The 230,686-nt window shown below is 47.3% G+C and carries 155 protein-coding genes and 1 other RNA gene (2 of these 156 only partly in view); 88 read left to right on the top strand and 68 right to left on the bottom strand.

All coding sequences use genetic code 11. The features are described from left to right. Positions 1–1,000 carry the 3' portion of a GH92 family glycosyl hydrolase gene (locus JT717_RS11840; protein WP_205510679.1) on the top strand. It extends 1,340 nt beyond the left edge of the window, so the window shows 1,000 of its 2,340 coding nt (coding positions 1,341–2,340); the start codon falls outside the window, past its left edge; it ends in the stop codon at positions 998–1,000. Between the two features lie 144 nt (positions 1,001–1,144). On the opposite strand, the gene JT717_RS11835 is transcribed toward JT717_RS11840, so the two are convergent. Genes JT717_RS11835 through JT717_RS11820 form a run of 4 tightly spaced genes read right to left on the bottom strand, consistent with a single transcriptional unit; the run spans position 1,145 to position 7,477 of the window. Continuing rightward, positions 1,145–4,318, bottom strand: a complete 3,174-nt coding sequence (locus JT717_RS11835) for an efflux RND transporter permease subunit (protein WP_205510678.1) — start codon at positions 4,316–4,318, stop codon at positions 1,145–1,147. A gap of 37 nt (positions 4,319–4,355) precedes the next feature. Further along, a complete protein-coding gene (locus JT717_RS11830) occupies positions 4,356–5,426 on the bottom strand; it encodes an efflux RND transporter periplasmic adaptor subunit (protein ID WP_205510677.1) in 1,071 nt (356 codons plus the stop codon). Positions 5,427–5,432: 6 nt separating this feature from the next. Beyond that, a complete protein-coding gene (locus JT717_RS11825) occupies positions 5,433–6,797 on the bottom strand; it encodes a TolC family protein (protein ID WP_205510676.1) in 1,365 nt (454 codons plus the stop codon). A gap of 11 nt (positions 6,798–6,808) precedes the next feature. Beyond that, positions 6,809–7,477 carry a TetR/AcrR family transcriptional regulator gene (locus JT717_RS11820; protein ID WP_205510675.1) on the bottom strand — a complete coding sequence of 223 codons (669 nt, stop codon included), beginning with the start codon at positions 7,475–7,477 and terminating at the stop codon, positions 6,809–6,811. Positions 7,478–7,761: 284 nt separating this feature from the next. Between JT717_RS11820 and JT717_RS11815 the strand changes: the two genes are divergently transcribed. Continuing rightward, positions 7,762–8,361, top strand: coding sequence for a TetR/AcrR family transcriptional regulator (locus JT717_RS11815; RefSeq protein ID WP_205510674.1), 600 nt, complete (start codon positions 7,762–7,764; stop codon positions 8,359–8,361). 45 nt (positions 8,362–8,406) lie between these two features. Here the strand turns inward: JT717_RS11815 and JT717_RS11810 are convergent, their stop codons facing one another. From JT717_RS11810 to JT717_RS11800, 3 genes are all read right to left on the bottom strand, one after another. Further along, a complete protein-coding gene (locus tag JT717_RS11810; protein WP_205510673.1) occupies positions 8,407–9,870 on the bottom strand; it encodes a SusD/RagB family nutrient-binding outer membrane lipoprotein in 1,464 nt (487 codons plus the stop codon). 21 nt (positions 9,871–9,891) lie between these two features. Next, positions 9,892–13,206, bottom strand: coding sequence for a SusC/RagA family TonB-linked outer membrane protein (locus tag JT717_RS11805; RefSeq protein ID WP_205510672.1), 3,315 nt, complete (start codon positions 13,204–13,206; stop codon positions 9,892–9,894). A 370-nt stretch (positions 13,207–13,576) separates the two neighbouring features. Continuing rightward, positions 13,577–13,867: a GlsB/YeaQ/YmgE family stress response membrane protein gene (locus JT717_RS11800; RefSeq protein WP_205510671.1), complete on the bottom strand. Its 291-nt coding sequence runs from the start codon at positions 13,865–13,867 to the stop codon at positions 13,577–13,579. Positions 13,868–14,126: 259 nt separating this feature from the next. Here JT717_RS11800 and JT717_RS11795 point away from each other — a divergent pair, with 259 nt between their 5' ends. Together JT717_RS11795 and JT717_RS11790 are read left to right on the top strand one after the other, a co-directional pair. Further along, a complete protein-coding gene (locus JT717_RS11795; protein ID WP_240348028.1) occupies positions 14,127–14,885 on the top strand; it encodes an RNA ligase family protein in 759 nt (252 codons plus the stop codon). Further along, entirely contained in the window at positions 14,866–15,981 is a 1,116-nt protein-coding gene (locus tag JT717_RS11790) for an AAA family ATPase (protein WP_240348027.1), read from the top strand. The genes JT717_RS11795 and JT717_RS11790 overlap by 20 nt, the downstream gene beginning before the upstream one ends. 57 nt (positions 15,982–16,038) lie before the next feature. Here the strand turns inward: JT717_RS11790 and JT717_RS11785 are convergent, their stop codons facing one another. From JT717_RS11785 to JT717_RS11760, 6 genes are all read right to left on the bottom strand, one after another. Beyond that, a complete protein-coding gene (locus JT717_RS11785) occupies positions 16,039–16,485 on the bottom strand; it encodes a hypothetical protein (RefSeq protein WP_205510670.1) in 447 nt (148 codons plus the stop codon). 120 nt (positions 16,486–16,605) lie between these two features. Then, entirely contained in the window at positions 16,606–17,553 is a 948-nt protein-coding gene (locus JT717_RS11780) for a PorP/SprF family type IX secretion system membrane protein (RefSeq protein WP_205510669.1), read from the bottom strand. A 21-nt stretch (positions 17,554–17,574) separates the two neighbouring features. Then, positions 17,575–22,974, bottom strand: a complete 5,400-nt coding sequence (locus tag JT717_RS11775; RefSeq protein ID WP_205510668.1) for an Ig-like domain-containing protein — start codon at positions 22,972–22,974, stop codon at positions 17,575–17,577. 9 nt (positions 22,975–22,983) lie between these two features. Further along, positions 22,984–24,147 (bottom strand): ABC transporter substrate-binding protein, encoded by a 1,164-nt coding sequence (locus JT717_RS11770; RefSeq protein ID WP_205510667.1) that lies wholly within the window; start codon positions 24,145–24,147, stop codon positions 22,984–22,986. 37 nt (positions 24,148–24,184) lie between these two features. Continuing rightward, positions 24,185–24,778 carry a phage tail protein gene (locus JT717_RS11765; protein WP_205510666.1) on the bottom strand — a complete coding sequence of 198 codons (594 nt, stop codon included), beginning with the start codon at positions 24,776–24,778 and terminating at the stop codon, positions 24,185–24,187. Between the two features lie 129 nt (positions 24,779–24,907). Beyond that, the gene (locus JT717_RS11760) at positions 24,908–26,098 is read right to left on the bottom strand and encodes a Gfo/Idh/MocA family protein (protein ID WP_205510665.1); all 1,191 of its coding nucleotides are present in this window, start codon (positions 26,096–26,098) and stop codon (positions 24,908–24,910) included. Between the two features lie 231 nt (positions 26,099–26,329). Here JT717_RS11760 and JT717_RS28620 point away from each other — a divergent pair, with 231 nt between their 5' ends. Then, the gene (locus tag JT717_RS28620; protein WP_255552951.1) at positions 26,330–26,455 is read left to right on the top strand and encodes a hypothetical protein; all 126 of its coding nucleotides are present in this window, start codon (positions 26,330–26,332) and stop codon (positions 26,453–26,455) included. Here JT717_RS28620 and JT717_RS11755 read toward each other — a convergent pair. Both JT717_RS11755 and JT717_RS11750 read right to left on the bottom strand, forming a co-directional pair. After that, on the bottom strand, positions 26,452–28,611 hold the full coding sequence (locus JT717_RS11755; protein ID WP_205510664.1) for a xanthine dehydrogenase family protein molybdopterin-binding subunit: 2,160 nt from the start codon (positions 28,609–28,611) through the stop codon (positions 26,452–26,454). The genes JT717_RS28620 and JT717_RS11755 overlap by 4 nt on opposite strands. A 66-nt stretch (positions 28,612–28,677) precedes the next feature. Further along, on the bottom strand, positions 28,678–29,160 hold the full coding sequence (locus JT717_RS11750) for a (2Fe-2S)-binding protein (protein ID WP_205510663.1): 483 nt from the start codon (positions 29,158–29,160) through the stop codon (positions 28,678–28,680). 273 nt (positions 29,161–29,433) lie between these two features. Here JT717_RS11750 and JT717_RS11745 point away from each other — a divergent pair, with 273 nt between their 5' ends. The 9 genes from JT717_RS11745 (at position 29,434) to JT717_RS11705 (ending at position 38,592) form a co-directional block, all read left to right on the top strand. After that, a complete protein-coding gene (locus JT717_RS11745) occupies positions 29,434–30,594 on the top strand; it encodes an XdhC family protein (RefSeq protein WP_205510662.1) in 1,161 nt (386 codons plus the stop codon). Positions 30,595–31,375: 781 nt separating this feature from the next. Continuing rightward, positions 31,376–31,978: a nucleotidyltransferase family protein gene (locus tag JT717_RS11740; protein ID WP_205510661.1), complete on the top strand. Its 603-nt coding sequence runs from the start codon at positions 31,376–31,378 to the stop codon at positions 31,976–31,978. A gap of 192 nt (positions 31,979–32,170) precedes the next feature. After that, complete coding sequence (moaA, locus tag JT717_RS11735; protein ID WP_205510660.1) at positions 32,171–33,151, top strand: GTP 3',8-cyclase MoaA; 981 nt, start codon at positions 32,171–32,173, stop codon at positions 33,149–33,151. A gap of 10 nt (positions 33,152–33,161) precedes the next feature. Beyond that, positions 33,162–34,346 (top strand): molybdopterin molybdotransferase MoeA, encoded by a 1,185-nt coding sequence (locus JT717_RS11730; RefSeq protein WP_205510659.1) that lies wholly within the window; start codon positions 33,162–33,164, stop codon positions 34,344–34,346. Between the two features lie 122 nt (positions 34,347–34,468). Beyond that, entirely contained in the window at positions 34,469–35,260 is a 792-nt protein-coding gene (locus tag JT717_RS11725) for a sulfite exporter TauE/SafE family protein (protein ID WP_205510658.1), read from the top strand. A gap of 116 nt (positions 35,261–35,376) precedes the next feature. Further along, positions 35,377–35,610, top strand: coding sequence for a MoaD/ThiS family protein (locus JT717_RS11720; RefSeq protein ID WP_205510657.1), 234 nt, complete (start codon positions 35,377–35,379; stop codon positions 35,608–35,610). Between the two features lie 124 nt (positions 35,611–35,734). Next, positions 35,735–36,181, top strand: coding sequence for a molybdenum cofactor biosynthesis protein MoaE (locus tag JT717_RS11715; RefSeq protein ID WP_205510656.1), 447 nt, complete (start codon positions 35,735–35,737; stop codon positions 36,179–36,181). A gap of 273 nt (positions 36,182–36,454) precedes the next feature. After that, positions 36,455–37,366 (top strand): bifunctional molybdenum cofactor biosynthesis protein MoaC/MoaB, encoded by a 912-nt coding sequence (gene moaCB / locus JT717_RS11710; protein ID WP_205510655.1) that lies wholly within the window; start codon positions 36,455–36,457, stop codon positions 37,364–37,366. Positions 37,367–37,893: 527 nt separating this feature from the next. Beyond that, a complete protein-coding gene (locus tag JT717_RS11705) occupies positions 37,894–38,592 on the top strand; it encodes an SRPBCC family protein (RefSeq protein ID WP_205510654.1) in 699 nt (232 codons plus the stop codon). 75 nt (positions 38,593–38,667) lie between these two features. On the opposite strand, the gene JT717_RS11700 is transcribed toward JT717_RS11705, so the two are convergent. The 3 genes from JT717_RS11700 to JT717_RS11690 all read right to left on the bottom strand — a co-directional run bounded on the left by JT717_RS11700 (position 38,668) and on the right by JT717_RS11690 (position 40,827). Next, positions 38,668–39,168 (bottom strand): response regulator, encoded by a 501-nt coding sequence (locus tag JT717_RS11700; protein WP_205510653.1) that lies wholly within the window; start codon positions 39,166–39,168, stop codon positions 38,668–38,670. 99 nt (positions 39,169–39,267) lie between these two features. Continuing rightward, positions 39,268–39,855, bottom strand: coding sequence for a hypothetical protein (locus JT717_RS11695; RefSeq protein WP_205510652.1), 588 nt, complete (start codon positions 39,853–39,855; stop codon positions 39,268–39,270). A gap of 276 nt (positions 39,856–40,131) precedes the next feature. Beyond that, the gene (locus JT717_RS11690; RefSeq protein WP_205510651.1) at positions 40,132–40,827 is read right to left on the bottom strand and encodes a FadR/GntR family transcriptional regulator; all 696 of its coding nucleotides are present in this window, start codon (positions 40,825–40,827) and stop codon (positions 40,132–40,134) included. Between the two features lie 387 nt (positions 40,828–41,214). On the opposite strand from JT717_RS11690, the gene JT717_RS11685 reads away from it, so the two are divergent. The 6 genes from JT717_RS11685 (at position 41,215) to JT717_RS11660 (ending at position 51,995) form a co-directional block, all read left to right on the top strand. Next, positions 41,215–44,556, top strand: a complete 3,342-nt coding sequence (locus tag JT717_RS11685) for a SusC/RagA family TonB-linked outer membrane protein (RefSeq protein WP_205510650.1) — start codon at positions 41,215–41,217, stop codon at positions 44,554–44,556. A gap of 33 nt (positions 44,557–44,589) precedes the next feature. Further along, complete coding sequence (locus JT717_RS11680; RefSeq protein WP_205510649.1) at positions 44,590–46,062, top strand: RagB/SusD family nutrient uptake outer membrane protein; 1,473 nt, start codon at positions 44,590–44,592, stop codon at positions 46,060–46,062. 139 nt (positions 46,063–46,201) lie between these two features. Then, positions 46,202–47,182, top strand: a complete 981-nt coding sequence (locus tag JT717_RS11675) for a dihydrodipicolinate synthase family protein (RefSeq protein WP_205510648.1) — start codon at positions 46,202–46,204, stop codon at positions 47,180–47,182. Between the two features lie 4 nt (positions 47,183–47,186). Further along, positions 47,187–48,350 carry a sialidase family protein gene (locus JT717_RS11670; RefSeq protein ID WP_205510647.1) on the top strand — a complete coding sequence of 388 codons (1,164 nt, stop codon included), beginning with the start codon at positions 47,187–47,189 and terminating at the stop codon, positions 48,348–48,350. A gap of 18 nt (positions 48,351–48,368) precedes the next feature. Continuing rightward, positions 48,369–49,313 (top strand): dihydrodipicolinate synthase family protein, encoded by a 945-nt coding sequence (locus tag JT717_RS11665; protein ID WP_205510646.1) that lies wholly within the window; start codon positions 48,369–48,371, stop codon positions 49,311–49,313. Positions 49,314–49,418: 105 nt separating this feature from the next. Then, positions 49,419–51,995, top strand: a complete 2,577-nt coding sequence (locus JT717_RS11660) for a sodium:solute symporter family protein (RefSeq protein WP_205510645.1) — start codon at positions 49,419–49,421, stop codon at positions 51,993–51,995. A 143-nt stretch (positions 51,996–52,138) separates the two neighbouring features. Here the strand turns inward: JT717_RS11660 and JT717_RS11655 are convergent, their stop codons facing one another. Further along, positions 52,139–52,321: a hypothetical protein gene (locus tag JT717_RS11655; protein ID WP_205510644.1), complete on the bottom strand. Its 183-nt coding sequence runs from the start codon at positions 52,319–52,321 to the stop codon at positions 52,139–52,141. 41 nt (positions 52,322–52,362) lie between these two features. Between JT717_RS11655 and JT717_RS11650 the strand changes: the two genes are divergently transcribed. Further along, positions 52,363–52,686 carry a hypothetical protein gene (locus JT717_RS11650; RefSeq protein WP_205510643.1) on the top strand — a complete coding sequence of 108 codons (324 nt, stop codon included), beginning with the start codon at positions 52,363–52,365 and terminating at the stop codon, positions 52,684–52,686. 241 nt (positions 52,687–52,927) lie between these two features. Here JT717_RS11650 and JT717_RS11645 read toward each other — a convergent pair whose 3' ends face one another. Then, positions 52,928–53,761 carry a hypothetical protein gene (locus tag JT717_RS11645; protein WP_205510642.1) on the bottom strand — a complete coding sequence of 278 codons (834 nt, stop codon included), beginning with the start codon at positions 53,759–53,761 and terminating at the stop codon, positions 52,928–52,930. A 121-nt stretch (positions 53,762–53,882) separates the two neighbouring features. On the opposite strand from JT717_RS11645, the gene JT717_RS11640 reads away from it, so the two are divergent. Genes JT717_RS11640 through JT717_RS11630 form a run of 3 tightly spaced genes read left to right on the top strand, consistent with a single transcriptional unit; the run spans position 53,883 to position 59,683 of the window. Further along, entirely contained in the window at positions 53,883–55,043 is a 1,161-nt protein-coding gene (locus tag JT717_RS11640; RefSeq protein ID WP_205510641.1) for a DUF3667 domain-containing protein, read from the top strand. A gap of 15 nt (positions 55,044–55,058) precedes the next feature. Beyond that, entirely contained in the window at positions 55,059–55,844 is a 786-nt protein-coding gene (gene mazG, locus JT717_RS11635) for a nucleoside triphosphate pyrophosphohydrolase (RefSeq protein ID WP_205510640.1), read from the top strand. Then, a complete protein-coding gene (locus tag JT717_RS11630; protein WP_205510639.1) occupies positions 55,841–59,683 on the top strand; it encodes a sensor histidine kinase in 3,843 nt (1,280 codons plus the stop codon). Before mazG ends, JT717_RS11630 begins: the two co-directional genes overlap by 4 nt. A 296-nt stretch (positions 59,684–59,979) precedes the next feature. Here the strand turns inward: JT717_RS11630 and JT717_RS11625 are convergent, their stop codons facing one another. Together JT717_RS11625 and JT717_RS11620 are read right to left on the bottom strand one after the other, a co-directional pair. After that, entirely contained in the window at positions 59,980–61,659 is a 1,680-nt protein-coding gene (locus JT717_RS11625; protein WP_205510638.1) for a helix-hairpin-helix domain-containing protein, read from the bottom strand. Between the two features lie 78 nt (positions 61,660–61,737). Then, positions 61,738–65,169 (bottom strand): pyruvate carboxylase, encoded by a 3,432-nt coding sequence (locus tag JT717_RS11620; protein ID WP_205510637.1) that lies wholly within the window; start codon positions 65,167–65,169, stop codon positions 61,738–61,740. A gap of 577 nt (positions 65,170–65,746) precedes the next feature. Here JT717_RS11620 and JT717_RS11615 point away from each other — a divergent pair. Next, a complete protein-coding gene (locus JT717_RS11615) occupies positions 65,747–66,052 on the top strand; it encodes a hypothetical protein (protein WP_205510636.1) in 306 nt (101 codons plus the stop codon). 109 nt (positions 66,053–66,161) lie between these two features. Here the strand turns inward: JT717_RS11615 and rpmA are convergent, their stop codons facing one another. Both rpmA and rplU read right to left on the bottom strand, forming a co-directional pair. After that, a complete protein-coding gene (rpmA, locus tag JT717_RS11610; protein WP_205510635.1) occupies positions 66,162–66,419 on the bottom strand; it encodes a 50S ribosomal protein L27 in 258 nt (85 codons plus the stop codon). A 133-nt stretch (positions 66,420–66,552) separates the two neighbouring features. Continuing rightward, positions 66,553–66,855, bottom strand: coding sequence for a 50S ribosomal protein L21 (rplU, locus tag JT717_RS11605; protein ID WP_205510634.1), 303 nt, complete (start codon positions 66,853–66,855; stop codon positions 66,553–66,555). Between the two features lie 424 nt (positions 66,856–67,279). On the opposite strand from rplU, the gene JT717_RS11600 reads away from it, so the two are divergent. The 5 genes from JT717_RS11600 to JT717_RS11580 all read left to right on the top strand — a co-directional run bounded on the left by JT717_RS11600 (position 67,280) and on the right by JT717_RS11580 (position 72,944). After that, entirely contained in the window at positions 67,280–68,773 is a 1,494-nt protein-coding gene (locus JT717_RS11600) for a GH3 auxin-responsive promoter family protein (protein ID WP_205510633.1), read from the top strand. Between the two features lie 56 nt (positions 68,774–68,829). Further along, positions 68,830–69,999 carry a 1-deoxy-D-xylulose-5-phosphate reductoisomerase gene (locus JT717_RS11595; RefSeq protein ID WP_205510632.1) on the top strand — a complete coding sequence of 390 codons (1,170 nt, stop codon included), beginning with the start codon at positions 68,830–68,832 and terminating at the stop codon, positions 69,997–69,999. 108 nt (positions 70,000–70,107) lie between these two features. Beyond that, positions 70,108–71,472: an RIP metalloprotease RseP gene (gene rseP / locus JT717_RS11590; protein ID WP_205510631.1), complete on the top strand. Its 1,365-nt coding sequence runs from the start codon at positions 70,108–70,110 to the stop codon at positions 71,470–71,472. Between the two features lie 387 nt (positions 71,473–71,859). Next, positions 71,860–72,231: a transfer-messenger RNA gene (gene ssrA / locus JT717_RS11585) on the top strand. Positions 72,232–72,377: 146 nt separating this feature from the next. Then, entirely contained in the window at positions 72,378–72,944 is a 567-nt protein-coding gene (locus JT717_RS11580; RefSeq protein ID WP_205510630.1) for a dihydrofolate reductase family protein, read from the top strand. Between the two features lie 110 nt (positions 72,945–73,054). Here the strand turns inward: JT717_RS11580 and JT717_RS11575 are convergent, their stop codons facing one another. Together JT717_RS11575 and JT717_RS11570 are read right to left on the bottom strand one after the other, a co-directional pair. Continuing rightward, complete coding sequence (locus tag JT717_RS11575) at positions 73,055–73,516, bottom strand: FKBP-type peptidyl-prolyl cis-trans isomerase (RefSeq protein ID WP_205510629.1); 462 nt, start codon at positions 73,514–73,516, stop codon at positions 73,055–73,057. 107 nt (positions 73,517–73,623) lie between these two features. Beyond that, on the bottom strand, positions 73,624–74,073 hold the full coding sequence (locus JT717_RS11570) for a VOC family protein (protein ID WP_205510628.1): 450 nt from the start codon (positions 74,071–74,073) through the stop codon (positions 73,624–73,626). Between the two features lie 187 nt (positions 74,074–74,260). Between JT717_RS11570 and JT717_RS11565 the strand changes: the two genes are divergently transcribed. From JT717_RS11565 to JT717_RS11555, 3 genes are all read left to right on the top strand, one after another. Further along, the gene (locus JT717_RS11565) at positions 74,261–76,078 is read left to right on the top strand and encodes a DUF4091 domain-containing protein (protein ID WP_240348026.1); all 1,818 of its coding nucleotides are present in this window, start codon (positions 74,261–74,263) and stop codon (positions 76,076–76,078) included. 22 nt (positions 76,079–76,100) lie between these two features. Further along, the gene (locus JT717_RS11560; protein ID WP_205510627.1) at positions 76,101–77,702 is read left to right on the top strand and encodes a beta-N-acetylhexosaminidase; all 1,602 of its coding nucleotides are present in this window, start codon (positions 76,101–76,103) and stop codon (positions 77,700–77,702) included. 78 nt (positions 77,703–77,780) lie between these two features. Next, a complete protein-coding gene (locus JT717_RS11555) occupies positions 77,781–78,134 on the top strand; it encodes a nuclear transport factor 2 family protein (RefSeq protein WP_205510626.1) in 354 nt (117 codons plus the stop codon). 71 nt (positions 78,135–78,205) lie between these two features. Here the strand turns inward: JT717_RS11555 and JT717_RS11550 are convergent, their stop codons facing one another. The 3 genes from JT717_RS11550 to JT717_RS11540 all read right to left on the bottom strand — a co-directional run bounded on the left by JT717_RS11550 (position 78,206) and on the right by JT717_RS11540 (position 82,526). After that, positions 78,206–78,520 carry a hypothetical protein gene (locus JT717_RS11550; RefSeq protein WP_205510625.1) on the bottom strand — a complete coding sequence of 105 codons (315 nt, stop codon included), beginning with the start codon at positions 78,518–78,520 and terminating at the stop codon, positions 78,206–78,208. A 63-nt stretch (positions 78,521–78,583) separates the two neighbouring features. Next, positions 78,584–79,723, bottom strand: a complete 1,140-nt coding sequence (locus tag JT717_RS11545) for an AI-2E family transporter (protein ID WP_205510624.1) — start codon at positions 79,721–79,723, stop codon at positions 78,584–78,586. A gap of 115 nt (positions 79,724–79,838) precedes the next feature. After that, the gene (locus tag JT717_RS11540) at positions 79,839–82,526 is read right to left on the bottom strand and encodes a PAS domain S-box protein (RefSeq protein ID WP_205510623.1); all 2,688 of its coding nucleotides are present in this window, start codon (positions 82,524–82,526) and stop codon (positions 79,839–79,841) included. Between the two features lie 351 nt (positions 82,527–82,877). Here JT717_RS11540 and JT717_RS11535 point away from each other — a divergent pair, with 351 nt between their 5' ends. Beyond that, a complete protein-coding gene (locus JT717_RS11535; protein ID WP_205510622.1) occupies positions 82,878–83,576 on the top strand; it encodes a hypothetical protein in 699 nt (232 codons plus the stop codon). Positions 83,577–83,700: 124 nt separating this feature from the next. Here JT717_RS11535 and JT717_RS11530 read toward each other — a convergent pair whose 3' ends face one another. After that, the gene (locus tag JT717_RS11530) at positions 83,701–85,695 is read right to left on the bottom strand and encodes a SusD/RagB family nutrient-binding outer membrane lipoprotein (RefSeq protein WP_205510621.1); all 1,995 of its coding nucleotides are present in this window, start codon (positions 85,693–85,695) and stop codon (positions 83,701–83,703) included. A 20-nt stretch (positions 85,696–85,715) separates the two neighbouring features. Continuing rightward, positions 85,716–88,883, bottom strand: coding sequence for a SusC/RagA family TonB-linked outer membrane protein (locus JT717_RS11525; protein WP_240348025.1), 3,168 nt, complete (start codon positions 88,881–88,883; stop codon positions 85,716–85,718). 644 nt (positions 88,884–89,527) lie between these two features. Between JT717_RS11525 and JT717_RS11520 the strand changes: the two genes are divergently transcribed. Both JT717_RS11520 and JT717_RS11515 read left to right on the top strand, forming a co-directional pair. Continuing rightward, a complete protein-coding gene (locus JT717_RS11520; RefSeq protein WP_205510620.1) occupies positions 89,528–90,028 on the top strand; it encodes a GNAT family N-acetyltransferase in 501 nt (166 codons plus the stop codon). A 60-nt stretch (positions 90,029–90,088) separates the two neighbouring features. Then, the gene (locus tag JT717_RS11515; protein ID WP_205510619.1) at positions 90,089–90,523 is read left to right on the top strand and encodes a MarR family winged helix-turn-helix transcriptional regulator; all 435 of its coding nucleotides are present in this window, start codon (positions 90,089–90,091) and stop codon (positions 90,521–90,523) included. Positions 90,524–90,593: 70 nt separating this feature from the next. Here JT717_RS11515 and JT717_RS11510 read toward each other — a convergent pair whose 3' ends face one another. The 5 genes from JT717_RS11510 to JT717_RS11490 form a co-directional block, all read right to left on the bottom strand. Next, the gene (locus JT717_RS11510; protein ID WP_205510618.1) at positions 90,594–90,935 is read right to left on the bottom strand and encodes a HopJ type III effector protein; all 342 of its coding nucleotides are present in this window, start codon (positions 90,933–90,935) and stop codon (positions 90,594–90,596) included. A 46-nt stretch (positions 90,936–90,981) separates the two neighbouring features. Continuing rightward, on the bottom strand, positions 90,982–92,088 hold the full coding sequence (locus JT717_RS11505; protein WP_205510617.1) for a DNA alkylation repair protein: 1,107 nt from the start codon (positions 92,086–92,088) through the stop codon (positions 90,982–90,984). Between the two features lie 123 nt (positions 92,089–92,211). Then, on the bottom strand, positions 92,212–92,739 hold the full coding sequence (locus tag JT717_RS11500; protein WP_205510616.1) for a hypothetical protein: 528 nt from the start codon (positions 92,737–92,739) through the stop codon (positions 92,212–92,214). 169 nt (positions 92,740–92,908) lie between these two features. Then, complete coding sequence (locus tag JT717_RS11495) at positions 92,909–93,661, bottom strand: LytR/AlgR family response regulator transcription factor (protein WP_205510615.1); 753 nt, start codon at positions 93,659–93,661, stop codon at positions 92,909–92,911. Between the two features lie 31 nt (positions 93,662–93,692). Continuing rightward, complete coding sequence (locus tag JT717_RS11490; protein WP_205510614.1) at positions 93,693–95,783, bottom strand: tetratricopeptide repeat-containing sensor histidine kinase; 2,091 nt, start codon at positions 95,781–95,783, stop codon at positions 93,693–93,695. A 334-nt stretch (positions 95,784–96,117) separates the two neighbouring features. Here JT717_RS11490 and JT717_RS11485 point away from each other — a divergent pair, with 334 nt between their 5' ends. From JT717_RS11485 to JT717_RS11460, 6 genes are all read left to right on the top strand, one after another. Then, positions 96,118–96,921 carry an endonuclease/exonuclease/phosphatase family protein gene (locus JT717_RS11485; RefSeq protein ID WP_205510613.1) on the top strand — a complete coding sequence of 268 codons (804 nt, stop codon included), beginning with the start codon at positions 96,118–96,120 and terminating at the stop codon, positions 96,919–96,921. Positions 96,922–96,954: 33 nt separating this feature from the next. After that, complete coding sequence (locus JT717_RS11480; protein ID WP_205510612.1) at positions 96,955–97,782, top strand: ThuA domain-containing protein; 828 nt, start codon at positions 96,955–96,957, stop codon at positions 97,780–97,782. Positions 97,783–98,224: 442 nt separating this feature from the next. Next, positions 98,225–98,380, top strand: a complete 156-nt coding sequence (locus JT717_RS11475) for a hypothetical protein (protein WP_205510611.1) — start codon at positions 98,225–98,227, stop codon at positions 98,378–98,380. Between the two features lie 98 nt (positions 98,381–98,478). Then, complete coding sequence (locus tag JT717_RS11470; protein ID WP_205510610.1) at positions 98,479–99,639, top strand: HlyD family secretion protein; 1,161 nt, start codon at positions 98,479–98,481, stop codon at positions 99,637–99,639. Beyond that, positions 99,629–101,893 carry a peptidase domain-containing ABC transporter gene (locus tag JT717_RS11465; protein ID WP_205510609.1) on the top strand — a complete coding sequence of 755 codons (2,265 nt, stop codon included), beginning with the start codon at positions 99,629–99,631 and terminating at the stop codon, positions 101,891–101,893. Before JT717_RS11470 ends, JT717_RS11465 begins: the two co-directional genes overlap by 11 nt. 157 nt (positions 101,894–102,050) lie before the next feature. Further along, positions 102,051–102,878: a DUF1206 domain-containing protein gene (locus JT717_RS11460; protein ID WP_205510608.1), complete on the top strand. Its 828-nt coding sequence runs from the start codon at positions 102,051–102,053 to the stop codon at positions 102,876–102,878. An 18-nt stretch (positions 102,879–102,896) separates the two neighbouring features. Here the strand turns inward: JT717_RS11460 and JT717_RS11455 are convergent, their stop codons facing one another. The 3 genes from JT717_RS11455 to JT717_RS11445 form a co-directional block, all read right to left on the bottom strand. Then, positions 102,897–103,175, bottom strand: coding sequence for a hypothetical protein (locus tag JT717_RS11455; protein WP_205510607.1), 279 nt, complete (start codon positions 103,173–103,175; stop codon positions 102,897–102,899). Positions 103,176–103,218: 43 nt separating this feature from the next. Next, positions 103,219–104,130, bottom strand: a complete 912-nt coding sequence (locus tag JT717_RS11450) for an SMP-30/gluconolactonase/LRE family protein (RefSeq protein WP_205510606.1) — start codon at positions 104,128–104,130, stop codon at positions 103,219–103,221. 184 nt (positions 104,131–104,314) lie between these two features. Next, positions 104,315–104,539 (bottom strand): hypothetical protein, encoded by a 225-nt coding sequence (locus tag JT717_RS11445; protein WP_205510605.1) that lies wholly within the window; start codon positions 104,537–104,539, stop codon positions 104,315–104,317. 416 nt (positions 104,540–104,955) lie between these two features. On the opposite strand from JT717_RS11445, the gene JT717_RS11440 reads away from it, so the two are divergent. The 9 genes from JT717_RS11440 (at position 104,956) to JT717_RS11400 (ending at position 115,433) form a co-directional block, all read left to right on the top strand. Continuing rightward, positions 104,956–106,086 (top strand): ABC transporter ATP-binding protein, encoded by a 1,131-nt coding sequence (locus JT717_RS11440; protein ID WP_205510604.1) that lies wholly within the window; start codon positions 104,956–104,958, stop codon positions 106,084–106,086. A gap of 10 nt (positions 106,087–106,096) precedes the next feature. After that, positions 106,097–107,596 carry a hypothetical protein gene (locus tag JT717_RS28390; RefSeq protein WP_240348024.1) on the top strand — a complete coding sequence of 500 codons (1,500 nt, stop codon included), beginning with the start codon at positions 106,097–106,099 and terminating at the stop codon, positions 107,594–107,596. A gap of 35 nt (positions 107,597–107,631) precedes the next feature. After that, the gene (locus tag JT717_RS11430; RefSeq protein ID WP_205510603.1) at positions 107,632–108,192 is read left to right on the top strand and encodes a putative periplasmic lipoprotein; all 561 of its coding nucleotides are present in this window, start codon (positions 107,632–107,634) and stop codon (positions 108,190–108,192) included. A 35-nt stretch (positions 108,193–108,227) separates the two neighbouring features. After that, positions 108,228–110,168, top strand: a complete 1,941-nt coding sequence (locus JT717_RS11425) for a peptide-N-glycosidase F-related protein (protein WP_205510602.1) — start codon at positions 108,228–108,230, stop codon at positions 110,166–110,168. A 175-nt stretch (positions 110,169–110,343) separates the two neighbouring features. Next, positions 110,344–111,660 carry an ATP-binding protein gene (locus tag JT717_RS11420; protein ID WP_205510601.1) on the top strand — a complete coding sequence of 439 codons (1,317 nt, stop codon included), beginning with the start codon at positions 110,344–110,346 and terminating at the stop codon, positions 111,658–111,660. 1 nt (position 111,661) lies between these two features. Beyond that, positions 111,662–112,912 (top strand): tetratricopeptide repeat protein, encoded by a 1,251-nt coding sequence (locus tag JT717_RS11415; RefSeq protein WP_205510600.1) that lies wholly within the window; start codon positions 111,662–111,664, stop codon positions 112,910–112,912. An 81-nt stretch (positions 112,913–112,993) separates the two neighbouring features. Further along, positions 112,994–113,554, top strand: a complete 561-nt coding sequence (locus JT717_RS11410; RefSeq protein ID WP_205510599.1) for a Crp/Fnr family transcriptional regulator — start codon at positions 112,994–112,996, stop codon at positions 113,552–113,554. A gap of 90 nt (positions 113,555–113,644) precedes the next feature. Next, positions 113,645–114,643 carry an aldo/keto reductase gene (locus JT717_RS11405; RefSeq protein ID WP_205510598.1) on the top strand — a complete coding sequence of 333 codons (999 nt, stop codon included), beginning with the start codon at positions 113,645–113,647 and terminating at the stop codon, positions 114,641–114,643. A 151-nt stretch (positions 114,644–114,794) separates the two neighbouring features. Next, entirely contained in the window at positions 114,795–115,433 is a 639-nt protein-coding gene (locus tag JT717_RS11400; RefSeq protein WP_205510597.1) for a 3-keto-disaccharide hydrolase, read from the top strand. 142 nt (positions 115,434–115,575) lie between these two features. On the opposite strand, the gene JT717_RS11395 is transcribed toward JT717_RS11400, so the two are convergent. Both JT717_RS11395 and treS read right to left on the bottom strand, forming a co-directional pair. Further along, a complete protein-coding gene (locus tag JT717_RS11395; RefSeq protein WP_205510596.1) occupies positions 115,576–116,220 on the bottom strand; it encodes a hypothetical protein in 645 nt (214 codons plus the stop codon). Between the two features lie 735 nt (positions 116,221–116,955). Then, positions 116,956–120,273 carry a maltose alpha-D-glucosyltransferase gene (gene treS / locus JT717_RS11390; protein ID WP_205510595.1) on the bottom strand — a complete coding sequence of 1,106 codons (3,318 nt, stop codon included), beginning with the start codon at positions 120,271–120,273 and terminating at the stop codon, positions 116,956–116,958. Positions 120,274–120,571: 298 nt separating this feature from the next. Here treS and JT717_RS11385 point away from each other — a divergent pair, with 298 nt between their 5' ends. Then, a complete protein-coding gene (locus tag JT717_RS11385) occupies positions 120,572–120,937 on the top strand; it encodes a hypothetical protein (protein ID WP_205510594.1) in 366 nt (121 codons plus the stop codon). A 31-nt stretch (positions 120,938–120,968) separates the two neighbouring features. On the opposite strand, the gene JT717_RS11380 is transcribed toward JT717_RS11385, so the two are convergent. After that, positions 120,969–121,694, bottom strand: a complete 726-nt coding sequence (locus tag JT717_RS11380) for a hypothetical protein (protein ID WP_205510593.1) — start codon at positions 121,692–121,694, stop codon at positions 120,969–120,971. 418 nt (positions 121,695–122,112) lie between these two features. Here JT717_RS11380 and JT717_RS11375 point away from each other — a divergent pair, with 418 nt between their 5' ends. Further along, positions 122,113–122,601, top strand: coding sequence for a YbhB/YbcL family Raf kinase inhibitor-like protein (locus tag JT717_RS11375; protein ID WP_205510592.1), 489 nt, complete (start codon positions 122,113–122,115; stop codon positions 122,599–122,601). Positions 122,602–122,748: 147 nt separating this feature from the next. Here the strand turns inward: JT717_RS11375 and JT717_RS11370 are convergent, their stop codons facing one another. Then, entirely contained in the window at positions 122,749–125,055 is a 2,307-nt protein-coding gene (locus JT717_RS11370; RefSeq protein WP_205510591.1) for an FdhF/YdeP family oxidoreductase, read from the bottom strand. Positions 125,056–125,277: 222 nt separating this feature from the next. Continuing rightward, positions 125,278–126,093: a formate dehydrogenase accessory sulfurtransferase FdhD gene (fdhD, locus tag JT717_RS11365; RefSeq protein WP_205510590.1), complete on the bottom strand. Its 816-nt coding sequence runs from the start codon at positions 126,091–126,093 to the stop codon at positions 125,278–125,280. A gap of 675 nt (positions 126,094–126,768) precedes the next feature. Here fdhD and JT717_RS11360 point away from each other — a divergent pair. The 3 genes from JT717_RS11360 to JT717_RS11350 all read left to right on the top strand — a co-directional run bounded on the left by JT717_RS11360 (position 126,769) and on the right by JT717_RS11350 (position 131,111). Further along, positions 126,769–128,310, top strand: a complete 1,542-nt coding sequence (locus tag JT717_RS11360; protein ID WP_205510589.1) for an alpha-N-arabinofuranosidase — start codon at positions 126,769–126,771, stop codon at positions 128,308–128,310. 79 nt (positions 128,311–128,389) lie between these two features. Then, on the top strand, positions 128,390–129,532 hold the full coding sequence (locus JT717_RS11355) for an aldose epimerase family protein (protein ID WP_205510588.1): 1,143 nt from the start codon (positions 128,390–128,392) through the stop codon (positions 129,530–129,532). A 145-nt stretch (positions 129,533–129,677) separates the two neighbouring features. Beyond that, entirely contained in the window at positions 129,678–131,111 is a 1,434-nt protein-coding gene (locus JT717_RS11350) for an arabinose isomerase (protein ID WP_205510587.1), read from the top strand. Between the two features lie 116 nt (positions 131,112–131,227). On the opposite strand, the gene JT717_RS11345 is transcribed toward JT717_RS11350, so the two are convergent. The 3 genes from JT717_RS11345 to JT717_RS11335 form a co-directional block, all read right to left on the bottom strand. Further along, a complete protein-coding gene (locus tag JT717_RS11345; protein WP_205510586.1) occupies positions 131,228–133,408 on the bottom strand; it encodes an amylo-alpha-1,6-glucosidase in 2,181 nt (726 codons plus the stop codon). Between the two features lie 24 nt (positions 133,409–133,432). After that, on the bottom strand, positions 133,433–134,500 hold the full coding sequence (locus tag JT717_RS11340; protein WP_240348022.1) for a glycosyltransferase family 4 protein: 1,068 nt from the start codon (positions 134,498–134,500) through the stop codon (positions 133,433–133,435). A gap of 379 nt (positions 134,501–134,879) precedes the next feature. Further along, positions 134,880–135,755: a helix-turn-helix domain-containing protein gene (locus tag JT717_RS11335; protein WP_205510584.1), complete on the bottom strand. Its 876-nt coding sequence runs from the start codon at positions 135,753–135,755 to the stop codon at positions 134,880–134,882. Positions 135,756–135,893: 138 nt separating this feature from the next. On the opposite strand from JT717_RS11335, the gene JT717_RS11330 reads away from it, so the two are divergent. Further along, positions 135,894–136,436, top strand: a complete 543-nt coding sequence (locus tag JT717_RS11330) for an RNA polymerase sigma-70 factor (RefSeq protein WP_205510583.1) — start codon at positions 135,894–135,896, stop codon at positions 136,434–136,436. Positions 136,437–136,707: 271 nt separating this feature from the next. On the opposite strand, the gene JT717_RS11325 is transcribed toward JT717_RS11330, so the two are convergent. Beyond that, positions 136,708–137,475, bottom strand: a complete 768-nt coding sequence (locus JT717_RS11325) for a DeoR/GlpR family DNA-binding transcription regulator (protein WP_205510582.1) — start codon at positions 137,473–137,475, stop codon at positions 136,708–136,710. Positions 137,476–137,964: 489 nt separating this feature from the next. On the opposite strand from JT717_RS11325, the gene JT717_RS11320 reads away from it, so the two are divergent. The 26 genes from JT717_RS11320 to JT717_RS11195 all read left to right on the top strand — a co-directional run bounded on the left by JT717_RS11320 (position 137,965) and on the right by JT717_RS11195 (position 184,469). After that, positions 137,965–139,545: a glycerol-3-phosphate dehydrogenase/oxidase gene (locus JT717_RS11320; RefSeq protein ID WP_205510581.1), complete on the top strand. Its 1,581-nt coding sequence runs from the start codon at positions 137,965–137,967 to the stop codon at positions 139,543–139,545. 262 nt (positions 139,546–139,807) lie between these two features. Then, positions 139,808–141,226, top strand: coding sequence for a calcineurin-like phosphoesterase C-terminal domain-containing protein (locus tag JT717_RS11315; protein WP_205510580.1), 1,419 nt, complete (start codon positions 139,808–139,810; stop codon positions 141,224–141,226). Between the two features lie 117 nt (positions 141,227–141,343). Continuing rightward, positions 141,344–142,018, top strand: a complete 675-nt coding sequence (locus JT717_RS11310) for a GDSL-type esterase/lipase family protein (protein WP_205510579.1) — start codon at positions 141,344–141,346, stop codon at positions 142,016–142,018. A gap of 172 nt (positions 142,019–142,190) precedes the next feature. After that, positions 142,191–143,675: a glycerol kinase GlpK gene (glpK, locus tag JT717_RS11305; protein WP_205510578.1), complete on the top strand. Its 1,485-nt coding sequence runs from the start codon at positions 142,191–142,193 to the stop codon at positions 143,673–143,675. Positions 143,676–143,919: 244 nt separating this feature from the next. After that, complete coding sequence (locus JT717_RS11300) at positions 143,920–144,666, top strand: MIP/aquaporin family protein (protein WP_205510577.1); 747 nt, start codon at positions 143,920–143,922, stop codon at positions 144,664–144,666. Further along, positions 144,666–145,574, top strand: coding sequence for a glycerophosphodiester phosphodiesterase family protein (locus tag JT717_RS11295; protein WP_205510576.1), 909 nt, complete (start codon positions 144,666–144,668; stop codon positions 145,572–145,574). Before JT717_RS11300 ends, JT717_RS11295 begins: the two co-directional genes overlap by 1 nt. A gap of 169 nt (positions 145,575–145,743) precedes the next feature. Next, positions 145,744–147,999 (top strand): GH92 family glycosyl hydrolase, encoded by a 2,256-nt coding sequence (locus JT717_RS11290; RefSeq protein WP_205510575.1) that lies wholly within the window; start codon positions 145,744–145,746, stop codon positions 147,997–147,999. A 17-nt stretch (positions 148,000–148,016) separates the two neighbouring features. Continuing rightward, complete coding sequence (locus tag JT717_RS11285; protein WP_205510574.1) at positions 148,017–149,555, top strand: glycoside hydrolase family 28 protein; 1,539 nt, start codon at positions 148,017–148,019, stop codon at positions 149,553–149,555. A gap of 176 nt (positions 149,556–149,731) precedes the next feature. Beyond that, on the top strand, positions 149,732–150,496 hold the full coding sequence (locus tag JT717_RS11280) for an SDR family NAD(P)-dependent oxidoreductase (protein WP_205510863.1): 765 nt from the start codon (positions 149,732–149,734) through the stop codon (positions 150,494–150,496). Positions 150,497–150,708: 212 nt separating this feature from the next. Further along, complete coding sequence (kduI, locus tag JT717_RS11275) at positions 150,709–151,539, top strand: 5-dehydro-4-deoxy-D-glucuronate isomerase (protein ID WP_205510573.1); 831 nt, start codon at positions 150,709–150,711, stop codon at positions 151,537–151,539. A gap of 207 nt (positions 151,540–151,746) precedes the next feature. Further along, complete coding sequence (locus tag JT717_RS11270) at positions 151,747–152,385, top strand: RNA polymerase sigma factor (protein ID WP_205510572.1); 639 nt, start codon at positions 151,747–151,749, stop codon at positions 152,383–152,385. A gap of 52 nt (positions 152,386–152,437) precedes the next feature. After that, positions 152,438–153,538 (top strand): FecR family protein, encoded by a 1,101-nt coding sequence (locus JT717_RS11265; RefSeq protein WP_205510571.1) that lies wholly within the window; start codon positions 152,438–152,440, stop codon positions 153,536–153,538. 164 nt (positions 153,539–153,702) lie between these two features. Beyond that, positions 153,703–157,071, top strand: coding sequence for a SusC/RagA family TonB-linked outer membrane protein (locus tag JT717_RS11260; protein ID WP_205510570.1), 3,369 nt, complete (start codon positions 153,703–153,705; stop codon positions 157,069–157,071). Between the two features lie 32 nt (positions 157,072–157,103). Further along, positions 157,104–158,636 (top strand): RagB/SusD family nutrient uptake outer membrane protein, encoded by a 1,533-nt coding sequence (locus tag JT717_RS11255; RefSeq protein WP_205510569.1) that lies wholly within the window; start codon positions 157,104–157,106, stop codon positions 158,634–158,636. Between the two features lie 143 nt (positions 158,637–158,779). After that, positions 158,780–160,264 carry an arabinan endo-1,5-alpha-L-arabinosidase gene (locus tag JT717_RS11250; protein ID WP_205510568.1) on the top strand — a complete coding sequence of 495 codons (1,485 nt, stop codon included), beginning with the start codon at positions 158,780–158,782 and terminating at the stop codon, positions 160,262–160,264. Positions 160,265–160,360: 96 nt separating this feature from the next. After that, complete coding sequence (locus JT717_RS11245; protein ID WP_205510567.1) at positions 160,361–162,337, top strand: alpha-L-arabinofuranosidase family protein; 1,977 nt, start codon at positions 160,361–160,363, stop codon at positions 162,335–162,337. A gap of 29 nt (positions 162,338–162,366) precedes the next feature. Beyond that, positions 162,367–164,049 carry a family 43 glycosylhydrolase gene (locus JT717_RS11240; RefSeq protein ID WP_205510566.1) on the top strand — a complete coding sequence of 561 codons (1,683 nt, stop codon included), beginning with the start codon at positions 162,367–162,369 and terminating at the stop codon, positions 164,047–164,049. Between the two features lie 150 nt (positions 164,050–164,199). Next, positions 164,200–165,189 carry an arabinan endo-1,5-alpha-L-arabinosidase gene (locus JT717_RS11235; RefSeq protein WP_205510565.1) on the top strand — a complete coding sequence of 330 codons (990 nt, stop codon included), beginning with the start codon at positions 164,200–164,202 and terminating at the stop codon, positions 165,187–165,189. A 440-nt stretch (positions 165,190–165,629) separates the two neighbouring features. Next, positions 165,630–168,866, top strand: coding sequence for a SusC/RagA family TonB-linked outer membrane protein (locus JT717_RS11230; RefSeq protein WP_205510564.1), 3,237 nt, complete (start codon positions 165,630–165,632; stop codon positions 168,864–168,866). 125 nt (positions 168,867–168,991) lie between these two features. Next, entirely contained in the window at positions 168,992–170,497 is a 1,506-nt protein-coding gene (locus JT717_RS11225; RefSeq protein ID WP_205510563.1) for a RagB/SusD family nutrient uptake outer membrane protein, read from the top strand. Between the two features lie 98 nt (positions 170,498–170,595). Continuing rightward, entirely contained in the window at positions 170,596–171,786 is a 1,191-nt protein-coding gene (locus JT717_RS11220; protein ID WP_205510562.1) for an oligogalacturonate lyase family protein, read from the top strand. A 183-nt stretch (positions 171,787–171,969) separates the two neighbouring features. Beyond that, complete coding sequence (locus JT717_RS11215; RefSeq protein WP_240348018.1) at positions 171,970–174,891, top strand: glycosyl hydrolase; 2,922 nt, start codon at positions 171,970–171,972, stop codon at positions 174,889–174,891. A gap of 117 nt (positions 174,892–175,008) precedes the next feature. Next, positions 175,009–175,440: a nuclear transport factor 2 family protein gene (locus JT717_RS11210; RefSeq protein WP_205510561.1), complete on the top strand. Its 432-nt coding sequence runs from the start codon at positions 175,009–175,011 to the stop codon at positions 175,438–175,440. Between the two features lie 112 nt (positions 175,441–175,552). Continuing rightward, positions 175,553–177,691 carry a hypothetical protein gene (locus tag JT717_RS11205; RefSeq protein WP_240348016.1) on the top strand — a complete coding sequence of 713 codons (2,139 nt, stop codon included), beginning with the start codon at positions 175,553–175,555 and terminating at the stop codon, positions 177,689–177,691. Between the two features lie 115 nt (positions 177,692–177,806). Beyond that, positions 177,807–181,448, top strand: coding sequence for a DUF4450 domain-containing protein (locus JT717_RS11200; RefSeq protein WP_205510560.1), 3,642 nt, complete (start codon positions 177,807–177,809; stop codon positions 181,446–181,448). Between the two features lie 186 nt (positions 181,449–181,634). Beyond that, positions 181,635–184,469 (top strand): TonB-dependent receptor domain-containing protein, encoded by a 2,835-nt coding sequence (locus JT717_RS11195; RefSeq protein ID WP_205510559.1) that lies wholly within the window; start codon positions 181,635–181,637, stop codon positions 184,467–184,469. A gap of 36 nt (positions 184,470–184,505) precedes the next feature. Here JT717_RS11195 and JT717_RS11190 read toward each other — a convergent pair whose 3' ends face one another. From JT717_RS11190 to JT717_RS11165, 6 genes are all read right to left on the bottom strand, one after another. Then, a complete protein-coding gene (locus JT717_RS11190; protein ID WP_205510558.1) occupies positions 184,506–185,633 on the bottom strand; it encodes a redoxin family protein in 1,128 nt (375 codons plus the stop codon). A 40-nt stretch (positions 185,634–185,673) separates the two neighbouring features. After that, complete coding sequence (locus tag JT717_RS11185; protein ID WP_205510557.1) at positions 185,674–186,759, bottom strand: endo-1,4-beta-xylanase; 1,086 nt, start codon at positions 186,757–186,759, stop codon at positions 185,674–185,676. A gap of 58 nt (positions 186,760–186,817) precedes the next feature. Beyond that, positions 186,818–189,658: a glycosyl hydrolase 115 family protein gene (locus JT717_RS11180; RefSeq protein ID WP_205510556.1), complete on the bottom strand. Its 2,841-nt coding sequence runs from the start codon at positions 189,656–189,658 to the stop codon at positions 186,818–186,820. Positions 189,659–189,819: 161 nt separating this feature from the next. Next, the gene (locus JT717_RS11175) at positions 189,820–190,569 is read right to left on the bottom strand and encodes an SDR family NAD(P)-dependent oxidoreductase (RefSeq protein ID WP_205510555.1); all 750 of its coding nucleotides are present in this window, start codon (positions 190,567–190,569) and stop codon (positions 189,820–189,822) included. 116 nt (positions 190,570–190,685) lie between these two features. Then, on the bottom strand, positions 190,686–192,830 hold the full coding sequence (locus JT717_RS11170) for an alpha-glucuronidase family glycosyl hydrolase (RefSeq protein WP_205510554.1): 2,145 nt from the start codon (positions 192,828–192,830) through the stop codon (positions 190,686–190,688). A gap of 130 nt (positions 192,831–192,960) precedes the next feature. Then, positions 192,961–194,001 (bottom strand): LacI family DNA-binding transcriptional regulator, encoded by a 1,041-nt coding sequence (locus JT717_RS11165; protein WP_205510553.1) that lies wholly within the window; start codon positions 193,999–194,001, stop codon positions 192,961–192,963. A 523-nt stretch (positions 194,002–194,524) separates the two neighbouring features. Here JT717_RS11165 and JT717_RS11160 point away from each other — a divergent pair. The 3 genes from JT717_RS11160 (at position 194,525) to JT717_RS11150 (ending at position 198,943) form a co-directional block, all read left to right on the top strand. Next, positions 194,525–196,453, top strand: a complete 1,929-nt coding sequence (locus tag JT717_RS11160; RefSeq protein ID WP_205510552.1) for a sialate O-acetylesterase — start codon at positions 194,525–194,527, stop codon at positions 196,451–196,453. Between the two features lie 169 nt (positions 196,454–196,622). Continuing rightward, positions 196,623–197,801 carry a mannonate dehydratase gene (uxuA, locus tag JT717_RS11155; RefSeq protein ID WP_205510551.1) on the top strand — a complete coding sequence of 393 codons (1,179 nt, stop codon included), beginning with the start codon at positions 196,623–196,625 and terminating at the stop codon, positions 197,799–197,801. Between the two features lie 143 nt (positions 197,802–197,944). Then, positions 197,945–198,943, top strand: a complete 999-nt coding sequence (locus tag JT717_RS11150; protein WP_205510550.1) for a phosphatase PAP2 family protein — start codon at positions 197,945–197,947, stop codon at positions 198,941–198,943. Between the two features lie 148 nt (positions 198,944–199,091). Here the strand turns inward: JT717_RS11150 and JT717_RS11145 are convergent, their stop codons facing one another. The 10 genes from JT717_RS11145 to JT717_RS11100 all read right to left on the bottom strand — a co-directional run bounded on the left by JT717_RS11145 (position 199,092) and on the right by JT717_RS11100 (position 217,704). Then, positions 199,092–201,308: an alpha-N-acetylglucosaminidase gene (locus tag JT717_RS11145; protein ID WP_205510549.1), complete on the bottom strand. Its 2,217-nt coding sequence runs from the start codon at positions 201,306–201,308 to the stop codon at positions 199,092–199,094. A gap of 326 nt (positions 201,309–201,634) precedes the next feature. Continuing rightward, complete coding sequence (locus JT717_RS11140; RefSeq protein WP_205510548.1) at positions 201,635–201,916, bottom strand: hypothetical protein; 282 nt, start codon at positions 201,914–201,916, stop codon at positions 201,635–201,637. A 294-nt stretch (positions 201,917–202,210) separates the two neighbouring features. Continuing rightward, on the bottom strand, positions 202,211–203,299 hold the full coding sequence (locus JT717_RS11135) for a sterol desaturase family protein (protein WP_205510547.1): 1,089 nt from the start codon (positions 203,297–203,299) through the stop codon (positions 202,211–202,213). A gap of 153 nt (positions 203,300–203,452) precedes the next feature. Beyond that, complete coding sequence (locus JT717_RS11130; RefSeq protein WP_205510546.1) at positions 203,453–205,777, bottom strand: arylsulfatase; 2,325 nt, start codon at positions 205,775–205,777, stop codon at positions 203,453–203,455. 180 nt (positions 205,778–205,957) lie between these two features. Then, a complete protein-coding gene (locus JT717_RS11125; RefSeq protein ID WP_205510545.1) occupies positions 205,958–207,454 on the bottom strand; it encodes a SusD/RagB family nutrient-binding outer membrane lipoprotein in 1,497 nt (498 codons plus the stop codon). 18 nt (positions 207,455–207,472) lie between these two features. Next, complete coding sequence (locus tag JT717_RS11120; protein ID WP_205510544.1) at positions 207,473–210,742, bottom strand: SusC/RagA family TonB-linked outer membrane protein; 3,270 nt, start codon at positions 210,740–210,742, stop codon at positions 207,473–207,475. 501 nt (positions 210,743–211,243) lie between these two features. Continuing rightward, complete coding sequence (locus JT717_RS11115; RefSeq protein ID WP_205510543.1) at positions 211,244–212,545, bottom strand: NCS2 family permease; 1,302 nt, start codon at positions 212,543–212,545, stop codon at positions 211,244–211,246. A gap of 117 nt (positions 212,546–212,662) precedes the next feature. Beyond that, positions 212,663–212,827, bottom strand: a complete 165-nt coding sequence (locus tag JT717_RS11110; protein WP_205510542.1) for a hypothetical protein — start codon at positions 212,825–212,827, stop codon at positions 212,663–212,665. Between the two features lie 193 nt (positions 212,828–213,020). Continuing rightward, positions 213,021–214,655: a RagB/SusD family nutrient uptake outer membrane protein gene (locus JT717_RS11105; protein ID WP_205510541.1), complete on the bottom strand. Its 1,635-nt coding sequence runs from the start codon at positions 214,653–214,655 to the stop codon at positions 213,021–213,023. Positions 214,656–214,713: 58 nt separating this feature from the next. Continuing rightward, a complete protein-coding gene (locus JT717_RS11100; protein WP_240348014.1) occupies positions 214,714–217,704 on the bottom strand; it encodes a SusC/RagA family TonB-linked outer membrane protein in 2,991 nt (996 codons plus the stop codon). A gap of 651 nt (positions 217,705–218,355) precedes the next feature. Between JT717_RS11100 and JT717_RS11095 the strand changes: the two genes are divergently transcribed. Further along, positions 218,356–218,904, top strand: coding sequence for a Crp/Fnr family transcriptional regulator (locus JT717_RS11095; protein WP_205510540.1), 549 nt, complete (start codon positions 218,356–218,358; stop codon positions 218,902–218,904). Positions 218,905–219,075: 171 nt separating this feature from the next. Here JT717_RS11095 and JT717_RS11090 read toward each other — a convergent pair whose 3' ends face one another. The 4 genes from JT717_RS11090 to JT717_RS11075 form a co-directional block, all read right to left on the bottom strand. Beyond that, a complete protein-coding gene (locus JT717_RS11090) occupies positions 219,076–219,396 on the bottom strand; it encodes an SHOCT domain-containing protein (RefSeq protein ID WP_205510539.1) in 321 nt (106 codons plus the stop codon). A 467-nt stretch (positions 219,397–219,863) separates the two neighbouring features. Next, on the bottom strand, positions 219,864–222,476 hold the full coding sequence (locus JT717_RS11085) for an Ig-like domain-containing protein (protein WP_205510538.1): 2,613 nt from the start codon (positions 222,474–222,476) through the stop codon (positions 219,864–219,866). A 146-nt stretch (positions 222,477–222,622) separates the two neighbouring features. After that, positions 222,623–224,224, bottom strand: a complete 1,602-nt coding sequence (locus JT717_RS11080) for a glycosyl hydrolase family 18 protein (RefSeq protein WP_205510537.1) — start codon at positions 224,222–224,224, stop codon at positions 222,623–222,625. 26 nt (positions 224,225–224,250) lie between these two features. Then, a complete protein-coding gene (locus JT717_RS11075) occupies positions 224,251–225,702 on the bottom strand; it encodes a carbohydrate-binding protein (RefSeq protein ID WP_205510536.1) in 1,452 nt (483 codons plus the stop codon). Positions 225,703–226,684: 982 nt separating this feature from the next. Between JT717_RS11075 and JT717_RS11070 the strand changes: the two genes are divergently transcribed. After that, positions 226,685–230,686, top strand: partial view of a glycosyl hydrolase family 18 protein gene (locus JT717_RS11070; protein WP_205510535.1) — the 5' portion only. The gene runs 84 nt beyond the window's last position; 4,002 of the gene's 4,086 nt are visible here — the first part of the coding sequence; the start codon lies at positions 226,685–226,687; its stop codon lies off the right edge, out of view.

Below are 230,686 nucleotides of genomic sequence, written 5' to 3'. Positions count from 1 at the left end.
ATATGCGGCCGCAAGAAAAAATGAGCTGGAAGGTAAAGACCGGCCGCGCGGCGCCGGCAAACTGGATGTGGATAGTTTTATTAAAAACGGTTATGTAAATCACTTAGACAAAGGCAGCAGCTGGGAGGAAGTGTGGAAGTTCTCCGCTTCCCACACGCTGGAATATGCCTTCAGCGCCTATGCGATGGCGCAATGGGCAAAACAGTTAGGAAAGGAAGCCGATTATAAAACTTTCCAGCGGCTGTCAAAAGGTTGGGAGCATTTGTTCGATAGCTCTTTGAAACTGGTGCGCCCGAAAATGGCCAATGGTGCTTTTATTGATAATTTCGATCCTTCACAACCCTGGCGCGGCTTCCAGGAAGGCAATGCATGGCAATACACGTATTTTGTACCGCAGGATCCAAAAGCGCTGATCGCTAAAGTGGGCGCCCATACCTTTAACAGCAGGTTGGATAGCACTTTTGTGATTGCCGAAAAAGCATTGTTCGGCGGTGGGGCCAATATAGACGCCTTTGCCGGCATCGCAGGCATATACAACCACGGTAACCAGCCGGGCTTACATATCTCCTGGTTATTTAATTTTTCAGGCAAAGCTTCTTTAACGCAAAAATGGGTGCGGTCGATCTGCGACAAATTCTATGGCACCGAACCCGTACATGGTTATGGTTTTGGGCAGGATGAGGACCAGGGACAACTGGGGGCCTGGTATGTGATCGCTTCCATGGGCTTATTCGATGTAAAAGGATTAACGGATGTAAACCCACAAATGGGAATAGCAGGGCCTCTATTTAACAAGATCACCATTCAACTGGATCGAAAGTACTATCCCGGTAAACAGTTTGTGATCGAAACGAAAAATAACAGTGGAGAAAATATCTATATCCAATCCATGCAGCTCAATGGAAAGAAACTGAAGCAGCCTTTTATTTCATTTGCCGATATTACAAAAGGAGGGAAGTTGCAGCTGCAAATGGGCAATAAGGCCATTGATAAATATTGAATCCCTGCCGATGAGTGATTAGTGTGCCACCCTTCCAGGGTGCGGCAAACTAATGCATAAAAAAACAGGACAGCGGCAGTGAATGCTGATGTCCTGTTACCATTCTTAAAGAAGTCCTGTCTATTGTTCTGATCCTGCCTTTACTTAAACAACATGAACAGGCGTAAAGCCGTCCTCGCTTTCTGCGGGTACGTACTCTTCTGTCATTAGTTCTTCAATGGATTTTTGCTGTTTTTTGTGTTTTCTGCGTTGGATCCAGTGATCGAAGATCGCATAGATAACGGGTACAATGATCAGCGTAAGGAATAGGGAACTGATCAAGCCGCCGATAATTACCCAGGCCAACCCATTTTTCCATTCAGCACCAGGTCCCGAAGCTATGGCTATCGGTAACATACCAAAGACCATCGCAATAGTTGTCATCAGGATCGGACGAAGCCTGGCGTGGTTTGCCTGGATCAATGCTTTGAAGGTAGATTCACCAGCCGCTTTGCGGTGATTGGTGAAGTCAACCAGCATGATCGCGTTCTTACATACGAGACCAATGAGCATGATAATACCCAGGATCGTAAAGATGTTCAATGAATTGTTGGTTAAACCCAGTGCCAGCAAGGCGCCGATGAATGACAGGGGTACAGAGAACAATACCACTAACGGATATACAAAGCTGTCATATAATAATACCATCACCAGGTATACCAGTAAGATGGCGGCCAGCAAGGCAACACCGAGGGTACCGAAACCTTCGGATTGGTTTTCCATATCACCGCCCCATACATAACTTACACCGGCTGGTTTTTTTATTTTTTCAAAGGCTGCCTGCCATTCTGTAGCTACTGTGCCGGTAGGACGGCCTACTGTTTGTCCCTGTACGGTCACAGAAGGGCTTTTATCTCTTCTTTCGAGCAAACTGGGGCCTGAAGCTTCCGTGATGCTGGCGAACTGCGATAATTTGATCCGCTGGCCCTGGTCATTTACAAACTCAAGGTTGCGTACATCTTCAATATTCGATCTGTTGAAGCTGTTGTAGCGGATATTGATATCATATTCATATTCACCTGCCCTGAACTTGCCATCGGTATTCCCGTTGAAAGCGGTTTGCATGGTGGCACCTACGGTTTGCAGCGATAGACCCAGGCTGGCCATTTTATCTCTGTTCACCTGCACATTGATCTCGGGGTTACCGGCTTCAACGGTGAGTTTTGTTTCGGCAGCGCCTTTTATTTTTTTCAGTTCCTCGTGTGCTGCATTGGCAAATGCCATGGCGCTGTCGAGTTCAGGCGCCATTACTACCAGCGCCAGGGGTGCATTATCAGCAGTACCCAGGATACTTACCGGTGTTGTTTTCACTTTGGTGCCCACCAGTTCTTTTTGCAATTCTCTTTTTATTTTGGCGGCATACACATAAGAATCATCCGTTCTGTGTTTACCGTCAACCAGCTTCACACGGATCTCCGATTTGTAAGCCGTTGACTGGCTTCCTGCCATACCTTCACTGGTTTGTCCTACAGTAGTAATGAGGTCGGTGATCTCCGGCTTTTTGCGCAGGAATGCTTCTGCCTGCCGGGTTACCTGGTTGGTTTGTTCAATGGATGCATCCTTGGGCAATTCCATTTGTACCATGAATTCGCCGCGGTCGCTTTTGGCGAAGAACTCGCCACCAATAAATCCACCGGCTAACATATACAATGATGACACAAAGAGTACCACTACTATGCCCAGGGTGATGCGTTTATGGTTCAGCGACCATTTCAGGATATTGGTGATCCAGTCGGTAAAATTGCTAAGGCCTTTTTCAAAACCCAGGATGATCCTGCCAAATATCGATTTGCCTGAAAGGTGTTCCAGTTTTCCGAAGCGGGATGACAACCAGGGTACAATGGTAAATGATGATAAGAGCGACAAAAGCGTGGCAATAATAACAGTTACGCAGAACTGTTTAATGATGTTCGATACCAGGCCGGTACTAAGGGCTATCGGCAGGAACACCACCACGATCACCATGGTAATGGCTGTAACCGTAAAGCCGATCTCCCTGGTAGCATCGAAGGCTGCGCGAACGCGGTTCTTACCCATTTCCATGTGCCGGTAAATGTTTTCGAGCACCACGATGGCGTCGTCGACCAGGATACCAACCACGAGGGAAAGACCGAGTAAACTCATCAGGTTAAGGGTATAACCTAACAAAGCCATTCCAATAAAGGTGGCGATCAGCGAGGCGGGAATCGACACCATGACGATCAGCGAGTTCCTGATGCTGTGCAGGAAGAACAGCATCACCAACGCCACCAGCACAACTGCCAGCAGGAGGTCATGCACCACAGAATCCGCCGCTTCCAGCGTAAATACGGTACTGTCGTTTGCAATCTCGAGCTGTAATTGGCTTGTTCTATATTGCTCCTGCAGATCGGCAATTTTCTTTTTCACGTCTGCCGCTACCGCTACTGCATTGGCATCGCTTTGTTTGATGATCTGTACGGCAATGGAGTTCTTCTGGTTAACCCTCGAGATCTTCTCCACCTCTTTTTGCGCATCCTGCACATCAGCAACGTCTGACAGGCGTACTGAAATGCCGTTGTGCGAAGTGAGCACCAGGTTACGCAATTCTTCTACATTCTTATACTTACCCGACAAGCGCACGAGGATGCTTTGTTCCCGGGTTTGCACATTACCGGTTGGAAAGTCGAGGTTAGAGGCCACGATCATCTGCTGCACCTGCAGAACAGAGAGGCCATATCCCTTCAGCTTTTCGGCATCGAGGCTTACCTGGATCTCTCTTTCTTCACCACCAACCAGGTTTACCTGCGCCACGCCGTTGATGCGGGAGAGGGCAGGACTGATCCGTTTGTCGACCAGGTCGTAAAAGGATGCTTCATCCATTTTGGCGGAAGCAGACAGCGTGAGGATGGGAAGATCATCCAGCGAAAATTTATTCAACGATGGCGGATCCACATCTTCAGGCAGGTCTTTTAATATGGCATTGATCTTACGTTGCGCATCGTTCAATGCATAGTCTGCGTCGGCGCCGCTGTTGAGCTGGATAGTGACCAATGAAATACTTTCCATTGATTTCGACTCCAGCTTTTTAATATTCTCCAAAGAGGCTACGGCATCTTCAATCTTTTTGGTAACGGTATTTTCGATTTCTGCCGGTGATGCACCCGGGTAAACCGTTGTAATAGTTACCGCATTACTGTCGAACTTTGGGATCAGTTCATAACCCAGTAAAGTGTAACTGAACAAACCACCCAGCGTAAGGATCGTAAACAATACGATCACGAGGGAAGGCCGTTTTATAGATAATTCAGCTAATTTCATCCTGATCTTTTTATTTTATTGTGAAGGGTGTGCCGGCTTATTGAAGGATACTTATCTTAGAGCCATCAACAAGGTTGATCTGCCCACTGGTAATTACCAGGGTTCCTTCAGTTAACCCACCCAGGATCTCTACCTGATCACCAACTACACGGCCGGGGGTAACGGTCTTCAGCCGGGCAATGCCATTGTCTGCTACAAATACCTGTTTGCTGTTCACACTGCCTACAAAGGCAGTACGGGGTATCATGATAACAGCCGATTGATCGGGAAAATCAAAAATGGCGGTTCCGTACATACCGGCTTTCAGCTGATTGGCGGCATTGTTGGTGATCGTGATCTCCACCGGAAAGTTCAACGCTTCATCGGCTTTGGGCGCAATGAAATTGATCCTGCCTGAGAAAGTCTTATCGGGGAAAACGCTCGCCTTTACCTGTACCTGTTTGCCGATGCTCAGGTAAGGCACCTGTGCTTCGTTCACCGTCACATGCAGCTTGAGCGTTGACACATTTACGATATCAAATAATTTGGTACCCGGTGAAACAACACTGCCTGGTTCAATATGGCGCTTGTTTACAATGCCATTGATGGTGGCGCGAATGCTGGCATCGCCCAGGTTGATGCGGGATTGTTCCAGCTTCGCTTTTGCGTTGGCTACATTCAACCTTGCCTGGTCGAGCTGTTGCTGGGTAACACCGCCTGTTTTAAAAGCGTTCTCATAACGCTGCAGGTCGCTAAGGGCGGTTTGATAATTGGCTTCCGCATTGTTGAGGTCAACCGACAGCTGATCAACGCGGATAGTAGCTACTGTTTGTCCTTTACGTACATAACTGCCTTCATCTGCAAGCACCTGAACCACGCGCCCTGATTTTTCTGCTGCGAGGCTTAACTCCTGTGCCGGCGCAAAATTACCGTTGGCTATTACATCCAGGTCGGGAATGGCGCGTGATACTGTATCTATGCGTACAGATACCGTGGCATTGGTTTGGGCTACGATCTGTGTTTTCTCTTCCGACCTCTTTTTGTTGTTCGAAAGTACCCTGGCAATAGCGCCCACAGACACTACGATTACTACGATGGTTACAATGATCCTGACGATCTTCTTCTTCATTCTATGTTAGTTTAAGAGTGTTTTTAAATTTCCTTGCGCTTTGATCAATTGAATTTCTGCCAGCCGGTAATCGAGCAGGGCAGCGGTATAATTGTTCTGCGCTTTGGCCAATGCGTTCTCTGCATCCAGCAGGTCGGTCAGCGGGGCTAAACCCTGCGAATAGTTATTTTGTGAATTGGCATATACTTCTTCGGCCAGGGCTACATTCTCTTTTTGCGTATTCAGGGTAATGATGCTGTTCCGAAGCTGGGTAGTGGCGTTCTGATAGCCGAGGTTCAGCGAGAGCTCGGTGTTCTTAATATCCTCCTGCAGCTTTTTTATTTCAATATCAGCCTGCTGTACTCTTGAACGGGTGGCAAAACCATTGAACAAAGGGATCTTCAGGTTCAGGCCGATGGACGAATAATCGAACCAGTTGGCACCGGTGCCAACCGGGAATTTATTAGCCAATCCCTGGTAACCATAACTGCCCGAAAGCGACAGGGACGGATAGTAGGCGGCTTTCTTTGCTTCTTTTTGCAGGTGCAGGAGCTCCTCCTGTTTTTTCAGTACCTGGTAGTCAGCCAGCTTTTTAACATCCGGTGCACCGGCGATCATCGACATGCTGGGTTGAATGCTGTCGAGTGCTGATGCGGGAATGCTGATAGGTGTTTCAATGGGTATGCCCATATAAAATTTCAGGGTGTTCTCCTGCAGTTGAACGGCATTGAGCAATTGCTGCTTTTGCGCTTCGAGGTTCGACAGGTTCACCTTGCTTCTGTCGAGATCGATCTTTTTGGCCAGGCCGTTTTTATGTTGGCCTTCTATGACGTTCTTCACGCGGGTAGTGGTAACTATATTACTGTCGACAATGGCGAGCTGCTGGCGTTGCACCAGTACCTGGTAGTATTGCGTGGCTACTTTTTCAATCACCTGCTCATCGGTTAAGCCAGCTACCAGCTGGTAGTATTGTTGGGTGGCTTTCGCTGCTTTTAAACCCGTAAAAACAGATTTATCGAACAGGGTTTGCGACAGGGACACCGAAGCGTTGCTGTTCCATTTTTGTCCGAACGGGATCAGCAGGGTTTTACCAGGCTGGCCAGCCAGGTCACCAGGTACGGCGCTTAACTGCAAAATAGGATTGTAGGTAAGGCCGCCATTGGCATTCACCTGCGGCAGCGCCTGTGACCTGGCTTCGTCAATTTTATATTGACTGTTCTCTTCATCGAGCCGGGCTTTAACGGCCTCGGATTTGTTCTTCAAGGCATGTTGTAATGCTTCTTTCAGCGAGAGCGGCGCTGTTTGGGCTTTTGCCAGCGACAAAACGCTCACTCCTGCCACCAGCAATACCACACGTTGCACTAATTTTCGAAGCGATGGATTCTTTTTCATTAATTCTGTATTTAGTTGAGCTGTTTCTTGTTTAAAAGGGGTTCGTTCTTTCCCGTATACTGAGCGCTGTTAGAAAAGCTGTACTTGGCCAACTCATTCTCCAGTTGGGGAACAGCCTCCGGTGCTATTATGCCATACAGGAACATATACATGGCCTGCCTGAATACTTCATCTTTTGAATAGTCATTGACAAGCTCGGCAGCGAACTCGAAATCCTTTTGGATATGCTGTTGTAAAATGGACACTACCAGTTTCGGATGCAGGCTGCCCCTGAACATACCTTCAATAATGCCCTGCTCCAGCACTTTCACGAGCCTTGATTGAATGGTGTTGTTCATGCTGTTCACCAGCCAGGCCGATTCTGCCGGATAATGCTTTTGCAGGTCGGTGAAAAATGCCGGACAGGTCTTTTTACAGAAGTCTACATTCACCGCCATGTAGCGCAGCACCCGCTGCAGATTGTTGATGTCTGCATTTTCCGCCGCTGCCATTGACTGGTTGTAATTGCCGGCTACCTGCCTGCATACCTGTTGCACCAGGTCGTGCCGGGAGGTGAAGAAGCGGTATAAGGTCTTCTTCGATATGGCTAACCGCGAGGCGATATCATCCATCGTAAAGAGCTGAATACCCTGGGTGGTGAAGAGCCTGAATGCGGTTTCTAATATGATGATCTCGTTCATTAAATATTCGACTAATTTGGTTTATTGGTCAAAGGTAATATGACTTTTCGACCAAATTGTAAAAATGGTCGAAATAAAATGTTAAAGGCCTGTGAAAGCAGGCGGTCAGTGGGGTGCCTTGGTCAGCCGCTGGCATCAACCCGCTTATTTAAATGGCTGAAAAACAGTATATATTCACTTTACACATCTGAAACTTTATAAATGTTGATTGTTTCTGGGTTCCTGGAACCGACAATCAGGCCGGATTTTGTAATTTTGAAAGAACCAATCAAAATCGACCAAAAATGTCGAATAGTCAAGATGTAAAAGATCCGATCAGGGAGGAAATACTTAACGGAGCCCGGGATCTGTTCGAAAGGTTCGGCTTTAAAAAGACCACCATGGAGGATATTGCCCGGCAGGTAGGCAAGTCGAAAAGCGCTTTATATTATTACTACAAAACCAAGGAAGAGATTTTTGAGGCCGTTATTTTGAATGATATTGAAGCTTCGCAGGCCAAAGTGGCTGAGGCGGTAAAAAAAGAATCTACTGCTGCCAGCAAGTTCCGGGTATTGTTCACCAGCCTGCTGGAAGATGTAAAATTCAAAGCCAATAAATTCTCTATTTTCAAATCAGACCTGTACGAGAACCATTTTTTGTTTGAGAACATCGTGAAGAAGCGCGACTCTTATATCGAGGAGTTGATAAAAGATATTCTTATTCTCGGGATCAGTCAGCAGGAAGTAAAAATGATGAACAATGCAGAGATGGGTTTGTGGGCCAAGTTAATGAATATAACGTTGAAGGGTACTGCGAATAAGATCTTCCTGGAAGATGAATTTAATTTGAGCAATAGTCAGCTGGTCTTTATAGCGGATACATACTTTAATGGGGTAAGGTCTTAGTTTAAGTACCCTACCCCATTTTATGATCAACTCATATCTTCTTATTTAATCTACATCCCACCATACCGGTTCATAGATCAGCCTGATGCCGGGAAAGTTCACATTCCTGGTCACTTCAGAGCTGGGATATAACAGGCGGGCCGGCATTCGCTCATCGCCTAATGCAGTTGCCAGCGACACCGTAAAGAAATCCGGGTAACCGGTACGGCGCCATTCGGTCCAGGCTTCAAAGCCCTGGTTGCCCGTCATGGCCAGCCATTTTTGAGTGATGATGGCTTCGATCTGTGATTCCATACCTTCTGTCCATTGAGCGGCCGGCGCAGAAGCCAGGTAAGTTTCAACACCGGGTACGTTATAGGATGCAAAGCTGGCCCTGATACCCTGCCTGAACAGGTTAGCCGCAGATACCCCTGTATTTAACCATCCTCTTACTACTGCTTCCGCCTGCAGAAAATAACTTTCAGCGGCTGACATGAATTTAACCGGTGCATTGGCCGACTGGTCGTTCCGGGCATTGGCGCCAACGGTCGCTGAAGGCAAACTAAAGATCCGGGTATTTGTTCGGTAAGAGCCCTGCTTAATGCCGATGATGGAGTCGATGGTGCCGGCTGTATTTCTATACCTGGTGAAGAAAACCTCTGCCCTTGGGTCGCGGTTCTGGGTCATAAATTTTGTTACCGTTTCACTGGCCACCAGATTCTGCACGCGGCTCAGGCCCAGCATTTCGGAGAACAGCGGATTTTGATTTCCACCAACAGCACTGTATTCAATTTGTGCATCGTCTTCGAGGAATTCAGAACCATTCAAGGTGGCGATACCGGCGGCTGCTCTTTGGGGCGCTACTTCTGATAAGCGTAATAAAGCCCGTAGTTTAAATGTATTGGCAAAGCGCAACCACTGCTCCATGTCGCCCTGGAAGATCAGGTCATCCGAACCCGGATGTACTTCCGCATCTACATCGATCAGCGAGATGGCCCGGTCAATAAAGATCAGGATGCTGTCATACACCTGTTGCTGCGGGTTATACACAGGATTGGTGATGGCCGGGTTGGCCGTCTGGGTCAGGGGAACATCGCCGAATGCATCTGTGGCTAACTGGAATGCATAGGCCTTCATTATATATGCAATGGCTGTATATTGATTGGAAGCCGCTTTTCCCTGTGTAAGGTTCAGTATTTCCTGGATGTCTGCAATGGCGTCTGAATACAGCATCCGCCAGGGTCTGTCGAACGAAGTCGTCGTTACCGAGTATTGATCAAGGCTCCTGTATTGTGAGGAAGTAGGATTTTGTGTCCAGTACTGCGCCCAGATGCCGCCATGGATCTGCAGCGGGTTGCCAAGCGCATGGCCGATGGCCGCCTGGGCTGCGGGCAGCAATAATTCAACAGAAGCGTTTGACGCCAAATTGGGATTATCGTTAGTATCTAAAAACTTTTTACAACCGCTGATGCCGGTGAGGGCAACCAGTACAAACAGCAGCCATTTGGTTCTTTTATGGAAAGTTGTCATAATTCAGGTATTTAAAGTTGATCAGAAGCTGGCGCTAATATTAAAGCCGAAATTCCGTTGCGAGGGTTGTGCGGTGAAGTCAAATCCCTGCAGGTTGGTGGCGCCCGCTGAATTTATTTCCGGGTCAATGTATTTATTCTGGGATGGTGTCCACAGCACCAGGTTATTCCCGAATATGCCAACCGTTAGATCGCCAAGAAAAGAATTCTTCAAAACACTCTTCGGAATTCTATAACTCAGGCTTACTTCCCGCAGCTTAACGTACGATGCGTCAATTACGTTCCGTCCATAAGGCAGGTTGCTGAAGTAGTCCTGCGGCAAAAGCCGGGCGTCGGTATTGGTAACCAGTTTATCGCTCTGGTCATAATACACTGAATTGGGAAAGATATAAGGTTCGCGGCCATATTCTATGGTTTCGTAGGAGGTGCCCACGAAAGCCATGATATCTTTCGTGCGGGAAACAAACTGTCCACCCTGTTTCGTATCGAATAGGATATTAAAAGTAAATCCTTTGTAGCGTGCAGATGCTCCCCAGGATGCGAGATAATCAGGATTGTATGAGCCGAAATAAACAGCACCTGGTGTTTCAAGCGGAATACCGGTTGCCGGATCAACAATAACCCGTCCCAGGGAATCATGCAGGATATCTACACCATAAAAAGTGCCATATGGTTTTCCTTCCGCAGCCACGGCCGACATATCTGCTAATCCACCCAGCGATACCTGGGTTACACCTTCCAGTTCGAGATCAATCACTTTGTTGCGGTTGCGGGTGTAGGTACCAAAGAGTTCCAGCGTGAATCCGTTCTGTGTGCGTATAGGTGTACCGCGAACGCTTAATTCGATCCCTTTATTTTCGACGATCCCACCGTTGATCACCATGCTGGTAAAGCCCGATGCTTCTGAAATAGGAATGGTAAGGATCTGGTCTTTTGACCGGTTCTGATAGTAAGAAAAATCAAGATAGAACCGGTTATTCCAGAAATTCAATTCTGTACCAATTTCATAAGCGGTAGTGATCTCGGGCTTCAGGTTCGGATTACCGATCCGTCCGAACCGGGTAATGCCTGGTATACCGTTAAATGGAAATGTCGTACTACCGAAGTTTCCTTCTATCTCGGGTCTTGCAAAATAATTATTGAGCAGGAACGGACTGGCGTCATTACCTACCTGCGCTACACTGGCGCGGATCTTACCATAATTCAAAGCGTCGGCTATTCTGCCATCCTTCATTAATTCTGTAAACACAAACGACGCACTGGCGCTTGGATAGAAGAAGGACCTGTTATTTTCCGGCAGGGTAGACGACCAGTCGTTGCGTGCGGTAAGATCCAGGAAGATCATTTCCCGGAATCCCAAAGTCAGTTGCGCATAAAGACCCATGAGGCGCCGCCGGCTGAACTCATTATAATTATATAATGGACCATTACTGTTGTCCAGATTGTACCAGCCGGGCACGATCAGTCCGAATGATTCATTGGTGCTTGCATCCAGAATGGAAGAGACCCTTTGGCGGATATTATGCCCCAGCATCAAACTTCCGGTGAAATCATCACCTACATTTTTCCTGGCGGTCACCATCAGGTCGTGCACAATTTCACTGATGTTGAAATTGTTTTCGCGGTACTGGCCTACTTCCGACTGCACATTTGAGCGCGAGTAGTTACCGGTGGTTTCGTCTGCCGGATAATACGTGAATTTAGGATACATGAACCTTCTGCGGTCAGAGTATACGTCGGCGCCCACTCTTTCAACGATATCCAGCCATTTAAAGGGCTGATAGGTGATGGTGAAATTTCCGGTGATACGGTCCAGCTCATTTTCATTCTTATAGTTCTGCAGGATATAATAAGGACTTACGGTATAACCGCCATAAAAGCCATATACCTGTTCGCCCCGTTCGTTCAAAAAGCCATAACCGTAGTAGGGATTACTCAGATCACCCATTTCATGGAGCGGGATGTCGCGCGGTGTTTGCAGCACGTTGTCATAAACCGAGCCGGGGCCCTGTCCGCCCTGCACCAGGTTACTGTTCAGCCTGGTATAATTGATACCGATACTGGCGCTGAACTTATTATTAAAATGGGCGGTACCATTAAAGCGGGCATTGTATCTGTTGTAATTATCTTTCTTGGTAGGCATTATACCATCGGAGTTCAGGGCATTCAACGACAGGTAAAAAGTTGTTTTTTCACCTGAGCCGGCAAAAGACACGGTGTTATTGATCATTCTTCCGGTCTCGAAGAACTTTCTGATATTATCTTCCTGTGCGGAATATCTTTTCATTTGCCGTACGCCATTGATCTCCTGTCCCCATTCCTGAAGACTGTCATTAAATGGAGGGCCCCAGCTCCAGTTCTCAATTGGATCGAGATAATATTCCAGGGTATTGTCGGGGTTGATATCAATTGCATAACCCTGGCCATAACTGTTCTGGAACCTGGGCAATCGCAGAATGTTTGAGAATGTGGTGGTTGAACTTACGGTTACTTCGGTCTTCTGACCTCTTCTTCCAGATTTGGTAGTGATCACCACCGCGCCATTGGAAGCTCTTGAACCATACAATGCAGCAGCAGTGGGTCCCTTCAATACTGTTATTGATTCAATATCTTCAGGGTTGATATCGTTACCGCGGTTACCAAAGTTAACGGTGCTTCTGGGGTCAACAACGCCGCTGGTTTGGGTGGTGCGCACATCGCTTCCGCCCAGGAAGTCGGAGTTATCGATGGGTATACCATCTATTACCATAAGGGCCTGGTTATTGCCCGTGATGGAGGAACCGCCTCTCAATACAATACGGGAAGAACTGTTCGGAGCGCCGGCAGTGCTGGTTATATTAACACCGGCTACTTTTCCCTGTAAAGCGTTTAATGGACTTGTGTTTCGTCCTGTTAGCAATTCTTCACTTCTTATTACGGGGGCAGAATAACCCAATGATCTTTTGTCGCGCCGAATGGCGTTGGCTGTAACGATGGTTTCAACAAGGGTACCCGCTTCCACCTGCAATGTAACATCGATCACATTGCGGTTCCTTACCGGTACTTCCATGGTCTGATAACCTACGAAGCTGAAAACCAGCGTGGCATTACTTTCCACATTGCTGAAGCTGTACTGTCCGCTCGCATCTGTTGAAGTACCTGTATTGGTACCTTTGACAGTAACGGATACGCCCTCAAGAGGCTGCTGATCATTTGATGAAACAACCCTGCCATTGACCGGAATAAATCTGTTTGCTGGTTTCCCGCCTGCATTGGCTGAGCGGGGCAGTGATAGAAGAAGAAGTGAAAGGATCAGGCAAAAGAGAATCTTGTGTTGGTTGAGATCAATTTTTATCATAGCCGTCAGTTTTAAAGTGCACAAAATGATCTGTCTGGGAGAGGATATCCCCCCGATATTAATTTCAAACAAGCTTGTATAGAAGTAACTTTTAATTTGCTGAAAATTTCATGCCCAGTCATACCGATTATTCACGATGCGTATGAGGTTCGTTGCAGGTTGTTTAGAAATTATGAAATAGCATGAATTAAAAGAAGCACAATTATGACCAACAGTGCCCGGCTTGAACAGTTATTATTTTATGATGGCGGTCAATAAAAAAGCTGTATCGGAAAGTGATACAGCTGGTTATCAAATTATCAAATACTTGATATCTATCAGCAACGAACCGATTGCTGGTCGTAGTTACGTTAGTAACAGGTCAGATACCTTAATACCGGTTCCTTCCAAAAATAGCGCCTCTTATAAGTGCAATGATCAACGTGAAAAGCGCCGAACCTACCACAGCCCATATTATGGGAAAAGTTTTTCCACCTACTTTTATTGCGAAGATTTCCGGTAGTCCAAATTTGCCGGCGATCCAAAGCCCGATGTAGGCGCCAATAAAACCTACAACAATAGATACGAGGCAGCCGCCCAGATCGTAACCAGCGAGGGATTGGCCAACTGCGCCACAGATGGCTGCAATTACCAGAAGAATTAATAACTCTGTGAGTGTCATAGCGTAAAGTTTATTCAATGTTTGTATAAGCAATTTGAGTGCCGCATTGATGGCTAATCACCGGAGGGTAGATAGACGTTTACCGGTTGGCGTGTGGGAACCTGCTTTCATCATGCTTGCAGAAGCTGAAAATAAAAACTAATTTTGCGCATCTAAAAGAACATCGTCAAGCCTTGTGTTATGTAATTGCTTCTTCATATAATCTTTTCTGATCCGAAGCGCTATAAAAAGCGTGTTCACACTTATCTTTTATCCATACATGAAAGAAGTTATTGTTTCAGCAGACTTCTATCAGTATAATATCTATTTTATGCAATCCGTGAAATACGGTCGCACCTATCATTATCCATTTTCGCCTGGCACCACCAGCGATGACCGGATCAATTATGATTACTGGAGCGACCTGCAACAAATAAGAACACTTATTCATACCGAGAAGCTCGATGGCGAGAACAACTGTTTGAGCAAATGGGGCGTATTTGCCCGCTCACATGCAGCACCTACCACTTCACCGTGGACATCATCGCTGCGGGAATTCTGGCAACTGGTAAAAAACGACCTGGGCGACCTGGAAATATTTTTAGAAAACATGTATGCTGTGCATTCCATCCGCTACCAGCAGTTGGAACACCATTTTTATGTATTTGCGGTACGCGAAGGCGATCAATGGTTGAGCTGGGAAGAGGTGCAATTCTATGCAGCGATGCTTGAACTGCCTACCGTTCCGGTGATAGAAACAGAAAGCACACCCGGCAACAGGTCGGCCTTCGAGCAAAAGGTACTGAATATAACAACTACTGGCGGTGCCTTTGCTCCGGTTGATAGCATCACCGGCAAACCCTGTACACTGGAAGGTATCGTGAGCAGAAATGCAGCGGCTTTTCATCGTGATGCTTTTTCGCACAATGTATTTAAATGGGTGCGCAAAGGCCATGTTAAAACAAACGAACACTGGACCCGCAACTGGAAACGGGCTGCCTTGAAACACGAAGGAGGTAATGATGTGGACCTTGACTGAAAACAAAGATTGGGATCATTTACACGAGCGCTTCAGCTGGGTTCGTGAGATGGATGATATTCCGCAGGACCCTGTGCATCATGCTGAAGGAAATGTGGCTATTCATACGCAGATGGTCATGGAAGCATTACAGCAACTGGAAGGGTTTAACGCGCTTTCTCCCCAGCATCAGGAGCTCATGTGGGCGGCTGCCTTGCTGCACGATGTAGAGAAACGTTCAACCACGGTACAGGAAGCGGATGGCCGTATCACTTCAAAGGGCCACTCGAAGAAAGGGGCCATGACTGCGCGACGCATATTATATATGGAAGAACCCGCGCCTTTTGCGATCCGGGAACAGATCGTACAGCTCGTACGCCTGCATGGCCAGCCGATCTGGGCCATGGAAAAAAGGGACCCGGTATGGACGGTGATTGAAGCCAGTGTAAGCATAGACACGCAATTATTGGCGATGCTCGCAAGAGCAGATGCGCTGGGGAGGATAAGTGCTGACCAGGCCGATCTCTTGTATCGCATCGGCTTGTTTGAAGTAATGTGCCAGGAGCAGGATTGCTGGGGCAAAGCAAAGGAATTTAAAACAGCCAATGCCCGCTTCACGTATTTCGAAAACCCGAAGAACGGCCCTGATTTCGTTCCCTTTGATGATTTTGGCCCAACAGTGATCCTCATGAGCGGCTTGCCGGGCGCCGGTAAGGATACCTATGTGCAACAACATTATAAAGACTGGCCGGTTATAAATCTCGACAACATCCGCAAAGAGCATAAAATTGCCGCCACCGATAAAAGCGGCAATGGCAGGGTAGTGCAGCTGGCCAAGGAAAAAGCGCGGGCGTATTTACGCAAAAAGCAGGGATTTGTTTGGAACGCTACCAATACTACCCGCCAGATGCGCAGCCAGTTGATAGAGCTGTTTATTACGTATAAGGCCTATGTTAAATTAGTGTATGTAGAAGTGCCCTATGAAAAATTGCATGGGCAGAACAAAGGCCGCGAGGCGGTTGTACCGGGCAGGGCAGTGGATAAACTGGTATCGAAACTGGAAGTACCGGCGCCCTGGGAAGCGCATGAAGTGATCTACCACGTTAAAGATGAATAATAGTTACAGAACGGTTTTATATAGAGCCGTTCTGTTCCTTTTTGTTGAAAGTTCCGGTCACGGTTCCGGAACGAATTCAGTGCCATCGGGCCGGCGAACCCGTTCTACTATAAACATGTATTTAATATAATGGAATGGCACCCAGAGGTCATTAAAACCGGGGGAGGGGTTATAGCTGTGCAGGCAAAGCATTTCGGTGCCGGTGTTTTCTTCTGGTGTTTTGATAGCACAGGGACTTTTCAATAAACAGTATTGTTCTCCCTTAAAATCTATAATGAAGACCATTGGGCGATGCAGGGGAACATCGCTAATGCTGTTGATCGATAACAAGCGGCCCAGTACCAGGCTGCCGCCGGGAATTGACCTGGCCGTATGATCCGTCATGCTGTTACCCTGGTTGGGAAACCAATAATACTGTTCACCGTCGATCTTTCCGGGAGTATCAATATAGAATTTTGGTGTACCCAATGCTTTTTTCAGTTCCTGGTCATCATGATTGGTCATAGCTAATTCTTGTATATAAAGTTAGTTATAAGCCATTTATTCATCTGTGTATTCAGGGAAATCCAATAAAAAATCCCCCCGGCACACCGGGGGGATTTTACATATTTGAATGGCAAAACACTATTTAAACAAATTCACCGTAGCGCCAATTTCGTAGCCGCCATCGACATACGATCTAATACCACCGGTTTGTGCGGTGTACATTAACTGGATAACGGCTGTTCTTTTAATGTTCACACCAATGCCGGCAGTAAAACTTTTTGAGGTATGATACATGGCCATGATGTTGGCCACATCGTCAAGGAAAGAAACATTCACGCCCGCGTCGATGATGTCGTCATAACCCCTGATGTTCCGGTAAGCGAGCTTCGGTTCTATGGTGCTTACAGCCCCTTCGTTCTTGAATTTGTAAGAAACTGCTGAATAGATGAGGGTACCGCCGTTAATGCCGCGATTAACCCCGGTGAACAGGGCCCTGATATTCGGCAATGCTGCCTGCAGGTTCCAGTGCTCATCGGTATAAGCCATGCCATAATCGCCTTCAAAATAGTTGTCACGGGCATTGTAAGCCATCAGGGCCGGATCGGTAAGATCTCCATCGACCTTGCTCATATCTACCCGTTGAAAATTGAATGCAAGCGACATCCCGAAATGCAGGAACTGGTTGCGGGTAGCGCTCAACGGCATGTGATAGGCATATGATAATCCCAGCCGGGTCCGGTTGATCAATCCGGCTACATCGTTCATAACATTTACACCCAGCCCGCCCCTGTTGCCGGTATTCACATCGGCCGAAAAGAAAGTGCTTACCGGGGCGCCATCGATGCTGTTTTGCCATTGACGCCGGTGGGCTGCATTCAGGTGTAAACCCGAATCGATACCCGCCATAGCGGCATTGCCCAGGTATTGGTTCTGAAAGAACATAGTGCCCGAAGGATCCAGCAGGCCGGTTGCATTGCTGGGCGATTGGGCAAGGCTGTTCTGTACAAACAGGGCGGTTGATAACAGGCTGCATACAACCATCGACCGTAGCTGTTTGGTATATCTCGAATTTATTATAGAGCGCATGATCGTAAAAATTTAATGTTATCAATTTGCTTTCAGGATGATGGTAATATACCCTTTGGCGGTTTTGGCGCCACCGGAGATACTCAGGAAATAGTAGTAAGTGCCTTCCGCCAACGGATGACCGTTCAGTTTTCCATCCCAGGTGTTGTTATAATTCCGCTGACTATATACCAGTCGTCCTGCCCGGTCGAAGATCTTCAGTTCGTTATCGGGATAGCTATCGATATTGCGGATCACCCATCTGTCGTTTTTGCCGTCGCCATTGGGCGTAAGCACATTGGTAGCGTCTACTTTAAAGTCTTCGATGATCGACATATTGAAAGCCGCTGTGCTGCTGCAGCCCAGGGCGCTGGTAGCAGTTACCCGGTAAATGGTGTTTGCCTGCGGCCTTACTTCGGCGATGGCGCTCTGTTGACCGCTCACAATACTGCTATTCGCTTCCCAGGCATAGGTGGCGCCGCCTGTTGCGGTGAGATGCGCGATATCACCTTTCGAAATGCTGTTGCCTTTATCGCTGGTGATGGTTATTACCGGCAGCGGGTTTACCGTAATGGTGAAGCTGCGCTGATAAGTATCGATGCCCCCATTGGCCGTGCCGCCATTGTCTTTAATGGTCACCGTGATAGTAGCTGCACCCGAAGTGACGCTGTTCTTCAGCCGGTAACTGATCAAACCTGCGTTGTTAATGGTAAGCGCATCAAAATAAGCCTCGTTGCTGCTAATGCTCAAGGTATAGGTTTGTGCGGGTTCTACTGCCGAGGCGCCGTTTACCTGGATGGTATGGGCATCTGTGGTGGCGCAAATACTCACATTACTGATCGCATCGAGCACGGGCGCCTTATTGATAGGGGCAATAGTGATCGCTACCGGGGTGGCTGCGCTGGTATTGAGGCCATCGCTTACAGTTACTATTATGGTAACGGTATTACCCACGTTATTATTAAGGATGGTTCCGTTTTGAACACTGAGGTTGCCGCTTCCATCGATCGCAAAGGCGCCGCCTGATGCATCGGATGTGATCAGCCAGTTCTGTAAGGTGCCTGTTGCCTCGGTAGCGGTTACTTTGCCGACTGGTGTACCGGCGCTGCTGTTCTGCAAAATGCTGAAGTTTTGTGCAGCCGTGATCACCGGTGCCGTAGCGTCGTAATTAACGGTAATCGTATTTGAAAGCTGGTTGTCGTTGCCAGCAATGTTTATTGCTGAACCGGCAGGCAGCTGTATGCTCACCGAACCATCGGCGGCCGGCGTTACCAGCAGGGTATAAGTGATATTGTCACTTGTTTGCAGGTTACTGGCTGTACCATTCGCAACCGTAAAGTCGCCAGCGCTCAGTGCGGTCACTGCTTCATTGAAGACCACCGTTACGGTAAATGCTGTATTTACGCGGGCTGCGGCGGTAGTTGATAAGGTGACTGCCGGGTGTGCAGTATGTACAAACACGCCTGCCGTATTGCCTGGATTTTGCAAGGTCAGGGCAGCATTATTGGTAGACTGGTCGATAATCGTGGCGCTGTTCAATTGCAGGCTGCTGCCCAATGAAATACCATCCAGGTCCATATCGCCAGCCTGCACCGTATAACTGAAGGTGAGGGCATTGGTGAAAGCGGTGCCGCCGGTATACATTGCCTGTACGGTACTGCTTCCGATTACAACAGGTAGTGTTGGCGCGCCGCTTACCCGTACGTTCTCGTTCCAGTTAATGGTGAAAGTGAGCACATCACCTGCTTTGTAATAACCATTCACCGGCACTGCTACTGATGTTATCACCGGTGGATTGGGATCGTACAAATAAGAAATATTGTTGGAAACGGTGTTACCGGTGCTGGCATTATTTACGGCCACATGCGCCGGCACCTGAACACCCACACCGCCTTCTGCAACTGGCGTTATCAGAACAGTATAAACAATATTATCTGCCGTTTGCAGGTTGCTGGCGGTAGCGTTGGTAACACTCAGATCACCGGCAGTGAAACCGGTTACCGCTTCGCTGAAGGTGATAGTGGCAGTCCAGGCGGCATTCAGGGGGAAAGGCGCCGGCAGGCTTATTGTTACTGAAGGCGTCCCTGTATTTACAATGACTGCACTGGTATTGCCAACGCTGTTCAAGGTTGTATTCGCATTATTATTAGCTGCATCTTTAATGGTGCTGCCATTCAAGCCCAGGGCGTTCAACGCAATACCATTGGCATCCATATCACCCGGCTGTACCGTGTACCGGAAATCAATTGTACTTCCGCTGTTGGCGATCATGGTTGCCTGCACAGTGCCGCTGGTTAACGCAATTTCAAGCGTGGGTGTTCCTGCAGCAACTGTAATCTGCTCGCTGAAGTTAACCCTAAAGTTCAACTGGTCGCCGGCTTTATACACGCCATTGGCAGGCACAGTTACCGATGTGATCACCGGTGCAGAGATATCATAGATGTAAGAGAATGGGCTTGAAGCTGAATTCCCGTTGCCTCCTATGTTCTGCGCAATATTTGCCGGCACCTGCATGGTTACCTGGCCTTCTGCGGCCGGCGTTACAGTTACTGTATAAGTAAAGCCATTAACCGCCTGCAGATTGCTGATGGTTGCATTAGTGGTTGTAATATCGGCAGCCGTAAATCCGGTAACATTTTCGCTGAAGGTAATGGTTGCTGTCCATGGACCATTCAGGGCAGGCGTGCCGCTGATCGTCACCGTTGGTATCACTGTATTAACAAAGATATTATTAGTAGCACCAACGTTGTTCAGGGTAAGGTTGGCATTGTTGCCGGCTGCATCCCTGATGGTGCTGCCATTCGCGATAAGATTAGTTCCAGCCACGGCTATACCATCCATATCCTGGTCGCCATTCACAACGGTATACCGGAAACTGATCGTGTTGGCGCCGGCGCCGACATAGGCAGCGTTTACGGTAGTGGCGCCAATAGTAATGGGCAGATAGGGTGTTCCGCCTGCTGTATTTAAGGCAACAGGTCCATCAAAGGTCACTACAAAGGTCAATACGTCGCCGGCCTTGTAATAACCGTTGGCTGGTACATTCACCGAAGTGATCACCGGCGCTGTAGCATCATAAACGATCGAGAGCGTATTGGACGCCGTATTGCCATTATTACCAACATTGAATGCAGCGTTGGCAGGAACACTTATAGTATATGTTCTGTCGCCGGTAGGGGTTATCAGAACTGTGTAGGAAATATTATCTGTTGTTTGCAGGTTGCTGATGGCGGCGTTCAATACATTAATATCCGACACGGTAAAACCTGTCACTGCCTCACTGAAAGTAATGGTTACGGTAAATGGCGTATTCACCTGGGCAGGTGCCGTTGTTGACAGCGTTACGGATGGAATGACCGTATTCACCCTTACAAGGTTCGTGGAAGCCACATTGTTCAATGTGAGACTGGCGTTATTACCGATGGCATCTACCAGGCTGCCGCCATTCAATTGCAAATTAGTGCCAACCTGAATACCATCCATGTCATGATCGCCTGGCTGCACTGTATATGCAAAGGCCAGCATGCTGCTTCCTGATCCACTGGTATAGGTGGCCTGTACGGTTGTTGCGCCAATGGTCACAGGCAGGCCTGGCGTACCGGTCACCGTGGTATTCTCATTGAAGCCAACAGTAAAAGTGAGTACCTGGCCTGCTTTATAATATCCGTTCGCCGGAACGTTCACCGACGTAACGATAGGTCCGTTCGCATCGATCGTCCATGTATAGTTTGCGGGTGCTCCAATATTTCCTGCGGCGTCCCGCGCACGTACGCTGAGGCTATGGCTGCCATCGGCCAATCCGGTTAAGGTCAAGGGACTGCTTACTGCAGTAAAGGCCCCGCCATCGAGACTGCCTTCGAATGTGCAACCCGTTTCAGAAGCATCGAAGCTAAATACTGCTGTACTGCTGGTGGAAGGGTTGGCAGGTTGGGTGATCAGGTTGGTCGTGGGCGCTGTGAGGTCAAGGATGATCTGGTCTGAGAAACTTGCCACATTACCCGCCTGGTCTCTCAGCTGCATGTTCACCGTTTTAGTACCCTCGCTAACAGCAAGCATCCAGTTCTTGGTGGCGGCCAGGTTTTCATAAGCGCTGTAGGCGCCGCCATCATTGTTGAACTGCATTTGCATCGCAGTATTATCATTCGCGGTAATAGTTAATACTACACCGGCATTGTTGGTAGCCGTTGCACCGCTGTTTATAGTAATAGTTCCGGTAGGAGCTGTTTTATCTATCGTATACACCTGCCCGCCGGTAAACGGTACATTCGTGATCGAGGGAGTGATGCCTGTTCCGTTTACATCCAGCCGGATGGTGCCATCACCAGTGCCGGTGTTTACTGTTACGGTATAGGTGCTTCCACTGCCACTTACATTAGTGATGCTGGCGCCGGTCAGCCCGGTAGTTGTCAGGCCAAATGAACTGGCTGTTACATTACTGGCTGCTCCGCTGAAGGTAACTGTATATTGTACTGATGTGGCATTGCTGGGGTTGGCATCGCTGCGGTTCACGCTGGAAACGGTAATACCGGGCGGTGCAAGTGTTATCAACCTTCCATTGGGCGCCGCTGCCATATCACCTGCGTATACGGTTCCTGTATTGTTTACTACCAGGCCCAGGGGAAAGCTACCCGTTGTAGCGCTTAAGCCGCTGTACAATTGCGTACCGGTGCCTGCCGGATCGGCATATTTCATCACCCGGTATGTTGTACTGTTTACGAATTCCGTTGTATAAATATTATCTGCTGCATCTATGGCCAGTGCGGTATATACTTTATTGGAACCAAGCACAGCAGCCCCAAAACCAGGAGCCGTTAACTTCCAGAGTTGCCCGCCGTTGTTCACCGGAAAGTCGAGTACGTAAATATTGTCGTGGGAGTCACATACAATGCCCCAGGGATATGTAGTGTTAAGGCCGGCCGGCAGAGGAACACCATTCCACAGTACAGTTCCCGCCATATTTTCGGCGCCGGATGAATAACGCACTAACCGGTAATGGTTGGTAGCGTTATTATATTCCATAGAAAGCAGGTTGTTCGACCGGTCGATGGCAAGGGTGGAAAAATAGCGGCCAGACTGTACCACTGTTGCCGTGTAAGAAGGGGCTGTCAGCTTGATGATCTGCCAGCCAACAGTTTCGTCGGGATTTGTTACAAACAGGTCGCCGGCAGCGTTTACTGCCAGGCCCCAGGGATAGGCCTGGGCCAGGCCGCCTGCAAACGTTAAATTACCATAGATGACGGCAGGGGTTGCATTGCCACTGGTGTATTTAACAATTTCTCCCTTACCGGTCGAATGATTGAGCCGCACGCCATAGATATTATTACTGTTGTCTTTGGTCAGGGCGGTGTATTGGCTGCTTTCAATAGTAGTTACTGTATACTGCGCGCTGCCGTGCAACGTACAAATAAGCAGACCCAGTAACAGCATGTAAAAATGCTTCATGGTGTTTTGTTAATAACAGAGAAAGGGGTTTTGCCAGCCTGAATCGCTTTCACGATGGATCGATTCAAATTCCTGTGCATCGAAGCGCATCCCTTTTCCCTGGTCAAGAATAAGTTTGTGTATTTGGTTTCCCGTTGTTGTAAGCTTGAGGATATTGGTGGCAGGTAAGGCAAAGCCTGATCTTGGAAAGAAATTCCTTTCGCCTCTTGGGCCATTGATAATTCCCTCGCGTAATTGTTGCTTCACGGTATCCCAGTCTCTCTTCAATGCGTAGGGCAGAACCTCTTTCCATATTAGTCCGGCCTCATACCCCATTAGCGCGTAGATATTGGCGGGTTGTTTGGCCAGGCTTTCGAATTTCTTTACGAACACCTGGTTCGATGTATCTTCTGATTCCCGGATCCATTGCTGGGCAGTGTACATTTCAAGATCGATGTGTTTGATATCTGCAAGGATATCGTCATAAGCCATCGTTTCCTGTACCAGCAGGGGGATCTTTTTATGAAAACCGCTGCTCAACCATTTTTTGAGGAACACGGTGCCGCGGTCGCCACTGAAGATGGCATGTACATAAGGAGGTGGGTCTTTGGCCAGGCGGTCGAAAAAGCCGCCCAGCTCCATACGGTTCTGGTCGTTGGGATCGTAGGGGATCACCGATAACTGCACCTGTGTGCCGCCGGCAGCAGCAACACCCTGTTGAAAACTGCTGTTCAAATGATAGCCGGCTTCGTACACCGGCATAATGAGATGCCCGCCGCTGCCATAGGTTTTCTGCGCCCAGTAGCCCAATGCGAATTGCGATTGCCATAACTGATGGGAAGCATAAAAAATATCAGGACTTAGCAGCGGGAAATAGGGTACATGTTCCCCCATATCAAAAAAGAAAGCCGGTTTTCTTTCCCGGTCGATCAGGGGGGTGATATCGGGAATGGCTTTATAACTGACCAGCCCCGATATAACATCTACCCGGTTGAAGAAAAGCAGCTTCCGGGCTGCAGTTTCCGTATCACGCGCACTGCCCAGGTTCGTGTATTCCTGCATGAACTGAATGGAACGCTGGCGCACGGGATCAAGCTCCATACCCAGCAGCCAGCCGGTGAGCATGTGCTGCGCATAATAGGGATAGGTACTTGAATAGGGCGTCAGGAAACCTACGGTAAGGGGTGCGGTCATGTGCGTGTATAATGAATGCTTCTAAAAAGCGATTGTATTAGTTTCTGCTTGGGTAAATACCTTCCAGCGCAATCACATAGTTCATGGCCAGATAAGGCTGCATGATTGAAAATGGCTGACTGCCACCTGCAATGTTCGTAGTGATATTGCCACTCACAGGGCTTGCCGCAAAACTGGCACTATTGTCCTGCGGGGCATAACCGTTAATATTGCTGGCGCTGGGCCCCGAGCCGATGGTTGGCAATTTCGCGGGTACCACCGTATTGCCGGGAATATTTGTGGTACCGGCAGCTGTACTGGCTGAAAGGGAAACCGTTAAGGTATTACCGCTGGCGGTATGGTTATGTGCAGGCATATTGGTGATCAGCAGGGTCGTCGTTGGCGTACCAGCCATCTCGCCCTGGGTGTAATTAGGCAAACCGGGGCCCTGGCCAGTACCGATAGGAACACGGCCGCGCAGGTCAGGTAATGCAAAAGTGGTTTGGCCGTTGCCGCCATAAGTGGTTCCCAGCAGGGAGAACAGCGCGGTATTTTGGGCTATTGACAATAGCTGGCCCTGGCAGAAAGCCCAGCTTCTTGGTGCAAAATTGCCGCCGAATAAATTGATCTGTGCTATTAACGGATTATCCATGTTCCTTAAAATTTAAAAGTTATCTAAAAATGCTGAACGATACTGCGGAACACCGAACGCCCTTTTTGATCCGAAGGTCTATTGCGTTTTGTGTATCCTTGTCCGCTTTTGGCGGAGCTTGCGTTCGAATTATATATAGAAATTTGGAAACTCAATAGTAGCGCCATCTTGCTGTGCCGACAGTTTGGCCAAAACGCCTATCACGCTGTTCGTTGCTGCTGTACAAACCGGTAAATGACCAGTGGCAGGCGCCGAAACGGCTTTTACGAAATCATGCAGCGCCAGGGCTGCAGATTCATGACCAGGCAATTGCTTATACCGGTGTAACTGTTGATCGGTTGCAGGAAATTTATCTTTCAGATCGATGCTGGCAGTGCTTGCCCCGGTAAGCCGAACGGTTCTGGAAATATCCATCCAGCTGCCGCCGGTGGCCTGTAACCGGAAGCCGGTTGAAAAGGGCTGACCGGTAGGCGCATTTGATTGCAGATAAACCGTTTGACCCTGCCCGGCATGCAGGCGGATCGTGTTTACGAGTCCATTCGCAACGTATAAGCGGCCGCTTTTGGCGTTTGTCTTAGTGATCACATAATCCTGCAATTGTTGCTGTACACGCAGCGATACGTAGGGATTGTTTGCTGAAATGCCCAGCAATTGCGCCGTTGCGGTTGCCGGATACAAGGCATAAGGCAGCTTGTGTTCATTGGTTTTGTTCAAACTGGCATAAGCGGCGCCCGCATGAATGGATTGCAGTTCGCCTAATTCGCCAACCTTTACCATTTCCTGAATAGCTAGCAGGTCGCGGCGATAGCTTAATTCATCGAGCGTAATATATTGTTTGCCGCTTTGCTTACTGATGTTCACGATATCCCAATGCTCTTCTACCGTACTGCCCATGATGGGGCCGCAGGCCACGTGTTTTCCGGCCAGTAAAGCAGCCTTTGCAATTTCATAATGGGTAAACCAGGGAGTGCCGATGATCACCGCATCAATATCAGGGCGGGAAAGCAACGCCTCGTAAGCGGAATTGCCTTCCTCGTAAAAGGCAGGAAGTGTCAAACGCTTTCGTTGAAATAATTCTTTGGTTGCCTGCAATGCGGCCAGGTCATGCTCGCCAATGGCGATTACTTCAATGTCTTTGTGCAGCAGCGCTGTTTCCAGGTAAGTACGGCCCCAGGCACCTGTTCCAATAAACGCTAAACGCAAACGGGAACCGGTGGAAGCGGTTAACCACGACGGAAATAAAGTAACAGCAGGAGCCAGCAGGGCAACATTTTTAATAAACTGTCTGCGGGCGGCAGTAGTTGGTTGAGGGGTTTTCACGAGTCAGGTTTCGTAAATAATGCCGCAAAGATATATGTTATTTTAAACAGGCATATTAAATTACCCATATGAGTGGTAGTGTCATATTGATGGTAATTTTAATGTAGGCTGACTTTCAATGACCCATACTTGCTGTTTATTTTGCGGAAAACACAATGGTAACAAGTTACAGGCAGCAGCACAATGCAGTTACCGGTTACCAGTTACCTGTTACCGGGCAAAATATCAAGGGTGACTTACTGTATCGGTCAGCTCGATATTCAGTGGCTGGTGAACCAGAGGCCGGAAACCTGGTATCATGCAACCCTGCAACCTGAAACCTGCAACCTGAAACCTGTAACCTGGAACCTGCATTAGATCTCTTTCATATTGAACGGCAATTTCCGGATCCGTTTTCCGGTAAGATCGAAAATTGCATTGCACAGGGCCGGGGCAAAAGGTGGCAGACCTGGTTCACCAACACCACCGGGTTTTTCTTCATTCTCCATAATATATACCTCAATATCGGGCACATCGTTTATACGAGGCATCTGGTATTGATGAAAATTGGTTTCAACAGCTTTGCCGTCGGCAAAATGAGTCTCATGGGTAGTGGCGGCGCCCAGGGCCATTACGATACTGCCTTCAACCTGCGCCCTGATGATATCAGGATTTACATACCAGCCACAATCCATTACGGCTACTATCCGGTCTATTTTCAATTTACCATCTGCCTGGCGCGAAACTTTCACCGCTTCACCCACTACACTTTTAAAACACTCGGTGATGGCAACGCCCCAGCCGGAATTTTTGGCCCTCGATCTCCAGCCGGTCTTTTCTTCCAGCATATCTATCAATGCCGCATAACGTTCTTCGCGCAGGTGCTGGCGCCGGAAATCGAGCGGATCTTTTTCAGCGGCAATGGCCAGTTCATCCATAAAGCTTTCGTAGGCAAAGCCATTGGTAGAAGAATACACCGACCGCCACCACATAACGGGGATCGTTGAGTCGGTAGGGATATCGGCGAAACTGTAATGTTCAATGCCATTAATAAAAGCTTCTGAAAGTCCTTCCGTGGTGCTGTCGTTATAACTGCTTTTATCGGCCTTTGGCCACTGGTGCCCCATATTCTGGGCAGCCATTTTGGTTTGAAAAGCGGCAATGCGGCCCTGGTTCAAGCCGGCCTTGCATTCGTATACCGCACCAGGGCGGAAAGGTCCCTGTGTCATATCATCCTCGCGCGTCCACACTACCTGCACAGGCGCTTTTATTTCTTTTGAGATCAGGGCCGCTTCGGTAGTATAATCGGTAAATGCTTTTCTGCCAAAACCACCGCCTAAAAAGGTCATGTGCACAGTAATATTCTCCATGGGCAGCTTTAACCGGTCGGCCAGGTCGCGTTGGATCCAGTCGGGTCCCTGGATAGGACCATAGATCGTTACCTGATCGCCTTTTACATCGGCTATACAATTCAGTGGCTCCATACAGGCATGCGCTTCGTATGGGGTTTCGTATACGGCTTCCAGTTTCTTCGCTGCTTTGCCGAAAGCAGCTTCAAAATGGCCACCGGTACGTTGCGACAAACCCGGCTTTTTCAGATCTTCCTTCATGCGGGTGTATAAACCGGCCGTATCCAGGTGTTCAAACCCCGACGTATCCCATTCCACTTTCAATGCCTTGCGGGCCTGCATGGCGGCCCAGGTATTATCGGCAACAATGGCTATACCTTCCCTGATCGTATCGAAAACCGGCATTTGCACTTTGATAACATGTTTTACCCCGGGCATTGACCGTACGGCACTGTCGTCAACATGTTTCACTTTTCCCAGGAAGTGCGGACTGCGTTCTACCACGGCATATAACATACCGGGTAATTTTTTATCAAGGCCAAATATCGCTTTGCCATTTATTTTATCAGCATTGTCCTGCCGGGGCAATGGCTTGCCGATGATCTTGTAATCTTTTCTTTCTTTTAGTGGAACGGTTTTCGGCGGCGTAAGTTTTGCGGCTTCTTCTACCAGTTCACCATAACCGAGCTTTTTATTGGAAGGGCGGTGAATGACGGCGCCGTTCAGCGCATAACATTCTTCTTTCGGCACCGTCCATTTTTTGGCAGCGGCTTCCAGCAACATTTCACGGGCAGTGGCGCCAGTTCTTAGCAAATGTTTATAGGCGCCCCGTACGGTAGAACTGCCACCGGTGATCTGGTTGCCATATTTGGTTTGATGGCCGGGTGCAAAGGCGATCTCCACATCGTCGAGCGATACTTCCAGTTCTTCTGCGATCATCTGCGGCACGGCCTGGAATGAGCCCTGTCCCATTTCTGACCGGTGGTTCAGGATGAATACTTTTCCGGTTTTATCGATAGAAATAAATGCATTCAGGGGAATGCCCAGGTTTTCTGCGGTTTCAGCAGTCATAATGGTACTTTCTTCTGCAAGGGCAGGAAAGTAAAACCCTATAGTGAGCGCGGCGCTGGTAAAACTGCTTAGTTTCAGGAAAGCGCGGCGGTTGATGGAATTTTTTGATTGCATAACAAGTTTGATTTAACAGGTCGAAGCTTCATCGGAGAACGGAAGAAAAGGTTGCATGCAGCAGGTTCAGAAACCTTTTGCCGGTGGCTGTTTCATCAGAGCGGCTGCTTTATGGATCGCTTTACGGATGCGGGGATAGGTGCCGCAGCGGCAGATATTTCCCTGCATGGCGATATCGATGTCCCGGTCGCTGGGGTTTGGATTGCGCTTTAACAAGGCTGCTGCCGACATGATCTGCCCCGTTTGGCAATAACCGCACTGGGGTACCTGCTCGGCCAGCCAGGCTTGCTGCACGGCATGTGAATTATCGGTACTCAAACCTTCAATGGTCGTGATCTTCTGATTACCTACTGCGGAAACGGGCATAGAGCAGCTGCGGATGGCATTGCCGTTGAGATGCACCGTGCAGGCGCCGCACTGGGCCATACCACAACCATATTTGGTTCCAGTTAAATTTAAGAGATCGCGCAAGACCCACAGCAGGGGCATTTTCGGATCAGCTTCTACAGCATGCGTAGTGCCGTTGATACTGAGTTTGTAGGAAGCCATAAAATTGGGTGATTTAAGAGAATGTTAAGGTACGATATTGAACATGCGGGTTCTCAAATATTATTCTAATGGCTATGGAATTATGCCCAACGCCGTTGGTCGAATTTGCATAAAAATATGTGTACCAACTGTTGTAACTTTAATATAATTGCCATAGATATAAATCAGTTTACATGAAATGAGCCAAAAAATTTTCGGGCAAATTGACGGCAGAAGCGCAGCAAATTTTTATGGCGAATTCCAGGTGGCTAAAAAAGAAATTAAAATTAGCACATGAAAGAAATACAGGCCATCATACAGGCCTTTGAGGAAGCGCAGCAGCAGGGCAAACAAACAGCGCTGGCTACAGTAGTGCATGTACAGGGTTCTTCCTATCGCCGTCCGGGGGCGCGCATGTTAATTACCCAGGATGGACAACTCACCGGAGCTATCAGCGGTGGTTGCCTGGAAGGCGATGCCTTGCGCAAGGCCCTGCTCGTAATGGCGCAACAGCAACCCATGCTGGTGACTTACGATACAACGGATGAAGACGATGCGAAATTAGGGGTTGGACTAGGCTGCGAAGGCATTATACATATTGTTATAGAACCGATCGTACCGGGCCGGCCTGATAATCCCATTCAATTATTAAAGGACATCAACGCCCAGCGCCAACATGCCGTGCTGGTCATGCTGTTCTCATTGAACGACCGGCGCGAAGTGCAGCCCGGCACCTGTTTGCTGCAATTACCTGGTGGAACAGTTTCCGCACGTTTAAGCAATGAAGCCCTGCAAAAGGCCATTGCAACGGATGCTAAAACTGCTTTCATCAACCAGGTGTCGGCCACAAAAACATATGTAGCGGAAGGAAAACAATTCACGGCCTTTATTGAACTGATAAAACCTGCTGTGTCGGTGGTCATCATTGGCGCAGGTAATGATGCCATACCGGTGGCGCAAATGGCGCATGTACTCGGCTGGCAGGTAACCGTAGCCGATGGCCGGCCGGCCTATGCAACAGCAGCCCGGTTTCCCACGGCTACCCGGGTGCTGGTGGCCAAACCCGATCAGGTAATTGAGCAGGTTACCGTAGATGCTCAAACGGTATTTGTGCTGATGACCCATAATTATAATTATGACCTGAAACTGTTCCGGCAATTGCTCAACCGGGGTTTACCCTATATTGGCATGCTGGGCCCGCGTAAAAAACTGGTGCGGATGCTCGATGAATTAAAGGCCGAAGGCATTGAACCAACGCCGGCACAAATGGCAGCGGTATTTGGTCCGGTTGGCCTGAACATCGGTGCCGAAAATGCTGAGGAGATCGCATTGTCCATCGTTGCAGAGATTAAAGCCGTTATTGCCGGCAGAACCGGTGAATCGCTACGGAATAGTGCTGATACCATTCATCCCCGGGTGGAGAAGGAGATCGAGGAAGTGAAGCTTGGTGATTAGGGGGCATTGGTGGATGGTCAAGGGTGAATGGGGCAATAAGCAACAGGCAATTGGCAAAAAGGCAATGGTCTGTTGGCTGAAATGAATGGCCAATCAGGTGATCCTTGGTTCTATTATATCGCATTGAAGTGTATATTTTAGATCTTGAGCGCTGCTTTATTGTAATTGCGCTTTACTTTATGCGATTTGAGCTATTTATTTTGCGAGTTCAGTTATCAGTTTGCTGAATGGAGTATTTATCAGGTAATATCTCCGGCTCATTGGAAGATATTAGTTATTGATACGGCCAATTCATGATTTACTTTCATAAAAAGAGATGGCTATATGAACAATGTGCCTTCTGCTTTACCAAAAGTGCCAGCTGCTACGAAAGAAGTTGGACGCAATCCGGTTAACCGACTAACCAATTCGAAAAACGGTTGCACCAATTCGCTAATGCGGTCGCTGAAGTGGTGAACAGTTTGAGAAATTCCCGAAAAGGAAATATGAATTCGACAGGTAATCGATCGAATTCACAAAAAGTAATCCTGAATTTGACAAAAGAGAGATCATATCGGTAAAAATTAATCATAATCTCAACAAAAAAGTGATCAAATTCATTAATAGAACTGTTGAAGTAAAAAAATTGACCGGAAGGTCGGGTTCAGGGCTTTAAAGTGGGACATTAAACCATACGCAGTATAAAAGAAGTAAGGTAAGCGCAGCAATCAATTTACATTAACCAAAAAAATAAAAGCTTCCCGTTAAGAGGGCTGAATCCCTCTTCAGGAGCTTGAGGCCTATGACAATCTTCCATACCGATATCGTAATTCTCGCCGCAGGAGCATCTACGCGTTTAGGCCAGCCGAAACAGTTATTGCCCTGGCAGGGAAGCACGCTCTTGCGGCACGCTGTAGAAACGGCTTTGGCTGTCACCACAAACCCGGTGGTGGTCACCGGCGCCAATGCAGAAAGCCTGGCCAGCGCAATAGACGCCGGCAAAGCGAAGATCGTGTACAATCCCGATTGGCAAGAGGGGATCGCCTCCTCCATCCGCTGTGGTTTGCAAACCTTGCTGAACCGCACGCCAGCACCTGACCAGGTGATCTTTATGGTATGCGATCAACCCTTTGTAAGCCCGGAATTATTGCTGGAGCTGATCAATGAACGGCAAAACACCGGTAAACCCATTGTGGCCAGCGCCTATGCCGGCACCCTGGGCATCCCGGCTTTGTTTGATAGCACCTTGTTCGCGCAACTGCTTGATCTACAGGGCGACACAGGTGCAAAACAATTGATAAAGGCAAATCCCGGCAATACCGCTGAAGTGTTATTTCCGCAAGGAAATATCGATATCGATACGGTGGGAGAATATGAAGCGTTAATGGAAAAATTGAAAAGTTAATATCGTGTGCCAGTTAACGGGTTGACAAAGTGGTGGAATTTAATGAGTTGGCGGAATTGGCACTTTCACGGGAGGCTAAGCAGCTATTTTGCATAAAGCCAAAAATCTGTAGCAAGCCTAACTATTTGAACTTGTTAACTAGTGAACTTGTCAACTAGTTAACTTAATTTTACTACTCAACCAATGCAGGAAATGATAATTGATCAGTTTAACAGGGTGCACGATTATTTACGGATCTCATTGACCGATAATTGTAATTTTCGCTGCTTTTATTGTATGCCTGAAGAGGAATACGAATTTACGCCCGCTTCCAAACTGATGCAGGCGTTTGAAATAGAAGCCATCGCGAAAACATTTGTAAGTATGGGGGTGAAAAAGATCCGGTTAACCGGTGGCGAACCGCTGGTACGGAAAGATGCTGCCGACATCATACTTGCCCTGTCGAAACTGCCTGTTACCTTAACGCTTACTACCAATGGCGCCCGCCTGCATGAATTTATACCTACGCTGAAACAGGCAGGCATCAGCTCACTCAATGTAAGCCTGGATACCTTACAAGCCGATAAATTTCAGCTCATCACCCGCCGCGATCAGTTTCAGCGCGTATACGACAATATTCACCTCCTGCTCGAAAACGACATTCGCGCCAAAGTGAATGTAGTAGTGATGAAGGATTTCAATGAGCAGGAGATCAATGACTTTGTTGCCTGGACGAAAAACACGCCTGTGCATGTACGCTTTATTGAGTTCATGCCCTTCCAGGGTAACCGGTGGACGAGCAATAAAGTGCTTACCTGGCAGCAGATCCTGCAGATCGTTGAAGCCGAATATTCCTTCATCCGCCTGAAAGATGAATTGAACGATACCGCTAAGAAATATATGGTGCCCGGCCATGCCGGAAGCTTTGCCGTCATCAGTACGATGAGCGCTCCCTTCTGCAGCACCTGCAACCGGATGCGCCTCACAGCAGATGGTAAAATGAAAAACTGCCTTTTTTCAAAAGAAGAGACAGATCTGCTTGGCACCTTAAGAAACGGGGGCGATATCATGCCCCTGATCCGGCAGAGCATTCATGCAAAGGCCAGGGAGTTGGGCGGACAACTAAGTACCGATTTCGAACGCCTGGAAGCCAGCGCCATCCAGAACCGCAGCATGATCACCATCGGAGGTTAATATCAGCGTCATGATCTCTGTAAAAGAAGCAAAAAATTTGATCCGCGCCAATGCCAGGGCATTGACGCCGGTAACCATACCATTAGCCGCCGCCGCAGGCCGCGTGCTCGCAGCCGATGTTTTGGCCAGAACCGATATCCCCGCATTCAATCAATCGGCTATGGACGGCTACGCGCTATCGTTCGCCGGTTACGAATTACATAAGAAACTGAATATTCAGGGCGAAGTGCCCGCCGGTGCGCCGGATCTCTCGCTGTTAGAGGCGAACCAGGCCATGCGCATCTTTACCGGGGCGCCTGTTCCGGCCGGGGCCGATACCGTGGTGATGCAGGAAAAAGTGCAAGCTGTCAGTGGCCAGCTCACCATTCTTGACGATCAGTTAAAAGCTGGCAGCAATGTGCGGCTAAAAGGTTCAGAGATAAAAGCCGGTGAACAGGTTTTATTGAAAGGACAAAGACTAACGCCGGCAGCGATGGGCTTTTTAGCCACAACCGGTGTGCCGGAAGTAACGGTGTATCCAACACCGATAATGAGTATCATCGTTACTGGTAATGAACTGCAGCAGCCCGGTAAGGCATTGTTGCATGGCCAGGTGTATGAATGCAATTCATTTCAACTGCGGGCGGCATTACAGGAATTGCAGATAGAAAAGGTTCCCGTATTTGAAGCCAAAGACGATCCCAAAACAGTAAAAGATACCTTGCAAAATGCATTGGAGAATAGCGATGTGGTGCTGTTAACCGGTGGCGTTAGTGTAGGCAATTATGATTTTGTGCCCGAAGCCGCAGCAGCCTGTGGCGTAACCACCCTCTTCCATAAATTAAAGCAGCGGCCTGGTAAACCCTTGTTCGTAGGAACCAAAGGAAATAAATGGGTATTTGGATTACCCGGTAATCCTTCATCGGTACTCACCTGTTTTTATGAATATGTGATACCGGCTTTGGAAAACCTGATGCAGTTGCCACCGGTGATAAAGACCATTACAGCAACACTATCGAAGCCATATACGAAAAATGCGGTGTTGACCTTTTTCCTGAAAGGATATTATGACGGACAAACCGTAACGCCGCTGGATGCCCAGGAATCGTACCGGCTTCGATCCTTTGCCATGGCCAATTGCCTCTTGTGTTTGCCTGAGGAGAAAATGGAATACAATGCCGGGGACGAAGTGGAGGTTCATTTGCTGCCGTCATAGTTGAAAGTTCATTCATATTAGTTATTGAGTTATTGAGTTAATGAGTTATTGAGTTTGTATTTTTCCTTATCAACTGTATTGACTCTATCAACTTATAAAAGATCACCGCTATCAATTTTACCATGGAGCTGTCATTTTACGGTCTTCTGTTTATAGTCGCCTTTCTCTACGCTTCTGTAGGTCATGGCGGAGCGAGTGGTTACCTGGCCCTGATGGCTTTGTTTGGCATAGCGCCCGAAGTGATGAAGCCCACCGCCCTGATGTTGAACCTGTTTGTATCCCTTACTTCCTTTATCCAGTTCTATCGCGGTAAACATTTCAAATGGCAGATCTTTCTGCCCTTTGCCATTGCTTCCATTCCCATGGCCTACCTGGGTGGATTGATCCACATCGACGGCGATATCTATAAAAAGATCCTGGGACTGCTCCTGTTAATACCGGTGATTCGTTTCTGGTTCTTCAGTAATCTGGATGTGACCGGGTTCAGGCCTGCGAATGGGATGCTGTCATTGGTGATCGGTGGTACTATTGGTTTTATATCGGGCCTTATTGGCATTGGCGGCGGCATCATTTTATCACCCATTTTGTTAATGCTTAAATGGACCGATCAAAAGCAAACGGCAGCGATCAGTGCCCTGTTCATTTTCGTGAATTCGATCGCCGGCCTGCTGGGACAATTACAGAAAGGTATTCATTTTAGCGCCGATATGTATTGGTATGTGGCCGTCGCCTTTATCGGCGGACTGGCAGGCGCCTATTTCGGCGCATTGCGGTTCAAGCAGGCGGTATTGAAGAATATCCTGGCTTCGGCATTGCTGGTAGCCTCTATAAAACTGATCTTTGCAGCTACCGACAAAAAGCCAGCGGATAAGAATATGCAAGCGCCAGCGCGGGTGAGCAATACAGCAAATTGAACGCTGGAAAAGCAGGCAAAGGCCATATTCAATTTGTTAAGTAAATTTGTGGTCATAGCAATTCGAGATCATAAAGAGATCTCAGATCAGGCATCATCAATCAGTAAATCATTTTTATGCCGGTACAGGTTATTGTGTTTGGACAACTGACAGATATTATGGGAAACAACCCCGTAATGGTCGACAATGCGGCGGATACCAGCGAATTGATCGAGCAATTGAATATCCGCTTTCCCGCCCTGGTGAATAAACCATACATTATTGCCGTTGACAGGCAGATTGTAACCGGGCATACTGCTTTGTCGGGAAACAATACCGTGGCCTTATTGCCGCCGTTTGCAGGAGGATAGGTTCAAAAAGAAAAAGGCAAAAAGGCAACAAGTTTCGGGCGGCGCAGGATCGGTTACTGATAATAGGAACAGCGGCTATTCACCATTGACCATTCACCATTGACCATTCACCAAAAGCATCATCATGATCACAGAACGCAAGCCAAAGAACATATTTACGCAGGGGCCCATTGCCCCTTCCTTTATTGCCGACAGCATTCAAAAGCATGAGACCAAAACAAATATCGGTGGTCATAGTATTTTTTTGGGACAGGTAAGAGCCGATCTTATCAATGGCCAAAAAGTAGCGGCCATAGAATATACGGCCTATGAAGAAATGGCTTTGGAAAAAATGCATGTGATCAGGGAAGATGTTTTTGCCAAATATCCGCTGGTCTGTATGCACGTGCATCACAGTCTGGGTAAGATAGCGGCCGGCGAAATTTGCCTGTTCGTCTTCACCTCCTCGGCCCACCGCAAAGCAGCCATCGATGCCTGTACAGAAGTCGTGGAAAGACTAAAAGCCGAATTACCGATCTGGGGAAAAGAGATCTTCGAGGATGAAAGTTACCAGTGGAAGGAGAATAAATAACTAATTAGCTAATGTGCTGATTAGCTGATGTGCTAATGAAATACAATGTGCTGATTAGCTAATTAGCTGATGTGCTTATGAAATACAGAAATACAATGTGCTGATTAGCTAATTAGCTGATGTGCTAATGAAATACAGTGAAAACAGCAATATTCGAAATATGAGCGTTGCCGATTGTCTATTGACCATTGCCCATTGACCATTGCCCATTGCCTTGTCTATTGCCCATTGACCATTGCTCATTGACCGTTCACCAAGAGAGACTAACCAAGAATGATAAACATAACCCACAAAGTAAACAGTTTACGCCAGGCCATCGCCACTGCAATTGTGAAAGTATCCAAACAGGAAACCATCGATGCCATTCAGCAACGCAAAGTACCCAAAGGCGATGTGTTTGAGTTCAGCCGGGCGGCAGGATTGCTGGCCATCAAAAAAACAAGCGATGTTATTCCCGATTGTCATCCACTACCGGTTGAGTTTGCGGGTATCACACATGCCGTGGAAGGGCTGAACATTATTATAACTGTAGAAGTACATACTATTTATAAAACCGGGGTAGAAGTGGAGGCCATGCACGGCGCATCGGTAACGGCCCTGACCATGTACGATATGCTGAAACCGATCGATAAAGAAATCGAGATCAGCACCATAAAGCTCGTTAATAAAAAAGGCGGCAAAACCGATTTCAAGGACTCTTTGACCAAAAGCCTGCGCTGTGCGGTGATCGTTTGCAGCGACAGCATTTCAGCGGGCGAAAAAGAAGACAGGGCCGGTAAGGTGATCCTGCAAAAATTAAAACAATATAATCTTGCTGCAGGCGTATACGAGGTGATCCCCGATGAAGTGGATCTCATTCAGGCAAAAGTGAAACAGCTGGTAAGCGAAGAATACAATTTGGTATTGTTTACCGGCGGCACCGGCCTTTCTCCACGGGATGTAACACCCGAAGCTATAACCCCCTTGCTCGATCGCGCCATTCCCGGTATTATGGAAGCGGCCCGTCAGTACGGGCAGCAGCGCACACCCTATGCCATGTTGTCGCGGGGCCTGGCCGGTTTTATCCAAAATACCCTGGTGCTTACCCTGCCTGGTTCAACTAAAGGCGCTGAAGAGACCATGGACGCCTTGTTCCCATATATACTACACATTTTCAGAGTAGCCGAAGGCATGAGACACGATTAAGAGATTTTCGATTGCGGGATTTTGAGATTTACGATTTATTTAATCCAGGCCCAAGAGATTTTCGATTGCGGGATTTCGAGATGTACGATTTATCTAAAACCAGGGGTTTTCGATTGCGTGTTTTTGAGATGTACGATTTATCTAAAACCCAAGGGGTTTTCGATTGCGGGATTTTGAGATGTACGATTTATTTAATGCAGGCCCAAGAGAATTTTTCGATTGCTGGATTCGGGATGTAGAGATTTATTTCATTGCGGCCTTTTGACAAACCGGCAAATCCCAAAATCTCAAAATCTCAAAATCTCGAAATCAGAAATCCCGAAATCAGTAATCCCGAAATCAGAAATCCCGAAATCAGAAATCCCGAAATCAAGGGATCGCGTGAATCGTAGAAAAAAGGCCACAATTTTATCGCTGACCTATAGAGTATGTAAAATCGGTAACGCTTTCTCCCGGGCATGCTTGGTATAGTATTTTGATAATTAATGCAATTCTTCATTATACTATCCACTTTAAAATTATAGATTATGCACAGCAACCGGGACAAATTAATGAGCTCAGCCTCCTGTCAAAGGCTTGCTTCTGTTGTTGGAGGAATGATGTTAATTGGCAGTGCATTCAACCGAAATTCTTCCAGACGTTTTTTAAAAGCCGCAGTAGGTTGTTACCTGACCTATAAAGGACTTGCCGGCAAACGGACCTTCGGTGAAATGTATCAATCCATTGAGAAAGTAGCCCACGGCCGTTCTCTTAACTTAAGGGTATCGATGGTGGTCAATAAACCGCGCGAAGAAGTATATGCCGCCTGGCGCAACCTCAGCAACCTGCCTTCATTCATGAAGCACCTGAAACGGGTGGAAGAACAGGATGAATTATACTCTAATTGGGTAATGGAACTGCCAGGCCATGTAGGCACCCTGCAATGGCATGCAGAGATCGTAAAAGAACGTTACGGTGAAATGATCGCCTGGCAAAGTCTGCCTGGTTCATCGATCGATAATGCAGGTAAAGTAGGTTTCCGCGACTCATTGGGCGGACAAGGAACTACCGTTGATGTAGTGCTTACTTATCATGCGCCCTTGGGCAAAGCCGGCGAACAGGTGGCCCGGTTATTTACACCGGTGTTCAAAAGGATCATCGAAGACGAAATAAGAGGTTTCAAGGATTTTGTGGAAACACATCAAACGGTATTAATACCCAATAACACAAGTATGAATACCCAATAGCACGATGTAAGAAGTGTAGATTATGAGGTAGGCGATCTTATATTCCCTGCCTCATATTTTTATTTAAAGCCTGAGCTAATTAGGAACATATTCTCTCAAATGCACTGAAGCCTCAAAGAAACTGGTAAGGATCAGAATATCTTCGGGGCTGCACCATTTCATTCCTTTTGCATCGTATACCGGCGCCACCGCGGCAGGCGGCGCTGCTACCGGCAGCATGTTATTCAGGTTCTCCAGTAATTTTGCTTCGCTGAGGGCTTCCCGGCCATGAGGTTCGGGCTGCTGCTGCGGCCAGATATTTTCATATACTTCCTCCTCATAGGTCTTGCCTGACAGAAAAAGTATTGGTATCAATTTATTGTCCTTCCTGATCCGATGGGCCAGTAAGAGGTTGGTCTGTACCGACTGATTATTATCCAGCAATACCAGGTCGGGGTTTTTATCAGCATAATATTGCCAGGCTTCGGATGTATTTGAACAAAACCAAACCCGGTAACCGGCCTGCTGTAACACCCGTTTAACAAAAAGGCCCAACACCAAATTATCTTCTGCCAGTAATATAGTAACCCCCTTCATAAAATGTATTAATGACAATTTGCTACAATAATTGTGTTACATAACAATTATTTTCGCTACAGGTTGCCGCCTTATGCGGAAACCTGTAGCGATCAGTGGTTATTTAACATTACTATAGGAAATGTCCTTAAAGAAAGTTACTAATCCTTCCATGGTAACCTGCACAACGATCGTCTTGTCGTTATTCGAAAGTTCTACAAAGTAATTGTCCGCGCCGTCGAAGGCATTGCCATATAACATCATATCGGTGGCATTATATTCATTGTCATCGAACAGGATAACAAACTGTGGTATAAAATTTCTGTAGCGCTTGGCTATTTCCTTTTGTGCATTAGCGGGAAGATCGGTATAGTCGGCGGTGGTTGTGGTGCCGATCAATGCATGATCATAGTCATAAAAAGCTTTCATGTCCTTTCCGTTCAGGGTAAAAGCCGCTTCTTCATAACCGATCCGTTTCCATTGTACATGCGCGGCATTGGGAAAATCGGTGAAGAAATGTTGTTCGGTGCTATAGCTGGGCGTGCTGCCTGCTTTTTCTCTCTTGATGGCGCGGTTCTCTTCCCTTTGTTCTTTGTGTAATTTATGGGATACAGGAAAAATTGGATCATTCAAGGTCAGGATCTCCTGTGAAAACGCCGATATAGCCGTAAATAATAACATACTGCCGATAATAATTACATGTTTCATACTTCTGTTTTTTAGCGTTCATGTTGTTTTTGCAACTCTATGACGATAGAAAGGCAGGATGGTTGTGGCGAAATGGTTCGATTAACAGCGGGTTAACCAAGAGCACAACTGGCAATTGACAATCAGCAACAGGCAATTGCTCTTGCTTAGCGGGGAGCAATGGGCAATAATCAGGCCGTTTATGTGCAGGAAACCATAAACGGTAAACCAAAAACCATAAACTCTTTTTAAATGAACGCAGATCTTCAATCACAGGAACAACAGTGTATTGAAAACCTATAAATGATCGAGGTGTGGCATCAAATGTTTACGCATTGCATTCGGATATGCTTCGGCATTGTTGCTATATAATATTTTAACCAGGTCGGCATGGGTTACCGATCCTACGGAAGTATGATCCAGCTTGGATTCGTATTCCACTACATATTCGAAAACCGGCATTAGAATATCCTGGAAACGCTTCAGGGTGTCATTACCGGCCATTTCATATAAGGTAGAGTGAAAATCAACTTCGCAGCGGATGCGTTCAATTTGTGTGGTGGCTTTGTGCTCGCGTTCTACAATGGCATCGAGCTTCTTCAGATGCTCATCCGATTTCCGGCGGAATAAAAGATCACCAAGGCCTACTTCCAGTACGAGCCGCAGCTCGAACAATTGTTTTCGAACATTTTCATCGAGAATGGTAGGGTGGATGATCAGTTCCAAACCTTTCATAACATCTGGTTGGGTGAGTATCATGCCTCTTTTCTTGCGCGACTCGATCATTCCCAGCATCCGCAGGCGGCTGAGGGCTTCGCGCACAACATTCCGGCTTACGCCCAGCGCCTGTGCGATCTCAGTTTCCTTGGGAATAGGGTCTCCTGGTTTAATGGAACGTTTTATGATGTACTCGCGCAGGTGGTTCTCCACCTGATCGGCCATCGTGGTATAGGCGATCGGCTTAAGCTTAAAAAGATCTTTGTCAATACTCATAATCTCAAAAGTAATAAAAAGTTAGTTCAATATGTAAGACTTAATGGAAATTAGGTATTTAGCGGCGCCGAACGGTCCCTGCGGGTTAGTCAATCGATTGCGTGAACCGGTAGTCCCCTGATCGTTCATGGCGGTTTCTGCCCTTGTTCGAAAAAGCGGCATTCCTGTGTATTTAATTATTTAAAGTATTGAAAAACTGCATTCTATACAGTGATGGCAGAGGAAGTCCAGTTACTTTTCCAGGCAGCGGCGCAATGCGGGGAACAGGTTACAAAAATATCAGGCCCAAATTCACGGGCAAAAATATTTGGAAGAAATAAGGATAGTTCTATATTTGTATTATGTAGAACATAACTACGTATTGCAAAACTAACGACAAAGCCATTTATGAAAAAGATCCTCTCCTGGCTATTCACTGGTTGCTGGTTATTGATAAGTGCGATGGGCTTCGGGCAAACCAATCCCGTTGTTACAGGTACCGTTACCACCACCTCCACAGCCGAAAAGCTTTCAAATGTAACTGTTACAGTTAAAGGAACGAACAAGGCCGCTGTTACGGGTAACAACGGTCAGTTTCAGCTCAGGGTAAATTCATTGAATGATACCCTCGTATTTTCATACATAGGCACCCAGCCAAAAGAAGTGGCTATCAACGGCCAGCAGGTGGTGAATGTATCACTCGACGCTGAAGCCACTTCGCTTACTGATGTAGTGGTGGTTGGGTACATGACACAAACCCGTAATAAAACGGCCGCCGCTGTATCGAAGCTGGCTGCCGAAGAAATGGTTAATACCCCAAACCCGAACCCGGTGCAGGCCATCCAGGGAAAACTGGCCGGAGTTTCGGTACCTATTGTAAATGGACAACCGGGTTCAGGGGCCAATAATATCCTTATTCGCGGCGGCACCAAACTGAATGCCTATGGCACCGGTTTGGGTACCAGAGAGGGCGATGCCAACAGTTCTGTCGATAATTCAAGTCCCTTGTTTGTGATCGACGGGGTGTTCAGGTCATCGATGAATGATGTGAATCCCGATGATATCGAATCATTACAGGTAATGAAAGACGCTGCATCTACTGCGGCCTATGGCGCCCGTGGCGCTAATGGCGTAATTGTCATTAAAACCCGGTCGGGCAAGTTTGGCGCAAAACCGGTTGTCACTTTCAATTATCGCCGCAACTGGGAAACACAAATGCGAGATTATGATTATTTAAGCGCAACAGAGTATCTCGCACTGGCGCGTACCACTGTCAAAAACACCAGCGATCCCCTCAATAAAGACAACCTTTTGAACCAGGGTGGATTCTCTGCCGGCACCAAGGTCTTTACGCAAAAAGGCGAATATAACAACTCCATTAATTTAACCGCATTATACGACAATATCGTGGCCGTAGAAGGGCAGGAGTATGTCGACAATCTGCTGGCGAAAGGCTGGCAGGTAATGGATGACCCTATCAATCCCGGTACCCGCTTGCTTTACGCAGATAATAATTACCAGGACCTCTTATGGAATACCGGCATCTCTGATAACTATAATGCCAGTGTGACCGGTGGCGGCGAGAATGCTAACTACAATGTGTCGCTGGGTTATGTTGACCAGGCAGGTATTTTGGTAGGAACCAACTACAAGCGATATAATGTACTGGGCAATTTTGGTTTCAAGGTTACCAAAAATTTCAAGCTCGATGCCCAGGTGAATTACCAGAATGTGATCCCGAACTATGTTGAATCGTATACCAATGACCTTGTGCGGGGTACCCGTATTACGCCCCTGATCCGTATCTTCCGCGATGATGGTACGCCTGCATTCGGGGAAGTACAAACCACCCGCAACCGTTTTCATACCCTGAAGTACGACGATGTACGCGTGAATACCGAACGTATTATTTCCCGTTTGGCTGGAGACCTTACCATACTGAAGGGGCTGCATTTCAGGCCATCGGTTTCCTATATCCTGGATGATAAACGCAACATGTTGTTCCGGAAATCATTCCCTGGTTTACCGCAGATGCCTACCAACCGCCAGAAGTATGAGAACACCAATAACATGCGCCAGTTGATGGTTGACCAGATCCTGCAGTACGACCGTTCTTTTGGCGATCATAATCTCAGCGTGCTGGCAGGTTTCAACTATACCCGGGAACAAAGGAACATTATAACGGTGGGCTCACAACGCGCTACCAATGATTACGTATATACCATTGAAGAACCTACCACCGCAATTGTGAACGGGCAAACGGTAACCAATGTGACCGATCTGAAAACGACCCTCGTAGAAAGGAGATCAGCCAGTTATTTTGGTCAGTTCAGTTATGACTACGATAATAAATACCTGCTAAGCGGTTCGCTGCGGTATGACGGCTTCTCTTATTTCGCGCCGGGAAACAAGTACGCAACCTTCCCCGCTTTATCAGTGGGCTGGAACCTGCATAATGAAGCATTCTGGCGCAGCAAATGGATCAACGCATTGAAGCTGCGGGCCAGCTGGGGTACAGCCGGTTTAAATGACCTGGACCTGGGCGATACCTATGGAAGTTATTTAGGTACCACCTATGCACAAGCGTCTGGCATCGTGCGCGATAACCTCGCCAATCCGCGGTTAAGATGGGAATCTACCCAAACCACCGACCTGGCTTTTGATGCCGCTTTCCTGCAAAACCGCATTACATTGACCGTTGATTTTTATAACAAGCTTACCAAAGACAGGATCGCGTCGAAACCATTGCCACTGGAAGGGCCATTCGCCAACATTACTTATAACAACGGAACATTAAGGAACAGGGGCGTTGAAGTGGAACTGTCCGCCACTGTTTTAAAATACAGGGAATTTACATGGAAAACCAATTTCTCTTTTGCACTGAACCGTACCGTAATTGTTGACCTGCCGGATAATGGCCGGGCCAAGAACCGCCAGAATGGTGGCACGGTATACGATCCGGGTTCAAAGACCGAAGTGGAAGTAGGCGGTTTTGCTGAAGGTGAACGGCCCTACAGTTTATATGCCTTTAAAGTAGAAGGCATTTTCTCAACAGATGCAGAAGCAGCTGCCTGGGGTAAAAAAGACCTGATGGCTTCGCCTGCGGGGCAGGCCCTGGGTAAAAGGGCCGGTGATTATATCTGGGCCGATCTGAATGAAGATAATGTCATCGATAGCCGCGACATGGTGTTCATGGGTTTCCGGGCGCCCGATAAGATCGGTGGTATGCAAAATACCTTTACCTATAAAAACTTTACATTACGGTTCGCCATGGACTATGCCCTGGGGCATGTGATCAGCAATGGCGCACTGGCCAGGTCGTTAGGGCAGGGCCGGGCATTTAATGAAGGCGCACCCGCAGAAGCGCTGGGCGATGACATCTGGAAACAGCCCGGTGATGTAGGCAAGAAATACGCCCGCTTTTCTTTTGCCGATTTTGATTTTGGTCAGCGCAATTACATTCGCCAGGTTACCGCCGTTGGAACCAATAACTCTTATGGGGTCGACGTAAGCACCATGTTTGAAAAAGGCGATTTCCTGGCCTTCCGTGAAATATACCTGGGTTATGAGTTACCAAGAGAGCTCGTGAAGAAAGCACGTATTGCCGGTGTGAATGTATTCGGCAGCATTTATAATATCGGTTATCTTACCCGGTATGAAGGTGTGAATCCGGAAACCTACAGCGGCTTCGATGCCATCGGTTACCCGCGCCCCCGTCAGTTTTCCTTAGGCGCCACCGTGAGGTTCTGATAAACTTATTCATAACGATTGTAATTACAACATATGAACAGATTATTTCTTTTAATTACAGCTTGCTGTTTGCTGTTGATAGGCACTGGTTGCGAGAAATTGCTCGAAGCAAAAACAGATTCGAATATTACCGATGCCGACTATTTTCAAAATGAAAGTGATTTTGAGCCCTACGTGGTCGGAATATATATGTACCTGCGGGGATCGGCCCGAACCGGTCCACAGAACATCACCGGTATAGCTAATAATATTACCTATGGAACGGAGCGCAGCGAGGAACTGATCTCTGCGCTGAACTCGCGTTTCACGCAGGCGTGGACGCACAATATAACCCCTACTACCGGCGCCTTCGATTACACCAACTGGTACAAGGCCATTGGCAACTGTAACCTGTTACTGGCCAGGATCGGGAACTTTAACTTTACCAATGAAAATGCGAAGAAAAAAGTGATGGCAGAAGCCTATACTTTGCGGGCTTACATTTATTTCAGCCTCATCCGCATTATCGGCGACACGCCGTTAATGCTTGAAGCCATCACTGATGAACATGTGCCTCAATTGCCCCGGTCGAAAGCACCCGATGTAATGAAGCAGATCATAGCCGACCTCGATCAGGCAATAAGCCTTTTCCCTGAGAAAACGATCTCCAGTAAATACCGTTTCTCCTACGTGGCAGCGCAGGCATTGAAAGCAGATGCCAAATTGTGGAGCGCCAAAGTGCTGGGCGGCGGCGCCGGTGATTTCAACGATGTTATTGCTGCAGTGATCGAGGTAGAAAAAACAGCTGGTCTTGCCCTGCGCACAGAGTTTAAAGAAGTAACTACTTCACGCGCCAACAGCGAGATCATCATCGCTGCCTATTTTAACCGCGATGAGAGCTTTAACAATTACGCCATCAATGCCCTGCCTTACGAAGCAGGTATTGCCGGCGCCACGAACAAGGATAGCCTCCCTTATTGCATCACTACAGCCAACGGCCAGGGCGCTTACCAGATCAGTGCAAAATCAAAAGCCCTGTTCGCGGTGAATGACAAACGCATTCCGTTTACCTGGATCACCGAAAGGCAGGGTACTACTCCCAAAATTTCCTGGATCACCAAATTGCCCGGTAATAAATATGCTGATGACCGGGTGCCCGATAATGATGTCATCCTCTACCGCCTCGCGGAAGTATACCTGATGGCGGCGGAAGCCTACGCCGGTATCGACAATACCACCAAGGCCATTGAATACCTGAACAAGACCCGTACCCGGGCAGGCATCGGTAATTATACCGGCGGTGCCGACAGACCTAGTGTCGAAAAAGAGATCCTGGATGAGCGTGGCCGTGAATTATTCTTTGAGAACAAGCGCTGGTATGACCTGGTGCGTTTCCATAAAGGCGGAACCATCAATGTATACACCTATGTACCCAACCTGGTTGGAAAGACCACGCCCCTGTACTGGCCGCTGGCTGCCAACGTATTGGCGAATAACGGCGAATTGCGTCAAACGGATGGCTATTAGTTAACAGGCAAAGACCTGTAAGCTGCATTATCAGGGGCTTGCCCTTCAGCGTGAGCATCCGCAACTGACGGTCGCACGACGCCCGGGTAACAATAAAGAATTTGAATATTAAACTTATTTCCCCCTTCAGGGGTATACAATGAAACCACTACAGGCAGCAGATATAAGAGGTAACTGGGCCACTTTGTTATTACCGATTAATGACGATGACAGTATTAATTACAATAAGCTGTCGGAAGAAATAGATTTCTTGATCCGCATGCGGGTGGATGGCATCTATTCAAACGGCACGGCGGGCGAGTTCTATAATCAAACCGAGGAGGAGTTCGATACCGTCAGTAATATCCTGGCCGATAAATGTAAAAACGCCGGATTGCCTTTTCAGATCGGCGCCTGTCATACCAGTCCGGTGATGGCGCGCGAGCGCGTAAAGCGGGCAGCAGCCCTGCAGCCCGGCGCCATCCAGGTGATCCTGCCCGATTGGTCGGCCCCGGCGATGCGGGAAGTGATTTACTATCTGCAGGTATTAACCGAAATAGCAGCACCTGTTGGTTTGGTGCTCTACAATCCGCCCCATGCCAAAAAGAGATTGACGCCTGAAGAATTTTACCAGCTGAAAGAAGCCGGCATCAACCTGGTAGGTTGTAAGACCGTAGGTGGAGATGCGGCCTGGTATACAGCCATGAAAAAATGGGCGCCCGAAATTTCGATCTTTGTTCCCGGCCACCACCTGGCAACGGGGATCAGTTTAGGCGCTCATGGCGCTTATTCAAATGTCGCCTGTTTGCATCCCGCGGCAGCGCAACAATGGTATGAACTGATGTTGACCGATCTGCCGCGGGCATTGAACATTGAGAAATGGATCCAATTGTTCATGAGCCAGTACATTCAACCTTTTATCAGTATCCACGGCTATAGCAACCAGGCGGCGGATAAATTACTCGCAGCTATCGGCGGCTGGTCGCATGTAGGTACCCGTTTACGCTGGCCCTACAAAGGCATCGATGAAGGCGAAGTAACCAAACTGCAGGCGATAGCACATGAAATGATGTCGGAGTTTTTCCTGCTGCATGCAGAAGCACCCGCCCTCCAGGAGATAAATAAAAAACAGACAGATTAACGCCATGAAAATAGTAAGATTTTTCCTGTTCATTGGTTTTATTACACTCATAAGTGGAAGCACTCCCGTTTGTGCCCAAACGAAACCCGACACCCTTTCGCTCTTCGTTTCAGGTACAGACGGCTATAAAAGCTATAGGATCCCGGCGATTGTAACTACCACCAAAGGCACTTTGTTGGCTTTCTGCGAAGGCAGGAAGAACAACGCCGCCGATGCCGGTGATATTGACATGTTAGTAAAACGCTCAACAGACGGTGGTCGTACCTGGAGTAAACAGCAGGTGATCTGGGACGACAGTACCAATACCTGTGGTAATCCCTGTCCGGTAGTAGATGAAGAAACAGGTACTATTTGTTTGATCATGTGTCATAACCTGGGCGATGACAAAGAAGAAGCCATCAATAAAAAGCTAAGCCGCAGTACGCGCACCGTGTGGATCAGCAGGAGCAAGGATGATGGACTTAGCTGGTCGGCGCCGGAAAATATTACCGCTACTACCAAGAAAAAGGAATGGGGCTGGTATGCAACGGGTCCGGGCATTGGCATTCAAATAAAGAATGGTGCGCACAAAGGCCGGTTGGTAATACCCTGCGACTTTAGTTATGACGATTCAACCACTATTCCAGCACAGGGACATTTGTCAATGGGCTCGCATAGTATCTACAGTGACGATCATGGCGCTACCTGGCAATTAGGTGGCACCATTACGCCCAAGATGAACGAGTGCCAGGTGGTGGAAGTGGCAGATGGTAATGGCACCCTGCTCATGAACATGCGCTCTTATTTTCAACGCAATTGCCGCGCCCATGCCATTAGTTATGATGGTGGCATTAGCTGGACGGGCCCCGTTGATGTACCAGAGCTGATGGAACCGGTTTGCCAGGCCAGTATTATTCGCTATGCCTGGCCAACGAAAAAAACGAAAAGTACAATGCTGTTCCTGAACCCTGCTTCCGCCAAACGGATCAACATGACCATCAGGGCCAGTTATGATGAAGGAAAGACCTGGCCGGTCATCCGCACTTTGCATGCAGGGCCTTCCGCTTATTCAAGTATGGCTGTTTCACCCGATGGAAGCATCATTTGTTTATACGAAGCAGGAAAGAACAGACCCTATGAGACCATTGTTTTTCAAAAACTGAATGCCAGGGAATTGTTGACCCAATAAATTTTTTAATACAATATAATGAGCACACACATGAGCCATCTTAATGGATTAATATCTGCACCCTTTACACCCATGCATCCTGATGGAACGATCAATTTCAGTAAGATACCCGATGTAGTGAACCTGTTAATTGATAATAAGGTAAAAGGCATGTTTGTTTGCGGCAGCACTGGCGAAGGACCGTCCCTGACCACGGAAGAAAGAAAACAATTGGCAGCCGCATTTGTGAAAGCAGCCAATAAAAGATTGCTGGTGTTTGTGCACGTGGGGCATAACAGTATTACCGAAGCCCGGCAACTGGCAGCCCATGCACAGGAGATCGGCGCTGACTATATTTCCGCAACGCCATCAACCTATTTTAAGGTAGATTCCATCGATCTGCTGGTAGCCTGCCTGCAGGAAATCGCTAAAGGCGCACCCGCTTTACCGTTATATTATTACAATATTCCGGCGCTCACCGGTATCAGTCTCGACATGGTAAAACTGCTGGAAAAAGCAGGGGAGGCCATTCCTTCTTTTGCCGGGATCAAATATACGGCACCGCTGATCCACGATTACCAGGCATGTGTTAACTTCAGCAATAATAAATACGATATATTATACGGCACCGACGAAATGCTTTTAGGCGCGCTGGCTACCGGCGCCAAAGGATTCATCGGCAGCACCTATAATTTCATTGCGCCATTGTACAATGCGCTCATGGAAGAATTCAAGCGGGGTAATCTGAAAGAGGCCCAGCGCCTGCAATATATTTCTGTAGAAATGGTGCGGGTGATCGTAAAGTATGGCGGTTTGCGGGCGCAAAAAGCGATGATGAAACTGATCGGCTGTGACTGTGGCAACGTGCGTTTTCCGCTGAATCCGTTTAAAGAACATGAATACAGGTTACTCGAAGCTGACCTGAAAAGTATCGGTTTCTTTGATTGGGTATGTAAGCCGAAAGCGGCAAGTGTAGTGTCTTAAGGGAATCGATTTGAATAATAGTGATGAACAGGCGTGAAACGCTGAATGGCTGGTGGTAAATAGCTAGTCACTTACCATTTACTACCAGCCATAATGTAATGCAATATGAAAAAAAGCTTCTTCCATATAATTTTTCTCCTTGTAAGTTTAACCAGCTTCGGAAAGGATTCCACCAAAACCTACCTGCAATGGAGCCAGTTACCTGCTATCCCTGACCAAACGGGCCTGGCCGGATCTTTTGCCGGCGTATCGAACGGCGCCTTACTGGTAGCAGGCGGTTCCAATTTCGGCGCTGGCGCCCCCTGGAATGGCGGCGTTAAAACCTGGTACGACAATATATATGTGCTGGAACAGCCGGATGGCAACTGGAAACAGGTGGGTAAATTACCGCATCCGCTTGCATATGGCGTATCCTGTACTTTTCAGGATGGGGTGATTTTTGCCGGCGGCAGTGATGCCCAAAAACATTATAGCGAGGTGTTTTTGCTGCGTTACAAAAATGGCCGTATTGAAACCGAGAACCTGCCCGCTTTACCCGCGCCTTTGGCGAATGCATGTGGTCTTATCATTGGAACCAAATTCTATATTGCCGGTGGTATAACATCGCCAACGGCTACGCAGGCGGAAAAAAATTTCTGGGTAATGGACCTGGCGGCGCCTGCTGCCCAACGCAAATGGACCATATTGGAAAGCTGGCCCGGACCAGCCAGGATGCTGGCAGTGGCCGGTACCCAGGAAGGCGCTTTCTACTTGATCAGCGGCGTGTCTATTTCAAAACAGGCAGGTGACAGCAGCGTTCGCCGCAGTTTCTTAAAAGATGCTTACAAATACATACCCGGTAACGGCTGGAGCCGCATTGCAGATTGTCCGCAATCTGTAGCGGCAGCACCTTCACCAGCCTTCACTACCGGGCAAACACACTTGTTATTATTTGGTGGTGATAATGGAAATTATTTCGACCAGAATGCGACCCTGAAAGAAAAACATCCGGGCTTTTCGCGGGAAGTAGTAATGTATAATTCATTAACCGATAGCTGGAGCACCATCGGCCAGGTAATTACCGATAAAAAAGCAGATGCCGCCAGTAATCCCCTGGCCAGTACCTGGGCGCCGGTAACCACCACGGCCGTTGTCTGGAATGGCAATCTCGTGCTGCCAGGCGGCGAAGTACGCCCAGGCACCCGCACCAACCGCGTCTTAATGGCCACACCGGTGCAGCCGCCCGGGGGGTTCCGCCTGTTAGACTGGACGATCGTGGGCATTTATTTTCTGCTGGTCATTGCCATTAGTGTTATTGTGTCACGCAATATGCAGCGAACCACCAGTGGCTTCTTTCTTGGCGGCGGAAAAATTCCCTGGTGGGCAGCCGGCTTAAGCATCTTCGGTTCCAAACTCAGTGCGCTTACCTTTATTGCCATTCCGGCCAAAGCCTATGCTACCGATTGGGTTTATTTGCTGAACAATGTAATGATCGTAGTGGTGGCGCCCATCGTAGTATATTTCTATCTGCCTTATTTCCGCAAACTAAAGCTCACCAGCGTATACGAATACCTGAACATCCGCTTCAACCGCCAGGTAAAATGGCTGGGCAGTTTAACTTTTGTTCTCTTCCAGGTAAGCCGCCTGGGCATTGTCATCTATTTGCCTGCCCTGGTGCTGAGTGCAGTGACCGGTATCAATATTTTCATCTGTATTATCGGCACCAGCCTCATCACTACGGCGTACAGTGTATCGGGCGGTATTGAAGCCGTGGTGTGGACCGAAGTAATGCAGGTTGGTGTATTGCTGGGTGGCGCACTGGCTACCTTGTTCTTTATCGCCGGCTCGCTGAATGGCGGGTTCGGACAATTATTCACCGAGGCCATGGACCACGACAAATTCCGCTTAGCCATTACCGACTGGACCATCACCGAGCCGGTATTGTGGGTGGTTTTTGTGGGTGGTTTTCTAACGCAGCTGGTTACTTATTCTTCAGACCAGGTGGTGGTGCAACGTTATCTTACCACATCTACCGAAAAAGAAGCAAAAAAATCGATCTATACCAATGCCATCCTGGTAATACCCGCTTCCCTCATCTTTTTCAGCGTGGGAACCGCGTTATGGGTGTATTACCGGCATCATCCCGCCGCATTGAACCCGCATGGCCGTACTGATGATGTTTTTCCCTGGTATATCAGTAATCAATTGCCTACGGGCCTGGCCGGACTGGTGATCGCTGGTTTGTTCGCAGCCACCATGTCGACCATCAGCAGCAGCATGAATTCCATTGCTACGGTGATCACCACCGATTTTTACCAGAGTGCACGCCCAGCGAGCACCGATAAACAGCGATTTGTATTTGCCCGCTGGACAACGGTAATCCTCGGTGCTTTGGGATGTTTGATTGCCGTGTACATGGTGTACCTGCGCAATGCCTCCATCTGGGATCAGTATATCAAGATCATCGGTTTATTCGGTGGCTGTTTGGCAGGTATGTTTGTGGCCGGAATCTTCTTTCCGCGCGTGCATAGCGCCGGAATTATTACCGGCTTTATTGTCAGCGCCATCAGTTTGTATTTCATTCAGGCCGCAGGGGTCATCAATTTCTTCCTGTATCCGGCCGCAGCTGTGCTTATTTGTGTGTTGGTGGCCTATATCACCAGCCTTGTCTGGCCGAAGAAGTCAGTGAGCAATGCGCATTAAATGCGATGGAAGTGTTTTAGATTACAGGTTGCAGGGATGCAATGGGCAATGGTCAATGGTCAATGGGCAATGGGCAATGGTCAATGGTCAATGGTCAATGGTCAATGGGCAATGGTCAATGGTCAATGGTCAATGGGCAATGGTCAATGGTCAATTGGCCACTCGGCCACTCGGTAACTGGTAACTGGTAACTGGTAACTGGTAACCGGCAACTGGTAACCGGTAACCGGCAACTGGTAACCGGTAACCGGCGAACCGGCAACCGGCAACTGGTAACCGGTAACCGGCGAACCGGCAACCGGCAACTGGTAACCGGTAACCGGCAACTGGTAACCATTTTGTAACTTGTGCCCCTCAACGCAATACGATGCAGCATTCCCCGGATTATTCCCATATCGACAGCTACGAGAAAGCCGAGCAATTATATGCCCGTAAGGAGCTGGTGAAACTACATTTAATGCCATTGGACTGGGGCGGACAGGATCTTGCTATGAACATCATCTATGTACCCGGATTTGTGGTGGAAGAGAAAGCGCGTATTGATGGTATCATTGAAGAGCTGCTGGCGGCCGGCCATAACCTGAGCTATTCCGCTTCTCCCGAATATAAAGGCAATAGCTTCATTGCCAGTAAGCTGGTTATAAAGGTTTCCGGCGACCGTCAAATGGAAGCCGCTATCGAGATCTGGTAACAGGCGGATAGAGCGTTGAAATACTGCTTAAACCGAATAATATTGAAATCAAAAATGGGCAATCTGCATTAGCAAATTGCCCATTGAATTTCATTATCACAACTTGTCCGGCCTTCAGTGGCTATTATGACATCCCGCCATTTGCCTGTATTATCACATCATCGCATTGTATTCATTGTATTTCATTATCACATTATCAAATTATCACATTATCACATTAGCAAATCAGCAAATCAGCACATCATCTATAGCTGTATTCAATCTTCCCGATCAACATCTTATTCTTCCCGTAACACTCATCCCGCTGCTTCAATCCTTTTTCATCGTATTTGTACATCCATTTCTGGTAATCAGCGCCGCCGGCAGTAGTTACCAGCATCATCGCAATGCGGCCGGCATCATCATATTCGAAAATATAATCAGGTAACAGCCTTTTTGCGCGGTTATTATACCTTACCACATCGGTTAAACGGCCTTTGTCGTCGTGATAATAATAGATCACCGGTTGTTCAACACCGCCATGTACGCTTCTTTCTTCCGCCACGTTCTGTTTTTCATCCAGTTTAAAAGTCACGACGGTGGTGTCTGTGCTGTTCTTTATTTTCAGCATCTTTTCCGGTTTACCGGCCTGGTTATAGAACCACAGGTGTTGTTCCCTGGTGGTATAACCACCTGGTGAAAAAGACGTATTGGTAATACTGGTAATAAGATTATTGGCGTCGTATGCGTATTGAATGATCACCTTGTTGCCGTCGGTGGTATCGATGCTTTGCGTCAGCTGTCCCTTCTCGTTAAAATAATGCGTGATCTCATCTTTGCCACTGAGGCTGGTAGCGGTTTCGGTAGTAATGGTAGCATAGTTAGCTGCCACCGCCTGGGAACCGCCAAAACCCTCGATGGGCTGGTTGTTGTTATCAAAGCTGGTCATTCTAACTGATCTTACTTTGTTGGCCTGGTATACTGCCCTTTTTTTAACAATTTCGTTACTCATCACCAGGTCATTATAGTAATGTTGACTGTATGCGGTATGAGCAATAAAACTAATAAGAAGAGATAACCCCAAGATTCTGGTCATATTATAAACAGCTTATTTTTTTAGCGCTTTAGTAACGAAGAATTTGGTCCAATAATACAACGTAACTGTGAATTTTTCTGTAAAATAGCCTGTTTCCTTATTTTTAGTTAAAATTTCTGCTTTGTCACATAGTAAAGAGCGACATGAGAAGATCTGCCTGAATTGTAATACTGCCCTGCATGGAAGATATTGTCATAATTGCGGGCAGGAAAATGTTGAGCCAAAAGAAACTGTCTGGGGCCTGATCACCCACTTTTTTTATGACATCACCCATTACGACGGCAAATTTTTCAGCACTACCAGGTACTTGATAACCCGCCCGGGATTTCTGCCAAAAGAATACATTGAAGGCCGCCGTGCCCGTTACCTGCATCCCATCAGGATGTATGTATTTTCTTCGGCTGTATTCTTTATCATCTTTTATTCCATCTTCAGCTTTAATATGCTTGACCGGCAACGGCAGAAAAAAGAAGTGGAAGACGCGGAAGTCACGAAAAACAGTCTTGATTCGGCCAAATTACAGGCATTGTCGCATGCAAAGGATGAAAACGATTCTGCTGTGATCGAGAATGCCTTTGGCATTGCGGTGCAACCTTACCTGTCAACGCTGCAGGCAGATACCGCCGGAACAACCGATGAGTGGAAGGAGAAAATGAAAAGAAAAGAACAGAAAAGAGCTGAGCGGGCAAAGAAAAGGAAGGCGCGGTACGAGTTCAATATTGTTAATCCCGATCAGAAATATAGCAGCGTTGCCCAGTATGATTCTGCACAGAAGGCGTTGCCGGCTAAAGAGCGGGACAGTTGGCTGGAACGGAAAGCGAAACACCGGGAAATAGAAGTGCAAACGCGGTATAATGGCAACAGGGACGCCATGCTGAAAGATCTGTTGCAGAAATTCACGCATTTATTTCCGTATATGCTATTCGTTTCATTGCCACTCTATGCCTTTTACCTGAAATTGTTGTACATCAGGCGCAAGCAGTTCCTGTATGTAACACACGGCATATTTTTAATATATCTGTATATCTTTACCTTCATTGACCTGTTGATATACTTTGGTATTATGAAAGTGCGGGAGTCGTTGAACTGGGACTGGCTGGGCTGGCTCGAAGCGGCAGTATTGTTATATGGAGTATGGTATGCCTACAAAGCCATGCGTAAGTTCTATGGGCAGGGCAGGGGAAAAACACTGCTCAAATTCTTTATACTGAATACATTCGCTTTCCTGTCGCTCCTTTTCCTGTTCACGGCATTCTTTTTATTTGCAGTGTTTAAATTTTAACAAATTGGTTGATATATGGCACAACAACAAGCGGTAGCGGATGCATTTATGCGCCTGGTAACAATTATGGATGACCTGCGCGAGAAGTGTCCCTGGGATAAGAAGCAAACGGTTCAAACCCTGCGGCCTTTGACAATTGAAGAAATGTATGAACTGGCCGATGCCATTACCGACAACGACTGGAAGGGCATTAAAGAAGAAATCGGCGACCTGCTGTTGCATATGGTTTTTTACGCCAAAATAGGCGCTGAACAACAACAGTTTACCCTGGCGGAAGCCATCCATGGCATTTGTGAAAAGCTCATTCACCGCCATCCGCATATTTATGGCGATATACAGGTAAAAGATGAAGAAGAAGTAAAGCAGAACTGGGAAAAATTAAAGTTAAAAGAAGGAAAGAAGTCCGTGCTCAGTGGAGTTCCGCTGTCGCTGCCGGCCGTGGTAAAAGCTACCCGCCTGCAGGAAAAAGCCCGCCAGGTAGGGTTTGAATGGGATAACCGCGACCAGGTTTGGGATAAGGTCGCCGAAGAGACCCGGGAACTGCATGAAGCGGTAGCCGCCAATGAACAGCACCGGATCGAAGAGGAGTTTGGCGACCTGCTGTTTTCACTGATCAATTATGCACGATTTTTGCAGATAGACGCAGAGAACGCCCTTGAAAAAACCAATAAGAAATTTATTTCGCGGTTCACCCGGATGGAACAACTGGCATTACAGCAGGGTAAAGCCCTGGCCGATATGACCCTGGCGGAAATGGATGCCATTTGGAACTCGATCAAAAAACAAAACCCCGATACTTGAAGCAATTGCAGCACAAATTATTAAACAGGCAGACATATACATTATTAGCCGCCATCAGCCTGTTTACACTTGCCTATTTTTTGAACAGGTATGTCACCGACGTTACTTCTCCCCGGTATTTTGCCCATCTTATTCAAAACAGGATACAGGAAAAGGAAAAAGACTTTCAGCATATCACCAGTGACACCGCCTTAATGGGTTCGCTGGTTGATCAAACCTATAGCGAAGCGACGCTGCAACGATTGCTCGATACGGAAAGGGGATATGGCCTGTACATCTACGACGAAACCGAAACAGAATATGACGCAAGGCCTGTGCTGCTTTTCTGGAATACGCAACTGATCCTGCCGGTAAAAAGAGCCCGGGAAGACAACGAGGCCAACCATATGGAGCGCTTGTCCAATGGGCTGTATGTATCGGAAGACAGTATGAACAGCCGCTGGGAACGTTTGTCGAACGGCTATTATGTGCATACGGCCAAGGTATTGTTGTTACGGAACGACCGCCGCCTGGTGGCAGAAGCGCTGATACCGGTGATGCGCAAGTGGCAGTATAATGTGGAAACCGAAAATCTTCAAAAGGAATTTTTGGGCGTGAAAGGCGCTACCCGGCAGGTTGATATTTCCAATACGGTGACCGATTTCCCGGTAAAAAGTTTGTCGGGGGACGTTTTGTTCTACCTGCAACAGAACACCATGCATGGCAAACCCAATAATATCTGGGTCATATCGGTCATGCTCGTTGGTTTTTTCCTGTTGTTTTTGTTCCTGCACCAACTGGCCGACTATGTGGGCCGCCTCTACGGTACCTGGTATGGCGTGGGTTTGCTCGCCGGTGTACTGGGCGCCCTGCGCCTGATCGTCTACGGCTTTCCCGACATCCTTGCCTTGCGCCAGTTTGAACTGTTTGACCCGGCCATCTATGGCTCCAGCTATGTATTGAGTTCACTGGGCGATCTCATGATCAATGCCCTCCTGTTTTGCTGGGTGGTCACTTTTATTAACCGGCGGATAAACGTTGCCTCCATACGCCCCTACCCGGAGCCCTGGAAGAACTGGCTGGTGCTGGGCGCTGCAGTGAGCGCCCTGGTGATCGTAACCTTTACGTTTGCGGCCATCCTGCAAACCATGGTGTCAGATGCCAAGATCTCGTTCAATGTTACCAACTTCTTCAGCCTCATTGCAACGCCCTACAGCTTCGTAGGTTTTGTGGTGCTGGCGACACTGGCGCTGAGTTATTTCTTCCTGTCGCAGATCTTACTCACCGCATCGGGAAAACTGGTTGGCGACCGTAATTATTTCATGTTCATTATAGCGGCCGGCATCGGCCTGGTGATACTCACCTTCACGGGCAACAACAGCATTGTTGAGTTGAACCTCTACGTACTGCTATGGCTGCTGGCTTTTATGTGGCTGATGCAGCAGCGCATTTTTGCCGGTCACAATTTAAGGTTGAATGTGTCAGGCGTATTATTCTGGCTGTTTGTGTTTTCCTTTTCGATGTCGGCCGTGATCGTTTTTGAGAATGGCAAAATTGAGCTGGAACAACGCAAACGTTTCGCCGAGAAACTGGCCTTACAGGCCGACCCCTCGAGTGAGCATATGCTGAGCGTTACCCTGGCATACCTCGATAGCAATTTTGTGGTGCAGAATATGGGCCGCTTCAGCAAACCGCAAACCAATGCCTACCTCAAAGACAGCATCGTTCAGAAAAGTATTGAACTGAATTACCGGTATAATTTACGCATCTTCACCTTCGACTCGGCAGATGCACCTTTATACAATGACCAGCAGGCGTCGTACGATACCCTGAACACCATCTTCCAGATCCAGGGTAAAAAAACAGCCATCCCCGGCATGCGCTATTTTGAGCAGTCCTTCGATAAGTTCTCTTACATCTTCAGGCGCGAAGCTTATAATAACAAACAAAAGCTGGGCACGCTTTTCATTCTGGCCGATCCGCGGCGCTCAAAGTATGAAGCGCTTACACCCGAATTGTTCCAGCAGACCAATGTAATGCTGCCCGAGCAGTATTCATCCGTGTATTCCTACGCCATTTACGACAGTACGCGAAACCTGATAAGGAATTATAATGATTACGCTTTTCCAACGCATTTGTCGCCCTACCTCATACCCCAGAACGAATTTGAACGGCGCCGCAATAATTCATTTGAAGAATTGTGGTACCGGCCTTCCTCCGACAAGGTGGTGATCATTGCCCGTAAAAGCAATACGTTCATCGAGGCCATTACCTTGTTCGCGTACCTGTTCAGCACCTTTTTATTCCTGCTGGCATTTTACCGGTTAAGTTCGGTCATTATCCGCAGCCGCTTCCACTGGTCAGAGTTGAAGCAGGTCTTTCAGTTAAATATCCGGTCGCAGATCCATAGCACCATCCTCATGGTGAGTTTGCTGTCCTTTGTGGTGATCGGTGTGGCCACGATCCTGTTCTTCATCAACCGGTACCAGCGTAATAACCAGGACCGGCTTACCCGTGCCATGGGCATCATGGTGAACCAGGTGCAGTCGCACATCAACCAGCACCATTCATTTTCTTATGATACGGTGTTTTACGAACCGGTGTTCAGCGAACAGATGGAAAGGCTGATCCAGGAAATATCCGAAGTGCATGGCATGGATGTAAACTTATACGACACCATCGGAGGTTTGCGGGTAACTTCGAACCCCGATATGAATATTTATATCAGCGGGGTATTAAGCAATAAAATGAATCCGCTGGCCTATTACCGCCTGTATCATTTACAGCAGGTACAAACCGTTACCAATGAACAGGTGGGGAAACTGGATTACCTGAGTATTTATGCCCCTATCCGCAACGAGCGGGGTCATGCCGTGGCATTCCTGAATATTCCTTCTTACAGCAGCCAGGGTGAATTGAAGCAGGAGATCTCGAACTTTGTGGTCACTGTGATCAACCTCATTGCTTTTATCTTCCTGGTGGCAGGTGGTATTGCCCTGATCATCACTAACCGGATTGCCCATTCATTTACCATTATCAGTCAGAAAATGCGTGAAGTGAACCTGCGCAAGGTGAACGAAGCCATCGATTGGAAACGGGATGATGAAATAGGCGTATTGGTGCGCGAGTACAACAAGATGGTGCAAAAGCTGGAAGAAAGTGCCGAAGCGCTGGCTAAAAGCGAACGCGAAGGCGCCTGGCGGCAAATGGCCCGGCAGGTAGCGCATGAGATCAAGAATCCGCTCACGCCCATGAAGCTGAGCATTCAATACCTGCAGAAAGCCATCGATAATAACCAGACCGATGTGAAAAAGCTAACAACCAATGTGGCGAAAACGCTGGTAGAACAGATCGATCACCTGTCGAAGATCGCTTCCGATTTTTCGCAGTTTGCGAATATTGGCAACCCGAAGAACGAGGTCTTCGACCTGCATGAAATGTTGCAATCCCTTGCTTCTTTATACAATACGGGCGGCAACCTCGATTTCAAATGGACGCCCGTGGGGCAACGGGTATTGTTATTTGCCGACCGCACCCAGTTGAACCGCCTGTTCACCAACCTGCTGCAGAATGCGGTAGAGGCCTGCGCCAACCGCGAGCACCGGATCATACGGATGAATGAACAATTGAATGGCGAATATATTACGGTAAGTGTAACCGATAACGGCGAGGGAATTCCTGAACAAACCCAGTCGCGCATTTTCACGCCTAATTTCACGACCAAAACATCAGGCACCGGTCTGGGCCTGGCGATGAGTAAAGGTATTGTTGAACAGGCAAAAGGAGAGATCTGGTTTGTGACCAAAGAAGGAGCAGGAACGACTTTCTATGTGAAAATACCGTTGTTGAGGGCAAATTAATGCTATGGTGGTTGATTGAGCTTCGTAGATGGCGTTTATGGTTTGTGGTTTATAGTTTGTTGTTGCTTCGCAGGTTCAGCATTTCTCATTAATCTTAGCATTATAAAATTCAAAAAATCGCGAGCTGCGAAACTGTTCGGACCGATGAAATTAAAAAACCATAAACCACAAACCACAAACCACAAACGCAAAGCTATATTGACTTAACTTTCTTTCTATTAATCACGTATTCTTCAGAATCGAAAACGATAAATTAAAGAACCATAAACCACAAACAACAAACCACAAACGCCAACTTATATTGACTTAACTTTCTTTCTATTAGCTAAATATTCTTCAAATTCGCGGAGCGTGAAACTACTAAGATTCTGTTGTTTGGTCAATCCGCCTTTTTGCGCGGCAAGTACACCATAGCGGCAATCATCATAACCTTCCACCGAGTGGGCATCGGGGTCAATCGAGATCAATACTCCTTTCTCGATGGCATAATCAATCCAGCGCCAGTCGATATCAAGGCGGCGGGGGTGTGCATTCAGCTCAATCACCACCTGGTGCTCGATACAGGCATCGATAATGGTTACATGGTCAACCGGATAACCAGGACGGCTCAATAATAGACGCCCGGTCATATGCCCCAGGATGGTTGTATATGGATTGCGGATCGCGTTCAGTAACCGCATCATGGCTTTGTCTTCCGTCATTTTAATATTGGAATGCACCGATGCGATCACCAGGTCGAACGTGCTGAGCACATTATTGGAATAATCCAGGGCGCCATCACCCAGAATGTCACATTCAATACTCTTGAATATTTTGAAGGGCTTTAGTTTTTCATTCAGCTCATCGATATACCGGTGCTGTTCGCGAATGCGTTCTTCGGTCAAACCATTGGCATAGGCGGCGCTTTTACTGTGATCGCTGATCACCAGGTATTCATAACCCTTATCGATACAGGCTTTTGCCATCTCTTCTATCGAGTGCACGCCATCGCTCCATTGGCTGTGGCTGTGAATAATGCCTTTGATATCGCCGGGTTCGATCAGCTTCACCGGGTTGTTCTTTACCGTCTTCAGCACGGTGGCCTGCTCGCGCATGGGCGGTGCAACAAACGGTAATTCCAATGCGGTAAAGATGGCTTCTTCCGACTGGCAGCCAGCGGTCTTGCCCCAGCCTGGCAAGGCCTGGCAGGCGCTGACAAATTCTTCACTGCCGCTTGTATGGAAGAGCACCGCAGCGAAATTGTCCGGGGTGGCCGTATAAAATTTCAATAATACATTCTCAGGCCCCATTACTGAAAAGATATCCTCCAGTGTTTCGCGGGTGGTATAGTTATTAGCGCCCAGGAAAGCCAGCAATTCCGTGTTGGTAGCGGTGGTCACCCATTCGAGCCGGTCGATGATCTCAGCCTGTCGCCTGAATTGTCCGGTAAGAGCGAACTGCCGCTGCGGGAATTGTTTTTTCAGCGTGGCGTCAATTACGACAGCATAAGGTTCCGTTTCGGCATACAGGTGGCTGCCCTGGTTCTTCATATAGAACTCGATGGATTCCTGTACATTCTTTTGCGTTTTCTCACCAAAACCTTTGAAGAGCAGGAGCCGGTTCTCGTTGCAGGCATACAATAACTCACCTACCGATTCAATGCCCATTTCTTTCCAGATCGTGGCGATCTTTTTAGGGCCGAGCCCTTTTATTTTAAGCATTTCCAGCACGCCCGGCGGTGTTTTGGAGATCGTATCTTCCAGCACACTGAGTTTGCCGGTTTGCAGGATCTCGATCACTTTTTTTGCCACCGAATCGCCGATGCCTTTTATGGTTACCAGTTTTTCCTCCGGCATTTCTGCCAGGGGATGCGTTACTTTTTCAATCGCAAAAGCGGCGCTGGAATAGGTTCGCGACCGGAACGAATTTTCACCATGCATTTCCATCAATTTGGCCAGCAGGGAAAATTGATCGGCAATAAAGTAGTTATCAATCATTTCTAATGTGATTCTAAGTTTGAACTGGCTGCTAAATTAGGTTTTTAGGTTGAAAGAATATCTGGCAGGTGCTGGTGGCTAGCCTAACTCCACCACCAGATCGTCCTGCTCCACAAACACACCCTCATTCAGCAAAATGCTTTTCACCAGGCCCGTGAACGGCGCTACGATGGTCGATTCCATTTTCATGGCCTCGATTACAAATAAAGGTGTATTCTTTTCAACGTTTTCGCCGGCTTTCACCAGTATTTTAGACAGTTTGCCCTGCAGCGGTGCACCGATCTCGTTATCGGCAGCAGCTTTCTTATGCGTGGGTTTTACCGAGGTAAAACTTTTATCCTTTACAAAAATGGACCGCGTTTGACCATTCAGTTTAAAGAATACCTGCTTATAGCCATTCTCATCGGTTCCGCTTGTATGCAAAAATTTAATGAGAATGCTTTTGCCTGGCGCCAGTTCTATAAGGGTTTCTTCATTTGGTTTCAACCCATAGAAGAAAACAGGGGAGGGAACATAATATACTTCACCAAACTGCATTTTGAACTGGTGGTATTCATCAAATACTTTGGGGTAAAACAAGGCCGACAACAGATCGAGGCGGCTGTACTGTTTGCCATATTTCGTTAGAAATTTTTTCCATTCCATGTCCAGGTTCAGCGCATGTAAATGGGCGTTGGGCCGGTCGGTAAAGGCTTTTTCATTTTTGAGAATGAGCTTTTGCAGCGGTGCAGGAAAACCGCCGGGGGTTTGTCCCAGGTCGCCCCGGAATAAACCGATCACTGAATCGGGGAAGGAAAGGGTTTCGCCTTTGTCGAAAATATCCTGTTCCGTATACCCGTTGGCTGTCATGAAGAGGGCCATGTCGCCTACCACTTTTGAAGAGGGCGTTACTTTTACGATATCGCCAAAGAGTTTATTCACTACCACATAGTTCTTCTTGATATTGCTGAACTGGTGTTCAAGGCCAAGCGAACGCGCCTGTGGCCGTAGGTTGGAATATTGTCCGCCCGGAATCTCATGATCAAATACTTCCGCCGTACCGGCTTTTAATTGCGATTCAAACGGATAGTAGTATTCGCGTACATCTTCCCAGTAATTCGAAAGCTCATTCAGTGACTGCAGGTTCACCGGCAATTCACGCGGGTGGCCTTTCATCATGGCCACAATGGAATTAAAATTGGGTTGAGAGGTAAGTCCCGACATAGCGGCGAGCGCAACGTCAATTACGTCAACCCCGGCTTCTATGGCCTTTAAATAGGTGGCCGACTGAATGGAGGAGGTGTCGTGGGTATGCAGGTGAATGGGAATATCGATCGCTTTCTTCAGCTCACTCACAAGGATACCCGCCTGCATGGGCTTTAGCAATCCCGCCATATCTTTAATGCCGAGGATATGGGCGCCGGCGTCTTCCAGGCGTTTGGCCAGGTCGATATAATATTGCAGGTTGAATTTTTGATTGCGTTGCGGGTCCAGGAAATCGCCCGTATAACAGATACAGGCTTCGGCCAGCCCGCCCGTTCTTTCGCGAACGGCATTGATGCTTACCTTCATGCCTTCGAGCCAGTTGAGCGAGTCGAAGATGCGGAAGATATCGATGCCGTTCTTCCAGCTTTCTTCAATGAATGTATCTACGAGATTGTCGGGGTAGGCGGTGTAACCAACGGCATTGGAACCGCGGATCAGCATCTGGAACAGGATATTGGGGATACGTTCCCGCATAAGTTGTAAACGTTGCCAGGGGCATTCATGTAAAAAGCGCAGCGCTACATCGAAGGTGGCGCCGCCCCACATTTCCAGGGAAAAGATCTCGGGATGATTTTTGGCAACTGTTTCCGCCACCTTCAGCATATCGGTGGTGCGTACTCGTGTTGCGAGCAGCGACTGGTGTGCATCGCGGAATGTGGTATCGGTATATTGAATGGCGGGATGCTTCTTTAACCAATCGACAAAGCCCTCGCGGCCCATTTCGGTAAGCCGGTCCTTCGTGCCCTTGGAAATATGCTGTTGCAGGGCATCGGGCACAACGGGTGTGCGGAAAGTGATAGCCGGATTTACAACAGGTACATCCGGGTGGCCGTTCACAATGATCTCGGCCAGGTATTGAAGGGCTTTGGTACCGCGGTCCATCCGTGGCGCAAAGTGAAAAAGCTCTGCATGGTTATCGATAAAATCAACGGTAGCGAGCCCGTTTTGAAAGGTGGTATGTTGTAATACATTTTCAAGGAAGGGAATATTTGTCTTAACACCGCGGATGCGGAATTCTCGTAAGGTACGCACCAGGCGGTCGCAGGTCTCTTCCAGGTTGCGGCCGCTGGCCGTGATCTTTACGAGCAATGAATCGAAGAAGGGGGAGATGCTAACGCCGGGGTAGGAGCTGCCTTCATCGAGCCTGATGCCCGGGCCGCCGGCATTGCGGTAAGCGATCAAGGTACCGAAATCGGGTTTGAAATTATTCGATGGATCTTCTGTAGTAACGCGGCATTGAATAGCTACCCCGGAGATCTGTAACTGTTGTTGCGAAGCGATATTGATGGGCGGATCGGTGAGCGCATAACCCTGGGCCACCAGGATCTGGCTTTTTACAATATCGATACCGGTTATTTCTTCTGTAACCGTGTGTTCAACCTGGATGCGCGGATTTACTTCAATAAAATATATGTTCTCCGCTTTATCGACCAGGAACTCCACTGTGCCGGCATTGTTATACTGTACCTGTTTGCAGATGCGGATGGCATACTCGTGTAATTTTTGACGGGTCTCGGTTTTCAGTGACAGGGCGGGCGCTACTTCCACCACTTTCTGAAAGCGGCGTTGCACGGAGCAGTCGCGTTCAAACAGGTGAACGATATTACCATGATGATCGCCGAGGATCTGTACCTCGATGTGTTTGGGCGATTCAATGAATTTCTCAAAGAACACCGTATCGTTGCCAAAAGCTGTTTTGGCTTCGTTACGGGCTTCCAGCACTGTTTTCTCGAGGTCTTCCTCATTGCGTACGACGCGCATCCCACGGCCACCGCCACCTGCAGCGGCTTTAATGATGATGGGGAAACCGATGCGGCGGGCTTCCTGTAAAGCGATCTCGATGTTTTGTATATCGGCTTTACTGTCTTCGATCATGGGCACGCCCGCCGTTTTGGCTACTTTTTTAGCGGCGATCTTATCGCCCAGCTGATCCATAATGTGAGCGGTGGGCCCCACGAAGGCAATGTTCTCTTCGGCACATCGCTGGGCAAAACGGGCATTTTCTGACAGAAAACCATAACCGGGGTGAATGGCATCGGCTTTTTCATGTTTGGCAACGCGGATGATCTCTTCAATATCGAGGTAAGGTTTTAGCGGATCATCGTTTTTCCCGATCTGGTAAGCTTCATCGGCTTTATAACGATGCAGGGAGTACCGGTCTTCAAAAGTGTAAACGGCAATGGTTTTGATGTTTAACTCGGTAGCAGCGCGTAGTACCCGGATGGCGATTTCGCCCCGGTTGGCAACAAGGATTTTTTTAAACATGACAAGCAGTTGTAGTTTTTGTTTGTATATCGATAAAGGAAATCCCTTTAATAGGTATAAGGCTCGATGCTTAGGGCCAAAGGCCCAGGCGCAACGCTCAATGCTTCGCCAAAGGTTCAATGCTCAAGGCTTAAGCTGAAAGCCGAATGCGCAAAGCTCGATGCCAAAGGTTCAACGAATGTATGAACCAAGGTTCCAAAAGGGCCCTGGCGTTTGCATTGCAGCTTGCGCTTTTGTCGTTGTGTTGCGCTTTTAACCTTCAGCCTTCAACGGCTATTGGTGTAATGTTAACATACTTCATAGCACTTTACAATCCGGCACAAAACACATTGACTACATTTTCACATGTGACTATTAAAAAACGGTACCAGGGTTATTGGTCAGGTTTATTCAATAGAATAATTTGAAGCCATTCACAGAAACTGATAAAGTCTTATGTAAAATAGAGGGGATGCTAAAGATCGGTGTAAAAATAAGCAATTAGGGGCAAGGCTTGGTATGTAACGCCAAATGCTTAACGCAAAGGCAACGGGGAATGGTCAATGGTGAATGGGCAATGGTCAATGGTCAATGGTGAATGGGCGATGGGCAATGGTCAATGGGGCGAAGCTTGGCTTCAGGATGCCGGCGCAAGCTCCGGTTTCGAATGCAGGCTGGCCGTTGGTTTCAGCTGATGAAAGAGATGGGAATGAATAGAGATGTGCGTATGGAAGGGGACAAAAAAAAAGTCCTGAATGAAATTCAGGACTTTGATATTTTTTGCTTTCCAAGAAGCCGAAGTTATTTCTTCTTTGCAGCTTTCTTTTTCTTTGGAGCGGCTTTCTTAGCAGCTTTCTTTGCAGCTTTTTTAGCAGCTTTTTTCTTAGTTGCCATGTTTTTGTGAATTTTAACGGTTAGTAAATAGAATTTAACTAGTGTAAAAATAAAAACTAATTTCAAACCGCCAAAAAATTTTTCACATTTTGTGAAAAATTCACTATACACTTAACATGTTACGCAACCGCTACTACGCTAACGATAGTTTTATCGTTCCTGGTCTTTCTGAATTCAACAACACCATCAGTTAATGCGAAAATGGTGTAGTCTCTTCCGATACCAACATTTTTTCCGGGATGATATACAGTGCCGCGTTGACGAACGATGATATTACCTGCGATAGCAGATTGACCACCGTATATTTTAACGCCCAGGCGTTTGCTTTGTGAGTCGCGACCGTTCTTTACACTGCCTTCCCCTTTTTTATGTGCCATGGTAGATTGTTTGTAAGTTTATTAATGACTTATTTAAAACTTCAAAAAACAAATAACAGAACCAAACAAAATTCCAAAACCCAGATCGCAGGATCCAAACGATTCGTTGGAGCTTGTGATCTGAAGTTGGAGACTATGCGATAGCTGTTACTTTGATCTTTGTGTAGTGAGTGCGGTGACCGTGTTTCTTGCGGAAACCTTTTCTTCTTTTCATTTTAAAAGCGATCACTTTATCGCCTTGTACCTGATCGAGGATCTCAGCCTGAACAGCACCTTTTACAGCACTGCCAATTGACAGTTTACCTGCATCATCTAACAGGAGGATCTCAGAAAATTCAACTTTGTCTCCGGCTTTACCGTCCACACGCGGTACAAATAAAGTTTGGTCCTTTTGAACCTTAAATTGTTGTCCGGCGATTTTAACTATTGCAAACATAGGTTTCCAAAATTAGGAGTGCAAAGGTAAGGGTTTGCAGCAGATTGAGAAGGCTTTAGCGAAGATTTTTTTCAGGTTTTTGCCCCGAAAATGGCCGGTTTTCCTGCAAATTAGTGAGAAATATTGATTGTTAGCCATTTACAGCGACCTTTATGATCTATATCAGGGCAGGCGTTAAAAATAGTCGCCGGTTACCAGTCGCCCCGTTACCGGTTGCCAGTTGCCAGTTAGCAATTACCTCAACAACCGGGGGCCGCGAAATCGGGCATCCGGCAAACCGGTAAGGGTAACAAACGGGCTTCAGTGAACATTCAGACATTGAGCGAGTTAATTATAGCTTTGAACGATTTGCAATAAATCAATCTTTGCGCATTTCACTAATTGACGTAGGTTTGTTTCTCCTAACGATGGAATACGGGATTCAATGAAAATAAAATCGTTTCTGGCAAAACCATTTGCCCATTATATATATAAAGGTATCAGAAAGGGCATGGCCACCGCTGTAGCAGACCAGGAAAACATCCTGAAGGAACTGCTTAAAACAGGTAAGGCAACTGAATTTGGTAAAGATCACCGTTTACCGGAAATAAATGTGCACGAAGAGTATGTACAGGCGGTGCCCATCCGTGACTACGAACAGTTCAAGCCCTATATTGAAAAGATCAAGGAAGGCAAGCACAATGTGCTCTGGAAAGGGCTGCCTATTTACCTGGCTAAAACCTCCGGCACCACCAGTGGTGTAAAGTATATTCCCATCAGTAAAGAATCGATCGACAACCATATCAACACGGCGCGTAATGCCCTGCTCTGTTATATTGCCGAATCAGGTAATACCACGTTTACCGATGGTAAAATGATATTCTTATCCGGTTCGCCCGAACTGGAACGCATTGGTGGAATACCTACCGGCCGCTTAAGCGGTATCGTGAACCATCATGTGCCCAGTTACCTGCGCAAAAATCAGTTGCCCTCTTATGAGACCAACTGTATCGATGATTGGGAAACCAAGCTCGATAAAATAGTGGCAGAGACCATTAACCAGGATATGACCCTTATAAGCGGCATTCCGCCATGGGCTCAAATGTACTTTGACAGGCTGATGGAAAAGACCGGTAAAAAGATCAAGGAATTATTCCCCAATTTCTCGGTACTGGTGCATGGCGGCGTGAACTTTGAACCCTACAGAACGAAATTGTTCGATAGCATCGGCGCACGCATAGCCGCTATTGAGACCTTTCCCGCATCGGAAGGATTTATGGCTTTCCAGGATTCCCAGGAAGCGGAAGGATTATTACTCAACACAAACAGCGGTATATTTTTTGAGTTTGTTCCCGCTGGCGAAATATTCAATGCCAACCCTACCCGTTTATCGCTGAAAGATGTGAAAGTGGGCGAGAACTATGCCCTGATCATAAACAGCAATGCAGGTTTATGGGGATATAATATCGGTGATACCGTTAAATTTGTTTCCACAAATCCGTACCGGCTGGTAGTGACCGGTCGTATCAAACATTTTATTTCGGCATTTGGCGAGCATGTTATTGGTGAAGAAGTAGAACAAAGCCTTATAAAAGCCGCAGAAGAAGAAGGCGTGCATATCACTGAATTTACTGTGGCGCCCATGATTCAGCAGGGCAAAGGAAAATCTTACCACGAGTGGTTCATCGAATTTGAGAACAAACCTGAGAACCTCGAACGTTTTGCCGAGAAGGTGGATGTGAATCTGCGCAAAAAGAACATTTACTACAACGATCTCATCACTGGCAATATATTGTTACCATTGCATATTCGCCCGGTTAAAAAACATGGGTTCATAGATTACATGAAATCCATTGGTAAATTAGGCGGTCAGAATAAAGTGCCCCGGCTCAGCAATGATCGTAACATTGCATCGGCACTGGAAAAATATGTAGAGTAGTTTTAACGTTAAGGCTGTCTGATTAAGCTTACTAAACAAATTATTGAAACCGGAACATGTCGAACAGTTTTCCACAGAGACGCATTGCAATATTTGGATCAACAGGCTCAATTGGCTGTCAGGCGTTGGAAGTGATAGCCGCAAATCCCGACAAATTCACTGCGGAGATCTTAACCGCTTTCGGCAACGACGAGCTGTTGATAAAGCAGGCCCTTCAATTCAATCCCAATATTGTGGTTATTGGCGATGAAAAGAAATACCTCACTGTAAAAGAAGCCCTTTCACACACCGATATAAAAGTATTTGCCGGCGAGCAGGCATTGGAAGATGTGGCTGGCATGGATTGTTATGATATGATGCTGGCAGCCATAGTAGGTTTTGCCGGCTTACGCCCTACACTATGCGCGCTGGATGCAGGAAAAGCCATTGCCCTGGCCAATAAGGAAACACTGGTAGTGGCTGGTGATATCGTGATGCAGAAGGCTATTGAAAAAAGGGTGCCGGTGATCCCGGTAGATTCAGAGCATTCCGCCATATTCCAGTGCCTGGTAGGCGAAACCCGCAACAAGATCGAAAAAGTTATTTTGACGGCGAGTGGCGGACCATTCCTGGGCAAGAAGCCCAATTACCTGGTGAATGTAAAACGCGACCATGCGCTGCAGCATCCCAACTGGCAAATGGGCGCCAAGATCACCATCGACTCGGCAACCCTCATGAACAAGGGGCTTGAAATGATCGAAGCCCGCTGGTTGTTCGACCTGGGTCCCGAGCAGGTACAGGTACTGGTTCATCCCCAAAGTATTATACATAGCCTTGTACAGTTTGAAGACGGCAGCATAAAAGCACAGATGGGACTGCCTGATATGAAGCTGCCCATTCAGTATGCGCTGGCCTTTCCGCACCGAATTCCCAACCAATTCCCCCGGTATAATTTCAAGAACCCCAGTCAGCTCACGTTTGAGGAGCCCGATACCAAAACATTCCGGAACCTGATACTGGCCACCGAAGCTCTTTTCAGGGGTGGAAACCAGCCCTGTGTGCTGAATGCCGCCAATGAAATAGCCGTATTTGCTTTTTTACGGAATCGTATTGGCTTTTTAGATATGACCGACCTCATAGAACGCACCTTGCAGCACGTGCCGGTGATTGAAAAACCCACGCTGGAAGAATATTTTGACAGCGATGGGGAGGCCCGTAATTTTGCTGCCTCACTGATAAAGCTATAAGGAAGGGCCTTTTTTCCGTTAATTTTTGTGAGCGGTTGGCTGAATTGCAGGATTATTCGATATTTTGGGTCTATTTTATAATAAACACACCGCTTATTTAGCGCATATATGATCACATTGTTAGCAATAGACTGGGCAGTAGTAGGTATCAAAGCAGGGCAATTAATATTGTGCTTATCTATCCTCGTCATATTACATGAAATGGGCCATTTTCTGCCCGCCAAATGGTTTAAATGCAGGGTAGAAAAATTTTATTTGTTCTTCGATCCCTGGTTCTCCCTGGTAAAAAAGAAGATCGGTGATACCGTTTATGGTATCGGCTGGTTACCCCTGGGCGGATATGTTAAGATCTCGGGCATGATCGACGAAAGTATGGACAAAGAGCAGATGAAGCTGCCCCCGCAACCCTGGGAATTTCGTGCTAAGAAGCCCTGGCAGCGCCTGATCATCATGATCGGCGGTGTTACGGTCAACCTTATACTCGGCTTCTTTTTATTCGCCATGATCTTATGGGTATGGGGCGAAGAATACCTGCCTGCTAAAAATGCAGTATATGGTGTATATGTCGACAGCCTGGGTAAAAGCATTGGTTTGAAGGACGGCGATAAGATCACGGCCATAAATGGAAAAGAGGTGGTGAATTTTTCGCAGATCAGCACTAATATAATTCTGAATGAAGCCAAGACCATTCAGGTGGTAAGGGACGGACAACAGATGGATGTAGCGGTACCGGAAGGCACCATCAGCCAGTTGTTAAAACGGAAAGGCGATCCGCTTGCTTATCCCCGGTTCCCGGCCGTAGTTGACAGTATCAATAAAAGCACCGCCAAATTCACTTTGGGCGCTTTGCAGAAAGACGACCAGATCATTGCCTTCAACGGCACGCCCATCAGTTCGTTTTATGAGCTGAGTGATATCAAAAAGAATTATAAGGATAAAGAAGTGACCTTAACCGTATTGCGGAATCAAACCGATACGGCTGAAGTAAAAGTGCGTTTAACGGCAGATGCCAGCATTGGCTTCTATCCACGTTCGCCCGATAAGTTCCTGAAATTTGAAGTGAAGAAATACAGCTTTTTTGAATCTTTACCGGCTGGTGTTGTAAAAGGATGGGAAACCCTGGTCATGAATGTGCAGAACTTTAAACTGTTATTCACCAGCAAGGAAGTGAAGGCCAGCGAATCGCTCGGCAGCTTTTTGACCATCGGAAATATGTTTGACGCCAAATGGGATTGGGAACGTTTCTGGAGAATGACGGCCCTGCTAAGCATTGTACTGGCGTTTATGAATATTCTGCCCATACCGGCCCTCGATGGCGGACACGTACTGTTCACCCTTTATGAAATGATCACCGGCCGTAAACCAAGTGATAAATTCATGGAGTATGCGCAGATGGCAGGTATGATCCTTTTGCTGGGCGTTATGGCCTATGCACTGGGACTCGATTTCTGGCGATATTTATTCAAGAACTAGCGTTTGGATATACATCTTCAAAGAATGCCTCCGCCCAAACCGGGGGCATTTTTTATTTCAAATACCATATTTAGGAGATGCGCCTATATTGGGCATAGCTGGAGCTACCATGGCTGCGGCCGCGTTCAATTTCGGCTTCTGCCCGGCTGCGCAATGAATAGCGCTAAAAGGCTCTTGTCAGCAGCGGTGACGATATGTTATTGAAAATGAAAATTTAATAGTAAGTGGTGTAATATTGGCAGAAGCTCGAAAATTGCATTAATTTTGCACGTTGTTGTTTGCTTTTGTGCTTTAGGTATTGCCGAACGGTGCGGCTGACGAATGTGATCCGGTTACCGCAGTAAGGAAATAACCACAAACCACAGACAACAAACCACAAACCCAATCGGGGGTGTATGGTTTTGACAGCGTAGATCTTTGAAGGTGTAAGCATGTCGTGCGTTGGATAATTAGCACGTAAATCTGAATATTCAAACATTAAATGGCAATACTCAATTTGCCATGGCTGCCTAATCAGTGATTAAGTAGTCATTAGGGCCGCCGGGCAGGTCGTTCTGTTACCACGCCCCGCCGCCGACTCAAAACAAATACAGAATGCTGTAACCGTAGGCTGTGCCGGTTACAAAAGACTATTCAGCTAAGGAAGTGATTGGTTCGTCCGGTTCCTGTTACTTCCCGACAAATAATGCCGGAATAAACATGTAGAAAGCTTTTGAAGGATATGTTTGGACACCGGTTCGAATCCGGTCACCTCCACTTAAGGAAACGATCATCTGATTGTTTCCTTTTTTTGTTTAATCAATAGCTTGCATTTCAGTATTTCTTTCCCAGTTTAAGTTGAAAAGGTGTTCGATAATTATTGTCAAATTCTTAATACAACCCACGAAACAGACAACAAGGAAAATATGAAAAAAGTTATTGCAGCAATGAATATGACGCTTGACGGCTTTTGTGACCATACCTCAGGTGTCCCTGATGAAGAAATACATCAGCATTACGCTGACATGTTGAGAAGTGCTGATACCGCTTTATTTGGCAGGATAACCTACCAGCTTATGGAATTTTGGCGAACCGTACTGGAAAATCCGACAGGTGATAAAGCAATGGACGATTTTGCAGTCGCAATAGACAATACCCCAAAGATTGTGTTTTCCCGCACACTGAAAAATGTAGATTGGAAAAGTGCGAAACTAGCAAGTCAGGACCTCGAGAAAGAAGTTTTGGAACTCAAACAACAACCGGGTAAAGACGTTTTTGTATGCAGTCCGAGCTTGATCGTAGCTTTGACCCAACTTAATTTAATAGACGAATTTCAACTTTGTATTCACCCGGTTATTGCAGGAAGTGGTTTACCCTTATTTAAAAACATCAGCGAAAAAATTACCCTTAAACTTATTAAGACAAAAACATTTGGCGGTGGCGCCGTCATTCTTTATTATGAACCGGTAAATGAAAGAATAATGAACCGCTGACAAGCAGTATGTCGTTAGGCACTGACGTAGACAATTCAACAGTTCTGCTGATTTTAGCTGTGCAGCCGACACTACTTTTGCTCCTGTTGCATTTCCGCTTTCCACCTGGCTTACTGCACTTCCAGTAATTCCACATCAAATACCAATACGGAATTACCGGGAATGCCCCTGTAATCATTACATCCGTAAGCCAGGTAAGGCGGAATGATCAATTTTATCTTTCCTCCCTGCCTGATAAGCGGGATACCAATTTGCCATCCCTTAATGACGCCTCCCAACGGAAAACTCGCTACGCCTCCATCGAAAGATGTGTTGTTGGTGAATTTACCGATATAATTTGCTTTCACAGTTGAATTGATCGTGGGCGTTGCACCGCTGCCGGGCTCAATGATCTGGTAATACATCCCACTGGCATGTTTGGTAGCTGTAATGCCATTTGCACTAATATAATTTTGCATTTGCGCATCATCTTCTGCCACTGTGGTACATTTATGATCTTCTTTATCCTTATTGCTACAGCCCGTCAGCACAAAGACGAGTATCATACTAAAAAAAAGAGTAATCAAACGCATGTATATTCTAAGTTTAGGGACAAATATAGTGTGGAGTTAGTATATTTCACGAAGTAAGCTGATCTATAGGTCGCTGAATTATGTGTAGGTCGAATAAATTGTTTTGACTAACTCTTAAGCTCTTCCGCCAGTCCGATAAGCAGCCCTTCAACACCACGTATGTAACAGAGCCGGTACACGTTCTCGTACTGAACCACCTCACCTACGAGCTGAGCACCATGTTGGGTGAGCCTGGATACCATTTCGTCGATGTTCTCAACGGTGAACATGATACGCAGATAACCCAGTGCATTCACCGGTGCAGTCCTGTGATCGGAAATTGTCGGTGGAGTGATAAACCGGGACAGTTCAAGCCGGCTGTTGCCATCGGGGGTAACCATCATAGCGATCTCCACGCACTGATCACCCAGTCCGGTTACGCGGCCCGCCCATTCACCTTCAACAGTGCCGCGCCCTTCAAGCTTCAGGCCAAGCTCAGCAAAAAAAGAGATGGCGTTATCGAGGGATTCTACCACGATGCCGACATTGTGCATTTGCAGTAATTTACTTTTTGCCATAGTGTTATCTTTGTTGTAATGCTTTCTTTAATTCTATGTGATTTCCTAGCGTTCACTGCAGGCCCTGATCGTTGCTGTCAATGATCTACAATCTAACAATAATTAGCGGATGTAAGAAATGATAGCACTATCCTGCTGCAACCGTTTGCGCAAGTTTAGTGGTTGCCATCTCAAAAAACAAGTAGATTTGTTCAAAGAACCGGATGCTTACAGAAGCGCATTCGGTAATAATTTCCTTCAAATTTATCTATCAACCAAGCGCCACCTAACGATGCGGTATATACTTACTATTGCAGCTTTCATAGCCGGTTTTTTCTCTTTTGCACAGGATGCCGGTCTCGTCATACGATCAAAGAACGCCGTAATGGCTTCCCGGGATGCACGAGCAGGAAAGCAAGTTCCATCATCCGTTTTTGTAGGGTTTGCAAGCAGCAGTATGCGCTTTAAAAAAGAAGGAGCCCCGGCTATAAAACAAGAAACGGCCTGGCGCATTTCTGCATGGAAAGGAGAGAAGGTGCACACGCAGCTGCTGATCTGGGCAGAAAAAGATATTGATAATATCAGGGTAGTTTCCCTCGATTTGAAAGACAGGCAGGGCCATGTGATCAAAAAAGATAACATTGTTACCGGTTTTGTTCAGTATGTAATGACCGATGAATTTAAGGCCGGATGCGGTAAACGCAAATCCGCCGAATTAGACTCTTCCCTGGCAGCAGATATCATCAACACCGATCTCCCTTCATTGAAACTTCAGCGCAACACCCTGCAACCGGTATGGCTTAGCATTAAAGTGCCGGCAGATGCAAAAGCGGGTGAATATGCAGGTACGGTTACCGTGGTGGCGGATAAAAAATATGTGTTGAATATTTCACTGCATGTAATTGACAAAAAATTGCCAACCCCTGATCAGTTTCAGTTCGAGCTGGACCTTTGGCAACATCCCGTGGCAATCGCAAGGGTGCACCAGGTGCCGCTTTGGAGTGATGCGCATTTTTCATTAATGAGAAAGTATTATACTATGCTCGCGGGCGCCGGTCAGAAAGCAATTACTGCCAGCATTATAAATGAGCCGTGGGGACATCAAACCTTTGATGATTATCCGGGCCTGATCAAATGGACCAAAAAGAAGAACGGTGAATGGAGCTATGATTATAGCCTGTTCGACAAATACGTTTCATTTGTGATGAGTTGTGGTATCAGTAGCCGGATCAACTGCTATAGCATGGTGCCCTGGAAGATCGAGTTCAGGTATTATGATGAGGCGTTGGGAAAAGATACCGTGTTCACGCAGCCAATAGGTAGCCCCGCCTATAACGAATTTTGGTCGCGGATGCTTACCGATTTTACGGCGCATTTAAAAAGCAGGAACTGGTTTGCAAAAACCACTATAGCCATGGATGAAAGACCAATGGCCGCTATGCAATCTGTTATTGCATTATTGAAATCGATCGGTAAGGATTGGCGGATCGCATTGGCGGGTGATTACCATCCGGAAATTGAAAAGGATATTTATGACTACTGCGTGGCTTCCCGCTGGCAATTCCCTGAGGATGTATTGACGAGGCGTAAAAAGGAAGGAAAGATCAGCACATGGTATACCTGTTGTATGGAGCCTTATCCGAATGGTTTTACTTTTTCTCCTCCCGATGAGCACGTTTGGATAGGATGGTATACGGCAGCAACCAAAATGGATGGTTATTTGAGATGGGCGTTTAATAGCTGGACAAAAGATCCGCTCACCGACAGCCGTTTTACCTCGTGGCCGGCTGGCGACACCTATCAGATCTATCCCGGGCCGCTTAGTTCGATCCGTTTTGAAAAACTCGTTGAAGGCATCCAGGATTTTGAGAAAATAGAAATGCTGAGAAAAGAGTATTCCCGTAATAAGCAGACCGGCAAATTGCAGGAACTGGAAGCGGCATTGAAAAATTTTGACATAAAAAAGTTGTCGGCCACAAACGCAGCGGAGATGGTGGCACAGGTAAAGAAAGTGATCAATAATTAGAGAACCACCCCTTTTAAAAATCATGAAGAAAATTTTATTTCTTTTCTTATTGGTCGCTTCCTGTTTCCCGGCCATGCCGCAGCAGCCAGCTATCATTCCGCTGCCCCACAAATTTACCAGCCTGGATGGCGAATTTGTTGTAAGCGACCATACGCCCATTATAATCCGCGAAGCGGCTTTCCGTGAGCAGGCGCATTTCCTGCAGCAGGAATTGCTTGAAAGAAATGGACGAACGCTCGCTATTCAGGCAGAAAGCACCTTGCCACCTATTGTTATTGACAGGCTACCCGGAGCGGGCAAAACAGTAGGTGAATATAAACTGCGCATAAGCCCCAAAGAGATCAGCATAAGTGCCAGAAGCCAGGAAGGCGCTTTTTATGGAGTGACTTCCTTACTTCAACTGATTGAACAATCGGCCGGCAAAAACGCTACTGCCGGTATCCGCTGTTGTGATATTGAAGACCAGCCGGCCTTTTCATGGAGGGGAATTCTGCTGGATGAGTCGAGGTATTTTTTCGGAAAAGAGACCGTAAAGCTCATACTCGACTGGATGGCATTTTATAAACTTAACCGGTTTCACTGGCATCTTACCGATGACCCCGGATGGCGTTTGGAAATTAAGAAATACCCAAGGCTTGCTTTAGTCGGTGGCATTGGAACTTATCACGATTCTTTGTCAACTGCTAAATACTACACACAGGAAGAGATCAAGGAGATCATTGCTTATGCAAAACAACGGTTCATAGAAGTAATACCTGAAATTGACATGCCGGGGCATGCCGCAGCAGCGAACAAAGCATATCCTGCATTCAGCGGCGGCGGATCCAGGAAGTATCCGGAGTTTACATTTAATCCTGGCAAGGAAGAAACATATAACTACCTTACTGCAATTCTCAAAGAGACCAATGCGCTTTTTACGTCTGAAATGATCCACCTGGGCGGTGATGAAGTGCATTTTGGTAATGAGCAGTGGAAAACCAACAAGGATGTGCAGCAATTGATGCAGGATAAAAAGCTGGCCGACCTGAAAGCTGTTGAAACCTATTTCATCGAGCGCATGGCCGATTCGGTGGCAAAGATGAACAACAAGGCGCTCTTTTGGGACGAAGTGGCCGGCAGCTCATTCGAGCCGGCTAACAGCATCATATTCTGGTGGCGGCACGACAGAACCCAACAATTGCAGCTGGCGCTTTCCAAAGGATTTTCCGTTGTGCTGACTCCACGCATCCCACTTTACTTCGATTTTGTTCAGGATACAACGCAGCGCATTGGCAGAAGATGGAATCCCGACGGCGCTTACAACCATTTACAGTTATTGTACGATTTTTCGCCCTCCCGGTTATACGAGCCCAAACATGCACCGTTGGTCCTGGGTTTGCAGGGTTCGGTGTGGACAGAGCGCATTTCAACGACAAATAAACTGGAATACATGATGTTTCCACGCATCGCGGCGCTGGCAGAAGCGTCATGGACAACCGAAAGCAAAAGGAAAGATTTTGCGGGTTTCAGCAGGCGGCTCGAAAAGCATCTCGAATTATTCAGAAAGCACCGGCTTTATTTTTATAATCCTTTTTCGCCCCGGGAAAATCCTGAACCCATCGTTCCTGGTTTCATCAATCCCTGACAAACCCGGCGATACATCCATGACCCGTAAACAAAAGCATTATCTACGTGTTATTCACTTAAACACAGGGCAAAGAAGATGACAGCGAAAAATAAAGAGATCCTGTTAAAAGGGAATGCAGCTATTGCTGAAGGGAACTATGAAGGTTTTTTGTCGTTATGCACAGATGATACGGAATGGATCTTTGTAGGCGATACAACCTTAAAAGGAAAGGAAGCCGTTCGTCAATGGATGGCAGACAGCTACCTGGAACCGCCAAAGGTTACCGTGGAGAACCTGATTGGGGAGGGTGATCATCTAACGGCTATCGGCATAGTAACTATGAAAGATAAGGATGGTAACTGGGTCGATTACTCTTACTGCGACGTATGGCAGTTTCGCGACGGCAAGCTGGCTGCATTAAAAGCTTTCGTCATCAGAACCGACAAATGAAAAGGTAGATCTTAGCATTTAAAGAACGATGGCGCATGCAGGTGAACAGGTGCCCTTCGAACTGATCTGATCTACAGAATCTGTATGGGATAACTCCGGATCAGAATACTTTCCTGGCGGAACTGCTGCTCCAATTGTTTTTTGAACGGTGCCCAAAAGCCAGGGTCGATCTTGTCTGCCATCACTTCATAAATGATCAGATCATCTTTCACCGTATGCGCTTCTTCCTCTTTCCAGAGTCCGCTTACTGGCGCCCGTTGATACATGGTTACCCCGCCGAAACCTTCGTTAAGCTGGCGGCTGATATTTATATACCAATCCCCGGTAAAACGCTGACCCGAATTGTCTGCCAGCGGCAAAAAGATTTGAACGAGTACTTTCTCCATGCCCGTGAACGATTAAAACTTATGCCAGGGCGCCTTTTTATATCCCCCAACGATCAGGGAACACTATTTCTTTTCGTTGATCCCACTGGTTTGTTTGATCTCCTGCTGTACCGCCTGCGAACCTTTACGATAGCGCGGCCAGGTAAAAGGACTCCGGGGAGGCCGTTCGTCGCCAAATAACACCCCCCATTGCTTCAGGTGATCAGAACGGTCGAATACCACCTTCAGCATGGCCACGATCGGTAGCGCCAGAAACATGCCCGAGATACCGGCGAGCGCCCCACCTGCAACAACGGCTACTATGCTGGTAAGTGCATTGATGCGGATCTTGGAGCCGACGATCTTAGGCATCAGGATATTATTATCGAGGAATTGCACGGCGGCAATGGCGATCAGTACAGTGAGTATGGGCGATAATTGGTCTGAGGAAGTAAGCGTAAGTAGTACGCCAATGAGGTTGCCGATCAGCGCACCTATGTAGGGGATCAGGTTAAGAATAGCGAACAGGACCCCGATCAGCAGCGCATGTTTGATGCCAAACAGCAGTAAGATGCCCCCGAGCAGGATGGTGATATAGGCAATTTGCAGCAGCAGGCCACCCAAATAACTTTTTATGATGCTTTGCATTTCCTGCACCGTCTCCCTGACCCGCTCATGCTCAGCTTCTTTGTACCAGAGAAATACAAAACGCAGCAGCAGATTGCGATAAAACAATAAGAGAAAAATGTAGATCGGAACAAGGCCAAAAAAGATCAACAGTCCGGTCAGCGACGACGCAATGCCGCTTACATATCCTCCTGCGAAATTGACCAATTTCTCGCTTTGCTCGTTAAGCAGTTGCAACTGCCGCTCGGTGGAAAAATTCGTCTTGCTGTTGATCCAGCTGCTCAGCCGCTCCAGGTGCACCGTTACATTGGCTTTCAGGGTAGGGAAATCTGCGATCAGCCGTGAAAATTGGGCGGTGATGAACCATACGAGCAGCGCCATGCAGGCAAGGAGCACAACCAGCACGATGGCAATAGCCAACATCTCCGGCAGCTTTTTTCTGGTGAGCCATTTGAACAGGGGATAAAGCAGAATGGTAAGAAAAAAGGCGAGCAAGATCGGAGAAAGGATATTGGCCGCATGAACGATGAAAAAGAAAACAACCGCCAGTCCGAGGATTTCGATCGAGCGCCTGACTGTTAAAGGAAGTCTTTCCACAAGTTTTTATAAGTAGTGCTGTAATTCGCATGCCACCCAAGAATCAATGGCGCAACAATACCCTGATGGCTGCTTCCTGCAACCGCCTGTGGCAAAACTGTTTCCTGAAAACGATTTATGTACCGTGCTGTCTGAGCGGAAGTGTAATCACAAACACAGCGCCAACCCCTTCTTCCCCTTGCGCATAAATGTCGCCGCCGTGCCGTTCTACGATCCTTTGGCATAATGAAAGGCCAAGCCCTGTTCCTGCGAATTCCGCTTTGGAATGCAAGCGGGAAAAGGCTTTAAATATAATTTCAGCATAATTCTCTTTAAAACCGATGCCGTTATCGGCTAAAGTGATCTGAATGTTGTTTTTATCCACTTCTTGCCAGCTTATTTTAATGACCGGGGGCACATTGGGTTTAGAGAATTTCAGCGAGTTGTTGATCAGGTTGGAGAATAATTGATACATTAAAATTGTCGATCCTTCAAGGGTTGGCAGATCAGCGAATTCGATCTTTGCGTTTTTCTCCTGTATGGCCAGCTCCAGGTCTGTAATGATCTGATTCATCACTTTTGTGAGATTAACGGCCTCATTCAGCCTATCATCTTCTTCAAACGAAGAATATTGTAATATCGCATCGATCATTTCATAAATGCGTGCGGAGGCATTTTGAATTTTGTCGAGATAATTTATTCCTTTTTCAGGCAGGTATCGCCCATATTCACTGCTTAAATGATTGCTAAAGATCCTGATCTTACGCACCGGTTCCTTAAAATCGTGTGATGCTACATGTGCAAATTGCTGCAGTTCTTCATTTGAACGCTTCAACTGCCGGGTGCGCTCGGCGACCAGGTTTTCCAATCTTTCTTCAACCGACTTATGTTCATCAATATCCGTGCTTGTTCCCACCCAACGAAGTACCTGGCCGTTGGCGCTTTTGATTGGATAAACCTGTGTCAGGAACCACCTGTAATTGCCATCGCGTCTTCGCAAAGGAAACGTAAGTTCAAAAGGTTCCCCCTGGTTGAAGGCGTTTTTAAACTGGTTAACGAGATCGGTATATTGAGGATGGTGGAAGCTTTCCCAATCTGTAACAGCCATTTGCGGTGGCGTCGTGCCTGTATAATCATACCAGCGTTGATTATACCAGAATATAGCTCCTTCGCTGTCCGCCATCCAGGCAAGGTTTTGAATATTATCGGCCAGTGTGCGGAATTGCTCTTCGCTTTGTTTAACTTCTTCTTCAGCCCGTTTTTGTTCACTGATGTCCTGTATTACCGCAATAAAATAATCCGGATTGCCATCCCTTTTCTTTGCCATGGACACCGTAAGGTTCGACCAGATAAATGAGCCATTTTTCTGGATATATCTTTTTTCCATGGAGTAGGTGTCTATCCTGCCGCTTATAAGGTCTGCTACGAAGTGGAGGTCGGCATCCAGATCGTCCGGGTGGGTGATCTGCTGAAAATTTTTTGCCAACAGTTCTTCCTTCGTGTAACCCACTATTTCGCACAAGCGGTCATTCACCATTAAAAAGGTGCCGTCGAGACCCACGTGGGCAATGCCTACAGCCGCATTCTCAAAGGTGCCGCGGAACCGCTCTTCGCTTTCGCGCACCGTTTCTTCGGTGAGCTTTTCATGGGTGATGTCCCGAACCACACCCGTAAACCTGACCGGCTTATTCGCTTCATCGAAACTTGTTTTACCTTTTGAGTGAAGCCAACGCACTTTGCCGTCGGTGATACCGACCGTACGGTATTCATTTTCATAAATACCACCGTTTGCAGGTTCCAACGCGGCCTGGATCCTTTTGTTTGCCAGCTCCCGGTCTTCGGGGTGCAGCACATTGAAAAAAAGATCCAGGCTGGCCACGCTATCAACGGGTAATCCGAACATCTGCAACAGCCGGTCAGACAGGATCAATTCTCCGGTTTGGGGGCGGTAGTCGAAATAGCCCAGATCGCCGCCTTCCAACGCTATTCGAAGCTGCTCTTCCTTTTCTTCAATTTTCTTACGGGCAAGTACAGAATGTGTTACTTCAGTGTATACGGTGATCACGCCTTTGATCTCGCCCTGCGCTCCTTTCCAGGCGGTATATACTACATCATAGTAACCCTTATAGAGCTGTCCGTTCCTGATAAATTCAATCGGTACTTCCCGGCCTTCAAAAGGTACTCCGGTCCTTAGCACCTGAAGCACAATATGAAAAGTAGGTGAATGCTCAAGTTCGGGGGAGATATCAAGCACCGCTTTTCCAACCAACTCTTCCTGGCTTTTACCCCAGATCTCACACGCACTTTGATTTGCTACCAGTACGGTAAGTTCCTCTCCCTGGTAAACGGTGATCCCAACTGCAGCCTGCGCCAGCAATTCAAAGGAGCGCCTTTCATTTTCCTCGATCGTTTTGCGGGAAGCTACCTGTTCCGTGACGTCTGTTTCGATGCCTATGACACCTATAATTTCATTATCGGAAGTTCTTAAAGGCTCATATCTGAAGTTCAGGAACAGGGCCTCAGGCTTTCCGCCCCGGGAGATCTTCACCGGCAACTCATGAGCGATAAAAGGTTCACCGGTCGAAAGAACATGCTGAAGGATCTGCCCGAATCCATGCTGCTCCAGCGCTGGAAAAACGGTCAGTACCGGCTGGTGAATAACGTCATTATATTGTTTTCCCCACAGTTCCAACGCTTTATCGTTAGCGATCTCCACGGTGAACAAGGGACCTTTTAGCAGGGTCATGGCAACAGGCGCCTGTTTGACAAGCGTATATATCAGCTCCAGCTCTATATTATTTGATGGTTCAGATGAATTCATCATGGTTTTATCCTCTTTAGGGGGCTATAAATGTAAGCGCTGTAAGCCTAAATAGTGGTTTAACATATAAGCAATTTTTAAACCAGACGAACTGTCATTTTAAGTCGATGCCTCGTGATGAGTGTAGTCCTGTATCTAACCAGCGGTTATGCAGGTTATTCAGTCAGGGGATCCGCAGTTGATATCCACCCGTTCAAAAAGACAATTTTAATAATATGATTGCCAATTGGATAAGTTTAGCATAGCTGACGTACTTATACAACCGCAAATACCAAAAGCTGGCATTATAATTGACATTCGGGTTCTTCTACATAAACAAACCTGATTTTAGCACAATCAAACACAAACCGATCTATGAAGCAATTGCACCAAACTTTGTCTACTATTTCACTGCTTACGCTGATCACATGTACAATTTCTACAATAAGTTGCAGTAAAGGGGGCGACGATAAGGATAACAACCCTCCGGGTAACGATAAAGAGACAGTTATTTTTACAGACAATTTCGACAATGCCAACACAGCCTTATGGCAACCAGGTACCAGTGGTCCGGCGGTTAAATCGGTATCCGGTGGATTTTTTTCGGTTAAATATGGGGGCACCAGCGCCATGATGTTCAAAACCTGGGCATCCAGAAAACTTTTTGGCGACAATGACAAAAAGCAGGCGATCGAAATTTCGCAACAGCATGTAGCAGGCCATAAGTATGATAAAGGCGGTCTTGTTTTCGCTGTGAAGGACGCAAACTATATTCTCGGTTTCCAGGTTGGTGAAAAAGAATTTCGCGTGTATTCCCAGATCAATGGAACCACTACTCAGCTGATCAACTGGACAAGTTCTTCCGCTATCAAAGGCGCCTTAAATGAGGTGAACAAACTGCGCATAACATTGGTAGATGGTAAACTGGCTTTTTACATCAATGACATCCAGGTTGGTGTGTTGGTAGCCGGCGCTGTTACCTCGCTCGATTATGTGGGTTTCGATCTGGTAAAAGGGGATGCGCCGGAAACAACCTATAAAGTAGATTATATCAAAGCGTTTCTCTTAAAATGATAAAGGGCTTACATGCGTTACAAAAAACCGGACTAATTAGTCCGGTTTTTTTGTCTTACCGATCTAAAAGAAACATCCCCCCGGTTTACCGGGAGGATGCTATAGTTAGTTGTGATCTATGCTGCTAATTTTGCAGATACCCATAATACTCTGCATCGGTTGCACAATCCCACCACACAGGCATACTCCAGATATTTGGATCCGCTGCATGCGGGTTGATGGCAAGCGCATTGGTAAGGTTATAGTTCAGTTCAAGCGTAGTAGGTAACATCCAACGGCGTTGCCAGTACCTGGGATCGGTTTTGCCCGCTCCTGTATATTGCGCGTTGCCGGCAAATAAAGGTCCGCGATCATAGCCGGGATAAACCACGCCAAAGCCGCCTACATTACCGGCACTGAAATTAAAGCGGCGCATATCGTTCCAGTTCTCAATGCTGCAGCCCATGGCAATATATTTTTGCAACATGATGTCGGCCATGGTAAGATCACCGGCACCGGAAGCAAGGGCACTACTGCTGAGATAAGCAGTGATAGCGCTTTGCGCCATTGGCGCCATATCCGGATTGGTATCAGTATATCTTGCGGCCTGCCATGACGCCAGTTTTGCCTGCATCATGTCGAGGTGCGCCTGGATACCTTGTTTATAGGCTGTGTAGGCGTTGCCAACATCGCCTTTTCTCATATACACTTCGGCCTTAATAAAACACATTTCATGGTAAGTAAGGATCTCCTGGTCAGAAACAGGACGAACCTGGAAGGAGCCTGTAGAAGCCACGGCGCCGGCTGTAAAGGCGTCTCCAGATGGATACCAACTGACGTCTTTTTCGGGCTGGGCAGGGATGCCCGATGTGGCCAGCGCGCTGCTGCGCATATTTACATAAACAGTATCCCCGGCATAAAGGTAGTTAGGACTGTTTATAAAGATCGATCCCGGCCTGTAGGTGACCGTTACCGTATCTGCCACGTTGGTATAAGGCCGCCCGGCTGCAACCTGCGCCGCGATGAAATTGGTACGGTCCGCGGCATTCTTGATAGTATACTTTATCGTCGTGGTATCCTTGGCATAAGCCGGTGTCAGGATAGAAGCAGGGCCACCTTTCGACAGGCGGGTGGCTGCACCATACATATCAACACCTATAGAACGGTTCCAGGTATACGATATCACTTTGCCGTTGGCGGCTACCTGAATACCAGACATGGAAGCGGGTACAATTTTCGTCATGCGCGGATCTGTTACGCCGGAACCACGCATATTGGTCAGCAGGTCATAATGGTATTTTGAAATGCGTTGATTACTGCCATAGGCTGCATAATTAAAGTTGCCGTTCGTTACCACCGGATCACGTATCAAATAATCGAGCACGGTACTGTTATTCAGGCCGGCCTGTACCACATTGTCGGCAATGGACTGGGGCCCTTTAGACAAACAATATAAAATGGAATCTGCATTGTACAGGTCCGATTTTTTTGACAGTTTGAGCATATAGCGGGCTTTCAGACCCCAGCAGAATTTAATCCATTTGTTTACATCGCCGCCATTCCACATATCTCCTGATGCCAATGGCGGGGCGGTGGCTTCCTGCGTTCTGCTGAACAGATCGATCGCTTCATTTAGTTTAGCCATACAGCCATTGTAGATCGTTTTGCCATCATCAAATGCCGGACTTGCTATGCCCGAGATGGCTTCTGTATACGGCATTTCACCATATACATCCAGCATTTGCATAAAACCCAGGGCATGGAATACATCAGCCGTAGCCATATAATGAAAGGCGCCCTTTTTCTGCGCGGAACTGTACAGGTCGTTCAGATTGGAAGCGACTTCTACAAACCAGGTTTGATAAGGGGTGACATTACCGGTATGGGATGTCCATGTTGTGCTCAGCGCATTACCGGCGGTACTATTGCTATAGTAAACGCCCGACTGTGCGGCAGTCCGGAAATTCGTAACCCCCGCGGTATAACAGTAAAATTTTTGGATCCAGGGCAACCTGTTTTGAACCAAAACAGTTTCGTTGTTCGGATTATTAGGGTCCGTATTCACATCCAGCCACTTTTTACAGGATGTTGATCCCAGTAAAAGCAGGCAACCTAAAATGCAATATTTCAAATTTCTCATAGTTTGCTTTTTTTCATTCATTAAAACGTAAGGTTTATGCCAAAGGTGAAACTGGCTACTGCAGGCACGCCCAGGTAATCGATACCGGTAGAGCCCGAGCCGCCTGTTCCGCCTGCTGCACTAACTTCAGGATCCATTCCTTTGTAATTGGTCCATGTATATAAATTGGTGCCTATTGCGGTTGCTGACAGTTCTTTGATGATCTTTTTGCTTTTCAACATACCGGTGAAATCATAACTTAACGACAGCGAACGCAGTTTTACCCAATTCACGGAAGTAATAAAATTCATGGAATTTGCTGCGTAGTTTGCCCAGTACTGTTGGATCATATGCCTGCCGGAATAGGTTGTTCCGTTAATGGTATATGACTGATCTGCATTATAGGTTTGCGTAAAATCAGCGCCGGTCTGACTGTTGACGCCACTTACGGTCACTGATTGACGGTCATTCTCCAGGGTTCTTTTACTTAAACCGTTTATGACCATGGCATATTCAGTTCCGTTATACACATCTCCGCCTTTACGAAAATCGAGCAGGAACGATAAGATGAATTTCTTGTAACGGAACGTATTGTTAAAGCCCCCGATGAAACTGGGTTCCCGGTTACCTACGATGGGGTTATTGGTGTTCAGTTTGTATAATCCGGTGGTAGGATCTACCTGGTAGCGTCCATTCGAAATTTCCTTTTTATCCGCATCTGTTTCCCGCAAGTAGGTGGTACCGGTCATGCCCAGGAAATAGCCACCGTTCGGAATGGAAGCTGCTTTTACGGTTCCAAATTGAGCGTCTGTAGGATAGAAATAAGCTACGCCTGGCAGGAAAGCGCCCAAACGGCCTTTGTTATAGGAGAAATTCAGCATTACATCCCATGCGAAATCCTTTCTTGTGATTGCTTTACCGGTAAGGGCTATTTCCATTCCCTTGTTAATAACGGAACCTGAGTTAATAGACGTCAAAATATAACCGCTCGCATTGGACAAACGCGGTTGGGCGATCTGATTTTTTGTCTGGCTGTGATAATAAGTATAGTCCAGGCCAATACGATTATTCAGGAATCGCAGCTCGCCGCCCACTTCCCAGGAATTCTGAATTTCAGGCTTCAAAAAAGGATTACCGCTGGTGTATTGATTACCGATGCCGGTAAAAGAACCAACGATGATCGGATCATTGACATAAGTAAGGGTGGCATAGGGATTGGCGTCTTTACCAACCTGCGCCCAGCTTGCCCGCACTTTACCAAAGGAAAGATGGGGCATTTGAGGCAACAGTTCTGTAAACACCAATGAACCGCTGATGGAAGGATAAAAATAGGACCTGTTGTTTAAAGGCAATGTAGAAGACCAGTCATTGCGTCCGGTTGCCGTGAGATAAGCAATGTCTTTATAAGAAATACCAAATTCACCATAGGCGCCTACCAGCCGTTTTTGGGTGGTGGCATCCTTGAAGAATTGATTGGTGTTTGCGATGTTGCCGAAGCTTATGGTACCGGCAGTTATAAAATTGTGTCCCCAATGATTCTGGTTTACCCATTCGGTATTTTCGGTAGTGCTTCCCAACATCAGGCGGGTTTCAAAAGCGCCGAATGTTTTGTGAAAATTACTCATCACGGTGGTTGTGATGAACGTATAGCTGTTCAGGTTTTTGCTCAGGCGGCCGTTCTGGTACAGGGGGATCACAGCAGAACCCGGGGCAATATACGTGTAATCATTTGTGTTGTACTGATCATAGCCTAAACGGGCAATGATATCCCACCAGCTGGCAATTTTATAATTACCGTTAATGCCTGCGGTAATACGTTTGGTCTGGGAAGTTAATTTGTCTTTATTAATGATCCAGTAAGGATTGTCTGTATCGGTTTCCAGGGGAAGTGTTCCGGCGAACTTGCGATACTGGGTACCGTCGATGTTCTCATACTGCTTCATGTCGAATACCTGGGGCCAGCTGTATACAGCGCCCATGGCGCCATTGCCGCCACCGCTATATAAGCCGGCTGTAGTGAGTGTTCTATCAGTTTTCGCAATGGAATAAGCGACGTTCGCATTCAGGGTCAAACGGCCATATTTTTGTTCGCCGTTAAAACGAAAGGTCGTTTTCTTAAACCCGGTGTTGGGAACGATGCCCGTTTGATCAAAATTAGAACCCGATAAAAAGAAAGCGCTGTTCTTGGTGCCGCCCGATACGTTTACATTGTTATCATACACCATGCCGTGCTGAAAGAAATCACCTATATTATCGTACACGGTTTCTGTAGGTTCAATGGCCTGTCCCCAGGAGTTATACGTGATATCGTTGAAGACCCCGTTGCTGGCGTAGGAACCGTTCCCAAATCTGGTTTGTGCTTCGGGCAATTTATTCGCCCAGGAACTGATCACTTTACTGGCTACATTCACTTTTACCGTACCTTCCGCGCCTTTCTTGGTAGTGATGATCACCACGCCGTCTGCTGCTCTTGATCCATACAATGCAGCAGCAGCAGCCCCTTTCAGCACCGACAGGCTTTCAATATCTTCGGGGTTAATATCCATAACCCGGTTCGAGTATGTGGTATTGCTGCGGGTGGCGCCATCGGTAGCGGAATTACCGGTGACAGAAGTTGAATTGTCGTAAATGACGCCATCTACAACAAATAATGGCTGGTTTTGCCTGCCATCCGACGTAGAGTTACCACCGCGGATCGTGATAGACGCCCCGGCGCCGGCTGCACCGCTGAACTGGGTAATGTTTACTCCGGGCACTTTACCAACCAGGGAGTTAACCACATTGGTATTTTTATTCTTCATCAGTTCCTGCGCATTTAATTCGGTGACCGAATATCCCAATGCCTTTCTTTCCTTTTTAATACCCATGGCCGTAACCACCACGTCCTGCATCTGGCCTGATGCGCTGAGTGATAGACGTATTTCCATGCCGGCGCTGGCTTTTACCCTTTGTTTAACATAGCCTACATGGCTGAATTCCAGCATGGCGCCTTCATTGGCTGTAATGGTGAATTTGCCTTTGATATCTGTGAGCGCCGCCCGGTCGGTGCCGCTTACACTGACCGTTACACCCGGCAGCGGTGCACCTTCTTCTGAAAGCACCGTTCCGCTGAGAGGAACTCCTTGTGCTATCAGGTTCTTCGAGATCATGTCGAGCACAATGATCATGATCAAACTAAAAAGCCTCCATTTTCTCATGAATTTTCTCATAACAGTTTTTTTGGGTCAATGAATCGATGGTTGAATACGGAAAGGTTTTTCAGTTCAATACTAATATTGAACGGTTCAGATGCATTGTTTTCATAAGTCCTGATCTGTAAATGCCCTGGTTCCGTGCAGGCGCCTATAGTGCCTGAATGCCCGGATCGACATACGGGTGCCCTGCTTGATCATGGGGTGGAAGCCCTGGAATGTTGTTGATGATTAAAAAACACGGGTGGCTGAGCAGGCATAATAAACCCCTGGTATGCAGGTTTGCCTGGTATAATAGATGTGCCTGACGCTTCTTTCTAAGCATAAACAGTTCGTAGTGGTTATTTTCAAATATAATGCTGTTTAACGCAAAAAGTGGCACAATAACAAGGCAATAACGCAATTTATGCGGTTTTTAATGTGCAATGATGTTATACATGCAGGATTTTGCAATCTATATCACCGGCTATCATCGGTTTTGGCTACAGGAAAGCAAGAACGCGAATAGCAAAAATTTATAATATAGTAATAGGGAACAGGAAACCTGTTTCCTATGATCAGCTGACACAGGCAGGAAGGACAATTAGTTGCCAAAGTCAACCTATTTTATTTACTTTGTATTAAACAAGGGGAACTGGTAATAATAATACAGGGGGTATATTATGAAGACAATTGCATTGAATGATATTACAGTAAGGAGCCAGCTGCTTCCGGGCGATCTGGGTTATATAGCCTATATGCATGGCGAGCTGTATGCCAGGGAATGCGGCTATGGGTTAAACTTTGAAGCATATGTTTTAGGCGGACTGGGAGAACTTGCCCATCAATATGACCCGGCCTTGGACCGCATCTGGATCTGTGAACATCATGGCCGGATCATAGGCGCCCTGGTTGCCCAGCACCGGCAGCATGCCATACAATTGCGGTACTTTATCTTTTTACCGGAGTACAGAGGCGTTGGCCTGGGAAAAAAATTGATGTCAGAGTTTATCGCGTTCATGAAACAACGTGCTGTGAAAGATGCTTACCTGTGGACCACCGATGAACAGCATGCTGCCATTAGCTTATACACCCGGTTTGGCTTTACACTTACCGAAGAAAAGCCGTCCAGGGCCTTTGGCAAACTGCTTGTAGAAAGGCGGTATGACCTGCACCTGGCTTAAGTTCAGAATGTTGCCGATGGCAACAATAAAGCTTATACACATTCTAAAGCATCAAAGTACATGAAGGATAAGACCAAATTGATTCAGGACATCCGGGAATTTAACCGGTTCTACACCCGATTGATCGGTTTACTGGATGGTCACCTGCTCGACAGTGATTATTCGCTGGCGGAAGCACGCATTCTCTATGAAATATATACCGGAAAACAAATAAGCGCTTCACAGATCGTTTCTACCTTGCGTATGGATAAAGGCTATGTTAGCCGGATCCTGAAGAAATTTGAAAAGAACGGGCTTATCAACAAAGAGAATTTCTCTACCGACGCCCGGGTATCCTTACTGGCATTGTCGGAAAAAGGCCTTAAAGTCTTTCATACCTTAAACCGTGCGTCAAACGACCAGGTAGATGCGCTGATAACGCCATTGGCCGCCAGCAAGCAAAAAGAACTGGTGAAACATATGCAGGAGATCATGCAGATCTTAAATGGCAGTTAATAAACAACAATGATGATCTTGTAAAAAAGGCCATAGAATCCGGATCCATGGCCTTTTGACATTCGTTCATTTATTTTGCTACCAGCGCCTCTCCCTCAAAGACCAGTCCGGGCCAGCCATGTTTCATGAACTGCCTGATGTTTTGGTGATCTGATGCATCCGGCGTATTCAATACCGATTGATAGTGCTCGGCAAACAGGTAAAGTGTATCTTCCTTGCTCAGGTCATTTAGTTTTGCGAAAGAAAATACCTTAGCGCTGCCCTGGTTCCGCGTTGCTTCATTATACACTTCGCCATTTTTAAAGGCCGTGGGCTGATGCTGATAATAGCTTTCTATGAATTCAATCACCTCTTTGAATGTGATTGCATTGTTTTTTAATTTGTTGATCAGGATAGTGAGTTGTTCTTTCATTGAGATACTATGTATTTAAAATGTGAGTCCTTCCCGGCAAAAATAACTATTTCCTGAGCGTAAAACCGGCTATTGCTTTTTCTGCTCCATTAACAATGACGGAGAGCTGGTGGGCGCCGGGGTAGAAGGTCCTTGTTGTGATCAGTTTAAAGGACTGGCTCCGTTCGACAGTGACAGCTTCTCCCTGCTGAAACAGGCGTTCACTGATCTTAAATACTTTCCTGGCGAGCGTACCGTTCGCTTTCAGGTAATAAATACCATATTCAATACGCACCGGCTGCGCCGCTTTCCCATTATTAATTACATTGAACCGGAACCGTAAGCTGTTGCCGATCTTCACAACCGGTGTTAGCACTTCCAGGGCGGTCAGCTCTATATGCTGACTTTCCAACCCATAATGCGCCAGAATGCCAGTATGGCCTTTTTTCAATAGCGTCCGGCTTCCATGTTTGATCACAGCATCTACCTGGGGGTTGATCCCTTGCCATTTACGGGCAAGCGTAATGACTAGGTCGGGATGATCTTTCGCAATATCATTGAGGCTGTTGGCCACACTGCGACGGACCGTTTCTGAGGGGTCGTTCTTTAAATTCTCCAGGATCGGAAGTAATACAGCGGGGTCCTCCACAAGGGCCGGTACCCGAAGTGCCCAGGGCAGGCGGGGGCGCGAGCCTTCACTGGCCAGCCGGCGCACCGCTTCGCTTTCGTGTGTTGACCAGCGCACCATCTGCGCCAGCATAGGTTGATAATATCGAAGCAAAAAGGGCCGCACCGCAAACTCACAACTTACATACTGAGTGATATATTCCAATGCCCTGACGGAATTGTCGTAGTTGTTCAGGCCAAAGGTTTCCACATAATCCGGCAGGAACATATGTTCCAGTCCGCCCCGGGGAAATTCATGTTTCCGCCACCGGTCAACTATGGCAAACAGCGTTTTAATGCTAGCCGGTCCAAAGGTTTGCGGCATAAAGGCATGCATACAGCGCGCGGTAAACTTCATGCGTTCCTTCAGCTCCATCGATTCAAAGTCCTCGTTCAACAGCAAACGTTTGAATTTCCTTTTATCAAATCCTTCGATCGTATGAACAAATGAATTTGACAGGCGGTCGTAAAATGCGGGAGAATAAAGGTCTTTAAGCAGCGAACTCATGTAAGAAATTTGATTGGCAAAGGTAAGGCCGTACCGCTTATCTTCTACCAACCGGGCCTGCCTGCTTAAAGTTTTAACTGTGCCACCGTTTAAAAACGTGGCACAGTCATTTTTTGATCAACCTTATAATTTTTCCAGATCTTCCATTACATCCATTTCCCCATCTATTACTTTGATCGTTTTAAAACGGTTACTATCTTCCATTTTTACCAGGTACGCAGTTTGATTATTAAGCGTGACCTCGATCACCAAAAAAATGCTGAAGTCATAATAAACGGATTTTACCAGGTGCCGCACGTCAGCTGGCAGTGTGTGTTCAGAATAATAGCGGATCGTGGCTACATGTTTCCCTTTCCTGGTATAAAACACCTTCGTTTCAATACCATCGCTGTAGAAATGAACCAGTGATTCGCCGTTCTTCAACACGGTCCATTTTGCATCCGTTGCATTTTCATAGCTTGTGATAAAGTTCTCGGTTGCTTTTGGATGAATGTTTGCAGCATCTTTCGATTCGTAGGGTGGTAACTTATGGGCTTCAAAAGAAAATGCCGGCCTCAGCTTTTTGTTATTAAAGGCAAGCTGCGCAAAGGTACTGTTCGATACAGTGGTCAGTAAAGCTAATACCAGACCAATAGAAATGCATTTTTTCATGGCTATACTTTTTAATTTGACTGGTGAAATGAATAATGGAGCAAAAATAGTTTGATGGAATAGCGTTCGATAACGCCAGTGAGCCATTGACGGTTATACAGGATAATTGACCTTAACCAGGGAGCAAAGGGCTTTACGGTGGCAAACCGGATAGATCATCGGCACCATATTAATGTTTATGCGGTTGTAATTTTTTCAGCAACAATTCTTTTCTGCTGCGCGAAACAGGCACTGTTGAACCATCGCTCATGGTAAGATAGCCGCCTTCTCCCTTAATATATTTGTCAACCTCGTTGAGGTTTACAAGAAAAGAATGGTGCACGCGAAGAAAGGAATATTCTTCAAGCATTTCCTCTATTTCTTTCAGGGTGCGCGATGCAATGATCTTTTGTTTATCCTTTGTGAGGAGGGTGGTATAATTACTGTTCGAACAGCAGCTGAGGATGGAGTCTACTGCTATCATTTGCAAACCTTCCACGGTAGGCAATGCCATTTTTTGAATGGTCATTGCGGGCGCCTTCATTTTTTGCAGCAGGATCTCAAATTGCTGTGGCAATGGTTGTTGAACGTGCTGAATGGCTTTTTGAACGGCTCTTTGCAGTTCATCCCTGTCGATAGGTTTTAGCAAATAATCCAGGGCGCTGAACCTGATGGCTTTTATGGCATATTGATCATAGCTGGTGGTAAATACCAGTTGAAACTTTATTTCAGGTAATTTTTGCAGCAGCTCAAAGCCATTCATCTGCGGCATTTCAATGTCTAAAAATACCAGCTGTGGTTCTTTCACCTTTATAGCCTGCAGGGCGCTTGCTCCGCTAAAACAGGTGTCAGCTATGTTTACCTGCGGGCAATAACGGTGCAGTAATGTGGTGAGGCTCTCGCAGCAATAGGGTTCATCGTCTATTATAATGGCATTGATCATATATTGCTTTATTAAGGCATGCATTAATTTATCAAACGGGTTCCGTGTTCCTTTTTATGCGGATGGTGAGCTGCACCCTGGTACCGGTAGCACGTCCATCTTGGTCGAACAGGTCCTCAATGGCAAGTACATTCTGGAGATCTTTAACGCCATTGAATAAGGCCAGTCTTTGCCGGGTGATTTTCAAACCCATGGATTTTTGTTTTTCAGGCGATTTGCCTTCCACTGTTGTTGCCGCTTCCCGGCCGATGCCATTATCAACAATGGAACAATGTAAGAGGTTATTTTCTTCACTGAATGCTATGCTCAGATGTTTTTTCCCTTCTTTATGCAGCAGCCCATGCCAGATGGCGTTCTCTGCAAAAGGTTGCAACAGAAGCGGAGGAATGTAGATGAACGAAGCGTCTACTTCATTTTTAAAAGTAATTGTATAATCAAAAGCTTTTTTAAAGCGGAGCCTTTCCATATCCAGGTACAGTTGCAGCATCTCCAGCTCATCTTCCAAGGTGATCACTGCTTCTTTCGAGTTGTGCATCACCATCCTGATCAGCCGGGCGAATTTGGTGAGGTAATCAGAAGCCGCTTCCGATTCATTTTTCAGGATAAAGCTATTGATGGAGCTCAGGCAGTTAAAGATAAAGTGAGGGTTCATCTGGGCGCGCAGGGCCTGCATTTCCAACTCAGTGGCCTGCTGTTGAAATGCAGCCTGCTTCCTGTCATTTTCAAGCTTCTGGATCTGCAGTTCATTTTGCAGGATCTTTCTTTTCAGCATGATGAACCTGATAAAAATAATGCCGAACAGTAAGAGCAGCCCTATGACAATGGTGAGCATTTTTTTATGCTCCGATGATTGTTTCAATAGCTGTTGCTGTAACTGGTTTTCTTTGTCAAGCAGTTTTATCTGCTCCTCGTAGCGGTAGGCTGTAAATTTTGCTTTAAGCTGATCATTGGCTATAGATTCTTTCCAGTAAATATAGTTCCTGTAATAGAAGTTTGAGCTGTCTGCCTGTTGCATGCGGTCGAAGGCCGTGGACAGGATCAGGAACCCATCCCGGATAAATTGTTTGGCCCTGGTTTCCAGCGCAATGGCTAATCCCTTCCGTCCATACTCTAAAGCGGCTTCATTGTTCTCCAGGGCCAGATAGGTTTTCCCAATATCGAGCAGCGCCCGCATGATCTCATTCCGGTCGTTGAGTTTTATATGTCCGGCCAGGCCAAGTTCAAAGTTCTTCAGGGCATTGTGATAATCTTTTTGTAAAAGATAACATTCACCGGTACTGATCCAGTACACCCGTAAATAAGCTGACTTGTCTTTCGTTGGTTTGAATAGCCTGTAATAATACCAGGCAGAATCAAACTGCTTCAAATGGCTGAAAACCTCTGCAAATTCCATTTTAAGCCAGATATCTATATCGCCTCTTATCCGTTCATTCCTGATATGGTCATCATCCATCTGAAGAACCCTTCTGAAATAGATCAAAGCGTTCGGATAGTCTTCTATATGGGCGTATAATTGGGCAATATGATATAATGTGGTCGATATCCAGTGTTTGTTTTTTGCTGCACTGGCAAAGTCATAACTTTCCCGCGCCATCAGGAAACTTTTCTCATAATTCCCGGTTTGCCGGTAAATAGCCGACAACCAGGTTAAGGCTTCAATTTTTCCCAACGAACTGTTTTCCGCTTTAACAAGGGCATATCTTTTTTCTGCATAATAGATGGCTTCATCGAACCGGCTTTGTGCAAATATGGAGTAAACAAGATAGTAATACACGGTACTGATGCCTTCTTTTTTGGCTGTTTTTTCATACCAGTAAAGCGATTCTTTGCCCCATCTTTCCGAGTTGATGAAATCGTCATCAAAATGTTTGGCAATTTGTGACAGGCGGCAGCGGCTTACGGCAAGGCCATACATGTAATTCAACGCTTTTGCCTGATCACCGGCCCGGACAGCATAATATTTAGCAGAATCTTTGTTTTCAAGCAGTATATAGGCATTACTCAAAGCGTTGAGGCAATCAATTTCGTTCGTATCTTTTGCGGTAAATAATGCTTTTTTCAGGCTGTCGACATTTTGGGCCCGTGTTACCATAGACGCCGCCGGCGCAAGTATCAATATCATAAACAGCAGTCGCATGTTCAATTTGCGTATAACTAAATTTAGGTATTCAAGGAGGTAAGCGGAAACTACAATGAGCCGTTGGCGGGATTGAAAGGATAATTAGTGAAGGGCAGGGGGTAGCGGGCGTTTAAAAATTACTGCAAATCTTAAAAATAATTTTTGATAATGGGCTATAAATTTTCAATAGTTTGATTGTTAATGAGATGAGCTGGGGTATTGATTATTTATAATTTCTTAAAATAAAAATTACCTTTCTAAATTTATGCCTGTATAGGTTTGCGGCTCATTAACAAAGTATAATCCGCTATCATTATTTAATTATCCATACCAAGACATGTTAAAGAGTAATTTCATTGTTGTTTTATTGAGCGTTTTTTCATTGAGTTGCAGCCAGACCCAAAAACTGGCTGCCCCCTTAACGCCGATTACGGTTTTAAGTTATAATATTCACCATGCCAATCCGCCTTCGCAGTCTAAAGACATTATTGACCTGGATACCATAATAGCAACTATTAAAGCTTCCAATGCCGAATTAGTGGCCATCCAGGAGCTGGATAGTATGACAGCACGCAGTAACAGGGTGTACCAGCTGAAGGTGCTGGCGGAAAAGCTGGGTATGCATTATCATTTTGAACGCACGATCCCTTATGAAGGCGGTGCATACGGGATCGGTATTTTGTCAAAATACCCCATCGAAAAAGCAACAGGGTATCAGCTGCCGGCAATAAGCGGCATCCCAACAGAACCGAGAAAGTTATTGGTGGCCAGGATCATTATTAACCAACTGCCCGTTTATTTCGGGTGTACGCACATCGATTTTAAGAACAGTGATGTAAAAAAGCGCCAGGCGCAGGAAGTGGTAAAAGTGTTAGGTCCGCTGAAAAAACAGCGCCTGATCATTGGAGGTGATTTTAATGCGGTGCCTGAGGAAGAAAGCATTCAATACCTGCTGCAGCATTATAATAATGCTGGCAGCATGAACGCCTATACGATCCCTGTGGAGCAGCCGAAAAAGAAGATCGACTATATCTTTTATCAGCCAAAGCGGCTTTCCTTTATACAGGACAGCGTCTTCAGGGCGCACAATTATGGTTCAGATCATTTACCGGTGATGGCCAGGTTTACTGTTTTAAAATGATTTATATAAATTTGGGCAGCCAACCATAGTCAAATGACGAAAAAAACGATTGCCTGCCTCTTATATTTATTGATTGCCCTGCCGCTTTTCTCACAGGATAAACTGAACTGGAAAAAGCTTTCCGTATTGGTTTACGCTAAAAATGGAAAAGGATATGTGCATGCCAGCATTCCCGCTGCTGTGGGCTGCATTCAACAATTGGGCCGGCACTATGGCTTCAGGGTAGATACTTCCAGCAATCCGGCGGTAATGACCCGCGATAATTTACAGCAATATAAGCTGCTCATTTTCGCCAGTACCAACAACGATGTGTTTGACAACGATGCACAGCGCCTGGCTTTCAGGCAGTATATAGAAGCGGGTGGAGGGCTGGTGGGTATACATTCCGTGTTAGGAACAGAACGCAATTGGAAATGGTTTAAAATGATGTTGGGCGGCACTTTTTCCTGGCACCCCAAATTCCAAAAGCTAACGGTAAAGTGCATCGATCCGCGCCATCCTTCCATGGTGGGTTTGCCAAAAGAATGGATAAAAGAAGATGAATTGTATTTTGCGAAAGAGCTCTATCCCGGTCCAAGAACCCTGATGGCCTTTGACATGACTTCCTTAACCAATGCTGATACCGCGCTTGTTAAAAAGAATGCCGGTGCTTATGCTGAATTATATCCTGCTGTTTGGACCTACGATTACGATGGCGGCTACACCTGGTGTACAGTGTTGGGCCATGATCAAAAGGACTATAGCGATCCGGTTTTTATCCAACACATCCTGCAGGGCATTCGTTATGTGGCCAGCCGTGTTGGAACCATCGATTACAAAAAAGCGTATGCGGCTAAACATGATGAGCCGGTGCAATTTTGATAATATAAAAAACATTTTTTGAAAAATAGTCACACATAGAGGGCGTTTTGTGTAGGTTCTTAACCTCTGTATCATTAAAGCATTGATTTGCTACCTGTTTTTATCTTCTCTCCATCCCGGATTGGGAATTTTATTTTCATTTCTTAACATTGATCATTATCTGTTACAGTTAGAACTTTAAAATGAATGATGGCATACCTTTAGCAGGACATAAATGTATCCCTTTAAAGCATTGATAAGCCTGACCCTGATTGTCACCATTAGAGCCCGTTTTGTAATCCATCCTTTTGTTCCTATCGATGCCATCTTCTGATCCTATTGATCAAATGAGTTGTTGCTGACCGAACGCAACGGCTAATACATATTTTGACCGGTTAAAAAGGGCGATGCCGAAAACCCTTGAACAGAGTAGGCATAGTGTTTAATCATTAACTTATCAATCATGGAAGTACAAGAATTAACCATCCAGGAAATGACAGAAGTAAATGGTGGACTCTTAGGTCTGTTAGGATCAAGCTGCTGCAAAGATCGTTGCGACGATGATGACTGCGGCGGTATTGAAGTGAAAGTGAAGCTTTCTATTGGCATTTGCCTGTAGGGTTGCTGCCTGCCAAATAGAGGGATAGCGATGCTGTCCCTCTATTTGCACAATCACTTATGTTAACGCTTACCAGTTAATAAGATCAGCAATAAATCATGCATGGGTCAAACCGGATATATCCTTCATCGGCCGCCTCATTTTATATTGAAAAGCATTACCGCGATCACCGGAATGGCAGCCTTGTTTTGTATTGGCTGTTGTTGGGTTTGTTTATTGTAGCTTTTATCCTGCTGTTCATCGTTCGCGTGGATATTAGTGTTAAAAGTAGTGGGCTTTTCCGGTCGGCCCGGGAACGGACTGAAATACGGAGTCTCGTAGCCGCTACCGTAGAAAAAGTACTTGTCAGGGAAAACGATCATGTTACCGCCGGCACACCTTTAATACAATTATTGGCAAACTCAGTGAACGATAAACAGGGTGCAGTTATCGCGCAAAAGAACGAGTTATTGAGGCAACAGCAGGACCTGCAGCAATTACTGGCAGGCAGGAACCAGCAGTTGCGATCTAAATTATATACACAGGAACAGCTCGTTTATAGAAGTAAGATCAGTGAAATTAGCATCCGCCTGGATGTGGCCCGTAAGAATTTCGACCGTTATAAAGAATTGTACCAGGAAAGAATTATCTCTACCGCCGAGTTTGAAAAGTTTGAAGCAGCATATAGAACCGCGCAAAGCGAATTGTCATTGCTCAAAGCACAACAGCGCGACAAATGGCAATCGGAGCTCACTGCCCTGAACATGCAGTTAAAGGATGTACAGGCACGCCATACAGCTTATACCGAAGAACAGAACCTGTACACCATTTCTTCCCCCACCACTGGATTTATTCAGCATTTAAAAGGAATTGCTCCGGGCAGCCTGCTCACGGCAGGTGAACTGATCGGTGAAGTGAGCCCCGATTCAGGCCTGCTGGCAGAAATATATGTTTCACCTAAGAATATCGGGTATATCCACGAAGGTATGGCGGTGCGCATGCAAATAGATGCCTTCGATTATAATGTTTGGGGCATGGTGACCGGTAAAGTAAGATCTATTTCCCCGGATGTTTACTTGGGAGAAGGGCAGCCATTATTTAAAGTATGGTGTGAAACCAATGACCCGGTACTGCGGTTGAAGAATGGATACAAGGGTATCATAAAAAAGGGAATGACGGTACAGGCCCGGTTCCTGGTTACCCGCAGAACCCTGTTTCAGTTGCTGTTCGATAAAGCAGACGATTGGCTAAACCCTAACCGTATACCTGATGAGCACTGATCAAAATACATCGCCGTTTGCAAAAAAGACGGCCATTCATAACCGCTGGTGGAAGCCGCGCCGCAGGTATATCATTAAACAGCATGATCTCACAGACTGCGGAGCGGCCTGTCTGGCCTCCATTGCTGCATTTTATGGACTGCAGCTTCCTATAGCCCGCATCCGTCAATATGCAGGAACAGATCTTAAGGGCACCAATGTGCTGGGATTGATAGAAGCAGCTGCCCGGCTTGGATTTTCTGCAAAAGCGGTAAAAGGCGCTTTTGAAAGTATCTACAAGCTGCCGCATCCGGTTATCGGGCATGTGATCATTGACCAGCGCCTGCATCATTATGTGGTAGTGTATGCAGCTTCGCCGAAAGGCATTCGTGTAATGGACCCCGCCAAAGGGACTATGGAGCTGATGCGACCAGATGAGTTTAAAGATATCTGGACGGGCATTGCGGTATTGCTGGCGCCGGCCGACCATTTTATACCGGGAAAAGCAAGCACTTCGGTGGCTGAGCGTTTCCGGCTGCTCTTGCAACCGCATGTCCCGATGCTGATACAGATCATACTGGGCGCCATGGTATATACGATCCTGGGGCTCTGTACATCTGTTTACTTACAAAAGATCATTGATTATGTTTTGCCTGATGGCAACCGCAACCTGCTGAACCTGATGAGCCTGCTGATGATATTCATTTTACTGGTACAGATCATTATTAATTATTTCAAGGTAGTATTAACAATGAAAACCGGCCAGCAAATAGATGCCCGGCTCATCCTGGGTTATTATAAACATTTATTGCGATTGCCGCAGCAGTTCTTCGATACCATGCGCGTGGGAGAAATTGTTTCGCGCATGAACGACGCGGTCAAGATCAGGGTTTTTGTGAACGATGTGCTCATTAACCTGGCAGTGAATGGCTTCATTCTCATTTTTTCCTTTGCACTGATGTTCACGGCTTACTGGAAACTGGCACTTATCTTATTCACCGTAGTGCCGCTGTATGCGCTGGTCTATTACTTTTCTAATAAATTCAATAAGCGAACCCAGCGCAAGCTGATGGAGAATTCCGCAGAATTGGAGGCGCAGCTCGTGGAGTCGCTGAATGCCATAGGCACCATTAAACGTTTTGGCTTGGAGGAATATTCAAATATCAAGACCGAAACACGCTTTGTGCGGTTGCTGCAGACTGTTTATCATTCCGGTAAAAATTCGCTGTTGGCAGGCAGTGGCGGACAGCTTGTTTCCGGTTTGTTTACCGTCGTGCTCTTATGGGCCGGCAGTGTTTATGTGCTGAACCGCCAGTTAACGGCAGGGGAGCTGTTAGGTTTTTATGCGCTGATGGGTTATTTTACAGGACCGGTAATAGCGCTTATTGGAATGAATAAATTAATGCAGGATGCCATCATTGCTGCCGATCGCCTGTTTGAAATTATGGACCTCGAAGTAGAGTCTTCCGCCAATACCACCAGGCTTACCAGGGATCAGATGGGGGATATCTGTTTTAAGAATGTGCATTTCCGGTATGGTACCCGCGTGAATGTGTTCAATGGATTGAACCTGAGCATTGACAAAGGAACCATCACCGCCATCGTAGGAGAAAGTGGGAGTGGCAAAACGACCCTCTTATCGTTAATGCAAAATATCTATCCGTTGCAATCGGGCAGTATCCAGATCAACGGACTTGATATTAAGTATATACATCCGGCCAGTTTGCGTTCATTGGTAAGTGTGGTACCGCAGGAAGTGCACCTCTTTGCAGGGTCCGTTGTTGAAAATATTGCATTGGGCGAATTCGAGCCGGAAATGAAGAAAGTGATCAGCATCTGCAGGCAGTTGGGTATCCTGGAATTTATTGAAGCATTGCCCGACGGGTTTATGACCAATATTGGAGAGAACGGGATGAACCTGTCGGGTGGGCAACGCCAGCGCATTGCGATTGCCAGGGCCCTGTATAAAGAACCGGAGCTGTTGATCCTGGATGAAGCCACCTCCTCGTTGGATTCATTATCTGAACAACATATTCAAAATGCCTTATGCGATTTGCGCAAAACGGGTAAAACGATCTTACTGATCGCACACAGGCTGGGCACGGTGATGAATGCCGATAAGATCGTAGTGCTGCACCAGGGCGAAGTGGTTGAGGAGGGAAGCCATGCCGCCTTACTGGCGAAAGGAGGCGCGTACACCCTCCTGTGGGAGCAGCAGGTTTATGGAATAAAGAAAGAAATGAACGGAAGCGCTGACAGTCTTCAGGCAAGCTGACAATGTTATTTTTTACAGGAAACCGGAAGTGGACAATAGTTTTCATTTCCGGTTTTTTATTTTTGGCGTATTTTGGAAAAGTATTGCTAATTGACAAGGCAGCGTACTCAGCGGCCTTATGCAGCTATTAAAAGTATCGAAAAATCGTAATTATTGTATGAGCAGTGCCCGTGTGAAGAACACCAAAAGCAAACGACAGGTTATCCACTTTTTACCCATCTACGGCTGCATTGCTACCGGTATCATTTATGGCGCTATTGGCGTGATCGCCATCCTGTCGTTTCTTAAAGTGCGGCATGGTGGCGCAGATGAAAGCAGCCTGCTGGCCATTCTTGATGAATATATTATTGGCAAAATAATCATCTGGCTTATACTGTTAGGTACTTTGTGTTATGTGCTTTGGCGTTTTTACGAGGCCATTACAGATCCCTATGATTACGGGAAGCAGTTCAAAGGGCTCATTAAGAGAATTGGTATCGCACTAAGTACCGTAGCAGATATTCTGATAGTATATGCTGCCGTCCGGGTCTTACTGGGAACCAGCCATTATCAAACGGATGGAAAACCCCGCGAAGAACAGGAAATGGTTCAGCATATGCTTCGGCAATATGGCCAGTGGCCGGTTTTAACAATTGGCTTGGTATATGCAGTTACGGCAATTATTCAGCTATTTTATGGTATCACCCGGGGGTACCGCGAGCGGGTTGACATTGAACGCTTTCCAACTTATTTCCAGCATATCGTACATGTGCTTGCATGGGCAGGTTATTTCGGCAGGGGCATTATTCTTGGCATCATCGGATTTTTCTTTGTGAAAGCAGGTGTAGTGGAAAATGCACGCTATGTGCTGAATACTGATCAGGCCTTCGACTTTATCGGCGACCATGTGGGGCATGTTTATTTTATAATCGTTGCCCTTGCAACGATCTGTTATGGCCTGTTCATGTTTGCACAAGGGATTGCCTATGATGTGGATCGGGATTGATGATATATTTACGTGACCCTATGGTTCCTCTTTTTTGCCCGGCTCATCAAACTGATCTTTGATCGCCTTCCATATTTCACGCGCAATTTCCTGTCCTTCCACCGTACGGATGCGATCGGTGATCTTTACTTTTCCATCTACACTGAATTCAAGCGGATCAGGAATAAAATCTGTCAAACTGCCTCCCTGCTGGTTATCTGAAACCCTGTAGATCCTTTCATTGCCTGTTTGTTCCACTTCCAAAGTAAGATGATAGGGCTTATTATTTAACAGTACAGTGATTATTTGTTTTTCCATGTTACACATATGCAACTCATATGCCCGGCACAGGCCAATCCGGCTACTCCACACCCTTCACTTTCATCTCCAACACATAAACTGCTTCAGATGCTGTAATGAATAACTTATTTCTTTGTTTGCCGCCAAAGGCGACATTGGCGGTCCATTTCTCCTCTATGGGAATAAACGCGATCTGCTGGCCCTGATTGTTAAAAACGGTAACACCTCTGCCGGTGAGATACAAATTACCTTTGTTATCGATCGTCATGCCATCGGAGCCCATATGTACAAATAGTTGTCCATTGCTTAAAGACCCGTCCTTATTGATCGCGTACTTATAGGTCTTGTTTCCTTTGAGATCTGCCACGTACAGCGTTTTGCCGTCGGGCGTACCTGTAATGCCATTGGGTTTTTGCAGACTGTCTATCACCGGTACCGGCGTTTTGCTGCCGCGGCGAAGCACATACACTTTTTCTTTTTCCAATTCAGGTTTGGTCCTGGTCCACCAGCTGCGCTGGTAATAAGGGTCGGTGAAATAGATATCACCTTTGGGAGATGCCCACAGATCATTAGGGCCATTCAACTTTTTGCCATCCAGATCATTCACCAGTACGGTGATCTTTTTATCCTTGCTTATCGACCAAAGCTGGTTATGTTCGTCGGCACAGGAGAGCAGGTTGCCCTTATTGTCAAAGAACAATCCGTTCGATCTGCCGGCGCTGTCGAGAAAAACAGACAAGCTGCCATCGGTTCCATATTTCCAGATCTTATTGTTGGGCTGATCAGTAAAATAGATGTTTCCCTGTTTGTCTGGCGTCGGACCTTCGGTAAAACTGAATGTCCTGGCAATAAGCACCGGTGTGGCCCCCTGGGCTATGATGCCGGTATCGGCATCCACAGAGCAATGTTTTTGTGCTTTTGACATTTGCAGGCAGCTTAGTGAAACAATGAACAGGAAGATGCTTTTTCTCATGGAGCTGAAGACTGGTTTTATGGCAGCTTACTATGTAAGATACTGAATAATGCTCCAATGAAGGTAAAAATCCCTATTTCAAAGAACTGTGATGGTTACCGGTATTCGGTGGAGACAAATGGCAAACCACCCGCCGGCAGGCGGATGGTTCATTGCCATTTTGCAAGTGATTTGTTAAGCGACTCTACATATTGGTAATGGTGAATAACGCATAGAAGCAATGCATGCGGTCGGTATTGGAGCAGAAACGGCCGGTCATATAAGTTCCGTACTTATAGTCATTCGGTCTGCTTTGCATCTGGTCTGAACCTGCAAATACTTCATGTAACATTTTGTCAATGGTCTCTGTGCGGTTCATCCCATGAAAACCCAATGCTGCCAGATCATTGTCCTTATGGTTGGTGTTCACATTAATATAGAACTTTAACAACACCCGGTTCTCACTGGCCAATATGGGATTAATGGTGATACTTTTTTGCTGAAAGTAATTTTAAATGATGCTTCTCTGTCAATTGCAGTATGACATGGCATTTGTTAACAGCAGAATCATAATTCTTTTTGCTGAGCAGCAGCGCCTCATTAAGTGACTGCCTGATAGCAGACGTATCTGGTGATGAGAATTTCTTTTGACAAAAACTGACCTGGCAGAAATGAAGTGCAGGTATTAGCAGCAGGGTTTTGGCAGGCAAGAGCTTCATATGATAAAAATAGATTATCTATTTTCTAAATTAGTGCTAATTTATGAAAATAAGCGGAGATGCTTTAGCGTTTGCTATTCCAATTTCGCGTTTTTTGCCGCATCTTTATACCAACCTTTAAAACCCTATGCATACAAGAATTGCAGAAATTCATTCGTACCTCCGGCATAACGATCATTCATTAGCTGTACGCAGAATACTCGACGCCTCCCTTGATACCGCAGACATGTCGTTACTGAAAGAAGCCATCACGGTGAGCAAAATGTATCATGAGTTCAAGACCACCGAATTGCCTGCGGCTTTCTTTGAAGCGGCCACTACACTGTTGGGAAAGATCGATCACGTTACTGAAAGATTTACATATGAGCCGAAAATGCTGGCAAGCGCCCGCGAGATCAGCAAAACCTATTCGGCAGGCAATTTCAGTTTACAACCCATCAGTTTACAGATCAATACCGGCGATGTACTTGGGATAGTAGGAGAAAATGGTAACGGCAAAACGACCCTCTTGCGTTGTATGGCCGGCCAGCTGGCCCTGGACTCGGGTGAATTGCATTTTGCGCAACTGGAAGCGCCTGATCATTATGATATAAAACATCACCTGGCGTTTATTCCGCAACGTATTCCGCGCTGGTATGGATTGTTAAAAGACAATCTACATTTCTCCGCTGCTATTTCAGGCGTAAAAGGTGAAGAAAATAGAGTAATGGTTGACTTCATGCTCGAACGGCTCGACCTTACGCCCTATGCACACCTTACCTGGAACCAAATTAGCAGTGGCTATCGCACCCGCTTTGAAATTGCCCGCATCTTGTTACAAAAGCCGCGCTTATTGATACTCGATGAACCGCTGGCCAACCTCGACATCAATGCACAGCAAAGCATTCTCACCGATCTGCGGTTCATGGCCAAATCGGTGCATAACCCCATGGGTATCCTGTTAAGCTCACAGCAGCTGCATGAAGTGGAGAAGATCGCTGACACCGTATTGCTTATTAAACAGGGTACCTGTTTGTTCAGGACCGGTGAACAGGAAAAAACGGCCAGCGCCTTTGTGATAGAACTGGAAACCACGGCCAGCAGGGAATCCCTGCTCAGCGTGTTGAACGGGCAGGGCGAGCTGCAATTCAATGGTGGTTTCTATACCATTACTTCAAAGGAATTAGCGGCCCAGGCCTTGCTGTCGCAACTAGTGGCAGGCAAGATTTCCATTTCCTATTTCCGCGACATTACCCATTCTACCAAACGCTTCATTTAATACTTTACCCATGAACTTAAAAAGACCCCTGGTGCCAGGGTTCCTGAAAAAAGCCGACGAAAAATTATTGCTGCATAAACCGGGGATCTGGAGTACACGCGCCCACCTGGTGGTGTATTACGGAATTTTGTTCATGCTGCTCCTGGCAGGCATTTGCTTCCTGGAACAGAATGATGTAAGAGATTATTCTACCTCCGATAGCTGGTTAGGTTTTGTCATCATGATCACGATCATAGCGCTTACGGTCTGGCTCATTTACCTTTTGCGCTTCAATGTATTTAAGAAATATGGGATCATTCATCCATTCTACAGCCTGGGTGCTTTCTTTTTATATTTCATAGCCACCGGTATCATTATTCTGTTTACCTATGTTCATCCGGTTGTTGAAAGTGTGCGTGCAAACCTGGCATTCGGCGATGAAGAGATCGTGCGCGATATCAATGCCATGAACCTTAAGATCTGCCAGCTGGAATATAACGCGCTGCAGCAGCCATGGAATTATGATACCGTTGTAAGAGTTAAGGATCTGCCCGTGCCGGCCGTTGACAGCAAATATGACGAAGCAGCTTACGAGACTGCTACCACCCCGGTAAAAACGGGACCGTACGGTTATATAAGAATGGATACGACAGCCTTTGATAACCTGGTAAGAAGTGCCGACAGCCTGGTCAGGTTAAATGATACCATGTACCTGCATTACGATGAACCACACCTCACCTTTATCGACAGCTATCTGGCAGATGAGTATACGAAAGAAAAGATCCTGACCTCCTTCCAGATCTATGATAAAGCGCTGCGGCATCCGCCAGCGGCCGACAGGGCGCTTATCAGTAAAGAGCTTGGTGCTTTATTCAATAAGTATGATTATCCTGGAAGCGGAAGATCATCTGCCGATACGGAAATAAATGAACGGGCATCTGTTTTTGACAAGATCAGCAAGAAGTATAAAGTGAGTTATATCGACGGAAATATCGATCATGTTGTTTCAAAGAAATACCGCTGGTCGGAAAGGCGGATGGCCGAATATGTGCGCCTGTTCTATTATTTCACCTTAGGTATCACGCTGCTGATCTTTATATTCAGACATACCACTGTGCGCACATTTTTCCTGTCACTGCTGGCCGGCGTGCTGTTGACCATCTTCACGGCATTGATGATGTCGTTTTCGCATGGCGACGAGACCGTCTTTTTGATGTGGATGATCATGTACACCATCTTGTTTTTTGTGGGTTCCACGGCTACCTGGACCACTAAAAAGAGAAATGTCATAACCGGTATCATGACCAACCTGTTTGTATTTGTTGTTCCGATATTCCCTTTGTTGATCGTAGCATTATATTATGCCTTGAAGAAGGATCAGCTTAGCGAACAGGGGCTTTCAACAGAATTGCCCAATATGTATATCCATCTGCTGTTGGCTGAGATTGGCGGCGGCATTTTATTCCTTGCACTGCTGGCTACCTATATCGGCAAAGTATACCGCCGCTGGTACGCCCTGCCGGAGAATTAGTTTTTAAAATGACGGTAAGTTTAAAGATGTGTTTTATGAAACAGTTATTTCCTGGTTTATTGGCAATAGTATTATTCTCCTGTGGGCAGAAACCCACTGCTGCTATAAGGAGCGACAAAAGCGATACCATAAAAACCACTGCTCCTGTTTTGGCAAAAGACAGTGCGATGGATGCTCCAATCGGTGCAGCTGACGAAGAAAGCGGCACCTTCTTCTTGGTGGAAGTTGCCCGGGGGAACAATTATGATTCCCTGAAGGATCTGTCCACAAATGTTGCCGCTATGCTGGGAACCAAATTCCGGATGCTCGACAGAGTATACAAATCAGGCAAGGGCATAATTGTAGCCGAGGATTCGGAGGATGAAATGTACCGGGGAGAATATTTTCCAAGAAGGCCTTTTGATGACCAGCATTTCGTAAGTATTGAAATGTCGAACGGTTTCATCGATAACGAAGCCGACACGCTGCAAATGGTCAGCATCGCGGGGATCTATTCTTTAAAAAGCCAGGCAGATAGTGTCGCTTCCCTGCTGAAAGATAAAATCCCAACCGTAAAAACGGTGAAGCAGGAAATGTATTTAGGATGTATGCATTGATCCGGTATTCCGGCTAAAGGCTTTTCTTTGCAGCTATGAGTATGCAAAAAGCGATTCCTTTTTTATTAATGGTGATGTCGTTCGCGCTTCCATCCATGGCCGCCGATACTTCACATGTGGTAGTGTCGTACAATAAAGTAGTTACAGATCCATCAAAAGGCGTAAACGCCTATAGCCGCTGGACACGCTTCCCCGGTAATGAAGTACCCATCAGGAAGATCATGCTGTATGTAAAGTTCGGCTGTCCCGATTCCATGCGATGTGCCGATTGGGACTATTCTGACCGCATCGTATTGAAGCAGCGGGCCGGTTCAAGCAGAACAGCGCTGAACTATACCATTGCCCAAATGCTCACACCCTACGGCGGCGCTTTTTCAAAAGGATGGCATTTTCAATGGCAGGTAGACCTTACTGATCTCAGCCTCATACTTAGAGACAGCGTGGAGATCGAATACATTCATTCCGGCTATGAAGAAAATAAAGACCGGGGCTGGAAAATACAACTCGATTTTGCTTTCATCAAAGGACCGGCTGTTGCCCAACCACTGGCATTTCACCCGGTGTATAATGCCGCATTTCAATACGGCAGTGCAAGCGCTCCGATAGAAAAAGAATTAAGTCCATACCGGTTTAGGCCCACCGCCAAAAGCACTACAGCCCGTTTGTATGTATTGCAAACAGGCCACGGCATGGATAGTTTGGGCTGTGGCGAGTTTTGTAAACGTTACCGAGAGATCTGGTGGAATAATAAACTGGTCAGAAAAACAAATATCTGGAAAGAATGCGGTGATAATCCTTTGTATCCTCAGGCCGGTACCTGGCCATTCGACCGCGCCAACTGGTGCCCCGGTTATCTGAATCAGCCGGAAATCACAGACCAGCCCCTTCTCACGAACCAGGAGAATGTAGTGGATCTGCAGATGGAACCCTATCAAACGAGCGATCGCAATGTAATTGAGAACATATTTGCGTACCTGGTAGAATATGGATCGCCGGTATCAGCCACCGACGCTTCCCTGGAAGAGGTTATCGTGCCTTCAACCACAGATATCTACCGGCGGCAGAACCCGGCCTGCAGCAATCCGGTTATTGTCATAAAGAACAATGGCGCTGCTCCTTTAACCAGCTGCCAGATCAGGTATGGAACAAAAGGATTTCCCACGCAGGTGTATAAGTGGAAAGGAGATCTTGCGTTCAATCAAACGGCGCAGGTGACACTGCCTGGCACAATCAATTTTACCAGTGGTTTGAATGCATTTACAGTGAGCCTGGAATTACCCAATGGCAGGAAAGACGGCTATCCCGCCGACAATAAGCAGCTCAGTTATTTCGAAAGCGTTCCTGTACATGAAGGCAGGATGGTTATACAATTTAAAACCAATAACCGGCCGGCAGACAATAGCTACAGTATTAAAAATGCATTGGGAGAAATTGTGTTTGAACGTGCGCTGGGTACTTTACAAAAGGACAGCATATATAACGATACGGTGAGGCTGCAGCCAGGATGTTACCGGTTCGAAGTGCAGGATACAGCTCACAATGGCCTCGAATTCTGGTATGCCGTGAAAGCAGGCCGTGGCCTTTGCCGCATATTGAATACAAAAGGGCAGGCCCTGCAGCATTTTGACTCGGATTTTGGCAGCCAGGTGAATTATGCATTTATGGTGTCGTCCGACAGCACGCAGTGGTCGAAGCCCGTCAGCGAGGTTTCAGTTGGCTTGTTTCCGACTATGACAAAAGGTAAAGTCGTTTTGGATTATTTCAGCAATGAGCCGCAAGACCCGCTTGTTCAAATCGTAGCCGATGGTGGTGATAATGCCGTAATAGAAGAACATCAATATCACCAGCTCAAAGCAGCCAGCTTTCAGTATGATCTTTCTTACCGGCCTCCCCAGCGTTATTATTTAAAGGTTTTTGTAAAGGATAAACTGGTATTTAATAAACGGATCAGGGTGGTTGCCAGAATGCCTGAATAGAAAAAGGCCGCATCATCATGTGAAAAACGAATATTAGCTGGTAAAACAAGGGTGGTTACAAGCTATTTTGTATATTTCACCCGTTTTAGAACGTCGCTTTTGCGATCTGAATCCTGCGTATGGATTTAACGTTCTGTTAGCAAATATTTACGTCGACTGTAATACAAAATTCATAATGAACGAGCATACCATCGATAGTTTGCGGGAGGCATTGAAGCATTCGCCCAACAATACACCGCTCAGGTTATTGCTGGCTGATACCTTGCTGGGTTTGAACCGCCTTGAAGAAGCAGAAGCTGAATATACATTGGTACTGAGATCTTCAAACGATACGAAGGCCAAGATCGGTTTGGCAAAGGTCTTTTACAGGAAAGGCAATTATTCTGCCTGTAATGTTATCCTCGAAGAATTTATTGAAAGCGGCCGCCCCGATGTGGAGGCGCTTACCCTTTATGCAAAGGCATTACTGAAGGAGAATTCGATTGCCCGCGCTATTGAGACCTATAAAAAAGCGTTAGCCATTGATCCCAATTGTTTCGATGAAGAGCTCGATAAGCATTTGCGGGTAAAAGGCGGCAGCCCGGTAAACGATGAAGAAGCGGAGGAAGAAGTGTACGATAGCCGTTTTCTGCAAAAGCCCAACATCAATTTCAGCGATGTGGGCGGCATGGATGCGGTGAAGAAAGAAATAGAATTAAAGATCATCAAACCGCTGATGCATCCCGAACTGTATAAAGCCTATGGCAAAAAGATAGGCGGTGGCATTTTATTATATGGCCCGCCCGGATGCGGTAAAACATTTCTCGCAAAAGCTACGGCCGGACAGGTGAATGCAAAATTCATCAGCGTTGGCCTCAATGATATCCTGGATATGTGGGTGGGCAACAGCGAAAAGAACCTGCACGAGATCTTCGAACTGGCCCGGTACAATACACCCTGCATTTTGTTCATTGACGAAATTGACGCTTTAGGCGCCAGCAGAAGCGATATGAAACAATCTGCCGGCCGGCACCTCATCAACCAGTTCCTGCAGGAACTGGATGGTATTGATGCGAGCAACGAAGGTGTGCTGATCATTGGTGCTACCAATACGCCCTGGAACCTGGATCCTGCTTTCAGAAGACCCGGCCGCTTCGACCGCATTGTTTTTGTTCCACCGCCGGATGAAACGACCCGGGAGTCTATTTTAAAGCTGAAGCTGAAGAATAAACCAACGGAGGGCATCGACTACGGGCAGCTGGCTAAGAAAACGGAGCATTATTCCGGCGCAGACATTGATGCCATTATCGATATCGCCATTGAATTAAAACTGGAATCTTCCTTTACAGACGGGATACCAAAACCTATTGAAACAAAGGATCTGTTGAATGCCGTAAAAAAACATAAGGCAAGTACCCAGGAATGGTTCATGACCGCGAAGAATTTTGCGATGTTCGCCAATGATTCCGGTTTATATGATGACATTCTTTCCTATTTAAAAATTAAAAAGTGATATGACGGAGTATAGTCTATCCAAAGTGGGGATCCTCATTCAACAGAAGAAGTACGACGCAGCGGAAAAGATCTTGAGACAGTTACTGGCCCAGGAGCCTACCAATATTCATTACCTGGCCCTGCTGGCTGAATTGAACCTGCAGCAGGACCGCCTCGAGCAGGCGGAAAGTGTTGTGGAAGATGCCATCGGGCTTTCTCCGGATACGGCGCATTTGTATTTTATTAGATCCCGTGTAGATATTCAGAAAGATAAATATGACGATGCCGAAGCCAGCATCAGGCAAGCCATAGAACTGGATCCTTATACGGCCGATTTCTTTGCCTGGTCTGCCAACATAAAACTCGCGCGTAAGCAATACGAAGAATCACTAAGGCTGGCCAACCAGGCTTTGGAAATTGATCCCGAGAACCTGCTGGCGCTGAACGTAAGAAGTACGGTATTAATAAAACTTAACCGGAAAGAGGAATCGTTTCAAACGATCGAAGGCGCATTGCGGAACGACCCTAACAATGCCTATACGCATGCCAATTATGGCTGGGGTTTACTGGAAAAAGGCGATCATAAAAAAGCATTGAAGCATTTTAAAGAAGCACTGAAGAATGATCCCGATTTCGATTATGCGCAAAAAGGAATGATCGAAGCACTCAAAGCCACCAACCCGGTGTACCGGCTTTTCCTGAAATACTCCTTCTGGATAGGTAATCTATCCGCCAAATACCAATGGTTCGTTATCCTTGGCTTGTACTTTGGCACGCGTGCACTTAATGCGCTGGCCGAAGCCAATCCCAAACTGGAGCCATTCCTGGTACCATTGATCATTCTATTGGTGCTGTTTGCTTTCTCCACCTGGGTGATCAAACCGCTGAGCAATCTCTTCCTACGATTCAATCCCTACGGAAAATTCCTGCTCGACCGTAAGGAGAAAATAAGTTCAAACTTTGTAGCCATCAGCCTGCTTGTTTTTACAACCGGCCTGATTTTGTATTTTTTCCAGTCTGATGTACGTTATCTTTTTGTGGCGGCATACGGGCTCATCATGATGGTTCCGCTCAGCGTTATGTTCATTCCGTCAAAATACAATACATTATTCATTTATACGATTGCCATGGCGGTGCTTGGCGTGGCGGCACTGGCAACCGCTTTTGCCCGCCACCCGGTATTTGAAACCCTCGCTTATGTGTTCTTTTTTGGTTTTATTGCTTTTCAATGGCTGGCTAATTTTGTGGTGATCAGGAGCAGCAACAGATAAAGCAGCTGTGCCACCCTTTCAAAGTGTGCCAAAGCCTGAACAATTACCGGCCCTCACTGTTATTGACAGATTCAAAAGTTCATGAGTAATATCCTGCGGCAACATATTGAACGGATAGTGCCCCTCACCAATGAGGAATACGATCTTGTATTGGCTCATTTCACGGCCAAAAGGTTTAAGAAACACCAGATCATTATCCGTGAAGGTGAGCAGGTATATAACGACTATTTCCTGCTCAGCGGACTCATGAAATCGGCACACATAAATGCTGAAGGCAGGGAGCACATCCTTTTATTTGCCATGCAAAACTGGTGGATCACCGATCTGCAGGCTTACCATCATCAAACGCCCGCCACTTTACAAATAGATTGCCTGGAAGACAGCGAGACGCTGTTCATTAGCCTCGACAAAAGGGAAAAACTTTGCCGCGAGCTGCAGAAAATGGAAACCTTTTTCAGAAAGAAAACCACGGAAGACAGTATTCTTTTGCAGCGAAGGATCCAATGCCTTATCAGTGGAAGCGCTAAAGAACGTTATGAGAGTTTGCTGGCACAATATCCCGGCCTGTTTCAACGCGTGCCCAAAACGCTGATCGCTTCTTATCTGGGTGTAACCCGGGAAACGCTGAGCCGCCTTGCCTAGCGCCTGCGTGATCTTTATCACAGTGAATTCGTGACAATTGTCCTTTCAGCCCCGCTGCCATGTTGTGAATTTTGTATGAAAATCTACAACATGGAATACAGGAATTTAGGCAAGTCGGGTTTAAAAATACCGGTATTAAGTTTGGGAACAGGCACATTTGGAGGCACCAATGAATTTTTCAAACGCTGGGGCGAAACAGACGCCAAAGAAGCCACCCGGCTGATAGACATTTCACTGGAAAGAGGTTTGAACTTCTTTGATACCGCCAATGTGTATTCGCAGGGCGCATCGGAAGAGATCCTGGGAGCCGCTATCAAAGGCCGCCGCGATAAAGTAATTATATCCACCAAAGCTACATTCAGTATGGGGGAGCAGCCAAATGACAAAGGCTCGTCCCGTTATCACCTGATAAAAGCGGCTGAAGACAGTTTGAAACGACTGGGCACTGATTATATCGACGTTTACTTTATGCATGGATATGATAAAGAAACGCCGGTGGAAGAAACCCTGCGCACATTAGATCACCTGGTGAGCAGTGGAAAAGTAAGATATATCGGCGCATCGAATTTCACTGCCTGGCAGCTGATGAAATCACTGGCGGTTGCTGAACGGAATAACCTGGAAAAATATGTTATTTACCAGGGCTATTATTCTCTGATTGGCAGAGATTATGAGCAGGAGTTAATGCCCATGCTGCAGGACCAGGGGCTCGGACTAATGGTATGGAGTCCGCTGGGCTGGGGCCGTTTAACCGGAAAGATCAGGCGGGACAGCCCCTTGCCGGAGGGCCGCGTGAAATCCGGGGGACTGGTGGGGGCACCGCCTGTGGCCGATGAATACTTGTACAAGGTGATCGATGTGCTGGAACAGATCGCTGTGGAAACAGGCAAAAAGGTTTCGCAGATTGCCATCAACTGGTTGCTGAACAACAACACTGTTTCGAATGTCGTAATTGGCGCCCGCAATGAAGAACAGTTGCTGCAGAACCTGGAGGTTACCGGCTGGCGCCTGGCGCCCGAGCATTTGGCGAAGCTCGATGCCGTGAGCGAGCAGATCCCGATATATCCACATTGGGTAGGGGAGCGGTGAGCCGGTTACCGGTTACCGGGTGCCGGGCCAAAAAATCAGGGCAGTCTGAGAACTGTCACGTATCTTAAATTTTCTGGCCCGGAAACCCGCGACTGGGAACCCGTAACAACTTTTCGTTTGCTAAACCCTTACCTTCACGCAAACGATAAGCATGCGAAGATTATCATACCTCTTAATGTTTTCCGGCTGTTTGCTGGCTGTTTCCGCACTTGCTCAAAAGGGGTCGAAACAATGGATCTCTCTGTTCGATGGAAAAACGCTCACCGGCTGGAAGGTGGGCCAGAACGCCGCTACCTTTTCTGTGGATAGCGGAAGGATCGTTGCTCATGGAAATGTGGCCCACCTGTTTTACGATGGCCCTGTGCAGGGCCACAACTTCAAAAATTTCCATTTTAAAGCAGATGTGATGACCACGCCCGGATCAAACTCAGGGATCTATTTTCATACTGCCTACCAGGAAAGCGACTGGCCTAAAAAAGGATACGAAGTACAGGTAAATAATTCGCATACCGACTGGCGCCGCACCGGAAGTTTATATGCAGTTAGTGACGTAAAAGATGTGCTGGTAAAAGACAATGTATGGTTTACCGAAGAGATCATTGTGCAGAATAAAAAAGTGACCGTGAAAGTGAACGGAAGAACGGTCGTAGAATACACCGAACCCAAAAATGTGCAACGGCCGGCGGATATGAACGGGCGCACATTATCGAGCGGAACCTTCGCCTTGCAGGGACATGACCCAAACAGTAAAGTTTACTACAAGAATATCCAGGTGAAAGTTTTGCCTTAACAACGCTGGAGAAATTTCCGATTTTGAGATTTCCTGATTTGTGATCGGGTGAGATTTGCATGTCAGGTAAATCTCAAAATCTCGAAATCTCGAAATCTCGAAATCTCAAAATCTCAAAATCTCGAAATCAGCATCCTCTATGCTAGATGCCAAAATTCGACACATTGGTTTCGCCCTTCAGGGGCGCCGGGGGAGCCAGGGCACGTAACTTATTACTCAACTCTTCGCCAATGCCTTCGTGGTGATCATCGATGAAGTCGGCTAAGCGCGGGTCATTGGTCATGGCCAGGTAGCAGGCAAAATTATCGGTGATGATGTCGCTGTTGTTCTCGGCGAGCAGCCGGTTTATGAATTTTGCGTTGTCCTCTATATTCAGGTTGGAAGCGATGTATTTATCGATCTTAAGAATGAGGTCGAGGAAAAAATCGACGGTGGCGCCGTAGATATTCTGAAAACGGAAATCGTATTTGGTAGGACCGTAAATATATTCGTTGCGGCCGGTCTTATTGGTCTTGATCCATTTTTTTAATTTTTTGGAACCTACATAGGGCAATATTTCCAGGCCTACATTGCTGCCTGCCATATTGCTCCTGGAGCTCCAGAAATTGATCTCTACAAAAAGGTCCCTGGATTCTATTTTTACTTTAGGCCGGCTTTTAGTGTACTTGTATCCCTTCTGCTGATAGTAAAACCCGATGGCCTGACAAAAGGCATCGAATATTTCAGCAGGCGGTGTGGAATCGCTTTGATTGGTCAGGATGCTATCTTCTGTCCAGAATGTTGTCATATACTTTGCCGAAACCGGATGAATTTGCCAGTAATTTACCAATAAATATCACTTCAATTGTATCAATAACGATTTTACTGGCCACCTTGTTGAAAGTAAAATACAATTGAATGACGATTAAGCAGATACAAATTAAATTAGTAACACGATCTTGATTAGGATCATTGGTTTAGAAATATTTGTGTTATGATGGCGGTCATTGTTTCCGTTTTCTTTTGGGTGTACATTTATATCAGATTAATCGATGGGTGATCAGTTAAGCAGGAAAATTAGTAACACTGTTTCGCTATTGTTTGAAAAGAGGCAAGAACGGAAACAGAAAACTAACTGTCCGGAAAAACAGAAAAAACATTCTGTTATCTTAACTCGAAGACCTGAATTGGTTAAGCAAACGCTGATAGCATCGCGGTTAGTAATAACACAAGCTACCAACGTTAGACGGGGGCGGTTCGAAAGGACCGCTCTTTTTTATTAGCTGATTTGCTAATGTGCTGATTTGCTAATTAAAAACCCCTTGATCATCGGAACTGTATACCATCAGCACATCAGCACATCAGCAAATTAGCACATTGTTCCCGATCAGCACATCGTTTCTCGTTGATTATCGGAACTGTATTCCATCAGCACATCAGCACATCAGCAAATTAGCACATTGTTCCCGATCAGCACATCGTTTCTCGTTGATTATTGGAACTGTATTCCATCAGCACATCAGCAAATCAGCACATCAGCATATTATTTCACGATTGCCTTTATCGTCCGCATAGGCACCACCATCGATGTGAATCCATTGTTCAAGGCATGGTTCAGGTCGAGCAGTGATTTCTCCAGTAAAAAGGTTTGTATCAGCACCCGGAAATCAGATTTGTCGGCAGGCACAAACTGGCTGCCGCTGACCGTATCCAGATATGCTTTCATGAAAAAGCCGGTCATATAATGCGCCCATAAACGAATAAAGGGAATATACTTCGACAGATCTTCTTTCACGATATGATTGTTCTGTTGGAATCCTTCATATACCGCGTTATGAAATGAGCGCAGCATGGTGGCCACATCGTGCAGCGGAGATCTTTTTAATCTGCGTTCGCTGTAGGGGCGAAGCGGATCGCCGCCATAACCTTTGATCGAAATATCCCTTCCGGTAAGCAATACCTGGCTTAAGGTGTAATTCCCATGGATGCGGATCTTCAGTACATCCAGTTTTTTGGTGTATATCTTTTTGAACACGTTCAATACATCATCGCGCCGTTTCAGCAGTTCTTCAGCGTCGGCACGCAGGGAGGCGGGTACTTTATCCAAATTTCTTTTCAGGTTCTGAAATACTTCCCGCACCAGTGATACCATGGCCGAGAACAGCGACCGCTGGTAGTGTAATGAAAATTCTTCCGGTTTAAAATCTTTCAGCGATATACCGGAGGCCAGCGCCAGGTGCATTTCTCCGGTGCGGGTACCGATCAGGCGGGCCTGATCGGCAGCGCGGCTGCTTAGCAGGTCCCTCAGTTCATTCGGCAATTGCTCAAAGGCCACCGGATCGGTAAGGCTGCCCTGGTGTTCCCAGGTAGGCAGGTTGTCCTGGTTCATGGCCAGTATCCGTTCAATATAATTGTACACGCGCTCCAGCATATAAGTATAGCCATTACCGTGGTTCTCTTCCATCTTTTGTATCATGCCCATCGTGATCATGCCTTTTTCCATGCTCCATTCAATGGCGCCGTGGAAAGTGGGCACATAGGGGAACTTTGACTGTTCGCTCAGGAAATGCGTGATCTCTGCGTCGGGATTGATATAGTAATCCACCCGCCGGTAAAAGGTCAGGAAGAAACTGTTATCATAGGTAATGGCAGTCTGATACCGGTTCCCTTCATGCATTTTTGACCGGATGTCGTCATGTTGTGCGGCATAAGTACCGATGGTGCCGTTATTGAAGAAACGCAGTTTGTTATTATCCCTGCCTGCCAGGGTTTCATTGCGGGCTATATGCTGAAAAAGCCATTGCTGGAAACCGGTGACAAACAGCGCATCTACCAGCATGCCTTCCTGCTCACCCACATGCATATGGGCGATGATGGATTGGGGAAAACTGCTTTCCAGCTTTCTGGCTACCGCATTTTGAGCAAAGGTTATTATGAGCTGGTATAATTCCGGTAAACCGCTTTCATACGTAACTTCTATCAGTAGTAGTAAAGCGTCGTGCGGTTCGAGTGGTATGGGCACATGGTTGATGATCTCTATATTGTAAACAGAGCGCGCCCGGCCGGTAAACCATTTGGATTGCTTCAGGTACGCCGCCAATACGGCATTTTCCAGTTCTGTGCGGGTTGATTTACTAACGAGATCCTCGAATTTCTTTACCTGCAGCAGTGGAATTGCTTTTTGATCATCTATTTCGGGATGTGCTTTTTCAAGCGAGAACCAGAGCCAGGTGTGCGGGCCCAGGGTAAAAAAGTATGTCTCAGCCTTACCTACGGCCGGGAATTTATTCCGGCTCATGAGTTCTATAAGGGCAAATCCTTTATAACCTTCGAGGGGAACTTCGGCTACCTGCGCAAATTTCGACAGGTTCACTACAATGAGCAAAGTTTCGTTTTCATACTTCCGCAGGAAGGCAAGCACTTTGGGATTGTCCACGTTCAGGAACGTGAGATCGCCACGGCCAAAGGCCCGGTGCTTTTTGCGCATGTTGATCATGCGTTTCATGAACCAGAACAGCGAGGAAGTATTGCGGCGCTGCATTTCTACATTTACCGACTCGTAATGATACTCCGGATCGAGGATCAGGGGCAGGTAAAGCTGATGCGGATTGGAACTGGAAAAACCGGCATTGCGGTCGGGCGACCATTGCATGGGCGTGCGTACGCCATCCCGGTCGCCTAAATAAAAATTATCACCCATGCCGATCTCATCGCCATAATAGATAACGGGTGTACCGGGCAGGGAGAACAGCAGGGAGTTGAGCAATTCGATCTTTTCGCGGTTATTTTCCATCAGGGGCGCCAGCCGGTGCCGGATGCCCAGGTTAATGCGCGCCTTGGGGTCTTTTGCATACACTTTATACATATAATCCCGCTCTTCATCGGTAACCATTTCCAGCGTAAGCTCATCGTGATTGCGCAGGAAAATAGCCCACTGGCAGGTGGGTGGAATAGCGGGTGTTTGATCGAAGATATCGGTGATCGGATAACGGTCTTCCATTTGCAGCGCCATGAACATGCGCGGCATTACGGGGAAGTGATAGTTCATATGGCATTCATCGCCCTCGCCAAAATAGGAGGCCGAATCTTCGGGCCACATATTGGCTTCCGCAAGCAGCACAGTGCCGGGGTACTTCGCATCTACATGTGCCCGTAACCGTTTCAGGAAAGCATGGGTTTCCGGCAGGTTCTCGCCATTGGTGCCTTCGCGTTCGAACAAATAAGGCACGGCATCGAGCCGGAAACCATCAACGCCCATATTACACCAATAATCGATAATGTTGAACACTTCCTGCTGTACCAGCGGGTTGTCGTAGTTCAGATCGGGCTGGTGATGAAAAAAGCGGTGCCAGTAATATTGTTCGGCAACCGGGTCCCAGGTCCAGTTCGACGCTTCAAAATCCTGGAAAATGATCCGCACGTCCTTGTATTGGGTGGGATCATCAGTCCATACGTAGAAATCCCTTTCCGGTGAGCCCTTGGGTGCGGTGCGTGCCCGTTGAAACCAGGGATGCTGATCAGAAGTGTGGTTAATGACCAGTTCGGTAATGATCTTCAGGTTCCGCTGATGGGCCTCATCGAGCAGGGTCTTCAACTGGCTGATGTTGCCATAGGAGCTATTGATATTATAGTAATCGGCGATATCGTAGCCATCATCACGCAGCGGCGAAGGATAAAATGGCAGCAGCCAGATCACATTCACTCCCAGTTCCTGCAAATAATCCAGCTTTTGCAGCAGACCGCCGAAATCACCCATGCCGTCGCCGTTGCTGTCACAGAACGCTTTAATGTGTAATTCATAAATGATGGCATCTTTATACCAGTGCAATTTATCGTTTAATACAGGTGTTGTGGATTTCATTATTACCGGTTATAATACAATCCACATAATTTTTATGCCAAAAGAAAATTCTTCCGCATGCTTTCTGCAAACAGCCGGGCCGGGAAGAAAATTGTTAACGAAATTTTTAGTAGAAGAAAAGCCGTTAATAGATTGATTATTATCAATTATCAGCCGATTTATGCTGCGTGTGTACCTAAAAGTTGTAAATTAGTCATTCCCTTACGCGTACCATAAGGGAGTTTAAGATACCCTGGAAGGCATTCTGATTAGCGAGCTGCAAAGCCACTATTGGCAAAACCATTAAAAGATTGATCAGATGACCTTTGCTGCCCAGAAACAATCCGTTACAGCTCAACAAACCACCATTAACAAAAAACGTGTCCGCTCGCAAATACTTCCCTCTTTCAGTAAGATCCCATTGGCTACAAAACCATTTTTTAAACAGTGGTACATTCATACCGTTGACGTTACCAAGATCATGCGGTTAAATCATGCCGATGCGCGGCAGTTGTTACAGAACCTGCGTCAATTTTACAGTAAAACAAAGCGGGACCCTATTACCGTGGATGAATTCTGTGCGTTTACCGGTATCAGTAAAAGCTATGTGCGCATGCACCTTGTCTCAAGGGTGATGGAGCATGACCTGAAGCGGCACTGTGAATCGGTGGCAGTTTACTGGTGAATGGTCAATGGTGAATGGCAGGGCTGGGTGATCAATTGAATAACGATTGTGATTCTCTGTTCTGAAGGGCTGTTTCCCATTCGAGCAGCATATCGAGTGTTGTTTCTATATTGATGATCAGCTTTTCGGTGCAGGTGATCAGTGTGTCGAGGTAATAAGCTACGTGCGACATGACCTGAACCCGGCTTTTGTTTTCTTCCTGCTCAGTTTCTTTCTGCAACAGAATATGAAAATACTGGTAGTACTCACCGATCTGATACATAAAATCTTCAATGATGCGGTGCATGGTAGCTATTTCTTCACTGTCAACCGACTGGTTAACGGCAAAGCTGTTCTCATTGGAATAACAGGCATTCAGGTTGCCCATTAATAATTCCTGGCCGTTGAGATCGTATTCATTCACCAGCTCAAGGAAAGAGCCGATTAATTCAATAAGGTGTTTGTAATAGTGGGCAGTGAAGGGTTCCGCATTGGCATGGGCCGTTAATTCCTCATAGGTTTTTTCAATGAAAGCGGAAAGCCGTACAGTATCCTGCGTGTCTTTTTGCGTAAGCTTGGTAAAGAGGCGGTAAATGATGGCATTATCAAACAACTGTTCATTCAGTGACTGCCCAAGGGCGTTCAATGCAGCTTCCTTCATCCGGCCGTAGTTGCTGATGACGATATGCTGGAAGGGTTTTTCTTCTGCGAAAAAGGAAACGGGTTGTTCCTGTCTGAATTGTTTGGTGAAGCTGCTGTTGAAAGGATAGCTGGACATAACAGTGATTTAATAGTGAAGGAAATTGAAAACCACATCACAATAATACAACCTCCAGAGAGCGGTTTGCAAGCATATTGACCTGTAATCCATCTTGTTACTGGTTAATATACCAGCCACTAATCATTATTATGTATGACGTAGGGGCAATAGCTAGGTTTAATGAGGTTTAATGGTGGGTATCACTTACATAATAACGGCGATGCACGAAAAGTTATTGGGCCCGCATCGCCAAAAATGTGTTAGCTGATTGATTTATAGCAAAAGATACCCAGTTTCCTTATTGCGGCAATCACCATTAATCGGTGACCACCGTCATTGTTAAAATTTAAGTGGGATAATATATTTGATAAAAGCAGCAGATTAAGGGGTTATACTCCGGAAGATGGATTGCTAAAACTTAATTAAAAGTATAGCCATGAAAATAACTACCAGCCAAACACCGCCCCGACAAACGTTCCGCGATATAGCCCATTTGCATATAAGCAGCCCTGAATTTCTTTCAAACGAGTTGATTCCTTCCCGTTTTACCTGTGACGGCGCTAATGTGAACCCGCCGCTGGAGATCCACGACATTCCATCGGGCGCCAAAAGCCTGGCCCTGATCATGGATGATCCCGATGCGCCTATAAGGCCCTGGGTGCACTGGCTGGCCTGGAATATTCCCGTGAGCTCGCACATAAAAGAGAACACCTGCTTTAAAGAGATGGGCGTCAATGATTTCCGGCAGAATAAATATGGCGGTCCCTGCCCGCCTTACGGCGTTCACCGCTACTATTTCAAAGTATATGCACTGGATACCCAATTGAAGTTGCCCCACGAATGCAGCAGGAATGAGTTGGAAAGAGCTATGAACGGACATGTGCTGGCTTATGGGGAATTGGTTGGTCGGTATATGAGGAGATAAATTTTGTTGTTTGTGGTTTGTTGTTTGTTGTTTGTGGTTTGTGGTTCCTGCGGCAACGCGTAACCGGCAACCGGCAACTGGTAACCGGCAACCGCTAACTGGCAACCGGTAACTGGCAACCGGCAACCGGTAACCGGCAACCGGCAACTATAAACTCCGCTTTACCGTAATAACTACTGCCTTCGATACCGGCGTATTGCTTTTCTTCGCCACATTGTTTACCGGCACCAGCACATTGGTTTCCGGAAAATAAGTTGCCGTGCATCGTACCGGGATGGGATAGGGTACCACCAGGAATTTATGGGCTACCCGTTCAACACCGTCAGTATGATTATAGATATCCACCACATCGCCGGCTTCCAGGTTTCGCTGTTCCATATCCTGCTGGTTCATGAGTATTACCCGCCGTTCATTATAAATGCCCCGGTAGCGGTCGTTCAACCCATAAATGGTTGTATTGAACTGGTCATGACTGCGAATGGTCATCATAAGCAGTTCATCGCCGGCTAATTGAATGGTAGTTATGGGCGCAATATTGAAATGCGCTTTTTTTGATGCGGTATTGAAAGAACCTTCGCGGTTACAATTGGGTAAATAAAAACCGCCCGGCTGCCGAACCCTTTTATTGTAATCGGAAAAACCGGGGATCGTGCGTTCGATATCGTTGCGTATAAGATCGTAATGCTGCAGGTATTTATCCCAGTCGATCGTACTGCGTTCACCTAAAGTAGCCTTGGCCAGCCGGCATACGATCACCGGCTCACTCAACAACTGGTCGCTCACCGGCGCCAATACCCCTTTTGACAATTGTATAACGCCCATGGAATTTTCGCACGACACAAACTGTTCTTCCCCGTTCAGCAGGTCTTTATCGCTGCGGCCCAGGGTAGGTAATATCAGCGCTTCACGCCCATGTACCAGGTGACTTCGGTTAAGCTTTGTAGATACGTGTACCGTAAGCGCGCATTTGCGCAGGGCCGCGGCCGTATAATTGGTGTCGGGTGTTGCAGATAAAAAATTTCCCCCCATGGCAATAAATACCGAGGCTTTACCGCCAAACATGGCTTTAATGGCTTCTACCACATCGTAGCCATGGTGCTGTGGTGGTTTGAATTGAAAATTCCGGGCAATGGCATCGAGTAATGGCTGACCCGGTTTCTCATAAATGCCCATGGTGCGGTCGCCCTGCACATTGCTGTGCCCGCGTACCGGGCAGGTTCCTGCACCGGCTTTGCCGATACTGCCTTTGAGCAATAACAGGTTTACAATTTCTTTAATGGTATCTACTGCATTGGTATGTTGGGTGAGGCCCATGGCCCAGCAGGCGATGATCTTTGTTTTGTACTTCAGCAGCCCAGCTACTTCCTGCAATTGCGGCACGGATATACCGCATACCTGTGATAAGTGTTCCAGCTTTTGTGCCTGCAGGTCATTGATAAAGGCTTCATAGCCTTCGGTGTTTTGCTCAATAAAGCTGCGGTCGAAGACGCGGCCGGGTTCCTGTTCTTCGTATTGCCATAACAGGTATTCAATGGCTTTCAACAGGGTCATATCGCCATTGATGGTGACGGGCAGAAAAATATCCGTTAGCGGAGTAGCTACACCCAGTAAACCCTTCAGCTGTTGGGGATTATTGAAGCGCATTAACCCGGTCTCGGGCAGCGGGTTCACCGCAATGATGCGGGCTCCGTTGGCTTTGGCCTTTTGTAAGGCCGTTAACATCCGGGGGTGATTGGTGCCGGGGTTTTGTCCGAGTATGATGATCACTTCGGCTTCATAAAAATCTTCCAGTTTCACCGAGCCCTTGCCAATGCCCAAGGATTCGCCCAGGGCCACGCCGCTGCTTTCGTGGCACATATTGCTGCAGTCGGGCAGGTTGTTGGTGCCATAGGCCCGCACGAATAGCTGGTATAGAAAAGCCGCTTCGTTACTGGTGCGGCCCGAGGTATAAAAAATGGCTTCGTCGGGCGTGTTGAGCTTATTTAACGCGGTAGCGATCTTCCGGAAAGCTTCGTCCCAGGAGATCGGTTCATAATGTGTACCGCCTGCTGGCAGGAACATGGGCTGCGCAATACGGCCTTTGCGGCCAATTTCATAATCGCTGAGGGCGGCTAATTCGGATACACTGTTCTGTGCAAAGAATTCAGGTGTTAATTTCTTCAGGGTTGCTTCTTCGGCAATGGCTTTTGCACCATTCTCGCAATATTCACCCAGGGCTGAGCGCTCATCATCGGGGTCGGGCCAGGCGCAGCCCGGACAATCATACCCGTCTTTTTTATTCAGGTGGGCAAGGGCTTTCCAACCGCGGCTGATACCGGCTTCACCAACCACCTGCTTAATGGTTTCTGCGATCGCCGGCAGTCCGGCCGCTGATTTTTGTACAGGGCCCAGCGATAAGCCAGTGAACTGTTCAGGGTTTTCTGCGCCGGGAATATGTTCGGTTGAGTCGCTCATGGTATGATTTGTTAGTTCACAGTTCTTAGTTCAGAGTTCTTAGTTGGCGGTTGGCATTAGCAGTTCTTAGTTCAGAGTTCTTAGTTGGCGGTTGGCATTAGCAGTTCTTAGTTCAGAGTTCTTAGTTGGCGGTTGGCAACATATCCAATGCTGGGTTCGGTTATTAATTTAAACCATGAATGTCGAACCACAAACCACAAACCACAAACCACAAACTACAAACTATATATTGATCCGCTGTTCCCCGGTATAGATATTGAACCTGTCCTGCCGGAGAAAGCCGATCAGGGTAACATCATGTTCTTTGGCAAGTGCTGCGGCCAGGCTTGAGGGAGCACCTACGGCAGCAATCACCTGAATGCCGGCCATCACCGCTTTCTGGATCAGTTCGAAACCGGCCCGCCCGCTCAATAGCAAAATATGTTGCTGTAATGGCAGTTGGCGGTTTTGAAAGGCCGCCCCGATCACTTTATCAACCGCATTGTGCCGGCCTACATCTTCGCGCAGCAGGCTGCAGGTACCTTCAGTGTCGAACAGGGCAGCAGCGTGCAGTCCACCCGTAGTCTCAAATACCACCTGTTTTTGCTGCAGGCTTTGCTGCATTCCGTAAAATAAGCCGGCAGGCAAAACCAGTCCATCGGGCTCCTGGCTGAAGGGCGGTTTCGTTTTAATAGCATCGATACCGGTTTTGCCACAAACGCCGCAGCTGGAGCTGGTAAAAAAGTTGCGTTCAGCCTGTTGCAATTGGGGCAGCGCGCCCGGCGCCAGTGTAACCAGTATCCTGGTGGGCTGGGCAAGAATATGTTTTATTTGGTCGATATGTTGCAGAATGCCTTCGGTGAACAGGAAACCGGTGGCCAGGTCGGCATCATGGCCGGGCGTGCGCATGGTAACGGAAATGGTTTTTTGTTCATAGCCGCTTGCATCCTGCCAGCCCAGCTGAATTTCGAGTGGTTCTTCCACGGCCAGTTCATCATCAACCTCCGTTTGTTTTCCGGCATTGATCTTTTTAATTTTAATATGGGCCGTTGATCGCATACAACAAAGTTAGTGAAAAGGGAGAAGGGGTTAGCCAATGGGCAGGGAGGCGGATGTTACAGGTTACAGGTTGCAGGTTGCAGGGCTTGTCCCGGTCAGCGTGGTTGCAGGGAGTAACCAATGGGCAATATGCAATTGGCAATGGGCAAATGTTACAAGTTGCAGGTTACAGGGCTTGTTCCGTTCGGCGTGGTTGTTAGGAGTAACGAATAGGCGATGGGCTAGGAGGGGGGTGTTACAGGTTGCAGGTTGCAAGTTGCAGGGCTTGTTCCGTTCGGCGTGGTTGTTAGGAGTAACGAATAGGCGATGGGCTAGGAGGGGGGTGTTACAGGTTGCAGGTTGCAAGTTGCAGGGCTTGTACCGGTCAGCGGGGTTGCAGCGCTCAGCGCGGTTGCAGGCTGCCACTGAGAACTGTGAACGGTCAACTTTGAACTTTGAACTGTGAACTGCCAACTGCCAACTGAGAACTGTGAACTGCTAACTTTAGGAGAGCGCGGGCAAAAAATAATTAAGTGTGATTTTGACAGATATGTTGTTTTATCTTAGTTTCACAGTTCCGGCCAGGCCGGCTAACTTATACTTTTAAATAACGATCACCATGCTGCCATGTATAGTCCTTTCTATAAACCATCAATTCTTTATACATTCATTAATTATTCAACTTAAAGCTCTTTCATGAAACGCTTTGCTTTGCTTTTAACCTGTACAACGCTGATCGCTTTTAACATGCTTGCCCAAAACAACCTGACCTTTAATGTAAGCGCTGCAAAAACTACTATCAGCCGCCAGATCTATGGCCATTTTGCTGAACATCTAGGCCATTGTATCTACGGCGGTTTCTATGTAGGGGAGGGAAACACGAAGATCCCCAACAGCAACGGGGTGCGTACTGATATAGTTGACGCGCTCAAAAAATTAAAGATCGCCAACCTGCGCTGGCCCGGTGGCTGTTTTGCCGATACCTATCACTGGAAAGATGGTATCGGTCCTAAAGACAAAAGGCCCAGCATGGTAAATACCTGGTGGGGCGGCGTTACCGAAGACAACAGTTTCGGCACACATGATTTTTTAAATATGTGCGAACTAATAGGTACGCAGCCTTACCTCGCCGGTAATGTAGGCAGTGGTACCGTGCAGGAACTCATCGACTGGGTTCAGTATGTGAACTTCGACGGCAAAAGTCCTATGTCGGACCTGCGCCGGCAAAATGGCCGCGAGAAACCCTGGAACGTTACCTATTGGGGCGTTGGTAATGAAGCTTGGGGCTGCGGCGGTAATATGACCCCCGAATATTATGCAGATGTTTACCGCAAATACGCCACCTTCATGACCGGCTGGTCGAACGAGACCAAAATTTTCCGCATTGCTTCCGGCGCCAATTCAAAAGATTATAACTGGACAGAAGTACTGATGAAAAAGATCCCGCATAATATGCTGGGTGGTTTGGCCCTGCATCATTACTCGGTCATTGAATGGAATAAAAAAGGCCCGGCCGTTGATTTTACCGAACAGCAATATTTTCAAACCATGAAATCGGCGCTCTTCATGGATTCACTGGTGATAAAACATTCGGCCATCATGGATAAATACGATCCGCAGAAGCGTGTAGCCCTGGTAGTGGACGAATGGGGTGGCTGGTACGATGTGGAAGCAGGTACGAACCCCGGTTTCCTGTATCAGCAAAACACCATGCGCGATGCCATGATCGCCGGTGCCACCCTGAATATTTTCCATAATCATTGCGATCGGGTTCGTATGGCCAACCTGGCCCAAACCGTGAATGTGCTGCAGGCTGTTATTTTAACCAAGGAAGAAAAAATGATCCTCACGCCAACTTATCACGTGATGGAAATGTATAATGTACATCAGGACGCCAAACTGATCCCCTTAAAGATCAAAAGCAACGATTATAAGCTCGGCAATGAAAAATTACCAGCCCTGTCTGCATCTGCTTCCCTGGATTCCAACGGCGCCATGCATATTTCGCTGGTGAATATCGATCCTAAAGCCACGCAGGATCTTGCGATCAACCTCGAAGGAGGAAATTACAAAACAGTAAGCGGCCGTATTCTTACATCCGCCAAATTACAGGACCATAATACCTTTGAGGAGCCTGCTAAGATCAAACCGGCCGCATTCCAGGGCGCTACCTTGAAAGGTAAAAGCCTGAATGTAAAAATGCCGCCTTTTTCTGTAGTGGTACTGGAGTTAAAATAGTGTACCGGTGATAGGGAAAATATCAGATATTTGACAAATTTTCAAAGAACCCGATTGTAAACTTAATAACGGATCTCCCATGAATAGATTGATTTGCCATGTCGCCATGCTAACGCTGGTCACAAGCTTAGCATCATGCGGTGGCGAAAACAACCAACCTTCAACAGAAAATAACCAGGAAATGATCAAAGCAGGTGTAACAACAAAAGACTGGGGTGAAACTGACGGCAAAAAAGTACAGTTATTCACCCTTACGAATAAAAACGGCCAAACGGTAAGCATCACCAACTACGGCGGTATTGTTACTTCATGGATCACGCCTGATAAAAATGGCAACAAGTCAAGCGTGGTGATCGGAATGGAAAGTTTGGATGAGTACCTGAAAAAGCCGCCTTATTTCGGCGCTATTATCGGCCGTTATGGCAACCGTATCGGCGATGCCAAATTCACACTCAATGGCAAGACCTATACACTGGCTGCGAATAACGGAAAGAACAATCTGCATGGTGGTAATAAAGGTTTCGATAAAGTGGTGTGGGATGCAACACCCGCTGCCGACAGTACGCCTTCACTGACCTTAACTTACCTGAGCAAAGATGGGGAGGAAGGTTTTCCCGGTAACCTGAAAGTAACGGTTGTGTATACCTTAACGGATGAGAATGTACTGAATATCGATTATTCCGCAGAAACCGACAAAGCCACACCTGTTAATTTAACGAACCACAGTTACTTCAATCTCACGGGCAGCACGGAGAATACCATTTTGAATCACACCTTGCAGATCAATGCCGATCATTATACCCCGGTAGATACTACGTTGATCCCAACGGGTGAGATCAAGCCGGTAAAGGGTACACCTTTCGATTTTACCAAGGCAGAGACCATTGGCGCCCGCATCGACGCCGTGCCCGGTGGTTATGACCATAATTTTGTATTGAATCGTAAGGACAGCTCGCTGCAACTGGTGGCTACCCTGGCCGACAGTGTCAGCGGCCGTAAGCTCGAAGTGTTTACTACAGAACCCGGTCTCCAGTTCTACAGCGGCAATTTCCTCGATGGTACTTTTGCGAGTGGTGGTAAACCGGTAAAATTGCGCACCGCATTGTGCCTGGAAACCCAGCACTTTCCCGATTCACCCAATAAACCCAAGTTCCCTTCAACTATTTTACAACCCGGACAAAAATACCATACTGTAACCCAGTATAAAGTGTCGGTACAATAGAAACGTATCAGATATTTATCAACCCCGTCCCGCCAGGCAGGACGGGGTTTCTTTTTTACAATAAAACTGGTGGTAAGGATGCTCTTTTTACGTATTATTCAACACAACATAAGAAACTGTCATTGAAAAAGTATAACACAGCAGCATGACAAGAACGCCCCCTTTTAAGATCGGATTGTTTGGTATTGGATTGGATACCTACTGGCCCCAGTTTGCAGGTTTGAAAAAAAGACTGGAAGTTTACCTGCAGCAGGTGCATACACAAATTGCCACGCTGCATCCCAACATCGTAAATGCCGGTCTGGTAGACACTGCAGATAAAGCCTTCGAAGCCGGCTACCGGTTTCGTATTGAAGGCGTAAACATTATTTTTCTGTATGTAACAACCTATGCCCTTTCGTCAACCGTATTGCCGGTGGTGCAACAGGCGAAAGTGCCGGTGATCGTACTGAATTTATCACCTGAAGCGGCCATCGATTATACAAGCTTCAACCGGATGAACGACCGTACGCGCATGACGGGTGAATGGCTGGCTTATTGTTCGGCCTGCCCGGTACCGGAGATCGCGAATGTGTTCCTCCGTACCGGGATACAGTTTTACCAGGTAACCGGCATGTTGAATAAAGATCCGGAATGCTGGAAGGAGATCCTCGAATGGGTGGAAGCCGCTAAAGTGGCCCACACCATGGCGTTTAACCGCCTGGGTTGTATGGGACATTACTACAGCGGCATGCTCGATATTTATACTGACCTTACCCAGCAATACCGCTTCTTCGGCGGTCATATTGAATTGATAGAAGTAGACGAGCTGGCGGCCTTGCGGCGGGAAGTAGCAGCGGAAGCCATCGAAAAGCGGGTGGCTTTATTCAAGTCCACTTTTGATGTGCAGGCAGATTGTTCTACGGAAGAATTGATACGCGCCGCGCGTACCTCCGTAGCGCTGGATAAATTGGTTGCTTTATATCAGCTTGGTTCCATGGCCTATTATTACAAAGGAACCGGCAATGCCGAGAATGAAGATACCATCAGCTCGATTATTCTCGGTAATTCATTACTTACGGCCAACAATGTTCCTGTGGCCGGGGAATATGAGATCAAAAATGCGCAGGCGATGAAGATCATGGATAGTTTTGGGGCCGGCGGCTCCTTTACGGAATACTATGCCATGGACTTTAATGAAGATGTGGTGTTGATGGGTCATGATGGTCCGGGCCATATTGCCATTGCAGAAGGAAAGACCAAAGTGCGTCCCTTGTATGTGTACCACGGTAAAGTGGGCAGGGGACTATCTGTAGAAATGTCGGTGAAGAACGGGCCGGTTACCTTGTTGTCGGTAGTGCAGCAGGGCGATGGAAAGCTCATGCTCTTAACTGCTGAAGGCGCTTCTGTTCCCGGACCCATACTGGAAATAGGCAATACCAATAGCCGTTATAAGTTTTCCATTGGCGCCCGCCGATTTGTAAATGACTGGAACAGTTATGGCCCCGCTCACCACTGTGCAGTTGGGGTGGGGCACATAGTCTCGAAGATAAAAAAGTTAGGGCTGTTATTGGGTATGGAGGTTGTGCAGGTGTGTTAGGATTTTGAGATTTCTGATTTCTTGATTTCAGGATTTAAAATCTCAAAATCAGAAATCCCGAAATCAGAAATCCCGAAATGAGAAATCTCGAAATCAGAAATCTCAAAATCAGAAATTTATTTTATCGCCACGATCTCCCAACCCACTGGCTTTTTAATAAGATGGATGCCCAGATCATGTTCATACCTGATCATTTCCAGTTCGAACACTTCATTGCCAAAGCGCAGGTTCGAGATCCTGATCTGTTTAATATAATCAGGTAACATGGGTTTGTACAATGTAAGCTTCTTGTTATACGCGTCGAAAGTGACCCGTAAACAACCCTGAATCAGGAGGAATACTGCGGCTACCGACCAGGCCTGGGGTGAACAGGCAACGGGGTAGGCGGTCGGTGATTCTCCGCGCCGCAATGGAAAGCCACAGAACAATTCGGGTAATCGCTGCTGTTCTATAAAAAGTGAAGCATCGAATAATCCCTGCATCAACCGCAATGATTGCTGCATCATTCCGTACCGGGCAAAGCCATACGCCGCAAGCGCCGTATCATGTGGCCATACCGATCCATTGTGATAGGACATGGGATTATACCTGGCTGCGCGCGAAGAAAGGGTACGAATGCCCCAGCCGGTGAACATATCTTCATTCATCAGTACATTCACCGTGCGCACGGCTCTTTCAGGGGTGGCAATACCGGAATATAAAAGATGCCCAACATTTGAGGATACAACCCGGCAGGGCTTTTTATCACCATCCAGCGCCAGGATATACGTGCCTAATTCCTCATCCCAGAACACCTCATTGAAACGTTGTTTCAGTTCCTCTGCTTCTTTTTTCAATTGATCTGCCATTTCGATATGGCCCAGGCGGGCAGCAATATAAGCCGCCTGTTTTTTGGCATCGTATACATACCCCTGCACTTCGCATAATGCTATGGGAAAGGAGGCCAGTTCACCATTCTCATGCGAAATGGAATCATGTGAATCTTTCCAGCCCTGGTTGGCCAAACCGCTCTCTGCCTTTCGCTCGTATTCTACAAAACCGTCGCCATCCATATCGCCGTACACTTTGATCCAGGTTAGTGCCTGTAAAATATTATCCCAGATCTCGCGTATGGTCACCAGGTCATCGGTACGTTTGAGATAATGCCCCGCGAGCACGATGAATAAAGGCGTGGTATCAATGCTGCCATAATATAATTTAAAAGGAATTTCACCCGTCTCGGCCATTTCACCTGTCCGGATCTCATGTAAGATCTTACCCGGTTCGGCATCTTGTAATGGCAATACTTCTTTGGCCTGCCTTTTAGCCTGGTATAATAAAACGCCTTTGGCAATATCGGGTGCTACCCATAATGTTTCCAGGGCGGTAAATGTGCCATCGCGGCCAAACACGGTGTTATACCAGGGCACACCTGCATAAGGATAACTTCCATACGGCGTTTGCACCAGTAATGACAGCAGATCATTCTTCGAGCGGTTGATCCAGTTATTGAACTGCTCGTTATCGGTAAAGATATCGGCGATCAGTTCTTTGCTTTTTTCCATGCCCGTTCTGATCTTATTGAATGCAGCCGAATAAGAGTCGAACTGAATGCGAGTGGTATGTACTGAAAAAACGGAAGTGCAGTTGATGCTGTAGGTTTCCTGGGGACCCAGCTTTATTTTATAATAGACCCTGTTCTCCTTTATAACGGCAGGCGCCGGATCAAAATGCAGGTTGGTTTGCCGTTCCACATTGTCGAGCCCTTTATAAGAAAGTAAGACATGGTTTTTGGCCGATACCACCGGGATCTGTACAGAACCTCTTTGTTTCCGGGTGATGCCCCTTACTTCAAAAATATCACGGAAATCGGCATCAAAGCTGATGGCGAGTTCCGTTTCATGGGTGTCTGAACCATAATTATGCAGTGTGATCAGTTCATGGCAGGCGCCGTCCTGCAGAAATTTACTGCGGGAAATATGTAAAGTGCCTTTGGGAATGACCATGTTCTGCTCGTCGTTGATATCGGGATTGGTAAGATCAACCGACATCATTTCATTCTCGTTCTTGATATTGGAGCTAAGCAACATGGGCCGGTAATGGTTCAGCTCCAGTTCCATATCGCTGAGGAACCGCGTGCCCTGGTGATAAATACCCTGCACACAGGTACCAAATTGTTTGATATCCCCCCAGCGGTCAAAAATGCCGAAAGTATCGCCGTAATTCAGTGTAAGCACACGATCATCTGCATACGAAGAAGAGGCCAGTATGTAGTATTTATCATCATGCAGCTTCACCAGGGTGTCGTGCTTTTTCATGATCCAGTGTTTTGTGTCCGGTTATTATTTTCTATACGCTGGCGTTAAGGAATACGTAAGTTTGGGTTGTTTGAATACCATTTTTTCGTATAAGCGAACATAGTTTTCAGCCATTACAAGATCGCTGAACCTTTTTTCAAAGGTCTCACGGCAGGCGGAGCGGCTGATCAAATGAATATTTTTCAAGGCTTCAGCGGCTTTATCAATATCGTTCACGATGAATCCCGTTTTGCCATGTTCAATGACCTCAGGAACAGAACCATGGTTATAAGCAATGACAGGCGTGCCGCAGGCCATAGCTTCTATAAGCACCATGCCAAATGGTTCGGGCCAGTCGATCGGGAACAGCAATGCTTTGGCGTTTGCCAGCAATGGACCTTTTTCTTCTTCTCCGATCTCCTGCAGGTATTCTACATGCGGTTGATCGAGCAGGTGGCGGATCTCTTTTTCAAAATAACTTTGATCGGCCTTATCAACCTTAGCTGCGATCTTGATCTTCATATTGGCCTTACGTGCAATTTCAATAGCGCGGTCGGCCCTTTTTTCCGGGGAGAACCGGCCGAGGAACACCACATAATCACCTTCCCCCTTACCGAAATTATAGAGGTCGAGTGGTAAACCATGATAAACAGTGCCCACCCAATTGGCCATGGGTAATGGCCGCCTTTGTGCATTGGAGATAGAGATCACCGGGGCATCATTGAACTTTTTGTACAATGGTTTTAATTCCGGAATATCCAATCTGCCATGCAGGGTGGTAAGCGATCGGGTATCACAGAACCGCATCACCGGAAAATGCAGGTAATCGGTGTGAAAATGCAGCAGGTCAAATTCATGCGCGCGATCCATTACTTCCTGTATTTGCAGGATATGACCCGCTACCTGGTCTACAGAGTTACTCAGGCGTAATGCAGTGGGAGTAACAGAGACCAGTTTAGCTTTCGTTATGGAATCGCCTGAAGCAAATAATGTTACATCATGACCTAATTTTACCAGTGCATTGGTGAGGTAAGCAACTACCCGTTCAGTACCGCCATATAATTTTGGCGGAACAGATTCGATCAGCGGAGCAATTTGTGCAATTTTCAACATAGCCAATAATTTCTGATTTTTAATTCAATTAAAATTATACGGCGATGGATGCATAGGGGCATGCTGAAATGTGGTTGGGGAAAAATCGCATCAGGGGGGCATATATTGGATATTATAAAGCATAGGTACGCGCCTGATTTTATATATTAACTCTTTCTGAATGAAAGGTATTTATATTAAAATTCCACCGAGCAATACGCAATTCGGATGCCAGGGGAAGCAATTGGCTGATGTGCCGATTTTCTAATGTGCTGATGTGCTAATATGCTGATGTGCTAATGAAATACATGCCTTAATGATATAGAGAAACTAATACTTTCTCAACGCTATTAACTATCTGAACTTTATTAAGCTCTTATCAACGCTGTCAAATTGTCAACTAATTAACTCCCTTCCTGAACTCACCTGGTGTTACACCTGTTTTTTCTTTAAATAGCTTGGAGAAATAAAAATTCGATTCGAAGTTGAGCTCGAAGGCGATCTCTTTTACCGATTTGGTAGTAGTGGTAAGCAGCTCTTTTGCTTTATGTATTTTTAATTGGATCTGGAACTGCCCTGGTGCAAGACCGGTATATTCTTTGAATATTTTTCTGAAGCGCGAATAACTGATCTGCAGCTCATGCGCTACATCAACCGGCGAATAGTTCTGATCGATATTCGACCGGAACAATAAGCGCGCTTTATCAACGATCGCTTCTACATCCTGTCCGGAAAATTTTTCCTGTTGTGATAAGGAATATATATTGCCAAGCAGGTGTAACACCGTTCCTGCAATAAGTGGTTGGTAACCGGCTTTTTCTTCCCGGGTTGTATGTATGATCTCCTGGAACAGGTGCACCAGTGATTCGTGGTAACCTACCGGTATAACAGGATGGTGTGGCGTAAAGAATTTTTTATGCAGCAGGTTTTCTACAATGGGGCCATTACATCCAACCCAGTATTCATCCCAGCCTGTTCTTTCATCGGGTTTATAACGATGCCTTTCCTCGGGAAACAGTAAGATAACAGAGCCGGCTGTAATTGTTTGCGGGCCGCTGCTTTTCGATTCAAAAATACCGCCGCCCTGGGTGATATAAATCACCTGGAATTCGTGTAAGACCCTTCCTTTTTCCCAGTTAAAATAATGGTGCGCAGGATGTGTGGCGTAGGGATAGCTGCTTCCTGCAACAATATGTGTGCAGCCAGTATTCAAAACACTTAATCCCCAGCTTTCATCCTCTTCACTTACCGGCAGGTATTTATAATAATTGACCATTTTGTTGCTTTAATATCAAAAAGTACAACGCAAATATCAAATCAGGTAAATAGCCGGCACAATAATAAGAATAATTTTATCGGGCACATTGGTTATTTATCGGTTCAACAGCAATAAAACGATTGTAAACCATCTGATATGAACCTGAACACACCTGATAGCCATTTGATCGAACTATGGCGTACCGGTAATGAAAATGCATACCGTATATTATTTGATCGTTATTTTTTTAAACTGTACAGTTACACCCTGAAGCTGATCCCTGACAGCAGCGCATCGGAAGAGATAGTGATGGACGTTATGCTGGCTGTTTGGCAAAAGCGCGACCGCCTGAACAGCAATCTCTCTTTATCAGCCTACTTGTATAAATCGGTTAAGAACCGCCTGATCGATCATTTGCGCAAACAGAACCTGCGTACGGTTTCACTGGACCAAACAGCCGTGGAGCCACCTTCTTATTTCATTACCGACAGCCGCATCCTGCACAAAGAACTGGAGTCTTTATATAGAAATTCGCTTGACCGCTTACCGCCGCAAAAAAAACGCATCTTTACCATGAGCAGGGAAGAGGGAAGCTCTTACAAGGAGATTGCAGACAGATTGCAATTGTCAAAAAACACGGTGGAGAACCATATGGTGGCCGCGTTGAGGTTGATGAAAGAAAGAATGTCCATGTGCTGATGTGCTAATGTGATGATGTGCTAATGTCGATGTGCTAATATGCTGATGTGCTGATGTGCTGATGTCGATGTGCTAATGTGCTGATGTGCTAATGTGCTGATGTGCTAATGTCGATGTGCTAATGTCAAAGTGCTGATTTGCTAATTCATCTGTATTGGTTTTTAATTAGCACATTAGCTAATTAGCACATCAGCTAATTGTGTTTTCATTAGCACATTAGAAAATTAGCTATTTGTGTTTTCACTAGCAAATTAGCACATTAGCACATCAGCTAATTAACAATAGTGACCTCAATCCCCCTGCTTTCAAACTGGGCTACAAAATGTTCGGAGATGCCGCTGTCGGTAATGATCTGATCAACTTCTTCCAGTCCGCATATGCGGCCAAAACCACGTTTGCCGAATTTTGTGGAATCCGAGAGCACGATCACTTTTTGGGATACATCGATCATTTGCCGGTTCAGATGCGCTTCCATTACACTGGTTGTGGTAAGGCCAAACTCGAGGTCAATACCATCCACACCCAGGAATAATTTGCTGCAGAAGAAATCGGTCAGGATCTTTTGCGCATAAGGTCCGGTCACCGAAGAAGAACTTTTTCGCAGGATGCCTCCCAGTTGCATGATCTCGATATCAGGATGTTTATTCAATTCCTGCGCTACGGGCAGCGAGGCGGTAATGACGGTAACATTTTGTTTGGCCGGAAAATTCTTGGCCAGGGCCAGTACAGTGGTGCCCGAAGCAATAATAATGGAATCGTTATCCCTGATCAGCTGCGCTGCGGTAAAACCGATCTTCATTTTTTCTGCTGATTGCAATTTCTCCTTTTCATTGACCGGCCGGTCAATCGTGTAAGGGTTGTTCAGCGTAGCCCCGCCATGCGTCCGGAACAGCAGGTTTTTATCCTCCAGCAGTTTCAGATCCTTTCGGATGGTTACGGAAGAAACATCGAGCTCCTTACAAAGCTCCAGTACGTTCACGAAACTTTCCTTACTCAGTTTGTTCAGTATAAATTGGTGGCGTTCAGTTTGTGAGATCATAATTGATGTACCAAATTAAATGAAAATTGTGAGATGCTTGTACATGTACGGTAGTTTAAACTTCTTTGATTGCCAGGGAACTTACTGTACAGCTTCACACCTTGGCCGGGTCTACTTCAGGTCATCTCCGGTAATGTTCCGTACTTATTCCGTATATATCCCGTGCATGTATGAGACATCCGGGAATAAACCAGTTGAAAAGAACAATAGATTACCGGATCTGATTCGATGCAGTCCAGCCTCAGGTGCGATACCTGGATATTAAATGGGTGCACTCTAGTACCGGCCATTCACACCAAACGTCTTTATTATGGCTATGAGATGAAGTTTTAAACAAAATACGCCGGAAATGAACTGGCGAAAGGAAAGAATTGATCTACCTGCGGCAGGCCTTTGAAAGTTTCAAAATATTATCTTCGTGCTTTCAATTTGTTTCGTTAATATTGCAAATAGAAAAAATTGAAATAAAACGAAAGTTTCTGTTATAAAATGGAAGTGGAAACCGTACAACACCGTGATACCCTGATCAACCAACTGGATGTTCAAAAGGTATGGGACCTGCTCGTCATTGGGGGTGGGGCAACCGGCTTAGGCATTGCGCTTGAAGCAGTTAGCAGGGGATACTCTGTATTGCTGGTAGAACAGGCCGATTTTGCGAAAGGCACATCCAGCCGCAGCACCAAACTGGTACATGGTGGCGTGCGCTACCTGGCACAAGGTGATATTCAATTGGTTAGAGAAGCCAGCATCGAAAGAGGCCTCTTATGGCGTAACGCTCCGCATTTGGTAAAGAACCAGACTTTTATTATTCCGATCTATACATTCTGGGACCGGCTGAAATACACCATCGGTCTGAAATTATACGACTGGATCTCGGGCCGCCTGAGCCTGGGATCTTCTGTTTTTATTCCGCGCGCCAAAGCATTGGCAAAATTGCCCAATATAAGATCTGAAGGCCTGGTAGGCGGTGTGCTCTATCATGACGGTCAGTTCGATGACAGCCGCCTGGCCATTAACCTGGTGCAAACGATCATTGAACAGGGCGGCGTGGCCCTTAATTATATGAAGGTAACGGGTCTGGTGAAAGACAAAGGGCAAATTGGAGGTGCAAAGATCACCGATGTAGAAACCAACCGTTCCTGGGTTTGTAAAGCCAAAGCCGTGATCAATGCCACGGGAGTGTTTGTTGATGAAGTGCTGCAAATGGATAACCCCACCGGTACAAAAAGTATTACAGCCAGCCAGGGTGTTCACCTGGTGCTCGATAAAAAATTCTATCCCAGCAGCGATGCCCTCATGATCCCTGCTACCAGTGATGGACGTGTGCTGTTTGCCGTGCCCTGGCATGGCAAGGTGGTCGTGGGCACCACCGATACGCCGGTGAAAGAAGCATCCCTGGAACCCCAGGCCCTGGAAAAGGAAATTGCATTTATCCTGGAGAACGCATCCCGCTACTTTGTGCAGCAGCCTAAACGAAGTGATGTGCTGAGTGTGTTTGCCGGTTTACGGCCCCTGGCTGCGCCACAGGGGGGCAACCAGAAAACAAAAGAGATCTCGCGCAGCCATAAGATCATGGTAACACCCTCGAAGCTCTTTACGATCTTAGGCGGTAAATGGACCACCTTCCGCAAAATGGGGGAAGATATGGTGAACCGCATCGAGCAGGAATTGCAATGGCCGCATAAGAAAACAGCTACGCGTAATCTGGCGATTCATGGGGCTGTAGCCACGGTTAACCAGAACGATCCCCTGTATTTTTACGGCAGTGATAAAGAACAGGTAAAAGCGTTGATGAACGGACATTCAAATGAATGGCTGAGTACCAGCCTGCAGATCCACGAGGCGCAGGTCATTTGGGCGGTGCAGCATGAAATGGCGCGCACGGTAGAAGATGTATTAAGCCGCCGCACCCGGGCCCTGTTGCTGGATGCCCGCGAAAGCATTCGCATGGCGGAACCGGTGGCAGCTATTATCGCAAAGATCTTACAAAAAGATGACCGCTGGATCAAGGAGCAGGTCGCTTCGTTTACAAAGCTGGCGGAAGGCTATGTGCTGAAAGCGGAAGGCTGAAGCAAAACGCTGAATCCGCCAAAAGCGGACAGGCGCTGAAAGCAAAAGGCTGAACCCTAAAGGCCGAAGTCGAAAGCAAAACGCAAACGTTTGTCCGGGCCATTCTTGCACTGCTTGCAACCAGCGCCGTGATGATGGCGTCTCTGGTAGCCGAAAAACAAGAATGCTGGAATATGGAAAGCGTAATCCCCGCAGAGCGGATTGACCATTCACCATTGACCATTGACCATTGACCAATCACGACTGAAAACTAATCTGTATAATGAAAAGACGCAAATTCATTGCCTCGCTTGGTTGGCTGACTGCAGGATGGGCATTGACCCCTTTGGCGCCGGCGAAAGCATTTCTTCCGCTCGGAAAGAAGATCAAGGGTTCCGTAAAAGCAAAAGGCAAAGGCCTGAAAGACGTAGTGGTAAGTGATGGATATTCGGTGGTAAGCACCGATCGGTCAGGAAAATATGAAATGGAACTGCATCCCAATGCCACGGCCATTTTCGTATCTACCCCTGCCGGTTATGCGTTTAACCATGAAAAAGGACTTTCCCGCCATTACCGCCTGGTAAAAGATCTTAATAAACGCAAAGGCATCGACTTTGAACTGGAAGCGCTGACGGTAGATGATACCAATCACCAGTTCATTATCTGGGCCGATCCGCAGGTAAAATCAGAAAAGGATGTTAACCGCATGATGGCCGAATCAGTGCCAGACGTGCAAAAATTTGTGCAGGCAGCCAATGGCGCCCTGCTGCATGGTATTACCGTGGGCGATATTGTTTGGGATAATCATGCATTATTTCCCAGTTACAATGCAGCCGTTGAAAAAATGGGCATTCCTTTCTTTCAATGTATCGGCAATCACGATATGGATTATAACAAGGGCGGTGATGAGGTGTCAGATGATACCTTTCAGCAATATTATGGTCCCACCTGGTACTCCTTCAACCGCGGCAAAGTGCATTATGTAGTGCTGGATGATGTGCGTTACCTGGGTAAAGACAGGGAATATGACGGTTATATTTCCGAAGAACAACTGGCCTGGTTGCAGAAGGACCTGGCTTTCGTGCCCAATGATCACCTGGTGATCGTTTGTGTGCACATCCCCGTGCATAATGAAGTAAAGAACAATGAAGCATTATATGCGGTGTTAAAAGGCCGTAATGTGCATATCATGTCGGGCCATACCCACTACCATCGAAATGTAATAAAACACGATATATTTGAGCATAACCATGGTACCGTTTGCGGCGCCTGGTGGACCGGACCCATTTGTGGCGACGGTACGCCCTCGGGTTATGGCGTGTATTCGGTAAAAGGAACCGAGTTGAGCTGGTATTATCAGTCTACCGGTAAAGAAGCCGGCCACCAGTTAAGCATGATCGTAAAGGATGAAGATGCCGCCAGTAAAAAGCTGCAGGTGAATGTATGGAACTATGATCCGGCCTGGCAGCTGGAATGCTGGGTAGATGGCGTAAAATACGATGCTTTGAAACAGGAAAAAGGCTTCGATCTGCAGGCGGTTGCCTTGTATCAGGGCCCTCAATTGCCTAAACCCCGCGGGTTTGCCGAACCAAAGAAAACAGATCACTTGTTCAATGCGGTTATTCCGGCCGGTTCAAAGAACGTGAAGGTGGTTGCTACGGACCGGTTCGGGAAAAAATATACGGCAGATTATAACGCCTGACAAAACAAATATATTTGTTGAATCGCAATCACTGATTTTCGGATTTTGTAAAAACAGGAACTGATTGAACAAAAGAAATCCCAAAATCTAAAAATCTCAAAATTTGCAATAGCACATATGAAAAAACGGATGATTGGACTGGTTACAGGAACCTTAATGATGTGCCTGGTGGTATCGGCGCAGGAGGCCAAAGTAGATAGCACTATCCGTCCGGCCGCTTATGCCCTGAGATATGGATTGTTCAAGAACTATCCCAATTCAACAAAAGATATCATCTTCCTGGGCAATAGTATTACGCAGGGCGTCGACTGGGCAGAATTATTACAGAACAACCATGCACGCAACCGCGGCATCAGCGGTGATATCACCTACGGCGTGCTCGAACGGTTGAAAGAAATAACAGAAGGGCAACCTGCGAAAGTTTTTATATTGATCGGTATTAACGATATTCAGCATAATATACCCGATTCGCTGATCGTGAACAATTACCGCCGCATCATCAGGCAGATCAAGGCGGAGTCGCCCAAAACAAAGATCTATTTTCATACACTCCTGCCCGTTAACAACGAGTTCACCCAGTTTAAAAAGCATTATAACAAAGATGAACATATTGCATATGTAAATGCAGAGCTGAAGAAAATAGGGGCAGCAGAGAACATCACGGTGATCGATCTGCACCCGCATTTTCTCAATGCCGACAAAAAGCTGGATAAACGCTATACCATGGATGGCCTGCATTTAAATGCAGAGGGGTACAGGGTTTGGGCAGCTGTGCTGAAACCATATTTGTAAAAGTTCAATACCGTTCATGAGGACATAGGCAGGAGCTACAGGTTACAAGTTACAGGGCCTTTTATGCAGGTTCTTTACTCTTGCAACCTGGAACCTGAAACCTGGAACCTGTAACACGTACTTTAGATCGATCTACATAAATGTAATAACTAACGATAATAACGAAGTAAACATGCCTCAATACATCTTGTCTTTCGACCAGGGAACAACCAGTTCACGCGCCATCATCTTCGATCAGGCAGGTTCCATTATCTCTATCGCCCAGAAAGAATTCACGCAGTTATATCCGCAGCCCGGTTGGGTAGAACATGATGCCGGGGAGATCTGGGGCACCCAACTGGCCGTAGCCGTGGAAGCGGTAAGCAAGGCCGGATTGAAAGCAACCGATATTGCTGCCATTGGCATTACCAACCAGCGCGAAACAACCGTGGTATGGGATAAAGAGACCGGCGTTCCCGTGCATAATGCCATTGTATGGCAGGACCGGCGTACCGCCGCCTTTTGCGATGAGCTCAAAATACAATCGGGTAACCTCATACAGGAAAAGACCGGGTTGATCGTAGATGCTTATTTTTCCGGCACCAAGATCCGGTGGATCCTCGACAATGTTGCAGGCGCCCGCAAAAAAGCCGAAGCAGGAAAACTGGCCTTTGGTACTATTGATACCTGGCTGGTATGGAAGCTGACCGGCGGTAAAGTACATGCAACCGATATTACCAATGCATCGCGCACGATGCTTTTCAATATTCATAGCTGCCAATGGGATAAAGAGCTGCTGCAATTACTGGATGTGCCCGCATCCATGTTACCGGAAGTACGCTCGTCGAGCGAAGTGTTCGGGCATACCGACGCACAGATCCTGGCTGCGCAGATCCCTATTGCCGGGATTGCGGGTGATCAGCAGGCGGCGCTGTTCGGGCAAATGTGCACAGAACCCGGCATGGTGAAAAATACCTATGGCACCGGTTGCTTTATGTTGATGAATATCGGCGACAAACCGATCGTATCAAAAAATAACCTGGTAACAACCATTGCCTGGCAGATCGATGGCAAAGTGCAATACGCCCTGGAAGGCAGTATCTTTATCGGCGGCGCCGTAGTTCAATGGCTGCGCGATGGCCTCGGCATCATTACCCATTCTTCCCAGGTGGAAGAACTGGCCAAACAGGTTCCTGATAACGGTGGCGTATACCTGGTGCCCGCTTTTGCCGGACTGGGCGCTCCCTACTGGGATCAGCATGCCCGCGGCACCATCGTAGGTATCACAAGAGGTACAACAGCCGCCCATATTGCCCGCGCAGCCCTGGAAAGCATAACGCTGCAGACCATGGATGTGTTAACCGCCATGCAGGCCGATGCAGGTTCGCCCATTAAAGAACTCCGGGTCGATGGCGGCGCTACCGCCAATGACCTGCTCTTGCAGATCCAGGCCAATGTGTTACAGGCAACCGTTATAAGGCCTGAGATCACGGAAACCACTGCCATTGGTGCGGCTTACCTGGCCGGACTGGCCGTAGGCTACTGGAAAAATGTGGATGAGATCAAAAAGCAATGGAAGCTCAATAAAAACTTTTCACCGGAAAGCGGCAATGCCATTGCGTTGACGAAGGGATGGCAGAAAGCGATCCGGGCGGCAAAAGCGTGGGCGGAAGAGTGATAATTAGCTAATGTGCTGATGTGCTGATGTGCTGATGTGCTGATGTGCTGATGGGCTAATGTGATAATGTGATAATCGCGGTTCCGGGTTACAGGATGCAAGTTGCAGGGGTTGATAACGGCAAGCTGGAACTTGTAGCCAGGAACCTGGAACTTGAAACTTGCAACCGGTAACCGGTAACCGGTAACAAAAATGAGAACCTTAAAACAATAAACATAGCGGGTTTAACCTAAAAAGATTGCTTATGTCACCATTTACCGCCGAATTCATCGGCACTATGTTCTTGATCTTGCTGGGAACAGGCGTTGTAGCAAACGTGATCCTGAAAGGAACCAAAGGAAATGCCGGTGGCTGGATGGTGATCACCACCGGCTGGGCCCTGGCTGTATTTGTAGGCGTTGTTATTGCCGGCCCCTACAGCGGCGCACACCTGAATCCGGCCGTTTCCATAGGCCTGGCCATTGCAGAAAAATTTCAGTGGAGTGAAGTGCCCATGTACATCCTGGCGCAGGTGCTGGGCGCTATGTTGGGCGCCTTCCTGGCATGGTGCATTTATAAAGATCATTTCAATCAGACCAGCGATCCTGATACCGTGCTGGCCGTGTTCAGTACCGGACCAGCGATCAGGAACAATACCTTTAACTTATTGAGCGAGATCATTGGCACCTTCGTGCTCATATTTGTGGTGTTCTATTTTACAGAAGCAGAGATCAAGAATCCGCAATCGCCTATCGGGCTTGGTTCACTGGGGGCTATTCCCGTTGCCTTCCTGGTTTGGGCCATTGGCCTTTCCCTGGGTGGAACAACCGGTTATGCCATTAACCCCGCCCGTGACCTGGCCCCGCGGATCGTACATGCTTTATTACCTATTAAACATAAAGGCAGCAGCAACTGGAAATATGCATGGATCCCTATTATTGGTCCCATCATCGGCGCCATCATTGCAGCTTTGTTATTCATGCTTCTGAACTATTTAAATAAGACCGTATAATGAAACGTATTGTCGTATTATCTGTGATCGCAGGCTGTGTGGCAGCCTGCACCGCCTCCAGGAAGCTCTCCATGCCTGAAAACTATCCTGCCTTTTACAAGGAAGGGCATCGGGGCACCCGCGGCTTAATGCCCGAGAATACCATTCCGTCTATGAAAAAAGCAGTGGAAGTGGGCGCCAATTGTATTGAAGTGGATGTATATCTTACGAAAGATAAAAAAGTGCTGATCTCGCATGATCCTTTTCCAAACATTGCGCATACACTCTATAACGATGGCAGTGAAATAGCCAAAGCAGATGCTAAAAAATATGTGTGGTACCAGATGAATTATGAAGACATCAAAAAATTTGATGTTGGTTCAAAACCCTTTCCTGCCTGGCCGCAGCAACAGAAAATAAAAGTAGGCCTGCCCCTGCTGGGCGAGCTGATAGATTCTGTAGAAGCTTATGTGACCGCAAATAAGCTGCCGAAGCCGATCTATAATATCGAACTGAAAACATCCATACGCTTCGATAGCCTCAAATACAATGCACCACCCGCCGAAGTCGTAGATGCGGTAATGGAAGATGTAAAAGGCCGGAATATTGGTAACCGCTTTTATATTCAATCATTTGATGTACGGCCCCTGCAATATGTGCGCAAGAAGTATCCGCAGGTCGTGATCGGCTACCTGACCACGGGCAAGAACCTCGACAGTAATTTCAAAAGTCTCGGATTCTACCCGCATATTTATAGCCCGGAATTCAACCTGGTGACAAAAGCCATGGCCGATTTCTGCCACAGCAAAAACATGAAGCTGGTTCCATGGACGGTAAACGACAAAGAAAAAATGAAGCGCCTGATCGCCGACGGTGTGGATGGCATTATAACTGATTACCCGAATTACTTTGCAGAAATAGGTAAATGAGTTGAGATCTAATACACCAGTTACCGGTTACGGTTTCCAGCTACAGGGAAGCGGTGACCGGTAACATATTTATCCTTTTTCTACCCATAGCCAATTACATTCCCTCCTTTAGGTGCACTATCTTGCAACAAATTATTGTAATATTTTCATTTGTTGTAAATTCATCGGCATGAAAGGTAGTTTTTGCAGGGTAATCAAGAAGATCCTTCCGGTTTTTTGTTTGGTATTCTTCCATTCTGTTTCATTTTCACAACGATTTACTGATCTTGTAAACCCGTACATCGGTACGGCAGGCCATGCGCATGTGTTCCTGGGCGCCAATGTGCCTTTTGGCGCTGTGCAGCTGGGTCCAGACAATGTATTCCGCGGCTGGGATTGGTGCTCGGGTTACAATTATACCGACAGCATCATCAAAGGATTTTCTCATACCCATTTAAGCGGAACCGGCATGCCCGACCTGGGCGATGTGCTCATTATGCCATTCACCGGCGCTATAAAAACCGGTAAGGTAACACCGGAGCAGCCAGGCGCTGGCTGTTCTTCCCGCTTCTCACATAAGAGAGAAAAAGTAAGACCCGGTTATTATGCGGTGACCCTCGATGATTATAATATCCAGGTACAATTGACAGCTACCGAGCGGGTAGGTTTTCACCAATACAAATTTCCCGCCGGCGGGGGCGCCCGCATCCTGATCGATCTGAAAGAGGGTATTGGCGATAAAGCGACAGAAACGTATATCGAAAAAGTGGATGATTCTACGCTTTACGGGTACCGGTTCTCAAAGGGCTGGGCGCCGGATCAGCGCTTGTATTTTGCCATCCGCATATCAGCCCCCATCCAGCAGTTTGACATTTATGACAATGACAATAAGCTGGCATCATCATCAGCAAAAGGAGAGGGGATCAAAGGATTCATCAGTTTTGACAAAGCGCCTGCCACCGTATTTCTTAAAGTGGGCATTTCGCCGGTGAGTTCGGCCAACGCGCTGGCAAATATCAATGCCGAGATCCCGCACTGGCATTTTGATAAAGTGGTGAAGGATGCAGATGCCAAATGGAACCGGGAGTTGGGAAAGATCGTGATCAACACCAAGGACGCTACTACGAAAAAAATATTCTATACGGCCCTGTATCATACGATGATCGATCCGGCTGCCTTCAATGATGTGAATGGTGAATACCGCGGGCCCGATAAAAATGTGCATAAAGACAGCTTTCAGAATTATACGATACTTTCCCTCTGGGATACCTATCGCGCATTGAATCCATTGTATACCATCACGCAGCCCGGGCGGGTGAATGATATGGTGAATACCATGCTGCACATTTATCAGCAGCAGGGAAAATTGCCCATCTGGCATTTGGCAGGTAATGAGACCAACCTGATGCCCGGCATGAGTGGTGTTCAGATCGTAGCGGAGGCCTACCTGAAGGGCTATCGGGGTTTTGATACTGCGCTGGCATTTGAAGCAGTAAAAAATACCTCCCTGCGCAATGAGTTTGGATTGGATTATGTAAAATCCCTCGAATACATTCCGCACAATAAAGTACAGGAATCGGTGGCCAAGGCCATGGAGTATTGCATCAGCGATGGCAGCATTGCCCTGATGGCAAAACAAATGGGCAAACCGGAAGATGCGGCGCTGTTTGCGAAAAGGGCCTTGTATTATCGCCATTATTTCGACAGCACTACCAAATTCTTCCGTGGAAAAAATGAACAGGGCGAATGGAATAAGACCTTTGGTCCGGGCCGCACCAGCCATCCCTGGATCGACGATTATTGTGAAGGCAATGCCTGGCAATATACCTGGCTGGTGCCACAGGATGTGGAAGGACTGATAAAACTGCTGGGTGGTGATGAAGCGTTTATCAATCGCCTGGATACTTTCTTCCAATTGAAAATAGAATTCGATCCGCAATCGCCGCCTGATATTTCAGGTATGATCGGTCAGTATGCGCATGGTAATGAACCCGGGCATCATACCACATACCTGTACACCTACGCCGGCGCGCCCTGGAAAACGGCGGAGAAAGTGCGTTTCATTCTGAAGGAACAATACCTCGACAGCACCGATGGCATCAGTGGTAATGAAGATTGCGGCCAGATGTCGGCCTGGTACATCTTTTCTTCTTTAGGATTTTACCCGGTATTTCCTGCCAGCGGCGTTTATGTATTGGGCAGTCCCCTCTTCGATAAAGCCAGCATTCAGTTACCGGCCGGAAAGAAGTTTACCGTAGAGACAGTCGGGAACAGTGCGAAGAATATTTACATCCAAAGCGTAACGCTGAACGGAAAGCCCTGGCCGAATACCTATATTTTCCATAAGGATATTATGAAGGGAGGAACCTTGCGCGTAGTGATGGGCAGTAAACCCAGTCAAAGTTTTGGTAAACTTCCTGCTAACAGACCGGGATCGCGGTATTGACATCCATACATCACCATATGAAAAGAACTGCCAGTTTGTTATTACTAATGATTGTTGCTTCCAGCCTCTTCGCTCAAAAGAAGGTGTTGGACATCACTTCCTTTGGTGCCGTGGGGGATAGCATAACCTATAATACGGCTGCTATTCAAAAAGCCATTGACAGCGCATCGGCTGCCGGTGGCGGTCAAGTATTGATCCCGCCGGGTAAATTCGTCACCGGAGTTATTCAGTTGCGTTCTGGTGTTGAATTGCATGTATCGGCCAATGCCGTCTTACTGGGCAGCACCAAACGAAGCGATTATGGTACTGTGCGGGCATCTGCGTTGATCGTTGCCGATAAGCAGCATCATATTTCCATTACGGGCACCGGTACCATCGATGGCCGCGGCCGCGAAGTGGTGCAGGATGTAGACCGTATGTTGAAAGAAGGAACCCTGCAGGATCCCCAATGGCAAACGGTGAATCCCTGGGGGCAGTTGCGCTCAGCCGAGTTCAACCGTCCGCACCTGCTCACCTTCAAGAACTGCGACCAGGTGAGCATTAAAGGCGTATTGTTCAAAGACGCGGCCTGCTGGGTGCAAACCTACCGCGAATGCACCAACCTGGTCATTGACAGCATCCGCGTGCAGAGCACGGCCTATTATAATAACGACGGGATTGATATCGACGACTGCCGCAATGTGAAGGTGACCCGGTGTAATGTTAATGCCGATGATGACGGCATTTGTTTGAAATCGGGTAACCCCGATACTTTTTGTGAAAATATCGAGATCAGTGATTGCGTGGTGCGCTCCAGCGCCAGTGCATTGAAGTTCGGCACCGCTTCTCATGGCGGGTTCAAACAGGTGCGGATAAATAATATAAAAATCTACGATACCTATCGCTCGGCCATCGCCCTGGAGTCGGTCGACGGCGGTATCCTGGAAGATGTTACCATTGAGAACATCAGGGCCACCAATACCGGCAATGCCATCTTCATAAGGCTCGGTCACCGCAAAACAACAGCGCCCGTTGGAAAGGTGCGGAATATTAAAATAGCTAACGTACAGGTAGAAGTGCCGGCCGGTAAACCCGATAAAGGGTATGAAATGGAAGGACCGGTAGTCAACTATCCGCACAATGTTTTTCCTGCTTCCATCACCGGTTTACCCGGTCACCCGGTAGAGAATGTTTCGCTGGAAAATATCACTGTTACATATGAAGGTGGCGGCAGTAAAGAGGTGGCGTTTTTTGCGCTTGACTCCCTGCACCAGGTACCCGAAAAAGCCGGGGACTATCCCGAATTCTCCATGTTCGGCGAACTGCCCTGCTGGGGATTGTACGTGCGGCATGCCAGCGGCATTCAGCTCAGGAACGTAAAAATGCAATATAAAAAAAACGATTTCAGACCGGCCATGATCTTTGACGATGTACAACAATTGCAGGCCGAGGGTTTACACATACCAACAGCCAGCTCAACACCGGTCATCGTATTAAAGGATGTGAAAATGCCCCGGCTCACTGGTCTTCAGGTTCCTTTCGGGATACCCAAAGCGATCATGATCTGGAAACAATGATCGCTGCCTTCTAAGTTAGTGAACGGCAGACAAATAGACATCACTCCCGGTTAAATTTGGTAGTCTACCCCTCATGCAGGAAATTGCAGCCCTGTTTATATGCCCGGCAGCAGCCGCTGTACCGGGAGACTCACCTGGAATATCATTGAATTCCGTTAACTAAAATCATTATGAGCATTCTTTCAAAATTTTCATTGGCAGGAAAAACCGCACTGGTTACAGGCTGTAAAAGAGGCATCGGTAAATCAATTGCAGTTGCACTGGCCGAAGCAGGCGCAGACATTATCGGGGTATCTGCGAGCCTGGAATTAACAGGCAGTAAAGTGCAGCAGGAAGTGGAAGCTACCGGCCGTTCTTTTAAAGCCTACCAGGCCGATTTCAATGATCGTAAAGCCATCTATACTTTTATCGACAAGGTGAAAGGAGAAAATGCGCCCGTTGATATCCTGTTCTGCAACGCCGGTACCATTATGCGTAAACCCGCAGCCGAACACCCGGATGAATACTGGGACGAAGTGATCAACGTGAACCTCAATGCCCAGTTTATTTTAAGCCGCGAATTTGGTAAGGACATGATCCAGCGCGGAAGTGGTAAGATCATCTTCACCGCTTCTTTATTGAGTTTCCAGGGTGGTATTACGGTGCCTGGTTATGCGGCCAGCAAAGGCGCTATTGCCCGCCTTACCATGGCCCTCTCGAACGAATGGGCTTCGAAAGGCGTACAGGTGAATGCCATTGCGCCCGGTTATATATCAACAGACAATACGGAAGCATTGCGTAATGATCCCGAGCGTGCGAAGTCGATCCTGGCGCGTATTCCTGCCGGCCGTTGGGGCGAAGGCGATGATATGAAGGGCGCTGCTGTATACCTGGCCTCTCCGGCTTCTGATTATGTTACCGGAACCATTATTACCGTTGACGGCGGCTGGATGGGGAGATAAAACAATTAGCTGATTTGCTAATTAGATAATGTGCTAATATATCAAGCCGGAATGTTCGTAAAATAAAAATTTACGCGAAAGCAAGCATTAAGGAGTGCATTCTATTAGCACATTAGCACATTAGTAAATTAGCACATTCACAAATCATGGTCATAAGCTGCACGTAAAAACGCAACTTTACTCATCAATGACTATTATACAATTAGAGAATTATGGATAACAGATTAGCAATAAGTCCGAACGAAGCAAAGCAAATGGATACCGCTGCTTTGCGCAAGGCTTTCCTGATAGATAAATTATTTGAAGCAGACCAGGCGCATTTTACGCTTTCCCATTACGACCGGTATATTGCCGGCGGCATTATGCCTGTAACAAAAGCGGTAGCGCTGCCCAATCCCGAGAAACTGAAAGCAAAATTTTTCCTGGAAAGAAGAGAGATGGGCATCATCAACGTAGGTGGCAAGGGAACCGTTACCGCCGATGGACAAAGCTATGAGCTGGATTATAAAGAAGCATTATACATTGGTAAGGGAGCACAGCACGTACAATTCACTTCTGCCGATAAAAGCAAACCTGCCAAATTCTATATCAATGCAGCGCCGGCACATCATACCTATCCCACCAAAAAGATCTCAAAGGCGAATGCCGAGGTGGTGGAACTGGGCAGTCCGGCTACCGCCAATCACCGCACGATCAACAAACTGATCGTAAGCAGTGTGCTGGAAGTTTGCCAGTTGCAAATGGGTATGACGGAACTAAAGAGCGGCAGTGTATGGAACACGATGCCGGCTCATACCCACGACCGCCGTATGGAAGTGTATTTCTATTTTGAAATACCCGAAGGACAGAGCGTTTGTCATTTCATGGGCGAACCCCAGGAAACCCGCCATATCTGGATGCAGAATGAGCAGGCTGTGATCTCGCCCAACTGGAGCATTCACTCCGGCGCCGGTACTTCCAACTATACCTTTATCTGGGGTATGGCAGGGGAGAACCTCGATTATGGCGATATGGATCATTGCGCTATTACAGAACTTCGCTAGTATACTATACTATTTAAATAAGGTGTGCCACCGTTTAAAGTATGGTACACCTGAACTTAGGATGTGCCATTCCACCACTCAGCGGCGGAATGGCACATTTATTTGGTGTATGCCATACCTTTTTCCTTCTTATTGAGGCGGTTAGAAAAATATTTTTTAAATGTGGTCAATACATTTAAATTTATTGGAACGATTTGACTGCCATCAATGACCACAACTGCTATTCATACCGACAACCTTTGTTGGCAACGCCTGCTGCAAAGTGATAAAGAAGCTTTATACGAGCTGTACACCAGGTATTATCACACCTTGTTATTTATCGGCCTTAAGCACATCCACGACAGCGATCTCGTGAAAGATGTAATACAGCAGCAATTCCTGTATCTCTGGGAAAAACGGCATACGCTGCTGGAAGCCAAAAATGTTCGCAGTTACCTCATCATTTCATTCTTACGCCGCTTAACGGGCGATTGGGTAAAAGCCCGCCGCACGGTGAACCTGGAAGTAGCCTGGAGCAAAAAGGAAGAAGAGGGATTTGAAAGTTCCTGGGAAGAGACCCTTATTATAAAAAATGACAATGAAGCCATGCGCAGGAACCTCATGGCCCTCATCAATGAGCTGCCGGCCCGGCAACGCGAGCTCATCATGCTTAAATTCTACGAAGGGATGAGCTATGAAGCCATCACCCAGAAAACAGGGCTCACGCACCGCACGGTCTATAACAAGATCCATGAAGCATTGTACAAAATAAAACAAAGACTCATACAACCCACTGTTGTTTCTGGCATTCAATCACTTGTTCTGCTCGGTATTGCTTTTATTTCCCTGGTTGAAAAATTATTGTAAAAAAGACGGGTAAAAAAAACGGTCCGCGCACTCTACTTATAAAAGCGCGGAAATGCAACATAAGTACGGCACCGTTGAAGACCTGTTAAAGGATGAGAGCTTCATCAATTATTGCCTTCGCACCAATGAACAGGACGTTCATTACTGGGAAAGCTATATAGCGGCCAATCCGGCCAAGAAAGCGCTGATAGAAGAAGCCGTGCTGGAATACCGCCTATTGTTCTCGGCATTGGCGCAGGCAGATATGGAAGAACAGCTGGGGAACCTGAAACAAAAAATGGCCGGCAGTGACGAAGCGCCGGTGATCGATCTGAACCGGACGGTACCAACGCATAACCGCCTGTACCGGCGATTTGGTTCCATGGCGGTAGCCGCCCTGGCAGTGGTTGCCATTGGACTTTACCTGCTCTGGAAAACACAAAGTACATCACCCCCCCGGTTTCACTCTACACAATATGTATGTAAACCCGGCGAGCGCAAAAGTTTTCAATTTCCCGATGGCACCCAGGTGATCCTGAATGCCGGCAGTGAAATAACCCTGAATGAAGATTACGCAACAAAAACCCGTGAGGTATTCCTGAAAGGGGAAGCATTTTTTGAAGTGCAGCATAATGCAGCTGTTCCCTTTATTGTGCACACACCGAGTATGGATGTAAAGGCCCTGGGCACTGCCTTCAATGTAAAATCGTACAACGACGAACAGAAGACCGAGGCCGTGCTGGTGCGGGGCCTGGTAGAAGTGACCCTGAAAAAAGATAATAACCGGAAGCTGCTCCTGCACCCGGATGAGAAAGTACTGTGGAAGGAGCCTAAGCAGGATAATGAAGCAGGCGCTGCGGCCACCGCGGCTGACAACAGGCAGGAACAGGCCCTGATAACACCCGTAAAAAAATCAGACAATGGGGAGGTAAAAGAAATTGCCTGGGTGCAGAACAATCTCACATTTGAAGATGAAGCATTTGAAGAAATAGCCTATCAACTGAACCGATGGTACAATGTGAACATCCGGTTTGAATCGAACGACATCAGGTTATACCACTTTACCGCCACTTTTAAAAAGGAGAAAATTGACCAGGTGCTGAATATATTGAAGACATCGAAGAAGTTCAACTACCGGTTTGAAGACGAGCAACATATTGTGATATATAAATAGGGGAATGCGGCAACATTCCCCTGCTTAAAGCCGAAACAGGTTAACGTGATTGTATTGGCCTGTTTCCATTATTCATCTTTAAACTTTCTAAAGGTATGAAAAAAAATCATCCGCCAGCGGTGGATACCTTTCTTTACACGGCATTCGCCAAAGTTGTAAGGATTATGAAACTAACGACTGCTTTATTAATTATTGGTTGCCTGCATGTATCGGCCAAAGGACTTTCCCAGGAGGAGAAAATTACCTTATCGTTGAAGAATGCATCCATACCGCAATTGTTTAAAAGTATTGAAAAACTGACCGATTACCGCTTTGCCTACAGCAATGATATTCTGCCGCATGATTTCCTGGTGACCATTACCGTAAAAGAAACACCTGTATCTTCTGTCTTAAAAACAGCGCTGTCAGAAACGGGCCTGCATTTTAACCTTATAGATAATGAAGTGATCGTGATCTCAAAGGAGACGCATGGCCTGGCCGCCATTTCGATCAGTGGTATTGTAACAAATGAAGCGGGTACGCCGCTGGCCGGGGTTTCGGTATATGTAAAAGGCTCGGCTTCCGTAGGCACCATTACCAATGAGAAAGGTTTTTTTAAGTTGGAAGTACCGCAGGAAGCAAGTGCCCTGGTGTTCTCGTCGATAGATATGCAAACTACGGAAGTGCCCATCAGCGGCAGAACAGAGATCAATGTAGTATTGAAAAGAAATATTACGGAGCAGGAAGAAGTGGTGATCATTGGCTATGGAACCCAACGCAAAAAAGACCTTACCGGTTCTATCAGCACCGTTGATCCAAAAGTGTTGAACAAGATCGCAAGCAACGATGTGCTGAAAGCCATGCAGGGCCAGGTAGCGGGCGTTAGTGTGACCAGTGGCGGACAACCGGGTGCGGCACCGGCGATCAAGATCCGTGGCATAGGAAATTTCTCCAATAATAATCCCTTGTATATCATTGACGGCGTGCAAGCCCCTGTGAATGACCTGGTGATCGCAGATGTTGAGACCATCCAGGTATTGAAAGACGGTTCCGCCGCTGCTATTTATGGTTCACGGGCTGCCAACGGCGTTATTATCATCACGACGAAACGTGGTAAATCAGGCAAATTCAAACTGGATTATAATGGCTATTACGGCGTGCAGCATATTGTAAAACGTTATGATGTAGCCAACACCCAGCAATATCAGCAGCTGGTAAACGAAGCAAGCGCCAATGCCGATCCGGTTCAACTGGTAAAACCGGCCAATGATCCCAACTCGAGCCTGTTTGTAAAAGACATCAATACCAACTGGCAGGAAGAAGCTTTTAAGACCGGCAATATCCAGGAACATACAGTAGGTATTTCCGGTGGCACCGATGCCGCCAAATACTATGTATCTATCAATTATTTCGATCATACCGGTACAGTAGCCGGTAAAGGCCCCACCTATAACCGCTATTCATTTCGTATCAATACCGACTTCAAACAGGGCCGCTTCAAGTTTGGCGAGTCGTTCAATTATGCAAAGATCGACCAGCGCTTTATGACCTTTCTGCACACCGGTAATATACTCGGTTATATAGTGAATGCTATTCCTACTTTACCGGTTTACGACTCCACTACCCGGGATGGCTTTAGCAGCGCCAGTCAAACCATCCATGGTTCCTACACCGCCAATCCCATCGGTTTCAACAATGTGCTCGACAGTAAGACCGAACGCTTTCGCTTTATCGGCAATGCCTACGGCGAGTATGAGTTTATAAAAGGATTGAAGTACAAATTAAGTCTAAGCTACGAAAGAACAGATTGGCGCGATTTCTATTTTGAGCCCATACATGACCTCGGCTGGTTCTATGTGAACAATATTGCCAAGCTCAATGATTGGCGGGGATCTGGCAATACCGGAACGATAGAAAATACCCTGACCTTCGATAGACTCATTGGCCGCCATTCGGTCAATGCCATGGTTGGACAATCAACGCTGGAAAGTAACCTGTCGCGCACTTTTTCCCATGCAGAAGGATTTACCCAACCGTATTTACCGGTATTAAGCAATGGCACCTCAGGCATCACCGCTACCGGAGATCTGTTTAAAAGCCGGCTTTCTTCTTATTTCGGCCGGGTGAATTATATCTATGACGACCGGTATTTGTTAACAGCTACGCTCCGCCGTGATGGTTCATCTAGGTTTGCACCGCAACACCGCTGGGGAAATTTTCCTTCACTGGCATTGGGATGGAAACTACACAATGAGCAATGGTTTCAAAAAGTTTTGCCTGCTTATGTAGATCAGCTGAAGCTGCGGGCGTCTTATGGCGAACTGGGTAACCAGGAGATCGGCGATTATCAATACCAGGCTTTTATTAACTCGTATGCGCATGCGGTCTTTGGCAACCAGCTGGCCCTTGGTGCTACCCAAACCACTTTTGCCGTGCCGGATATAAAATGGGAAACCATGATCAGCCGGAACATTGGTATCGACGTAGAGCTCTTTAAAAAACTCACTTTCTCAGCCGAATATTTTCACAACACTGGTAAAGACATTTTATTACGCGTGCAGATCCCCGGTTCAACCGGCGTATATCCCGGCGAATCACCGGTGGTAAATGGCGCATCTATCCAGAATTCGGGCTTTGAGTTCCAGTTAGGGTATGCTGATAAAAAAGGCAGTTTTTCTTATAACATCAACGCCAATGTTTCTACCCTCCGCAATGAAGTATTATCATTGGGTTATGGCGACAATCCCATTTACGGGTATGGCAATTTGACCAAAACAGAAGTAGGCCGTGAAGTAGGGGAGTTGTATGGCTGGGTGATCGATGGTTTATTCCAGAACCAGGCAGAAATAGATGCCCTGAATGCCAAGAGCCCTATTAAACGGTACCAGGAAGAATTGACCCGTCCGGGCGACTACCGCTTCAGAGACCTCAATGGCCGTGATGCGAACGGAAAGCTCACCGGTGCGCCTGATGGAAAGATCGATGATGATGACCGTACTTACCTAGGCAGCGCCATTCCTGATCTGTATTATGGTTTAAATGCTTCGGTTTCTTATAAACAATTCGATCTGTCGGTAGTAGCTTCAGGTGTTTCCGGAAATAAGATCTTCAACAGCATTCGCGCCGGTATTGAAAGCGGCGCCGGCTGGGATAACTATGGAACCAAATTGCTGGATCGCTGGACGCCCACCAATACAAATACGGATGTTCCGCGCGTCGTTATGTTCGATCCCAATAAGAATGGCCGTGCTTCCGCCCGCTGGTTAGAGAATGGCAGCTTCTTTCGCATTACTACTTTACAGCTGGGTTATACCCTGCCGCAACAGATCCTGCAAAGAGCACACCTGTCTAACCTCAGGATATACGTCACCGCACAGAACCTGGTCACATTTACAAAATACACGGGTTTCGATCCAGACTTTGCGAATAACAATGGCTTGTTCGACCGGGCAATAGATAATGGATCTTATCCCAACCGCCCGTTTACGGCCAATGAAGCAGGCGGATTGCCCAATCCCCGTTCCTTTCTGTTCGGATTGCAAATCGGATTATAAGCCTCAAGGGAGTAACAACAAAACTGTAAACAATGAACATCAAACGAATCATATTAACTGCTGCGATTGCTGTTTCCGGTATTTCCTGCGGAAAAGATTACCTGGATCTTACGAACCCCAATCAGCAGACAACTGCTACCTTCTGGAAAAATGAGAACGATGCGGTAATGGCGGTAAATGCCGTTTATCAATCATTATACTATGACGGCACTTTTTTGCGCTTTGCGCAATGCGCCCTCGATCTGCGTGGTGATGATATCATGAGTCCCAGCCCCTGGGATGTATTATCCAATACCGGCTCTTTCAAGCTGTTCAATAATTCCATCATGCAGCAATGGTTATGGATCGCTTTTTATGGCGGTGTAACCCGTGCCAATTTCGTACTGGATAATCTAGACAAAGTTCCTTTCAAAGATCAGAACCTGTATAACCGCCTGAAAGGCGAGGCGCTGTTCCTGCGCGGCCTGAACTATTATTACCTGGTGACCTTCTTCAATAATATTCCGCTGGTGACGAAGTTCTACGAAAATTCATCGGAATACTTTCCGGGCCAGGTATCACCCGAGGATGTATGGAACCAGGTATACCAGGATTTTGATGAAGCATCCAAACTGTTACCGGCTTCATATGGAGGCGCCGATCTGGGCAGGGCAACCAAAGGCGCTGCCCTGGCTTTCCTCGGAAAGAGTTATCTGTTCAATAAGCAATACGAACTGGCTGCTGCAAAATTTAAAGCAGTAATGGATCTGGGTGTTTACGATCTCATGGCCAACTATGGCGATAATTTTACCGATGCCTTTGAGAACAACAAGGAATCTATTTTTGAGGTGCAGTTCAGCCGCGAGGTTGGTGGCACTACACTGGGGTGGATCAGTTCACCGGGCTCTGACTGGAGTAAAACAACCGCCCGGGCCATTACGTTTGCTCCTGCGCCTTTTGGCTGGAATGACGCCGCACCCACCCAATGGATCGTAGATGAATTTAAAAAAGAAAAGACAATAAGCGGTGAAGACGATCCCCGCCTGCGCGCCACCATTTATTACAATTATCCGGGTTGTAAATTATACGGACAATCCTTTCAAACCGTATATGCTGCCGAGCTCAATAAACTGGGCGTAAAGAAATATGGCAATGGTGACAAGAATATACCCGATGAGAAAGACTGGCGTTCGGGCATCAATGAACGGTTGATGCGGTATTCGGATGTGCTGCTGATGTATGCTGAATGCCAGAATGAACTCGACAACCGGGCGGAGTGCGCCAAACAAATTCAACGCGTGCGCAACCGCGCTAACCTGCCCGACCGGGAAGGGGAATTTGCAGCATTGTCAAAGGAGCAGATGCGCGAACGCATTGCCCATGAGCGGGCCCTGGAATTTGCGCTGGAAGGACACCGTTTTGATGATATCCGCCGCTGGGGCTGGTTACAAAATCCTGCCAAACTCGCCGAGCTCAAATCCCATGATCCTGAGTTCAACAGTTATGTACCCGGCCGCGAGTTCTTCTCCATTCCGCAGGCAGAAATGGATGTGAACAAGAACCTGCGGCAGAATAGCGGGTATTAGCCCGGTTTGGGGAAAAGACCTGTCAGGTGGGCTCGCCCCACTACATTCCTAAAAAAATAAAGTTCACCTTACAGGTCGTTCACAAAGGAAGAAATATTTATAATTGTGCAAATGACATTTTCCGCTTGTCAACTGAATAAGTAATGCATATTTTCAGCTACAACATACGATTGCTGTTTGCGGTGGTGTTCATCGGGATTGCCGGTTGTGAGAAAAAGAAAGACGATGAACCGGTGAACCCGGGCACACCGCCACCGGGGCCGGCCTTCGACATTAATTCCATTACAGATACCTACGCAGCGATAGCGCCCTTTGCGTACTATGCCCAATGGGGGCCATACAATGTACATGACCCTTCCATTGTGAAAAGCGGGGATTACTATTTCTGCTTCAGTACCGATGCAGCCTATGGTACAACCGTGCGGCCAGGCATTCAGATAAGAAGATCAAAGGACCTCGTTCAATGGCAATTTGTTGGTTGGGCCTTTAACACTCTGCCTGCCATGGGCGCCAATTTTATTACCCAGGCGGGCGGCACGCCCTTTCAGTCGCTATGGGCGCCCTATATCATGAAAGTGAATAACCAGTACCGGCTGTATTATTCGCTGTCGTCGCCAACTTTGCGCTTAAGTGTGATCGGGCTGGCTACCGCCACTGCACCGGAAGGTCCCTGGACGGAGCAGGGACTGGTGGTCACTTCCCGCAATGATTTTCCGGCAGTGCAAACCAATGCCATTGATCCTACGGTGGTGGTTACCCCGGGCGGTGAACACTGGATGTATTATGGATCGGCCTTCGATGGCATTTATGTACTGAAGCTCAATGCAGGCACTGGTTTGGCCGCCACCAGCGGCGACAAGGGGAAACGGATCGCCCAACGTGGTTTTACCGGAGGCGTTGTAAACGGAAATATCGAAGGACCCGAAGTCATTTATAACGGTCAACAGAACAAGTATTACCTGTTTATCGCCTATGACTGGCTGGAAACAAAATACAATGTACGGGTAGGCCGGGCGAGCTCACCAGAGGGACCGTTCCTGGATTTTAAAGGCCGGGATATGAATATCGAGGAAGATAATATTCCCATGATCCTGGCGCCTTACCAGTTCCAGGGGCATGGCGGTTGGCAGGGCGTATCGCATTGTTCCGTTTTTGAGAGCGGGGGCGCCTACTTTATGGCACACCAGGGCAGGCCATCGGTTGATAAATACTTCATGGACCTGCATGTGCGCAGCATCTTCTGGACGACCGATGGCTGGCCGGTGGTTTCTCCGGAACGTTATGCCAATACAACCCAAAGCACGATCACGCCAACTGAGTTAAGCGGTGAATGGGAACAGATCGTACTGGGATATAAAGTGGTGCCTGGCTATTCAGCGGAACAGGTGGATGCCAACCTGCAGGTGGCAACTACGATCACGCTGAATGGCGACGGAAAGATCAATGGGGCGGCTGCCAACAGCTGGACCTATACCGCACCCTGGCTTGCATTAAAATGGAATAATGGCGCTTACACGGATAAGGTATATGTTTCCAGGGAACGTGATTGGGAGAATAAGAAAAGTACTACATTGGTGTTTACTGGCTTGAACAACGAAGGAGTTGCGGTTTGGGGGAAAAAGAAGTAGTTAATAAGTTATTGAGTGGCCAGGTTAATAAGTTGAGAGCACTCAATACCGAATAACTCAATTACTAATGAAGTTAATAACTAAGCATTAAATAGAATGATAAAACGATCAACGCTTGTATTATTGATAGTGGCAGTGCTGAGCATGCCAGTATTTTCCCAACAAAACCATACCCTGGTAGTGAAAGCCGCACAGCCAACGGCCACCATTCAGCCCACCATGTGGGGCGTGTTTTTTGAAGATATCAACCTGGGCGCAGATGGCGGTATTTACGCCGAGCTGGTGAAGAACCGTTCATTTGAGTTCTTTAAACCATTGATGGGCTGGACGGTGAACCGCAAGAAATTCGTAGAAGGCGAATTGCTGGTGATCAACCGTACCGATGAAAATACCCGCAATCCCCGTTTTTTGCGCATTACCATGAACAATGCCGCCAAAGGCGACCTGGGACTGACCAATGAAGGTTTTCGCGGCATGGGTATTAAAAAAGGGGTGCGGTACGATTTTTCTGTGATGTATCGCCAACCTCAGGCACACACGAAATTGCATATCGAACTAATAGACACATTAAAAAAGGTTATTGGCGATACCGTATTGTCGCTGCCCGAAGCAGGCGACAACTGGAAGAAAGCAGCCGTAAGTTTTCATGCAAGGGAAACTGTACTGAAAGCAAAACTGAATATCTGGTTTGAAGGCAATGGTACGGTAGACCTGGATATGATCTCCCTGTTTCCCGCTGATACCTGGAAGAACCGCCCCGGTGGCATGCGTGCCGATATGATACAATTGCTGGCCGATATGAAACCAGGCTTTATCCGTTTCCCGGGCGGTTGTATCGTGGAGGGATTTGACCTTTCCAACCGCTACCGCTGGAAGAACACGGTGGGCCCCATTGAAGAAAGGCAGTTGATGATGAACCGGTGGAATATCGAGTTCCCGCACCGGGCGGCCCCTGATTATTTCCAAACCTTTGGACTTGGTTTCTTTGAATACTTTCAACTGGCAGAAGATATTGGCGCCGAACCACTGCCCATCCTGAACTGCGGCATGGCCTGCCAGTTCAATTCAGCAGAGGTGGTTCCCATGCAGGCGCTGGATCCTTATATCCAGGATGCGCTCGATCTCATTGAGTTTGCCAACGGCGATGTTAGCACGAAATGGGGCAAGGTAAGAGCCGATATGGGCCATCCGGCGCCATTTAATCTGAAGATGATGGGCATCGGCAATGAGAACTGGGGACCGCAATATATTGAACGGCTGAAAGCATTCCAGACGGCCATTAAGGCAAAATATCCCAATATCAAGCTGATCTGCAGCTCAGGCACGGATCCCAATGGCGAGCGTTTCGATTACCTGAATGGCGAGCTGCGCAAGATGAATGCAGATTTTATAGACGAACACTATTATCGCAAGCCTGAATTTTTCCTGCAAAATGCGAGAAGGTATGACAGCTATCCCCGCACCGGCTCCAAGGTCTTCGGTGGCGAATATGCATCGCATGTTGACAAAACGGTTGGCCACAACCGGAATACCTGGCTGGCAGCCTTGTCAGAAGCCGCTTTTATGACCGGTCTCGAACGCAATGCCGATGTGGTACAGATGGCTTCTTATGCACCGCTCTTTGCACATGTGGACGGCTGGCAATGGGCGCCTGATCTCATTTGGGTGAACAACCTGCAGTCCTATGGAACGCCTGATTACCATGTACAGAAATTATTCTCCCTGAACAAAGGTTCCAAAGTAGTACCCATTACATTGAACAATGATGTAGTCGCCGGGCAGGACAGCCTCTATGCTTCGGCCTGTATCGATGCGGCTACCAATGAATTGATCATTAAAGTGGTAAACGCTGCTGACAAACCACAGGTCAATACCTTACAATTGGATGGCGTAAAAAAGATCGCTGCCAAGGGAAAACTGACCGTGATGCAGTCGGAGCTCACCGCTTTGAATTCATTCGAGCATCCAACCAACGTAGCACCTGTTGAATCAACCATTAATATAAAAGGTAAAAAGATCGTTTTGAACAGTTCACCGTATTCATTCAGTGTGCTGCGGGTAAAGTTGGAATGATGTTTTATTAACCATTCAAAACTTGCCAAATGAAAAAAGACTTACCTTATCTGCTTGTTTTGGGAATGCTGATGCTATCGCAGCCCGAACAAGCCAGCGCCCTGGGCGGCGCCTATCAATCACATGATCCTTCCACGCTCATCAAAGACGGAAGCCGGTACTGGATGTTCACCACTGGTAATGGCATTTATGCAGCGTATTCGAACAACCTGTATCAATGGACATCCGGTCCCAAAACAGTATTTCCGGCTGGAACCTGGCCATCGTGGATCAACGCCGCGGTACCAGGGTTCAACGGGACCTTCTGGGCGCCCGATTGTATCTACATGAACGGGAAATACTATATCTATTATTCCTGTTCAACATTCGGGTCTTCGGTATCTGCCATCGGTGTGGCTACATCACCTACGCTCGATCAGCATTCATCGGCCTACGTATGGACAGACCTCGGAAAAGTGGTTTCATCTTCCGCTGCCGGTGATATCAATGCGATAGACCCGGCTATCTTCAGGAATTCAGATGGCAGGTTATACATGTCTTATGGTTCCTGGCATGGAGGTATCGGTATTGTTGAACTGGACCCCTCAACAGGCAAAGTAAAAAGCGGTGCCGCTGTTACCCGAATTGCCGGCGGTAATGGCGCCGACTGGGAAGCTCCCTGTATTGTGAAGAACGGCAGTTATTATTACCTCTTTGCCAATCGTGGAACCTGTTGCAATGGCACCAGCAGTTCCTATTATATTGTTGTAGGACGCTCAACGAGTATTACGGGGCCCTATGTTGACAAGAACGGTACCGATATGCGCAACGGCGGTGGTTCGCTGGCGTTAGGAGCTTCAGGCCGCTATATCGGTCCGGGCCATTTAGGCCTGCTGACAGAGAACGGATCGAACTTTGTTTCCATGCATTATTATGATGGCAACGATAATGGGAATGCCAAATTAGATATTGCCAACATGGGCTTTAGCGGTGGCTGGCCTTTTATTACCCGTGACTGGATCGCTGCGGGGCAATACCGGGTTACCAATAAACACAGTAACCTGGTATGGGATGCCTGGGGTTGTACCGGCGCATCGGGCCAGGGCATTGCACAAGGCACCTGGGCGAATATCAACTGTCAGAAATGGGATTTTGTTCCGGTGGGCAATGGATACTACCGCATCAACAATGCGCTCGGTGGTCTTTCAGCCGATGTGATCAATTGCGGAACGGCGGCGGGAACGCAAATGCAGTTGTATGCCTGGCTGAACAATAACTGTCAGAAATACAAGGTTGAGCGCCTGGCAGACGGTTCGCATATTATTACACCGGCCTCAGGTACGAGGATCGTGAGTATTGCCGGTTCTTCCACGACTGCCGGAACCAGGTTGAGCTTGCAGGATTATTCCGATTGCAATTGCCAGAAATGGTTGATTGCAACACCTGCGGCCAGGGAAGCAGTTAACCAGCTGCAACCGGTATTGACCGATGAACGAGGGCGAAGTATTTATCCAAACCCGGTAGCCAGGGGCAAATACCTGAATATTGTTCCCGGCTCGCCTGGAAAGTATATTGTCACCAACATCTACACGAGCGATGGCAGGCTGGTATATACGAACAGGCAATTGTCTGCAAACATAGTACAGGTGCCTGTGCCGCATACAACCGGCATCTATACCATACAAGTGGTAAGTGATGAGAGAACGATCATGAAGAAATTGATAGTCGAGTAATCTATAACATTTTTAGATTTCGCGATGTAGAGATTTTGGGATCTATCAGCTTTAGAGCTGAGGAGATCCCAAAATCTCTTAAACTGTAAATCAAAATCCCGAAATCAGAAATCGCAAAATCAGAAATCCTCCATTACAAGCAATCCCTGCATGAAAGATCTGATTATTTACATTTCCATTGTTTTGTTTTTGTGCCCGGCCATCGCGTTTGCCCAAACAAAGCACATTCCCGCACATGATCCGGTGATGATAAAACAGGATAGTGTGTATTATATGTTTTGTACCGGTATGGGCATTACCGTATGGTCGTCTGTTAACCGGGTTGATTGGAAAAAAGAGAAACCGGTATTTGCAGAGGTGGCGGGCTGGGTGTTGAAAGAACTTCCCGGTTTCAAAGGTCATACCTGGGCGCCGGATATCCGCTATCATAACGGCTTGTATTACCTGTATTATTCCGTTTCTGCATTTGGAAAGAACACTTCCTGTATAGGTGTGGCTACCAATAAGACCCTGCATCCTTCCTCACCGGATTATCGTTGGCAGGACCATGGTAAACTCGTTCAATCGGTTCCCAACCGCGATGACTGGAATGCGATCGATCCCAATCTTTTTATCGATGACGACAACACCCCCTGGCTTAGCTTTGGTTCTTTCTGGAATGGTCTAAAACTCGTAAAGCTGAACAAAGACCTGGTATCGCTCGAAGAACCGCAAGAATGGCATAACCTCGCCAGCCGCAGAAGGGATGCCAGCCTGCCCGACAGTGTCGCCGGTAATGCCGCCATTGAAGCGCCTTTTCTATTTAAAAAGGGAAAGTACTATTACCTGTTTGTGTCAACCGATTTTTGTTGCCGCGGGTTGAAAAGCAATTATAAAGTGATGGTGGGCAGAAGTGAAAAAGTAACAGGGCCCTATACAGATAAAAATAATATCCCCCTGATGCAGGGCGGCGGTTCCCTCGTGATTGCCGGCGATACGGCCAACTGGACGGCAGTAGGGCATAATTCGGTATACCAGTTTGATGGCAGGGATTACATCGTATATCATGGCTACGATGCGAAGGACAATGGTAAAAGCAAACTGATCATTCGTGAATTGAGTTGGGATGCCGCCGGATGGCCGGTGGTTAGTGATTTCTGATTTTAAGATTTCTGATTTAAGATTTCTGATTTTGAGATTTAGAGATTTTGTGATCTGCCAAAAATTGCCAAAAAACACAATGCCATCCCCAGGCGTTGTTTGTCCGCAATGTTCGTATTCGAAGCGTCAACCACATCGGTCGAACATCTGACGATCCCACCTACGGCCAATGCGACTACGCGGCCTGATACGCTGACGATCTGTGCTAATTAAATTAAAATTAAAATTCCCGAACGACAAACCTTTCTTAAGCATCGGATTCCCTGGGTTGAATTATGCAATCGTTCCCGGAAATGTTTCGATGACAATTAACAGGCACTGCCTGCGCAAGTGTTGGGTTACCTTTTTGTATTTAGACAGGATGGAACAGGATGAACGTTGGAACAGGTAATTCTAATTTTAGTCACTTCAGGCGATTGTAAACTATAAATAGTGCCAATATGAGAGTACCGCAACTTCAACCAAAGGGTATTTGGTTAATATCTTTCTTACTGCTGTTTTCCATTTTTCAGGCAAGATCACAGGACACCACCGCTAGCAAGGTTGTTACCGGCAGGATCACAGACGATAAAGGCAATGGAGTGCCCGGCGCCACGGTGCAGATCAAGGGTACCGAAAAGCGTATCATTGCCAGAGAGGACGGTACCTTCTCTATTTCGGGGGTTACCGGTAATGAAAGCCTCGTGATCACCTCAGTTGGTTTTTCTCAGCAGGAGATAGCGCTGAACGGAAAAAGCACTGTCTCCATAATACTGGCCGGAGAAAAAAATACACTCGACGATGTAGTCGTCATCGGGTATGGAACCCAAAAGAAAAGAAATGTAACTGCTGCTACTGTACAGTTCGATGCCAGTAAGCTGGATGAGCGGCCGGTAACCAGGGTCGACCAGGCGCTGGTTGGCCAAATGGCCGGTGTGGCCGTTAAGCAAACCAGTGGCGCATTGGGTAAAGGCTTCAGCATTCAGGTTCGCGGTACAGGTTCTATTACAGCCGGTAACGAACCATTGTATGTGGTTGATGGTTTTCCCCTGTCGCCGGCTTCGCCAAATGCTGCCGGTAATTATGCGGCCGGTAACCCGCTCGACAATATGAACCCCAATGATATTGAGAATATCCAGGTGTTGAAAGACGCTGCTGCTGCTGCTATTTACGGTTCCCGCGCTGCCAACGGTGTTGTGCTCATTACCACAAAACGCGGTAAATCGGGCCGGGCAAGAATTGAATACAGTGGGAATGTTGGATTTGTAGAACGCAGCAGAAAACTCGATATGCTGAATGCAGAGGAATGGATCGACCGGGCCACAGAAATGATCAACGCAAGATATGTTGCGGATTATGGTTCAAAAGGCGCCACTGCCAGCGACGATTACGAAACGCGTCGCCAGTTACTCAATAAAAATCTGCCTTCCCCCATTCAACCGGGTCAATATAATACAAACTATATGACCGATCCCCGCTGGGCGCAGGAAGGGTATCCGGGTTTGCGGTTCATCGACTGGCAGGATGAAGCTTTCCGCAAGGGCCTTACGCAAAACCACCAGGTTTCAGTAAGTGGCGGTACCGATAAAGTGCGGTATTATGTGTCGGGTAATATGACCAAACAGGAGGGCATGGTGATCAACACAGATTATACCAGCTATTCCGCCCGCGCCAATGTGGAAGTGAATGCTACCAAAAAATTGAAACTGGGTTTGAACCTGGCGCCTACCTATTCGATCATCAATGATCCGGGCGTAGAAGGCAAGGACAATATCTTTCACCAGCTCCTGAGTATGACCCCTGTACAGGAAGAGAGCATGGGATTATATCCGAATGCAGGTGATAATGGTCAATACCCATGGAGCGTTTCAACCAATAGTCCTATCGCAAAGTTGCAACAGATCATCGGGGAGACAAAACGCTTTCGTACCATCACTTCGGCTTTTGGCGAATACCAGATCTTACCGGGTTTGAACTTCAAAACAACCCTTAACCTGGATAATACCGACCAGGACGCCAAGAGCTTTACGCCATACCAGGTGACCAATGCCCTGGCTACCCGGCAGAAAGATCTCACCATACGTTCAAGCGGAAGCTTCAGCAGCTATAAAAAGCTCACCTTTGTAAATGAGAATACGCTTTCGTACAACAAAACGATCAACAGCGTACATGATATCTCGGCTTTGGCAGGTTACTCGTATAATTCTGAAAAATACGATAACCAGCGTCTCGCCTCTAACGGGGGTTATAACCGAGATAACGTGATCACCCTGAATGCAGCCAACGGGTATACCGGGGAAACAGTAGAACAAAGAAATGTGCTGCTTTCCTACTTTGGCCGTGTGCAGTATTCCTTTGACGGCAAATATTTGTTTTCAGCCAGTTTACGCCGTGATGGATCGAGCCGCTTTGGCAAGGATACCAAGTGGGGCTGGTTCCCCAGCGCTTCGGTAGGCTGGAGGGTATCGGATGAAAATTTTATGAAGGGTGTTTCCTTTGTCAACGATCTGAAATTAAGAGCCAGCTGGGGTAAAGCCGGTAACTATAATATCGGTAATTACAGCAGCGTTGCGATACTGTCATCCTATAACTATTCACTGAATGGTGCTGCTGCACTTGCGCAGGCGCAGGGCAGAATTGCCAATCCCAATCTCACCTGGGAAATGTCTGAAACTTTTGATATGGGTGTTGACCTGAGCGTTTTCAATAACCGCCTTAGCGCTTCTTTCGATGTGTACAACAAGCTGAACACCCAATTATTATTGAATGTGCCCATTCCCTGGGTAACCGGTTTTGGTACCCAGCTTACGAATGCCGGTTCATCGCGCAACAGAGGCTGGGAAATTGAGCTTACTTCGCGGAACCTTGTTAAAGGACCTGTTCAGTGGACCACTTCACTTAACCTGAGCCGTAATACAAATAAGATCGTGTCTTTAAGCAGCGGGCAAAACCAGATCATCATCCCTTCTGCCTATGCAGGAGCGCAACACTCCATACTCCGTGTTGGCGAGCCGATGTACAGCATTTATGTAGTAAAACAAATTGGCATCCTCACGCAGGAAGATATCGATAAAAAAGTGGCTTTGTTCGGGCCGCAAAAAGCAGGTGATCCCAAATACGAAGATTTTACGCCCGATGGCGTCATTGACCTCAATGACCGCCAGATCGTAGCACATCCCAATCCTGATTACGTGTATGGTATCACCAATAATGTTCGCTGGAATGGATTTGATCTGACCGTGCTGGTTCAGGGACAAAGAGGCGGATCCATCTATTCGCTGTTGGGACGCGCCCTGGGCAGAACCGGACAGGGGGTAGTTGATAATGCATTAGGTTTCTATCGCGACCGCTGGCGTTCACCGGATAATCCCGGTGCAGGAAAAGTAGGTAAAGCCTATTCAACCTTTGGACAGATCGCGAATACCGACTGGTTATATTCTTCTGATTATATCCGTGTTCGCATGATCACCCTTGGTTATGACCTCAACCGCTTAATCAAATCGAAGAATATCGTGCAGGGAGCCCGGGTGTTCATCACTGCCGAGAACTTCTTTGGCCATGATAAATACAAAGGCGGGTTGAACCCTGAGGCTAATAATACCGACCTGAGTGGCAACGAATTTTATCTGGAACCAGGCGATTATGGTGGTTTGCCTTTGCCGAAATCATTGATCCTGGGTGTAAACTTTTCTTTTTAATGCCGATAACTGAAATCGATATGAGACGTCCATGGCAAAAATTTCAAGATGACACGAAGGGATCTGCCAACTGGCGGATGGCCATGGAAAGTTCGATCTGGCAAAAACACAATAAATATTTTCAGATGAAAAAAATACTTGGAATTTCATTGATCGCAGCCGTGGGTTTCCTGAGCGCCTGTGAAAAAAAGCTGGATCAGTTACCTATTTCAGACGCACCTACCGAAACTTTTTATAAACAAACAGTTGATTTTGTACAAGGCGTAAACGCAGCATATAACGGATTGAGAACCTATCCCGACAGATTGTTGAATTTATCGGAGACCAGGTCAGACAATTTATATGCAGTATCAGACGGTGGTGTTCGTGAGTGGGAGGGCATCAACAGTTTTCATAAAACAATTGCCGGCAATGCATACGTAGCAGAAGCCTGGACCGGAAATTTTAGTGCCATTTCCAGAGCCAACCAGGTACTGGAACAATTAGCTTTGAAAGGTGAAAGTATCATTGCTGATGCTGCTTTAAGGACCCGCCTGGAAGCAGAAGCCAGATTCCTGCGCGCCTTCTTTTATTTTGACCTGGTAAGATGGTTCGGTAAACTACCGATCATCGACCATCCCGTGCTGGCTAATGAAGCGTTGGAAATTGGCAGAAGCCCGGTGCCTGAAGTGTATACTTTCATTATGAATGATCTGAAATTCGCTGCTGACAATTTGCCCGATGCGTACAAAGATGCAGCGGATAAAGGACGGGCTACCAAATATGCAGCAAAAGGAATACTTGCATTGGTTCATATGACCCGCTCGGGCCCCACCTATGGTATTGACGGACCTGGTTTGGGTTTAAATGAATGGAGCCAGGCGCTTACCTTGTTGAATGAGATCATCGACAGCAAAAAATATTCTTTCCTGGCTAAGTATACCGATATCTTTTCTTATACGAATGAGAACAATGCGGAAGTTGTATTTGATGTACAGTATAACAACGGATCGAATCCTATAACAGGTGGTACTTTCCCCTGGCTGCTTGCTCCGGATAACTGGTTCCAGGAACTTGGCCTGGGAACGCAGGGCGGTTTAACCATCAGGCCCGTCGCGAACAATCTCCTGAATTCTTATGAAGCCGCTGATAACCGCAAAGCCTTTACCATTCAATCTGGTTATACCGCTAGCGGCATTCCTGAAAGCCGTTCCTTTTTCAAAAAATACATCGACATTACAAAAGTGCCCAAGAATAACCGGCTCGACTGGCCGATCAATTTTATCGTATTGCGCTTTACAGATGTGTTGATGTTAAAAGCAGAATGTATCCTCAAAGGAGCACCGGGTTCACAAACCGATGTAGATAACATAGTGAGCCAGGTGAGGAATCGCGCTGGTTTGGGGCCGGTGGCTAATATAACGCTTCCACAATTGATGGAAGAGAGAAGAAAAGAGTTTGCTGCTGAAGGAAGCCGCTGGCACGATCTCGTACGCAGCGGATTGGTGGAAACGGTAATACCCGCATGGATAGCAACAGAAGATGTACAGCGCGTAATGCAACCTTTTGATAAAAATTACATCTTATATCCAATACCCCAATCGGAACTGGATGTAAAGCCGGGCTTATACGAACAGAACAAAGGATACTAAACGGATTGCATGTAATGCAACCAGGTAAATAAAAAAGTCCGGAACAATTTACATCCCTTGTAATTGTCTTCCGGACTTTTTATATAAACAGCTACTATATGAATAAAATATTGTTTGCATTTTTCAGCGCCATCTCCCTCACATCATTGGCACAGCCTGTTCTGGAAACCGGATCGCGGAAACCAATGCCAGATACATGGATCGATGCTTCCACAAAACATATGATTGTACGGCTGACCAACAAACCGGGTGATAATGCCAGCTTTTATTTTCACAACAATCCCTTTGTTGGTAATAAAATGGTTTTCTACAGTACCGACAGTTCCCATGGCCGGCAGTTATATACGGTAGATCTCAAAATGCGTAAGCTGGAGCAAATTACCCACCAGGGCACTCCGATGAATGGGGAGATCGTAAGTGCAAAAGGACGTAACGTCTATTACCAGATCAAAGACAGTGTGTTTGTAACTAATATCGATACAAAAAATACCCAACTGGTATTTGTATTCCCTGCCGGTTTTAAAGCCAGCGTTACGACCGTAAATGCCGATGAAAGCCTGCTGGCCGGCTATCATAGCACCGATGCTGAAAAAGAGATCTACAGGAAGAATCCCGCGAAACACGATTACTTTCAGAAAATTTACGAGGCCCGTTTACCCCGTACCCTGTTTGTTATTGACATTAATAACAAACAGCTGAAGCGGCTGTTTACGGACAGCGCCTGGTTAAACCATGTGCAGTTTTCTTCAACCGACCCTAATTTGTTAATGTTCTGCCACGAAGGTCCCTGGCATAAGGTGGACCGTATCTGGACCGTTGATATTCGCAATGCCAGTAAAGACAAAGCAAAGCTGATGCACAAACGCACCATGGACATGGAAATTGCCGGTCATGAATGGTTTTCGCCCGATGGTAAAACCATTTGGTTCGATCTGCAACAACCACGTGGCAGTACATTTTTCGTAGCGGGTGTAAATGTAAAAACCCTGGAAGAGAAAAAGTATAAACTCGACCGCAATGAGTGGAGCATTCACTTTACCACCTCGCCCGATCAGCAATTATTTGCCGGCGACGGCGGTGATCCCGGCCAGGTAGCAAAAGCCCCTGATGGCAGATGGATCTATTTGTTTAAACCGGAGGGCGATCATTTTAAAGCAGAGAAACTGGTGAACATGCAACACCACAATTATAAGCTGGAACCCAACGTACATTTTTCGCCCGATGGAAAATGGATCATCTTCAGAGCGAATTTTGAAGGAAGCACGCAGGTGTATGCTGTCAAGATCTAAAAGGAATTCCTGTTAAACTAAAGCTAGCAGCAAGTGGTGAGTGGCTAGTGGGAATACACGATCGACCAGCCTTACAAGCGGCAGGTAATCCGGGAGCGAGTTGCGACTGGAAATTCTTACTTGCTATAAGATGGTTACCACTTGCCGGTTACCAGTTACCAGTTGCCATGTAACCGGTAGCAAATGCAATTCACCAACATACATGCACAGATGATAAGGAATATTATATACTCAGTAGCATTGCTAATAACGGTCATCAGCACTGAGGCACAGATCAAATGGCCTGCTGTACATGCAGTTACAAAACCCTGGACCCGCTGGTGGTGGTTGGGCAGCGCCGTTACTTCAAAAGACCTTACTGCCAATATGGAGCAGTATGCGGCCGCTGGTTTGGGCGGCCTGGAGATTACACCCATCTATGGCGTGGCAGGCTATGAAGATCAGTTTATAGATTATCTATCACCCCAATGGATGCAGGTCTTCTCACATACCCTGAAAGAAGCCAAACGGCTGAATATGCAGATCGATATGGCTACCGGCAGCGGCTGGCCATTTGGGGGCGGGCCGTTGATCGGTGATGCAGAGGCCTGCAAAGATCTTGTGTACAAAACCTGGTCGGTAAAAGCTGGGGAAAGCATCAACGAACCGATCGCTTTTGAGCAGCAACCCTACCTCGATGCCATTGGTAATACACTGGCCGGTCAGAGCGGTTTATATGCCGGCGGAAATTCATCTGTCGCTGCCGCATTGAAGAACTATGCACATTTTAAAGATGCTACAAAACTGGCCGAGCCTGTGTTTGCCAATAAAAACCTGCAGGCACTGGCTATCGACCAGTTGAAATATAAAAAGAACCTGCCACTACAGGTAATAATGGCTTATGGCGACAAAGGCCAGGCCATTGACCTCACAACGAAAGTAGATGCAAAGGGTATATTGAACTGGAAGGCGCCATCCGGTAACTGGACGGTATACGCGCTATTCATGGGCTGGCATGGTAAAATGGTGGAAAGGGCTGCTCCAGGCGCTGAAGGCAACGCTATTGACCATTTTTCTGAAACTGCGATCAAGAAATACCTGAGCTGGTTCGATAAAGCCTTTGCCGGCAGCGACCTTAGCGGGTTACGCGGCTTTTTTAACGATTCCTATGAAGTAGATGATGCGCGCGGACAAAGCAATTATACGCCTGCTTTCTTTGAAGAATTTAAACGCCGCCGCGGCTATGATCTGAAAATGTTTTTACCACAATTGTTAAAAAAGGAGCGCGATGAAACCAGTTTGCGGATATTGTATGATTATCGCCAGACCATTGCCGATCTCTTACTCGAAAAATTTACCATTCCCTGGCACAAATGGGCGCAGGCTAAGGGAAAAATAGTACGTAACCAGTCGCACGGTTCACCGGCCAACATCCTGGATTGTTACGGCGTGGTAGATATTCCCGAAACAGAGGGCACCGAATTGCTGCGCTTTAAATTTGCGGTATCCGCTTCACATATCCTGGGCAAGCCGCTGGCATCCGCAGAAGCGGCCACCTGGTTGAATGAACATTTCAAATCGAACCTGGGCGACGTAAAAGAATCGATCGACAAATACTTTATCGGTGGCGTGAACCATATCATTTACCACGGTACCAGTTATTCGCCCATCACGGATCCATGGCCAGGCTGGTTATTCTATGCAGCTGTACATTTTCAACCGGTGCATCCGTTCTGGAAAGACTTTGGTACCCTAAATAATTATGTAACCCGCTGCCAGTCTTTTCTGCAAAGCGGTAAACCTGATAATGACGTTCTTTTATATTTTCCCTTCAGCGATCGTAACTCTACACCAGGCCGTGACCTGTTACACCATTACGATGGCATGAAAGGATTTGAACATACCGATTTTAATAAGGTGGCAGAGCAAATGCTGCAAAAAGGCTATGCTTTTGATTTCATTTCCGATAAACAGTTAGCGCTGGTAAACACCAGCGGTTCTCTATTAAAAACGCCCGGTGGCACTTACCGCACCATCGTACTGGCCAATACGAAATATTTGCCCCTTCCAACATTACAGAAACTGGTAGCGCTGGCAAAAGCGGGCGCAAGGATCATTGTGTACAAAGAGCTGCCAGAAGGGGTACCTGGCTACGGGCAGCTGGAAAGCCGGCAAAAACAGTTCAGGGATCTAAGCGCTACATTGGAATTTGTTACGGAAGGCGGATTGCAAAAAACAATAACCGGTACAGGCGCTTTTTATAAAGGAGAAGATCTTGAACAGCTGCTGGCAGCAGTCAATGTAACGCCGGAGCCCATGTACAAGGCCGGTTTGCAATGTATTCGCCGGAGTATCAATGGCGGTAATTATTATTTTATCAGCAATACCTCAGGCAAACGCGTCGTGCAGTGGGCGGCCCTGAACCGCAAAGCCGTGAGCGCAATTGTATTCGATCCTATGCAGGCACAAACCGGCATTGCCAAAACAAGGCTTGTAAATAACCTGCTGGAAGTGTATCTGCAGTTGGAACCCGGCGAAAGCTGTGTGCTGCAAACGTCCACTACTACATTAGAGGGCCAGCCCTATACCTATTATTCAGCGGCGGGTGAAGCTGCGGAGATCAAAGGAGCCTGGGACCTGCAGTTCATCAGCGGCGGTCCGGGGTTGCCGAAAGCAACAACCATTAATACATTAGGCAGTTGGACGGAGTTACCCGATAGTGCCGCCAGCACATTTGCCGGTACAGCGCGATACAGCATTCATTTTGCAAAACCATCGACAGCGGCGCCAGCCTATTCGCTTGACCTCGGCAAGGTGGCATGGAGCGCCGAAGTGGCGCTGAACGGTAAAACCATCGCCACGGTCCTGGGGCCCATGTACCGGATAACCATACCCGCTGGTCTGTTACAATCGGATAACCTGCTGGAAATAAAAGTGAGCAATGGCATGACCAATCGCATTATCGATCTTGAAAAACGGGGTGTTCCCTGGAAGAAGTTCTATAATACGAATTTCCCGGCAAGGCTGCCCGAAAACCGGGCAGCGAATGGTTTATTCACTGCGGCAAAATGGCAACCGGAAGTATCGGGCTTATTAGGACCTGTAACCCTCACGCCTTTACAGTAGTGATAACAGGGTTGAATAGATGGATGGTTTGATTGTTGGCTGGTTGAATGGTATGAAGTAAATTCGAAACTTTAGTAATGACCATCGTACAATTATCAAACCATTAAAATGAACAATATGATCAAACGATTCATGTACCTCATGGTGTTGACCGGAATTATGAATGCCGCGTTGGCCCAAAATAAACAGGAAGCAGCGGTAACTGCCGCTGTGGAAAAATTGCGTAAAGCCATGATCGATGGCGATAAAACCGGACTGCAGCAAATAACCGCCGATCAGTTAAGTTATGGCCATAGCAGCGGGCGCGTAGAAGATAAAACCCAGTTTGTAGAAAATATTGTTACGGGAAAATCAGATTTTGTAACGATTGATCTTTCCAATCAAACTGTGTCTGTATCCGGCGATGCAGCGATCGTACGGCATGTATTGGCTGCAACGACCAACGACAGCGGCAATCCCGGCAGTGTTAAACTGAATATCCTGCTGGTTTGGCAAAAACAAAAAGGACAATGGAAATTGCTTGCCAGGCAGGCTGTTAAAGTTCCTTAGATTATAGTTCACAGATTTTAGTTCAGAGTCTAAAGTTCAAAGTTCTTAGATGGTAAGCTGCCAGTTATTAAACTAATAGATTTATTAATTGACCATTGACCATTGACCATTCATGATGATGAAGAGAATACTTATAATACTGGCTTTTGGCATTGCTGTAACGAACAGCATGGCGCAGCAAGGGGGCATCGACAGAGAGGCCGTCGTACGCAGACATACCATTCATATCAATAAACCCGATCCCCTGGGCTCATTGACCGTTGGTAATGGACAATTCGCTTTTACCGCAGATGTAACCGGATTGCAAAGTTTTCCGGCCTACTACCAGAAGGGCGTTCCCCTCGGAACCCAGTCGGAATGGGGCTGGCACAGCTTTCCCAATACGGAAAATTACCGGCGGGAAGAAACCCTTAAAGAATATGAGCTGAACGGGAAGAAGATCACTTATTGTGTGCAGGTGAAAGAACCTGAACGCAGCCGCAAAGCCGTTGACTATTTCCGCGTGAATCCACACCGGCTGCAATTAGGTAATATCGGATTGGAGATCACAAAAAAGAATGGAACCCTTGCTTCCATAGAAGATATTCAGAACATCGATCAGCAGCTGGATATGTGGACCGGAGAACTGAAAAGCAGTTTCACCGTAGAAGAGGTGCCGGTAGTGGTATCAACCTTTGCACACCAGGAACAGGATGGAATAGCCGTATCCATCAATTCACCGCTCCTGGCTGAGAAACGTATCGCCATCCGTTTGCATTTTCCATATCCCAATGGAGAATTCAAAGATGTAGGCACATTTGAAGGCGATAGCTCCAAACATCGCTCAGAGCTATACAAACCGGCATCGTTTGGGGGCGCCATCCGCAGAACGCTCGATACTACCACTTACTATGTACAATACACTTTTAGCAGGGCTGCTTCGATTAACATGCGCCGGCAGCATGATTGTATTGTGCAACCACCGGCAGGATCAGGCGATTTTCAGGCTTCGTTCTATTTTGGTCCGGCCTTACAAAAAACAGTTCCTTCCTATATTGAAACAAAGATGAGCAGCAACGCTCAATGGATGAAATTCTGGAAAAGCGGAGGTGCTGTAGATCTGGCAGGAAGTAGCAACGAGCGGGCGAAGGAGCTCGAAAGAAGGATCGTGTTATCACAATACATTACCAGGGTACAGTGCGCCTCGACTTACCCGCCCCAGGAAACCGGCTTGACCTACAACAGCTGGTTTGGAAAACCGCATCTCGAAATGCACTGGTGGCATGCCGTGCATTATGCATTGTGGGGGCGAACTGAATTGATGGAGAAAAGCCTTGACTGGTATTTTACAGTAGCCGATGGCGCCCGCGCACTTGCGAAGCGCCAGGGCTTTGATGGCCTGCGCTGGCAAAAAATGACTGATCATCATGGGGCTGAAGCGCCTTCTTCAGTAGGCGCCTTCCTCATCTGGCAACAACCGCATTTGATCTATATGGCGGAATTGGCGTATCGCGCCAAAAAGGATAAGAAGGTATTGAATAAATACAAAGACCTGGTTTTTGGAACAGCCGATTTCATGGCTTCCTTCCCTACCTGGGATGCTGAAAGAAAGAGATACAATCTGGGCAAGGGATTAATACCGGCACAGGAATGTTTCGATGCGGTGAAAACATTTAATCCAACCTACGAACTTGCCTACTGGCAATGGGCCCTAACCGTGGCGCAGCAATGGCGCCAGCGCCTGGGATTACCGCGTCAAAAGAAGTGGGATAGTATTGTAAAGCAATTGGCCCCCCTGCCACAGGCGAATGGTGTATACCTGGCCACAGAAAGCACACCCGATTGTTATACGAATGAACGCTATATCACCGATCATCCGGCCGTATTGGGCGCTTACAGCTCACTGCCTGCCAGTGACCGTCTCGATACAACGGTCATGAAGAACACCTATGATCTGATTCTAAAGGTTTGGAAATGGGAAACCACCTGGGGCTGGGACTTTCCGTTAATGGCCATGACTGCTACCAGGCTCAACATGCCCGATAAAGCGATTGATGCGCTGTTCATGCCTGTACAAACAAATACTTACCTGGTGAATGGACATAATTACCAGGATGACCGCCTCACCATTTATCTTCCCGGCAACGGTGGATTATTAAGTGCGGTTGCCATGATGTGTGCCGGTTATGATCAGAATAAGAAGACCACCCCCGGCTTTCCGAAAGACGGAAGCTGGACAGTGAAATGGGAAGGGTTGAAACCGATGTTCTAGTTATGTAAGCGTGCCACGGTTTTAAACCGTGGCATGCTTACTGACAGGCAAATGCATCAAGCAGCATATACATAACAAACATTGTCATATCTATCAATGTACCAGTACGCCAACGATGTTCCGTAAGTTTCCATACTTCATAACTTCTCTTGCTATCCTTATTTCTGCCGGGGTCAATGGGCAATTCGTAAGCGGCAACCGGTCGATGCCCGTCCTTAATGAACCATCGCGTACAATAAAGCAGCGGGCTATTCATTACACACCACAAGGAACAGATTTCGTAACTGTCAATGGAAAGCTGCGTTTCAATCGTGCCTTGTATGGCACCAATACCGGCTTCCGGGTAGAGGCTGGCGACCTGCCTGAATTTGCTTTATATATGCCGGGCATGGGCGGCAATTTTAAATTGGGATTGATCGCTGGTAATAAGAGCATATGGTTAACGGCAGCAAAAACCATTAAAGCTACTTACCGCCCCGGTTCCATGCTGTATGAAGTGAAAGATCCGATACTGGGAAGCGGTTCCCTGCACATTACGGTACTTGCACTGGCCGATGCAGAAGGTATGATCCTTAAGAGCCAGTTTGTAAACGTAAGCAATAAAGTAAGCTTGTGCTGGGCCTTTGGCGGGGCTACCGGAAAAAAGTTCTCACGGGATGGTGACATAGGCGCTGATCCCGAATCATCTTTTTATTTAAAACCGGAGTATTGTAAAGACAATCGTTATACGATCACTAATAACAGTTTTCATCTTGTTTATGGAACCGGCCGCCATCTATCCGCTATCGTGCCACCGGCTTCTGATATGCGGTTAACAGATGCAGCGCAGCAGGAGAACCCACTCGTTCTATATCAGAGTAAAGACACAACCACTCCGGCCATTGCCGGTAAACTGCCTGCCGCTCCCGGCGCTTTTTATTTTTTGATACAAGCGACCGATACGGTCAAAGGCACATACAGCAGCCTGGCGGCAACATTTCATGCCGCCGAAGCAGCCCGCAAAAAACTGGCGAGCCGCATCACCATCGTAACGCCTGACAGTTGGATAAATACATTAGGGGGCGCATTAAGTGTAGCCGCAGATGGTATCTGGGAATCGCCCACTTATTTGCACGGAGCCGTTGCCTGGCGTATGCGTTTACCCGCCTGGCGCGGCGCTTACGTGGCTGATGTATTGGGCTGGCACGACCGTGCCCGGACGCATTTCAGCAGTTATGCTTTGTCACAGGTAACTACTCCGGCCAGCGGACCCGTTGTTTTTGATACGGCCCTGCATCTTGCCCGGCAGTTGGAAAAAATGGGCACCTCCATGTTCAGCAGCGGCTATATCTGCCGTAATCCCAATGGAGATATGCGTCCACACCACTACGACATGAACCTTGTATTTGTCGACCAGCTCCTGACTCATTTTTTTTATACCGGCGATTCAGCTTATATAAAAGAGCAATGGCCGTTATTGAAACGGCATTTAGCCTGGGAGAAAAGGAATTTTGATGTGGATAATGATGGTCTTTACGACGCTTATTGTTGCATTTGGGCGAGTGACGCCCTGCAATACAGTGGAGGGGCCGTTACCCATTCTTCCGCCTATAATTACCGGGCGCATTTGGTAGCAGCACAACTGGCGCCTGTTGTGGGCGAAGATCCTGCTCCTTATCAAAGCGAAGCCAATAAAATATACGATGCCGTGAACAACCAGCTCTGGATGCCGGAGCTGGGCTGGTATGCTGAATTCAGGGATGCGCTCGGCGAAAAATTATTACATCCTGCTGCAGGCCTGTGGACCATTTATCACGCTATTGATGGCAGGCTGCCCGATGCATTTAAAACATACCAGGCCTTACGTTATGTAGATAGATCCATTCCGCATATTCCTGTTTCTGCAAAAGGGTTACGCGATTCAAGTTTTTACCTGTTAACCACTACCAACTGGCAGCCTTATACCTGGTCCCTGAACAATGTAGCACTGGCGGAAAACCTGCACACGGCATTGGCCTACTGGCAGGGTAACCGCTCGGAAGCCGCCTACCGGTTATGGAAAAGCGCCCTTGTGGAAAGTATGTACCTGTCTTCAAGCCCGGGCGGATTTCAACAGCTGTCTTATTATGATGCCATCCGGGGCGAGTTATACCGTGATTTTGCCGATCCCATCGGGATGGCCGGCCGGTCCTTAATAGAAGGCTTGTTTGGTATTCTACCAGATGCGCTGAGGGATACATTGACCATAAAACCCGGTTGGCCTGCTGCCTGGAAAACAGCTTTCCTGCAAACGCCTGATATAACGCTTGATTTTAAAAGAACCACTGCTGCCGATCAATATATCCTCAAACCTTCTTTTCCGCGTTCCATGAACCTGCAATTGCGCGTACGGGCATGGAAAGATGCCATTGAATCGGTAACGGTAAACGGCCAGGCGGTCAACTGGCATAGTTTACCAGACGCAGTGGGTGAACCAGTGATCGAAATTGCCACCGGCAAAGCCAAACAATATACGATCCTCATTAAATGGGCAGGCGCCCCGGTTGCACCCATGCGGTACGACAGTATATATGCGCAGGGAGCACAATTAACAGCCGCTGCTCCTGCCGGCTTTATTCAATCCATCTTCGATCCGCAACAGGTTCTACAGAATATTATGTTGACGAGTAACCAGGTGCAGGCGACCATTCAGGGCACAACTGGTCATAAGACCGCATTCATCCAGTTAAGGCAGGGTGAAATGGTTTGGTGGCATCCTCTTGCTTTTGAAGTAAAACAACCGGTTGAAATTATTGCAGCCGATAATTCCAATGATCAACAGATACAGTTCCAGCTTAAAAATAATGGTGCTGCAAAAACCGGTAAGATCCTCGTAAATGCCAATGCGGCTGCTTATCCTCAATCGATACAATTAGCAGCAAACGCATTAAGCGATGTCATCAGTATCCCTCCCAGCTTTCTTGTGCCGGGTAATAACCATGTTCGATTTGAATGGGAGGATGGGCAATATACCGATACCCTGATTTTAAACTGGCAGGTATCTGCCAGCTACAACACCCATTTTGAAAAAGTGGATCTGTCGTCATTGTTCAATGATAAGGTGAGCAATATTTTCAGGCAGGCGTATTTGTCGCCCCGGCCACAATCACCCACATTACAATTACCGGTGCAGGGCATTGGCAACTGGTGTTATCCGTTGGTACAGCCGCTTATTGACGATGCAGGTTTACGTAAGGCGGCCCAGAATAATGAATTAGTGTTGCCCCAACAGATCCCTTTTGCAACACCTGCCGACACATTGGCGAAAAATATTGTGTTCACGTCTAAATGGGATAATTATCCCGATTCGGCTATTGTGCCGGTGTCTGGCCGCGCCAGTCATGTGTATTATTTAATGGCCGGTTCTACTAACCCAATGCAAACCAGGCTGCTAAACGCTGAGCTAAGAGTGCATTACAAAGATGGTACAGCAGATACGCTGGCCCTCGTGAACCCGCAAAACTGGTGGCCAATTGAGCAGGACTACTTTATCGATGGGCTTGGTTTTACAACTGATGCACCGCGTCCGCTCCGCCTGCAATTGAAAACGGGAAAAGTATATACATCCGCAGCCGAATACACTACTATAAAAGGCTTCTCGAATATGGCTATTGAAGGCGGCGCCGCTACCATCCTCGATATGCCGCTCGATCCTGGAAAAGAACTTAAATCTATCAGCCTCCATACGCACGCCAATGACGTGGTCGTCGGACTAATGAGTGTTACCCTTGCCCGCTAATATCTTCTAATATTTTTTTAATCCCGTGCCACTTTTTCAAAAAATGCTTCGTCTTGAACCCGCGGCATGTGCGGGTTTTATTTATGGTAAATAGTTATCATGTCATAAATATTAACTGAGCTGAGCAGTTTTCGGGGTGTTCTGTCGTCAATTTAAAATTCAATGGAGTTAACCAAATAAGATTGCATGCGGTTTCTTACCCTTTTTGTTTTACTATTATGTACAGCTCAATTTGTTACTGCACAAAATAAAATAAGCGGTAAGGTAGTGGATGCTATGAATAAGCTGCCTTTACCCGATGCTACAGTTACGATCATCGATCCTCTTGATTCATCAGCCATTGGTTTTGCCGTAGTTGATAAAACAGGTTCATTCGAGATCAAAAACCTGAAAACAGGAAAATATGAGCTGGGCATTACATTTACCGGTTATGCGCCTTATAAAAAGAACCTCGACATTACCCAAACGCAATTTGTTATGGACATGGATACTGTATTCATGTCGCTCGATACATCGGCTATGCTGGGCAGTGTAGTGGTACAGGCACCGCCCATATCGATAAAAAAAGACACGATCGAATTCAAGGCCAGTTCTTTCAAAACAAAACCCAATGCCACTGTTGAAGAACTGCTTAAAAAACTGCCCGGTGTTGAAGTAGACAAGGACGGCAATATCACTTCGCAGGGGGAAGAGATCACCAAGATCTATGTGGATGGAAAGGAATTTTTTCTCAATGATCCAAAGCTGGCCACCAAAAATCTGTCATCGGAAATGGTAGAAGCGGTGCAGGTATTCGATGATATGAGCGATCAGGCGAAGTTCACTAAAATAGATGATGGCAGCCGCAAACGCACCATCAATATCAAGCTGAAGAAAGATCGCAAGAAAGGTGTTTTTGGCCGCACCAGCGCATCGGCAGGTACAAGTGACCGGTATGAAGGAAGTGCTTCCTTCAATATGTTCAATAACGACCGGCAGATCTCCATACTAGGCGGCGCCAATAACATTAACCGGGTTGGATTTACCAATAACGACCTCGTGAGCGCTATGGGTGGCATGGGCAATGCAGGGGGTGGCCGTGGCGGCGGAGGCCGCGGCCGGGCTGCGGTTGGCGGGGGCCCTGCTGCCAATAACGGGAATACCAGGTCATGGAGTACGGGTATTAATTTCCGTGACCGGTGGGGCGCTAAAGTTGAATTTACCGGCAGCTATTTTGTTTCGCAAACAACCACCACTAATTTCAGTGAGAGCTTTAGGCAAAACTTTTTCTCCAATGACTCGGCAGCCAATACAAACGCAACCTCCAACAGCTCAAATACGAATGTCAATCACCGCTTTGGCTTCAGGCTGGAATATGAAATCGACAGCATGAATTCTTTGCTGGTAACCCCCACCTTAAACCTGCAAAAAGCCAGGTCGTCCAATTACGACTCATTAATTACCGAATCAGCGAGCCCGAAAATGAAATACAAAGCGATTGAAGGTGTAAACGATCGCTCGAATAACCGGGAGGGAAAAAGTTTTACCAATGATTTCCTGTTCCGCCACCGCTTCCGTAAACCGGGCCGTACCTTTACCTTGGGTTGGAGTACGGCGCTGAATGGTAGTGACGGCCATGGGTTAAATATGTCGCCTTATTATTTCTACAATGCCGATGGCACACTGAACCGCATAAACAATCGTCAGCAACGCAACGATCAGTTGACGCGTTCCTTTAATAATACGCTCAGTACTTCAGTTACTGAAATGATAGATTCCAGTATGGTTTGGGAATTGAACTATGCATACACTATCAATCGCAGCAACAGCGACCGTGATACCTATGATTACGATTCCACCACCATGGATTTCGATAGTATCAATAAACAGCAAACCAATTATTTTGAGAACCTGTTCACCGCCAGCAGGCTGGGAACCAATTTCAGGGTCAAAAAGGAGAAGTTTAACTATCAGTTCGGCGGCGCGGTGAATTTCGCCTCCCTGGAAAACCTGAGCAACCGGGCTACTACCGGTAAGGATAGCACGATGCGTCAAACCTATACCAATTTCTTTCCGAACGCTTCTTTTAACTGGAACCCAAAACCCCGGAAGAACCTGCGTTTTCATTACCGGGGCAGCACGCGGGCTCCCAGTATCAGCCAGTTGCAGGCAGTGGAGGATGTGAGCAATCCGCTGAACATTCGCACTGGTAATCCCGACCTGAAACAGGAGTTCACCCATAACATCAATCTTACTTACAGTACATTCAATCTTACAAATTTTCTATACCTGAATATCAATGCCGGCGGCAGTATCATCAGCGACAAGATCGTGAACGGCATCAGTACGCTTGATACCGGTGTGTTGTTGACCAAACCGGTGAACCTCGACGGCGCACAGAGTTTCAATGTTTCAGGTACTATTGGCATTCCCCTGAAAAAAGTGACCACCGGCCGGCGCAGTCCGGTGAATTTAAACCTCACCAGTACTTTGCGGCAAAGCCGGGATGTAAGCGAACTGGATGCTGTTAAGAATTATAATTATACGCGGACCCTTGGCCAGCGCATTTCATTTAATTATTTTATCCAGGATAAGCTCGATCTGCAGGCGAATGCCAGTTATAACTACAACGATGCGCAATACAGTGTGCAGAAAAATTTAAACTACAAATATTTCGATCAGCATTATTCAATTGATATAACCTACACCATCTTCAAACGGATAATGATCAACAACGATTTTGATTATTATGTCAATACCGGCCGCGCGCAGGGATTCAACCAGCCCATCCCGTTATGGAATGCCTATGTTTCCTGCCTGTTATTTAAAAAGCAGAATGGCGAATTGCGGATCAGTGGTGTTGACCTGTTGAACCAGAACAAAAGCATTAACCGGTCGGTAGGTGATAATTATATTGAAGATACCTACACCCGTGTACTGCAACGTTTCTTCCTTGTGAGCTTTATGTACAACTTTAAGAATTTCGGCAAAGGGATGTTCCTTGGCAGGGAGAACAGGCAAAGAGGGGGAAGGCAGAACTAGTCTTTCGCCCGCCGCAGCGTCAACGAAACGTTACCATTAATAGAATCTTCCTATTAAGCGATTATCTACAATCATCCGTTTGATCTCCGCCGGATCGATCGGTCCCTGTTTGCCATAGATGATCTTACCACCAGGTTCTACCAGTAGCGTATAAGGCAGGGCGCCCTGCCATTTGGGATCAATGGCTTCAATGAGTTTGTATTTATCATCTGATGAAAACAGGTAATTGGTATTCGATGCCTGCTGTTGCTGCAGGAATTTCAATACTTTGTCTTTTTTGCCAGGATCATCGGCACTGATGCTGATAAATTCAAAATCCCGGCGCCGGTACATCCGGTTGATCGAAACAAATTCCGGGAATTCCGTAACACAGGGGCCGCACCAGGTAGCCCAGACATTGATCAAACGTAATTTGTCTGAACTGTTTTTCACTAACTCTTTCAACCCTGCTTCGTCTATTGAATTCAGCGTGACCGGTTCTTTGGCCCACTCCTCAAATCCTTTTTTTACCAGTGCATTTTTATCGGCCCATTTAACGGAACAGCCGAATACTTTAGTGGTTTCAACGGCTACCGGTTTGTTTTGCAGCAGGGCCTCAATAGCATCGCGGGTGTTTAGTTCCGTAGGTGTTTTACCTGGTTTTTCTACATTGTCGATACGGCCCTGGTAACGCAGTTTGCGCGTTTTATCGAAGATAAATACATGCGGTGTGGCAACCGGCCCGTACGCTTTGGCGCTGGCCTGGGTATCTCCATCGTATAAATAGGGAAAATTGTATTTCTTGTTTCGGGCCCTGATCTTCATTTCTTCAAAAGAGTCACTCATATCGGTGTAACCCAATTCGTCTAATCGCACAGACCTTGGATCATTGGGGCTTATAGCCACCACGGCGACGTTTTTGGCGCTATAGTCTTTGGTCAGCTGAATGATGCGGTCTTCATAGGCCTGGGCGGTTGGACAATGATTGCAGGTAAAAATGATAACCAATACATCCGCATTCCTGAAAGTGGATAAGGTATAGGTTTTACCATCCGTACCCGGTAATTTGAAATCGGGTGCGGGGGAGCCTATGGCAAGTGTTTTGTGTTCCTCGTTTGTATGCTGGGATAAGGCAGCAAGCGGTAGTATCGCAGGCAATAGCAGCCGAAGAAACAATCCTTTCATGAGCGATTATTTCTTAAAAGTTACGATTTTTTAAGGAAGATCATTCCTGCTTAAAGGACACTACAGCCTCAAACGCCTTTTTCGGTTTCCGTTCCTGGTCGAAGAGCATAGGATAGTTCTTCCGGCCATTTACCGGGTATTCATCCAGCCAGGTACGCCGGTCAGACACACCCCAGAACGTAATACCGGTGATCACATTTTTATAGTCCCGGAAAATGCGAAAAACTTTTTTGTATTGCTCCAGTTGCTGTTGCTCCCGTTCGGCCGTGAAGCTGTCATTTTCATCCGGCCTTTTGGCGCGACGGTTCTTTTCCCAGGGATACACAGAGATATCCAGCTCTGTGACCTGTACTTTTAATCCAAGGGAGGAAAATTTTTCAATGGCCGCACGCAGCTCATTTTCAGAAGGCTCATAAATTGACCAATGGCCTTGTAAGCCTACGCCATGAATGGGTACTTTGGCATCCACCAGTTTTTTCAGCAACTGGTAGATCCGTTCCCTTTTCTCAGGCCGCTCTGTATTGTAGTCATTGTAAAACAACTGGGCATTGGGATCAGCTGCATGCGCATATTCAAAAGCCTTTACTATAAATTCATCCCCGCAGATCTGATACCACAATGAATTACGCAATACCCTGCTGCTGGCATCGTCGACTGCTTCATTCACCACATCCCAGGCGTAGATCTTTCCTTTATACCGGTTCACCACAGTGGTAATATGGTTTTTCAGCCGTTGCAGCAGCACATCTTTACTGACGGTGTTACCTGCAGCATCTTTGAACAGCCAGCCAGGTGTTTGCTCATGCCAGCACAGGGTGTGGCCCCGTACTTTCATGCCATTCCGTTGGGCAAAATTCACAATGGAATCAGCCGCCGCCCAATTGTAAAAATCCTCCCGCGGGTGAATAGGACCCATTTTCATGGCATTTTCCGGGGTGATGCTATTGAATTGCCGGGTGATCAGTTCCGCATCAGCACCTGTTAATGAGCGCGGACTAACTGCTACCCCAATGGGAAAATAATTTATATAATAATCTTTGAGCCCCCTGGTGCTGGTGTTTTGCGCTGCTGCCGGAAGATGAGACAGCAGCAGGAGCGCGAGGCAGACTATGGATAACTTTTTCATATATGCATAATTTGTAATTGTCAATTGTCAAAGTGAATGGTTTATCTAACTGCACCCACTATTTACCCGTTGCCGGCGGTCCAAGATAGCTCTTACGAACCCCGCCCCAATCGATCACTATCTTTTGCAGCACAATACCGTTATCAAGCGGCCAGATCTTCAAAGTGTGAATACCTGCTTTCGGTAATAGATGTGTGGATGTGCTGATGCGGATATTATTGCTCACTGATTGCGCCCAGGCCCTTTCTGTATTATCTGCATGCAGGTTCACCACCTGCGGCTTTTCATCATCGAAGGAAATGGCATACCGCAGTCCGGATGATTCATTAAAAGGCAGGGTAGGTGAGCAATAGAGCATCACTTTGGTAACGCCTGAATCAATCGAATAGAGTTTGTATGCCAGGTGCGCTGAGGACGGATGCGCTTCTTCTGCAGGGCTGGCTTTGGAAAGGTAAGAGATACCATTTCCGGTTCTGCCAATATCATGAATTTGCAGCCAGCGGCCATTTGTATCAGTGACTGCTTCCAGGTACCTGTCGGCTTCTATGGAAATATGGCCGTCGCTTTCTACATAAGTGGATGGGTCCGGTTTCGGTAATTTTATTTTTTTAATGACTGTATAAACCGTTATTTCTTTTTTGCCGGGGCCGCCAATGATCACAGGCACCTGGTGCTCACCTTCCGGTACGGCTGACCAGTTTACCGTTATCCAGATGCGCTTTTCTTTGTCTATTTCTCCGCTCACAGATGACAATCGCAGCCAGGCTTTATTGGAGCGAACCGCATATTTAAAAGAAGCACTGCCCCGGTTGAAGATCTCGATATAATGTGATGTTGGCCGTTGCGGGTAGAAGATAGGAAGTATCGCCTTCGATGTATCATCAGGCCAAACAAGTTCAGAGCCTTCAATGGCAATGCCCATACTTGCACCAGCCACAGGCGTAATGGTCTTCACCAGGGGCATTTTATTCACCGGTGGTTGCTGCCAGTAGGTATAGCCAATATGTGTTTGGTCCATCATATGGTTCCATTTGCCATTGGCCATTTCGCGGTTGTATTGCCTGGTTAGTAAGGAATCTGTGTTAAATAGTTCCTGTACCCGGGCAGCCAGTGCATTGGTAGATGCACGGCCCTGTTTTGCATACAAATGATTTTTGCCGGTGGTCACATACAGCTCATTGAGGTTGGCGCAGGCTTTTATGGGGAACAGCACCAGTTGGTAAAATGCGTCTTTTGCGTTTGCTGGTAATGCTTTTGAAATGGCTTCCGCCTTTGCTGCCAATGCATTGTATTCCTGTACTACCTTTTCAGCTTCCTGGTAATTGATCAGGCTGTAGGTATCCGGCGCCAGCAGCTCAGGTTTACGCCGGCTATTGTACTGGGTATAAAGGGCAAGCAGGCGGGCAATTTCTTTGGCATGCCGAGGGCCGAATTGTTGTACGGCCCAGGCTTCGGTATAGGCCCGGGAACGGTCGGTTCTGTATTGCTGCGGCGCCCAGGCATGATCCAGAAAAAAGGAGATGGGCAGTTCCATCGGTTTCAGATCGCCAACATTTACGATCCAGATGCGGTTGACCCCATATTCATAGGCCAGGTTCATTTGTTCCCAGGTGCGTGCAATGGTGTTCGTATTAAGCCATTTGTAATTGCGGGGGCCGCCCACATAATCGAAGTGATAATAGATGCCGTAACCACCGGCCCGTGGTGCTGCGTTTCGTTTTGGCAGCTTGCGGATATTGCCCCAGTTATCGTCACATAACAGCAGCGTAATGTCATCAGGCACCCGCATGCCCTTGTCGTAATAATCCTGCACCTCTTTATACAAAGCCCAGAGCTGCGGTGTGGCAGATGCGTCCTTTTTGGTTACATTCGCCAGGATCCTCCGTTGATCCGCTACGATCTTTTCCAGCAGAGCGATATTGCTTTGCTCACTCATCGGCTCATCGCCATCGCCGCGCATACCTACGGTAACAATGCTTTCATAATTGCGCATCCGGCGGATGCCTTCCTCCCAGAATTTTTTCAACCGTAATTCATTGCTGTCGTAATTCCATTTGCCAGTGCCGTACCGCCGCCATTCATCATGTGCCCTCAGCATGGGTTCGTGGTGGCTGGTGCCGATCACAATACCGTATCGATCGGCCACTATTGGATTTAATGTATCATCGTCGTAAAAAGCATTGCCCCACATGGCCGGCCACAGGTAATTGCCTTTGAGGCGAAGCAGCAGTTCGAATACTTTTTCATAGAATAAATGATTGAAGCCGCCGAAAGTGGCCTTGCTCCAACCTGACAAAGCGGGGGCTTCATCATTGAGAAAAATACCGCGGTAAGTCACACCCGGACGCTGGTATTGTTTGATGGCGCTGTTATACCAGCAGGCGGTTGACCGTTTCACGGGAACATCGGCCCACCAGTACCAGGGCGATACGCCCAGCTGTTTCGATAATTCAAATACACCATAGGCCGTGCCGCGTTTATCAGCTCCGGCAACCACGAGTGCCTGGGCAACACCGGGCAACGGATCGCGTATGACCTGTATCTGAAAGGCCTCCCATTTGCCTCTAAGGCTGTCTGCTGACAATTTTTTCGATTGAACCAGTTGTTGGATCATCGCCGACTGATCGAGCGAACCTATGATGATGATATTTTCAGGAGCCGTGGAAAAGGAATGGGCAGTGTCTGGTTTGCGGCCGGTAATTTTTTCTATATCAATTTGCAGTAAGGCAGCTGCTTTTTGCACCAGCCAGTGATCACCGCCATCTACATACAGTGGCGTAATTCGCTGATCTGCAACAATAGGAAATGCACCCGGAACTTTATTGGGAAGGATCGCTTGCTGCCCGACAGCAACATGACTGAACACCCAGGCGAGTAGTATCAGGACTGTTCTTTTCATATGAAAACAATGTACGTATGATGATCATACGGAAGCGGCAAATTCGCAATTTCGATCGGATGATGGGCTTACCTGAAACAAAAGTGCCAGTGATTAGAACAAAACTATCCGATGGTAACGGTTTGCTATGGAAATACCGTAGCAAACCGTATTATAATCATCTAAAAACCGATGGAGTTACCGCCATCTACCGGCAATACCACGCCGGTAATATATTTGGATGAAGCGGTGGCCAGGAACAGGGCTGCATCCCCGATATCGGAAGGGGCGCCCATTACGCCCATAGGCGTACGGCCAAGGGCTTTGTTCTTACGTTCCGTATCCTGGTTAAATGCTTTTGAGGTCATATCGGTGGCAATAAATCCCGGTGCAATACAATTGATGCGCAGTCCCTGGGGCGACAATTCTGTCGCCATGGCCCGCGTCATTCCTTCAATAGCGGTTTTGGAAGCCGAATAAGCAATTACTTTGGGAATGCCATACTGTGCCGCCATGGAACTGATATTGATGATACTTCCTTTTTTATGAGGCAGCATGGTCTTCACCACTTCGCGGGTCAATGCAAATACGGCTACCAGATTCGTTTGTATTACCTTTTGAAAATCTTCATTGGTCACTTCGATGAACTCTTTCTTCATATTGATGCCGGCATTGTTCACCAGGATGTCGATATGTCCAAACCGGGTGATCACCTCTTTCACCAATGCGGGTATCGCTTCCAGGTCGCTCAGGTCGGCAACAACGGGTACACATAAGGCGCCCAGTTTTTGTTTAGCCTGGTGTAGTTTTTCTGGGTCACGGCCTACAATAACGGTTGTGATATTGTGCTGCACAAATTTTTCTGTAATGGCCAGGCCAATGCCAGAACCACCTCCGGTTACGATCGCTACTTCTTGGTTAACTGTGTTCATTGATACTAGGTTTATATATCTTACTACTATGTTATTTTCTTCGCGGCAACCCAGGAAGATCATCCCACCCCTGTATTCCATTATCACATTATCATATTATCACATTATCACATTGATCAATGCGGGGCATACGGAAAGCTCAACGCCTTATAATAGTCCAGTGTTTTGTCCGGTTTTTCATAACCGGCGGGTATGGGTCGCCGGGAAAAAGTTTGAAAATACAAGAGGCAGGCATTGCGCCACCACACGGCTTCCTGTTCCTGGATCGCCAGCAGTTGTTTTACTTCGTTGAACCGCTCTGCATCGATAAGATCCTTCATCCGGTCCCAGCTGCGTTGCATCCAGCGCACAGAATCCACACCGCTATAGTATTTATCACATAAGGTTTCCCACAGGGTTTTGCCGGAACGCATTTTATGGTCCCAGGGCACATGGTGAAACCATAACAGTAAGTCTTCCGGACAGGTATTTATATTTTCATATTGCTGCCGCACGGCTGGCTGGTATTGCGCAAGCGCATTGCTGCCGGTTGCTGTACGGTTGAATCCAAGGCCTGCAGAGTCTGCTTTATGAAAGTAAACCGGGTTCCAGTCGGCACGGGGTGCTTTATCGTACCAGGGGGCTGGACCGTAATGATGGCCGTAGCCCATGATATGATGCAGACCCAGCGGCGTCATGTAGTTCACCATGATCTCCCGCGAAGCCAGCATGATCTGCTGTACCGTATCCACAAAGGCTTTTTTATTGGTAAAGGTCTGCCTGATCCATTCGTTGGCAACCTGCGCCGGTGCAAGCGAGGGTTCCCAGGCCAAACGACCCAAAGAATACCAGTTGCTCTGGCCAAAAGGATGGCCGGTCCAGTTGATATCGCTGCCGATATTGGAAACGCCTGCCATGCCGCTGAGGCTATGGCCGTCAGCCGATCCATCGATGATTTCTGCCACTGTATAGCCGCTGCCTTTCGAATGGGTATCGGCATTCAATACTTCGGTAAAGAGCGGTGCCAGGTATACCAGGTGTGTGGCAAAGCCCATGTATTCCTGCGTCAACTGGTACTCCATCATCAACGGCGTTTTAGGCATAGCGCCAAAAAGCGGATGGAATGGTTCCCTTGGCTGAAAATCTATCGGACCATTCTTTACCTGGATCAATACATTTTTCCTGAACTGTCCGTCGAGTGGTTTGAATTCATTGTATGCCTGTTTGAAACGATCTTCCGGTGATTCGTTGCTGTACACGAAGGCCCGCCACATGACAATGCCACCATGTGGGGCAAGCGCATCAGCCAGCATATTGGCGCCGTCGGCATGATTGCGCTGGTAATTCTGCGGACCGGGTTGTCCTTCTGAATTGGCTTTTACGAGGAAGCCGCCAAAATCAGGAATATGCCGGTAGATCTCATTGGTCTTTTCTTTCCACCATCGTTGCACTTCCGGATCCAAAGGATCCGCCGTTTTAAGTTTTCCTATTTCAACAGGGGCGCTAAAGCGGGCTGTGAGGTATACTTTGATATTGTATTTTCTGAATACGCTGGCCAGCGCCGCTACTTTTTGCAGCCAGCTTTCTGTAAGGATCATGGCGTTGGCGTTCACATTGGTGAGCACCGTGCCATTGATGCCGATGGACGCGTTGGCGCGGGCATAGTCAATATACCGCTGATCGATATAACCGGGCAATCGTTGCCAGTCCCAGATAGAATTACCGGCATAACCGCGTTCCACCGTACGGTTCAGGTTATCCCAGTGGTTCAATAAACGGAGCTGTATTTTGGGCGTGCTGATAATATTCAGCTGTTGAATGGGTTGATGGGTTTGCAACAATCGCAGAAAATGAAAGGCGCCGTATAAGACACCGGCTTCTTTATTGCCTGCAATTAAAATAACATTTTTGCCGTCGCGCCGGATCGTACGGATTATGAATCCTTCATTACCTAAACCTGCCAGGGTGCTTTCGCCCACCAGGGTGCGGATAAAAGGCAAGTGGGAGGGCAGCCCCATCATGATGGTTCCATTGATGACCGCCATTTGCAGGGGCACTTTTTTGCCCAGCAATCCGGAAAGCCCTGTTTGCAATTCCTCGTGAGCGGCTATGAGCCTGCCATTGTCAGACGGACAACTGATACTGGTGAGCTGTTGCCGGTATTGTTGTAAGAGCGCAGCATTGTCAATCGTATTATACCGCAGCCATAAGCGATAGCCGTTTTCTCCGAGTACAGAAACAGAGAGAAAAATACCTATAATAATTCCAGTCCATTTTTTCATATGAAGTCAAAGTTTCAGTGGCCGGTTACCAATTGCCAGTCGCCGGGCTTTTATTGCAGATTGCAGCCGGTCAATTATTCTCTCTGTAATGGGAACTCTTGCCGGCCAATTGTCTGTTGCCAATGGTTCTTCACTCACTGTCTGATATTATTTTTTGCGAAGAAGCCCTGATGATCAGTTCTGACCTTAATAATATCGTATTGGTGGCGTCAATGCTGTTCACGCCATTTAAATGATTTATTAAACTGGCGGCGGCCATTTCTCCCATTTTATAACCGGGGTAGTTAATGGTTGTAAGATTCGGTTCTATAACGGTAGAAACGGGGTCGTTGTTAAAACCGACAAAAGCGATATCTGCCGGAATGCGGATGCCCGCTTTTTTCAGCGCGATCATACAACCAACGGCACAATTATCATTTGCGGCAAAAATGGCATCCGGCAATGGATTCATCTGCAAGATCTCGGCGGCGGCCTGTACACCGGCTTCCTGGCTCAGGTTATTGATGAGTAAATATTTTTCTTCGAAAGGGATCTGGTGATCGGCCAGCGCCTGTTTGTAACCCGCCAGCCGGTCAATATATACATTTCGTTTTGGTGTGGCAGTGATATGTACGATGCGGCGGCAACCCTGGGCGATCAGGTGAGTGGTAGCTTCGTAGGCGCTTTTGCGGTTATCGATCTGTACACTCGTGCATTCTGGATGATCATTCACCCGGTCGAAAAAAATGAGCGGGATGTTCTTTTTAATGAACTGGTCGAAGTGGGAAATATCGTCTGTGTCATAAGCGAGGGAAACCAACATGCCGTCAACCCGGTTATTGAACATGGTTTTGGCGTTGGTGATCTCTTTACCGGCTGTTTCCGACGACTGGCTGATGATAAGGGTATATCCTTCGTTGTTGGCAACGCTTTCAATACCCGCGATCACCGTACTCATGAAATAGCTGTTCAGCCGCGGTACAATGACGCCGATAGTATAGGTACGCTGTTCGCGCAGATTACGCGCGAAATGGTTGTACCGGTAGCCCATTTCTTCGGCCAGGTCGAAGATCTTTTTTTTGGTTTTTTTGCTTACGACAGGGTCGTCTTTCAAGGCCCGGCTTACCGTAGCTATTGAGACGTTCAATTTACGGGCTAGGTCGTAAATTGTTACTTCTTTTGGTTTTGTCATACAATCGCTTACATATCTGATAGTAAAGGTAAAATAAAATTATTTTTAAAAAAACAATGTAATCGGTTACATTGATACATATTTCTCTCTAAATTAGTGTCGAGAATTGCTTATCAATTAGTTGCCATGTTGATAAAAAGGTTTGAAAAAAGGCTTCGGCCAAACCATATTGATATATTAAAGACGGAAAGTCCGGCAGAAAGTTACAACCAGGGGTTGGGCTTTTTCCAGACTTTTTTGTTCAATGGTGAATGGTGAAGGGCCAGCGGGCGAACGAAACTGTTACAAGTTGAACGGCTGTAATGGTCAATGGGCAATGGTGAATGGTCAATATGACCGGTAACCGGCAACCGCCCCCTTGTAACCTGAAACCTGTAACCTGTAACCCAGTATTCGGGTAATGGGCAACCGGCCCCTTGTAACCTGAAACCTGTAACCTGTAACCCAGTATTCGGGTAACCGGCAACCGGTACCCTTGTAACCTGAAACCTGTAACCTGTAACTTCTAACCTGCGACATATTTATGATCCGTATAACATTCTTATATCTATTAAGCATACTCACCATAGAAGGTATCGCCCAGGTCAAACTTCCCCGTTTGATCAGCGATAATATGGTGCTGCAACGCGATACGAAACTAACCATCTGGGGATGGGCTTCCGTTGGGGAGAAGGTGAATATCCGGTTCAATAATAAAAACTACGGCACTATAACCGGAGCTGACAGCAGCTGGTCTGTCGTACTGCCGGCCCAAAAAGCGGGCGGTCCTTATGAGATGGAGATCAGCGGCAGCAACCGGATACTGATCAAAAATATCCTGATCGGCGACGTATGGGTATGCTCAGGCCAATCGAATATGGAATTACCGATGGAGCGGGTAAAGGAGAAGTATGCAGCCGTGATTGCGCAGGCAACCAATCCGGCCATTAGGCAGTTCAATGTAGCCACTACCTATGACTTTCAAAAAGCCCGTAAAGATTATGAATCCGGCAGCTGGCAGGCAGCCGATCCGCAAAGCGTATTGCAATTTACGGCCGTAGGCTATTTTTTTGCCAAAGCCTTGTATGAAAAATACCAGGTGCCTATTGGCCTGATAAAAGCAAGTGTAGGCGGCTCACCGGCAGAAGCCTGGTTAACGGAAAACGCATTAAAGGCATTTCCGCGACACCTCGAAACGCTTGCGAATTTCAAACGCCCGTCATTCATTGATAGCATCCGCAACCGCGATAAACAAATCCGCGATAACTGGTATCAGCAGATCTGGGCCGGGGATAAAGGTTTACATGATACCAGGCCCTGGTATGATCCTGCCGCGAACACAAGCAACTGGAAAACCATGCCCGTGCCCGGCTTCTGGGATGATCACGGCTTGAAAGGCGTGAATGGGGTCGTGTGGTTTAAGAAAGAAATAGAGGTGCCTGCTTCCATGACGGCCAAACCGGCGAAACTGTTATTGGGCAGAATTGTAGACCAGGATTCGGTATTTGTAAATGGGCGCTTTGCCGGCACCATCGGTTATCAATATCCGCCCAGAAGGTATGAATTACCGGCAGGTCTCTTACAGCCAGGGAAGAATACGATCGTAGTGCGGGTGATCAATAATGCAGGGCGTGGGGGCTTTATACCCGATAAGCCCTATAAATTAACAGCAGGCGGCGACACGGTTTCACTAATTGGCGATTGGCAGTTTGCCCTGGGTACTACGGCCGCACCATTACCCTCAGCCACCTTCTTTCAATACCAACCAACCGGTTTATTCAAAGCCATGGTGTCGCCGATGTTGAATTACCGGATCAAAGGCGTAATCTGGTACCAGGGCGAAAGCAATGCCGGCAGACCGGTTGAATACCGCAGCTTATTTCCGGCGGTGATCAATACCTGGCGGCAGGAATGGAAGCAGGGAAATTTTCCCTTCTTATTTGTGCAGCTGGCGAATTATATGGAACCAAAAGATGAACCCGGTGAAAGCAGCTGGGCCCTGACAAGGGAAGCACAGTTAAAGACCCTGGCCCTGCCCAATACCGGTATGGCTGTGATCACAGATGCAGGCGAGTGGAATGATATTCATCCGCTGAATAAAGAAGATGTGGGCAAACGCCTGGCCTTATGGGCGCAGAAGCAGGCCTATGGTGACAAGAAGGTGGTGTACTCAGGCCCGTTATACGAATCCATGAAAATAGCGGGCAATAAAGTGATCCTTCATTTTACCAGCACCGGCAGCGGCCTGATGGCTAAAGGCGGTAAACCATTAAAATATTTCGCTATCGCAGGCGCCGATAAAAAGTTTGTCTGGGCCAATGCTGCCATCGAAGGAAATAGGGTAGTGGTGTGGAGTGATCAGGTGCCTGCGCCTGTAGCTGTGCGTTATGCCTGGGCCGATAATCCGGAAGGGGCAAATTTGTATAATAAGGAAGGATTGCCGGCCTCGCCTTTTAGAACGGACACCTGGTGATGTGAATGGTGAACAGAAAAACCAGTTTGAATTAATAGGATGTTGCAGGTTTCAGGGTGCAGGTTTCAAGGCTTTATTTAATAAGCTTAAAAAGAGATGTCGGCAATCGCACACAGGCACCCTGTAACCTGAACCGGTAACCAGTCAACCACTTAAGAAAGTACTACATATGGAATACACTATGCGTTGGTTCGGGCCGAATGATCCCGTTCCTTTACAACATATCCGGCAGGCAGGATGTACCGGCGTGGTAACCGCTTTGCATCACATTCCGCCAGGCGAGGTTTGGACGATCGACGAGATCAACAAACGCAAAGCCATGATCGAAGCCGCCGGCATGAGCTGGACGGTCATTGAAAGTCTTCCGGTACATGAAGACATAAAAAAGAAAAGCGGTAATTACAAACAGTATATTGAACATTATCAGCAAAGCCTGCGGAATGTAGCGGCCTGCGGCCTGAAGGTGGTCACATATAACTTCATGCCTGTCCTCGATTGGGTACGCACCGATATTGATTATGAAATGCCCGATGGCAGCAAGGCATTGTATTTTGAAAGGCTGGCATTTATCGCTTTTGACGTATATATGCTGGAAAGGCCCGGCGCAGCCATGGAATACACGAAAGAAGAGCTTAATGCTGCCAGAAATTATCTCGATACCATTTCGCCTCAAAAAAGGGAAACATTATATCGCAATGCCCTGCTCGGATTACCCGGCAGTGATGAACCATTTACCAAGGAGCAGGTGCTTGCCGCATTGACAACCTATCACCAGATCGATGCCAGGAAACTAAAAGAGCATTTGTTCTATTTCCTGCAGCAGGTGGTACCGGTGGCTGAAGAATGCGGACTGAAAATGGCCATACACCCGGATGATCCGCCTTATCCAGTGCTGGGACTGCCCCGCATCATGAGCACCGAACAGGACGTAAAGGATCTGCTGCAGGCTGTGCCCGCCCAGGCAAACGGGCTTTGCTTTTGCACCGGTTCCTTTGGCGTACGGGCAGATAATGACCTGCCGGGCATGGTTCAACGTTATGGCGACCATATTCATTTTGTGCATTTACGCAGTACAAAACGGGATGGCAACGGTAATTTCTTTGAAGCCGATCACCTCACCGGTGACGTTGATATGTATGCGGTCATTAAAGAACTGGTGCTCGTCATGCAGCGAAGAGGAGTGTCATTGCCCATGCGGCCCGATCATGGCCACCAGATGCTGGATGACCTGAAAAAAACAACTTATCCCGGCTATAGCGCCATCGGCCGTTTACGCGGACTGGCGGAATTGCGTGGCCTGGAGTTGGGCATCACAAGAAACTTGCAGCAACAGCCGAAGACTTGCTGATTCAGAGATTCGGGATTTCGAGATCTGCGCAGAAATCCCAAAATCCCAAAACCAAAAATCTCAAAATCCCGAAATCCCCGGCTCATGGCATACTTTTTTTATATATCCAAACAGATACCTATGTTCTCACCATCGCATTGTTTATGGGGCGCGTATTTAGATATGGTATTGTATGGCTGATGCTGTTACCATTGCCATTTGCTGCGGAAGCGCAAAAGGAACTGTTCAGAAAAATGGACAGTTTAAGCAGGATCCCTCCTCCATTAAAAAGAGGCAACCAGGACAGTATCAGGCGAGAATTCTACAATCAAACCACCAAGATCACTTTTCCTGTTTACTGGAAATTACTCGCCAGCGACCTGAAGCAACAGGTTACTTCTCCCTTTCATGCAAAACCCCGGCTCTGGTACAGGACGGCCCTGGTAGCAGGCGTCACTGCCGGCACATTGTTGTTGGATGTACCCATCAGTAGAAATGCGGTGGACTGGCGAAAGAGCAGCACCACCCTGGTGAGCACCAGTAAATATATCACGCGATTTGGCGGCGCTTATGAAGTATATACGCTGGCCGCATTGGGAACTTACGGCTGGATCTTTAAGAATGAAAAAATAAAGACCACTACCTTGCTGGCTACGCAGGCATATATTACCTCAGCGGTGATCTTCGAAGCAGCCAAGTTCCTATCGGGCCGGCAGCGGCCTTATTATTACGATCCCGAAACCAATACAAACAGTCCGGCCTGGCACGGCCCCTTTTACCAGTTTAAGAAAGATGCAAATGGTAATCGACCCGACAGTTATTCCTATACATCATTTCCGTCAGGACATACCTGCCTGGCTTTTGCGGCAGCTACCGTGTATGCCATGGAATACAGCGACCGGCCACTGGTAAAGATCGCTTCCTACAGCGCCGCTTCCTTAATTGGATTGAGCCGGATCACCGAGAATAAACACTGGGCTTCTGATGTATTGATAGGCGGCATACTGGGGCATCTGATTGGCCGGCAGGTAGTGAATAATTACCACCGCTATGCCAAGCTGAAATCAGAAGAAGCCGCCGAAAAAAAGAAGAACAGCCTTACGTTTGCCCCGCAGTTTCAGTTCGGGCGGTGGCTGCCGGGCGTTGTGTATACGTTCAATTGAGATCGTCAATGGTGAATGAATTGGTTACCAGTTACCTGTTTCCAGTTACCGGGCAGAATCAATAACAGGCTAAGCATTGGCAGGCATACTGGCATTAAGCGCCTGCTAACAGGCAACCGGCAACAGGTAACTGTAACCTGCCCACTCGCTATTTACTACCAGCCACCAGCTCCCTGTATTTACTATATAATTTCTGCGACACTTGTACACTATTACCAACCGGTTCAACAGGAAACGCCTTTTGCGTCTTCACCCATTTCCATTCCCAGTTCCGGATCTTCTCTTCAAACTGTTTCAGATCGGGTTCTTTGCCTGTGCGCAGTGATTGCTGCAGCATGGAAAAGAATTGCTGCCAGCGTGGTTTATAAAAATCATTCAGCAGGCCGCTCCACTGGCGGTTCGAGTATTCATGCAAAGGACTATTGGCATCGCCCCACAAGGTAATAAGGTCGCGCGCATTTTGCTCATACAAGGCTTTTTCATCAGCGGTGGTACCGTGGCTGCGTGCTGTGGATATCCAGGGGCCGAGCATAAAATCTTTGCGGGTTGCCAGCAACTGATCCATATCACTGATAAGCTGCAAAAAAGCCTTGCTGTATTTATTGAAAGCAGCGCTGTCTTTCTCTTTATAGGCAGCCACCCACTTCTTGTGTAATGGTGCGGCATAGTTAGCGAGCACCTGGCGGGTAATATCTACCAGGTCGTAACGGAAGCCATCTGTATTAACGCCTTTGCCGGCTGCGCCTATGAACAGGTCCCAGGCAGGGAGCAGGTCTTTCGGAGCGTAGTTCAGTTTAGTGCGGGTCCATACAGTGGTGGAGTCAAAAGTTGGGCGGCCTGTAATGATCGATTCAGCGCCATCCCTGATCTCTTTACCATTATATACGGTTTGCCGCAGGATCTGCCAGGCATTCACCAGCTCCTTGCCGGCGTTGGAGTAACGGTTCAAGATATATTCAGGTAACCAGCTATCCAGGTCAATAGCAGTTGTTCGCCAGGTATGCTGCATCATCAGTTCATATAATACCGGGTTTTGCTCAATGGCTTCCATGGTCAATCCGATGCCCCATAATTTGCCCGACGCGGTATCGTTCAATGCCTGAGCCGGACCGGCAGCCACCCCATCCATGCGTCCGAACAAATTCACATTGCCACCGAAATTGTGCAACATATTCCAGATCCAGGGCTTGCCATAAAAAGCGTTAGTGCGTTTCCAAACAGGCTCAATTTCAGCGGCCAGATCGAGCAGGATCATTTTATTGTCAGGAACCGCTTTAAGCAAGGCTTCAATCTGCGGCGCCTTCCAGAATTTACGGTCGCTATAAAAAAGCCAGCCCTGCATAACCCAGGTAGCAGCCGTATCAGCCTGCTTCATGCCTTCATAAATGCGGGCGCTCAATGCCGATAAAAATGCGGGGTCGTCAGAGGGTGGTTCATTTTCATTGAAGGTGTCTGCAGAATACAGGTGATCGGTACCAAAGAGTTTGGTTTGGGTTTGCAGGAAACGTTTTCCGATCTCGGCAAACAAAGGATCCTCTGCATCCAGAATATAAGTGTCAGCAAAACCATTCGTCCAGTTGGTGGCTTTTAGTTTTGCATTGGGGTATTTCTTTTTAAATGCCGGCAGTACGTGACCTGTGAAGGCGGGCAGTACCGGTTTCATGCCCAGTTCTCTTTCGCGTTGCAGGATCTTTTCCTGCAAAGCCGCATGGCTTTTCATCCAGCTCATGGGCAGCGGACCACCCCAGGCATCCAGGTTTCCCATCCAGAACCAGGCGAAGTAGGCCGGACCACTAAAGAAGTTCTTCAGTTCTTCATCGGTAAAGCCCATTTCCTTATATACCACATACCAGGTGTATTCCTCACCCGTGATGGCCAGGGGCATATTGATGCCATGCAAAGCCATCCAGTCAATTTCTTTTTGCCAGCGATCCCAGTCCCACCAGCTCATGCTGTAATTGAATGTGCAGTAATTGAGATAATAGCGATAAGTATAGGGCGTGGCCTTGTGCACTTTTTTTGTTACCACCGGCAGTTTGGCCGGTAATGCCAGGTTAGTGCCGTTCCAGGTGATCTGGCAATGACAATATTCAGTGAGGTAATGATATAATGCAGAAGCTACTGAAGTACCATTATTACCACGAAGTACAATTTTACCGCCACGGCTCTCCACTTCAAAAAGATCTTTTCCGTTTTCGGCCGCTATTTCTTCTACGATAAAATGGTTGGCCTGTTTTGGTATTACGCGTTGAATGAGTGCATAAGAAGCTTTTACATTCAGTTGGGCCGACATTGTTACAGGCAATAGCAGCGCCAGGCTGAGCAGCAGGCCAATCGTACGGGGTTTTCTGAGTTGTTTTAGCATAGATCGTTTCCCGGTTATCATACCAAAAGGGTTAGGCCGTCAAGATAAATCCAATTTTATATACAGCCAAAAAGGCCCGGCCAAACATGGCAGTTTATCACGAAACCGGTTTCGTAGTAAAAGCTGGGAAATACCGATAATGCTTGATGCTGCTGCTGGATACGTGATTGAAGCAGGAAGGAGGAGGCCGGAAGAAGGCGGTTCAAAATAAAAAGCAGGACGCAGAATAGGTTCTCTTCCTATTTCTTACATCCTACTTCTTATATCTTACTTCATATGCCTGAGTAAAGATCACTTTACTTCAAAATGATCATCCTGAAAAAGGATCAATGCTGTAAGTGATAGCGCATTCTGCTTTCCAGTTTATCGAGGTTCTTATCTCTCATTACAGTGAATGAAAATTTCTTGCCTGTTTTGGAAGCGGCCCGAACAACTGCATCTATCACATCCCTGATCGACAATTTATCCTTGCTCTTGAACTCTACATTGCCGGTTTCCGCTTTTTCGCCGGCAGCTATAAATGATTCCTTCTGCATCTCAGTGTACAGGTTGTTATAATCGTTGGGGTTCGCACTATGCAATTCAACGCGGGCAGTAAACGTGTTCATATAGTTTATTTAATGGTTTGAAGTAAATGCACCGGCTTCACTAATTCATTACCGGATGTTTATGTTAATATTAATTATCGCTATGAAAATCTAACTCAATTCATTTGAATATACCTGATTTGTTTAACGGCCTCTACTATTAAAAAAGCGTGCCAATATGATGTAATGGGGATATAATAACAAAGACCTTACAATTGTTAAAACCGATTGCCCCCACCTGAACCATGCTAAACAGGCAGGGGTTTAAACGGTCAACGGAAGCTGAAACAAGAATCAAAGCTTTCTGCTGTTACATTATACGGGTGAGCCTGGACTAAGCACGGTTGCGGCAGGCGTTATATGTTCTTCTTTTGATTGTTCCACTTCATCACCTACTTCCGGTCCATTCGCTGCCAGTTCACTGCCTTCTTTTTTCGATTTGAAAATTGGCCACAGGAACTGCGCATACCATTCTTCTTCTTTGTAATGTTTCAACCCATATGATTTCGGATACTGGCGGGTAATGATCCCGGTCTTGAAAATGACATCCCACAAAAAGAACATATTCCCAAAATTGCCTTTGTAATGACCGACCCCATCGTCGGTAGTATCCGCATGATGCGCATGATGAGTAGCCGGCGTGGAAATAAGCCTTTCGAGCACCCAGCCCACCGGTTTTAACCATTTGATCGTATAGAAAGGTTTATCCCAGGGTATGCTTGAATGCGCTCCCGTGGTAATCAGCGATTTGATACCGGAAACAAACAATGCAGAATAACCAAGACCCAGATAGGTGAGAGAAGTTGTTAAATAGATCTGCGAAAAGAAAATGGTATAAATAATATTCTGTCTGCCTGCCATGGCCATGCCCATATAAGGGGCTGAATGATGGGTGCGGTGAAAACGCCAGAGGAAAGGCAGCTGGTGGTGCAGCCGGTGGTACCAGTATTGGGTGAGGTCATCCGCAATAGCGATGATCAGAAATCCCCACCAGAACGGGATCCAGGCAAAAGCATCCTTACCGCCCGGTAAAATGACAGGTAATACTTTCAATCCAAAATAAGCGATCAGCGGTCTGAGCACGATCTTAGGTACAATGAAACATACGATATCCAGTATGCGCTCGTTCTTTGTCCACTTGTTTTCATACAATCCCACTGCAAACTCAATAATACCCACCACAATCATAATGACAGGCAAGCCCCAGGTGCGCAGGTTTTTAAAAACGGCTTCAATGAACCAGGGCGCTTTAAACGGTAGTTCTGTACTGGTACTTTGTTCCCAGGGACGTACACCGCTTACATAAAAACTTAGGAACATCAGTACGACCGGCAATGCATAGATAAAGATGCTGATCAGGGCATCGCGGCTTATTTTTTGGGTGAGTGTTGGTGCTGATTTCATACTATAAGTCTTTGTTTAATTGGTTATTGAAATAAGGTATAGGCTAGCCAGATACCACCGGCTATAATCGCCAGCGGTAGCAGGAAAACCAGGATGCCAACGGCGATCTTCTTTGATATAATAACAACATCTGTAAGCGTCATGGTAAATAGTTTATGGTAATGAATTATGTTCAACGATCACTTTATTCAACTGACCGGTGAATACAAAGGGTGATTTATACAGCGGCGTTACGGCAGAACCATTGTCTTTACCAACATCCAGCCCTTCATCATAAGGCATAATGGTAGCATCGGCTTTCGTGATGGTGCGTTCGGCGACCTTTACATCGTTGATGTATAAAGCTTCCGTGCCGGCTTCATCAGTCAGGTTTTTGGCAGCTTTGTATATAAGGTCATAGCGTAAAACCGCTTTGCCCAGGGGTAGTGGCTGCGTAGATTCCAGGTATACCAGTTTGCCATTATTGTTGTGCGCCACTTTCAATTTGCCTTCATGCACAAAGAAGCTGAATCCTGTGAAGCGGCCGCCGGTGGCCAGTAACACACCTTCTGTATTGTTGCCGCTTAGCTCCACATCGGCTTTCAGGCTGAAGGAGTGTTGGTAGAGTGCCGGGCCTGCGCGATTGGGCAACTGGGTTAGACCCGGATACAGGACGGCCTGCCGCCGTACATCGAAGGGGCCTTTGGTGAGTTTTTGAATACTGCGAACGGTCGTATCACCGAGCAAAGGATATACATTGTATTTCTGCGCTTCCTGTTCAAAGAGCGCCTGCAGTTCTTTTAATTTTTCGGGGTAAGCAGCTGACAGTTCTTTTTGTTCGTTGAAGTCTTCCTGCAGATTATACAATTCCCATTTGTCATTCGCAAAAGAAGTGCCGTTGCGATGGTAGACCTGCGCTTTCCAACCGTCTTTATAAATTGAGCGGCTGCCACTGATCTCATAATGTTGTACATGGTGTTGGCCGGGCGCCTTCGGATTGCTAAGGGTATAGACCAGGCTAATGCCTTCCAGCGGTTCCTGTTTATAGCCATTGATCACGGCTGGTACGGTAAGTTTTGCAATGTCAATGGCAGTAGGTGTTATGCTGTTGATATGTGAGTATTGCGTTCGGATACCTCTTTCTTTAATTCCATTGGGATAGAAAAGGACCAATGGATTACGGGTGCCGCCTTCACTGTTGGCATCCTGCTTTAACCAACGGAAAGGGGTATTGGCTGCCTGTGCCCAGCCGGCCGGATAATTAGGACCCGATCTGGAAGTGCCGATATCATCATACAGTTTCTCGATGTCCCGGATGCGGTCTTCGTATCTTTCAGTGAACAAACTGCCATCGATATATTCATTGATGCCATACGCATGCCCGGTAATGCCACCTTCTTTACTGGCGCCATTGTCGCCAATGATCAATACAACCAGGGTATTGTTGAGCTGGTCGATGGTCTTGAGATAATTGATGAGCCGGCCAATTTCAAAATCAGTGTGCGCGAGGAAACCGGCATAAGCTTCGAAGAAACGGGCAAATACCTTCTTTTCTACCGCCGATAACGAATCCCATGCTTTTACCCCTGGGTTGCGAACCGGTAATGTTGTGTTGGCAGGAACAAGGCCCAGCTTCTTTTGCCGCGCCAGCACTTCTTCGCGGTATTTATCCCAGCCCGCATCAAAACGGCCTTTGTATTTATCGATCCATTGCCGGTCAACCTGGTGCGGACCATGCGTTGCTCCTGGTGTGAGATAGAGAAAGAAAGGTTTATCAGGTGCTGCTGATTTTTGACCGGCAATATATTCAATCGCTTTGTCGACCAGTACGGTGGTCAGGTGTTTTCCTTGCAGATCGGGTTCTATTTTCGACGTGTTCTCCCATAACATGGGCGTATACTGATCTGTTTCACCGGCCATAAATCCATAGAAGCGATCGAAGCCGCGTCCGGTTGGCCAGCGGTTGAAGGGACCAGCGCCGGTAAGGTCGGGGGTAGGGGTTATATGCCATTTCCCAATGGCAAATGTATTATAGCCATTTTCACGCGCTATCTCGGCAATAGTGGCTTTTTCAAAAGGCATATAGCCATGGTGCCCCGGCGCATCAACGGCCAGATCGATCACTGTATTCACGTTCACCGAATGGTGATTGCGGCCTGTTAACAGCGAGGCACGGGTAGGGGAGCAGATGGCGGTGGTATGGAAGTTCGTGTAGCGAAGCCCGTTGTTGGCCAGGCTGTCGAAGGTGGGCGTTTCCACCAAACCGCCAAAAGCGCTGCTGGCGCCAAAGCCCACATCATCGAGTAAGATATAAACAATGTTGGGGGCATGCTTAGGCGCCACCGGATTAAAAGGTCTATTGCCCGGTGTTGTTTCCGACAGGGTTCTGCCCGCTTTACCGGCAAATGATTGTACCGGGCTGTATTGCGCCATTAAGGAGCTTACCGCAGCAACCTGTATCGTCGTTGCGAGTAGCTTTATTAGTGTTTGTTTATTCATTTGAGTTGTTCTTGGTTTTTTAATGGTGGTCAATGGTGAATGGTCAATGGTGAATCCCTGTATTCAATTATCACATTATCACATTATCAAATTATCACATTGTATACGGTGTATTGCATCAGCACATCAGCACATCAGCAAATCAGCACATCAGCACATCAGCACATCAGCACATCGTTCTTACCTGTCCCACCACAACCTGGGCGATTGATAATTGGAACCGGGCGGCGTGTTTTGGTTCAGCGAGGTTTCGTTTTGCGGATACGGAATACGCCGGGGTATATGTCCATTCGGATTGGCGCTATGGGTGGCGTTCTGCGCCAGCGGTATCGCCGGGTAGCCTGTACGGCGGTAGTCTGACCAAACCTCCGGTTGCAGGAACAGGGCAATGTATTTCTGCGTGATAATGGTTTCCAGGTCGGTGGCAAAGTTGCCGGTAAGCCTGGCCTTCGCGGCGATATAGTCGTTTTGTTTTTGCTGCGTGGCATAAGGATCACTGCTATTGCTGATCACTTTGGCAAAGGAAGCGCGTACGGCCGTTTCCAGTGCGGTTTGTGCTTTGGGATCGGTTGCATTTAAAATAAGCCGCGCTTCCGCTTCAAGGAATTTGGCTTCTGCATAACTTACAAGTATTACCGGTGATGTGGCTGTACCGTAATAGGGGCCTATACGGGAGAAGGCGCCTGGTACGCCGGCTATACTTCCCTGGTAGGTGCTGCTGCCGGCGGGATAATTCGTGGCAAAATAGGCCCGGCGGGGATCTACATATGCGCCTTCGGGTTTGGTGTTCGCATCAGTGACCTTATTGCCGTTTAACAGGTTCACGAAGGATGCGCCCAAACCGATCCAGCCCGGCCGGTTGGTATTCTGCTGGTAAAATGGGTTGGCATTGGTGGTAGCAGCGCCAAATACGACCTGTGCGTCAGCAGCATTACCTGAAATGCCGCGCCAGTTATTACCGTTATACAGGTATTCCAGCACTTTTTGGGCGGCGGTATTTGCATCGATCTTGCTCAGGTGAATGGCATACCGGGCCTTTAAAGTATAGGCAGTCGCGATCCAGTTTTGGATCACCCCCTTGAATATGACATCGTCTGAGGAAGGAACAGCGCCCTGGTTGGCAGCCAGCGGCTGCGACAGATCGCCGATGGCAGAATCGAGCTGCAATTGTAAGTATTTATAGATCTCCTCCTGTTTATCGTATACCGGGTTGGTAATACCATTGCCATATAACGATTCTTTAAAGGGAATATCGCCGAAGATATCGGTCAGCGTAGCATAGGAAAAAGCCGTTAATACGCGCGCAATGCCGCTGTAATAAGGCAGTTGTTGATCGGCAGCAGTTTGTTGAATGATCTTCAGATTGGTGAGCGCATTGGTATAATAACCCACCCAGGTGCCATTGAAATAGCCCGGCGAGGTGGTATAGTTATCAAAGGGTGCGGCATCGCCATTGGCGCCGGCCGCCTGTTGCGTATATATATTGGTCAGTAAGCCCGCATTGATGCCGGTATTGAAGGCCAGCGAAACTTCGGTGCCGGTCAATACCGCGCTTAGGGAAACTTCCGTGGAAGCATTGGGATTAACATTGGTCTTTGACAGATCGCATGAGCTTACTGTGATAAGCGAGGCGGCAAGAACGACCATGCTTGGTATATGATTCAAACGTATGTTCATGGTTGTATTTTTATTGGGTTAGAAAGTGATGTTCAGGGCCAGGCCCAGGCTGTGCGTATTGGGGGTTGTCCAGAAATCGATGCCGGAGAAATTCGCCAGGCCGTTACGGGTGCCCAGATCAGGGTCACTGCCGCTGTAATTGGTGCCCAGGATGAAGTTGCGGGCCGTGAGCGTAACACTGGCCGCCGAGATCTTTGCGGGCTTTATTATTTTGGCAGGCAACTCGTAGGTAAGGTTAACATCTTTCAGCTTTACCCAGTACACATCGTGTTCTATATAAAGGCCCTGTATGCTGAAGGTCTTCCGGTACCAGGCCTGCGACAAAAGCGCCGGGATGGTATTGGGTTCTCCCTTGCTGGCCGTAACCCCGTCAAATACGGTAGTAGACCCCCTTTCTGCAGTAGACGCATCCACGCCGTTGAATACCATTTGCAGTTTCGGCGCATTGAAGATGTCGAACCCGAAACGTCCGTCCACAAGAAAGGAAAGCGTGAAGGGACCCGATTTAAACTCATTCCTTAAGCCGAGGTTAAAATCGGGATTGGGGTCACCGATCCTCGTAAAGCTGGTATTTACCACGGGGTAGCCATAGTTACTGCTGCTGATCTCGTCGTCGATCACGACTTTGCCGGCTTCATTTCTTTTTACGTCAATGCCGTAAAAGACGCCATAAGGGTCACCGGCCTGGCCGCGGGCTTCCATCCAGATGCCACCCAGGATCACATTATTGATCGTGTTGGTAATGTAGTTGACCTTACTGATATTCTTGCTGAAGATGGCGGTGGCGCTCCAGCTCAGTTTTTTCTTTTTGATAAAATACTGTTGCAGCGATGCTTCAATGCCCTGGTTGGTGATACTGCCGGCATTGGTGAGCGTGTATTGTGCGCCGGTAGAGCCGGGCAGGGAGACCGGAATGATCTGGTCTTTACTGTTATTATTATAGTACACCGCGTCGAGGATGGTACGGCTGTTGCCAAAATGTAATTCTGTGCCCAATTCCCAGGTGCTTATTCTTTCCGGTTTCAGGTTGGCGTTCCCGATGGTAGTGCTGTAGCTCAACCCGGTTTGACCATTGAACGGAAAACTGATGCCGCTTTGGATCCAGCCGCTGGCAGCAGTGGTGCCATAGTAAGTATCCAGCGAATAAGGATCTGCGTCATTGCCTACCTGGGCATAGGTGGCGCGGATCTTACCAAAGTTCAGGGTGCTGCCATGCAGGTGCAGGGCATCGGTGAAAATAAAGCTGCTGCCGATAGAAGGGTAGAAGAAGGAGTTCTTTCCCTTGGGAAGCGTGCTGGTCCATTCATTACGGCCGGTAAGTTCGAGGTAAAGCCATTTCTGGTAATCCAGTTTGATGTCGGCATAACCGGCCACCAGTTTCTTCCTGATCGTTTGATTCACGGTTTGGGTGGATGACGCATTGCTGATATTGAAATTACCGGGGATGGTCAAACCATCGCCGCGGGTATTGATCTGGTTCCTGTAGGAACTATAATAATTGTAACCGGTGATCACATTCAGGTCGATGTCATTGGTAAGTCGGTGCTGCGATGATAAGAGAAAGTCGAGGTTATTATCCCGGCGGCTGAAATTTACATCGTTGATGGTGCCGGTAGATATGCCTGATGTGCCGCGGCTCCAGGCGCCTTTTCTTACATCGGTATAATTATCGATACCATAGCGGGCCGTTGCTTTCAGCCAGCTGTTGATATCATAGTTAGCTTCGGCAAAAGCAATAAAGCGGTTCAATTGGTCATGCTGCGGATTCATGTTCAATGACCAGTAGGGATTATCCCAGCCAATACCATTGGCATAGGAGCGGCTGTCGCCCCAGGGTTTTGCGGCCGTTGGGGGCAGCTTGTATGCTTCCGGATGTTTCCAGGCATCTTTATACCCGTTGGTGATATCGAAGTTAACAGCCGAGTTTACCAGGGCGCGCACCACATTCGTATTAAAGCCGCCCATCAGCGCCCGGTTATGCGCGCCATCCTGGATATAGTTGAGCCCGCCCGATAGTTTCAATTGATCGTTCACCGTATAATCGCCATTGAAGCGGAAAGTATAGCGGTAGAAATCAGTAGTAGGAATAATCCCGGTTTGTTTAAGATTGCCATAGGAGAAATAATAACCGGCATTACCGGTATTGCCATAGAGGCTGATATTATTATCAATCGTATAACCATTGATGAAAAAGTTATCTATATTGTTGTACCTGTTCACGGGTATACCATTCGAGAGCGGACTGCTTTGGCCAACGATCGTACCATTCTTGTCAAAATTACTCGGCTGGTTGCTGTAGGTGAGCGTGTCGATCAGGGCGCCCCAATTCTCATCGGAACCGGTGATGCCGGGTTGAAAATAATTACCACCCAGGCCATTGGAGAATTGGGTTTGCCGGGGCTGCATGCGGCGGTTGATCTCGTCCACGGTAAAGGAACCACTATAGCTTACCTGCAGTTTTTTAGCGGTAAGGGCGCTGCCTCTCTTGGTATTGATGACTACAGCGCCATTCGATGCACGGATGCCATAGAGCGCAGCAGCGGCTGGACCTTTTAATACGGTGATGCTGGCAATATCAGCGCTGTTGATATCGATACCGCGGTTGCTGGGCGTTGCCAGGGAAACCGAATTGGTGATAGAGGGTAAGATGTCCTGGATGGAGTTATCGACCGGAATACCATCCAGGATGAAGAGAGGCGCGTTGTTACCGAGCAGGGAGCTGTTTCCCCGGATCTTTACAGATGAAGAACCGCCGGGCGAACCACCCGAACTGTTGATCTGCACACCGGCTATTTTGCCGCTCAAAGCGGCTACCACATTGGCTTCCCGCGATTGTACCAGTTCCTTACCCTTCACTTCCGACAAACTATAACTAAGCGCTTTGGCGCTGCGTTTAATACCTACGGCCGTTACAACAACTTCATCGAGGTGTTTATTTTTCTCTGGTAAAGTGATCTCTGTATATTTTGCTGACACCGTGAATACGCGGGTAACATAGCCGACATAACTGATGGTGAGCGTGGCCGGTAAACGTTGCCCGGTCAGAAAACTGAATTCGCCATGATCGCCGGTCAATACCTGGTGGGTGGTACCATTGATGTGCACGGTAGCGCCGGTCAGCGGCGTGCGGTTCTTTTCATCGAGGATCTTTCCACCGAATGATATATTTTGAACCGGTCCTTTTTGTACATCAACAGGTGGTGCAGTGTCAGGACTGGTTTGTGCCATTACGGAATTAAAAAGAGCAGTTTGAAGAACGAAGATTGGTAAGTAGTACGCCTTCTTCATTATCTTTGTTTTGGTGAATGAAAAAAGATGCCATCACCTGGCTAATTATAGCTGGTGTGGTGTGATCGCTAAGCCTTTTATTTGCCAGGCCGGGACTGCTGGAACAGTTTCCGGCCATTTTTTTGCCGTCTTATCATGCGCTTACTCAACCGCATGTTCATTGGTCTGGAATCATCACGATGAATTCTGAAACATCTTTTATGTATTTAATGTGAAGAGTTGGTATTTACCGGTATGAGGTAAGGGCTGTGCAAGGCAATGCAATCGGGGATCAGCAACAGAAGCTAATACAACAACAGACGTGTATGGTAAACTTCGCGATATACATTATTAATTGTTTATGCTGATGAAAACAGCTTCCGGATAGGGTTCCGGAGATCCCTCGTTTATACTTGATGGTACAAGATTACTATCTTTTTATAAGTCCACCAAAATAATGGACTTATATTTTTATGTAACCTGTATCAGCTTTAGAGGCTTTTGGTAACTGGTAACCGCTAACTACTCAAGAATTAAAGCAAGTATTGCGAACAGATCTATGATCCAAAGTGCTAAGGAAATGTCCTTCCTTTTCCCAATAATCAGTTTAATAGCCGTCCAGCTAAGAAAACCCCAGATGATGCCCTGGGTAATGCTGTAAGCAAAAGGAATGATGACCATCGCGAGGAAAGCCGGTATGGCTTCATCGAGTTGCAGCCAGTTGATCTTTGTTACGGGTTGAACCATGAACACACCTACCAGTACCAATGCCGGTGCAGTGGCAATGGCCGGCACAACCGACAATAGCGGCGCGAGAAATAAAAACGGTAAGAATAATATGGCGCCGGTAATGGCGGTAAGCCCTGTTCTGCCACCTTCTTTAATGCCTACAGCAGATTCAATATAAGCCGTACCCGGGCTGCTTCCTACCAATCCGGCCAGGGTAGTGGCAACAGCATCGGTTATTAGTGCAGGTTTTATATTACGTGGTTCGCCATTCTCATCGAGCAGGTTGGCAGCTTCCGATAAACCGACGAGGGTAGAGAGGCTGTCGAACATATCGGTAAAGACAAAGGCAAAGATCACCGGTACTACAGACCATTGCAGGGAGTTTACCAGGTCGAGCTTCAGAACAAGACTGAAATCCGGCGCAGCAAACAATCCTTTCCAGTGTATCAAAGGAGCTGTTTCCGTGGCCCACCAGCGGCCCAGCGGCAATGCAGCCAGTGTGGTGAATACAATACCAATGAGAATAGCGCCTTTCACCTGCCGGATTACCAGCACGGCGGTAAAGAGTAATCCGGCGAGAAATGTAAGGAGGGTAGGATGTAATTTCCCAATGCCTACGATCGTAGCTGGATGGTGCACAATGAAGCCGGCATTCACAAGACCAATAAGGGTTATGAACAATCCAATGCCAGCTGCAATGGCATAACGCAGCGGCCGGGGGATTGCGCGAACGATATAAGTCCGGATATTGAAGGCCGACAGGATCAGGAAAATGATTCCGCTCCAGAAAACAGCGCCCAATGCTACAGGCCAGGGCACTTTCATGCCGATGACCGCAGAGAAAGTGAAAAAAGCGTTGAGGCCCATGCCAGGCGCCACAAGCACCGGGTTCTTTGCATACAAGCCCATCATCAGACTGCTGAAGAAGGAAACCAACACGGTGGCTGTGAGCACCCCGCTAAAGGGCATGCCTGCCTGGCTAAGAACGGATGGGTTCACTACAATAATATAGGAAGTGGCCAGGAAGGATGATGTACCGGCTATGATCTCGGTACTGTATGCCGTTCTGTTTTGGGATGTGTTGGCTGAAAACATGCCTGAAGATAAGCTTTAAGTTTATTGTATTCAGGTCAAACTTGTTGCAAGCTAGTGAGGCAGCGCAATCATTGCCGAGCCAAGATTGCCCATTGCCTATTGCCAGTTGCCCATTGCCTATTGCCCATTGCCCATTGCCCATTGCCCATTGTCCATTGCCCATTGCCAGTTGCCCATTGCCCATTGCCAGTTGCCCATTGCCCATTGCCCATTGCCGATTGCCCATTGCCTATTGCCCATTGCGCATTGTCCATTGCCAGTTGCCCACTGCCGATTGCCCATTGCCTCATCTTAACTACGTCCAGGTTGGTATTTAACCAAGGTTTGCTGGTTCAAAACGGAATGCGAAAAAGACATGAAGCAATCCAGCATCAGGCAGCAATGAGTACAGGAAAAAGCGACAGCTAGGTAGCACCGCATAAGAAAAAGTCCCCCGGTATTCCGGAGGACTCGTTCATTTCATAGGTGGGTATTATTAGTAACCGGGATTCTGATCCAGGTTTGCATTCAGTTTTCTTTCTGACGTAGGGATCGGGAATATTCTTCTGCGGATATCTTTATTCATACCAGGTGTATAACCCGAAGTGGCTACATCGCCAGGAATAGGATATTCCACTTCATACTTGCCAAAACGGATCAGGTCGTTGCGGCGCCAGTTTTCCCAGTGTAATTCACGGCCGCGCTCATCGAGCAGTTCATCGAGTGTAACGGAAACGGCTAGTGGCGCTTTTGCCCGGGCGCGTATTTTATTGAACAATACGAGCGCTGTTTGCAGTTCGCCGTTTACGGTGGTAGCGGAGGCGCCACGTACGATGGCTTCTGCTTTCATTAAATAGATATCTGCCAGGCGGAAGATGGGCATATCGTTACCGCTCATGCGGGTAGCCGCTGTTGTTGATTTATCAGGATAATATTTTATAGAACGAACGCCCATGCAACGGGCCAGGTAATCATTGCCTACATCGAACGGTTTTTTACCGGTCATGATGATGGGTTTGGTGATCTCCAGTTGCCAGGTTGTATCGTTATTGGTGCCGGTATAGCTGGCATCCAGGTCTTTCTTTTTGATCTTTATGGTGAACGGTGTACCATCCCAGTTATACTGTTTGCCGATCAGCCAGGTATCGTTGCGTTCATCACCGGCCAGGTTGAATTTGTCGTGAAATTCGGGGGTGGTGCTGATGGAGATACTCAGGTTGCTGGGTACGCCGTATTTAGGCCATAAATAAGCCATAAACGCATGGCGGGTGAACTGGTTACCATCCAGCTGCAGTGCGTCATAAGGAATGGCAAAAATAGTTTCCGTAACATTCGGGCCATTGTCAGGCGCAAATACCGATGCGTAGCTGGCATCGAGCTTATATTGGGTATTGGCAATAACACTGTCGCACATAGATACAGCTTCCTGGTTACGGGCAGCGCCTGTATATACTTCTGCATTGAGGTACATTTTGGCCAGCAGCGCATATACCATCGCCTGGGTCGGATGTCCGTACGTTAAGGTGGCGTTATTGGCGTTTTTAACAGGCAGGTTCTTCACCACCGCTTTGAGGGTTGATTCTATATATTGAAAAACTTCCGCCCTAGATCTGGTTTTAGGCAGGGCGAGCACCGGGAAGGTGTCAACAATGGGAACATTGCCATAGAGGTCCATCATAAAGAAATAGAACAGCGAGCGCATAGCCTTTACTTCGGCAACGGCATTGACGCGAACCGGATCTGTTTCTGCCAGGGTTGAATTGGCAATATTGCTCAATACGCGGTTACAGGTATTGATGGCGCCGTATCCCCATTCCCACACATCCTTTACGTTCGGGTGATCTGGGGTATAGGTGTGGTTATGATGCTGGCGGTACTGGCCGCCATCATCATAGTTACCATCACGGCCAGGTAATATTACCTCATCGGTGGTGAGCTCCTGCATGCGGAAATATTCGATGGCGTATTTACTCGCGAGCTGCGTGTAGATGGGGCCGATCAGCGCCTGGTAGTCGGCCGCTGTTTTTGGAAAATTGGTATCTATGTATTGTGATTCCGGAGTAACATCCAGTTTGGTACACGCACCAGCTGCCAGAGCGATAGCTGATAATGCGATTACAATCTTTTTCATAATTATTTATGTTGCGTGAACTTATTTTGTTTGAATACAATAATGAAACAGCATCCGCTTAGAACGTAATGTTGGCGCCGATGATGAAGGACCTGGTCTTCGGATAAAAGTTCTTGGCATCGATGCCCGGAGTAAGCCCGCCGATATTGATCTCAGGATCGATACCTCTGTAATCAGTGATGGTAAACAGGTTGTTGCCAGATACATAAAAACGCATTCTGCTGATCGCCTTCACTTTTGTTTTCACGGTATAACCCAGGGTGGCATTATCCATACGGATATAAGTGCCATCTTCGAGGAAACGGTCTGAGGTGAGGTAGGCAATGTTATCAGTGAATGCTTCCCCTTTGGTGAACTGGGGAATATTGTTGTTTTTAGAATCGGCCGGGCTGTTCAGTTGGGCCAGGGTATTGTTCAGGATCTTGTTACCCGTCACTCCTCTTAAGAAGAAATTTAGGTCGAAATTTTTATAACTGAAGCTGTTGTTCCAGCCAAACATCAGTTTAGGCTGTGCATTACCGGCAATAAAATAATCTGAAGTGAGTGGCTGGCTGGCAATGGTCTTGCCATCTGCTGTAAGGAAGGTGCTGGTGCCGGCATCGTTCTTACCCATATAATGCCAGAGGCTGAAAGTGCCCAAAGGCTGGCCTTCCATGATCACCTGGCTCCAGTTGCCTGATTGGCCTTTACCGCCCAGGTAAGCTGTGGGGATAGAGGTTAACGCAGGGAATTTGTCATTCGCCAGTGAAACCACTTCGTTCTTATTGTGTGAAAAGTTTAGCGAAGTGTTCCAGTTGAAATCTTTGGTAGTAACCGGTGTGGCATTCAGGCTTACTTCAATACCTGTATTCTTCACCTCACCCACATTGGCAGTGAGAGTGTTTACAAAATACTGGGTGGTTGATACGGGATAGTTATAAATAAGATCAGAGGTGTTTTTGATATAATAGTCAATAGAACCGCTCAGCCTGTTATTCAGTACGGCGAAATCTAGACCGATATTGGTCATCGCGGTGCTTTCCCATTTCAGGTCCGGGTTTTCGTTCTGTACAGGTAATAAACCGGTAGGATACTGGCCATTCAGATAGAAGCGGCCACCGGAGCTGTAGCGTACGATAGAGGTAAAGGCATCGAAACCCAGGGAGTTACCCGATACACCGTAACCGGCTCTCAGTTTCAGATCATCGAAGATCGTCTGGTTGCTCATGAAAGACTCCTGGATAATGCGCCAGCCCGCAGAAACAGCCGGGAAATAACCCCAGCGGTTGTTCTTACCAAAGGCAGAAGAACCGTCGTTACGCAATGATACCTGTAATAAATACCTGTCGTCGAACTGGTAATTGATACGGCCATAATAAGAGATCAGGCGCAGAGTACTGATAATGGGGTTATCAAATCTAATGTTACCTACAATGTATGGGTTACTCACATACATATTGTAGAAGGTAAGCAGGTCGTTGGTATAACCCTGGGTTGAAACGCCAAAACCGTCACCCACGCGGTCCTGTTGCCAGGAATAACCACCCAGCAATTTGAAATTATGACGGCCAAAGGATTTATCGTAGTTAAAGAAAGATTCAATGACCTGTTTGGTATTTTCATAGCTGCCGCGGTAAGCGCGGCCATTAGCGCCTACTGCCTGCCCGGAGTAAACATTGTTGTAAACGTTCCGGGTGGTTTGTTCTTTCTGGCCTGAAATGCTGAGGGTATAAATGAGTCCTTTCAGGATCTTCACTTCGGCCAAACCAGTCAACAGGGTCTTTTCTTCTTTGCTCTCCAGTACGTTGTTGGCCAGGATGCCCACGGGGTTTAAATAACCACCGCGGCTGAAATCTTCTGTAAAGGAACCATCGGGGCGGCGAACACTTACTGTTGGCATATAGGTAAGCATGTTACCGAATAAAGCGCCCTGATCAACATCTTCTTTTTTGGTGGTGCTGTTGGTCAATGATACACCCAGTTTCAGGCGTTCGTTGAAGAATTTGCTTTCCAGGGTACCCCGGGCAACAATGCGTTTCAGGTTCGAGTTCTTAACGATACCCTGGTTGTCGAAGTAGTTGATGCTGGCGCCAAACAAGGTATTGCCTTGCGAGCCATTAAAGGCCAGGTTATGGTTATGCGAAATTCCGGTGCGCATTACTTCATCCTGCCAGTTGGTGTTAACACCACTGTCGTTATATTGTGATAATAAGGTTTGTCCGTTTTTGGCCAGGTACTCCCGCAGTTCATCACCGCTCAACATATCAATTTTATTCGATACGGTCTCGACGGCCACATAAGGATTGTACGACAAGCTGGTATGACCTTGTTTTGCTTTGCGGGTAGTGATCATAATTACCCCGTTGGCAGCGCGTGAACCATAGATGGCGGTAGAGGAGGCATCTTTCAGCACATCGATAGATACGATATCGGTAGGGGCTACCAGTTCGAGGCTGGCGCCGGGCACACCATCGATCACATAGAAAGGTTCGTTGGCGCCTTCACGCAGGGTAGAAGGGCCGCGCAGGATAACGGTAGGCCGTACGTTGGGGTCGCCGCTGCGGGCGATGTTCAGGCCGGGCACTTTACCCTGCAGCAACTGCGTGGGTGAACCAGTTACTACCTGGTTGAAGTTTTCGCTGCTGATGCTGGTAATGGAGCCGGTGATATTCCGTTTGCTCGAACGGCCATAACCGGTTACCACTACATCGCTTAATTGTTTCGATTGCAGGACCAGCGCAACGTTGATATTGGTTTGATTTCCTACTGATACTTCCTGCAGCACGTATCCTATGGAAGTGAATTGTAAAACTGCTTTTTTGGATGGAGCGGCGATCTCGAAATTTCCACCTTCATCGGTCATTACCGAGCGGCCGCTTCCCTGTACCGTAACGCTCACATTGGCTAACGGTACATTGTTATCACCTGTAACTTTTCCTTTAATTGTGCGATCCTGTTGCTGGAAGGCTAAAACCGGCAAGCTCATTAACAACATCAAGGCTGTTAATAGCGCCAGGTTTGTTTTTTGTGCAAGCGGGAAACAAAAAAAACGCATGATTTTTTTTCTCATAATAAAATGTTTGGTGTAATGAGATGTTAACCAGGGAACCCTCTATAAATTTAATTTTAAAAGCGGCCAGCTCCGTTAGTGATAGGAAAAGATGGTTTATTTTTTTTGAAAAGCGGTGCAAAGGGAAACTTTCGATGTTACTAAAATGTGAACCGTAGATTAAATTTTGGTTGTAAAAGGCGCGTGGTAAGTGGCGAGTGACGAGTAGGGAAAGCAAGTAGTAAGTAGCAAGTGGCGAGTAGGGGAATACAGGAAAGCGAGTGGTAAGTGGTGAGTGGTGAAAACAAAACGAGTGGCGGGTAGGAGTGGGGAAACAGGGAAGAATAAACGGAGGGAAGCGGGTGGTCGTGCGTGATAAATATCCTGCTAGCCATTTACCACTGACCACTAGCTGTTCAGCGCTTGTGCCAGGCGGAAGCCCCGGGATCTACCTGGGGTTCCGCTGGACTTTGTAATGTTTGCGTAGGTACAAACATATGCGTAAAAACCATAACGGGCTTACGAATCAGGGAAAACAAATTATTAATTCCGAAATAGTATTTCCACTTATGTGAACCAGCTATTATAAATCATACCTTTGGATACCGGTTATGGTCCTGTTGAAATGTGCATATCCCGCCTGTTGTACCATCCGCGTCTATAATATATTGCATGAAAACGCTGAAAGATCATATTAAACGCAGCATTTCCGTTTCGGAGAATGAGTTGACGCATATGGTGCAGTTATTTCAGCCAATGACCCTCGAAAAAGAGAGCCATCTGATCAAAGCGGGGCAGTATTGTGAAAATTATTACTTTGTTGAAACCGGCTCGCTACGGGTGTATACGATGGTTGATAACCTGGTGGTCACCAATTGGTTTGCTTTTGAAGGGAATTTCTTTACTGATCTTGAAAGTTATACTTATGAATGCCAGGCCAAATTCAATATCCAGGCCATTGAGAACTGCTCTATATTATATATATCCAGAAGTAATATGAATCTGCTGTTGGGACAATATCCCGCCTGGGGTGAGCTGGTGCGTAAAACCTGGGAACATGCATTCCTCCGGCTTACGCAGATCGTACTGTCAGTACAAACCATTTCCGCCAAAGGCCGTTACGAGCATTTGTTCAATCACCGGGACTTCATTCAAAAGACCCCGGCGAAAGACCTTGTGGCGCTTTTGGGAAATCCGGATCCTTCCATGAGCAAGAAGTAAAAAGCACCTGTAAGCTTCATCCATCCGTCTTGCATTATTAGAAAGTTGAATCAGGCCAGACTGGCTCTTCAGGTGCAATCGAAATCCTGTCCGACAGCGCATGGTCATGTTAATTAGACAAGCTCAGGTGGTGCATCCACCAAACGCAGACAGGCTCTAAAAGGTCTTGATTTAAGAATAATAGATCAGGTTCGCCCTTTTTTCCTGGTACTCTTCATCAGAGATCTTTCCCTCATCTCTTAGGTCTATCAGTTTTATCATTTCTTCCAGCTTGTTGATGGTTGGCTTTACCGGCTGGTTGATGGCCTGGCTGCCTGACCGGTTGCTGCCTGGTGTTTTCACGAGCAACGCAAAGAGGATCAATGCAAGGGGAACTATCAGCGAGAGCCAGAGGCCATTGCCTGAAGATACTGTTCCAAATGCCGCCACTACGATACCAACGACCGCTACAATTAAAACAAGCCGGCGCTGTTTGTGCATGATTAAGTTCATAAGTACACGTTTATAATGAAGAAATGGTAGTTCGTTTTGAAACAGCAGTAATTTTCCACCATCAGCCGGGGCAGCTCATTCATTGGGATGGGAAACAGAAAACGTAAAAAGCGTACAAGTCTTTCTATGGTGGTTATTTAACAGCAGTGCAGCTTTCCTGGGGAGGGAGATGTTCTTTCTAAGTTACTAAAAATAGTTGAAAACTGACAAGTTAACTTCAGGAGTAAATATTCAGATCGCTGTCGTTTTTATTCCTCTTGTTATTTAAGAAAAAAGATAATGCAAGGCCGACCAGGAGAATGCCGGTGACTATGGGAAAAGCTATGGAATGCATAATGCCGTGTTTTTCATGATTAGACGGTTAACAGCGGCGTATATTGTAATGGTTTGTAAGTTTTTGGTTAATAGGAGTGCCACACTTTTAAGGTGTGGCACTCCTGAATAGCGCACTGAAAACCGCGCCCTGGTTAGCGCTTGATCAGTTTCTTCGTTATCGTTTCTTTGCCGGTATTTATTTTAATGAAATAAACGCCCGTGCGTAAACTGGTGATATTGATGTGCTGGCCGCTCATGATGCGCGGGGCACTGTAGACAATAGCGCCATTTACGTCAAGGATCTTCAGATCGAAAGATTCACCCATATTGCCATACCGGATAACCATTTCATCGTGAACCGGGTTAGGCAGGATCTGCAGCGAAGCTGTAAACTCCGTAAATGGAATCGCGCCCTCTTCCACGCCGGGGGCCATGGTACGGGCAGCCGCCGCCTGGCGAACCACCACGGAGCTGGTCCAGTCGTTCAGGTTCACCGCAGTGCCTCCGGAAAGTCCTACGTTTACCAGGCAGGTGGTATTGCTTCTGAACAAATAGGCCGGACCGGCGAAATTGTTATCTCTGTACAGGATCACTTCATAACCGCTGTTCACCTTTAAGGAAGAAACATCATCGTTGATAGCGCCAAGAGCCATTAACTGGTTCACCGTGTAGGTACCCACCGGCAGGTTAATGGCATAGCCGCCGTAGTTGCAATGTTTATACACGATAGCACCGGGTGGGTTGTTGATGATAAAATTCACCTGTGCAGTGGCTTGTCCGCCGCGATCGTCTGTTGCCACCGCCCTGATGGTATAGGTGCCGCCAGATGCATTCGACCAGGTAAATGAATATGGACTGGTAGCATCTTCCCCCAGTTTCGTATTGCCATTGAAGAATTCCACTTTGCTGATGGCGCCATCACCATCCGAAGCGCTGGCATTGATGGTAATAGTGGCGGGCGCGGTATAGGTGTTGCCACTGGCCGGTGAAGTGATGTTTACCGTTGGCAGGGTATTGGTCACCGAGCGGATGCGCAGCGATGCCGCGGAATCATTCCAGCCGCTGCTTACCAGGCAGGACACATCTCCTGTATAACCTGCAAAGGCGCCGGTGAAATTGTCGTTCTTATACAGCACCACTTCAAAACCGGGTGATATTTTAATGGAGGAGATGTCTTTATTGGTAATGCCGCGTGCTGTGAGTTGCGCGGTCGTATAACCGCCTTCATTTAAACCGATGGCAAATGTACCGGTGTAGTTGCAATCTTTATAGAAGATGGCAATGCCGCTTGGGGTAGAACCGCCGGCCACCGTGCCCGTTATGGTATACGCGCCCAGCGAGCCGTAATTGGAATAACCGGTAGTGGCGGGATTGCCGGAACCCGTACCCGTAACCGAGACGTAATAGGTGCCTGCGGCCAGCGTAGTGCTGATGCTGGCATTGAGGGTAGTGGGGTTGGAACTGGTAATCGCGGTTCCGTTCATATCGTATAAAGTGGCGAGAATGTCCAGGCCGGGATACCAGGTATTGGCATTGAAGCTAAGGTTCACATTACCGCCGGCCGTATTGAAGGAGAACATATCCACATCGCCGGTACGTTCAATAACACCGGAATTGTTCACTGTACCCGAGGCATTGATGGTAAGTGCAGTAGCTGCTGACACCGAGTTGCCATAATCATCGGCCCGGTAGCCAACTCCATAAGTGGCGCCGGCGATCATGGCCAGATCATCCTGCGTAGTGCTGGGGTTTGCATATTCGCCCTTACTCCATTGCACCAGCGATTTATAATAACCAACACCCATGATGGGCGCCCAGTTGCCCTGGCCCTGGTAATAGTCTTCATCGGGGCTCGTTCTGCCATCGTGCGCAAGGCCAAAGGTGTGGCCCACTTCATGGGAACCGGCTTCACCCGCCGCTCTGGCGCCACTGTTGAAGACCCAGCAGGGTGTTTCGTCATTCCATCTGAACGAACCCAGATAAGCTACCCCGCCGGCTCCCGGGGCAGCTGTATTGGTAGGTGTAAAAATGCAACGCATTCTTTTCGTTTTTGGATACGTATTAAAAACGGCCTCACTGGTAGTCACATTCAAATGAAAAGGACGAAAATCCTCGCTGATCAATCGCCATACATTTTCCTTGTCAGCATCTGAGAGGTTAGCCGGGGCTGCATTGATAGGATTCCCGTTGTTCCAGCCAGTACCGGAAACATATTGCCCGTCGAAATCGAGCAACACACAACCATTGCCGCCGGGATAACTTTGCAGGTCGGTAACCGCAGCCACTGCATTGGCTGCCGGTTCATTAATGCCTGCCTCGTCGCCGGCCGTTGTAGCCGCTTTGTTATAATCGATACAAACTACCTTATCGATATCGGTTTCTTCTACAAATACAGCACCCTTCTCATCTGAAAAATATGTGTACGCTTTTTTGGTATTCCGCAGGAGGATATGACCAATCACAGACTTGCCATCGATCATCAGGTAGAAGGAACTGTTAGGCACATTTTCAATGCTGCCGGATAATTGTTCTGACTGTGTGCCCGTTGACCGGCGAAAATTAATGGCTGCTGGTAAGGTGAGCGAGGAAGAAATTCTTAATTGTAAAAGACTTTTACCATTCGGTTGTTTTGTTTTGAGTAACTGGTTGCGATAGTCGTTCAAGACATTCGAGCTATTGCCGATCGGAAAACGTTTGTCCTGCCCGTATGTTACGGAGCCTATAGCGCAGAGGCCTGCCAGCAGGTACAGATTCAATTTTTTCATGTTGGTTAATTAAGGTATCGAATAAGTGTAAAACGAAACCCTGTCAGGCAAAAACCTTTCCAGGTTGCATACATATTTTTGTATATGTATGCCGGGGGTTTAAGCTGACAGGGTGTATTAATTAATCAGCGGGCTATATAAATTGCCTACTTAATGAACTGACGGGTGATCTTATTGCCATTCTTTGAGAATACCAGGGTATAAACGCCGGGCGCTAGCGAAGATACATTGATCCTGTTGGAAGCAGCGCGGCCCGATAATACCTGTTTACCGTTGATATCAAAAATGTTGATAATTCCACCAGACAAAGATTCTCCACTTATATTCAACTGTTGTTTTACAGGATTGGGGTAAATGGTGAATCCTTTACCGGTTTGTGTCGAATTGCCGTTCTGGTTGTTTGCGACTTCAGCGCGGGCTGCAGTGGTTACTGGCGTAATACGAACCCAGTTCAGGTTCCAGCCGCCTGCCTGTGCATACACACCGAAATTGTACGTGCCGGCATTGATGGTGACGTTATGCGAAACGGTTGTCCAGTTCTGCCAGCCACCGGTAGATGGAATATCTACCTGGCCCAGTTGAATGGTACCAGCGTTCAGATCGCAGGAAACACGGCCGCCGCCATTGAGGCTGGCAACACGGTATTCTACTTTATACGTGCCGGTGACGGGGAAGGTGATATTGTAGAAGGCCATCCAGTCGGCAGCATCGATCCAGCCTACGTTGGAACCGCCGCCTGCATCTGTAGTAGCTTCTATTTGCACACCCGCCATGCTGTTATAGTTTTCAGCCTGGATCAGGATGCTGCCGGGTGGGGGAGGATTTGTGCCACCTCTTTGCAGCACAACTTCATGAATAGCCGATAATAATGAATTAGGATTGCCGGCGTTAAAGTCGCCCGACAGTTCCCAGATCATTACACCATTGCCCTGATCAAATGCCAGGTTCGTTTTGTTTTTGATGGTAGTGATACCATTATAGTATACACCATTGAAAACATCGGCATATGGGTTAGCGCCCCGGTTCACCAGCTGTGCATAAGTTTCCCAACTCGGCCGGCCATAGAAGGGAACACCCAATACACATTTTTCTTTAGGCAAACCACGGCCCCGCCAATAGTTCATTGACTGTTGCGCATAGCTGAAATTGGAATGATCGCCGTTGTTGGCATCATAAGCCATCAGGTTCAGGAAGTCAACCACATTGAACACGCCGTTCAGAATGCTGCCGCCGTTCACGCCTACCACCGCCGCCGTCAACAGTTTGCCGCGGTTGTGCATTTCAGTGGAGAGCTGGGTCATCAGCGCAAGATAATTGTTGGCGGAAGCGCCGGCATCGGGATATTCCCAGTCGATATCAACGCCATCGAGGTTATACTGGTTAACCAGGTTGATCATGTTGTTCACGAAATTGGTGCGGTAAGTAGCATTGGCGGCAAATTGCTCGAAGCCGCTGTCATTACCGTCGTTCCAGCCACCTACAGAGATCATAACCTTTACGTTATTGGCATGGGCTCTTGAAACCAGCGCCTGCAGTTTGCCGGGATTGTCCAGTCCCTGCAATCCGCCGGTAGCGGTTGGTAGTATAAATGCATAGTTGATGTGGGTAAGCTTATTGTATTGTACGGTATTTACATCGCCCGCCCACGAAGGCATGTAACCGATCACTTTGAACTGCGCTGTAACGCGTTGCACAGCGGCAAATAGAAGCACAAGCAGGAAGATCCTTCCCGGTAGATTTCTCGTCATGATTTCAGATTTTAAAAGTTGGGATTTTATTTCACGAACTCTTTGGTGATTGTTATGTGGTTTTTAGTGAATACAAGCGTATACACGCCGGGAGATAATTTCGACACGTCAAGCTGGTTGCCGGCCGGTCTTGCAGTCAATACCTGTTTACCATTGATATCGAAGATGCGGATGAGGCCGCCTGCCAGTGATTCTTTGCTGAGGATGTTCAGTTGTTGTTTAACCGGGTTGGGGTAGATCGTAAATCCTTTACCAGCCTGCACCGGATGATCGGTAAGGTCATTCACCATTCCGTTTTGTGCAACCCTTGCCGTTGATAGCGGCGTAATGCGGATCCAGTTCAGGTTCCAGCCACCGGCTACGGCAAAGATCCCGGGGTTATAAGTGCCGGCGTTTACCTGTACATTGTGAGAGATGGTGGTCCAGTTCTGCCAGCCACCGGTGGCGGGCACATCGAGCTGGCCCAATACAATGGAACCTGCGTTCAGGTCGAGTGACAGACGGCCGCCGCCATTCAGGCTGGCTACGCGGTATTCAATTTTATAAGTGCCGGTAGCAGGGAAATTAACAGCACCATAAGCCATCCAGTCGTTGGCATCTATCCAGCCTACGTTCTGGCCACCGCCAGCATCGGTTGTAGCTTCCGTTTGAACGCCTGACATGCTCGTATAGCTTTCAGCCTGGATCGTTATGGCGGTGCCCGGGTTGCTACCGGCATCCTGGTACACGCGTACATAATCGACATACATTTTTGCAGGGAAGCCATTCGGGTCGATATTAAAGCCGGGCCAGTTGCCGCCCACCGCCATATTCAATAAAATAAAATGGTTGTTGTGAAATTCACTGGTGCCGTTCACACCGCCGCCAATATACATTTCATGGAATTTAACGCCATCGAGGAACCAGCGGATATAATTGGCGTCCCACTCAACGCTGTAGATATGATAATCGGTCACTGTGCAGGCGGTATTGCCACTGAAGGAAGCATAGTTGTTGTTATGATCTCTCCAGTGTGGGGTGCCGTAAGTTCTGTTTTCGGCATTGATGTGCTCCATGATATCGATCTCACCACAGTCGGGCCAGCCTACGGTGGTAATATTATCGCCCAGCATCCAGAACGCAGGCCAGATGCCTGAGAATGCCGGCATTTTAATACGGGCTTCTATTTTGCCGTATTTCCATGACTTTTTGCCCTGAGTTTTCATGCGGGCAGACGTGTAATTAAAACCGCCAAAGGACTCGCGTTTTGCAGTGATCACGAGCTGACCGTTTTCGATGGCGGCATTTTCGCGGCGGTAATATTCCAGTTCATTATTTCCCCAGCCGCTGCTGCCGTTGCCGGTCTCAAAGACCCAGTCGGCGCCAATGCTGGTGGTAAATTCGTCTTGCCATACAAGCTGCCAGTTCTGTGCCTGGGCATTTTTCTGGAGAGTGGTTAGCGCTCCCAGTAAAAAGGATGTTAGTAGAAACTTTTTCATTTGTAACAATTTGGTGTTTTATAATAGTGAATCGAGAAACATGAATGGTCAATGGCCAATGGGCAATTGGCAATGGGCAATCGACAACCATCGATAATTGACAATCGGCAATAGACAATGCTCAATCGACAATCGGCAATAAACGATTGGCAATAGAGAGCCGCTCGCAGCGGTGCTGAGAGTAACCGGTAAGGGTAACGGGTAACCGCAACCTTTTGTGACCAGGGTCAACATCAGATAATCAAAGGGGAAGAAATGGCTATAACTAAACAGTATCAGGGAAGCGGGCAGTGCCCACTCAGTGCTAAGGGATGCAACTACAACTTAATTACTGTTACAGGTAAGTGATTGCTGCGAAGAAGGTAAGGCAAAAATCACTCCCATTTACTGATATCGCTAAATCGTTTGTAATGTCAAAGCTATACATGATTATCATGATGAAAAAGAGTAAAATTACTCGATAATTACATTAACAGACGATCAGGCACAGGTCCTGATTATCGAACCTATAACAATGATGTAATGTGATATCTTAAGAAGAACTTATTTATTTTTTGATGAATTGTTGCCATACATGTGTTCAGCTTTGAGAATCAATTTAACAGTAACGGATACCATTAATGTGGAAAAAAATAAAACTGTTTTACTAAACAGAATATTTCAAAGCGCTTTTACTTTGCACTTGCTTCTGCAACTATATTACTGCATTTACAAATTACCTTCTTCACCAATTATTGTTGAACGCTGAACGCTTGCTAGCGTTTTAGCTTTACCTAATGCTTAACATTAAACGTTTAAGGGCGAATGCCTGCTATACGTTTTGTTTGCTAAAGCTACACGTTAAATGTTTAAGGGCGAATGCTGCTATACGTTTTGCTTTGCTAAAGCTAAACGCTTAGCCTTCGCAGCAATCGATCCGCGTTAAGCGTTTCGCGTTCCGCATCCTATTTATGTATTGTTAATCTAAAAAATGCCTTACAGTATGAAAGCGTTGTCTACCCTCCGCAAAAAGCGCCGCTGGCGATGTTTGCAGTATGTTCATTTGGCTATTTTGTTTTGTTTGTTTTCCACCACCCATGCGCAGGTCAGTCCTTCCGTTCCGGCTACCACCGCACAACACACGAAACAGGTGATCGGTTATATTACCCAGTGGGATGCCTGGAAGGAAGTGTCGAACCTGGTTCCCAAAGGCGGCTTCAATCATTTGAATGTCGATTATTCTCAGTACACCATCCTGAATTTTTCCTTCTTCGGGGTAGCCAGAGATGGTTCCTTACACAGTGGTGATTTTCGTAATAAGAATATTTACCAGGTAGGTGCGGTGCAGGAACCGGCGCCCCTGGTCAACGAAGATATTTACAGCAGCTGGGACCTGTTCCTGTTATATGGCGAGTTGGAAACATTATATTTTGTTTCCGATGGCAGCTATGCTTACAGCCTGGGTTATCGCAATGAAGGCAGCGGCTGGCGCAATGTGAATACCGGCAGAAGTGGCGCCTTCCCTTTGTCGATCCATAAACAGGGTGGAGCGCCCGGTATACTTGAGCTTGCCCATTCAAAAGGGGTGAAAGTAATGGCGTCGATCGGGGGCTGGAGCATGTGTAAACATTATCCTGAGGTAGCTGCCGATGCAGCCAAGCGGGCCAAATTCATTGCGAATTGTAAGGAGCTGATCGCAATGGGATTTGATGGTATTGATTTCGACTGGGAATATCCCAATGATGCCGGTATGAATATCGAGCATTACAGCACGGCTGATTATAATAATTTTGCCACCCTGCTCGAAGAATTGCGCGCCGCTATCGGCAGCAGCAAACTGATCACTTCCTGTTTTGCCGCCTCGCCCGCAAAGCTCAGCGGTTTCAACTGGACCCGCATGAACAGCGTGCTGAATTACATGAATATGATGACCTATGACTATAATGGCGGATGGAGCAATAAAGCAGGTCATAACGCCCCATTGTACGATTATCCCGGGATGGAATACCAGGGTTTTTCCCTGGATGGAACGGTGCGGGGTATTCGTAACCTGGGCATCAATATGAGCAAGGTGAACCTCGGCGCTCCTTTTTATGGAAGAGGTGTGATCACCAGTGGCGCCGCTGCGCTGAATGCGCCTACTACCAAAAGGGCGGAGACCGTGCAACCCGATGGTCCTATTCAAACCTGTGCCGACTTTACCAACTGGCAAAGAGACCTGTGGGACGGTACGCCTCCTTACAGCTATATTTTGCAGGCAACCGGCAGTGGCTCCGGCTGGACCGACCATTGGGATGATGTTGCCAAAGTGCCTTACAAAACAAAAGGCAACTATTTCCTGAGCTATGATAACGAGAGATCCATTGAAGCGAAAGCGCAATATATCAAGGACCAGGGACTGGCGGGGGTGATCATCTGGCAGGTGTATGGCGACATGACGGAGATGACCAGCAGCACGGTGGCAAAAGGCAAACTGATCTTCTGCCCCAATACCAAATCGAAGCTGGTGAATAAGATCAACCAGGTGTTCGCCAATGGCAGCACCGGTGGTAACCAGGCGCCAACGGTGTCGGTTACGGCGCCCGCCGATAACGCCACATTTACCGCACCCGCCAGCATAACGCTTATGGCGAATGCAGCCGATGTTGATGGCAACATTACAAAAGTAGAATTCTTCAATGGCAGCACACCTATTGGTTCTGCTACTACTTCTCCTTATACGGTCAACTGGAACAATGTAACTGCAGGCAGCTATTCAGTTACAGCGATTGCTACAGACAACAGCGGCGCTACTACCACTTCTTCGGCTATTGCATTGACGGTAAACCCTGACAATGGCGGTGGCAATGGTGGTAATAAGGTGATCGTAGGTTACTGGCATAACTGGGGCACTACCACAGGAACACCTCCTTATATCCGTTTGCGTGATGTGAACCCGAAATACAATGTAATACAAATAGCCTTTGGGGTTACCGCTGGCGATCAGGCTACGGTCAGCTTCACACCGGAGGGCACTTCAGTAGCTGATTTCAAAGCTGATATCGCTACCCTGCAATCTCAGGGCAGAAAAGTACTCTTATCACTCGGAGGTGAGAATGGTGTGCTGCAGCTGCCTACGGCTGCGGCCAAAACTGCCTTTGTGAATTCAATGAAGTCGCTGATGGATCAATACAATTTCGATGGATTTGATATTGACCTGGAAGGCGGATCGAACCTGGTGTTGAACAACGGCGATAATAATTTCATGAATCCAACAACGCCTAAGGTAGTCAATCTGATCGCTGCCTGTAAAGAGATCATTGCCTATCGCAAGGCCGCAGGCAAAGATTGCTGGTTGACAATGGCTCCTGAAACCTATTATGTTCAGGCTGCTTATGCATCTACCTACTCTCCATTGGTGGGCGCTTACCTGCCGCTCATCTATGGTTTGCGCAATGAATTGACCTTCATTCATCCGCAATTGTACAATACCGGTCCAATGACAGGTATGGACAACAAGAATTACGCTTCAGGCAATGCAGATTTCATTGTGGCGATGACAGAAATGTTGTTGACTGGTTTCCCGGTAGCTGGTACCAGTCAGACTTTCCCGGCCCTGCGTGAAGACCAGGTAGCTTTTGGGTTACCGGCTATGACCTCAGCAGCGGGCTCTGGTTACACCACACCAGCGAATGTTAAGAATGCGTTGAACTACCTCATGAAAGGCCAGTCTTTTGGCGGTGGCTATGTAATGAGAAAAGCCAGCGGCGGTTATCCCGGACTGAGAGGTATCATGACATGGTCTGTTAACTGGGATAAAGCCAACGGCGATGAATTTGCCAATAATTATTACGAGTATTTCTTTGGCAATACCGGTGGTAATAACAATGCGCCCGTGGTAAGCATTACATCACCTGCGAACAACGCCAGCTTTACTGCACCGGCTACCATTGCTATGACAGCTTCTGCCAGTGATGCAGACGGATCTGTAAGCAAGGTGGAATTCTTTAACGGTGCAAGCAAATTAGGGGAAGCTACTGCAGCTCCCTACGTTTATGCCTGGAGCAATGTAGCCAATGGCACTTATATATTAACTGCCAAGGCAACGGACAACAAAGGCGCTGTAAGCACTTCGGCTGCTGTAACCATTACGGTAGGCACAGGTGGCGGCACCGGTTGCAATGGCATCGAAGCCTGGAGCGCTGCCAGGGTATATGTAGCTCCGAACCAGGTTGTATATAATAATAAAGTGTATGAAGCCAAATGGTGGACGCAGAATGAGCAGCCTGATCTGAATACCGGAGATGGTAAAGTATGGAAATACATCAGCGATTGCAACGGCGGGGGTAATAACAACGTTCCTGTAGTAAGCCTGAGTTCACCGGCCACTGGCGCTAATTTCCCTGCTTCTGCCACCGTTACTATAACTGCTACTGCCAGTGATGCGGATGGTTCAATAAGCAAAGTAGGGTTCTATAACGGCGGTACCTTATTGGGGGAAGTAACTGCTGCGCCATACAGCTATACCTGGACCAATGTAGCTGCTGGTTCTTATACCATTACTGCAAGAGCTACGGATAATAGCGGGGCGGTTACCACCTCAGCTGCGGTAACTATTACGGTTGGTGGAAGCACAGGCGGCAATTGCGCCGGGGTGGCTGAATACCAGCCCTATCCAAAAATTTACAGCAAGGGCGACAAGGTTACCTACAATGGTAATTTGTACGAAAGCCAGTCGGATGCCCTGTACAATGTAACACCCGGCACAGCGGACTGGTGGTGGAAACCATTAGGCGCCTGCAGTGCTGCTTCGTTGGCCAGTGCTGCTACCAACATGGCAACAACTGTTGGCGGCGCTTCTGTCGTGCCCAACCCCATCAACGGCAGCCAGGCCCAGGTATTAAAATATGCAACCGCCGGCGACCAACTGATCATAGAAGTGCAAAGCGCGCGTGGGTATGTGGTGAGCAGCCGTTCTTATACTGCTGCTGTAACCGGTGTAAATGCCATATCAATTCAAACCGGT

It is taken from the genome of Longitalea arenae, from assembly GCF_016924755.1.
Lineage (GTDB): Bacteria > Bacteroidota > Bacteroidia > Chitinophagales > Chitinophagaceae > Niastella > Niastella arenae.
This window is presented reverse-complemented; position numbering and strand designations above follow the sequence as displayed.

What these genes read in the sequence shown, in the direction of transcription:
- JT717_RS11835 (WP_205510678.1), bottom strand. Translation starts at nt 4,318, where the DNA reads ATGAAATTAGCTGAATTATCTATAAAACGGCCTTCCCTCGTGATCGTA.
- JT717_RS11830 (WP_205510677.1), bottom strand. Translation starts at nt 5,426, where the DNA reads ATGAAGAAGAAGATCGTCAGGATCATTGTAACCATCGTAGTAATCGTA.
- JT717_RS11825 (WP_205510676.1), bottom strand. Translation starts at nt 6,797, where the DNA reads ATGAAAAAGAATCCATCGCTTCGAAAATTAGTGCAACGTGTGGTATTG.
- JT717_RS11820 (WP_205510675.1), bottom strand. Translation starts at nt 7,477, where the DNA reads ATGAACGAGATCATCATATTAGAAACCGCATTCAGGCTCTTCACCACC.
- JT717_RS11815 (WP_205510674.1), top strand. Translation starts at nt 7,762, where the DNA reads ATGTCGAATAGTCAAGATGTAAAAGATCCGATCAGGGAGGAAATACTT.
- JT717_RS11810 (WP_205510673.1), bottom strand. Translation starts at nt 9,870, where the DNA reads ATGACAACTTTCCATAAAAGAACCAAATGGCTGCTGTTTGTACTGGTT.
- JT717_RS11805 (WP_205510672.1), bottom strand. Translation starts at nt 13,206, where the DNA reads ATGATAAAAATTGATCTCAACCAACACAAGATTCTCTTTTGCCTGATC.
- JT717_RS11800 (WP_205510671.1), bottom strand. Translation starts at nt 13,867, where the DNA reads ATGACACTCACAGAGTTATTAATTCTTCTGGTAATTGCAGCCATCTGT.
- JT717_RS11795 (WP_240348028.1), top strand. Translation starts at nt 14,127, where the DNA reads ATGAAAGAAGTTATTGTTTCAGCAGACTTCTATCAGTATAATATCTAT.
- JT717_RS11790 (WP_240348027.1), top strand. Translation starts at nt 14,866, where the DNA reads ATGATGTGGACCTTGACTGAAAACAAAGATTGGGATCATTTACACGAG.
- JT717_RS11785 (WP_205510670.1), bottom strand. Translation starts at nt 16,485, where the DNA reads ATGACCAATCATGATGACCAGGAACTGAAAAAAGCATTGGGTACACCA.
- JT717_RS11780 (WP_205510669.1), bottom strand. Translation starts at nt 17,553, where the DNA reads ATGCGCTCTATAATAAATTCGAGATATACCAAACAGCTACGGTCGATG.
- JT717_RS11775 (WP_205510668.1), bottom strand. Translation starts at nt 22,974, where the DNA reads ATGAAGCATTTTTACATGCTGTTACTGGGTCTGCTTATTTGTACGTTG.
- JT717_RS11770 (WP_205510667.1), bottom strand. Translation starts at nt 24,147, where the DNA reads ATGACCGCACCCCTTACCGTAGGTTTCCTGACGCCCTATTCAAGTACC.
- JT717_RS11765 (WP_205510666.1), bottom strand. Translation starts at nt 24,778, where the DNA reads ATGGATAATCCGTTAATAGCACAGATCAATTTATTCGGCGGCAATTTT.
- JT717_RS11755 (WP_205510664.1), bottom strand. Translation starts at nt 28,611, where the DNA reads ATGCAATCAAAAAATTCCATCAACCGCCGCGCTTTCCTGAAACTAAGC.
- JT717_RS11750 (WP_205510663.1), bottom strand. Translation starts at nt 29,160, where the DNA reads ATGGCTTCCTACAAACTCAGTATCAACGGCACTACGCATGCTGTAGAA.
- JT717_RS11745 (WP_205510662.1), top strand. Translation starts at nt 29,434, where the DNA reads ATGAAAGAAATACAGGCCATCATACAGGCCTTTGAGGAAGCGCAGCAG.
- JT717_RS11740 (WP_205510661.1), top strand. Translation starts at nt 31,376, where the DNA reads ATGACAATCTTCCATACCGATATCGTAATTCTCGCCGCAGGAGCATCT.
- moaA (WP_205510660.1), top strand. Translation starts at nt 32,171, where the DNA reads ATGATAATTGATCAGTTTAACAGGGTGCACGATTATTTACGGATCTCA.
- JT717_RS11730 (WP_205510659.1), top strand. Translation starts at nt 33,162, where the DNA reads ATGATCTCTGTAAAAGAAGCAAAAAATTTGATCCGCGCCAATGCCAGG.
- JT717_RS11725 (WP_205510658.1), top strand. Translation starts at nt 34,469, where the DNA reads ATGGAGCTGTCATTTTACGGTCTTCTGTTTATAGTCGCCTTTCTCTAC.
- JT717_RS11720 (WP_205510657.1), top strand. Translation starts at nt 35,377, where the DNA reads ATGCCGGTACAGGTTATTGTGTTTGGACAACTGACAGATATTATGGGA.
- JT717_RS11715 (WP_205510656.1), top strand. Translation starts at nt 35,735, where the DNA reads ATGATCACAGAACGCAAGCCAAAGAACATATTTACGCAGGGGCCCATT.
- moaCB (WP_205510655.1), top strand. Translation starts at nt 36,455, where the DNA reads ATGATAAACATAACCCACAAAGTAAACAGTTTACGCCAGGCCATCGCC.
- JT717_RS11705 (WP_205510654.1), top strand. Translation starts at nt 37,894, where the DNA reads ATGCACAGCAACCGGGACAAATTAATGAGCTCAGCCTCCTGTCAAAGG.
- JT717_RS11700 (WP_205510653.1), bottom strand. Translation starts at nt 39,168, where the DNA reads ATGAAGGGGGTTACTATATTACTGGCAGAAGATAATTTGGTGTTGGGC.
- JT717_RS11695 (WP_205510652.1), bottom strand. Translation starts at nt 39,855, where the DNA reads ATGAAACATGTAATTATTATCGGCAGTATGTTATTATTTACGGCTATA.
- JT717_RS11690 (WP_205510651.1), bottom strand. Translation starts at nt 40,827, where the DNA reads ATGAGTATTGACAAAGATCTTTTTAAGCTTAAGCCGATCGCCTATACC.
- JT717_RS11685 (WP_205510650.1), top strand. Translation starts at nt 41,215, where the DNA reads ATGAAAAAGATCCTCTCCTGGCTATTCACTGGTTGCTGGTTATTGATA.
- JT717_RS11680 (WP_205510649.1), top strand. Translation starts at nt 44,590, where the DNA reads ATGAACAGATTATTTCTTTTAATTACAGCTTGCTGTTTGCTGTTGATA.
- JT717_RS11675 (WP_205510648.1), top strand. Translation starts at nt 46,202, where the DNA reads ATGAAACCACTACAGGCAGCAGATATAAGAGGTAACTGGGCCACTTTG.
- JT717_RS11670 (WP_205510647.1), top strand. Translation starts at nt 47,187, where the DNA reads ATGAAAATAGTAAGATTTTTCCTGTTCATTGGTTTTATTACACTCATA.
- JT717_RS11665 (WP_205510646.1), top strand. Translation starts at nt 48,369, where the DNA reads ATGAGCACACACATGAGCCATCTTAATGGATTAATATCTGCACCCTTT.
- JT717_RS11660 (WP_205510645.1), top strand. Translation starts at nt 49,419, where the DNA reads ATGAAAAAAAGCTTCTTCCATATAATTTTTCTCCTTGTAAGTTTAACC.
- JT717_RS11650 (WP_205510643.1), top strand. Translation starts at nt 52,363, where the DNA reads ATGCAGCATTCCCCGGATTATTCCCATATCGACAGCTACGAGAAAGCC.
- JT717_RS11645 (WP_205510642.1), bottom strand. Translation starts at nt 53,761, where the DNA reads ATGACCAGAATCTTGGGGTTATCTCTTCTTATTAGTTTTATTGCTCAT.
- mazG (WP_205510640.1), top strand. Translation starts at nt 55,059, where the DNA reads ATGGCACAACAACAAGCGGTAGCGGATGCATTTATGCGCCTGGTAACA.
- JT717_RS11625 (WP_205510638.1), bottom strand. Translation starts at nt 61,659, where the DNA reads ATGATTGATAACTACTTTATTGCCGATCAATTTTCCCTGCTGGCCAAA.
- JT717_RS11620 (WP_205510637.1), bottom strand. Translation starts at nt 65,169, where the DNA reads ATGTTTAAAAAAATCCTTGTTGCCAACCGGGGCGAAATCGCCATCCGG.
- JT717_RS11615 (WP_205510636.1), top strand. Translation starts at nt 65,747, where the DNA reads ATGGGCGATGGGCAATGGTCAATGGGGCGAAGCTTGGCTTCAGGATGC.
- rpmA (WP_205510635.1), bottom strand. Translation starts at nt 66,419, where the DNA reads ATGGCACATAAAAAAGGGGAAGGCAGTGTAAAGAACGGTCGCGACTCA.
- rplU (WP_205510634.1), bottom strand. Translation starts at nt 66,855, where the DNA reads ATGTTTGCAATAGTTAAAATCGCCGGACAACAATTTAAGGTTCAAAAG.
- JT717_RS11600 (WP_205510633.1), top strand. Translation starts at nt 67,280, where the DNA reads ATGAAAATAAAATCGTTTCTGGCAAAACCATTTGCCCATTATATATAT.
- JT717_RS11595 (WP_205510632.1), top strand. Translation starts at nt 68,830, where the DNA reads ATGTCGAACAGTTTTCCACAGAGACGCATTGCAATATTTGGATCAACA.
- rseP (WP_205510631.1), top strand. Translation starts at nt 70,108, where the DNA reads ATGATCACATTGTTAGCAATAGACTGGGCAGTAGTAGGTATCAAAGCA.
- JT717_RS11580 (WP_205510630.1), top strand. Translation starts at nt 72,378, where the DNA reads ATGAAAAAAGTTATTGCAGCAATGAATATGACGCTTGACGGCTTTTGT.
- JT717_RS11575 (WP_205510629.1), bottom strand. Translation starts at nt 73,516, where the DNA reads ATGCGTTTGATTACTCTTTTTTTTAGTATGATACTCGTCTTTGTGCTG.
- JT717_RS11570 (WP_205510628.1), bottom strand. Translation starts at nt 74,073, where the DNA reads ATGGCAAAAAGTAAATTACTGCAAATGCACAATGTCGGCATCGTGGTA.
- JT717_RS11560 (WP_205510627.1), top strand. Translation starts at nt 76,101, where the DNA reads ATGAAGAAAATTTTATTTCTTTTCTTATTGGTCGCTTCCTGTTTCCCG.
- JT717_RS11555 (WP_205510626.1), top strand. Translation starts at nt 77,781, where the DNA reads ATGACAGCGAAAAATAAAGAGATCCTGTTAAAAGGGAATGCAGCTATT.
- JT717_RS11550 (WP_205510625.1), bottom strand. Translation starts at nt 78,520, where the DNA reads ATGGAGAAAGTACTCGTTCAAATCTTTTTGCCGCTGGCAGACAATTCG.
- JT717_RS11540 (WP_205510623.1), bottom strand. Translation starts at nt 82,526, where the DNA reads ATGATGAATTCATCTGAACCATCAAATAATATAGAGCTGGAGCTGATA.
- JT717_RS11535 (WP_205510622.1), top strand. Translation starts at nt 82,878, where the DNA reads ATGAAGCAATTGCACCAAACTTTGTCTACTATTTCACTGCTTACGCTG.
- JT717_RS11530 (WP_205510621.1), bottom strand. Translation starts at nt 85,695, where the DNA reads ATGAGAAATTTGAAATATTGCATTTTAGGTTGCCTGCTTTTACTGGGA.
- JT717_RS11525 (WP_240348025.1), bottom strand. Translation starts at nt 88,883, where the DNA reads ATGAGAAAATTCATGAGAAAATGGAGGCTTTTTAGTTTGATCATGATC.
- JT717_RS11520 (WP_205510620.1), top strand. Translation starts at nt 89,528, where the DNA reads ATGAAGACAATTGCATTGAATGATATTACAGTAAGGAGCCAGCTGCTT.
- JT717_RS11515 (WP_205510619.1), top strand. Translation starts at nt 90,089, where the DNA reads ATGAAGGATAAGACCAAATTGATTCAGGACATCCGGGAATTTAACCGG.
- JT717_RS11510 (WP_205510618.1), bottom strand. Translation starts at nt 90,935, where the DNA reads ATGAAAGAACAACTCACTATCCTGATCAACAAATTAAAAAACAATGCA.
- JT717_RS11505 (WP_205510617.1), bottom strand. Translation starts at nt 92,088, where the DNA reads ATGAGTTCGCTGCTTAAAGACCTTTATTCTCCCGCATTTTACGACCGC.
- JT717_RS11500 (WP_205510616.1), bottom strand. Translation starts at nt 92,739, where the DNA reads ATGAAAAAATGCATTTCTATTGGTCTGGTATTAGCTTTACTGACCACT.
- JT717_RS11495 (WP_205510615.1), bottom strand. Translation starts at nt 93,661, where the DNA reads ATGATCAATGCCATTATAATAGACGATGAACCCTATTGCTGCGAGAGC.
- JT717_RS11490 (WP_205510614.1), bottom strand. Translation starts at nt 95,783, where the DNA reads ATGATATTGATACTTGCGCCGGCGGCGTCTATGGTAACACGGGCCCAA.
- JT717_RS11485 (WP_205510613.1), top strand. Translation starts at nt 96,118, where the DNA reads ATGTTAAAGAGTAATTTCATTGTTGTTTTATTGAGCGTTTTTTCATTG.
- JT717_RS11480 (WP_205510612.1), top strand. Translation starts at nt 96,955, where the DNA reads ATGACGAAAAAAACGATTGCCTGCCTCTTATATTTATTGATTGCCCTG.
- JT717_RS11475 (WP_205510611.1), top strand. Translation starts at nt 98,225, where the DNA reads ATGGAAGTACAAGAATTAACCATCCAGGAAATGACAGAAGTAAATGGT.
- JT717_RS11470 (WP_205510610.1), top strand. Translation starts at nt 98,479, where the DNA reads ATGCATGGGTCAAACCGGATATATCCTTCATCGGCCGCCTCATTTTAT.
- JT717_RS11465 (WP_205510609.1), top strand. Translation starts at nt 99,629, where the DNA reads ATGAGCACTGATCAAAATACATCGCCGTTTGCAAAAAAGACGGCCATT.
- JT717_RS11460 (WP_205510608.1), top strand. Translation starts at nt 102,051, where the DNA reads ATGAGCAGTGCCCGTGTGAAGAACACCAAAAGCAAACGACAGGTTATC.
- JT717_RS11455 (WP_205510607.1), bottom strand. Translation starts at nt 103,175, where the DNA reads ATGGAAAAACAAATAATCACTGTACTGTTAAATAATAAGCCCTATCAT.
- JT717_RS11450 (WP_205510606.1), bottom strand. Translation starts at nt 104,130, where the DNA reads ATGAGAAAAAGCATCTTCCTGTTCATTGTTTCACTAAGCTGCCTGCAA.
- JT717_RS11440 (WP_205510604.1), top strand. Translation starts at nt 104,956, where the DNA reads ATGCATACAAGAATTGCAGAAATTCATTCGTACCTCCGGCATAACGAT.
- JT717_RS28390 (WP_240348024.1), top strand. Translation starts at nt 106,097, where the DNA reads ATGAACTTAAAAAGACCCCTGGTGCCAGGGTTCCTGAAAAAAGCCGAC.
- JT717_RS11430 (WP_205510603.1), top strand. Translation starts at nt 107,632, where the DNA reads ATGAAACAGTTATTTCCTGGTTTATTGGCAATAGTATTATTCTCCTGT.
- JT717_RS11425 (WP_205510602.1), top strand. Translation starts at nt 108,228, where the DNA reads ATGAGTATGCAAAAAGCGATTCCTTTTTTATTAATGGTGATGTCGTTC.
- JT717_RS11420 (WP_205510601.1), top strand. Translation starts at nt 110,344, where the DNA reads ATGAACGAGCATACCATCGATAGTTTGCGGGAGGCATTGAAGCATTCG.
- JT717_RS11415 (WP_205510600.1), top strand. Translation starts at nt 111,662, where the DNA reads ATGACGGAGTATAGTCTATCCAAAGTGGGGATCCTCATTCAACAGAAG.
- JT717_RS11410 (WP_205510599.1), top strand. Translation starts at nt 112,994, where the DNA reads ATGAGTAATATCCTGCGGCAACATATTGAACGGATAGTGCCCCTCACC.
- JT717_RS11405 (WP_205510598.1), top strand. Translation starts at nt 113,645, where the DNA reads ATGGAATACAGGAATTTAGGCAAGTCGGGTTTAAAAATACCGGTATTA.
- JT717_RS11400 (WP_205510597.1), top strand. Translation starts at nt 114,795, where the DNA reads ATGCGAAGATTATCATACCTCTTAATGTTTTCCGGCTGTTTGCTGGCT.
- JT717_RS11395 (WP_205510596.1), bottom strand. Translation starts at nt 116,220, where the DNA reads ATGACAACATTCTGGACAGAAGATAGCATCCTGACCAATCAAAGCGAT.
- treS (WP_205510595.1), bottom strand. Translation starts at nt 120,273, where the DNA reads ATGAAATCCACAACACCTGTATTAAACGATAAATTGCACTGGTATAAA.
- JT717_RS11385 (WP_205510594.1), top strand. Translation starts at nt 120,572, where the DNA reads ATGACCTTTGCTGCCCAGAAACAATCCGTTACAGCTCAACAAACCACC.
- JT717_RS11380 (WP_205510593.1), bottom strand. Translation starts at nt 121,694, where the DNA reads ATGTCCAGCTATCCTTTCAACAGCAGCTTCACCAAACAATTCAGACAG.
- JT717_RS11375 (WP_205510592.1), top strand. Translation starts at nt 122,113, where the DNA reads ATGAAAATAACTACCAGCCAAACACCGCCCCGACAAACGTTCCGCGAT.
- JT717_RS11370 (WP_205510591.1), bottom strand. Translation starts at nt 125,055, where the DNA reads ATGAGCGACTCAACCGAACATATTCCCGGCGCAGAAAACCCTGAACAG.
- fdhD (WP_205510590.1), bottom strand. Translation starts at nt 126,093, where the DNA reads ATGCGATCAACGGCCCATATTAAAATTAAAAAGATCAATGCCGGAAAA.
- JT717_RS11360 (WP_205510589.1), top strand. Translation starts at nt 126,769, where the DNA reads ATGAAACGCTTTGCTTTGCTTTTAACCTGTACAACGCTGATCGCTTTT.
- JT717_RS11355 (WP_205510588.1), top strand. Translation starts at nt 128,390, where the DNA reads ATGAATAGATTGATTTGCCATGTCGCCATGCTAACGCTGGTCACAAGC.
- JT717_RS11350 (WP_205510587.1), top strand. Translation starts at nt 129,678, where the DNA reads ATGACAAGAACGCCCCCTTTTAAGATCGGATTGTTTGGTATTGGATTG.
- JT717_RS11345 (WP_205510586.1), bottom strand. Translation starts at nt 133,408, where the DNA reads ATGAAAAAGCACGACACCCTGGTGAAGCTGCATGATGATAAATACTAC.
- JT717_RS11340 (WP_240348022.1), bottom strand. Translation starts at nt 134,500, where the DNA reads ATGTTGAAAATTGCACAAATTGCTCCGCTGATCGAATCTGTTCCGCCA.
- JT717_RS11335 (WP_205510584.1), bottom strand. Translation starts at nt 135,755, where the DNA reads ATGGTCAATTATTATAAATACCTGCCGGTAAGTGAAGAGGATGAAAGC.
- JT717_RS11330 (WP_205510583.1), top strand. Translation starts at nt 135,894, where the DNA reads ATGAACCTGAACACACCTGATAGCCATTTGATCGAACTATGGCGTACC.
- JT717_RS11325 (WP_205510582.1), bottom strand. Translation starts at nt 137,475, where the DNA reads ATGATCTCACAAACTGAACGCCACCAATTTATACTGAACAAACTGAGT.
- JT717_RS11320 (WP_205510581.1), top strand. Translation starts at nt 137,965, where the DNA reads ATGGAAGTGGAAACCGTACAACACCGTGATACCCTGATCAACCAACTG.
- JT717_RS11315 (WP_205510580.1), top strand. Translation starts at nt 139,808, where the DNA reads ATGAAAAGACGCAAATTCATTGCCTCGCTTGGTTGGCTGACTGCAGGA.
- JT717_RS11310 (WP_205510579.1), top strand. Translation starts at nt 141,344, where the DNA reads ATGAAAAAACGGATGATTGGACTGGTTACAGGAACCTTAATGATGTGC.
- glpK (WP_205510578.1), top strand. Translation starts at nt 142,191, where the DNA reads ATGCCTCAATACATCTTGTCTTTCGACCAGGGAACAACCAGTTCACGC.
- JT717_RS11300 (WP_205510577.1), top strand. Translation starts at nt 143,920, where the DNA reads ATGTCACCATTTACCGCCGAATTCATCGGCACTATGTTCTTGATCTTG.
- JT717_RS11295 (WP_205510576.1), top strand. Translation starts at nt 144,666, where the DNA reads ATGAAACGTATTGTCGTATTATCTGTGATCGCAGGCTGTGTGGCAGCC.
- JT717_RS11290 (WP_205510575.1), top strand. Translation starts at nt 145,744, where the DNA reads ATGAAAGGTAGTTTTTGCAGGGTAATCAAGAAGATCCTTCCGGTTTTT.
- JT717_RS11285 (WP_205510574.1), top strand. Translation starts at nt 148,017, where the DNA reads ATGAAAAGAACTGCCAGTTTGTTATTACTAATGATTGTTGCTTCCAGC.
- kduI (WP_205510573.1), top strand. Translation starts at nt 150,709, where the DNA reads ATGGATAACAGATTAGCAATAAGTCCGAACGAAGCAAAGCAAATGGAT.
- JT717_RS11270 (WP_205510572.1), top strand. Translation starts at nt 151,747, where the DNA reads ATGACCACAACTGCTATTCATACCGACAACCTTTGTTGGCAACGCCTG.
- JT717_RS11265 (WP_205510571.1), top strand. Translation starts at nt 152,438, where the DNA reads ATGCAACATAAGTACGGCACCGTTGAAGACCTGTTAAAGGATGAGAGC.
- JT717_RS11260 (WP_205510570.1), top strand. Translation starts at nt 153,703, where the DNA reads ATGAAACTAACGACTGCTTTATTAATTATTGGTTGCCTGCATGTATCG.
- JT717_RS11255 (WP_205510569.1), top strand. Translation starts at nt 157,104, where the DNA reads ATGAACATCAAACGAATCATATTAACTGCTGCGATTGCTGTTTCCGGT.
- JT717_RS11250 (WP_205510568.1), top strand. Translation starts at nt 158,780, where the DNA reads ATGCATATTTTCAGCTACAACATACGATTGCTGTTTGCGGTGGTGTTC.
- JT717_RS11245 (WP_205510567.1), top strand. Translation starts at nt 160,361, where the DNA reads ATGATAAAACGATCAACGCTTGTATTATTGATAGTGGCAGTGCTGAGC.
- JT717_RS11240 (WP_205510566.1), top strand. Translation starts at nt 162,367, where the DNA reads ATGAAAAAAGACTTACCTTATCTGCTTGTTTTGGGAATGCTGATGCTA.
- JT717_RS11235 (WP_205510565.1), top strand. Translation starts at nt 164,200, where the DNA reads ATGAAAGATCTGATTATTTACATTTCCATTGTTTTGTTTTTGTGCCCG.
- JT717_RS11230 (WP_205510564.1), top strand. Translation starts at nt 165,630, where the DNA reads ATGAGAGTACCGCAACTTCAACCAAAGGGTATTTGGTTAATATCTTTC.
- JT717_RS11225 (WP_205510563.1), top strand. Translation starts at nt 168,992, where the DNA reads ATGAAAAAAATACTTGGAATTTCATTGATCGCAGCCGTGGGTTTCCTG.
- JT717_RS11220 (WP_205510562.1), top strand. Translation starts at nt 170,596, where the DNA reads ATGAATAAAATATTGTTTGCATTTTTCAGCGCCATCTCCCTCACATCA.
- JT717_RS11215 (WP_240348018.1), top strand. Translation starts at nt 171,970, where the DNA reads ATGCAATTCACCAACATACATGCACAGATGATAAGGAATATTATATAC.
- JT717_RS11210 (WP_205510561.1), top strand. Translation starts at nt 175,009, where the DNA reads ATGATCAAACGATTCATGTACCTCATGGTGTTGACCGGAATTATGAAT.
- JT717_RS11205 (WP_240348016.1), top strand. Translation starts at nt 175,553, where the DNA reads ATGATGATGAAGAGAATACTTATAATACTGGCTTTTGGCATTGCTGTA.
- JT717_RS11200 (WP_205510560.1), top strand. Translation starts at nt 177,807, where the DNA reads ATGTTCCGTAAGTTTCCATACTTCATAACTTCTCTTGCTATCCTTATT.
- JT717_RS11195 (WP_205510559.1), top strand. Translation starts at nt 181,635, where the DNA reads ATGCGGTTTCTTACCCTTTTTGTTTTACTATTATGTACAGCTCAATTT.
- JT717_RS11190 (WP_205510558.1), bottom strand. Translation starts at nt 185,633, where the DNA reads ATGAAAGGATTGTTTCTTCGGCTGCTATTGCCTGCGATACTACCGCTT.
- JT717_RS11185 (WP_205510557.1), bottom strand. Translation starts at nt 186,759, where the DNA reads ATGAAAAAGTTATCCATAGTCTGCCTCGCGCTCCTGCTGCTGTCTCAT.
- JT717_RS11180 (WP_205510556.1), bottom strand. Translation starts at nt 189,658, where the DNA reads ATGAAAAGAACAGTCCTGATACTACTCGCCTGGGTGTTCAGTCATGTT.
- JT717_RS11175 (WP_205510555.1), bottom strand. Translation starts at nt 190,569, where the DNA reads ATGAACACAGTTAACCAAGAAGTAGCGATCGTAACCGGAGGTGGTTCT.
- JT717_RS11170 (WP_205510554.1), bottom strand. Translation starts at nt 192,830, where the DNA reads ATGAAAAAATGGACTGGAATTATTATAGGTATTTTTCTCTCTGTTTCT.
- JT717_RS11165 (WP_205510553.1), bottom strand. Translation starts at nt 194,001, where the DNA reads ATGACAAAACCAAAAGAAGTAACAATTTACGACCTAGCCCGTAAATTG.
- JT717_RS11160 (WP_205510552.1), top strand. Translation starts at nt 194,525, where the DNA reads ATGATCCGTATAACATTCTTATATCTATTAAGCATACTCACCATAGAA.
- uxuA (WP_205510551.1), top strand. Translation starts at nt 196,623, where the DNA reads ATGGAATACACTATGCGTTGGTTCGGGCCGAATGATCCCGTTCCTTTA.
- JT717_RS11150 (WP_205510550.1), top strand. Translation starts at nt 197,945, where the DNA reads ATGGGGCGCGTATTTAGATATGGTATTGTATGGCTGATGCTGTTACCA.
- JT717_RS11145 (WP_205510549.1), bottom strand. Translation starts at nt 201,308, where the DNA reads ATGCTAAAACAACTCAGAAAACCCCGTACGATTGGCCTGCTGCTCAGC.
- JT717_RS11140 (WP_205510548.1), bottom strand. Translation starts at nt 201,916, where the DNA reads ATGAACACGTTTACTGCCCGCGTTGAATTGCATAGTGCGAACCCCAAC.
- JT717_RS11135 (WP_205510547.1), bottom strand. Translation starts at nt 203,299, where the DNA reads ATGAAATCAGCACCAACACTCACCCAAAAAATAAGCCGCGATGCCCTG.
- JT717_RS11130 (WP_205510546.1), bottom strand. Translation starts at nt 205,777, where the DNA reads ATGAATAAACAAACACTAATAAAGCTACTCGCAACGACGATACAGGTT.
- JT717_RS11125 (WP_205510545.1), bottom strand. Translation starts at nt 207,454, where the DNA reads ATGAACATACGTTTGAATCATATACCAAGCATGGTCGTTCTTGCCGCC.
- JT717_RS11120 (WP_205510544.1), bottom strand. Translation starts at nt 210,742, where the DNA reads ATGAAGAAGGCGTACTACTTACCAATCTTCGTTCTTCAAACTGCTCTT.
- JT717_RS11115 (WP_205510543.1), bottom strand. Translation starts at nt 212,545, where the DNA reads ATGTTTTCAGCCAACACATCCCAAAACAGAACGGCATACAGTACCGAG.
- JT717_RS11110 (WP_205510542.1), bottom strand. Translation starts at nt 212,827, where the DNA reads ATGGGCAATCGGCAGTGGGCAACTGGCAATGGACAATGCGCAATGGGC.
- JT717_RS11105 (WP_205510541.1), bottom strand. Translation starts at nt 214,655, where the DNA reads ATGAAAAAGATTGTAATCGCATTATCAGCTATCGCTCTGGCAGCTGGT.
- JT717_RS11100 (WP_240348014.1), bottom strand. Translation starts at nt 217,704, where the DNA reads ATGAGAAAAAAAATCATGCGTTTTTTTTGTTTCCCGCTTGCACAAAAA.
- JT717_RS11095 (WP_205510540.1), top strand. Translation starts at nt 218,356, where the DNA reads ATGAAAACGCTGAAAGATCATATTAAACGCAGCATTTCCGTTTCGGAG.
- JT717_RS11090 (WP_205510539.1), bottom strand. Translation starts at nt 219,396, where the DNA reads ATGAACTTAATCATGCACAAACAGCGCCGGCTTGTTTTAATTGTAGCG.
- JT717_RS11085 (WP_205510538.1), bottom strand. Translation starts at nt 222,476, where the DNA reads ATGAAAAAATTGAATCTGTACCTGCTGGCAGGCCTCTGCGCTATAGGC.
- JT717_RS11080 (WP_205510537.1), bottom strand. Translation starts at nt 224,224, where the DNA reads ATGACGAGAAATCTACCGGGAAGGATCTTCCTGCTTGTGCTTCTATTT.
- JT717_RS11075 (WP_205510536.1), bottom strand. Translation starts at nt 225,702, where the DNA reads ATGAAAAAGTTTCTACTAACATCCTTTTTACTGGGAGCGCTAACCACT.